At 48.4% G+C, this 230,686-nt stretch carries 216 protein-coding genes, 3 pseudogenes and 1 riboswitch (1 of these 220 cut by a window edge); of the genes and pseudogenes, 72 read left to right on the top strand and 147 right to left on the bottom strand.

Going from position 1 to position 230,686, the window contains the following annotated elements:
* The 3 genes in view from LACPH_RS01090 to croR are tightly spaced (at most 3 nt apart) and all read right to left on the bottom strand, a layout consistent with a single transcriptional unit that may run on beyond the window.
* Window positions 1-728, bottom strand: partial view of a D-alanyl-D-alanine carboxypeptidase family protein gene (locus LACPH_RS01090; protein ID WP_274784209.1) — the 5' portion only. Its footprint begins 583 nt before the window's first position; only the first 728 of its 1,311 coding nucleotides appear in the window; the start codon lies at window positions 726-728; the stop codon falls past the left edge of the window.
* Window positions 725-1,915, bottom strand: coding sequence for a sensor histidine kinase (locus LACPH_RS01085; RefSeq protein ID WP_010489821.1), 1,191 nt, complete (start codon window positions 1,913-1,915; stop codon window positions 725-727). The genes LACPH_RS01090 and LACPH_RS01085 overlap by 4 nt, the downstream gene beginning before the upstream one ends.
* A 3-nt stretch (window positions 1,916-1,918) precedes the next feature.
* Entirely contained in the window at window positions 1,919-2,605 is a 687-nt protein-coding gene (gene croR / locus LACPH_RS01080) for a response regulator transcription factor CroR (RefSeq protein ID WP_010489824.1), read from the bottom strand.
* Between the two features lie 143 nt (window positions 2,606-2,748).
* Between croR and LACPH_RS01075 the strand changes: the two genes are divergently transcribed.
* On the top strand, window positions 2,749-3,438 hold the full coding sequence (locus tag LACPH_RS01075; protein ID WP_274784208.1) for a hypothetical protein: 690 nt from the start codon (window positions 2,749-2,751) through the stop codon (window positions 3,436-3,438).
* A gap of 412 nt (window positions 3,439-3,850) precedes the next feature.
* On the opposite strand, the gene guaB is transcribed toward LACPH_RS01075, so the two are convergent.
* Together guaB and LACPH_RS01065 are read right to left on the bottom strand one after the other, a co-directional pair.
* Entirely contained in the window at window positions 3,851-5,338 is a 1,488-nt protein-coding gene (guaB, locus tag LACPH_RS01070; protein WP_025013236.1) for an IMP dehydrogenase, read from the bottom strand.
* Window positions 5,339-5,627: 289 nt separating this feature from the next.
* On the bottom strand, window positions 5,628-6,728 hold the full coding sequence (locus LACPH_RS01065; protein ID WP_274784207.1) for an LPXTG cell wall anchor domain-containing protein: 1,101 nt from the start codon (window positions 6,726-6,728) through the stop codon (window positions 5,628-5,630).
* Between the two features lie 203 nt (window positions 6,729-6,931).
* On the opposite strand from LACPH_RS01065, the gene LACPH_RS01060 reads away from it, so the two are divergent.
* Window positions 6,932-8,389, top strand: a complete 1,458-nt coding sequence (locus LACPH_RS01060) for an ISNCY family transposase (protein ID WP_274785336.1) — start codon at window positions 6,932-6,934, stop codon at window positions 8,387-8,389.
* A 299-nt stretch (window positions 8,390-8,688) separates the two neighbouring features.
* Here the strand turns inward: LACPH_RS01060 and LACPH_RS01055 are convergent, their stop codons facing one another.
* Genes LACPH_RS01055 through rsmG form a run of 7 tightly spaced genes read right to left on the bottom strand, consistent with a single transcriptional unit; the run spans window position 8,689 to window position 14,089 of the window.
* The gene (locus tag LACPH_RS01055; RefSeq protein ID WP_274784202.1) at window positions 8,689-9,483 is read right to left on the bottom strand and encodes a DUF1129 domain-containing protein; all 795 of its coding nucleotides are present in this window, start codon (window positions 9,481-9,483) and stop codon (window positions 8,689-8,691) included.
* Between the two features lie 55 nt (window positions 9,484-9,538).
* Window positions 9,539-10,645: a redox-regulated ATPase YchF gene (ychF, locus tag LACPH_RS01050; RefSeq protein ID WP_306387135.1), complete on the bottom strand. Its 1,107-nt coding sequence runs from the start codon at window positions 10,643-10,645 to the stop codon at window positions 9,539-9,541.
* 24 nt (window positions 10,646-10,669) lie between these two features.
* On the bottom strand, window positions 10,670-10,861 hold the full coding sequence (locus LACPH_RS01045; RefSeq protein ID WP_010489835.1) for a DUF951 domain-containing protein: 192 nt from the start codon (window positions 10,859-10,861) through the stop codon (window positions 10,670-10,672).
* A 26-nt stretch (window positions 10,862-10,887) separates the two neighbouring features.
* The gene (locus LACPH_RS01040) at window positions 10,888-11,760 is read right to left on the bottom strand and encodes a ParB/RepB/Spo0J family partition protein (RefSeq protein WP_010489838.1); all 873 of its coding nucleotides are present in this window, start codon (window positions 11,758-11,760) and stop codon (window positions 10,888-10,890) included.
* Entirely contained in the window at window positions 11,750-12,517 is a 768-nt protein-coding gene (locus LACPH_RS01035; protein ID WP_010489840.1) for a ParA family protein, read from the bottom strand. The genes LACPH_RS01040 and LACPH_RS01035 overlap by 11 nt, the downstream gene beginning before the upstream one ends.
* A 9-nt stretch (window positions 12,518-12,526) precedes the next feature.
* Entirely contained in the window at window positions 12,527-13,354 is an 828-nt protein-coding gene (noc, locus tag LACPH_RS01030) for a nucleoid occlusion protein (protein ID WP_049170114.1), read from the bottom strand.
* A gap of 3 nt (window positions 13,355-13,357) precedes the next feature.
* Window positions 13,358-14,089 (bottom strand): 16S rRNA (guanine(527)-N(7))-methyltransferase RsmG, encoded by a 732-nt coding sequence (gene rsmG / locus LACPH_RS01025; protein WP_274784201.1) that lies wholly within the window; start codon window positions 14,087-14,089, stop codon window positions 13,358-13,360.
* Window positions 14,090-14,721: 632 nt separating this feature from the next.
* On the opposite strand from rsmG, the gene LACPH_RS01020 reads away from it, so the two are divergent.
* The 3 genes from LACPH_RS01020 to LACPH_RS01010 all read left to right on the top strand — a co-directional run bounded on the left by LACPH_RS01020 (window position 14,722) and on the right by LACPH_RS01010 (window position 17,505).
* Complete coding sequence (locus LACPH_RS01020) at window positions 14,722-16,143, top strand: glycosyltransferase family 2 protein (protein WP_306387134.1); 1,422 nt, start codon at window positions 14,722-14,724, stop codon at window positions 16,141-16,143.
* Window positions 16,144-16,267: 124 nt separating this feature from the next.
* Window positions 16,268-16,648 (top strand): hypothetical protein, encoded by a 381-nt coding sequence (locus tag LACPH_RS01015; protein WP_087911363.1) that lies wholly within the window; start codon window positions 16,268-16,270, stop codon window positions 16,646-16,648.
* Window positions 16,649-16,830: 182 nt separating this feature from the next.
* Entirely contained in the window at window positions 16,831-17,505 is a 675-nt protein-coding gene (locus LACPH_RS01010) for a type 1 glutamine amidotransferase (RefSeq protein WP_049170103.1), read from the top strand.
* Between the two features lie 122 nt (window positions 17,506-17,627).
* On the opposite strand, the gene LACPH_RS01005 is transcribed toward LACPH_RS01010, so the two are convergent.
* From LACPH_RS01005 to LACPH_RS00945, 13 genes are all read right to left on the bottom strand, one after another.
* Complete coding sequence (locus LACPH_RS01005; protein WP_274784199.1) at window positions 17,628-18,248, bottom strand: NADPH-dependent F420 reductase; 621 nt, start codon at window positions 18,246-18,248, stop codon at window positions 17,628-17,630.
* Between the two features lie 158 nt (window positions 18,249-18,406).
* The gene (locus LACPH_RS01000) at window positions 18,407-19,300 is read right to left on the bottom strand and encodes an IS3 family transposase (protein WP_274784198.1); all 894 of its coding nucleotides are present in this window, start codon (window positions 19,298-19,300) and stop codon (window positions 18,407-18,409) included.
* Window positions 19,297-19,575, bottom strand: a complete 279-nt coding sequence (locus LACPH_RS00995) for a helix-turn-helix domain-containing protein (RefSeq protein ID WP_274784197.1) — start codon at window positions 19,573-19,575, stop codon at window positions 19,297-19,299. The genes LACPH_RS01000 and LACPH_RS00995 overlap by 4 nt, the downstream gene beginning before the upstream one ends.
* 62 nt (window positions 19,576-19,637) lie before the next feature.
* Complete coding sequence (locus LACPH_RS00990) at window positions 19,638-21,275, bottom strand: putative polysaccharide biosynthesis protein (protein ID WP_274784196.1); 1,638 nt, start codon at window positions 21,273-21,275, stop codon at window positions 19,638-19,640.
* Window positions 21,276-21,633: 358 nt separating this feature from the next.
* The gene (gene pcp / locus LACPH_RS00985; RefSeq protein ID WP_274784195.1) at window positions 21,634-22,281 is read right to left on the bottom strand and encodes a pyroglutamyl-peptidase I; all 648 of its coding nucleotides are present in this window, start codon (window positions 22,279-22,281) and stop codon (window positions 21,634-21,636) included.
* 13 nt (window positions 22,282-22,294) lie between these two features.
* Entirely contained in the window at window positions 22,295-23,209 is a 915-nt protein-coding gene (locus tag LACPH_RS00980; protein WP_047106548.1) for a DUF979 domain-containing protein, read from the bottom strand.
* Window positions 23,209-23,895, bottom strand: coding sequence for a DUF969 domain-containing protein (locus LACPH_RS00975; protein WP_087911361.1), 687 nt, complete (start codon window positions 23,893-23,895; stop codon window positions 23,209-23,211). The genes LACPH_RS00980 and LACPH_RS00975 overlap by 1 nt, the downstream gene beginning before the upstream one ends.
* 219 nt (window positions 23,896-24,114) lie before the next feature.
* Window positions 24,115-24,540, bottom strand: a complete 426-nt coding sequence (locus LACPH_RS00970; RefSeq protein ID WP_025013488.1) for an Asp23/Gls24 family envelope stress response protein — start codon at window positions 24,538-24,540, stop codon at window positions 24,115-24,117.
* A gap of 34 nt (window positions 24,541-24,574) precedes the next feature.
* Entirely contained in the window at window positions 24,575-24,991 is a 417-nt protein-coding gene (locus LACPH_RS00965) for an Asp23/Gls24 family envelope stress response protein (protein ID WP_274784194.1), read from the bottom strand.
* An 8-nt stretch (window positions 24,992-24,999) separates the two neighbouring features.
* Window positions 25,000-25,197 (bottom strand): hypothetical protein, encoded by a 198-nt coding sequence (locus tag LACPH_RS00960; protein ID WP_010489875.1) that lies wholly within the window; start codon window positions 25,195-25,197, stop codon window positions 25,000-25,002.
* Between the two features lie 98 nt (window positions 25,198-25,295).
* The gene (gene amaP / locus LACPH_RS00955) at window positions 25,296-25,835 is read right to left on the bottom strand and encodes an alkaline shock response membrane anchor protein AmaP (protein ID WP_274784193.1); all 540 of its coding nucleotides are present in this window, start codon (window positions 25,833-25,835) and stop codon (window positions 25,296-25,298) included.
* 13 nt (window positions 25,836-25,848) lie between these two features.
* A complete protein-coding gene (locus tag LACPH_RS00950) occupies window positions 25,849-26,106 on the bottom strand; it encodes a GlsB/YeaQ/YmgE family stress response membrane protein (RefSeq protein ID WP_025013491.1) in 258 nt (85 codons plus the stop codon).
* Window positions 26,107-26,468: 362 nt separating this feature from the next.
* Window positions 26,469-26,870: a pyridoxamine 5'-phosphate oxidase family protein gene (locus LACPH_RS00945; RefSeq protein WP_010489882.1), complete on the bottom strand. Its 402-nt coding sequence runs from the start codon at window positions 26,868-26,870 to the stop codon at window positions 26,469-26,471.
* A gap of 233 nt (window positions 26,871-27,103) precedes the next feature.
* Between LACPH_RS00945 and LACPH_RS00940 the strand changes: the two genes are divergently transcribed.
* A complete protein-coding gene (locus LACPH_RS00940; protein ID WP_274784192.1) occupies window positions 27,104-28,066 on the top strand; it encodes a 2-hydroxyacid dehydrogenase family protein in 963 nt (320 codons plus the stop codon).
* A 107-nt stretch (window positions 28,067-28,173) separates the two neighbouring features.
* On the opposite strand, the gene LACPH_RS00935 is transcribed toward LACPH_RS00940, so the two are convergent.
* The 4 genes from LACPH_RS00935 to LACPH_RS00920 all read right to left on the bottom strand — a co-directional run bounded on the left by LACPH_RS00935 (window position 28,174) and on the right by LACPH_RS00920 (window position 29,738).
* On the bottom strand, window positions 28,174-28,368 hold the full coding sequence (locus tag LACPH_RS00935) for a hypothetical protein (RefSeq protein ID WP_274784191.1): 195 nt from the start codon (window positions 28,366-28,368) through the stop codon (window positions 28,174-28,176).
* Window positions 28,365-28,607, bottom strand: coding sequence for a hypothetical protein (locus tag LACPH_RS00930; RefSeq protein ID WP_010489886.1), 243 nt, complete (start codon window positions 28,605-28,607; stop codon window positions 28,365-28,367). The genes LACPH_RS00935 and LACPH_RS00930 overlap by 4 nt, the downstream gene beginning before the upstream one ends.
* A 222-nt stretch (window positions 28,608-28,829) precedes the next feature.
* A complete protein-coding gene (locus LACPH_RS00925; protein WP_138131286.1) occupies window positions 28,830-29,297 on the bottom strand; it encodes a flavodoxin domain-containing protein in 468 nt (155 codons plus the stop codon).
* A gap of 135 nt (window positions 29,298-29,432) precedes the next feature.
* Complete coding sequence (locus LACPH_RS00920) at window positions 29,433-29,738, bottom strand: hypothetical protein (RefSeq protein ID WP_025013495.1); 306 nt, start codon at window positions 29,736-29,738, stop codon at window positions 29,433-29,435.
* A gap of 332 nt (window positions 29,739-30,070) precedes the next feature.
* Here LACPH_RS00920 and LACPH_RS00915 point away from each other — a divergent pair, with 332 nt between their 5' ends.
* Together LACPH_RS00915 and LACPH_RS00910 are read left to right on the top strand one after the other, a co-directional pair.
* Window positions 30,071-30,277: an LBP_cg2779 family protein gene (locus LACPH_RS00915; RefSeq protein ID WP_010489894.1), complete on the top strand. Its 207-nt coding sequence runs from the start codon at window positions 30,071-30,073 to the stop codon at window positions 30,275-30,277.
* A gap of 124 nt (window positions 30,278-30,401) precedes the next feature.
* On the top strand, window positions 30,402-32,027 hold the full coding sequence (locus LACPH_RS00910; RefSeq protein ID WP_306387120.1) for a gamma-glutamyltransferase family protein: 1,626 nt from the start codon (window positions 30,402-30,404) through the stop codon (window positions 32,025-32,027).
* A gap of 209 nt (window positions 32,028-32,236) precedes the next feature.
* Here LACPH_RS00910 and LACPH_RS00905 read toward each other — a convergent pair whose 3' ends face one another.
* The 5 genes from LACPH_RS00905 to LACPH_RS00885 form a co-directional block, all read right to left on the bottom strand.
* Entirely contained in the window at window positions 32,237-32,611 is a 375-nt protein-coding gene (locus LACPH_RS00905; protein ID WP_010489898.1) for a DUF1634 domain-containing protein, read from the bottom strand.
* Window positions 32,611-33,453, bottom strand: a complete 843-nt coding sequence (locus LACPH_RS00900; protein WP_087911348.1) for a sulfite exporter TauE/SafE family protein — start codon at window positions 33,451-33,453, stop codon at window positions 32,611-32,613. Before LACPH_RS00900 ends, LACPH_RS00905 begins: the two co-directional genes overlap by 1 nt.
* 145 nt (window positions 33,454-33,598) lie before the next feature.
* Window positions 33,599-34,915 (bottom strand): TPM domain-containing protein, encoded by a 1,317-nt coding sequence (locus LACPH_RS00895; RefSeq protein WP_274784189.1) that lies wholly within the window; start codon window positions 34,913-34,915, stop codon window positions 33,599-33,601.
* A 263-nt stretch (window positions 34,916-35,178) separates the two neighbouring features.
* A complete protein-coding gene (locus LACPH_RS00890) occupies window positions 35,179-35,811 on the bottom strand; it encodes an LVIS_2131 family protein (protein WP_049169060.1) in 633 nt (210 codons plus the stop codon).
* A gap of 10 nt (window positions 35,812-35,821) precedes the next feature.
* The gene (locus LACPH_RS00885; RefSeq protein ID WP_049169059.1) at window positions 35,822-37,183 is read right to left on the bottom strand and encodes an FAD-dependent oxidoreductase; all 1,362 of its coding nucleotides are present in this window, start codon (window positions 37,181-37,183) and stop codon (window positions 35,822-35,824) included.
* 144 nt (window positions 37,184-37,327) lie between these two features.
* Between LACPH_RS00885 and LACPH_RS00880 the strand changes: the two genes are divergently transcribed.
* On the top strand, window positions 37,328-39,178 hold the full coding sequence (locus tag LACPH_RS00880; protein ID WP_274784188.1) for an FAD/NAD(P)-binding protein: 1,851 nt from the start codon (window positions 37,328-37,330) through the stop codon (window positions 39,176-39,178).
* Window positions 39,179-39,341: 163 nt separating this feature from the next.
* Here LACPH_RS00880 and LACPH_RS00875 read toward each other — a convergent pair whose 3' ends face one another.
* Complete coding sequence (locus LACPH_RS00875; protein ID WP_306387112.1) at window positions 39,342-40,208, bottom strand: helix-turn-helix domain-containing protein; 867 nt, start codon at window positions 40,206-40,208, stop codon at window positions 39,342-39,344.
* 94 nt (window positions 40,209-40,302) lie between these two features.
* Between LACPH_RS00875 and LACPH_RS00870 the strand changes: the two genes are divergently transcribed.
* On the top strand, window positions 40,303-41,883 hold the full coding sequence (locus tag LACPH_RS00870; RefSeq protein WP_274784186.1) for an ATP-binding cassette domain-containing protein: 1,581 nt from the start codon (window positions 40,303-40,305) through the stop codon (window positions 41,881-41,883).
* Window positions 41,884-42,118: 235 nt separating this feature from the next.
* Here LACPH_RS00870 and LACPH_RS00865 read toward each other — a convergent pair whose 3' ends face one another.
* The 4 genes from LACPH_RS00865 to LACPH_RS00850 form a co-directional block, all read right to left on the bottom strand.
* Window positions 42,119-43,252, bottom strand: coding sequence for a baeRF6 domain-containing protein (locus tag LACPH_RS00865; RefSeq protein ID WP_274784185.1), 1,134 nt, complete (start codon window positions 43,250-43,252; stop codon window positions 42,119-42,121).
* Window positions 43,253-43,410: 158 nt separating this feature from the next.
* Window positions 43,411-43,899 carry an NUDIX domain-containing protein gene (locus tag LACPH_RS00860; protein ID WP_274784204.1) on the bottom strand — a complete coding sequence of 163 codons (489 nt, stop codon included), beginning with the start codon at window positions 43,897-43,899 and terminating at the stop codon, window positions 43,411-43,413.
* Between the two features lie 81 nt (window positions 43,900-43,980).
* Complete coding sequence (locus tag LACPH_RS00855) at window positions 43,981-45,600, bottom strand: peptide ABC transporter substrate-binding protein (protein ID WP_306387109.1); 1,620 nt, start codon at window positions 45,598-45,600, stop codon at window positions 43,981-43,983.
* A 327-nt stretch (window positions 45,601-45,927) separates the two neighbouring features.
* Entirely contained in the window at window positions 45,928-48,309 is a 2,382-nt protein-coding gene (locus LACPH_RS00850) for a phosphoketolase family protein (RefSeq protein ID WP_274784183.1), read from the bottom strand.
* 390 nt (window positions 48,310-48,699) lie between these two features.
* On the opposite strand from LACPH_RS00850, the gene LACPH_RS00845 reads away from it, so the two are divergent.
* The 3 genes from LACPH_RS00845 (at window position 48,700) to LACPH_RS00835 (ending at window position 50,647) form a co-directional block, all read left to right on the top strand.
* On the top strand, window positions 48,700-48,846 hold the full coding sequence (locus LACPH_RS00845; protein WP_274784182.1) for a hypothetical protein: 147 nt from the start codon (window positions 48,700-48,702) through the stop codon (window positions 48,844-48,846).
* A gap of 25 nt (window positions 48,847-48,871) precedes the next feature.
* Window positions 48,872-49,042 (top strand): hypothetical protein, encoded by a 171-nt coding sequence (locus LACPH_RS00840; RefSeq protein ID WP_164976626.1) that lies wholly within the window; start codon window positions 48,872-48,874, stop codon window positions 49,040-49,042.
* A gap of 156 nt (window positions 49,043-49,198) precedes the next feature.
* Window positions 49,199-50,647, top strand: coding sequence for an MFS transporter (locus LACPH_RS00835; RefSeq protein ID WP_274784181.1), 1,449 nt, complete (start codon window positions 49,199-49,201; stop codon window positions 50,645-50,647).
* Window positions 50,648-50,735: 88 nt separating this feature from the next.
* On the opposite strand, the gene LACPH_RS00830 is transcribed toward LACPH_RS00835, so the two are convergent.
* Complete coding sequence (locus tag LACPH_RS00830) at window positions 50,736-51,032, bottom strand: thiamine-binding protein (protein ID WP_047106579.1); 297 nt, start codon at window positions 51,030-51,032, stop codon at window positions 50,736-50,738.
* A gap of 18 nt (window positions 51,033-51,050) precedes the next feature.
* Window positions 51,051-51,770: an endonuclease III domain-containing protein gene (locus LACPH_RS00825; protein ID WP_274784180.1), complete on the bottom strand. Its 720-nt coding sequence runs from the start codon at window positions 51,768-51,770 to the stop codon at window positions 51,051-51,053.
* 124 nt (window positions 51,771-51,894) lie between these two features.
* Between LACPH_RS00825 and LACPH_RS00820 the strand changes: the two genes are divergently transcribed.
* Window positions 51,895-52,716 carry a metallophosphoesterase family protein gene (locus LACPH_RS00820; RefSeq protein ID WP_025013585.1) on the top strand — a complete coding sequence of 274 codons (822 nt, stop codon included), beginning with the start codon at window positions 51,895-51,897 and terminating at the stop codon, window positions 52,714-52,716.
* A 121-nt stretch (window positions 52,717-52,837) separates the two neighbouring features.
* On the opposite strand, the gene ulaA is transcribed toward LACPH_RS00820, so the two are convergent.
* The 3 genes from ulaA to LACPH_RS00805 form a co-directional block, all read right to left on the bottom strand.
* Window positions 52,838-54,175: a PTS ascorbate transporter subunit IIC gene (ulaA, locus tag LACPH_RS00815; protein ID WP_049172921.1), complete on the bottom strand. Its 1,338-nt coding sequence runs from the start codon at window positions 54,173-54,175 to the stop codon at window positions 52,838-52,840.
* A 108-nt stretch (window positions 54,176-54,283) separates the two neighbouring features.
* A complete protein-coding gene (locus tag LACPH_RS00810) occupies window positions 54,284-55,153 on the bottom strand; it encodes a class II fructose-bisphosphate aldolase (protein ID WP_010489931.1) in 870 nt (289 codons plus the stop codon).
* Between the two features lie 12 nt (window positions 55,154-55,165).
* Window positions 55,166-56,662: an FGGY-family carbohydrate kinase gene (locus LACPH_RS00805; RefSeq protein ID WP_274784178.1), complete on the bottom strand. Its 1,497-nt coding sequence runs from the start codon at window positions 56,660-56,662 to the stop codon at window positions 55,166-55,168.
* Window positions 56,663-56,827: 165 nt separating this feature from the next.
* Between LACPH_RS00805 and LACPH_RS00800 the strand changes: the two genes are divergently transcribed.
* Window positions 56,828-57,580 (top strand): DeoR/GlpR family DNA-binding transcription regulator, encoded by a 753-nt coding sequence (locus LACPH_RS00800; protein ID WP_025013581.1) that lies wholly within the window; start codon window positions 56,828-56,830, stop codon window positions 57,578-57,580.
* Window positions 57,581-57,713: 133 nt separating this feature from the next.
* Here LACPH_RS00800 and LACPH_RS00795 read toward each other — a convergent pair whose 3' ends face one another.
* Window positions 57,714-58,904, bottom strand: a complete 1,191-nt coding sequence (locus tag LACPH_RS00795; RefSeq protein WP_070652291.1) for an acetate kinase — start codon at window positions 58,902-58,904, stop codon at window positions 57,714-57,716.
* 181 nt (window positions 58,905-59,085) lie between these two features.
* The gene (locus LACPH_RS00790) at window positions 59,086-60,432 is read right to left on the bottom strand and encodes a replication-associated recombination protein A (protein ID WP_274784177.1); all 1,347 of its coding nucleotides are present in this window, start codon (window positions 60,430-60,432) and stop codon (window positions 59,086-59,088) included.
* A 158-nt stretch (window positions 60,433-60,590) separates the two neighbouring features.
* Between LACPH_RS00790 and LACPH_RS00785 the strand changes: the two genes are divergently transcribed.
* Window positions 60,591-60,920 carry a hypothetical protein gene (locus tag LACPH_RS00785; RefSeq protein WP_025013579.1) on the top strand — a complete coding sequence of 110 codons (330 nt, stop codon included), beginning with the start codon at window positions 60,591-60,593 and terminating at the stop codon, window positions 60,918-60,920.
* 81 nt (window positions 60,921-61,001) lie between these two features.
* On the opposite strand, the gene LACPH_RS00780 is transcribed toward LACPH_RS00785, so the two are convergent.
* From LACPH_RS00780 to LACPH_RS00755, 6 genes are all read right to left on the bottom strand, one after another.
* Window positions 61,002-61,988 (bottom strand): DUF805 domain-containing protein, encoded by a 987-nt coding sequence (locus tag LACPH_RS00780; protein WP_274784176.1) that lies wholly within the window; start codon window positions 61,986-61,988, stop codon window positions 61,002-61,004.
* 141 nt (window positions 61,989-62,129) lie between these two features.
* On the bottom strand, window positions 62,130-63,581 hold the full coding sequence (locus LACPH_RS00775) for a helix-turn-helix domain-containing protein (protein WP_274784175.1): 1,452 nt from the start codon (window positions 63,579-63,581) through the stop codon (window positions 62,130-62,132).
* Between the two features lie 409 nt (window positions 63,582-63,990).
* On the bottom strand, window positions 63,991-65,076 hold the full coding sequence (locus LACPH_RS00770; protein ID WP_306387102.1) for a WxLIP family cell surface protein: 1,086 nt from the start codon (window positions 65,074-65,076) through the stop codon (window positions 63,991-63,993).
* Between the two features lie 82 nt (window positions 65,077-65,158).
* Window positions 65,159-65,926 (bottom strand): WxL domain-containing protein, encoded by a 768-nt coding sequence (locus LACPH_RS00765; RefSeq protein ID WP_306387101.1) that lies wholly within the window; start codon window positions 65,924-65,926, stop codon window positions 65,159-65,161.
* A 2-nt stretch (window positions 65,927-65,928) separates the two neighbouring features.
* Window positions 65,929-66,279, bottom strand: a complete 351-nt coding sequence (locus LACPH_RS00760; protein WP_274784173.1) for an EF2685/EF0750 family sortase-dependent surface protein — start codon at window positions 66,277-66,279, stop codon at window positions 65,929-65,931.
* A gap of 15 nt (window positions 66,280-66,294) precedes the next feature.
* A complete protein-coding gene (locus LACPH_RS00755) occupies window positions 66,295-68,232 on the bottom strand; it encodes a pectate lyase-like adhesive domain-containing protein (RefSeq protein WP_370531186.1) in 1,938 nt (645 codons plus the stop codon).
* Window positions 68,233-68,939: 707 nt separating this feature from the next.
* Between LACPH_RS00755 and LACPH_RS00750 the strand changes: the two genes are divergently transcribed.
* Window positions 68,940-69,515, top strand: coding sequence for a GNAT family N-acetyltransferase (locus LACPH_RS00750; RefSeq protein ID WP_274784171.1), 576 nt, complete (start codon window positions 68,940-68,942; stop codon window positions 69,513-69,515).
* Window positions 69,516-69,637: 122 nt separating this feature from the next.
* Here the strand turns inward: LACPH_RS00750 and LACPH_RS00745 are convergent, their stop codons facing one another.
* Window positions 69,638-69,934, bottom strand: coding sequence for a hypothetical protein (locus LACPH_RS00745; protein WP_087911329.1), 297 nt, complete (start codon window positions 69,932-69,934; stop codon window positions 69,638-69,640).
* Window positions 69,935-70,126: 192 nt separating this feature from the next.
* On the opposite strand from LACPH_RS00745, the gene LACPH_RS00740 reads away from it, so the two are divergent.
* Window positions 70,127-71,101: a ring-cleaving dioxygenase gene (locus LACPH_RS00740; protein ID WP_274784170.1), complete on the top strand. Its 975-nt coding sequence runs from the start codon at window positions 70,127-70,129 to the stop codon at window positions 71,099-71,101.
* Window positions 71,102-71,107: 6 nt separating this feature from the next.
* Here LACPH_RS00740 and LACPH_RS00735 read toward each other — a convergent pair whose 3' ends face one another.
* Together LACPH_RS00735 and LACPH_RS00730 are read right to left on the bottom strand one after the other, a co-directional pair.
* Window positions 71,108-71,431: a DsrE family protein gene (locus LACPH_RS00735; protein WP_274784169.1), complete on the bottom strand. Its 324-nt coding sequence runs from the start codon at window positions 71,429-71,431 to the stop codon at window positions 71,108-71,110.
* 124 nt (window positions 71,432-71,555) lie between these two features.
* Window positions 71,556-73,013 carry an NCS2 family permease gene (locus tag LACPH_RS00730; protein ID WP_049172953.1) on the bottom strand — a complete coding sequence of 486 codons (1,458 nt, stop codon included), beginning with the start codon at window positions 73,011-73,013 and terminating at the stop codon, window positions 71,556-71,558.
* Window positions 73,014-73,209: 196 nt separating this feature from the next.
* Between LACPH_RS00730 and LACPH_RS00725 the strand changes: the two genes are divergently transcribed.
* Window positions 73,210-73,560, top strand: coding sequence for a YisL family protein (locus tag LACPH_RS00725; RefSeq protein ID WP_274784168.1), 351 nt, complete (start codon window positions 73,210-73,212; stop codon window positions 73,558-73,560).
* 376 nt (window positions 73,561-73,936) lie between these two features.
* On the opposite strand, the gene LACPH_RS00720 is transcribed toward LACPH_RS00725, so the two are convergent.
* A complete protein-coding gene (locus LACPH_RS00720; protein ID WP_274784167.1) occupies window positions 73,937-74,938 on the bottom strand; it encodes a D-2-hydroxyisocaproate dehydrogenase in 1,002 nt (333 codons plus the stop codon).
* Window positions 74,939-75,049: 111 nt separating this feature from the next.
* Complete coding sequence (locus LACPH_RS00715) at window positions 75,050-75,541, bottom strand: methylated-DNA--[protein]-cysteine S-methyltransferase (protein WP_274784166.1); 492 nt, start codon at window positions 75,539-75,541, stop codon at window positions 75,050-75,052.
* Window positions 75,542-75,734: 193 nt separating this feature from the next.
* Between LACPH_RS00715 and LACPH_RS00710 the strand changes: the two genes are divergently transcribed.
* On the top strand, window positions 75,735-76,820 hold the full coding sequence (locus LACPH_RS00710; RefSeq protein WP_274784165.1) for a D-alanine--D-alanine ligase family protein: 1,086 nt from the start codon (window positions 75,735-75,737) through the stop codon (window positions 76,818-76,820).
* A gap of 155 nt (window positions 76,821-76,975) precedes the next feature.
* Here the strand turns inward: LACPH_RS00710 and LACPH_RS00705 are convergent, their stop codons facing one another.
* Window positions 76,976-77,227 (bottom strand): MlaD family protein, encoded by a 252-nt coding sequence (locus tag LACPH_RS00705; RefSeq protein ID WP_025013727.1) that lies wholly within the window; start codon window positions 77,225-77,227, stop codon window positions 76,976-76,978.
* 160 nt (window positions 77,228-77,387) lie between these two features.
* On the opposite strand from LACPH_RS00705, the gene LACPH_RS00700 reads away from it, so the two are divergent.
* On the top strand, window positions 77,388-78,455 hold the full coding sequence (locus tag LACPH_RS00700) for a S66 family peptidase (protein ID WP_274784164.1): 1,068 nt from the start codon (window positions 77,388-77,390) through the stop codon (window positions 78,453-78,455).
* A 109-nt stretch (window positions 78,456-78,564) separates the two neighbouring features.
* On the top strand, window positions 78,565-79,545 hold the full coding sequence (locus LACPH_RS00695) for a phosphatase PAP2 family protein (protein WP_274784163.1): 981 nt from the start codon (window positions 78,565-78,567) through the stop codon (window positions 79,543-79,545).
* 426 nt (window positions 79,546-79,971) lie between these two features.
* On the opposite strand, the gene LACPH_RS00690 is transcribed toward LACPH_RS00695, so the two are convergent.
* Window positions 79,972-80,397 carry a GNAT family N-acetyltransferase gene (locus tag LACPH_RS00690; RefSeq protein WP_274784162.1) on the bottom strand — a complete coding sequence of 142 codons (426 nt, stop codon included), beginning with the start codon at window positions 80,395-80,397 and terminating at the stop codon, window positions 79,972-79,974.
* A gap of 301 nt (window positions 80,398-80,698) precedes the next feature.
* Here LACPH_RS00690 and LACPH_RS00685 point away from each other — a divergent pair, with 301 nt between their 5' ends.
* A complete protein-coding gene (locus tag LACPH_RS00685) occupies window positions 80,699-80,995 on the top strand; it encodes a HigA family addiction module antitoxin (RefSeq protein WP_274784161.1) in 297 nt (98 codons plus the stop codon).
* 199 nt (window positions 80,996-81,194) lie between these two features.
* Window positions 81,195-81,479, top strand: coding sequence for a hypothetical protein (locus LACPH_RS00680; RefSeq protein ID WP_274784160.1), 285 nt, complete (start codon window positions 81,195-81,197; stop codon window positions 81,477-81,479).
* A 101-nt stretch (window positions 81,480-81,580) separates the two neighbouring features.
* Here the strand turns inward: LACPH_RS00680 and LACPH_RS00675 are convergent, their stop codons facing one another.
* The 9 genes from LACPH_RS00675 to LACPH_RS00635 all read right to left on the bottom strand — a co-directional run bounded on the left by LACPH_RS00675 (window position 81,581) and on the right by LACPH_RS00635 (window position 92,067).
* On the bottom strand, window positions 81,581-82,285 hold the full coding sequence (locus LACPH_RS00675; RefSeq protein WP_274784159.1) for a hypothetical protein: 705 nt from the start codon (window positions 82,283-82,285) through the stop codon (window positions 81,581-81,583).
* Window positions 82,286-82,468: 183 nt separating this feature from the next.
* Window positions 82,469-84,652, bottom strand: a complete 2,184-nt coding sequence (gene nrdD, locus LACPH_RS00670) for an anaerobic ribonucleoside-triphosphate reductase (protein ID WP_274784158.1) — start codon at window positions 84,650-84,652, stop codon at window positions 82,469-82,471.
* 298 nt (window positions 84,653-84,950) lie between these two features.
* Window positions 84,951-85,712, bottom strand: coding sequence for an ABC transporter permease (locus LACPH_RS00665; RefSeq protein WP_306387098.1), 762 nt, complete (start codon window positions 85,710-85,712; stop codon window positions 84,951-84,953).
* A complete protein-coding gene (locus tag LACPH_RS00660) occupies window positions 85,709-86,638 on the bottom strand; it encodes an ABC transporter ATP-binding protein (RefSeq protein WP_274784156.1) in 930 nt (309 codons plus the stop codon). The genes LACPH_RS00665 and LACPH_RS00660 overlap by 4 nt, the downstream gene beginning before the upstream one ends.
* Window positions 86,635-86,850: a PLDc N-terminal domain-containing protein gene (locus LACPH_RS00655; RefSeq protein WP_274784155.1), complete on the bottom strand. Its 216-nt coding sequence runs from the start codon at window positions 86,848-86,850 to the stop codon at window positions 86,635-86,637. The genes LACPH_RS00660 and LACPH_RS00655 overlap by 4 nt, the downstream gene beginning before the upstream one ends.
* Window positions 86,851-86,943: 93 nt before the next feature.
* Window positions 86,944-88,065: a helix-turn-helix transcriptional regulator gene (locus LACPH_RS00650; protein WP_274784154.1), complete on the bottom strand. Its 1,122-nt coding sequence runs from the start codon at window positions 88,063-88,065 to the stop codon at window positions 86,944-86,946.
* 257 nt (window positions 88,066-88,322) lie between these two features.
* Window positions 88,323-89,537, bottom strand: coding sequence for an MFS transporter (locus tag LACPH_RS00645; protein ID WP_306387097.1), 1,215 nt, complete (start codon window positions 89,535-89,537; stop codon window positions 88,323-88,325).
* 265 nt (window positions 89,538-89,802) lie between these two features.
* On the bottom strand, window positions 89,803-90,147 hold the full coding sequence (locus LACPH_RS00640; protein WP_010490017.1) for an ArsR/SmtB family transcription factor: 345 nt from the start codon (window positions 90,145-90,147) through the stop codon (window positions 89,803-89,805).
* Between the two features lie 66 nt (window positions 90,148-90,213).
* The gene (locus tag LACPH_RS00635) at window positions 90,214-92,067 is read right to left on the bottom strand and encodes a heavy metal translocating P-type ATPase (RefSeq protein ID WP_274784152.1); all 1,854 of its coding nucleotides are present in this window, start codon (window positions 92,065-92,067) and stop codon (window positions 90,214-90,216) included.
* Window positions 92,068-92,340: 273 nt separating this feature from the next.
* Here LACPH_RS00635 and LACPH_RS14250 point away from each other — a divergent pair.
* A pseudogene (locus LACPH_RS14250) lies at window positions 92,341-92,533 on the top strand (hypothetical protein).
* On the opposite strand, the gene LACPH_RS00630 reads toward LACPH_RS14250, so the two are convergent.
* Complete coding sequence (locus LACPH_RS00630) at window positions 92,491-93,783, bottom strand: adenylosuccinate synthase (protein WP_274784151.1); 1,293 nt, start codon at window positions 93,781-93,783, stop codon at window positions 92,491-92,493. The pseudogene LACPH_RS14250 and the gene LACPH_RS00630 sit on opposite strands and share 43 nt — an antisense overlap.
* A gap of 406 nt (window positions 93,784-94,189) precedes the next feature.
* On the opposite strand from LACPH_RS00630, the gene LACPH_RS00625 reads away from it, so the two are divergent.
* The 4 genes from LACPH_RS00625 (at window position 94,190) to LACPH_RS00610 (ending at window position 99,278) form a co-directional block, all read left to right on the top strand.
* On the top strand, window positions 94,190-95,059 hold the full coding sequence (locus LACPH_RS00625; RefSeq protein ID WP_274784150.1) for a MurR/RpiR family transcriptional regulator: 870 nt from the start codon (window positions 94,190-94,192) through the stop codon (window positions 95,057-95,059).
* Between the two features lie 208 nt (window positions 95,060-95,267).
* A complete protein-coding gene (locus LACPH_RS00620; protein WP_274784149.1) occupies window positions 95,268-96,311 on the top strand; it encodes a DUF871 domain-containing protein in 1,044 nt (347 codons plus the stop codon).
* Window positions 96,312-96,343: 32 nt separating this feature from the next.
* Window positions 96,344-97,267: an N-acetylmuramic acid 6-phosphate etherase gene (murQ, locus tag LACPH_RS00615; RefSeq protein ID WP_274784148.1), complete on the top strand. Its 924-nt coding sequence runs from the start codon at window positions 96,344-96,346 to the stop codon at window positions 97,265-97,267.
* A gap of 1 nt (window position 97,268) precedes the next feature.
* Entirely contained in the window at window positions 97,269-99,278 is a 2,010-nt protein-coding gene (locus LACPH_RS00610; protein ID WP_274784147.1) for a glucose PTS transporter subunit IIA, read from the top strand.
* A 313-nt stretch (window positions 99,279-99,591) separates the two neighbouring features.
* On the opposite strand, the gene LACPH_RS00605 is transcribed toward LACPH_RS00610, so the two are convergent.
* The 5 genes from LACPH_RS00605 to LACPH_RS00585 all read right to left on the bottom strand — a co-directional run bounded on the left by LACPH_RS00605 (window position 99,592) and on the right by LACPH_RS00585 (window position 107,642).
* A complete protein-coding gene (locus LACPH_RS00605) occupies window positions 99,592-100,755 on the bottom strand; it encodes a hypothetical protein (RefSeq protein WP_306387094.1) in 1,164 nt (387 codons plus the stop codon).
* 353 nt (window positions 100,756-101,108) lie between these two features.
* Window positions 101,109-102,494 carry a replicative DNA helicase gene (gene dnaB, locus LACPH_RS00600; protein ID WP_010490034.1) on the bottom strand — a complete coding sequence of 462 codons (1,386 nt, stop codon included), beginning with the start codon at window positions 102,492-102,494 and terminating at the stop codon, window positions 101,109-101,111.
* A 316-nt stretch (window positions 102,495-102,810) separates the two neighbouring features.
* Window positions 102,811-103,266, bottom strand: a complete 456-nt coding sequence (gene rplI / locus LACPH_RS00595; RefSeq protein WP_025013877.1) for a 50S ribosomal protein L9 — start codon at window positions 103,264-103,266, stop codon at window positions 102,811-102,813.
* A 277-nt stretch (window positions 103,267-103,543) separates the two neighbouring features.
* Window positions 103,544-105,550, bottom strand: coding sequence for a DHH family phosphoesterase (locus LACPH_RS00590; protein ID WP_274784146.1), 2,007 nt, complete (start codon window positions 105,548-105,550; stop codon window positions 103,544-103,546).
* A gap of 463 nt (window positions 105,551-106,013) precedes the next feature.
* Window positions 106,014-107,642 carry an ATP-binding cassette domain-containing protein gene (locus tag LACPH_RS00585; RefSeq protein WP_274784145.1) on the bottom strand — a complete coding sequence of 543 codons (1,629 nt, stop codon included), beginning with the start codon at window positions 107,640-107,642 and terminating at the stop codon, window positions 106,014-106,016.
* 341 nt (window positions 107,643-107,983) lie between these two features.
* Here LACPH_RS00585 and LACPH_RS00580 point away from each other — a divergent pair, with 341 nt between their 5' ends.
* The gene (locus tag LACPH_RS00580; RefSeq protein WP_274784144.1) at window positions 107,984-108,250 is read left to right on the top strand and encodes a helix-turn-helix domain-containing protein; all 267 of its coding nucleotides are present in this window, start codon (window positions 107,984-107,986) and stop codon (window positions 108,248-108,250) included.
* A gap of 242 nt (window positions 108,251-108,492) precedes the next feature.
* Here LACPH_RS00580 and LACPH_RS00575 read toward each other — a convergent pair whose 3' ends face one another.
* The 15 genes and pseudogenes from LACPH_RS00575 to LACPH_RS00505 form a co-directional block, all read right to left on the bottom strand.
* Window positions 108,493-109,359 (bottom strand): DMT family transporter, encoded by an 867-nt coding sequence (locus LACPH_RS00575; RefSeq protein ID WP_274784143.1) that lies wholly within the window; start codon window positions 109,357-109,359, stop codon window positions 108,493-108,495.
* Window positions 109,352-109,765, bottom strand: coding sequence for an NUDIX domain-containing protein (locus tag LACPH_RS00570; RefSeq protein WP_274784142.1), 414 nt, complete (start codon window positions 109,763-109,765; stop codon window positions 109,352-109,354). Before LACPH_RS00570 ends, LACPH_RS00575 begins: the two co-directional genes overlap by 8 nt.
* A 290-nt stretch (window positions 109,766-110,055) precedes the next feature.
* The gene (locus tag LACPH_RS00565; protein ID WP_274784141.1) at window positions 110,056-110,340 is read right to left on the bottom strand and encodes a helix-turn-helix domain-containing protein; all 285 of its coding nucleotides are present in this window, start codon (window positions 110,338-110,340) and stop codon (window positions 110,056-110,058) included.
* 22 nt (window positions 110,341-110,362) lie between these two features.
* Window positions 110,363-110,575: a hypothetical protein gene (locus LACPH_RS00560; RefSeq protein WP_306387093.1), complete on the bottom strand. Its 213-nt coding sequence runs from the start codon at window positions 110,573-110,575 to the stop codon at window positions 110,363-110,365.
* A 125-nt stretch (window positions 110,576-110,700) separates the two neighbouring features.
* Entirely contained in the window at window positions 110,701-111,030 is a 330-nt protein-coding gene (locus tag LACPH_RS00555) for a YxeA family protein (RefSeq protein WP_087911296.1), read from the bottom strand.
* Window positions 111,027-111,704 carry an ATP-binding cassette domain-containing protein gene (locus LACPH_RS00550; RefSeq protein ID WP_306387092.1) on the bottom strand — a complete coding sequence of 226 codons (678 nt, stop codon included), beginning with the start codon at window positions 111,702-111,704 and terminating at the stop codon, window positions 111,027-111,029. Before LACPH_RS00550 ends, LACPH_RS00555 begins: the two co-directional genes overlap by 4 nt.
* Before the next feature lie 44 nt (window positions 111,705-111,748).
* Window positions 111,749-111,967 (bottom strand): hypothetical protein, encoded by a 219-nt coding sequence (locus LACPH_RS00545; RefSeq protein ID WP_274784138.1) that lies wholly within the window; start codon window positions 111,965-111,967, stop codon window positions 111,749-111,751.
* 31 nt (window positions 111,968-111,998) lie between these two features.
* Window positions 111,999-112,670: a class I SAM-dependent methyltransferase gene (locus LACPH_RS00540; protein WP_049172653.1), complete on the bottom strand. Its 672-nt coding sequence runs from the start codon at window positions 112,668-112,670 to the stop codon at window positions 111,999-112,001.
* A gap of 110 nt (window positions 112,671-112,780) precedes the next feature.
* Window positions 112,781-113,887: an MFS transporter gene (locus LACPH_RS00535; RefSeq protein WP_306387091.1), complete on the bottom strand. Its 1,107-nt coding sequence runs from the start codon at window positions 113,885-113,887 to the stop codon at window positions 112,781-112,783.
* Window positions 113,865-114,605, bottom strand: a complete 741-nt coding sequence (locus LACPH_RS00530; RefSeq protein ID WP_010490066.1) for a HesA/MoeB/ThiF family protein — start codon at window positions 114,603-114,605, stop codon at window positions 113,865-113,867. Before LACPH_RS00530 ends, LACPH_RS00535 begins: the two co-directional genes overlap by 23 nt.
* Before the next feature lie 83 nt (window positions 114,606-114,688).
* Complete coding sequence (locus LACPH_RS00525) at window positions 114,689-114,952, bottom strand: MoaD/ThiS family protein (protein WP_010490067.1); 264 nt, start codon at window positions 114,950-114,952, stop codon at window positions 114,689-114,691.
* Between the two features lie 163 nt (window positions 114,953-115,115).
* Window positions 115,116-115,265, bottom strand: a pseudogene (locus LACPH_RS00520) (transposase zinc-binding domain-containing protein); the annotation flags it as partial.
* A gap of 70 nt (window positions 115,266-115,335) precedes the next feature.
* Entirely contained in the window at window positions 115,336-116,394 is a 1,059-nt protein-coding gene (locus tag LACPH_RS00515; RefSeq protein WP_274784136.1) for an aspartate-semialdehyde dehydrogenase, read from the bottom strand.
* A 3-nt stretch (window positions 116,395-116,397) separates the two neighbouring features.
* The gene (dapF, locus tag LACPH_RS00510; protein WP_274784135.1) at window positions 116,398-117,405 is read right to left on the bottom strand and encodes a diaminopimelate epimerase; all 1,008 of its coding nucleotides are present in this window, start codon (window positions 117,403-117,405) and stop codon (window positions 116,398-116,400) included.
* A 1-nt stretch (window position 117,406) separates the two neighbouring features.
* Window positions 117,407-118,786, bottom strand: coding sequence for an aspartate kinase (locus LACPH_RS00505; RefSeq protein WP_274784134.1), 1,380 nt, complete (start codon window positions 118,784-118,786; stop codon window positions 117,407-117,409).
* Window positions 118,787-119,327: 541 nt separating this feature from the next.
* Window positions 119,328-119,507, top strand: a riboswitch (Lysine riboswitch).
* 138 nt (window positions 119,508-119,645) lie between these two features.
* On the opposite strand from LACPH_RS00505, the gene lysA reads away from it, so the two are divergent.
* The 7 genes from lysA to LACPH_RS00470 all read left to right on the top strand — a co-directional run bounded on the left by lysA (window position 119,646) and on the right by LACPH_RS00470 (window position 125,650).
* A complete protein-coding gene (gene lysA / locus LACPH_RS00500; RefSeq protein ID WP_274784133.1) occupies window positions 119,646-120,995 on the top strand; it encodes a diaminopimelate decarboxylase in 1,350 nt (449 codons plus the stop codon).
* Between the two features lie 9 nt (window positions 120,996-121,004).
* A complete protein-coding gene (gene dapD / locus LACPH_RS00495; RefSeq protein ID WP_274784132.1) occupies window positions 121,005-121,709 on the top strand; it encodes a 2,3,4,5-tetrahydropyridine-2,6-dicarboxylate N-acetyltransferase in 705 nt (234 codons plus the stop codon).
* Window positions 121,710-121,715: 6 nt separating this feature from the next.
* Complete coding sequence (locus LACPH_RS00490) at window positions 121,716-122,867, top strand: N-acetyldiaminopimelate deacetylase (RefSeq protein ID WP_306387090.1); 1,152 nt, start codon at window positions 121,716-121,718, stop codon at window positions 122,865-122,867.
* 258 nt (window positions 122,868-123,125) lie between these two features.
* Entirely contained in the window at window positions 123,126-124,031 is a 906-nt protein-coding gene (gene dapA / locus LACPH_RS00485) for a 4-hydroxy-tetrahydrodipicolinate synthase (RefSeq protein ID WP_306387089.1), read from the top strand.
* The gene (gene dapB, locus LACPH_RS00480; protein WP_274784129.1) at window positions 124,028-124,795 is read left to right on the top strand and encodes a 4-hydroxy-tetrahydrodipicolinate reductase; all 768 of its coding nucleotides are present in this window, start codon (window positions 124,028-124,030) and stop codon (window positions 124,793-124,795) included. Before dapA ends, dapB begins: the two co-directional genes overlap by 4 nt.
* 148 nt (window positions 124,796-124,943) lie before the next feature.
* Window positions 124,944-125,213, top strand: a complete 270-nt coding sequence (locus LACPH_RS00475) for a hypothetical protein (RefSeq protein ID WP_274784128.1) — start codon at window positions 124,944-124,946, stop codon at window positions 125,211-125,213.
* Window positions 125,214-125,245: 32 nt separating this feature from the next.
* On the top strand, window positions 125,246-125,650 hold the full coding sequence (locus LACPH_RS00470; protein WP_274784127.1) for a hypothetical protein: 405 nt from the start codon (window positions 125,246-125,248) through the stop codon (window positions 125,648-125,650).
* Between the two features lie 76 nt (window positions 125,651-125,726).
* Here the strand turns inward: LACPH_RS00470 and LACPH_RS00465 are convergent, their stop codons facing one another.
* Complete coding sequence (locus LACPH_RS00465; RefSeq protein ID WP_274784126.1) at window positions 125,727-126,203, bottom strand: hypothetical protein; 477 nt, start codon at window positions 126,201-126,203, stop codon at window positions 125,727-125,729.
* A 49-nt stretch (window positions 126,204-126,252) separates the two neighbouring features.
* Window positions 126,253-126,780 (bottom strand): hypothetical protein, encoded by a 528-nt coding sequence (locus tag LACPH_RS00460; RefSeq protein WP_274784125.1) that lies wholly within the window; start codon window positions 126,778-126,780, stop codon window positions 126,253-126,255.
* Window positions 126,781-127,092: 312 nt separating this feature from the next.
* On the opposite strand from LACPH_RS00460, the gene LACPH_RS00455 reads away from it, so the two are divergent.
* Entirely contained in the window at window positions 127,093-127,788 is a 696-nt protein-coding gene (locus tag LACPH_RS00455) for a hypothetical protein (protein WP_274784124.1), read from the top strand.
* 49 nt (window positions 127,789-127,837) lie between these two features.
* Here LACPH_RS00455 and LACPH_RS00450 read toward each other — a convergent pair whose 3' ends face one another.
* Entirely contained in the window at window positions 127,838-128,419 is a 582-nt protein-coding gene (locus LACPH_RS00450) for a TetR/AcrR family transcriptional regulator (protein ID WP_274784123.1), read from the bottom strand.
* Between the two features lie 157 nt (window positions 128,420-128,576).
* On the opposite strand from LACPH_RS00450, the gene LACPH_RS00445 reads away from it, so the two are divergent.
* Window positions 128,577-130,409, top strand: coding sequence for an MFS transporter (locus LACPH_RS00445; RefSeq protein ID WP_274784122.1), 1,833 nt, complete (start codon window positions 128,577-128,579; stop codon window positions 130,407-130,409).
* Window positions 130,410-130,565: 156 nt separating this feature from the next.
* The gene (locus tag LACPH_RS00440) at window positions 130,566-130,877 is read left to right on the top strand and encodes a DUF4260 family protein (protein WP_274784121.1); all 312 of its coding nucleotides are present in this window, start codon (window positions 130,566-130,568) and stop codon (window positions 130,875-130,877) included.
* A gap of 32 nt (window positions 130,878-130,909) precedes the next feature.
* Here LACPH_RS00440 and LACPH_RS00435 read toward each other — a convergent pair whose 3' ends face one another.
* Window positions 130,910-131,458, bottom strand: a complete 549-nt coding sequence (locus tag LACPH_RS00435; RefSeq protein ID WP_087911275.1) for a GNAT family N-acetyltransferase — start codon at window positions 131,456-131,458, stop codon at window positions 130,910-130,912.
* Between the two features lie 135 nt (window positions 131,459-131,593).
* Window positions 131,594-132,784 carry an NAD(P)/FAD-dependent oxidoreductase gene (locus LACPH_RS00430; RefSeq protein ID WP_274784120.1) on the bottom strand — a complete coding sequence of 397 codons (1,191 nt, stop codon included), beginning with the start codon at window positions 132,782-132,784 and terminating at the stop codon, window positions 131,594-131,596.
* Window positions 132,785-133,118: 334 nt separating this feature from the next.
* Here LACPH_RS00430 and LACPH_RS00425 point away from each other — a divergent pair, with 334 nt between their 5' ends.
* Complete coding sequence (locus LACPH_RS00425; protein ID WP_306387088.1) at window positions 133,119-133,952, top strand: CPBP family intramembrane glutamic endopeptidase; 834 nt, start codon at window positions 133,119-133,121, stop codon at window positions 133,950-133,952.
* 97 nt (window positions 133,953-134,049) lie between these two features.
* Here the strand turns inward: LACPH_RS00425 and LACPH_RS00420 are convergent, their stop codons facing one another.
* The 5 genes from LACPH_RS00420 to LACPH_RS00400 form a co-directional block, all read right to left on the bottom strand.
* The gene (locus tag LACPH_RS00420; protein WP_010490107.1) at window positions 134,050-134,709 is read right to left on the bottom strand and encodes a Crp/Fnr family transcriptional regulator; all 660 of its coding nucleotides are present in this window, start codon (window positions 134,707-134,709) and stop codon (window positions 134,050-134,052) included.
* A gap of 156 nt (window positions 134,710-134,865) precedes the next feature.
* Entirely contained in the window at window positions 134,866-135,447 is a 582-nt protein-coding gene (locus LACPH_RS00415; RefSeq protein ID WP_274784118.1) for a ferritin family protein, read from the bottom strand.
* Between the two features lie 11 nt (window positions 135,448-135,458).
* Complete coding sequence (locus LACPH_RS00410; RefSeq protein ID WP_049172431.1) at window positions 135,459-135,686, bottom strand: heavy-metal-associated domain-containing protein; 228 nt, start codon at window positions 135,684-135,686, stop codon at window positions 135,459-135,461.
* A gap of 19 nt (window positions 135,687-135,705) precedes the next feature.
* Window positions 135,706-137,562 carry a heavy metal translocating P-type ATPase gene (locus tag LACPH_RS00405; RefSeq protein ID WP_274784117.1) on the bottom strand — a complete coding sequence of 619 codons (1,857 nt, stop codon included), beginning with the start codon at window positions 137,560-137,562 and terminating at the stop codon, window positions 135,706-135,708.
* 471 nt (window positions 137,563-138,033) lie between these two features.
* A complete protein-coding gene (locus LACPH_RS00400) occupies window positions 138,034-139,128 on the bottom strand; it encodes an enolase C-terminal domain-like protein (RefSeq protein ID WP_306387087.1) in 1,095 nt (364 codons plus the stop codon).
* A 348-nt stretch (window positions 139,129-139,476) separates the two neighbouring features.
* Between LACPH_RS00400 and LACPH_RS00395 the strand changes: the two genes are divergently transcribed.
* From LACPH_RS00395 to LACPH_RS00320, 16 genes are all read left to right on the top strand, one after another.
* Complete coding sequence (locus LACPH_RS00395; protein ID WP_087911266.1) at window positions 139,477-140,724, top strand: betaine/proline/choline family ABC transporter ATP-binding protein; 1,248 nt, start codon at window positions 139,477-139,479, stop codon at window positions 140,722-140,724.
* A 2-nt stretch (window positions 140,725-140,726) separates the two neighbouring features.
* Window positions 140,727-141,356 carry an ABC transporter permease gene (locus tag LACPH_RS00390; RefSeq protein ID WP_049172409.1) on the top strand — a complete coding sequence of 210 codons (630 nt, stop codon included), beginning with the start codon at window positions 140,727-140,729 and terminating at the stop codon, window positions 141,354-141,356.
* An 11-nt stretch (window positions 141,357-141,367) separates the two neighbouring features.
* A complete protein-coding gene (locus LACPH_RS00385) occupies window positions 141,368-142,297 on the top strand; it encodes an osmoprotectant ABC transporter substrate-binding protein (RefSeq protein ID WP_049172407.1) in 930 nt (309 codons plus the stop codon).
* On the top strand, window positions 142,297-142,959 hold the full coding sequence (locus LACPH_RS00380) for an ABC transporter permease (RefSeq protein WP_003615771.1): 663 nt from the start codon (window positions 142,297-142,299) through the stop codon (window positions 142,957-142,959). The genes LACPH_RS00385 and LACPH_RS00380 overlap by 1 nt, the downstream gene beginning before the upstream one ends.
* A 565-nt stretch (window positions 142,960-143,524) precedes the next feature.
* On the top strand, window positions 143,525-144,277 hold the full coding sequence (locus tag LACPH_RS00375; protein WP_274784115.1) for a gamma-glutamyl-gamma-aminobutyrate hydrolase family protein: 753 nt from the start codon (window positions 143,525-143,527) through the stop codon (window positions 144,275-144,277).
* Complete coding sequence (locus tag LACPH_RS00370) at window positions 144,274-145,656, top strand: APC family permease (RefSeq protein ID WP_274784114.1); 1,383 nt, start codon at window positions 144,274-144,276, stop codon at window positions 145,654-145,656. Before LACPH_RS00375 ends, LACPH_RS00370 begins: the two co-directional genes overlap by 4 nt.
* The gene (locus LACPH_RS00365; protein WP_010490145.1) at window positions 145,649-146,032 is read left to right on the top strand and encodes a RidA family protein; all 384 of its coding nucleotides are present in this window, start codon (window positions 145,649-145,651) and stop codon (window positions 146,030-146,032) included. The genes LACPH_RS00370 and LACPH_RS00365 overlap by 8 nt, the downstream gene beginning before the upstream one ends.
* A gap of 3 nt (window positions 146,033-146,035) precedes the next feature.
* Window positions 146,036-147,181, top strand: a complete 1,146-nt coding sequence (locus tag LACPH_RS00360; protein WP_274784113.1) for a trans-sulfuration enzyme family protein — start codon at window positions 146,036-146,038, stop codon at window positions 147,179-147,181.
* On the top strand, window positions 147,166-147,930 hold the full coding sequence (locus LACPH_RS00355) for a helix-turn-helix transcriptional regulator (protein WP_306387719.1): 765 nt from the start codon (window positions 147,166-147,168) through the stop codon (window positions 147,928-147,930). Before LACPH_RS00360 ends, LACPH_RS00355 begins: the two co-directional genes overlap by 16 nt.
* Before the next feature lie 493 nt (window positions 147,931-148,423).
* Complete coding sequence (locus tag LACPH_RS00350) at window positions 148,424-149,266, top strand: DUF3100 domain-containing protein (protein ID WP_274784112.1); 843 nt, start codon at window positions 148,424-148,426, stop codon at window positions 149,264-149,266.
* The gene (locus LACPH_RS00345; RefSeq protein ID WP_274784111.1) at window positions 149,266-149,712 is read left to right on the top strand and encodes a hypothetical protein; all 447 of its coding nucleotides are present in this window, start codon (window positions 149,266-149,268) and stop codon (window positions 149,710-149,712) included. The genes LACPH_RS00350 and LACPH_RS00345 overlap by 1 nt, the downstream gene beginning before the upstream one ends.
* Window positions 149,713-151,044 carry an amidohydrolase family protein gene (locus LACPH_RS00340; RefSeq protein WP_274784110.1) on the top strand — a complete coding sequence of 444 codons (1,332 nt, stop codon included), beginning with the start codon at window positions 149,713-149,715 and terminating at the stop codon, window positions 151,042-151,044. It begins immediately after the preceding gene.
* Window positions 151,008-151,748 (top strand): sulfite exporter TauE/SafE family protein, encoded by a 741-nt coding sequence (locus LACPH_RS00335; protein ID WP_274784109.1) that lies wholly within the window; start codon window positions 151,008-151,010, stop codon window positions 151,746-151,748. The genes LACPH_RS00340 and LACPH_RS00335 overlap by 37 nt, the downstream gene beginning before the upstream one ends.
* A 456-nt stretch (window positions 151,749-152,204) precedes the next feature.
* Window positions 152,205-152,807: a TetR/AcrR family transcriptional regulator gene (locus tag LACPH_RS00330; protein ID WP_010490157.1), complete on the top strand. Its 603-nt coding sequence runs from the start codon at window positions 152,205-152,207 to the stop codon at window positions 152,805-152,807.
* Complete coding sequence (locus LACPH_RS00325; RefSeq protein ID WP_306387086.1) at window positions 152,804-156,226, top strand: MMPL/RND family transporter; 3,423 nt, start codon at window positions 152,804-152,806, stop codon at window positions 156,224-156,226. The genes LACPH_RS00330 and LACPH_RS00325 overlap by 4 nt, the downstream gene beginning before the upstream one ends.
* Window positions 156,227-156,559: 333 nt before the next feature.
* Window positions 156,560-157,942: an MFS transporter gene (locus LACPH_RS00320; protein ID WP_274784106.1), complete on the top strand. Its 1,383-nt coding sequence runs from the start codon at window positions 156,560-156,562 to the stop codon at window positions 157,940-157,942.
* Between the two features lie 136 nt (window positions 157,943-158,078).
* Here the strand turns inward: LACPH_RS00320 and LACPH_RS00315 are convergent, their stop codons facing one another.
* Window positions 158,079-158,399, bottom strand: a complete 321-nt coding sequence (locus LACPH_RS00315; RefSeq protein WP_274784105.1) for a role in replication — start codon at window positions 158,397-158,399, stop codon at window positions 158,079-158,081.
* Window positions 158,400-158,629: 230 nt separating this feature from the next.
* On the opposite strand from LACPH_RS00315, the gene LACPH_RS00310 reads away from it, so the two are divergent.
* Window positions 158,630-158,893, top strand: coding sequence for an AbrB/MazE/SpoVT family DNA-binding domain-containing protein (locus LACPH_RS00310; RefSeq protein WP_080978142.1), 264 nt, complete (start codon window positions 158,630-158,632; stop codon window positions 158,891-158,893).
* Window positions 158,894-159,115: 222 nt separating this feature from the next.
* On the opposite strand, the gene LACPH_RS00305 is transcribed toward LACPH_RS00310, so the two are convergent.
* The 6 genes from LACPH_RS00305 to LACPH_RS00280 form a co-directional block, all read right to left on the bottom strand.
* Window positions 159,116-160,057 (bottom strand): glycoside hydrolase family 43 protein, encoded by a 942-nt coding sequence (locus tag LACPH_RS00305; protein WP_306387085.1) that lies wholly within the window; start codon window positions 160,055-160,057, stop codon window positions 159,116-159,118.
* Between the two features lie 27 nt (window positions 160,058-160,084).
* Window positions 160,085-162,604, bottom strand: coding sequence for a glycoside hydrolase family 30 protein (locus LACPH_RS00300; protein WP_306387084.1), 2,520 nt, complete (start codon window positions 162,602-162,604; stop codon window positions 160,085-160,087).
* 29 nt (window positions 162,605-162,633) lie between these two features.
* Window positions 162,634-163,653, bottom strand: a complete 1,020-nt coding sequence (locus LACPH_RS00295) for a sugar kinase (RefSeq protein WP_010490166.1) — start codon at window positions 163,651-163,653, stop codon at window positions 162,634-162,636.
* Window positions 163,654-163,720: 67 nt separating this feature from the next.
* Window positions 163,721-164,413 carry a GntR family transcriptional regulator gene (locus tag LACPH_RS00290; RefSeq protein WP_274784102.1) on the bottom strand — a complete coding sequence of 231 codons (693 nt, stop codon included), beginning with the start codon at window positions 164,411-164,413 and terminating at the stop codon, window positions 163,721-163,723.
* Window positions 164,414-164,634: 221 nt separating this feature from the next.
* Window positions 164,635-166,077 carry an MFS transporter gene (locus LACPH_RS00285; RefSeq protein ID WP_080978143.1) on the bottom strand — a complete coding sequence of 481 codons (1,443 nt, stop codon included), beginning with the start codon at window positions 166,075-166,077 and terminating at the stop codon, window positions 164,635-164,637.
* A gap of 39 nt (window positions 166,078-166,116) precedes the next feature.
* On the bottom strand, window positions 166,117-167,142 hold the full coding sequence (locus LACPH_RS00280) for a zinc-binding alcohol dehydrogenase family protein (RefSeq protein ID WP_274784100.1): 1,026 nt from the start codon (window positions 167,140-167,142) through the stop codon (window positions 166,117-166,119).
* Between the two features lie 673 nt (window positions 167,143-167,815).
* Here LACPH_RS00280 and LACPH_RS00275 point away from each other — a divergent pair.
* The 3 genes from LACPH_RS00275 to LACPH_RS00265 all read left to right on the top strand — a co-directional run bounded on the left by LACPH_RS00275 (window position 167,816) and on the right by LACPH_RS00265 (window position 172,058).
* Entirely contained in the window at window positions 167,816-168,586 is a 771-nt protein-coding gene (locus LACPH_RS00275; RefSeq protein WP_274784099.1) for a GntR family transcriptional regulator, read from the top strand.
* Between the two features lie 548 nt (window positions 168,587-169,134).
* A complete protein-coding gene (locus LACPH_RS00270) occupies window positions 169,135-170,430 on the top strand; it encodes an MFS transporter (RefSeq protein ID WP_049171834.1) in 1,296 nt (431 codons plus the stop codon).
* A 50-nt stretch (window positions 170,431-170,480) separates the two neighbouring features.
* Complete coding sequence (locus LACPH_RS00265; protein WP_274784098.1) at window positions 170,481-172,058, top strand: glycoside hydrolase family 30 protein; 1,578 nt, start codon at window positions 170,481-170,483, stop codon at window positions 172,056-172,058.
* 423 nt (window positions 172,059-172,481) lie between these two features.
* Here the strand turns inward: LACPH_RS00265 and LACPH_RS00260 are convergent, their stop codons facing one another.
* The gene (locus LACPH_RS00260) at window positions 172,482-172,850 is read right to left on the bottom strand and encodes a hypothetical protein (protein WP_274784097.1); all 369 of its coding nucleotides are present in this window, start codon (window positions 172,848-172,850) and stop codon (window positions 172,482-172,484) included.
* An 8-nt stretch (window positions 172,851-172,858) separates the two neighbouring features.
* Window positions 172,859-174,457 carry an MFS transporter gene (locus LACPH_RS00255; protein ID WP_274784096.1) on the bottom strand — a complete coding sequence of 533 codons (1,599 nt, stop codon included), beginning with the start codon at window positions 174,455-174,457 and terminating at the stop codon, window positions 172,859-172,861.
* Between the two features lie 271 nt (window positions 174,458-174,728).
* Between LACPH_RS00255 and LACPH_RS00250 the strand changes: the two genes are divergently transcribed.
* The 5 genes from LACPH_RS00250 to LACPH_RS00230 all read left to right on the top strand — a co-directional run bounded on the left by LACPH_RS00250 (window position 174,729) and on the right by LACPH_RS00230 (window position 180,608).
* Entirely contained in the window at window positions 174,729-176,363 is a 1,635-nt protein-coding gene (locus LACPH_RS00250; protein ID WP_274784095.1) for a mannitol dehydrogenase family protein, read from the top strand.
* 4 nt (window positions 176,364-176,367) lie between these two features.
* Window positions 176,368-177,453, top strand: a complete 1,086-nt coding sequence (gene uxuA / locus LACPH_RS00245) for a mannonate dehydratase (protein ID WP_049171839.1) — start codon at window positions 176,368-176,370, stop codon at window positions 177,451-177,453.
* Window positions 177,453-178,883, top strand: coding sequence for a glucuronate isomerase (gene uxaC / locus LACPH_RS00240; protein WP_087911248.1), 1,431 nt, complete (start codon window positions 177,453-177,455; stop codon window positions 178,881-178,883). Before uxuA ends, uxaC begins: the two co-directional genes overlap by 1 nt.
* Before the next feature lie 24 nt (window positions 178,884-178,907).
* Entirely contained in the window at window positions 178,908-179,879 is a 972-nt protein-coding gene (locus tag LACPH_RS00235) for a sugar kinase (protein ID WP_274784094.1), read from the top strand.
* A 78-nt stretch (window positions 179,880-179,957) separates the two neighbouring features.
* A complete protein-coding gene (locus LACPH_RS00230) occupies window positions 179,958-180,608 on the top strand; it encodes a bifunctional 4-hydroxy-2-oxoglutarate aldolase/2-dehydro-3-deoxy-phosphogluconate aldolase (protein ID WP_010490190.1) in 651 nt (216 codons plus the stop codon).
* 188 nt (window positions 180,609-180,796) lie between these two features.
* Here LACPH_RS00230 and LACPH_RS00225 read toward each other — a convergent pair whose 3' ends face one another.
* The 13 genes from LACPH_RS00225 to LACPH_RS00165 all read right to left on the bottom strand — a co-directional run bounded on the left by LACPH_RS00225 (window position 180,797) and on the right by LACPH_RS00165 (window position 198,886).
* The gene (locus LACPH_RS00225) at window positions 180,797-181,081 is read right to left on the bottom strand and encodes a hypothetical protein (RefSeq protein ID WP_274784093.1); all 285 of its coding nucleotides are present in this window, start codon (window positions 181,079-181,081) and stop codon (window positions 180,797-180,799) included.
* A gap of 317 nt (window positions 181,082-181,398) precedes the next feature.
* Complete coding sequence (locus LACPH_RS00220; RefSeq protein WP_274784092.1) at window positions 181,399-185,745, bottom strand: glycoside hydrolase; 4,347 nt, start codon at window positions 185,743-185,745, stop codon at window positions 181,399-181,401.
* Between the two features lie 441 nt (window positions 185,746-186,186).
* Window positions 186,187-187,998 carry a beta-glucuronidase gene (gene uidA, locus LACPH_RS00215; protein ID WP_138426809.1) on the bottom strand — a complete coding sequence of 604 codons (1,812 nt, stop codon included), beginning with the start codon at window positions 187,996-187,998 and terminating at the stop codon, window positions 186,187-186,189.
* 505 nt (window positions 187,999-188,503) lie between these two features.
* Window positions 188,504-188,833, bottom strand: a complete 330-nt coding sequence (locus LACPH_RS00210; protein WP_274784091.1) for an AzlD domain-containing protein — start codon at window positions 188,831-188,833, stop codon at window positions 188,504-188,506.
* The gene (locus LACPH_RS00205; protein ID WP_010490210.1) at window positions 188,820-189,530 is read right to left on the bottom strand and encodes an AzlC family ABC transporter permease; all 711 of its coding nucleotides are present in this window, start codon (window positions 189,528-189,530) and stop codon (window positions 188,820-188,822) included. Before LACPH_RS00205 ends, LACPH_RS00210 begins: the two co-directional genes overlap by 14 nt.
* A gap of 166 nt (window positions 189,531-189,696) precedes the next feature.
* Window positions 189,697-190,029, bottom strand: coding sequence for a bacteriocin immunity family protein (locus tag LACPH_RS00200; RefSeq protein WP_274784090.1), 333 nt, complete (start codon window positions 190,027-190,029; stop codon window positions 189,697-189,699).
* Window positions 190,030-190,062: 33 nt separating this feature from the next.
* Window positions 190,063-190,695, bottom strand: a complete 633-nt coding sequence (locus tag LACPH_RS00195; protein WP_087913207.1) for a DUF6198 family protein — start codon at window positions 190,693-190,695, stop codon at window positions 190,063-190,065.
* Window positions 190,696-190,901: 206 nt separating this feature from the next.
* A complete protein-coding gene (locus LACPH_RS00190; RefSeq protein ID WP_274784089.1) occupies window positions 190,902-192,344 on the bottom strand; it encodes a C69 family dipeptidase in 1,443 nt (480 codons plus the stop codon).
* Between the two features lie 67 nt (window positions 192,345-192,411).
* Window positions 192,412-194,253, bottom strand: coding sequence for an ATP-binding cassette domain-containing protein (locus LACPH_RS00185; protein WP_306387083.1), 1,842 nt, complete (start codon window positions 194,251-194,253; stop codon window positions 192,412-192,414).
* Window positions 194,240-195,853: an ABC transporter ATP-binding protein gene (locus tag LACPH_RS00180; protein ID WP_274784087.1), complete on the bottom strand. Its 1,614-nt coding sequence runs from the start codon at window positions 195,851-195,853 to the stop codon at window positions 194,240-194,242. The genes LACPH_RS00185 and LACPH_RS00180 overlap by 14 nt, the downstream gene beginning before the upstream one ends.
* Before the next feature lie 531 nt (window positions 195,854-196,384).
* Entirely contained in the window at window positions 196,385-196,729 is a 345-nt protein-coding gene (locus tag LACPH_RS00175; RefSeq protein WP_274784086.1) for a hypothetical protein, read from the bottom strand.
* A 30-nt stretch (window positions 196,730-196,759) separates the two neighbouring features.
* Window positions 196,760-197,353 (bottom strand): sugar O-acetyltransferase, encoded by a 594-nt coding sequence (locus tag LACPH_RS00170; protein ID WP_274784085.1) that lies wholly within the window; start codon window positions 197,351-197,353, stop codon window positions 196,760-196,762.
* A 156-nt stretch (window positions 197,354-197,509) separates the two neighbouring features.
* Window positions 197,510-198,886, bottom strand: coding sequence for an Nramp family divalent metal transporter (locus LACPH_RS00165; RefSeq protein WP_306387082.1), 1,377 nt, complete (start codon window positions 198,884-198,886; stop codon window positions 197,510-197,512).
* Window positions 198,887-199,116: 230 nt separating this feature from the next.
* On the opposite strand from LACPH_RS00165, the gene LACPH_RS00160 reads away from it, so the two are divergent.
* Window positions 199,117-199,755: a TetR/AcrR family transcriptional regulator gene (locus LACPH_RS00160; protein ID WP_049170023.1), complete on the top strand. Its 639-nt coding sequence runs from the start codon at window positions 199,117-199,119 to the stop codon at window positions 199,753-199,755.
* 302 nt (window positions 199,756-200,057) lie between these two features.
* Window positions 200,058-200,831, top strand: a complete 774-nt coding sequence (locus tag LACPH_RS00155) for a sulfite exporter TauE/SafE family protein (RefSeq protein WP_047106718.1) — start codon at window positions 200,058-200,060, stop codon at window positions 200,829-200,831.
* 107 nt (window positions 200,832-200,938) lie between these two features.
* On the opposite strand, the gene LACPH_RS00150 is transcribed toward LACPH_RS00155, so the two are convergent.
* The 3 genes from LACPH_RS00150 to LACPH_RS00140 are packed head-to-tail and all read right to left on the bottom strand — an operon-like array spanning window position 200,939 to window position 202,650.
* A complete protein-coding gene (locus tag LACPH_RS00150) occupies window positions 200,939-201,259 on the bottom strand; it encodes a hypothetical protein (RefSeq protein ID WP_274784083.1) in 321 nt (106 codons plus the stop codon).
* A gap of 8 nt (window positions 201,260-201,267) precedes the next feature.
* On the bottom strand, window positions 201,268-202,074 hold the full coding sequence (locus LACPH_RS00145) for an HAD family hydrolase (RefSeq protein ID WP_049172011.1): 807 nt from the start codon (window positions 202,072-202,074) through the stop codon (window positions 201,268-201,270).
* Between the two features lie 24 nt (window positions 202,075-202,098).
* Window positions 202,099-202,650, bottom strand: coding sequence for a TetR/AcrR family transcriptional regulator (locus tag LACPH_RS00140; protein WP_049172009.1), 552 nt, complete (start codon window positions 202,648-202,650; stop codon window positions 202,099-202,101).
* A gap of 185 nt (window positions 202,651-202,835) precedes the next feature.
* Here LACPH_RS00140 and LACPH_RS00135 point away from each other — a divergent pair, with 185 nt between their 5' ends.
* From LACPH_RS00135 to LACPH_RS00125, 3 genes are all read left to right on the top strand, one after another.
* Entirely contained in the window at window positions 202,836-203,537 is a 702-nt protein-coding gene (locus LACPH_RS00135; RefSeq protein WP_274784082.1) for an ABC transporter ATP-binding protein, read from the top strand.
* Window positions 203,538-203,546: 9 nt separating this feature from the next.
* Window positions 203,547-206,120, top strand: a complete 2,574-nt coding sequence (locus tag LACPH_RS00130) for an ABC transporter permease (protein ID WP_274784081.1) — start codon at window positions 203,547-203,549, stop codon at window positions 206,118-206,120.
* A 202-nt stretch (window positions 206,121-206,322) separates the two neighbouring features.
* Window positions 206,323-207,579 carry a cell wall hydrolase P40 gene (locus tag LACPH_RS00125; RefSeq protein WP_274784080.1) on the top strand — a complete coding sequence of 419 codons (1,257 nt, stop codon included), beginning with the start codon at window positions 206,323-206,325 and terminating at the stop codon, window positions 207,577-207,579.
* A gap of 196 nt (window positions 207,580-207,775) precedes the next feature.
* Here the strand turns inward: LACPH_RS00125 and LACPH_RS00120 are convergent, their stop codons facing one another.
* The 13 genes and pseudogenes from LACPH_RS00120 to LACPH_RS00060 form a co-directional block, all read right to left on the bottom strand.
* Window positions 207,776-208,885, bottom strand: coding sequence for an NAD(P)/FAD-dependent oxidoreductase (locus tag LACPH_RS00120; RefSeq protein ID WP_274784079.1), 1,110 nt, complete (start codon window positions 208,883-208,885; stop codon window positions 207,776-207,778).
* Between the two features lie 16 nt (window positions 208,886-208,901).
* A complete protein-coding gene (locus tag LACPH_RS00115) occupies window positions 208,902-209,975 on the bottom strand; it encodes an ammonium transporter family protein (RefSeq protein ID WP_274784078.1) in 1,074 nt (357 codons plus the stop codon).
* Window positions 209,976-210,243: 268 nt separating this feature from the next.
* A pseudogene (locus LACPH_RS00110) lies at window positions 210,244-210,732 on the bottom strand (cysteine peptidase family C39 domain-containing protein); the annotation flags it as partial.
* 39 nt (window positions 210,733-210,771) lie between these two features.
* Entirely contained in the window at window positions 210,772-211,458 is a 687-nt protein-coding gene (locus LACPH_RS00105) for a rhomboid family intramembrane serine protease (RefSeq protein WP_070650999.1), read from the bottom strand.
* Window positions 211,459-211,614: 156 nt separating this feature from the next.
* The gene (locus LACPH_RS00100; protein ID WP_070651002.1) at window positions 211,615-211,830 is read right to left on the bottom strand and encodes a hypothetical protein; all 216 of its coding nucleotides are present in this window, start codon (window positions 211,828-211,830) and stop codon (window positions 211,615-211,617) included.
* 42 nt (window positions 211,831-211,872) lie between these two features.
* Entirely contained in the window at window positions 211,873-212,076 is a 204-nt protein-coding gene (locus LACPH_RS00095; RefSeq protein WP_274784077.1) for a hypothetical protein, read from the bottom strand.
* Between the two features lie 187 nt (window positions 212,077-212,263).
* Window positions 212,264-212,560, bottom strand: coding sequence for a bacteriocin immunity protein (locus LACPH_RS00090; RefSeq protein ID WP_274784076.1), 297 nt, complete (start codon window positions 212,558-212,560; stop codon window positions 212,264-212,266).
* A gap of 99 nt (window positions 212,561-212,659) precedes the next feature.
* On the bottom strand, window positions 212,660-212,869 hold the full coding sequence (locus tag LACPH_RS00085) for a leucocin A/sakacin P family class II bacteriocin (protein WP_274784075.1): 210 nt from the start codon (window positions 212,867-212,869) through the stop codon (window positions 212,660-212,662).
* Between the two features lie 1,493 nt (window positions 212,870-214,362).
* Window positions 214,363-214,578 carry a Blp family class II bacteriocin gene (locus LACPH_RS00080; protein WP_049171988.1) on the bottom strand — a complete coding sequence of 72 codons (216 nt, stop codon included), beginning with the start codon at window positions 214,576-214,578 and terminating at the stop codon, window positions 214,363-214,365.
* Window positions 214,579-214,760: 182 nt separating this feature from the next.
* Complete coding sequence (locus tag LACPH_RS00075) at window positions 214,761-214,979, bottom strand: Blp family class II bacteriocin (protein ID WP_274784074.1); 219 nt, start codon at window positions 214,977-214,979, stop codon at window positions 214,761-214,763.
* Window positions 214,980-215,428: 449 nt separating this feature from the next.
* Window positions 215,429-215,623 carry a hypothetical protein gene (locus LACPH_RS00070; protein WP_010490250.1) on the bottom strand — a complete coding sequence of 65 codons (195 nt, stop codon included), beginning with the start codon at window positions 215,621-215,623 and terminating at the stop codon, window positions 215,429-215,431.
* Window positions 215,624-215,855: 232 nt separating this feature from the next.
* Entirely contained in the window at window positions 215,856-216,875 is a 1,020-nt protein-coding gene (gene cydB, locus LACPH_RS00065; RefSeq protein WP_010490252.1) for a cytochrome d ubiquinol oxidase subunit II, read from the bottom strand.
* Window positions 216,868-218,346, bottom strand: coding sequence for a cytochrome ubiquinol oxidase subunit I (locus tag LACPH_RS00060; RefSeq protein WP_070651037.1), 1,479 nt, complete (start codon window positions 218,344-218,346; stop codon window positions 216,868-216,870). The genes cydB and LACPH_RS00060 overlap by 8 nt, the downstream gene beginning before the upstream one ends.
* Window positions 218,347-218,703: 357 nt before the next feature.
* Between LACPH_RS00060 and LACPH_RS00055 the strand changes: the two genes are divergently transcribed.
* Window positions 218,704-219,210, top strand: a complete 507-nt coding sequence (locus LACPH_RS00055; RefSeq protein ID WP_025013654.1) for a type 1 glutamine amidotransferase domain-containing protein — start codon at window positions 218,704-218,706, stop codon at window positions 219,208-219,210.
* A gap of 79 nt (window positions 219,211-219,289) precedes the next feature.
* Here the strand turns inward: LACPH_RS00055 and rpsR are convergent, their stop codons facing one another.
* The 10 genes from rpsR to dnaA form a co-directional block, all read right to left on the bottom strand.
* Window positions 219,290-219,526, bottom strand: coding sequence for a 30S ribosomal protein S18 (gene rpsR, locus LACPH_RS00050; protein WP_003568467.1), 237 nt, complete (start codon window positions 219,524-219,526; stop codon window positions 219,290-219,292).
* An 89-nt stretch (window positions 219,527-219,615) separates the two neighbouring features.
* Window positions 219,616-220,209, bottom strand: coding sequence for a single-stranded DNA-binding protein (ssb, locus tag LACPH_RS00045; RefSeq protein ID WP_010490295.1), 594 nt, complete (start codon window positions 220,207-220,209; stop codon window positions 219,616-219,618).
* 29 nt (window positions 220,210-220,238) lie between these two features.
* Window positions 220,239-220,535, bottom strand: coding sequence for a 30S ribosomal protein S6 (rpsF, locus tag LACPH_RS00040; RefSeq protein WP_010490297.1), 297 nt, complete (start codon window positions 220,533-220,535; stop codon window positions 220,239-220,241).
* Window positions 220,536-220,661: 126 nt separating this feature from the next.
* A complete protein-coding gene (ssb, locus tag LACPH_RS00035; RefSeq protein ID WP_087911228.1) occupies window positions 220,662-221,093 on the bottom strand; it encodes a single-stranded DNA-binding protein in 432 nt (143 codons plus the stop codon).
* Window positions 221,094-221,264: 171 nt separating this feature from the next.
* Entirely contained in the window at window positions 221,265-223,889 is a 2,625-nt protein-coding gene (gyrA, locus tag LACPH_RS00030) for a DNA gyrase subunit A (protein WP_274784073.1), read from the bottom strand.
* A 65-nt stretch (window positions 223,890-223,954) separates the two neighbouring features.
* Window positions 223,955-225,916 carry a DNA topoisomerase (ATP-hydrolyzing) subunit B gene (gene gyrB / locus LACPH_RS00025; RefSeq protein WP_087911226.1) on the bottom strand — a complete coding sequence of 654 codons (1,962 nt, stop codon included), beginning with the start codon at window positions 225,914-225,916 and terminating at the stop codon, window positions 223,955-223,957.
* Window positions 225,917-225,957: 41 nt separating this feature from the next.
* Window positions 225,958-227,076 carry a DNA replication/repair protein RecF gene (gene recF / locus LACPH_RS00020; RefSeq protein ID WP_274784072.1) on the bottom strand — a complete coding sequence of 373 codons (1,119 nt, stop codon included), beginning with the start codon at window positions 227,074-227,076 and terminating at the stop codon, window positions 225,958-225,960.
* Window positions 227,073-227,285 (bottom strand): S4 domain-containing protein YaaA, encoded by a 213-nt coding sequence (gene yaaA / locus LACPH_RS00015; protein ID WP_047106738.1) that lies wholly within the window; start codon window positions 227,283-227,285, stop codon window positions 227,073-227,075. The genes recF and yaaA overlap by 4 nt, the downstream gene beginning before the upstream one ends.
* A 738-nt stretch (window positions 227,286-228,023) precedes the next feature.
* Window positions 228,024-229,163, bottom strand: coding sequence for a DNA polymerase III subunit beta (dnaN, locus tag LACPH_RS00010; protein ID WP_010490312.1), 1,140 nt, complete (start codon window positions 229,161-229,163; stop codon window positions 228,024-228,026).
* 173 nt (window positions 229,164-229,336) lie between these two features.
* Window positions 229,337-230,686, bottom strand: coding sequence for a chromosomal replication initiator protein DnaA (gene dnaA, locus LACPH_RS00005; RefSeq protein WP_047106740.1), 1,350 nt, complete (start codon window positions 230,684-230,686; stop codon window positions 229,337-229,339).

Below are 230,686 nucleotides of genomic sequence, written 5' to 3'. Positions count from 1 at the left end.
TTCAACATCCAGTCCCAGTTTTCCATATTAATCGCGTCATCTGTCCCTTTGCGGAAAGTCTGTTTGGCGATGCTGGTGGTTTTCAGGACTTCCGGATGATCTTTAAGTAAGTGTTGCGCGACTTGGGCCATATCTTTGGCGGACATTTCGTTTTCCGCCTGATCGCCGGTACCGGGTACTTTAGCGTCTTTTAACTGGCTGTTGTTGAGGCCAGTCACGTTGACAATTTTGGCATCCGTAATGCCCCAGCTCTTAAGTTTGGCGGTCATTTGATTGACAAACTTTTCCTGACTGCCGGCCACTGTTTTGGCAAGTAGCATCATGGCGGCGTTGGCCGAATAAATCAGCGAGGCATCGTACAATTCACGTACCGAGTAGGAACCATCCCGCCGCAATGGCACATTGCTAAGGTCGCGATCCTGACTAAGTGACCAGATTGTCTTATCCAAAGTCACCTTGTCGTCCCATTTGATTTTTCCTGAATCAATGGCGTCCAGCACCAGTTCGATACTCAACATTTTGGTCATGGATGCAATCGGCAAGACGCTGTCGGCATTCTTGGCGTACAAAACTTTCCCGGTTGTGGGTTCGATGGCAACCGCTGCCTTGGCATCAACCACATTCGTATCGCTACTTTCCGCAGCAGCAACCGAGACTGCTGGAGCAGCACCACCAATCATTAACACCGCGACCATCGCGGCAATCAACCCACGCAACAACTTCTTCATTTTGACTTTCCTGCTTCCTCATTAGAATGATTTTGGTTATCGGTCAGTGAAGCACCGACTTTTAATGGTAAATGAATCACAAAACTCGTCAACTCCGGACTGGAATCGGCATAAATATAACCGCCATGCAACGCAATAATGCTTTGGGCAATCGCAAGTCCCAATCCGGTTCCGCCGGTTTCCTGCGAACGACTTTCTTCAACTCGATAGAACCGGTCGAACAGCTGATTCAACGAGTCGTTAGGAATCTGGGCGCCATCATTGGAAACTTTCACAACCACTTCACTGCCAATGCGCTGTGCGTCCAGAAAAATATGCCGTCCGCCTTGACCATACTTCAACGCATTGACAATCAGGTTGTTGAACACCCGTCCCAGTTTCTCGGTGTCGGCCTCCATCATTAACGGATTCGGCTCACCGCTGACGAGAATCCGCATATGTTTCTTATGCGCTTCGAGCTCAAAACTGGCAGCGAGCTGTTCCAGCATCGCAATCATGTTAAACCGAACCGGGTTAAGCTTGGTGGTGGTCGACTTGACTTTCGTATATTCAAACAAGTCTTCAACCAGCACCTTCATTTGTTTGGCTTTCAAATAAGCGGTGTGCGTATATTTAAGCAACTCTTCGTCACTGCGGTACTGATGGTCTTCAATTAATCCCAGATAGCCGATAATGGACGTTAACGGCGTCCGAATATCGTGGCTAACGTTGGTGATCAGTTCATCCTTGCTTTGCTCGATACGCCGCTCTTCCGCCATCGAATTGACCGTCGAATCAACCAGTGCATTGATGCTGCTGACGACCTTTTGCAACTCGGTGTTCACTTCAAACTTAATCCGATGATCAAGATGGCCGTCTGCAATATAATGCAACTCGGCGATGACGTGGCGCATCTGCATTTGCCGATACCGCCGCGCCAAGCGCCAATACACCACAATCACGTCGGCAATCGCCATCATGGTAAGAAACAGATTCGACCAGCTCCAGAGGTGAAAACCGCCGCGGCCAAAAGTCAAATTCGTTTTCACGCCCCAGATGGCATTTTCCAATCCGGGGTTATGCGCGATCATCTGATTAATCAGCACCAACAACGCAAAGTTCAGCATCAGTAGCAAAATCACCGTCACAATGCCTTCAATCCACAGTTCGGATTTTTCCTTTGCGGTGAGTTTGACTTTTTCGCTCATGAATTAGGCCTCGACCTTGTAACCAACGCCCCAGACGGTTTCAATGACCTTCTCACCATCAGTTGCCTCTTCAATTTTATCGCGGAGATGTGACACGTGGACCATGACGGTTTTCGCCGAAACAATGGATTCCTGTTGCCAAACCCGCTCAAAAATTTCGTCAGCCGAAAAAACTCGGTTGGGATGGCTTGCAAGTAAATACAAAATACCGAATTCCAACGCGGTCAGCTGAATTTGTTTGCCGGTCAAAGTCGTCACTTCATGGCTGTCCTTTTTGATGGTTAACGGGCCAACCTCAAGCACATCCGGTTCCGGATTGGTGACTTCGTTTTGACTCCGACGCAACAGACTCTTGACGCGCGCCATCACTTCTAGCGGGTTAAACGGCTTGGTCACGTAATCGTCGGCTCCGGTAATCAGACCCTGAATCTTGTCCATATCCGCCGTTTTGGCTGATACAATGATGATCGGAATCTGCGAATCTTTGCGGACTTCTTTCACCACATCCATGCCCGACATATTCGGCATCATAATATCTAAAATCATCAAAGCAATATCCGGATTGGTCACGAGTTTGGTAATCGCTTCTTTTCCCGAGTATGCTTGAATCGGTTCATAGCCTTCGTTTTTTACGTAAATGCTCAGTAATTCAACGATTTCTTTATCATCGTCAACAATTAATATCTTCATGTTTTTAACTCCATTTATAGAACGATCGGTAAGGGCTGTCACATCAATGTCCATTGTACCAAAATTGAAGCGGGAATTCTTTACGAAAAACCTAAGAAAATGCGGGTTGCAGCGTTATTCATTCTTAAAAGGAGGCGGCATTTTTGGAAAAATTAACCAATGTTGTGGCCGCCAGTCTGCCTCAGGACATGCGAATCGCCGGTATCAATATCGCGCATACCAGCGGCAGTACCTATTGGCTTTTGTACCAACAGTCAGACTGGTTAACGTTGCGGCTTGCCACGCACGTCCATTGGTTAAATGGCGTGCAGCAACTACAGGTTATTTGGCCTGATATGCCCGATGCTACTGGACTCAAACCGGTTTTGACCCAAGCATTGTTGAGTCCGGCAGCGCACCAAGCTGCATTTGAATTCAGGTCAATTGATATCGCCATTGCTAATATGCTGTTGTGGGCGGCAAACCGCAAACTGGTATTCATGCTGCGTCTGACGCCAGCAATGGCCAACGCCCACAAGCACCGTCAATTCGATTTGCATCAGGATCTTGAACCGTTGCCGCTTTTCCTGGGCGATCGGAATAACAGCAACGATTTGTTGTTACCGGTCGCTGATCAGCGGCTGAAGCAACACTTGATTCGGTTTTATAGTCGAAACCTGCTATTTACGCAATTTTCCGGTCATCATTTGATTAAGCTGTTACCAACCGCGCAATGGTTGCAGACGATGTTGACCATCATGCCGCCGACACGCGCCTGGCCATTAGCAGTGGCAACAACTTTTGGAACACAGGTACTTGAGGTTTTCCACCAGGCGCGATTGCGGCATCGTTAAGTTTTAAACACAAACGATATTGTGACACAATTCCGCAGAACGTTTATAGTTTAATGAATTCAGGTCGAAACAGAAAATTCTTAGGCAATAAGTTCCATGGCGTGCCAAACTGCGCAATCTCCGGCCAGCTGCGGCTGGAACGTGGTGGGCACGACTTAGAGCCTCTGCAAAACCGGCAGAGTCTCTAAGCTCGGCCTTGTACTACGCTGGGAAGACCGCCCAGCTAGTACAATCTCACCACTGAGCCCCATCTGGCCTACGATTGCTCCGCTTTGGCACTGATGTCTGAACATTCCTAACGAATTGCTCTTGGGAAAACAAAAAGCGAATACACTCGTTGTTGTTGAGTGCATTCGCTTTTTTATTGTCGCCATGGCTTAAGGTTCAGCCACTTTTTTAATAGCGTCTTAAATTATTGAACAGAATAGTTCGGTGCTTCACGCGTGATCTGAACGTCATGCGGATGGCTTTCGCGTAAGCCGGCTCCGGTAATCTGAATGAACTGGGCGTTGTCTTGCAGCTCTTTCAAGTTCGGTGCCCCGACATAGCCCATGCCGGATTCAATGCCGCCAAGCATTTGGAAGATCACATCGCCAAGGCTGCCTTTGTAAGCAACCCGGCCTTCAATACCTTCAGGAACCAGCTTGTTGGCTTCGTTCACGCCACTTTGGAAGTAGCGATCGCTTGAACCGTGTGCCTGCGCCATCGCGCCCAGTGAACCCATGCCGCGATAAGTCTTGAAGCGCCGGCCTTGATAAATTTCAAACTGGCCTGGTGCTTCGTCGGTTCCGGCTAAAAGTGAACCTAACATGACCGCGTTCCCGCCAGCCGCCAAGGCCTTCACGATGTCGCCGGAATACTTGATCCCGCCATCGGCAATGATCGTTTTGCCACGTTTACGTGCCACACTAGCAGCATCGTAAACCGCCGTCAGTTGAGGAACCCCGACGCCGGCAACGATCCGGGTGGTACAAATCGAGCCAGGACCGATCCCGACTTTAACAACATCAACGCCGGCATCATACAGCGCTTCCGTGGCTTCCGCCGTCGCAACATTACCGGCAATCAAGGTTGCCAGTGGAAAATGCTCGCGAATTTCCTTGATCTTGCGAATAACCCCGGCACTGTGACCATGGGCGGTATCAATGACAATCGCGTCAGCACCGGCATCTAACAACGCCTGTGCCCGATCAAACGTATCGGAAGTCACACCGACAGCAGCAGCGACCAGCAAGCGGCCATGTGCATCTTTAGCCGCATGCGGGAATTCAACCACTTTTTCAATATCTTTAATGGTAATCAAACCACTCAACCGGCCGTTCTTATCAATCAACGGGAGCTTTTCAATCTTACGAGCCTGCAAGATCGCTTCTGCATCCTTGATCGAAGTGCCTGCGGGAGCCGTTACCAAACCTTCTTTGGTCATGACGGTATCGATCAGCACACTCTTGTCATCGACATACCGTAAATCACGGTTGGTAATAATACCGGTCAGCTTGCGGTCGGTTGTGTTGTTCACAATCGGCACACCACTGATGCGATACTTCTTCATCAATGCTTCTGCATCGCTAACCGGTTTATCGGCTGTAAGATAGAAGGGATCCACAATGACGCCATTTTCACTGCGTTTAACTTTGAGCACTTCGTCAGCCTGCGCGGCAATGCTCATATTCTTATGAATAACACCCAGACCGCCTTGGCGTGCCATGGCAATTGCCATCGCACTTTCGGTCACCGTATCCATCCCCGCCGAGATGATTGGGATATTCAACTTCAAGTTGTCCGCAAGTTGTACAGACAGATCGACATCATGAGGCAAAACATGACTTTCTGCAGGTATCAACAACACATCATCAAATGTAAAACCACGCCGGGCAAACTTTGTATCCCAATGACTCATAGCGTAAATCCCTCTTTCAATTTTTAGTTGTTGACTAATGTACTACCGGAATGTGAACACGTCAAACGTGTCTAGTAATTTTTTTGAAAAGACCGGTATCATAGGCCTAAAAATGAAAGAAAGTCTCATAATTGTTCAGTCTAATCCGAACAAAAAATTAGCGACCCTTGATATGATAATTTAATGTTCGGATTTTAGTCATTGGGTTTATGCCATCATAACTATCGTTCGGATTAATAGCTACTGTCATTTTTCAAACGGGAACCGGTTAACGCTTCAGCGGCCGCTCTCAGCCTTGACGACGCCACAACCAAGCGCCTAACGCCGAAAGTAGGGTTGCAAGCCCGGCTAAAAGTCCTGATTGGCCAAGTGCTTCGCCGGTTTTGGGCAATCCGTGAGTTGATCCACTTTCCGCGGACGAAGCCGCCTGCGACGTTTGTGCTGCTACCGACTCAACCGATGCTTTTTGGGAAGCACTCGCTGATGAGGATGCACGCAACGATGGCTGGCTCGACTGGGCGGACGGGTCAGCGCTAGGCTTTTGTGATGGTGCTTGCGATGGCTTTTGCGACGCTTGCGAACTTGCCCGAGACGCCTGCGAACTTGAGGAAGCAACCGCAGGCATTTTTACTGAAACGACCGCTGCCTTATCGTCCGCCTTTTCGCCGCCGATTAAGTTCCAGTTATAGCCCACCGTCACGTGCTTGTCCGGTAATTCAAAATGATAGAACACATTGCGCTTGAATTGCGGATCATCTGTTGAAAAAGTGACGCGACCTTGGGCATCCGTTGTTTTGACGATTGCCGACTTAGCGCCATCAACCAGGTTAGGAATAGCGGCCACTTTCACGTTTGCCAATGGCTGCTTGGTCTGCTGGTCGACGAGTTGGAAAGCCCGCTCGCCTTTTTGATAAGTATACTTGTCCATTTCAATTTTGGTTGTCTGCCCTGGTGTGTAAACAAAGCTGTCTGGCACGGCCTTCCAGCCTTGGTTACCGGAAGCTACAACCTGGAGTCGGTATGTGTGTCCTGTCTGTAGTCCGTCAGCGGCACCGATCTTTAACCCGCTGACGGATGCTGATGGTTCATCTTCATCAGTTGACGCTAACGTTTTGGTTGCGACCACCTGACCGTTATCGGCAGCAACAATCTGCACCGTGATCGCCTGGTGATAATTCGCCGCAATCCCATTAAGTAATGCGAAAACCAGCGTTTGATCCTTAGCCGCAACTTGCTTGACAGCAGATGCCTGCTCAACTGCCTGACTAGCGGAACCGTTAGCAGTCGTTGCCGCCTGAGTCGGTTGGGCATTCACCAAGCCAAAGCCTGCCAATGCCACCGCCGCCAGGACAAATCCGCGTCCGTACTGCTGTTGATGCCCCTTATTCATCCAAAAAACCTCCCAAATTTTCTAAAGCGTAATCATTACGATTAAGCTCACATGAAGTTTACCGGATGAAAAACAGGGCGTCAACTTATTTTTTTTGAGCGCGAACTGGCTGTCGACCGCAAGCGATATTGTCTTAAGTAAGCAGTTAGCCAAAGTGTCACAAAAACTGTAACCTCTTAGAAGATACATCTAGGAGGAATCACATGAAGAAGGTTGTCTTAACAATGAAAGAAGAAGAACGTTACCGAGTCATCAAAGCAGTGGTCAATGGTAAGACCTCCGTGCAACGCGCAGCCGTTAAGCTCAAGCGCTCCGAACGAACCATCTACCGATTGATCAAGCTTTACAAGCAACAAGGCAAAGACGGCTTTATCCATGGCAATGCCGGTCGTGAGCCCGCCAACAAACGCAACGCGCAACTCGAACGCCAGATTATTCGTCTGTACACCAACAAGTATGCCGGATTCAACATCGCCCATTTTCACGAGTTCTTAACCACTGCCGAACAAATCGCCATCTCCGAATCCTCACTCCGACTCTTATTCAGACACCACCACATTCTCTCACCCAAAGCTCACAAGGCCACAAAACGTCGGATCAAGCGTGAATTAAAAGAAAAAGAAAAGAAGTCCAAGCTCCTATCCAAACGTGATGAAGCCACCTTGTCAGCCATCGAGGTCGTTGAAAACATCAAAGCCCATCCAGAACGTCCTCGGAAACATTATTCTGGTGAACAGGTACAAATGGATGCTTCCTGGGAGTATTGGTTTGGTACTCAAAAAACCACCTTACACGCAGCCATTGATGATCAGTCCGGGAACGTTGTCGGCGGCTACTTTGCCAAACAAGAAACACTCAGCGGCTATTATCATGTGTTTGCCCAAGTTCTTCGCGATTATGGCGCTCCAGCAGAATTCCTAACGGATCGGCGCACCGTGTTTAACAGCAACAAAAAAGAGGGCTCACCTTCGACCGAGAACCCTCTTACACGTTTCGGTTATGCCTGCCAGACACTTGGAACAGAACTTTCGGTCACCAGTATTCCGCAAGCCAAAGGCCGTATAGAACGTCTTCTGGAGACTTTTCAAGATCGGCTCACAAGTGAACTGCGGTTGCATAACATCACCACAATCGCAGATGCCAATCGGTTTTTGGTCGGCTTTATCAAGCGTTACAATGACCGCTTCGCATCTACCATCAAAAGTAGCATGTCGGTGTTTGATAAGCAACTAACACCCAAGGAAATTGACAATATTTTGATCATTGCCAATGAACGCAGCATCGGCCACGGACATTGTGTTCGCTTTGATAACAAACGCTATCTGCCACACCGGAATGGCGAATTGGTTTACTTACCCCCGCATACGAAGGTCTTAGTCATCAAAAGCTTCACGGGCAGACTTTATATGACCACTGATGATGACCAGGTGTACGACCTTTTCTGTGTGCCAAAAGAACAGTTCATGTCAGCCAAATTCGATCTTACGCCAGCTGCGGCACCAACTCCTAAACGAACCAAGAAAATCCCGGCAATTACGCATCCGTGGCGCCGCGCCAACTATCGCGATTACCTTGATTCTCTTGGCATTAACAGGACAAGGGTTAAACAGTTGGTCGCCGAACGATATCCATACAAGAATTCACAAGCGATTCAAGTCTAATTAGGATCATCTCGCGTCCAGTTTTCGGACGCATGTTTTATGGAATTTACTGTCAAAGTCGAAAATCGCTTGACACTTATTTTTTTTGAGCGCGAACTGGCGCGGTTAGGAGTCGGAGTGTAAGTGGCCTTGGGTGTGATGGCGGGCTTTGCCATTGCGACCAAGGTCCTTACACGCAGACTCCTGCGCCAGTGAGCGCGTTATGGTTGAGCGCATGCGGAAACACTTGCACAAAAAGGGCCACCCCACTATCGAGGTGACCATCATTAACAAAGCAACTTATTTTAAACCGCAACCCACTACCGCCGGAAAAAGCTCTTGAGATGATACCGACGTTGCAAAAGCCAGTGGGAACCATACGCGACAACGGCGATGATTACGTCCACAAACCACGGCATTGCCCGGGTGAATGGTGTGTCAAGCATCATGAGGGCGCCGCCGATAAAGGTGACCGCGAGAACCAACACGATTCCGCCACCGAGCACTAACCAGGCACTGCGGCGATTCTTCTTGTCCCGTTCCATCCAGTCGGCGTAATACACAAAGAAAAGACCGGCCATGAGGCTTAGCATGACAAGATAAGCAAAGCTGTTGCTGGCGTTGTTCTGCGATTTCGGATTGATGTAGGTCATCACGGCGAAGACAGCCGCAAGAATGGCCATGAAAAACAGACCTTGATCGGCGACCAATAACCACAGCGGCTTTTTAGGTTCCGGTTTCGGCGTATGCAGAATTTCATTGGCCTTCACTGTGACCGGCCCATAAAGTTGCGTGGCCGGTTTGCCTTGCCGTTGGGCGGTAATCATTTCCGGCAGCATCGTTTTGAGCAGGGCTTCCTCGTCCGCCTCACTCATACCGCCGTCTTTTAATTCACGTCGCAATTTGAAGACATACTCGTTGTTCTTATTGGTCAATCTTGCGATCATTTCCGGTACAGTTGTGGCTGGCCGCTCCTGTTTAACATGGGCATTCTTGCTTGCCACCGTTGCTGCCGACTGCTGCGCATCAGCCGCTGACGATGCCGCAGTCTGCTGTTGATCAACTGCAGCGCTGTCCGCTGTTTGATTCGTGTCCGTTTCTTGCTTCTTTGCCATGTGTAACTCCTATCTTAAAGTTATCGTCGTCGCGTGCGCGCTTTTGGCTTGCACGTTAAACATTGAACCGGAATTCAATGATATCCCCATCCTGCACTTGATATTCCTTACCTTCAGAGCGGTAACGCCCGGCTTCTTTGACTGCCTGCACGGAGCCATACTTATCCAGATCCGTAAAGGACATCGTCTCGGCGCGGATAAAGCCGCGCTCAAAGTCCGAATGAATGATCCCGGCAACTTGAGGCGCCTTCATGCCACGTTTAAACGTCCACGCGCGGGTTTCTTTGCCGCCAGCCGTAAAGAAGGTTGCCAAGCCCAGCAAGTGGTAGCTAGCCTTGATGAGTTTATCCAAACCGGATTCATCGACACCTTCTGCTGCCAGAAAGTCGGCTTTCTCGTCATCATCCAATTCGGCAATTTCCTCTTCGGTCTTGGCCGAAATAGCAATCACCTCGGCGCCTTCTTTGGCTGCTTCGGCTTTGATTTGTTTGACATAATCGACGGAATCCGGATCGGCCATGGCTTCTTCCGCAATATTGGCAACATAAAGCACCGGTTTACTCGTTAATAAGAACAAGCCCTTGACGATCTTTTGTTCATCTTTATCAAAGTCAATGCTGCGGACCATCCTGCCGTCTTCAAGAACCGGTTTGATCTTTTGCAGTACTTTAAACTCTGCCTGGGCTTCCTTGTCTTTGGTTTGGGTACGGGCAACCTTTTCGACCTTGGCATAGCGTTTATTGACCGAATCCAAATCCGCGATTGCCAGTTCCATGTTAATCGTGGCCATGTCTTCCAACGGATCGACTTTGCCGGTCACACTGGTAATGTTATCGTCATCGAATGCCCGAACAACGTGCACGATCGCATCTACCTGGCGAATGTTTTCCAGAAACTTGTTGCCAAGCCCCTCACCTTTGGAAGCGCCCTTCACAATCCCGGCGATATCCGTGAACTCAAAAGTCGTATGAATGATTTTCTTGGCCGGAATTAATTCATCAATCCGTGCCAACCGTTTATCCGGCACTTCGACCATCCCCACATTGGGGTCAATGGTCGCAAACGGATAATTGGCCATTTCGGCGCCTGCTTTTGTGATTGCGTTAAAAAGCGTGGACTTACCGACATTGGGTAGTCCGACAATACCTGCTGTTAAAGCCATTTGGTTATTTCACACTTTCTATGATTAATCTGTCTGTTCTGCTTGACCTAAAACTTTCTTGAGCCGCTTCTCAAAATCACGGCGCGACATCATAACAATGTGGCCGCAACCGGTGCAACGAATTTTAATGTCGGCGCCTAGGCGAATGACTTCCCATTTATTCGTTCCACATGCATGCGGCTTCTTCATTTGAACCAAATCATGTAATTGGTACATTCGTCTACCTCCAGCGGGTTGGCTGGCTAATCGATATTGACGTCTAACATCGCTAAGATCCGATTAAGATCTTGCTCGGATGTAAAATCAATTTCGATCTTGCCTTTGCCTTTACTGCCTTCATTAATATTGACTTTCGTGCCGAAGCGTTCGCCCAACTGATTTTCGGTTGCTCGGACATACGGTGATTTTGGCTTTTCCTTCGATGTCGAGCGACTTGTCCCGGCGTTCATCTGATTGATTAGCCGTTCAAGTTGGCGAACCGTTAAATTCTCACTAATAGTCTTCTTAGCAACACTGACCATCTTAGTTTTATCTTTGAGACTCAACAAGGTTCGCGCCTGCCCCATTGAGAGCTGATTGGCGCTGAGCATTTGTTTGACTTGCTGCGGCAATGTTAACAAGCGCAAATAGTTGGCAATATACGGCCGACTTTTGCCTAGCCGTGCGGAAACTTCTGCTTGCGTCAGGTTTAAGCGCTTGATCAACGTCTCATAAGCCTGCGCCTCATCCAACGGGGTCAGATCCTCGCGCTGCAGATTTTCCAGCACTGCGATTTCCATCATTTCCGGATCGTTAAAATCGCGGACAATCGCCGGAATCGTTTCCTTGCCGGCCAGTTTAGACGCACGAAAACGCCGCTCACCGGTGATAATTTCATAACCGGAAACACTTTTGCGCACAATAATCGGCTGAAAAACGCCGGTTTGCTTGATGGAATCCGCCAGTTCTTTTAAGCCTTCTTGATCAAAGGTTTTTCGCGGTTGATACGGGTTCGGCCGGATATCGACCAGTGGCAGTTCCTCAACGGTATTGTTAGCACTCAGATCAGGACTTTCAAAATCTTTGAAAATGGCGTCAATGCCGCGGCCTAATCCCTTACTATTCTTATTCGCCATGAGCAGCCAGCACCTCCTTGGCTAAAGCCTCGTAAACTTCGGATCCGCGCGACTTTGGATCAAAATCCACGATTGGTAGACCGTAACTCGGCGCCTCAGCCAATCGGGTAATCCGCGGAATCACGGTTGCATATACTTTATCGCCAAAATACTTGCGCACCTCATCGATCACCTGCGCGCCAAGGTTCGTGCGGGCATCATACATGGTCAGCAGAACCCCTTCAATCGCCAGATTCGGATTGAAATGCTTCTGAACAAGCCGAACCGTGTTAAGCAACTGGCTCAGGCCTTCCAATGCATAATACTCACTTTGAACCGGAATCAGAATCGAATCACTCGCCGTAAACGCATTAATTGAAAGCTGACCCAGTGACGGCGGGCAATCAATCAAAATGTAGTCGTACTGATCCTCGATTGGGTGAAGACCCAATTTCAAGCGCATTTCCCGCGCCATTTGACTGGTTAACTCGATTTCAGCACCGGCCAACTGGATGGTCGCAGGAACAATGGCTAAATTTTTATGTTTGGTTGGCAAAATGGCTTCGGTAATCGGATCTTCGTTAACCAAAACATCGTAAATATCCTTTTCAACTTGGGCTTTTTGAACGCCCACCCCACTTGTGGCATTGCCTTGGGCATCAACGTCGACAATGAGGACTTTCTTCCCAAGGTTTGCCAGACAGGCCCCCAGATTAATGGTCGTTGTGGTCTTGCCAACCCCGCCTTTTTGATTGGCGACAGCGATGATATGTGTCATGAGCTCCCCCTATCTCTTCTCTTTTGGAATCTCGATAATCATGCGGTAAGCGTCATCGGTATCTTCTTCTTTGGCCGTGACGGTCATTCCGGTATCGCGAATCATTTTGACTGAACGTTTCAGTGTATTCCAAGCAACGCGGGTATCGTGGCTAACCGCTGACCGGCGTACTTTTGGCTTCGGCTTTTTTTCCGGCTTCTTAGGTCTTAGCCATTCATTAACCAAAGCCGATGTTTCCTTCACCGTCAATTTGTCGGCCACGATTTGGTGCAATGCCTGTGCCTGTTGATCATCACCAAGCTTCAGCAATTCCCGTCCATGCCGCTCGCTGATGAGGCCTTTCATGATAGCTTCTTGCACCGGTGCATCCAATTTCAGCAACCGGATCTTATTGGCGACAAACGCCTGACTCTTTCCCAGCTGCTGTGCCAACGCGCCTTGGGTTAACTGATTGAGCTTCATCAAAGCCACATACGCCTGGCCCTCTTCAATCGCACTCAAGCCTTCACGCTGCAAGTTTTCAACCAGTGCCATGGACGCACTTTCATCATCGTCCATCTTCTGGACAATCGCCGGGGCTTTTTCCCATCCCAACAACTGCATCGCGCGATAACGCCGCTCGCCGGCAATGATTTCATATTGGTCAGGCGCATATTCACGCACGATAATCGGCTGCAACAAGCCGTGTTCTTTAATCGTGGCCGCCAGTTCCTGAATCGAATCAGCGGAAAAGACCTTCCGCGGCTGAAATTGATTCGGCGTAATGGCGTTTAGCGGCAACTGTTGCACAACGGTCTCGTCGTTTGGCTTTTTATGGCCAAAAAATGATAATGCCACGCGTTATGCACCTCCCAATGGTTGTTTATTTGGCACTCCCGGCTTACGAGGGTATTTATTTGGTGTTGCCTTCACTTTTTCGATCACCAGCAAATGCCGGGTGTCCCCGGTTTCCGGTAAGGTTAGCGCCGCATCCTGAACTAACTTGCCGCCCAGCAAACCGATTGCCGGCTTGGCGGCGATGAGTTCCTCTGCGGTTGCGGCAGCCTTCATGGCCACAAATCGCCCTTGTGGCTTCACCAGTGGGAGGCACAGTTCAGCTAGAACATTGAGCGCCGCAACTGCCCGGGCCGTCACCAGATCAAACTGGCCGCGATGCACTGATTTTTTAGCACCAAAAATTTCAGCGCGATCATGGAATAACTGAACATCTGTCAGCTCCAGGCGCGTCGTTAACCGTTCTAAGAAGCCAATCCGTTTTTGCAAGGAGTCGACAATCGTGATTTTTAACTGCGGGAACGCAATTTTAAGCGGAATTGACGGAAATCCCGCACCGGCACCGACATCACAAAGCGATAACGGCTGGCTTTGTAATTCAGGCAGCACCAAGCCTAAGGTCAATGAGTCATAGAAGTGCTTGAGGTAGACGTCCCCTTCAGCTGTGATGCCCGTCAGATTCATTTTCTCATTCTCGCTGATCAGATATTGGTAATAAGCCGCGAACTGATCCTGCTGGCGGTCATCCAAGACAATGCCGTGATCAGCCAGAGCGTGGACAAAAGCTGTTGGATCCATGTCTGCCTCCGTTTTTTTAATTGATTTTGTGGAACAAACAAGGTTTCACGTACTCGTCAAGTGTAACGTAAAAATGCTGTGTGCTCAACCGTATTCTTGACGTGAAAACGGGTCAAAAATCTTGTGACGTCACCTTGTGCCTAGTCATGAAGTACGCACGGGCAACGCAATTTTCAAGCGCTTCATTTTACCACAAATCAACTTGTCGATATGGTGTACTAGTTCACAAGCATAACTAATTCTACAATCAGGTTTTCGTGCTAATCTAAGGCCATCCAAAAAGAGGGGCTTTGCATCATCAGTCAATCTTTTTGGCTCAGTCGTTTCACTTTTTTCGGTAAGTTCGTCAACGCAAGGGGGAGAAAATTTTCCGCGTTAAGTCTGCCTGAATAAGGCGATGCTGCGCGAGATTTTCTAAGTGCACGAACGGATACGAAACGGCGCATGATCGGTACAAAAAGGGGCACCGAAAAATGCGCTCACCATAACGCGTTCACCGGCGCAGGAGTCTGCGTACAAGGACCTTGGTCGCAATGGTCAAAACCTGACCATCACGACGAAGGCCACTTATACTCCGACTCCTAACCACGCCAGTTCACGCTCACCCGAAAAGCGCGAAGGGGGTAGTCAGTATGTTTAAGCATTTTTCTAAATTGGATTCGTGGGCCCTCGTTTTGTTCCTATTGATTGTCATTGGTGGCCCTATCCTCATTCTGTTCAGTATCAGTCATTCTTTTTTACCATTTATTCATCACTTCGGCTTCGTGATTTTCATGATTGTGATTAGTAGCAGCACCTGGGTTCTTTTGCTGACCATGTATTATGTGTTTATGATGCTATTTGGCTGGGGCAAGGCACGGCGGGATTATCCGTTGGTAGCGCCTAAGAGCCGATTTCTGATTCTCATTCCGGCACACAATGAAGCCGCCGTTATCACGGCCACTTTGAAACACCTTCAGCAACTCGACTATCCAAAAGCGGCCTATCACATTGTGGTCGTCAGCGATCAATCCACTGATCAAACAACGACGCTTGCCGCAGCTCAAGGCGTTCAGGTGGTCGACACGTCACGCCAGCGCTATCAGCGGGTCGGCGTCGGCAAACCGGCTGGCCTCCAATACGCATTGGACGAATTGACCGATTCGGGCACCCTACAACAATACGACTTGGTGATGGTGCTGAATGCCGACAACTTCACCGACCCTAACCTTCTGCGAGAATTGGACAGCCAATATCAGGCAAAGCACTTTACTGCCATCCAGGCCTATCTTGATAGCAAAAATGACAATACGCTGCTGACATTGGGTTACGCGATGAGTTACTGGACCATGAATCGCTTCTTTCAGCTCAGTAAATATCGGCTGGGTTTGGACAACAGCATCGGTGGAACCGGCTTTGTCGTTGAGCGTCAGTGGCTGGAAGCCAACCATGGTTTTCAATCGCACAGCTTAACCGAAGATCTTGAAATGGAAATTCGCATTGTAGAAAGCGGCAGCACGGTGGGCTGGAACCATTTTGCCCGCATTTATGATGAAAAGCCGGATCATTTGCGTGCCAGCATGACCCAACGTTTCCGATGGAGCCGCGGACATTGGTATACTGCCTTTCATAACTTGGTGCCGTTATTGCATCATTTTTTGAAAACCGGCGATTTACGCAACTTGGATCAACTTAGCTATCTCTTTTCCATGCGCCAAAACTTTCAATATCTGCTCGCGTCTTTCTTTGGAATCGCGTGGATCATCAGTCTTTTGATGCCAAGTCTTGGTCTGCATCCAATCTGGCTCATCGATGTCGATCGCAGTTATTTCGTACCGATAACATTGATCAACTGGCTGATTTTGCTTGAAGGCTTCATCCCCATGATTGCCGGTTTCTTATACGACGCTAATTGGGAAGGCTCCAAGTGGTTGATCACGCCAAAAGCCGTCCTCGCCTTTTTCTGGTTCTCGCTCACTTATTTAATTGTTCAAATCGGCGGCTTGCTCACTTTTCCTAATCAAAAAGCCTGGGCACATACGCAACATGTCTTGACCGTCACGCATCACCTTTGATATGGCTGGTTTAAGGCATGCTTATGCCAACCAGCAGAATAAGATGATAAAATCCAGAATCATTTTGACAATCTCTGACCACAGTTCGATAATGGAGTGGTAACTAAACTCAGAGGCGAAAAAAATGGAATTAGACGGCAAAGAAATCAAGGAAAACGAACAACTGACCGATGCACAGTTGACTGACTTGCACCAGCAATATCAGGATTTGTGGGACAAATTAAAAAAAGATAACTATCGAACCGAGCATCAGTTCATGGAAGTCTTATATGAAGAACCCGATAACGTTCAGAACTATGAAGCGGCGTTTTTCACGTATCAAATCCGCAAAGATACCGGTGACAATCAGTTCGATCAGTTGAATATCATTTTAAACAATAAACCGACTTTTCATGATCAGCCTGATGAATTCGTATTTGAGATTAGTGATTATCCGGATATGGATGCGATTTATAAGGCGATCGAAGAAAAGGCCCAGCCTTGGATTAAGGCTCACAAGCGCTAGCATTTTGGCTAACCTTGTGGCTTAAACGGCAATGCGGTTAAAGAACCGATCAGGATTTACAATGACCGATCTTTAACCGCATTCTTTTTGATGCCGAAGTGTCTGATGATCCAAGCACTTCTCTTTTGTCCCAGTTTTGTGATAAGCTGTTGCCAATCAAACCAAACGGAGGCACTTGATTCATGGCGGATACAATCAAAATCGCTTACTTGTACGAAGATCTCATGAATACCTATGGCGACAGCGGCGATGTCAAAATTTTGCGCTATTTGTTGAATCAACAAGGCTACCAGGTGCAGGTCGATAACATCAGCCTTGGCGACGACTTCAATGCCGATGACTATGACTTCATCTTCTTCGGCGGCGGTCAGGATTATGAACAAACCGTGGTCGCTAAGGATCTGCTTCGGTACGCCCAAACTTTAGGCCGGTATATCGAAAACGGCAAACCCATGCTGGCGATCTGTGGCGGCTATCAATTGCTCGGAGATTATTATAAAACCAGCGAAGGTACCGTCATCAAAGGTCTTGGCATTTTGCCACTGCATACGGTGTTCAAGCCGGACAGTCGCATGATTGGCGACACCAAGTACCAAACCGAATTCGGAACCGTTAAGGCGTTTGAAAATCATAGCGGCCGAACCTATTTTGACGACAAGAAAAAGCTTAAGCCTCTTGGAAAGATGATTGAAGGGTATGGCAACAATCCTGAAGACGGGGTCGAAGGCATGCGCTACAAGAATACCATCGGCAGCTATTCCCATGGGCCCATTCTCAAAAACCAGAACATCGCCAAAGCCATTGCCAAAATGATCGTGCAAAATCACAAAGACCGCATCGGACAGCCTGCGCACTAACACTGTGATTGGCGCTGAACGATTCGGCCTTGATCGCTTTTAAATTTTAGACGTATCAATAAAACGAAAAGCTGCCTCACGCCCGAACCTGAAATGACGCGTGCATGAATAGCAGCTTTCCGTTATTTGTTTGCCTGCGCCCGCACCTGATCGGCATCGCCCGTAAACAGGAATAACGGACCATCTGCCTGTGCCGGATAACTATCTGCCAAACCACCAAGATCCACGGCATCAAAGCCGATTTTTTTAATCAAATTCGTTACAGTTTGCTTGGCAGCGGCGTCATCCCCGGCAATCGGAATTGCAATCCGATCGCTTGACTGATTCGGCTTAGCCAGACTGCGAATCTTCGTCATGGCAATGGTATTGAACGCCTTCACCACTTTCCTGGTACCGAAGTGCTGCGCCACCAGCTCCGATGAAGTGGTATGATGCTCGGTCAATGCCGGGTGCTCGCCATCACGGCTGGGAAAATAGTTAGTCGCATCAATCACGACCGCATCTGCTTTTACCTTTGTTGGCAACTCGTCTAAGGCATTGAACGGCACTGCCAAGACGACAATATCTTGATCAGCCGCCTCTGCGACCGTGCCTGCCTCGACCGTCGATCGCATCTCGGCAATAACCGGCGCCAACGAAGCCACGCCATGGCGATGGGACAAAATCACTTTTTCACCAACATGACTGAAAAGCTGGCCAAGCGCGCGGCCTACATTACCTGATCCAATAATCCCGATACTCACGCAATCGCCCTCCTTGTATAGGTTCATTGAGTGAAAACTGACTTCCATTACCATTATATCGCCTATGGAAAGAAAGCGGAAAAAGTAAAAGTGTCCCGTCTGTTTGCGGTCGGCCCTGTCAAGTTGACAGATGAAATAATATAAAATTTTGGTAGCTTTTAGATGGCCTTATTCCAGTATTCTTCTGGGGTAAGGCCGTCTCTTTGTCCTGAACGGTTGTCGTGATTGAAATAGTGGATCCCATCTTCAACGAGCTGGACGAATTCCTTGTAAGTCTTTGCCATTGGATGACGATCCATCCACCGCAGTTTAAACTCATTCCACCAGCGCTCCATCGGTGCGTTGTCATAGGGCGTTCCCGGTCGCGACATACTTCGTGTCACTTCAAACTGGCTAAGGTAGCGGTTGAATGCCTTAGATGTATAGGCGGAGCCACGATCAGTATGAATGAGCGGATGGACGTTGCTGGCGCGAGTGAAAGCGCGCTGGAAGACCTGAATCTCAGCGGCGGTTGTTTCGGTTGCGCTTAGATTGTAAGCCAACAGATTGCGACCATAGAGGTCAAGAACGCCACTGAGGCGCATCTTGTACTCGCCGTTGATACCGTATTTCAACTCGGTTGAGTCGGCTAGCCAGACTTGATTAGGGCGTTCCACGTAGAAACATTGATTGAGCACATTGTCTTGCAGGTACTGTTCAGATTGCTTGACGCGACTATGCCGTTTTTGGCGGATCTGACATTGAATGCCAAGCTCGCGCATGACGCGACGAACTTGTTTGATCGTGACTGGAAAGTCAATTAGCTCATCCTGTTGTAAGTTGATCAGGAGATTCCCGGCGCCAATGCCTTGGTGATGAAAGTCAAACCAATATTGGGTCCGCTCCTTGAGCTGCCGATCGTGGACTTCCCACAATGTTTCCTCCCGCCTTAAGCCTTTGTAATAAGCTTGACGGCTGACGCCAATAACGTCCAATAACTTTGTGACAGCGCCGTGGTGGCCTTGACTAACTTCTTCGATGGCACGGTAAGCTTGTCGGCGTTGTTTGATCACTCCTTGTGCTGGATTTCCAGTAATTTTTTTACAAAGGCCTCCACTAGCTCTTTGTCCTTGAGTTCAGCTTCTAGTTGACGAATGCGCAGTTTGGCCTTGTCTAATTCGGTTAGATCACGCTTGTCTTTGTGGTGACCACGGTTATCTACCAGCGCCTCATAACCGCCTTCGCGAGCCTTGATCACCCAAGACCGTGCCTGTTGATAAGACACATCAAAATGGGCTGCCGCTGTTAACTGAACATAAACGAAAAAGTTAGCACCTTCATCTAGCAAAACTATTTGTTCTTAGCACTCGTATATTATCAGTCGTCTTCAGAGTACCGTATTCAATGGAATTAGAATATCCGTAATTTGACTCGCAGACGATTCCGCAGCGTATCCAGTGAAAAGCCGAATGCCGCATCCGCTGCTCTGGTTTTTAGACTTAACGCTCCATAAGTAAGCGTGCCTATAATGGCGCCCATGAATAGTACAACAAGTGAACTTCTAGCAGACACTTCAAATAATTGATAGCAAAAATAGCTAGACAGGCGCACTACACTGGCCATTATGACCACAAGTAGCGAAATTCCAATCACAAATTTAATTAAATTGTGAAGATTTATTTGAAAATCAATTTTTAGCCTTCTGGTCATTAAAATTGAACTCACAGCGAATCCCGCACAAGTTGCAATTAGCGGCCCATAAGCCTGAAATATTCCAACACTAGCAACTTGAAAGATCGCCTTAAAAGTTAATCCAACCAAAAAGTAAAATATCGCTTGTTTGCTATGACGCACTGCCTGCATGATAGAGACCAACAAAATAAAAAGCCCGACCACCACGGCTATTAGAGAATTCACTTTTAAAAGGTTTACTCCTAGATGATCCGCTGATCGATAGAAAACTATATTTAATGGTTCTGCAAGACTGAGCATTCCAACTGCTCCTGGTAACATCACGAAGAAGAACAGTTTTAATGCAGATTGGATTTTAATCGACAGGTTAGCAAAGTTTTTCTTTGCAAAAGTCCTTGATAATAAGGGAATGGCCGTTGAAGCCATCGCTGTTGACAAGGATATTACTATCATAGTCAGTTTGTTTGAATTAAAACCAAAAAGGCCATAAAGAAAATTGATTTCTGCATTCGTGGCGGAATGAAACTGGTGCATGATAACAGGGAAAGTATATTGATCTATAAATTGAAAAAGGACAACGGCAGAGTCTAAAACAACAAACGGTAGAGACTGTCGTAATAGTTCAAGAAGTGCTTCTTTCCTCTGATATTTAGACTTTTCTATAGAAGTTTCGTGCAAAGAAAAATCATCTTGCTTTTTAAATTTAAAGACAAGATAAATCAAAGCACACATTGCACCTATGAAAGCCGCAAACGTTGATTGCGAAACCGCTCGTACATATCCTCCATGTTGGATATTCATAATGATGTATGTTGCCATCAGTAAATAGCCAATTCTAGCTATTTGCTCAATCAGTTGCGATATTGCGCTTGGTCCCATCTGAGAGCGGCCTTGAAAATAGCCCCTAAAAATACTGATTGGAGGAATAATGGCTAACGGCCAACATAATGCATGTATAACCGAGACCATCCTCAAATCAACTTGATTATTTTGCCATGCAAACACAGGTGCTGCGAGCCACATGATAATCGATGAAAGCAAGCCCAACAAACTCATTACAAGCAAAGAATCTTTCAAAAGCTGATGCGATGTATCGGATTCTCCAATGGCATCATAGTGCGCAATTTGTTTGGACAATGCGCTAGGTATTCCTGCAGTCGAAACAATGATAAAGAGACTGTAAATGTTGTACCCTTTTGCAAACAGCGAATTAGCTAGGAAAAAGCTAGATCCCAACCATATTCCCCAAGGTATGACATAAACAGCCCCCATAATCCTTGAAACAATACTCCCAACTGTCATCCACGCCGATCCAGTCACCAAGACTTTACTATCATCCGAAGGTGTTAACCGCATCATCTTCCCCCAAAAGTTCTACCGTCACCCAACTAATCAATATAAACACATTGCCAATATCCTGGTGAAAACCATTATAAAAAACGAAAAAGGTTTAGGTCGAGCAATTTCTTAGCCATTGCGTCCACCGTCCTCAATCTCGTCTTTTTGGCTATTCTTATAGTATATTCCCCAGCGCATACTACTTACCATCATTATATATTGGCATCGGTATTTTAGCTGACCTGGTAACAGTAATAATTGTTAAGATGCCCATGGTACAGGGAAGAGAGCAGAAAGAAAAAGTCTGACACTTTCGCATGATCATCTATCTCGCATCTTTGATAACTCACTCACCAGCGTGGAAGACGCTTCACCCTCAGTGAGTCTTGCCCTCAACCGTTTCCAAATCACCCTTACCATCGCGTTCAACAATGGCTTGAATCGCAGCTGTAATGCCCTTCACATCGTCATCAAGCGACAACGCTGGCGTTTCTGGCCGCGCCACGACTTGCTCCGGTAAAAATGGAATGTGCATGAAGCCGGCATTGATGGTCGGGAACTCCTTGTCGCGCATGTATTGAACCTGATAAAAAATGTGGTTGCAAACATAAGTGCCCGCAGTGTTAGACACTGAAGCAGGAACGCCAGCTTCACGAATAGCCTTCGCCATCGCTTTAATCGGTAACTGGGTAAAATAAGCAGTCTGGCCATCTTCGTGAATCGTATGGTTCAACGGCTGATATCCAGCGTTGTCTTTAATCCGGCCGTCATCCAGGTTAATGGCCACCCGTTCCGGCGTCAATTCATAGCGACCGCCAGCCTGGCCAATACTGAGCACATAATCCGGCTTTTCTTTAACAATCGCATCATGCACCACATCCGCAGACACGTTAAACTTAGTCGGAATTTCCAGCTTCACAATCGTTGCGCCGCTGATTTCGTCCGGCAAGCGTTTAACCGCCTCAATCGCCGGATTAATTTTATCATCGCCAAAAGGGTCAAAACCCGTTACAAGAATCTTCATATTAATATCCTTTCTAAAATGCCAAGAAGTACATCAAACCGATTTGAATGACCAATAACAACACGGCAATCGGTGCCTGTTGCTTGATGACGCCCAATGGATCGTCCATTTCCAGCAACGCAACCGGCAGACTATTAAAGTTGGCCGCCATCGGTGTCAGCAAGGTTCCACAATACCCCGACGTCATGCCAATCGCCGCAACAATCGCCGGATTGGCACCTTGAGCAATGACAAATGGAATTCCGATCGCGGCGGTAATCACCGCAAAGGCCGCAAACGCGTTACCCATAATAATCGTGAACAGCGCCATCGCCACACAGTATAAGATGACCCCACCCAGATGACTGCCAGCCGGAAATAGACCAGCAATTAACTTAGCCGTCAACGAGCCGACCCCGGCTGCAGTGAAAACCGCACCCAAAGTGGCCAATAATTGCGGTAAAATGCCGGCAGCACCAACTGAGCGAACCATCCGCTGCGTATCATTATAAACCATTTTTCCGGAAGCTTTGGTCATGATAATCGCGACCACCAGTGAAACCGCTGCGCCAATCCCGATGCCGACCTGACCGCCAAGCTTGGTGAACTGGGCAACCGCGATCGAAACAACTGCCAGCACGACACTCGGGACAAAAACCCAACCGCCGAGCCGCTTAGCCGCCTGGGCCGCATGCGCACCATCAACCGGTTTGATTTTTCCGATTTGAATCTGCTTGAACAGCGCAAGTACGCCGATAACCACAACCAAAATACCTACAACCATCGCCGGCAATAACGTGCCAAAGGCGAAAATAACCGCCAGAATGAGCCAAAACAGGCCGGTGCCGATACGCGCTGGATTATCTTTTGCGCGAAACGACTCAATTCCGGCCAGTGCCATCACGACGCCAATCAAGGCATAAAGCACTAGAAGCAACGTGTTCACCATCAGCGCTTGCCTCCTTTATCGGCCCGCGGGTCAGTCTCAAACTGGCGATCAAACCAGCGATTATAAATCGCCACAACAACTAATGTGATGATCGCAACCGGAATGGATGCCAACACAACCTGCATGGGCTCAACTGGATGCTTGAGGCCTTTCATCGTACTGGCAATCAATAAAACCCCGGCTGTCGCCACAAACAGATTCTGGGCAAAAAAGTTGCCAAAATTGTCTGTGGCGGCCGACCGCGCTTTGATGAGATCAATTTCCTTGTCCGTCAATTTGCGTTTGGATTCAGCCGCCGCGGTGACCATTGGCGTAATCAATGGCCGAACAAACTGCACCTGGCCGGACAATGAAATCCCAAAAACACCACCTAATTCACGGATCACTAAATAAAGATTCAAAATACGACTGGGTGTGAGCTTCTTTAGTTTCTGAATGCCAGTCACTGCTACCTCTTTTAAGCCATGGCTTTCAACCAGGCCGATCATAGGCAGCGTCAGGAAAAAAAGCGACACCATGCGATTATCAACGAAACTCTGGCCCAATGTCGTCAATAAGTCCGGGATACTCATGCCGGAGAAGACAGCCGTGACAATAGCCGCCAGCACCACAACCGCTGTCGTATCCCACTTCAAAGCAAAGCCGACAACGATGATAACAATGCCGAGTAATTTCAAATATTCCAAATGCTGTTCCCCCTTATTGATAATGGTGAAAAGTTTAAAGGTTATTGGCAGGAAGGTCAATTAATTAAAGTGTGCAACTATTTATAACGGATACTATTTTATGGAAGACAATCTTCTGACTGTTGCACTGTTGAACGGACGCAATGAGAGTATCTAAAAAGGGATAGCCCCGTTGGCTGGGGTTATCCCTTTTGTATTGAAACGCGCCAGTTCACGCTCTTAGGCAGGTTGCATTTCCTTATCTTTGTCCTTGTCTTTGTCCTTTGCCTCATTCCGGGCAATTTCTTCTCTTGTCAGCATATCCTTAACTGTCATTTTAACTTCAGTCACATTCAACCCGGTCATTTGGCGGACGTTTTTAGCAATCGCCATGGTGACTTTGTTGAAAATTTCGGGTACATTTTCACCATAGCGAACCGTTGCGTCAAGTGAGACGGAAACATCCTGATCATCACTTAAATCAACGTTAACGCCTTTGGTCGGATCTTCATCTTTGCTGAACATGTCGGTGATGTTCGCCATCATGCCGCCTTCAAGCGAGTAAACGCCTTCGACTTCATTGCAGGTGATCCCCACGATTTTAGCAATCACCGCGTCGTCGAATTTCAATTCCTTATTGATGCCGCTTTGTTTCTTGTTGTCCATTTTAATCGCTCCTTTTTTGAGGTCGTTTCGTAACTTAACGTTTTTGCCATTCGCGTTTCGTCAACACATCTTTAACGTGCATATTCAACTCAACTAGCTGCAGACCGGTCATGCGCTCGATTTGCGCGCTGATCTTGTCGCACAGTTGCTTGAAAATGGCCTGGGCATTGCTATCGAATTCCAGGAAAACATCCATATCGATCGCAACCTGCTTTTCACCGACTTCCGCCGAGATCCCCTTGGTCAGGTTCTCACCGCTGGAAAAAGTCTCCGTCAGGTTATCCATCATGGAACCGTCCATCCCCAGAATGCCATCGACATTTTGGGCACAAATGGCGGCAATTTTCTCGATGACCTTATCTTCAAAAGTCACCCGACTATTGGCCATCAGCGTCTCGTGCTGATTCGCTTTTGGTGCCGGTGCGGTTTTTGGTGATGCTACTGTATCCATCGACTCACCTACTTTCCTTTACTAAATGCATCTTTACCAGACGTTAACCAGCTCATGAGGTTGCCCCAGTTAGGGACGAGATAGCGCTCAATGAGCCAACCTAATCCGCCAAAAATCACGACAAGCATCATGCCCATAAACCCGAAGCGCATCCAGGCAAAGGCAAGAATGACGCCAATCACAGCTCCGATTGTTCCTTGCTGCATGCTGTTATCACCCTTTCGTAGCTGATGAACACTGCTGCCAACGGTGCTTGAGTGCGCACCCGGTTTGACTGGCAATCAGCTTTCATCCATCCGCGACATCAAATGACCCGAGCAGTTTTGGCCTTCACTTTCGTTGCCGGAAGCAGCTGCACCCGCACATGCTTGACGGGAACGCCGAGACATTCCTGCAACTTCTGGCGCGCAGTTTCTTCAATCTGCTTGGCCTCTTGTTTCAGCTCTTTACCGTTTCCGGAAAAGGCTGCGATCCGCATGCGGGCCACTTGCTTCTTCCGAATACTGACGTCCACGTCCACTGACTTGGCAAAATGGCGGGCCACGATTGCTTTTGCCACCGTGTTTTCAATGGCACTTTTATCAAGGGTCAAATCACCATCATCCCCTGCCAAAATCAATGCATTAGCCGTTGAACGCCGGAAAATAGCAACCAGCAGCATGATCAGAAAGACCAACAGCACCAATCCCGTTAAACCGATCATGAGCGGCCGTAACCACACGGCTTGCTGCAGATAGAACCGGGTAAAATCGCGATTGGGCCAAAGCAACAACCCAAAGCCCACACTCTGGAGCAATCCGCAAACGGCAACGAGGCCGAATAGTCCTTTCGTTATCGGTTTCATCTTTTACGGCCTCCTACGCCTTGCGCCGGGTCGATCCCAACAGCAAGGAAACGAGGAAAACAACAATTACGGCGCCGATAATTGCCGGAATCAACGCCATGCCAGCCAGTGACGGCCCCCAGTTACCGAGTAAAGCCGTGCCGAGCCATGCACCGATCAGCCCGCCGATAATATTCCCGAGCCAACCAAGCGGCATATCCCGACCAACGATGAGCTGCCCAATGCAACCGATCACAGCACCGATAATCAGTGTCCAGATTAAATGCATCATGGTAATCATCCTTTCTTTTTGAACGCGAGCCGGCGCGGTTAGGAGTCGGAGTGTAAGTGGCCTTGGGCGTGATGGCCCGGGCTTAGGCCATTGCGACCAAGGTCCTTATACACAGACTCCTGCGCCGGGGAACGCGTTATGACTAACAACTTTCTGACTATCTTAAGCTTAACGAACCGAACTTATCATTCGCAATAAATATGCTAATAATAACAATTAGTATTTAATTGAAGGCACAAGAAAACCCGCCGTTATGCGGTTTACACAACGACGGGTTTATGAATCCGTTAATTAAAAAGATTAACGGATTAATCGAAAAACCATCAACTTATCCAAATGCCATTTACGGAATCGGCTCGATGTTAGCCTTCGATCAAATCGCCAGCATTCGGACCGGCATCCAGCTTGTAAATCCGATCAACATTGATAACAACAGCACTGATGGCTGCTGGCAAGTGGCGTTCCTTGGCAAACGCCTGCGCATCTTCAAAGATCTTGTCATCATTATGAAATTCAACGGTGCCTTCAAACCGAAAGCCTTTCAAAGCCTTGTAATCAACTGAGGCAACGGCAGCCTTTTTGGAGTACTGCAAATTGTGCCACGCTTGTTTACCGGTTTCTTCGTTGTAAATCAAGTGATGATCATCCAAAACTCGCATGGTGCCTTTTGGGCCGACCTGCGGATTTCCGTTCTCATCGGCGGTTGCCAAGTAGTTAAGCTGTGCGCCGATCATGTCTTTCATATCTTGCGTCAAAGTTGCCATCAACGATCAATCCCCTTTGCTTACTTTTTGTTACCAACGTCAGTGTAACACAAATTGATCGTGCACGTCAGTTCTTGCTTCTTTTTTAACCTTTCAGATGTTCCAACCCGCCAGCGACGCTTGGAAAAGATAGTCGTAATTTTATTCATTTGACGGAACCTGTATTACACTTAAGGTAAGTAATAAATGAATTTTGTCGTAGGTTCGATTTGACCTAAGGGAGGCAAATATTAATGCCACAGGTTTATGTTTCAGCAGCTTTGCCTAAATCCGCCAACGCGGCATTGCAAAAAGCCGGAGTGGATTTTGACGCGTACAACGGTAAGGGACTCATTACTGAAGATGAGCTCCAAAGTCATTTAGCTAACACTGAAGTTCTCATTACAGCACTTTCAACCCCAGTCACGGCAGCAACACTAGCAAAGGCGCCCCATTTGAAACTCATCGCAAACTACGGGGCCGGCTTCAATAACATCGACGTCACCGCCGCCAAAGCGCAGGGTGTGCTCGTGACGAACACGCCAAAAGTTTCAACCACGTCAACAGCCGAGGTGACACTAGCCTTGATACTGGCAGTTTTGCATCGGGTCACAGAAGGCGATCGGTTAATGCGCGGTCCCGGCTTTTCCGGCTGGGCGCCGACGTTCTTCTTAGGCCATGAACTTGCCGGCAAAACCGTCGGCATCATCGGCATGGGACAGATCGGGCAAGCCGTTGCCAAGCGCGTGCATGCGTTTGATGCCAAAATTCTCTACACGCAACATCATCAACTGACACCTGAAGCCGAAGAGGCACTGGGAGCAACGTTTACGGATCAGGCGACTTTACTGCAACAAAGCGATATTGTCACCCTTCATTTGCCGTTGGTGCCGGCCACGCATCATTTACTCGACGCTCAGGCACTGGCAACGATGAAGTCGACTGCCTACCTCATTAACGCAGCACGCGGTCCCTTAATTGATGAAACCGCCCTACTCAAACAGCTAAACGAGCATCGTCTGGCTGGAGCTGCGCTAGATGTTTACGAGGCTGAACCGCATGTCAGCTCAGGACTCAAGGCACTGGACAACGTTGTGCTCACGCCGCATATCGGCAATGCAACCGTTGAGGCACGTGACGCCATGGCCAAAATTGTCACCGACAATACGCTAGCTGTTTTAAACGGTAAACAGCCGCAATACGTTGTGAATGGCTAAGCAGCAGCTATAACCCAATTAAAAACGCCAACCAACCTTCTTTGCCGCAATGCCGGCTTCAGGTCGTTTGGCGTTTTGTTTTGTACAAAAATCATGGTTTCAATAAGCTAGTGTTTCTGCGAATCATGTGGCTGCCAAAAGCTGGCTAAAAGCAGCGCAAGAACAACGCCCAAAGTTAAACCAAGGCCGCCGACTAAAAAAGGATTTGCAATTTGATGCTGCTGCATGAAGCCATAGATAACCGCGATGAGAACAATGGCAATTGCCACTAACGCAACACGATACCAATTTTTCTTAGTCATAGGTGAGCCAGAATCGTGTACTTGCCGACATTCTTATAGTCGCCTTTCGCCTTTGAATCAGGTGTACCAGCGGCTTCATAGAAAACCGAGTACTTGCCATCTTTATCTTTTGCAACAACCAATCCCTCGTCAACGACGTGTTGGGCCTTGTAAATTTGCGCACTACGCCGGGCAGCAGCAAAGTCATAATCATTGGCAACTGCATCGCCAGGATTGAAGAAAACAATTTCCTCACTCATCAAGATCCCCTCACTTTCTGGTGAGCGCGTTATGGTAAGCGTGAACTGGCGCGTTTAGAAGCTGGAGTGTAAGTGGCCTTAGGCGTGATGGCCCGATCTTGGCCATTGCGCCTAAGGTCCTTACACGCAGACTTCTGCGCCAGTGAACGCGTTAATGTAAGCGCGAGCCAGCTTCTGCGCCAGCAAACTCCTTATGACTTCAGTATACCACGCTAATTCAGGTCACTTCTCACTTTGAAGCGCCTCCGCTTGCTTAATCAGGCTCTGCGTAAACGCCGCAAATTGAGGCATTTCCTCCTGCTTAACGTTCAGCGCAATTTTGACCGGCTCCGCGCCCTGAACCGCTCCGCTCGCTCTCAAAACCGCTTCAAACAACTCCGGAGCTGTGTTGTAATCCTTGCCGTAATAAGGATCACCGGTGCCAAGCACGCCAAAAACCAGCGGCTTCTCAGAAAAGTCCAGCTTGCTCAAATCCTCATAGAAATCCTGCGTTTCTTCCGGAATCACGCCGCCGGTCCAAGTATACGTTGCCAAAACCAACACATCATAGTCCTTAATCTTACTCGGGTCCGTCTGAATCATTTCGCCAAGCGTAACATCCCAGCCGTAATGTTCAAAAAACTGCTGTTCAACCCGTGCCATTCCTTTGGCATTGCCTGTGATTGATGCGTATAAAATGATCGCCTTCATCGTCCTCACCTCATTAAGTCCAGTATACTGATAACTGCGGGGTTGTAAAAGCTTACATGACTGGTGAAATGCGATGCTTGGCTGTACGCACTCAAAAAGTCGCAGTATTGCTCACACCGCGACTCGGTAACCCCTTCAACTAGCTGTTTCGACGGTTCCTTCACCTTGAAGGATGAAATGAACAGCATCGGCAAGTTCGTTTTCTTTAAAAAACTTGATTTCTTGATGACCCGAAAAATCATCCACTTCGATAATCGGCTCAAATCCGTTGAAGCGCCGCAATTCTTGACGCAACCAGGCATCCCAAACTTGGGTTGCCAAGCCTTGATGCTGGCTTTGGTTTCGCCGAATGATGATATTCTTATTGTCCCAAATCCGCACACGCAAATCACGGTCACTTTGACTAGCGGCTAAGTCTTGCAAGTAAGCATAGTGTTCCATAAGCTCACCTTACCTTTCAAATCAAGGCAATACTTACAACATCGAGCGACTGGCAATCTTGTCCAAACGCCGCCAAATCAACTGTTTTACCATCGGGATGTTGGCGGTTCTGACACTCTCTTTTAGTACATCTTCATTATACAAACATTTGTTCGCCCTTGCAATCTTTAAGTTCACCCTATGACTATTTTTCACATATCAGTATGCAGTCCGGTTTTGCAACCTACAATTTTCGCTGACCAATCACGACAAAGTTACGATTGAATGTCATACGTGCGCACCTTGACAAAAATCGTTATACTGTTAGTAAAGGCTCACGAGGAGGAATCGTTTTGGCTGAAAAAGATCAAATCAGTGCATTTTCACGGGAAATTATCGACTTCCAGCGCAAAAATCATCTAACAGACACAGAGATGGCGCTTAACAGCCATGTATCAGTGGAACATATTCACAACATCAAATCTATGCGTGAGATGCCGGATTCTTCCGTCGTCGCCACGCTGAAGGATTATATGGAACACAAACCGAACGGTAAGTAAGTTGCCGTTATGAAAGAGTCCCGTTACCAAATGCAAAATTTGGTGACGGGGCTTTTTACGCAGGATTGTGATATTCTGTGACCTATATCTCACATTACATATTCGACACAAACGAGGCGATTCGATGTCCTTTTTCACGAACCCTAACAATCCTTACCCGCGTTCGCGCAAGTCAGTCTTTGCTAAGTACGGCATGGTGGGTACCAGCCAGCCGTTAGCTGCTCAAGCCGGTTTGCGGATTCTCCAACAAGGCGGCAATGCGGTTGATGCAGCCATAGCGACCGCTGCCTGTCTGACCGTTGTCGAGCCCACCACCAATGGCATTGGCAGTGATGCGTTTGCGATTATCAGTATCAATGGCCAGCAATATGGGATCAATGGCAGCGGACCGGCGCCGCAAAGTCTCAAAGTTGCAGATCTTCAAGCTGCTGGTTTAACTGAAATGCCTAAATTTGGCTGGACCTCTATTGATGTTCCCGGTGCACCCGCAGCTTGGACAGCGATGGTTGAACGGTTTGGCCAGCTTTCCCTGGCTGAGGACTTAGCGCCAGCCATCACTTATGCATGCGATGGCTATCCTGTGTCACAAACCATCGCTTATTTCTGGGAACGTGCCGCGCAAAATTATCGGCAAGCACAAAAAGAGGCAACTAATCCGGCGATTTTCGACGAATGGTTCAAAACCTTTTGTCCAAATGGTCATGCGCCGCGAACCGGGGAAGTTTGGCAATCTGCGGAACAGGCCGATACCCTGACACGCATTGGCCAAACACAGGCACGTGATTTCTATGAAGGAACGCTGGCCAAAAAAATCGTTGCGGCTGCGGCACAGAATGGTGGCTATTTAACGGCCGAAGATTTAGCGGCGTATCAGCCGGCTTGGGTGACGCCGCTAAAGCTCCACTATCATGGCTATGACGTGTTGGAACTCCCCCCTAACAGTCAAGGTGTGGTGGCGTTAGAAGCACTAGGGTTATTGCAGGGTTGGCATTTTACCAACCGGGATTCATTTGACACCGTCCACCACCAGATTGAAGCGATTAAGTTAGCTTTTGCCGACTTCTTTAAATTTGCTGGCGACCCGCGGGCCATGCAGCTTGATCCGAATCAACTGCTCGCAGCGGATTACCTCGCCAACCGCAGCGCGTTGATCGGTGAATCGGCCCGGCCACCTGAGGCCGGCGATCCGCAAAGTGGCGGGACCGTTTATCTGGCAACTGCCGATCGCGACGGCAATATGGTGTCCATGATTCAAAGCAACTACATGGGCTTCGGCTCTGGTGTCGTGGTGCCCGGCACAGGCATCGCCTTGAACAACCGTGGTAACAACTTTTCCTTTAATCCCGCATCACCCAATGTCCTTGAAGGTGGCAAACGCCCGATCAACACCATCATCCCAGGCTTTTTAACCAAAAATGGGACCCCAATCGGACCATTTGGTGTGATGGGTGGTTTCATGCAGCCACAAGGGCATCTGCAGGTTTTAATGAACACCATTGATTTCGGCCTTGACCCACAAACCGCGTTAGATGCCCCGCGCTGGCAATGGATGCATGATCAAACTGTCCAGGTCGAACGCGAAGTGCCAGCCGTGACCGTTAACCGACTCGTCGCTGCTGGACATCAGATCGTTGTTCAGCCTGAACCCAACGTTTTTGGCCGCGGACAGGTCATCTGGCGCAATCCTGAAACCCAAACTTATGTTGGCGGGTCCGAATCGCGAACAGACGGCGCCATGGCGGTTTGGTAACGCAAAAAGAGGAACTCCGAATCACAGAAAACTATCTGTGATCGGGAATTCCTCTTTTTTATGTGAGCGTGAGCCAGCCCGGTTAGAAACCGGAGTGTAAGTGGCCTCAGGCGTGATGGCCCGGTCTTGGCCATTGCGTCTGAGGTCCTTACACGCAGGTTTCTGGGCTGGCGAACGCGTTATGGTGAGCGCGTTATATCGCAACCGCCTTAACGATTGCCCAAATACCCAATCGTCATCGCACCGATTAAGATAATCAGCACGGCAGTCGTAATCCATACGTACAGGTGGTCATGTTCCACGGCAAACGCATAAATCGATACCACCACCCGCAAAACCGGAGTCAAAATAAGCAGGAAAATGCCTGTCATTAACACAGCGTAAGGCTTTAAAGCGAAGGTTCCACTCAAAATAGCGCCAACCCGCGTCGGGTGAACGCCTGCCGGATACCCGGTCGACCCGGTCGCAATAAGCAAAATCAGCCCCAAAACAATGACCACCGCCGACAAAATGACGCCAACTTGCATGACCTTGCCGATCATAATTTCGACATCATCAATTTCGGTTTTAAGTTTATTGTCCATCAGATTGACACCCCAAATCCTTTAAGCGCCATTTGAATGCCCATATAGCCAATAACCGGAATGAAGATCATGCGCAAAACCTTGGTCGGCAGAATCTGCATCACGCGGGAACCGACTGTCGCGCCAATGAGGATCCCGATGGCCAGTGGTGCAGCAATTTGCGGCTGCAATTGCCCGCCAAAATAATACACCGTTGCACTGGCCGCCGCGGTGACCCCCATCATGAGGTTGCTGGTCGCACTGGAAGGCTTCAACGGCATGTGCATGATCGTATCCATCGCAATCACCTTGAACGCCCCACTGCCGATCCCTAACAGTCCGGAGGCAATACCGGCGCCAAACATCATCGCAAAACCGCCTGGCACGTTGGTCACCGTATAATTGACTTCTTTACCGGTAGCCTTGTCAAAATAAGCCCCGTTCAAGCGCAACTTGGTCGCAATCTCATCTGGTGTCGTCTGGCGCGCTTCGTCTTCTTTCATGCGCATTTTGCGAATCATATTGAACGCCGAAAAAATCAATAACGCGCCGAATAAAATGTACAGCACTTTGCCGTCCACAAGCCCGGTGACAATCGCGCCCAAAACCGCGCCGACCGTCGTGGCAATTTCCAAAAACATCGCCACGCGCAAGTTCAGCATTTCATCTTTAAGATACGCAATCGTCGCACCTGAACTCGTGGCAATGACGGAGACGATACTGGCACCGATCGCATACTGAATCGGTAACCCCATTAACATCGTCAGAATCGGCGTGATAATCATCCCACCGCCAATACCAAGCACTGCACCAAGAATGCCGCCAAGCAAACCGGTGCCCATTAACAATAGTAATTGCTCCATTTATCTAGCCCCGTTTTCATGCGTTAACCAATGGCAGTTAAAACCACACACCATTTTGTTTGTATTTTCTAATGTTAGCCCACGTGATATGTGATTTTCAAGCTATTTTCAAAAAGCGGGTCGCCGCACTTCATCGATTCATAAGTCACCAGCTGCCGCCAAAACCACCGCCGCCACTGGATCCGCCACCAAAACCGCTGCCGAAACTGTCGGATCCGCCACTTCCGCCACTACTACTGGATCCAGAGCCAAAATCAGACATCACCCACAGCGGTAAGTCATCCTGCTCTAAGTGCTGATCCTTGTCTGGATGACGGATATGGAAAAGTATGGCCGAAAACGTTGCTGCCAAAGTTTTATCCGAAAAATGATCCGTTGCTTTCACGTTTTCAAGAAACTTCGTCCATGTTGTGGCGGCTTCCTGACTGGAGATGCTTTTTTGCCCGCTGAGCCATGTTGCATATGCCTTTTCGTATGGCTTGCCTGTTACCAACCGATCCGTTAAGGCCGGCGTCAGCAAATCAGCCAGTGCCGTTATGGTGGGCGCGTTGACGATTTCTTGATCTGACAATTCCCGGAGTGCCCCTTGAAGATTGTGATAGTACCAATATGGATGTGGCGTCGTGAACCGAATCTCCTGCGTCCAGGATTCAAACCTTCGTCGCGCTAGCCCAGCCATTCCGATCACGCGTAATTGGTCATGCGCCCAAGCAAAGCGAAATAACGGCAAGGAAGCTGAATCTACCCGCAACTTAATGCCAGCAGCTGTCACCGCTGCATAAATCGGCAAAGCTGCCATCGCCCCAGGGTCGCTCATCGCGTCATGCAACCGCGCATTCATGGCAGCATGCACCAAAAAGAAAAGAACCATAAGGCCGCCCAAAATCAGTGCCGCAATCATCAGTGCCTGCTTGATTGCCGCAGCACGCGCACGTTTAGCCTTAATTTGAGTTGGCGTTGTAATCGCACTTTGATGAGCAACGACTCGCTTCCCGATATTCGTCAAAAACATCGCAATGGCGCGATCGTAATTTTCGGCCTTGAGCTGGTTTTTAACACTGTCCGTCACAATCTCGTCGGCGCTGCCATCTGGTACGACGTCTTCTAGACCATACCCGACTTCCAGCCAATACTTGTGATCATTGCGGGAAAGCACCAATAATAGCCCATTTTCCCAGTCTTTTTTGCCGACGCCGGCCTTCGCAAACTGGTCATTGGCATAATCTTCAATGTCATCATCATGCAACGACGCCACCGTTATGACCGCTATTTGCGGATGCCCTTTAACCTTGGCAAACGTTTGGTCATTTAGCTGGTTTAAAACCCGGCGACTCTCAGGCCCCATCATCGCACCTTGATCGCGATACCATTTACCTGAACTCGCCTGAACCGGTTGCAGTGTAGCAGCGCAGAGTCCCAGCAATAACAATAGGGGTACCAACCACCAGCTGTGCCGATGCATCCCCTCGCCTCCTTCATTTAATCGGGTTGTGAATGGTTTCATCATACCATGTGCTGAATACCGAACCATTCACTTAAGCATCAGGTTTTGCTGAATTTTTAGTCAGTTCAATTTAAAAGGCCATAACGCGCTCGCCAGCCCAGAAACCTGCATGTAAGGACCTTGAAACCTACACTCCGTTTTTAACCGGGCTGGCTCGCGCTCACAAAAAAATCGCCTGACGCAACATTTTGCATCAAACGATCAGATTGTTTCTGTTCGCCTTAATCCTCGACCGGATCAATCTCAACAAACGTATCATTGGGAACCCGCAGAATCGAGAATCGGTCAGCAATATGGCCTACGTGCATGCCCAGACCGTTCAGGAAACCCGGCTGGTAACGTGCCGTTACGGTCGCCACATAGGCTTGGTCCGCGGTTTGATCAAGCCGTTTCAGATACTTTTTCGACCACGGATAGGCGGCGGCTCGCGGCGTTAAGGGTTGGGCGCCTGAGCTGACTTCTGCATTATGACTGTTGTTTTCATACTTTGCGCCTTCCGTCCAGTAAGTGTAGTAGAGGATCGGATTTTTACCGTTGCCAGTGTGGACACGAACGTAGAAGGAATGCTCGTCGCCTGTTTGTAAGATCAGCGGTTGCGCGCTATGGCTGATGGTGACGGCGTGACTATCGCGGTAATCGATAGGCCGCAACCAGCTTGCCCATACCAACCCGGCCGTCGCCAGGAATAGCACGGCTACTTCCGCAAGATCAACCAGCACCACCGAAGCCGGCACTTGGCGACCGGATTTGACGATCGCTTTAATATGTCGCCGGCGAATGTGCCAGACGATGAAGATGAAGTAGGCAATTAAGATCACCCACGCTGACAGTCCGATAAGATTCCACGCGTTCATAATTTTCCCCCTACAACTTTGCGTTATCTGCCTGCATCACTGCTAACTGGCCTAATAAATTAAGATAATGCCATGGTTTATCATAATTCGGATTAAACAACATATCGACATAGGCCAGCTGATCAATCGTATTGCGATTTTGAATCATGACCGAGATCAGATTCGCCGCATTGGCAATGTCATATTGACTATAAAACTGCGCCCCTAAAATCCGGCGATCGCGCGTATCATAGACCAGCACCATCGTAATCTTGACCGTATGCGGCATGAATGGCGGTCGAAAATCATCCGTCATGGTCACACTAGCTGCCGGCAGATGATTACGCTTGGCGTGGGCAAGTGTGAGTCCAGTAACCGCCAGACTATGATCATACAATTTTAACGCACTGGTCGCCTGTGTTCCCATATATTTGATATTCGGGCCGAAAATATTGGCACCGGCCATTTTCCCTTGGCGAACGGCATTCGTTGCCAACGGCGCATAAGCATCTTTACCAGTCGGGTTAAAATGAACGGCAACGGCATCACCAGCAGCATAAATATCCGGATTGCTGGTTTGCATATAATCATTCACGTGAATCGCACCATCCGGATTCATCTCGACCTGTCCGACCAGCAATTCGGTCATCGGGCGAAAACCGACGCAGACCACCGCCAAGTCGGCCTGAATCTCGCCTTGATCCGTCTGAATGAAGACATGCTTTTCATCACTGTCAAAATGCCTGGCAATCGTGTTGGTCTTGAGTTCAACGCCGCGTTTCGTCAACACCGAAGCAATTTCCTTGCTGAGTGGCAAGTCAACATAGTGGCTCAACAACGGCGAAACGCCATTTATCAAAATAACCTGTTTGTGGTTGCGGCTATAGGCCTCGGCCAATTCAACGCCAATATACCCACCGCCAACAATGGCAATTTTGTCGGCATCTTTGGCGCTCTCTTTAATCTTGCGCGCATCATCATAACTTTTGCACATCAAGACCCGGGGAATACTGACACCGGAAATCGGTGGAATCACTGGATAACTGCCTGTGGTCATAATGAGCTTGTCGTACTGATAATGTTGCTGCTGGCCGGTCGCCAGATCCTCAGCCACGACCTGATGATCAACTGCATCGATCGATAAAACGTCATGCTTTAAATGAACGTGCACCTTGGGACCGAGCGCTTCAAGCGAAGCCGGGGTAGCATAAAACATATCTTCCAGCCGTCCGACTGTCCCTTCGAGGTACAAGGCAATGCCACAAGAAAGAAAGGAGATGTCTTCGCGGCGTTCAAAAACATCCACTTCCGTTTCCGGGTGTCTCGTTAAAAGTTCGCGCACTGCCGCAGTTCCTGCATGCGTACAGCCCACAACGACAACTTTCATCAGCATCTGCCTTCCCTTCTAGATTATCAATACAAACATTATGACACGAAAAGGGCGAAACCTAAAGCAAGTCGCTAACGGCTTTGAGACGCTTCCAAGTATAATAGCTGTGTTGCTTCTTAATTGGTCAATTCATAAAAGGAGTTTAAAATGCACATCACACTTATCGGTGCCGGCCCGCGTGGCTTGCTACTTTTAAGTCGGCTGCTTAGTTGGCAACCGACCCGCTATCCCAAGCGCCGGATTAATATCGTACTGGTCGACCCTTATCCAATTGGCGGCCGGGTATGGAAAATCAATCAGGATCCTGATTTAATTATGAACACCGCTGCTTCGCAAATTACCCTATTTACGGATCAGAGCGTCACTGACGTTGGGCCATTTATCACCGGACCCGATCTAAGCACTTGGGCACTGACAGTCGCAGCTGACTATCTGGATGCCCACCCTGAACTGGATAATCGGGCAATTTTGTTACGCCAAGCTGCCAGTCTTGGACCCAACAGCTACGCGTCCCGCGCGCTTTACGGCGTGTATCAGCAGTGGTTCTTCGACTTGCTACGCGCCCACGCCGGCCAAAATACGATCACCTACAAACAACAGACGGTAACCCGCTTAGATCAAAAAGATCCCGGATTCACCATCACAACCGACCAGGAAAGCTGGCAAACTGACCAAGTTGTCATGGCGCTGGGAAATTTAAAAAACTCATTGACGCGCGATCAAAAAGCCTTACACGACTATGCCAAAACGCACAAACTATTTTATTTGGAACCGGGCTTTCCGGAAGAAGGCGACCTCAGCAACATCGAACCACAAGCTCCAGTCATCGTTCGGGGTCTCGGCTTGAGCTTCTTTGACTTAATGAGCCGGCTAACGGAAGGTCGCGGTGGGCAGTTTCAGAAAACCGCAGATGGCTTGCTCGCCTATCACCCAAGTGGTCGCGAGCCGCATATCTTCGCCGGCTCGCGGCGCGGTTTTCCATATCGTGCTAAGGGCCATAATCAAAAGGGGCCAGGCGAGGAATGGGAGCCGCAATTTCTGACGCCTGAGCAAATCAATGCCTGGCAGGCCCGCGGTGAAGTGAGCGGCCAGACTTTCTGGGAAGGGTTAAAGCATGAAGCGGAGTTGATTTACTATCGTCTCCTGTTACCGCAACGCTATCCCGACATTGACGAGACCGCGTTTGAACGTGACTTTCTTGCGGATCCGGTTGCGACTTTAGGCGCCTTACCGATTGCTGCCAAAGACCGCCTCGATTGGGATGTGCTCGCCGATCCGACCAAAGCCCATCCCAGTGGCCAGCCTTATCAAGACTTCCTGCGGCATTATCTCCGGCAAGATGCCCACGAGGCGATGCGCGGCACGAAAACCGGCCCGCTAACCAGTGCGCTAGAAGTCTTACGTGACATGCGCGATCCCATTCGCCAATTTGTCGAACGCGGCCTCTTTAGTCAGGACCAGTATCTCGACTTCTTTTTGCGTTGGTTCAACTCACTGAACGATTTTCTGTCGATCGGACCACCAGCTCTGCGCATTGATCAACTGCAGGCCTTAATCGGCGCCGGCATCGTCACGATCCTACCGCCCGGCATGCAAATTAAAGGCATCGACGGTCAGTTTCTTTTGAAAACACCAAGCGATCCAAAATTCTCCTTGCAAGCCAAGGCCTTACTCGAAGCACGTGTTCCGGCCGTCAACGCTCCGACTGCGCAAGATCCGCTCGTTCAGCAACTGCTGCATGACGGCTACGCGCATCCCTATGAGTTGCAACTCAATGCCGACAAACGTTTCCAGTCAGGCGCGATCGCCGTCGATAGGCAAACTCAGCAATTGCTTGACGCCAATGAGCAACCCCAGGCCGGCCTCTTCTTCTGGGGTGTACCAACGGAAGGCGTCCACTGGCTCACCACTGCCAGCCCACGCCCGCTCGTTAACGATGTGAGTTTGAAAACCGCGGAGCAGATTGTGAAGACGATTTTTGCTGGGGCTGGTTCGTGATCGCAGTTAAAAGTTTCTACAAATAATCTAAAAGGCTCAGGCATTCCGCATTGGATGTCTGAGCCTTTGTAGTATTCGTGAGTCGGCATGTCTAGAAGTTGAAAGTCTGATCGAAGCAGTACGCTTTTAAAACGACTTAAATTTTTATCAACCGTTGTGCCATTTAAGGTGTCGTTTCATTTATGAACATTTCTGCCTGTTTCTTGAATGCAACAAAAAAACTTGTTGATCTAAGGGTTTTCTGAATCTCCACGATCTTCTCGACACGCTCTTTATTTTCGGATGACGGATTTTCACAGTACGTGCAAAGTGCTTCTGCGAGTGCGATCAAAAACCGTTCAGCCATCATGTTATCCTCAATATGACTGTTCTTCATCACGCGTAGAAAAAGCCGGGCAGTTTTTAAATCCTTAGCTGATAAGTTTAAAAGTACAACATTGTATAGAAGACTTATATTAAGTTGCAGATTTTGGTGTATTTCCAAAGCCTCATTAAGTTGAGCAGCTAATTCCCGCGCTAACTGGTTAACGGTTACTAACGGCATAACTGACAACGTATTTCCGAAAAGTAACAGTTCGAATCGAGTCCAGCCATCCACATTAAACAGATAATCTGCTAAGAAACTGGCATCGGTTTTTGAAAGCGACTCACCATTCATATCGGCAATCATCGCTTTAACCATAATCAAAATGAGCCGATTATACTTTCCTGGATGCTTCTTGAAATGCGCTTCAGCCCTGTCTTCTACCAGTGCAGCTTGGCCCCCGTTGTTATTGACAATTGCCTTGGTAATGTCTTCCAATATCGACTGCTCGTACAGATTCTCCTTAATAGCTAGAGCATTACCGAATTCGGCAAATGTGACGTGTAAGCGTTCAAGAAGTGCCAGAAGCTTATCAGCGGAAATCTGGGTTAAATTCCGTTCAAACTTAGATAACTGCGCTTTCGAAAGAATCCCGTCACTAAGCTCTGCCTGGCTCATGCCCTTGTTCTCACGAAAAATATGAATAATTTCGCCAATCTTTTCCATGATGCTCCCCTGCTTTTTCATATCTGAAACATTTTTTGTTGGCATCATATTACCACATATACTAAGGCCATCAAATTAATGTGAGGCGATCACCATGAAACCAACCATCAGCTTACTATCGCGACAAAAGGCGTTGACGTTATTAACAACCCTACTGATTCTAATCGAGTCGCTTGGAAAAGTGGCCAGCTCACTAACCCTTGCGCCCTTGACAGATCAGCTCATCAACAAAAACTTTAATGGGGTCGTCTTTTGGCTGCTGTCCACCATTACCATCTGGGGCGTTACCCTAACCATTGGCTACGTGAATTCAGTACTGAAGGCCCAAATTATCCGTAAGGTAACGAATCAGTTGCGTACTGACATTGCAGACGGACTCAGCACTGTATCGATTCCCGAATACAAGAAAGTCAATCATAATGAATACGTCTCATGGCTGACCAATGACGTCAATATGATCGAACAAAATGGTTTAGATGCGTTCTTCTCGCTATTAGGCAATGTTACAACGCTGCTGTTTGCCGTTACGTCGTTAGCTTTTTATCATTACAGTTTGGCACTGGCCGCTATTATTTTGGGACTTCTCACAATGACCATCCCCCAGTTCTTCTCTAAAATTATGACCAGAGAGACTAATCGGCTTGCAACTGCCAATAGTTCTTTCCTAGGAAAAGCGGATGACATTATTGGCGGATTCTCTGTGTTTTTCAGCCATAATCTTGGCAACGCCTTTACACATAAGCTGGCTGTGGCTTCCGATCAGCAGGGAAAAGAGAAAGTTCTTTACACCAAAAATGTCGGCTTGGTTAATTTGCTGATCAGCGGTGTCAATGTAACAGCACAAATGCTCGTTTTGGCACTGACTTGCTTGTTAGTTGTCGGTGGTTATTTTACAGTCGGTGTCATCTCTTCTAGTGGTTCGTTGGCAGGCACTGTCTTCAACAATCTCGCAGGTATGATTCAAGGTATCTTTCAGATGAAGTCTGTTACAGTATTGCTTCATAAAGATACTTCCTCAAAAGAACCTGCACCCTCTCCCGAAGATGATTCATTTAAAAACGCACTCACGGTTGACCATCTTTCTTTCAATTATGGCGAAAAGCCTGTCATCAAGGATATCTCTTACCGCTTCGAGAAAGGCGGTAAGTATGCCATTCTTGGAAAAAGCGGAACTGGCAAATCAACACTTATCAACCTGATGAGTGGCAGACTTACTAATTACAGCGGTTCTATCCATGTTGATGATCTAGAATTAAACTCACTTCCAGCATCAACGCTGAATGCAAAAATCGAACTTGTCGATCAAAAATCATATATTTTCAATGAAAGTGTGCAAGAAAATATAACATTGGGAAAACCTAGCGCTTCAAATACGCTCAATAAAATCGTGGAGTTTCTTGGCATCAATACATTCACCAGTTTGAGTACGAATATCCACGAACACGGCAGTAACTTGTCTGGTGGGCAACGGCAAAAATTAGCACTAGCACGCGCCTTATCATTTCGGAAACCAATCTTGATTGTCGATGAAGTCACGGCTGGTATTGACGACGAAAGTGCCCAAGCCATTGAAGATGCCTTATTAGCCGAAAAAGATCTCACGGTGATCATGATCACGCATCACCTCACCCCTAAAACAAAAGCACAATTGACTGGCACGCTCGAATTAGCTTAAGGAGGCTATTATCATGCAATATAGAACTGATCCTTTAACCAGAATATTGGTTCCTCCGTTTTTATCGCCATCGGCACTTGATCCATACGGTGAACCCAGTGCTTCTGGCTTCTCCACTTTGACTTAGGCTCACTAACTGAAATGTAAAACAGACGCTTACATTTCCAAATAATTTTGGAAATATGAGCGTCTGTCTTTTTGCTTAGTTGTACGCCTAATCTTTCCCGAAACAAACTCAAGCGTAACGCATCATTGCCCCGACCTTAGCCGGTAGTTGTTCCTCTGGCAATACCACGACCTGACCGCCATGGCCTAACACGATATCGGCCAATGTGTTTAACAAGTTGGCGTGCTGAGCAACTTTGGACTCACGCTCGATTCGCTCGCCGTCAAGTCGGGCATGAATTCGAGCGCCCGCTTGAACAAAAAGCATGGCAAGTTGCCCGCGCAATGCTGCCGTGACAATGGTTGTCAGCTCCTCAGTGTAACTGTCATTGCTGCGGGCTTTTTCGATGATCGCCGCAAAGCGCTGACGTCGCCGATCGCGTAATGTTTCGCGGATCGGGGCCAGTAGATCATCCAATTCGACAAAATCAAGCGTTGCCGGACTTTTCATCACCGCAAGCTTTGGCAACAAATGATGGTTCTTGGAAATCTCCCGAAAAACCGCCACATTTTCGGCTAAGCCCATCAGGACAAGCGGCATTTTGTTCGGATTGCTATAATGCGCGAGCAAATACTGATCGACTGCCTGATAAAAGCGGCGTTGATCGCTGGCCTTTTCGGCGGACTTGTCATTGTGGCCGTGGTACGTCACATGGCCGCCACCTTGAGGCACACTGTTTAACTCACCGCCACGAATTTCGGTGCCCAGCGTTCCTGTCAACGTCTGGGGCGCGTCATCCGGCAAGGACACCGGCCGCACCTGATGGCCGTGGTTATGATAAAGCTTGATACTGTCGGCATTAAGCGCCAGAATATCGAAATCCGTTGCGGTCGCCTCATCCAGCATCAACGGCAGAATCTGTGGCAACTCAGTGACCATCGCCACATCATCAACGGTTTCATACATTGGGGTAACATACGTTTGCGCGCCGTTCGTCAACACCCCAATACCATTCGTCTCGCACGTCTGCCAAAACATCGGATCCTGTTCATACGGTTCAAGCTCAGCAGCGTATGGCGCGAAATCCGTCTTCGGATAGGTTTCGCCCATCACCGCTTTGGCATGCTTCATCATATTCTTAAACCGAATACGTAATTCCTCAACCGGTGTGTTGTCCGGCCAAGATAGATACAGTGATACATAAGGGCCTTGCTTCGTGTCTGCTAAAAACTGCTGCAACGTCGGTCTAGTCGTTATATCCATCAAAATGCAACTCCCTTCCGGCCTGTAGCCTACCTTTAGCGTATCAAGGTTAGCAGGTAAAGGCAAAGTAAGCACCTCTAATTAGACATTTTATAATTGATGCTGCTTGTAAAGCTGGCCGGTGAAGCTTGTGCCATAAGGGCGGTGACACTGTGTCACTATTTGTGATGATCAACAAGATGCAAAAACGTCTCACTAGGCCGCATAAATTCAGCCAAAGCATGCGGCCGCATTCGCCGAGACGCCTCTGAAAATGACAGCCATTGACCCTGCAAGCCTTCTTGCCAAACGACGGCTTCAGCCTGCGCTGACGACAATTCAAGTCGATGCACCAGTATTAACTGCTGATAAGTTTGCTCCGGTTGTTCCCAAAATGATTCAAGTACGCCCACCAGAAACGGCTGCACATCTTTCAGCCGCAGCTCCTCATAAACTTCGCGCACAGCAGTCTCTGCAGCTGTCTCGCCAAACTTCACGGCACCACCGGGGACAATCGCAAAACCGCTCGTCGCTTCAAGCGTCACTAAAACCTGATCGTCGTGAATTAATAAAACCGCAGCCCGGACATCAAACTTGGCATGGGGGTTTAGTTGAAATCGAAGATCATCCTTTTCTTGAACCAAAACATCGCCCTCCTCTATGACCATCAACGCAACAAACACAAACAAAACGTTCCTGTTCACGGCTATTAACCACAAACGGGAACGTTTTGATCAAAAATGTTGAAACTACTTCGCCATATACGCCCCAACAAAGTTATACATGTTGGCCGGGCTGAAGGTTTCGCCTTTCAGTTTCGGATTGCGTAAATGTCCTTGAACGGTTTGATACAGGGTTGCGACTGGTGCTTCCTTGGAGAGCAGAACCTGTGCCTTCAGGAGATCATCATAGCGCTTGGTCTCATTGTTGGCGTCGGCGTTCTTGGAAGCCTTGAGCAGATCATCGTATTCCTTGTTTGACCAGTGGCTGAAGTTATAGGTGTTGCCTGTTGAATAGAGATCCAGGAAGGAAATTGGATCCGGGAAGTCACCTTGCCAGCCGGAAAGGATGAACTGTGCGCTGCCATCCAGTGACCGTTGGATCCGGGTCTTAAATGGTACGGAAGAAATCGATACCTTCATACCTGGCAATTGTTCCAAAGCTGATTGCAGATATTCGCCGGTCTTCTTGGCAACATCCGTGTCGTCTGTTGTCAGCGTAACTTGTTCGCCGGTTTTACCGACTTCTTTCAAGCCTTCAGCCCATAGCTTCTTGGCCTGTTTGAGGTCATACTTCTGAACGGTTTCAGATTCTTTGGCCGCATCCTTGGCAAAGTCTTCGCCAGTCTTAGGGTTGCTGCCTGAGTTTTCCGGTGTGATGGTTGGGATACCGAATGAGCCATCGCCGATAACCTTATCAGCAAGCTCTTTCCGGTTAATCGCCATGGAAACTGCCTGACGCAATTTCGTGTTCTTGAAATCAGGAACCTTGTCTTCGTTCATATCAAGGTAAGTGGTACGGCCCTGTTTGTCACCGACATAATCCTTGTCATTTTTATGCTGCTTGGCAATTTCACCGGTTAGAACAGCATCGTCAAGTTTCTTGGTTGAGTACAGATTCGCGGCTGTGTTAGAATCCTTGACCACCTGAACGTGGATCTTCTTTAACTTAACTTCCTTCGCGTTCCAGTAAGAATCGTTCTTCACTTCATCCCATGAGTTACCGGTACCATTCCAGTTAGTCAACTTAAATGGTCCATTAAAGACAAGGTACTTACTTTGCGTCCCGAACTTCTTGCCATACTTTTCAACTGTCTTTTGGTTCAGCGGGAAGAAGACCGGATTGACCATCATCGTGCTGAAGTAAGGTACTGGATGATCCAGGGTCACGACAAGTTTGTAATTGCCTTCAGCTTTGACACCAAGTGTTGAAGGTGCTTTTTTACCGGCCGTGATGTCGTCAGCGTTCTTAATGCCTGAGAACAGATAAGCATATTCTGACTTGGTCTTAGGATCGGTCGCGCGCCGCCAAGCAAATACAAAGTCCTTGGCTGTCACGGGATCGCCGTTACTCCACTTGGTTTTACGTAAATTAAACGTATACGTCAAACCATTGTTAGTCGGCTTCACCACTTTGGTTGCGACTGCGGCCTGAAGTTTCTTACCCTTGTACCGGTATAAACCATCGCCGGTATCGACTGCCGCCTGCCCACTGACAACGTCCGTAATATGGGCATTGTCCATCGTGGAGATGACATCTTTCTCCATTCGATTAAAAATGTCTGAGCTGCTGCTCTTGCTGCCACACGCAGCCAAAAGAACGGTTGAAGCAAAGATCATGGCTCCTGCAACTAATCGTTTAACTTTCATTTACTCACCCTCAAAATGATATTGCATTAAGAGTATATTAGATTTCAGGGAAAGTAAAGTTATTTTTTACAGATATTACACAATTTCTTGTCATTTGTTTCACGGCTTTGTCACTTATCGCGGCGACTCGTAGCTGGTGTGGTCGCATAAATGCTGATGCAGCGGAAGCGTATGCGGTTACACATTCTTGTCGGATTAACGCCAATATCTTGGTTTCCAAAATGTCGGAATTTTCACGTATATCCCAACCAAAAAAATCGACCTCCAGTTGCGGAGATCGATTTTCGTCATGTTCATCTGTTAATGTCAAACAACGCTTAGACCTGATTACTTAATCGGCTTCCAAGTCCATTCCTGCACTTCAGGGATATCTTCCCCGTTTGCACGGATGAAGTCATGGTGGTATTGCAACGTGTCATCCATCTTCTGAATGAAGGCTGCAGCCTTTTCAGCATATGCCGGCACGTGCTGAATGACATCCTTGGCTAAGTGGAAGCGGTCAAGTTCGTTCAGAACCCGCATGTCAAATGGTGTCGTGATGTCGCCTTCCTCACGATAACCATGAATCAGCACATTGCGATTCTGGCGGGTGAAGAAGATATCGCGAATCAAGCCTTCAAAGCCATGATAAGCAAAGAGAATCGGCTTGTCGGTGGTGAAGTAGCTGTTGAATTCGGCATCACTTAAACCACGCGGATCGATTTCCGGACTACGCAACTTCAGAAGATCCAAAACATTAATGAAGCGAATCTTCAAATCCGGGAAGGCATCATGCAACAAGTTGATCGCTGCCAAGCTTTCCATGTTCGGCTCGGTACCCGCTGCAGCCATCACAACATCCGGTTCAACGCCGTCGTCATTGGAAGCCCAATCGATGCGTTTAAGCCCGGTATTGGCCAAAACAGTTGCTTCATCAATACTGTAGAACTGTGGCCGTGGCTGCTTGGAAGTGATCAGCACATTGACCGTGTTTTGTGAGCCAAACAGTTTTGGTGAGATCGCCAACAAGCTATTCGCATCCGCTGGCAGATATTCGCGGATATATTCAGGCTTCTTTTCCGCCATGTGGGTCAAAATGCCTGGATCCTGATGAGTGTAGCCGTTGTGATCTTGCTGGAATGAGGTCGAAGTCGAGACCACATTCAGACTTGGATAAGCCTTGTGCCATGGTTCTTCATGAGCCTTACGAATCCACTTGAAGTGCTGGGTGAGCATCGAATCGACAACCCGCAGGAAGGCTTCGTAACTTGTGAACAAACCATGACGGCCGGTCAGCGTGTAGCCTTCATTGAAGCCTTCTGACTGATGTTCGGACAGCTGTGAATCAATGATCCGGCCAGCTGGTGCCAGGTATTGGTCAGCCGGTTCCTTGATTGGTTCCAACCATTGCCGGTTTGTCACTTCAAACAAGCTGTAAAGCCGGTTACTCATGGTTTCATCAGGGCCAAAAATGCGGAAGTTATGCGGATTCAATTTAATCAAATCACGCAGATAATCGGACCAGACAATCATGTCCTGCTTGATCTGCTTGCCATGCTCCTTGTTGTCCAGCGCATACTTGCGATAATCCGGCAGAACCAATGGCTTTGGATCAATACCGCCATTGGTAATCGGGTTGGCAGCCATCCGTTGGTCACCCTTTGGCGGCAAGGCGGCCAATTCCGGAATCAACTTGCCATTTTCGTCAAATAGCTTGTCCGGATGATAGGACTTCAGCCAGCCTGCCAAAGAATCCGCATGCTCCATGTCTTCGGCATCAACCGGAATCGGAATCTGGTGCGCACGGAATGATCCTTCAATCGGTTCGCCATTCCAACTCTTAGGACCGGTCCAGCCTTTTGGTGAGCGGAAAATAATCACTGGCCAATGTGGCATGGTGGTGTCGCCGGTTTCACGGGCGTGCTTTTGAATTGCCTTAATCGTTTCAATCGCATCATCCATGACCTTGGCCATTTCCGGATTCAGCTTGGTCGGATCGTCGCCTTCAACAAAGTATGGCTTCCAACCCATGCCCTCAAAGTACTTGGTCAGATCTTCATCTGACTTCCGGGAGAGGATCGTCGGGTTAGAAATTTTGAACCCGTTCATATGAACGATTGGCAGAATCGCGCCATCGCTAATCGGATTGATGAAGGTATTGCTGAACCATGAAGCTGCCAGTGGGCCGGTTTCCGTTTCGCCATCGCCGGTCACAACCGCCGCAATGACATCAGGATTATCCAGAACCGCACCGGTTGCGTGACTCAACGCATAGCCTAACTCCCCGCCTTCATGAATCGAACCCGGCGTCTGGGCACTGGCGTGTGACGCCACGCCACCTGGCCATGAGAATTGCGTAAACAGGCGCTTCATGCCTTCTTTATCCTGTGAAATCCGCGGATAAATTTCCGAGTATGACCCGTCCAGATAAGAATTGGAAACCATGACCTGACCACCATGACCCGGACCCTCAATGTAGAACATGTTGAGGTCGTACTTATTAATGACCCGGTTCAAATGGGTGTAAATGAAGTTTTGACCGGCAATCGTGCCCCAGTGACCGATCGGATGCGGCTTCACATCTTCACTTTTGAGTGGCCGTTCCAGCAACGGATTGTCCTTCAAATAGAGCTGGCCAACCGACACGTAATTAGCAGCTTGCCAGTATTCTGTCATTCGGTCGAAGTATTCCTTGGATGAGTAATCAACAGTCTTAACTTTTGTATCCATGCTCATACCTACTTTCGGTTTTAATGAGTTAAGTATAACACAGATTGACGAAAAATCACTTATTTTGACTTAAATTCGCTTAAATTGCCTTAATCTTAATTTGGTTAATTTTTCCAAGAGCGTGAACTGGCGCGCTTAGAAGTCGGAGTATAAGTGGCCTTAGGCGCAGACTTCTGCGCCAGTGAACGCGTTTATGGAGAGCGTGAATCAGCCCGGTTAGAAAACGGAGTGTAAGTGGCCTTGGGCGTGATGGCCCGGGCTTAGGCCATTGCGACCAAGGTCCTTACACGCAGGTTTCTGGGCTGGTGAACGCGTTTCAACGCAAAGTGATGGTAAAATAAAGTTGGATTCAAGGTTTGACGATCTGGAGGCACGCGAAGGAGGAAACCTATGAAAAACCATTTTTTGAAAACATTCATGGCCATCGCGGCAGTCAGTGCGGCGGCTTACTGCTTAAAGCGTTTCAGTGACGAACTTGTCGTCTACGTCTCACCCGACAAAGACGCCGGTGACAAGGATGATTGGACAGACTTTTAAGGCTAATGCCTAGGGGGCGATTGTTTTGTCACTATCACAAATTGATTGGCTGTTGCTGTTCTTCGCCTTGGTGGGTGCGCTTAGTTTGATCCTATTTGATCAGGTGCTGGCAGCCGCCGTGATTATCATTTTGATGGCAGGTGCGATTGTGGTGGATCGTCACATGCCACGTCATCCACGACGTCCTGCATTGTAAAAAGTTCAGACGACCGTTCGCTAGAAAATGGCGGGCGGTTTTTTATAGTAGTTGCTCAATCGAAGCAATGTACACGACATCCCCCCTTCCTCCGTTATCTAATACTAAAAGTCTTGACCCCGATTGGTACAATGTAAGTACTAAGGGGATGCAAACATGGCGACAACAACGAAACCTCAAGGCCGCGGCCTGGTGATGGCGGCGGTTTTTATTGCAACGTTTATGACTTCGGTTGAAGTAACGATTGTGACAACTGCTTTACCTGCGATTATTAGTGACTTGCATGGGCTGGCTTATCAAAGCTGGATCATGAGCGCTTACCTGCTGACGACAGCCATTACCACGCCGATTTACGGAAAATTGGCAGATGCGATCGGCCGCCGGGGGATTTTCCAGTGGGGCGTTGTGCTGTTCACAGTCGGCACTTTGCTGAGCGGCTTGGCACCGCATATTTTATTGCTTATTTTAGCCCGTGCTTTGCAGGGGATTGGCGCTGGGGCGGTGATGCCGCTGACGTTTACCATCATTGCCGACTACTATGATTTCGCTCACCGTGCGAACGTGATGGCGCTTAATAATACAGCATGGGGGCTGTCTGCCTTGGTTGGACCGCTCATTGGGGGTTTTTTGGTCGATCAATTGTCGTGGCACTGGGTTTTCTTCGTCAACGTGCCACTGGGTATGCTGGTCTTCTTCCTCATTCAGGTCGGGTACCGTGAACCCAGCCGCAAGCATGTGTCATTAACGATTGACTGGCTGGGTATTGCTTGGCTAGCGGTTACGTTAATTGCCCTGCTATTAGGTATTCAGGCGCTTGATCAACAGCCCTGGCTGGCGGCACTTTTGTTAGTCCTGGCATGTGTGGGTGGGTACCTTCTATTTCGGCAAGAACAACGGGCAACCGATCCGTTAATCGCACCGCAAATGTTTCAGAGCTTTACTTTTACCGTACAGATTTTGACGGCATTATTGCTTAGTGGGGTCTTAATTGGTTATCAGGTTTACTTCCCGATTTGGTTACAATCGTTGTACCATTTAGGCGCAACTGCAGCCGGGCTGGTGGTGACGTCTAGTTCCGTTTTATGGCTGGCATCATCTTTTCTAGTCGGTCCCTTGATTAAAAGATTTGTACCGCGAACCTTGTTGTTAATGCTCGTCTTCATTCTGACATGCGCCTATTTACTGCTCACGGTTGCTTCGCCGAATTTTCCGGTATGGGCTTTTTACGTGATTGCCATGGTTAATGGAACGGTGATGGGGATTATCATCAGCATGAACACGGTCCTTAGCCAACATCTTGTGCCAGATCGTTACGTCGGGTCGGCTACCAGTATTTTGACGCTAGGGCGCTCGCTGGGCCAGACGGTGATGACTGGCGTATATGGAGCCGTGCTGACTTTGGTGATTCGGGCGAACCTGCATGGGCTTTCTTTCAAAACCATCAATGCGGCAATCAGCGCCAAATCAACCACCTCAGTTCACAGTCCGCAAGCAGCCGCCGCGATTCTCACCGGTCTGCATGGTGTTTTCATGATGGTCGTCGTGATGATGGTACTCGTCTTGATCATTAATTGGCGTGATCCTAATCGCGACATTATTCAGTAACTAACGAAAAGGCGCTAACGGATACCAGTGATTGGCTGAATCCGTTAGCGCTTTTCTCACAGGCAGGAGTGATGACTTCATGGCCTGCCTAATGCTTGAACTTATCGACCTTATCAGCAATCGACAAGCCAGTATCTTCAGGAAAATAATTGATCTTGGCATACACCATCTGGGAAGTGCCGCCAGCTTTTGCCGTGACTACAGGGATCTGCTTCAAAATAGCCATGAGCTGATCGTAATCGCCTTCCATGGTCGTTTCAAACGCGCTGACCTCATAATTGACACCGGTTGATTGAATATAGGCAATCACCGCATCGACAACCTCCAGCACTTTCTTTTGATCCGGATACATTGGCAAAACCTGTACCGCAATACTTGCATTCATGACACTCGTCCTCTCTATTCACTCATTGGATGATTCTTCTGCGTGACGCCAATTACCACTGCCAGGATCATCGTGCGGCGGTTCAACCTGAGTCGCTTCCGGTGGCCACTGATCTTCGGTTAAATTCGGTTGGAGTAAAAAGTGATCGTCGTAGGCATGCCGCACTTGCGTCTTCCCGTGCTCGTCAATCAATGCATGCCATTCGCGGGCGTCATCCAGACTGATGCCAGCCAGTAACGGCGCAAAATCGGCCTGCATTTTGGCGTAATTCGTGTACGGGCCAAACCCCAGCCGATTAAATAGCCGCATTGCATAAGTGTCCGCAACAAATGTCTTCTTGCCAAACGTGTACATTAGCATCACGTCAGCCGTTTCATTACCGATGCCGTTTAACGCCAGCAAGGTTTTCCGCAGCTGATCAGTCGGTTTTTTGGCAATTTCGGTAAAACTGCCGCCTTGGGCCACGAACCACACTAACAGATCATGAATGCGTTGCGCCTTTTGCCGATAAAAGCCCGCTGGCCGGACGAGTTCTTCAAGTTCGGCCTGCGACAATGCCAAAAGTCGCTTAACACTCATATATGGCCGCAAGTTATGGACAGCCTGCGCAACATTCTTGGAGCTGGTCCGTTGAATCAGAATCATCATCAGCCAATCTTCCAGCGAATTTTGTTGCCACCAGTACTGTTTGCCATAATGTTGGCTCAAGTTATGCATGACAATCAGCCGTTTATCCATCTTTTCACCCCTAACCATTTATTAATATCGCACAATCGGCAAAAAATAAAGTAAACTGTACGTAACGGTTATTTTAATCAGACCATAATCGCTCACGCAGGAAGACGTTGAGGAGGCGATTGCGATGACCATGATTGTTGTTTCGGATATTCATGGCAACTTAAAGACAATGGATCGAGTCCGTTTGATGCAGGAAAAGTACCCGCATGTACTGACGGTCTATCTTGGTGACTACATAGATGGCTACCCTTATGGCGGCCGCGTCTTGGCTCAGATTCATGAACAGGTTCAGGATAGTCAGGCGATCGCAGTGCGGGGCAACCATGATCAGATGCTCTTAGACTACCTGGCTGATAAAGATAATCCTTGGTTTATCAATGGCGGTAAAGCAACGTTGCGCCAAATGGTCAAGGATTTTGCGCCGACTGTCAAAGGAATGAGTCTTCGTGAAGCGGTGCGCACACATATGGCACCGTTAATCTCATTTATCGCGGAGATGCCAACCGCCATTGCTTTTGATAAGCTTTTGCTCATTCACGCCGGCCTAGACTTTTCGCTGGCAGACCCGTTAAAGGAAACAACGCCGTTTAACCGGATGTGGGTACGTGAACCTTATATCTATGATATGAAGCAAACCCAAAGTCGTAAACACCCGATTTTTGCGCATAACCCGCTTAATAAAACCATGATTACGGGTCACACGCCGACCGCGCTGATTTATGGCGAATATGAGGATCAGGTTAAGCCGCCGATCGCCGAAACCACTTTTACCGGGGGTTATCCGAAATGTCCGGTCAAGGTTATCCAATACCCAGGTGAATCGCCGCGTTACTTTATTGATGGCGGCAATCACATGGGCTTCAAAGCCAATTACGGTAATATCTGCGTTTTTGACGAAACAAAGGGCGTCATGATTGACTCGGATCAAGGGATTAATGCTGAATGAACTTGTCAGCTGACGAACGCTACAGAAGCCTCGCTAACGCCAAGAGTACAAAAAAGATGCAAGCAGCAAATTAGCCGCCTGCATCTTTTTTTGTCTGACTCCACTCATCAGACCCAGTAAATTAATCAACCAACTTCTTCTTGTGCAAAGCACTGAAGACAAATGGGAAGGCAAAGATGATTAGTGCTGCGATCATAATCGGCCACTTGCCGACTTTGGCAATGAGTCCCAAGATAACGCCGATGGTATTGAAATCACTATCAGACCAATATGTTGTGGTGTAGCCCAAACCACCGTAAAGACTGGTGGCAATCAGTGGCAGGAAGCTCAAGATGATGCCACCGAGAAATGGTCCAATCAAAGCGCCTTTTCGACCGCCAGTGGCATTGCCAAAGATGGCTGCAATCCCACCGCAGAAGAAGTGCATGACGATCCCTGGGATGACAATGGTGGTTCCGATCAAAATCTGAACGCCCATGGAAAGCAGACCGCCAAGTAGGCTGACCAGGAAGCCCGCGAGCAAGGCATTAGATGTCCCCTTGAACAGAATAGCGAATGGATAACCAGGTACAGCACTTGGCACAATCTTTTCACTGAATCCTTTGAAGGCTGGGGTAATTTCTGCCAGTAACATGTTAACGCCTTGGACCAATACGATGATCCCGGCTGTGAATTGTGCGGCCTGCAGCAACGCCCAAACATATGGATTCAGGTTAGTCAATTTACCAACATAAGCCGGACCGGCCACCGCAGTCACAACGAAGAACAGAATGGTCATGACGATGGTCACCGAAACGTTACTATCTTGCAGAAAAGCTAATGATTTCGGGAAATTAATATCTTCAATAGATTTTGACTTTTTATCTTTATTGACTAGCGAACCGATTTTAGCAGACATCCAGTATTCCAGCGTGCCGAAGTGGGCAAAGCTCATGTCGTCGCGGCCTGTGATAATTTTCATCGTTGGGTGGGCAATTGCTGGGAAGACACAGAGGATGACGCCGAGGGTCATGGAACCAAAGACAATTGCTTCAAGCGTATTCAAGCCGCCTAAAAGCATCACCGGTGTCAAGCAACATGCCATGTAAAAAGCATGGTCGCTTGATAGAAAAATATATTTGAACTTGGTGATGCGGGCCAGCACAATATTCAACACAAGTCCGAAGACGAAGATAAAGGTGGCAACCGTGCCATATTTTGCGACGGTCACACCGATAGCGGCTTCGTTACTTGGAATCATGCCGTGCATGTTAAAGGCCTTGGTGAACAGCTTAGCGAAGTTATTCAAAGCGCCAACGATGATGTTGGTGCCGGCCAGCATGACGACGAACCCGATAAATGCCCGCACCGTGCCACCAATCACTTCGGTAAAAGGCTTACGCAGCGCAATCAGCCCTACGCAAACAACTATTCCGGCAATGATGGAAGGTTGGCTAAGCATATCGACCAGAAATTTCATGAAAAAAACCTCCTTGTGGTGAGTGTGAACGCTGAACTAAAGCGCTCACATTATTTTCCTGAAAGTAGGCGGATAGCAACATCGCTATCCGTCCACTTCTGGAATCAGTTAAGCCTTCCCTGCCGAACCAAAGACGCGCAGACGGCCGCGAATTTCTTTTTCAACCATTTCGGTTTCCCAGATGCTGGCATCTGAGATGAATAGCTGTTTGTCGCTATCATCCTGTTCCAACTTCTTCTGGACACCTAGAGCAACGCGGTGAACCATTTCAGAATAGTAATTGATCTTGCAAATGCCATTTTCAACGGACTTGCGATATTCTTCATCAGTCAACCCGGAAGCACCGTGAACCACTAATGGGAAGTTAACCAAATCGGAAATTTCCTTCAAACGACTGAAGCTCAGGTGTGGCTTTTGCGTATAAACACCATGAACCGTCCCATACGCAACCGCCAGCATATCGATACCGGACTCTTCAATGAACTGCTTTGCTTCTTGCGGGTTGGTGTAAGTCTTATCCAGATCCGCATAATCCACTTTCTTATCGCCGCTGCCTTCACGATTCATTGGTCCGAGTTCGGCTTCAACCGTGATATCCAACGGCTTGCAGATCTTCACGATTTCTTTGGTCTGCGCCAGATTATCGGCAAAATTCTCCTGCGAAGCATCGACCATCACCGAGGTAAATCCAAGCCGAATCGCCCGCATAATATTGTCAAAGGTTTCACCATGGTCAAAATGAACCGCAACCGGAACGCTTGCTTTACGGGCAATGTTCAGCATCACCGGCGCAATTACATCTAGTGGCACATACTTATCATGCAACTCAGCAAATTGAATAATGACTGGTGAGTTTTCCTTTTCGGCAGCGCCAACAATCCCACGAATCATTTCGATGTCGGTGACGTTAAATGAACCAACTGCATAGTGACCTTCCTTGGCCTTTTTAATCATTTCTTTTGTGTTAACTAAAACCATAATGATTTCCTCCTATAAGTTCCGTAACTTCTTACCAAATGCATACAGTTGCTGATACTTTTTGTACTGGTGGTTGTAAAAGGCAACATTCTCCGGAATCGGCTTGAAAACTTTATCAATCGAAACTAGCTTCTTCATGGCGGTTTCAAAAGAATCAAACAAACCAACCGCAACGCCAGCCATGATAATGACACCCATGGTTCCTGATTCCTTCATATGAACGCGGCCGACTTCGCGGTTAAAGACGTCCGCTTTGATTTGCAGCCAAGTATCTGACCGCGAGCCACCGCCAGTCGCCCGCAGATGATTGACATGCATCCCGCCAGCTTCCATGTTGTCCAGATTCATGCGCATCTCAAAAGCCACGCCTTCCATAAGTGCCCGATAAATATCAGGTTTTCGGGTTGCACCGGAGAGTCCGAGAATCATGCCACGCGCATCTTCATCAAAGTAAGGAACCGCTGCACCGGAAAAATGTGGCAGAACCAACAAATTCGTTGGCTTTTGCGGTACATATTTATCAAAGATGTTGTAGACGCTGACCCCGGATAACTCGGCCGCCTGAACTTCTTCAAAACCAAACGTATCACGATACCATTTGAGTGATGTGCCGCCATCATACATGTAAGCAATGGTGGTATATTTGTTATCCAGATACGGCACCGTCGGATAATTCTTTTTGGCATTCTCCTTGAGATGGCTGGTATCTGTGAAAATCGGTGAAATATTATCGACCGAACCCATCCCGTCAGTCGCATCGCCAACATCGATGGTGCCAGCGCCAATCGACACACAAATTTGGTCATGGGCGCCGGTAACAAGTTTCATGTCGGCGTTAATCCCTAACTCAGATGCCAACTCCGGCTTGATCGTGCCGACCACCGTGCCTAGGCGGTAACACTTTGGCAAAAGCTTGCGATCAATGCCGGCTGCTGCCAAGATGTCCGGATCCCAGTCATTGGTCGAAACGTTAAATGCCAGCGACCGATCAGCCAGGGTGTAATCAATCGCATCAACATTACCAAGTTTGTATAGGATATAAGCGCCGTAAAGCAGGATACGATGAATCTTTCCATAAAGTTCCGGACGGTGTTTTTTGATCCACATGATCTTAGGTACCGCGAATGTCACCGCCGGATTCAACCCGGTTTTATTCCTGATGTCCTCAGCCGAAATCCGCGTCAGCAGGTCCTTTAATTCATCCTTGCCGCGGCTATCTGTCTGCAACATCGTGTTCATCAGCGGCTGCCCTTGATCATCAACGGCAACAAACGCTTCACCGAACGATGAAACACTGACTGCCAGCACATCTTCCTTAACGAATTTTTTCGATTCCTGAATAACCTCCTTCGTTGCCGACCAGACCACGCTTGGATCCAGCTCGTATTCACCTTCCCTGGGAACCGACGTCTCATATTCCCGGTAGGCAGCAGAGAGAATGTTGCCTTGATTGTCTGTGATCGTACTCTTTACCCCGGTTGTCCCGAGATCCAATCCCATAAGTGCCACGTTGAAAACCTCCTTCGCTTTCGTAAACCGCTTTCATAGTGTAGTATATGAGTTGTGAAAAATAATGACAACGTGTGACGAGTAACTCGATAATTTTTCATATTTTTTCAAACATGTGCTATAATTTTGCATAAAATCATTCAAATTAGGAAAGAAGGCGCTTTAATGGTTTCTTTTCAACGGCAAGATCAAATTCTGAAAATTTTAAATGCTCAACAATTCGCCCGGTATAGTGACTTAGCCAAGCAGCTTTTCGTCAGCCCTGCCACCATCAGACGGGATACACTGGATATGGAAAACCGTGGTTTGATTAAACGGGTTCTAAATGGTGTCACGTTAAGCGAGGAACCCGAAGACGTCCCCTATGATTATTCGGTAACCTTGAACCTTGATGCCAAGCGAACGGTCGCATCAAGGGCGGATCGGTTGATCAAAAGCGGCATGAGCCTGTTTATTGATTCGAGTACCACTGCTTTAGTTCTAATTCGTGAATTAAGTGGTATTGATGAATTGTACATTGTCACAAACGGGATTCTGGTTGCACTTGAAGCTTCCAAACATAAAGGCTGGCACGTCAATCTTGTTGGCGGTGCGGTCAATAAAATGCTGGAAAACATTAGTGGCGACCGAGCGACGCGTGACATTGAAAATTACCAAGCTGACCTGGCAATCTTCTCGTGTCGCGGACTGATTGCTGCCGGTGCAACCGATGCTAACGACCAGGAAGCTAACATTAAGGGGGCGTTTGCAGCGCACGCAGACCAGGTTATGTTACTGGTAGATCACACCAAAGTTGGTAAACATCAACTCTATATGAGTGCACCCATGAATACGCTGGATTACATTGCCACTGACAAGGCCATGCCCGAAGATATCGTCAGCACCGCGCGGGCGAACCATGTGCAGATTTTTGACTGAAGCCATGAAGCTTTAGTGAGGGCAAAAAAATAGACGCTAGATGACAAGCGATAAAGCTTGTTTCTAGCGTCTATTTTGGGTTTCTGGTGTGGCAAACCCTTTTATCGTGATCGTTGCAATCGGTTCTGGGTCTTTAGCTTAAGGCCATCACGTCGCGCACGATCATTAACTCTTCGTTCGTAGGTACCAGTAACGTCTTGACCGTTGAATCCGGCGTGCTGAGATCGGTTTCGACACCATGTGACTTGTAATTGAGATCATTGTCGATCTTGGCGCCGAGGTAGCCCAGTGAGCGCATAATCTTGTCGCGGATTTCATCCCCATTTTCGCCGATACCGGCAGTGAAAATAAGTGCGTCTACCCCGTTCATCAAGGCTGCATAAGAGCCAACATATTTCACAACCCGATTGACAAAAATATCCAATGCGAGTTTCGCCCGCGGATTCGTATCTTCGGCCGCTTCCAAGTCCCGCATATCGTTGCTTAAACCGGAGATGCCCAGTAGCCCGGAATCATTGTTGAGAATATGAATCATCTGGCCAACATCCGGAATGTCCAGTTTCTTCATCAGGTAAGCGACCAGTGATGGATCAATGTCCCCAGAACGCGTGCCCATGGTTACCCCAGCCAGAGGCGTAAAGCCCATGGAGGTATCAATGGACTGGCCATCTTTAACCGCGGTGATACTGGAACCAGAACCCAAGTGCATGACAATCATCCGTAAATCTTCCAATGGTTTGTTCAGCATTTCGGCAGCACGCGCGCTCACGTAACGCACACTGGTTCCGTGCGCACCATACTTACGCGCGCCATACTTTTTGTAATAGTCGTAAGGAATGCTGTACAGGAAGTTCTCAGGCTGCATCGTTTGATGAAAAGCCGTATCAAAAACCGCCACTTCAGTCGCCCATGGCATCATTTTCATGAAAACCGCGATATAATCAGCTTCAACTGGATTATGCAATGGCGCATAGTCACGCAGGTTTTGAATCTGCAGCAACGTCTCATCGTCAACGACAACGGATTCAGCAAAAACTTCGCCACCGGCAACAACGCGGTGACCAACACCGATAATTTCATGCAAATGCTCGACTAAGCCCAAAGACTTGATATTGCCCATCAAACTGGCAACCGCTTCTTGGTAGTTGGCAATCGGCGTATCACTTTCGTATTTTTGACCGTCACCATATTTAATTTTAACTTTCGATTGCGGCTGGCCCAAACGATCAACCAAGCCCTCGGCCAATTGAACCTCAGCCGGCATATCAAAAAGTTTCCACTTCAGGGTAGAACTGCCTGCGTTGACTGCGAGAATCTTCGCCATTTTTTTATTCCTCCTATAGATAAGTGAGCGCGAACCAGTGCGGTCAGGGACCGGAACATAAGTGGCCTTGGGCGTGATGGCCCGATCTTGGCCATTGCGACCAAGGTCCTTATGTGCAGGTCCCTGCACTGGTGAGCGCGTTATGATGAGCGCGAACCAGTGCGCGCCGGTATCGTCCCAATCACGACTTTTCCTTAGTATCCGGTGGTGTAGGGGTAGGGTGTTGCGCGTGCCATGCCTTAATCTGTTCGAGTCGTTCTTTGACTTTCTCCTCGCTGCCTTGATCAGTAGGATGATAGTAAGTTCGGCCCACCAGATTATCCGGCATGGTCTGCATCGTTGTCAGCTTGTCTTTGGCATTGTGGGCATATTGGTAATCTTTCCCATAACCGAGATCCTGCATCAAATCAGTTACCCCGTTACGAATTTGAAGCGGGACCGGTTCAGCCAATGTTTCGGTTGCATCTTTTTTGGCGGCACCATAAGCCGTATAAAGCGCATTGGATTTGGGTGCCAGTGACAAATAAGTAACGGCATGGGTTAGGTGCACCGTGCACTCCGGCATACCGATAAACTGACATGCCTGATACACGGTGACGGCGATTTCCAAAGCTCGGGAATCGGCCATGCCAATGTCTTCACTGGCAAACCGAACTAGGCGGCGGGCAATGTACAATGGATCTTCGCCTGCCTCTAGCATGCGGGCCAACCAATAAATGGCCGCATCCACATCAGAATTGCGCATCGACTTGTGTAATGCCGATATCAGATTATAGTGCTCTTCCCCGTTCTTGTCATACAATAAGGCCTTTTTGGTCAATAATTGTGCGACATCGGCTTGCGTAACCGAGACAACATCCCCTTTGGTCTCGGCGTTCGTGACGGCCATTTCCAGCGTATTCAACGCGATCCTCGCATCGCCATTGGCAAAATCGGCAATTTGCCCCAACAGCTTTTTGCTGATCTTCACCTTCTGTAAGCCATAACCGCGTGGATCCTTCAGCGCTCGTTGCAACAAGTCAACCAGTTCTGCACTGGTCAGGCCATGCAAAACGAACACGCGCGTCCGCGACAGTAACGCAGCGTTCACTTCAAACGACGGATTCTCGGTCGTGGCGCCAATCAGGATAATGCTGCCTCGTTCGACATACGGTAAAAAGGCATCCTGTTGCGCTTTATTAAACCGGTGAATTTCGTCAACAAACACAATCGTCTTTTGACCCAGTTCGCGATTCTGCTCAGCCTCTTTCATCACCTGCTTAATCTCTTTGATCCCACTGGTGACCGCAGAAAACGTTACAAACTGTGCTTTGGTTCTCCTGGCAATAATCCGCGCCAGGGTCGTTTTACCAACCCCAGGCGGACCCCAGAAGATCATCGAGCTAATCTCATCATGTTCAATGAGATTGCTCAACACCTTATTCTTGCCTAACAGGTGGGTCTGGCCGACAAACTCATCGAGCGTTTGTGGCCGCATCCGACTCGCCAACGGCTGAAAGTTACCATTTTGAAACAGACTTTGATCCATATGCTCACCCCCGATCAACGTCCAGCCCTAATTTTAAGCGTTTTCAAGCTGCGACGCAATCATTCCATTGTTCTATTATTGTGTTAACATAATGATAAGTAAATTCATAACCACCCGACGTTGTCACAGCAACGTACGCAGGCCTCAGGAGTGATAAAATGGCACAACCACCTTCATCGCTAGAAGGATTTCCAAAAGGCGAATTTGCGGCTTTTTCAACCGCTAAAATGACCCACTTCCTACCTTACTCGCAGGACACAACTACGAAAGATCTAAAGGGATTCTTCGGCACCAACTTCCAGTACCTCACCAAAACACCAATCGGTCGGCTCAAAATCGAAATTCCGAACACCGAACCGCTCATCGTTCAATATGGCGAAATCATCGCCCGTTTCACCAACGGCAAGTTCAAAGTCATCGACAGCACCTACTTCCACAAGAACTTCAACGATCCGCTGGTTGATGAGGATTCAAAAGGCATTTATTGAGCCAGTCAATCTGTTGTGAAACAAATTAAAAAAGTGCCGCCATCTCAAATGAAGGTGAGCACTTTTTTGGTGCAAAATACGTTACTGTTGGTCTCCTAAGTTTTTAGGTGGTAAAGCAAGGATGACGATCTGCACAATGGCGAGAATCAATGGAATCAAGGTTAAGACAAAGTTTGGATTGCTTGCTTGAAGTGCCGAAACGAAATTTGAAACGACATAAAACGCAATAAACCACCATGGACTAACGCCTGCATCTCTGAACCGGCGCCAGATCACCGTCAACATTGGCAAAGCTAGCATGGACCATGCATAAACAATCGCCATAATAAGCATCACCAAAATGATCGCACCGGAACCTAACGAATTAAAAATGCGTACGGCATCTTGTGGCTCAAATTTCCCTAAAGTGGCTGCACCAATAAACGCAGCGACTAGCGAAAAAATAACAAATAAAAATGTCGGCACGATAATCAAACCGTCAAACAAAACGCTCCACCAGTACTGACTCCGACTAGATGTCCCGGTAAAATCGCCACCCCGAAGGAAGAGATCTTTAACAGCTGCCCCGAAACTCACACCGATTGTGCTGGGTGAGTGCGGCTGAACCGGAAAAGACTTTACTTCCTGCTCTCGGCTAGGTAACACTAAGACAATAAGATCGGCCAATCCTGCAACAAGCGGTAAAACAATTATAGGCCAAATTCCCATGCCGCTAACCGTCAGTACTGGTCCCGCTAAAGCAACAATCACTAAGACCAGGTACCACCACGGGCTAACCTTGGCATCGCGAAACCGCCGAATCGTTAAACTTAATTGCGGATAACTTAAATATACAAAAATAAGCGGCAATGATGTCATAATTGTTGATATAAGACTATCGCCAAAGGATTTCGTTGTTTGGCCAATTGCCGGATCAGTAACCCGGAACAAACCGACAATCACGACGCCCAGCAAAAATTCGACTAAGAACACCCACCAATACTGTGCCCGTGAACTAACACCTTTGAAGTCACCAGCACGAAAGAAGAAGTCCCTTATCGCTGGCCAAAAACCATTTTCTCGTTCCATAGTGCCTCGCCTCCAGTTGTGAATATCGTGAGTATAACATAAGAAATCTATAGATCAAAAAAAGATACGCTTGGATAAAAAAATAGTTGTGTGAAACACTCACGTTTAATCACTCTAGGTGCAGACTGCTACAGTAGTCGTTCAAACACCATTCGGCACTAAGCGAAACGCCAAAAGCTCGCTAATCAAATGCTCCCAATCTTCCGCTCGCGGTGGCGAAAGCCAGATCACTTTAGGAATATCGGTATGCCGGTACGCGTTAACCAAATCAGTAATGATCAGGCGCGTCTTCGGCTGCACCTCATTAGTGACTTTGACATTTAACATCGAGAATCGCTTGATCCCCCGTTCAATAATGGTGTTGTAAGCTTCCCCCAAAGTGAAATCAACGCAAACATACAGTGGTTCAAGCACACTACTCAGCGGCACATTCGCCACCAGTGTCAGTAAGCAACGATAAAAAATGAATTGGGCCTGCTGATCATCTAACGCGGCCTCTTGTTGCCGCACATAGGTCTGACAATATTCAAAAAACTCCGGAAACGTTCTGGCAAAATAAGCAATTTCGGTATGATATTCAAAGAAACCACTTCTAAGCGGAAAGGCAACAACATCGATCCAACATTTATCAACTTCGTAAGTGATATTTTGCTTCGCTTCCAACGTTAATGTAACACCAAACTGTTCTTCAAATCCACGAATAAAGTCGCTGCTTCTTTGCGTCACTTCATCCGGAAAAATTACTGCCGGAGCGGAAATGATTCCCACAATGGCAAGAAATGTACCTAAATAATCGCACTCATTGCTGATAGCTTGCTCATCGGCGGGAAAATGAGTCTGAAAAATCGCAATCACTTTGCTCCGTTCTTCAAGCGCCTGCTGCCGGATTTTGCTGATCAGTTTGGCAACTTCCGGTGAAGTCGCAACGAAATAGCCTTGTTGAAATCGCAATAGGCTAGCGAGCAAATAGGCTTTGGTTTCAATCAGCTGACTCATTGATGGCGCAATGGCCGGCGTGTCAATCAACTCAAGAAGTTCATGCAAGGCTGTCCGAATCTCGTTATCAAACGTTTCTTCACCGACGTGGGTAATGATGATAAGTTCCGCCAATAATAAGCGAATGGCTAACTCATCACCGGTCAACTCGCTGTTATTGTTAAGGTTAATCCCCCATTTTTGCAGCGTTTGGCGCAGCGCCGTGAAACGTTTATACATAAATGTATAACTGACATAATGTGCTTCCGCAAAATCATAGAGATCAAAATTTTGTCGTTGCGTCACCAGTAACATCAGGATTTTGATTTGGTAGGAACGCTCAAGATAATGATTCAAAAAGACGAAAATGTTGGTGTTGTGATTTTTATGCAAAGTTGTCGTCGTGTCGGTCACTTCAATATCAAATAAACCGGACAGTTGAAACGTATCAATGTCATCGGCAATCTCTTTAGTCCGCCGTTTAAAGAGATAATACGAAATATCAAGTTTGTGTTGTAATTCACTATTCCTCAGTCTCTGGTTTGGATGTTGATCAAGATAATGCAGCAGCTGGAGTTTCTTTTGATCATTTTTTTCCATTAATTCAGATAATCTCATAAATACCACCCTCACCTTAAGACTAAAACCAACCCGCTTACCTGATGTCGTGCCTTCACCTAATGATCAAATACTCACATCATCAATGAAATCAAGCCTTCAATTTTGCTTTTACACAATTCAAATCACATACATGACTAAAAATTCGCACAATTAGGCTGTCAGCGTCCTCAGACGTTGGCAGCCTAATGTGCGGATTTTAAATCTGTTGTTTAAGTTGGGCGCCGCTTGAAAATGCTCATTTTTTAATAAGCGCGTTCATCATGAACCAAATAGTTGGTTGGGTTGCAACTACTTTTAACCTAAGCAAATTCATTCATATCCTTAGGTACTGCCCGTTGAGCGCCGCGTGATCCGAAGTCAAAAGAAGTATCAATGTTTACCCTAGATTGTAACATGTTTAATCTACTCATTCACGTTCCGTGCTTTTTTTGTGCTTGCGTTTTAGCAGCACAATCACCAATAGCACAATGACGATGAGCAAGATCGCGACCACTGCCAGCAATGCATAGACCCACCAATGATTGGTTGACTTCAGGGTCACATCTTTTTGATTCAGATTCTTGGCAGTATGGTCGGTAATGGTAAATTCTTTGGTCAATGTCCAGTGATTTTGATAGCGTTGTTTGGCACTGTTGGTTTGCCGCGTCACCTGGCCATCCGAGCTTTGGTTACCATAGACCTCTAGTTGGGCAATGTAAGTGCCTGGTTCCAAGGCCTTCCCTGCCAAGGCAATCGGAAAATCGAAAGTCGTGTTAGGGGCTAACTGCATGCCTTCTTTTTTAACACGATAAAGCACCTTTTTGGCCCCTTTGGCATGCACATTCGCGTCAATGGCAACTTTGTTGATGAACGTCGGCGTGATGTTCTCCAGAGACGCGGAAATGACGTTGCGATAGTTCACCTGGCTCGGTTTAACGGTATTCAATTTCAGGTCTGGCGCAACCGGTTGGGTCGTCTGTTGAAGCACAAGACCAATGACGTAGGAAAAACGATTGTTGATCGACAATCCCTTGCCTTTTTCTTTATTGGCCTGATCTTCCGTTTGATGCTCTTTAAGCGTGATCCCACCGGCCATCTGCCCTTTCAAGGCGGCATCAGGCATGGTGACATCTAAATTCAAAACCGTATTGCCCTTAGCTGGAATCTTGATTTGGCTAGGCGCTTTGACATGATCCTTGAGATTAAACGCAAGACTTTTGGCTGGTTTAATGTCGTTAGGACTATATTCCACCACGCCATTAATGTTGGTTGTCGCGCTAGCAATACCGACATCGACTTCGACCTCATTTTCGGTATCATTCCGAAGATCAACGTGAAGGGTTTGCTTAGCGCCGCGATCCATTTTGATGTCAAAATAACTGACATCTGTATGAACCTGATTGTCTGGCAGCTGAGCCTTTGCGGCAAAATTCAATTCTGAACCAAAAACATGCGCGGCAGGGGTCAACAACATGGCAACAAACGCTGCTAAACAGAAAAATATTTTCTTCACGGAAATCTCCTTTTTAAAAATGGTGTCTCGGTAACTATCGGCAAAATCATGCTAATGCTGGTCAAAATCCGGTTATTTTTGACTAAGGCTTAGGCCTTACGTTGGCCGGGGTTGATTCTAAGGTCCAAGTTAACGCGGTAACATACGCCTTGGCCATCTTCGGTGTCTTACCCGGAACTGACAATTCAACGGAACGGCCCATTTGCTTGTCGTCACCGAAGCGGTAGATCCATGTGCCCATCCCTTGGTCCTTGACCGCTTCAACCGGGGCAATTTGGGCAGTGCCCGGAATCAATTCAAATGATGCCAAACCGGTTGGGGCGTACTTCGAATCGGTGGCTGAAACCAGACTCGCATTCTTGAATTTCAGTTGCGCGCCGATCAATTCGCGGGTAGCATCATCTTTCACGGCGAACTGTTTGTCTTGTTTCACTTTCAAGGTCCAACCTTCAAAAGTTCCACGCTTATCGGAAACCTGCACATAATTAGGCCGGTCAACCGTCGTGCCATCTTGTTGGGTGAATACTTGTGGCTTCGCATAGTATTTGGCATCATCGCTGCTGATCGCTGCTTCGCCGAACGTAAAGCTAGAAGCAAAGTCCAGTGACAGCGGGCCGCTTGTCCCCGGTGTCGGGTTGCCGCCTGGATTACTCGGATCGATCGGCTTGATTGGATTAGGATCGGTAGGATCAAGCGGATCTTTCGGACCGGTACTTGAGTTGTCGGCTTTAAACGTCACCTCACCGTTTGAAATCATGTCGTTTGCTGAAGCTGCGTTGACTGCTGCCGGTGCTACAAGTCCTACCAAGGTTAATCCCAATAACGGTGCTGTCCAGATACTCTTCTTCATTTTTATTTTCCTTCTTCCTTATCTTCTTTGGGTTGTTTAATGATGAAAAACAGGAGCATGGTGACGATCAACAAGCTGCCGATTAAGCCGTATAGTAGTTCCGGTTGCTCCCCAAGTCGCGGAACGAGGCCGGACCTGGACGGCGGGGCTTGTGACGTCGCTGATGGCTGATATTGCTGGTGACTTGACGCCTGAGCCGACGGTGCCGCTGATGGTTGTTCAGGCTCAGATGAGGCCGGTTGAAAGAAAACAACCTCACCTGTCGACGTGTACTGACTATCTGCAATGGCAACGAGTCGTGGGTGGCAGGCGAGTCCCAGCAAAAGAACAGCCAGTGGCAACCATTTTTTCATTCGGCCTATCCTTTCTTAATTTCCTGGCACGTCTTGCAGTGACCAGTCCAGTTCCCCCGAAAAGCTGCCGATTTTTTGCTTTTCAATCGGCAGGGTCAATTTGAACCCGCGAGCTGAGCTGTCAATGGCGGTATTCCATTCACTGCTAACATCGCGTTCGGTGATACCAACATTGACTTCAGCAAGAATCGCCTGACTGGACAGAGTTTGTTCCTGACCGGCCTGATTCGTATAGGTTAAGCACCGAGTCGCATCCACATTGCCGTTTTTAAACGGGCGCGCCATTCTGAGATAGAGGCGTGACTTTTGGGAGCCATTCGTGCGTGAATCTTCAATTTTCAAGCTGCCTTGAACGCGTGGCCGTAATATTTGTGTCAATCCCGTGACCGTTTGACTACCAAAATCCAGATCCGGCACGCTGATGACGGCTAGCTTGCCTGCTGGTTTCGGAACCACTTGCCGCTTTAATTTAAAAACCGAAGCATTGCCCACCTGGTTTGCAACATCAGTGGGAAGTGCTGTTGGTTGCCGACTTACATGCTTACCGTTAAAAATCCAATCATCGTCACCGGTTTGCGTTGCCAGTAATTGACCGTCAGCATGCACCCCGTACCCTTTTGTTTCTTGGTTAAAAGGTTCAAGCCGCACATTGGCCTTACTGGAAACCAAACCGGTGGGACTCGTTCCCCCGCATTTTCCGGTTTCAAGTGTTAATTCATCGGCGTTATCAAGCGTAATGATGCCTTTCCCTTTCTTGAAGAAATCACCATTGACGTTTTTTAAATTTGCTTTCGCCCCAGGCCCTAGATTGATACTGGAGTTACTATTGAAGTTAGTTGCACTAACCGTTTCAGCCAACAACTGGCCATTTTTTTGAACATCGATGGTCAAATCGTGGTTATAGAACATTAAGTTACCAGCGTCCGTTCTATTCGTCTTAACATCCAGAACCGCCTCTTCGCCAATGACGATACGGTTGTTGTGGATTGCGCCGATGCCGGTGTAGACAAGCGCATTGGTGGTATCGACTTTCAACCGCGCTCGCTTCTTTAGTTCCAGATTCAACGGCCCGGTTGACGGCCAAAAGGTTCCCAGAACCTCGCCTTTGGCTAAGGTGATGGTGGTGTCCGAATCTTCTTCAAATAAAAAATTAGTGGCTTCGGCAAATTCCTGGATGAGGATTGACCCCGGGTTCTTCGTCGTATAAAAATTGTTTTTGCCTTTGAAAATAATCTGGTTACTTTTATCGCGAATGTGAATCGGTTGCGCCCCATAATCTGAGTAATAGTCGACATTTTCAATGATGATCTGACTGTTTTTAATACTATTGTCTGCCGGCGCAATGCCGTAGTAGTTATTAGCTGAATGTTTAACAGAAGCCTTGCCGATTTTAATATTTTTAAACGTAATCTGGATGCCACTGGCCGCAAAATAAATGCCGCGGTGCCAGTTTAGGCCGCCATTGTACATATAGGTGTATTTGTGATCGCCATCAATGGTGACTGACTGGCGCACCGGGATAGCGGCGGCGCCAATATTGATATCAGCGGTTAAGCGAATATGCGTTTCACCACTTTTAATGGCGGCTGCCAATTCTTGAGCAGTTCCTACTAGAAAAGGTGAGGATTGGCTGGAGCTTGTTGCGGGTGCTGCTCTTTTTTGCCGCCGCTTCGAGGTCGCTGCGTCGTCAGCTTGATCAGTTAGCGCTTCGTGAGTTGTATCGCTTGCGATCGGCTGACTGGAAGACGCCGCGTTGGTGCTGCTCGCGGTCGCTTGATTTGAACTCGTCGATGCTTCGCTACTTGTCTCAAGCTTGCTTTCGTAGCTAGTAGATGGCGCCTGTTGATCCGGTTGTGAAACCGAAGCTTCATTTAAGACTGGGCTAGGTGCTGATGAAGCTGCCTGTGAACCGACATTTAATGTAAGTGGTTGCAACAGCATGACACCTGACAAAAGCCAAAAAAAAACTGTTTCATTTGTTTCACCCCTTTCTCAATGTTATTGATTATATAAGGCGGTTCTGACGTTTGTCATTTTCAGTTTTTATTTATAGGCTTAAAAAATAAAAAAATAACGGCTAATCCCGTTAATTTCCTTGGTATACAAGATTTTAAAAATCAGCTTGAAAACGGCGTCAATTTAATTCGGTTAGTCCGGTCAGCTGCGATCAATTTGTGAAAATGTTCTTTAATGGTTGCTAAAGAACATTTTCACAAATTACTCATAATCGTTAAAAACAAACCGCAAACCATTTCTTTTATAACGGCAGATAGGTGCGGTTCGTAAATCGGGTGGTAATGGTTCATGCCATTTACAATGAGCCCGTGTTGGGAGTGACGGCAAGGTGCCGGGGTGCTCTTTCTCCATAACGCGTTCGCCGGCGCAGGAGTCTGCGTGTAAGGACCTTGGGCGCAATGGTCAAAACCGGGCCATCACGCCTGAGGACACTTTTGATTTGGTTTCTGGATGCGTGTGACTTGTCCTTTCTCCATAACGCGTTCGCCGGCGCAGGAGTCTGCGTGTAAGGACCTTGATCGCAATGGTCAAAGCCCGACCATCACGCCCAAGGCCACTTACACTCCGACTCCTAAGCGCGCCGGCTCACGCTCACCCTCTTTTATGGTAAGCTTACGTCATCACCATGATCATGGAGGAAAGCTATGCAGAGTTTTGAAAAGTACCATCCAATTATGTCGGTTCATTACACGATGGACTGGCTGACGACTTTTAAGATTAAAGACGTTTTTCAGCTGCGAGCTGATCAGCAGATTGCCGCGGAGTCCGGGCGTCAATTTGACCAAGGGATTACGGATACTGCGCGTTACATTAATCGTTCGATGCGGCTGGTGATGAGTAATAATGCCTTGCTTTATGGCATTAAAGACCGGAGCACGAATGATTTTCTTGGCAGCTTCTGCATCTGGAACTTTAGCGAGAAGAAGACTGTTGCCCAGATTCGTTTTGAAACTTTAGCTGCTTATCAAGGGCAAGGCATTATGAGTGAAGTGCTTAAGCGCATGATTGGCTTTGCCTTTTTCGAACTTGGTCTTAAACGGGTTTATGTCATTTTGCCAGCAAGTAATGACCGTGCTGCGAAGTTATTAACCGACAACTTCTTCACGCAGGTTGGCGATTATCGGCATGAACGAACCCTCCCCGATGGCAGTAAGGTGCCGCTGGTTCGTTATGAACTCACGGCCGAAGCGGTGGCGGATAAAGAGGAGTTCCATTTTTAAAGTGGCCTAGCACTGATCAGATCAATCCAGCGACACTCAAAAAGCGATCCCCATGTTGGAGATCGCTTTTTGAGTGGTCTTGTGCTTGGTCAGCTGTTATGCCGCTGATACCTTCACGCCCGTCATGCTATGCCAATTGGGAAGCGGGCGATCATCACCGCCAAGTAGCCTGCCAATGCCGGGATCGCGACAGCCGTGCCGATGAAGCGGCTGAATCCGCGTGATGCTCCTAACAGTCGCAGTCCTTCGACGATTGCGTCCATCAAGAAGAATGCAGCAGCGATGGTCGCAAACAAGGCCCCAGTCAGCACGCCAAAGTTGAAGAGCACGACACTGGCAGCCACGGCAACGACCGTGATCAATATTTCCATTTTCATCAACCGTTTATATTCATCTGGATTATCTAAAAAGTTAAACATGTTCGCCTCGGGCTCCTTTACCTGGATTTACGTTAATGAGGTGAGCATATCATGTCGTTAGGGCCAGATCGCGACCGAGTACAACATTTTGAAAAGAGCTTAATCAACTTAAGGAAAACGCAAGCCCTTGCAATATGTTGGGCAGCATGGTACCTTTCACTTACTAAATATAAGTAAAAGGAAGTGCCCATCATGCATAATCAATTAACCGGTTTACATCATCTAACCGCTATTACGTCAAGCGCACCACGGATTTTTCACTTTATGAGTGGTATTCTAGGTCTCCATCTCATTAAGAAAACCGTTAATCAAGACGATGTGCGCACCTACCACCTGTATTTCACGGATGACATGGGCACCCCGGGAACGGACATCACGTTTTTCGACTTCCCGGGCATCCAAAAAGCCCAGCATGGCAACAACGAAATTGCCCGCACCAGTTTTCGCGTGCCCTCTGATGATGCTCTCAATTATTGGGTCAAACGGTTTGACGAGCAACGTGTGCGCCATGACGCGATCACCGAACTATTCGGTGCCAAAATATTGCCGTTTCACGATTTTGATGGCCAACAATATCAGCTGATTAGCGATGAACATAACCACGGCATCCCGGCAAGTACCCCGTGGCGGCATTCACCCGTGCCGCCGGAGTTTGCGATCGGCGGCCTCGGTCCCGAATACATTACCACCGATCACTATGAGGAACTTATCGGCATCATGACCGATCTACTTGGCTTTGAAAAGATCGCCAAAGACGGCCAATATACTTTACTTGAGCTAAATCACGGCGGTCATGGTGCGCAAGTGATCATTGACTATCAACGTTTGATTCCTGCTGCCTATCAAGGATTTGGCGGTGTTCACCACCTTGCATTTCGGACGGATGATCGCGACAGCTTGCAATACTGGATCAAAAAAATCGGCGGAGCCGGCTTGGATGCTTCCGGCTTCGTCGATCGATTCTACTTTGCGTCTGAATATTTCCGCCCGATTCCTGAGCTGCTTTTTGAAATTGCCACCGATGGCCCAGGCTTCTTGCTTGATGAAACCTACGAACAAGCTGGCGTTCACCTTGAATTACCGCCGTTTTTGGAAGATCAGCGCGCCGCCATCGAGCGCAATCTCGTGCCATTCAACACGGAACCACAACCAGCAGTGAAACCTTAAGTTACTTTATGGCTTAATGTACGCATAACCGGCTGTTTCCGCCTGCGCCAGTTTAACCACACCAACCGGGACGATTGCCACGGTCGCCGGCAACTGCTTTTCATCCAAGTGGCGTTGCGCTAGCGAGTTGTGGCAGGCAAAGAACTTCACCTGCGGATGGGCAGCAATGAAATCGACAACCTCCTGATCAAAATAAACGGTAATGCCATCGCCGTTCGCCAGAACTTCCAGATCAGCATTTGGCTCAGCCGTCAAAAAGTTAGTCAGATTCGAAGCCAGATGGGGCCAGCGCCCAGTTGTATCTAAATGGAAAATTGCTTTAAGAGCCATTCTTAATCACCTCGAGATGAGCATAGCATAGATTCGGCATTTCACCGAGCGTCCAAAATAGTCCACGCTTTGGAACGCGTTCACGCAAAAACCACTGCCGCCTGACAGTGGTTTTTACGTGCTTTTATAATGCTGCGAGAATGACAAAGTTCAGGATGAAGCCGACGGTGACCACCGCCAGAACCGGATGGATTTCCTTGGCTTTACCGGTGATCAGCTTGATCAGGCAGTAGAAGATGAAGCCCGCCGCAATGCCGTATGAAATGTTATAGACAAAGCCCATGACGATCGATGCCATGAACGCCGGAATGGCTTGGGACAGATCTTCCCATTCGATTTCCTTGAAGGTACTCATCATCATAATCCCGACCAGAATCAACGCCGGTGCCAACGCCTGTGTCGGCACAATGGCGATAAACGGCGCGAAAATCGAGCTAATCAGGAACATCCCTGCAACAACGACCGAAGTCAAACCGGTTCGACCACCGGCACCGATACCAGCGGCACTTTCAACATAAGTGGTGACGTTACTGGTTCCGAAGATCGACCCAACGCCCGTCGCAATCGAATCGGCGAACAGTGCCCGATCCATTTTCGATGAAAAGCCTGATCCTTCTTCCAGAGCGTGCTCATCGGCATCAGAGAAAATCCCGGTACGTCGGCCGGTTCCGATGAAGGTGCCCAGCGTGTCAAAAATATCCGAGAAACTAAAAGCAAAAATCGTCATGATGGACAGCACGATTTTATCCGGATTCGTGAACAGCGAACCCATCCCCTTAGCCGAGAAAGCCGCGCCAAAGGTTGTTTGAAGCGATGCAAACGTGCTGCCAAAGGAATTTGCGGCACTGAGATGCAAATCGGTGACGCCCATCGGAATCCCGATAATCGTTGTCAACAGAATCCCGATTAAAATTGCACCAGGCACCTTTTTGACATTCAAGATGACCATGATGACCAACCCGATCAAGGCCAACACGGCACCGGCCTGAGTGAAATTAACCAGTGCCGGCACAATCCCACCGTTTGAAACAACTGATTCAACCCCATGTTTGAGGGTCAACGCACCGGCCTTCAGTGGCTGACCATTAATCGTGTTAATGCTTGATGCTTCGGAGGTGAACTGCAGAAAACCGGCATTTTTGATCCCGATATACGCAACGAAAACCCCGATACCACCACCAATCGCATGTTGAATGGTTTCCGGAATCGCCACAATGATCAATTTCCGAATCTTCGTGACGGTGATCAAAATGTTAATCACACCACAGATGAAGACAAGCGCCAAGGCTTCCTGCCAGCTAAACCCAAGGGCGAAGACAACCGTGTACGTGAAGAAGGCGTTCAGGCCCATGCCCGGTGCCAAAGCATAAGGCACATTGGCGAACAATCCCATAACCAACGTGCCAACCGCACTCGCGATGATCGTCGCGAGGAAAACTGCCTGCGCCGGCATCCCGGTTTGTGACAGTACTTGAGGGTTAACGAATAAAATGTATGACATTGCAAAAAATGTGGTCAGCCCCGCCATGACCTCGGTCATCGGCGTGGTTTTATTTTGCTTCAAATGAAAAAAGTTTTCCATGACACGCTCCCCTAAACTTTGAATATGAAAAGTTTACCGAAGAACACCGCAACTTGCAATAGAAAATACGTTTATTTTTCAAAAAGTCATCGTTAATGTTCGTGTTTTACTGGCAACACCCAAATATCGTCCGTTTTTTCAGAAAAAGCGGTATAGTGTAACTAATACTTTTGCTGATTTAGGGGAGGTTTTCTTTATGTGGCTTTGGCTACATCTTATTTCATGGGCAGTGCTGGCAGTCGCAGCCGGAATCGCCATTTTCAGTCACACGCGGCAGTTTGTCATGTGGACGATGATCGCGCGCGTTTGTTACCTGGTTTCGATCGTAAGCGGCGTCGTGTTGATGCGCTTCGCATTCGACCGCAACCCTTTGCTGACAGTCGTTAAAATTTTGTTGGCTATTGGTTTAATCGGGTTAATCGAAGTTGCCTTTGCGGGTAAAAAGCAACAACACCTTAGTAAGGCCATCTTGTGGAGCGCGCTTGCTGCATTCGCACTGGTGACCATTACTGGCTTTGTGCTGGCACAGTTCCGGCCGTTTGTTTGAAATAAATGCTGGTGGCGTAACCTAAAAATAAGTGACACAGTGTCACAAGCAGATCTATTTGAACCTGACACATTAAAACGCGCTGCTCCCTAATATACAGGAAGCAGCGCGTTTTAATGTGTCATGCTTGAGAGCTAGACTTCTTCTTTTTGTCAAAGTGGTGACCGAATACGTAAGCGATCGATGATGCAACGACAATAGAGCCGATGTTGATGCTCCATGCTAATACGGTATTATTTACCATTTTGGCTAGGCGACCGGTAAGCTCACCGAAAAGATACCCGCCAAATGCGCAAATCCAAATAATCCTTTTTGTCGTCAGCTTAAATCTGATCTTAACCACTCTTTTCGCTTGGCTGGTCTAACCTTCTGATCCTTACTTCGCCGGCGCCGTTACTTCCGTATTCGTCTCACCCTTGGTCAAAAAGTCAACCAGATTCTGCAGTGAGAAGTAAACCATGTTGTGCACCGCGGTTTCCGTGTAGTACGCGATATGTGGGCTGAGGACAACGTTTGGCATGCCGAGCAGTTCATCCCACAACGGATCCTCGAAGCTGCCGTGCTTGGCTAGGTTCAACAGATCTTCGGTTTCATATTCATAAGTATCAATGCCAACACCGGCTAGCTTGCCGGATTTAAGGTTACTGAGCATGGCCTGCGTGTCAATCAGATTTGGCCGGGCCGTGTTGATCACAATGGCGCCGGGTTTCATCAAATCAAACGCCGCTCCATCAATGATATGGGTATTTTGCTCGATACCGGGAACGTGAAGATCGATGATATCACTTTGTTTGAAGAGCTCTTCCAAGCTGACATACTCAAAGTCCGGATGTTCGCCTTTCATCGGGTACGGGTCGTAGGCAATGACTTTGGCGCCAAAACCTTTAAAGAGTTTGATCGCAACCCGGCCAATGTGTCCGGTGCCCATCACGCCGACCGTTTGCTGGCCAAGTTCCTTACCGATAAAGGTGCCGGCCTTTTCATAATCGCCTGCGTGCAGCTGTGCCTGGACCTTGCCCATGTTACGCAACAGGTACAACGTATCGGTCAAGGCAAACTCGGCAATGGCCGCTGGTGAATAGGCCGGAACGTTACTTAACCGGATACCATATTGCTTCATGGCCGCCATATCAACGTTATCGGTGCCGACGTTACGGATCGCCAGAAATTTGATGCCGTATTCATGCATTTTTTCAAAAACACCGGCTGCATAAGGCGTTGTTTGCAGCGAGTTGATCCCGTCAAAGCCTTTTGCCCATTCGACAGTGTTCTCATCCAAGAACTCAGTATGATACTCAAGCGTGTTGCCGGTTTCCTTGGCCCACTGCTTGAAATATTGGATCTCGTCCACCCGCGCACCGTAAGCGATAATCTTCATGTCTCAATATCCCCTTGTTTTTAGTTTGTCTAACCCAGTATACAAGATCCTGATATAAAAATAGAACCTTTCGCATCGCCCTTTAAAAAATTATGGAAATTCCCGCTATGATCAAAAGAGTGGTCGTTCCCCTTGTTCAAGCGCCAGCAGCTTGCGTTTCAACGCTAAGCCGCCACGAAAACCGCCTAGCCCGCCGTCTTTGCGCAAAATCCGATGACAAGGAATCACCATCATAAGCGGGTTCTGGCCAACCGCATGCCCGACTGCCTGAAATGCGCGGTCGTGACCGACTGCTGCTGCGACCTGCGCATAGGTTCTGGTCTGGCCATAAGGAATCGTTAGCAAGTACTGCCAGACATCTTGCTGCAACGCGGTGCCATGAAAGGCTATCGGCACCATCACTGCCTTCGTTTTTCCTGTGAGGTAAGCAGTCAGGGCGGTTTGAAACGGTTCCATCGCCTCGTCATTAAACTCAAACGGCCCGTCTACATAGTGCTCTGCTTCTTGCAAGTCAGCATCAGGCGACCCGACAAAGACAAGTTTCCCCTGATCAGCTACCAGTAAGTAACGATGATGGGACATTGTTAACCACGAATATTGCATGGTGACCTCCTTAGACTGCGCTCGTTAACATTGCTGCAGTTTTTTGCTCAAATTTAAGGCGATTCGAATTTTAGTAATCCCTTTCATTTCGGTTAATTTTACCGCAAATCCAAGCGCCGTTCTCGCCGGTTAGACCGGATTGTGCTAAACTGTAGTTTCTATCAAACTCGGATAATACGTGGAGGTACTATCAATGAAAATTGTCGTTTTAGCAGGCGGCCGGAGCACGGAACGCAATGTGTCGATTTCAAGCGGCTACCGGATCACAAACGCCTTGCGACAAAAAGGGCAACAGGCCACCTTTATTGACCTGTTTCTTGGCTACGACCTCGAAGGAAAGACGGTCGACCAGGTGTTTGACGACGCCAACACCAGTAAGGATCTGAAGATTTCGGATGCCATCCTGACTGACGCTGACATCAATAAGTTACGGACCGATGGCAGCACGCAGCTGTTTGGGCCGAATGTTTTGGCGATCTGCAAAGCCGCAGACATTGTCTTTTTGGCCTTGCACGGCGGGGACGGTGAGAACGGGAAGGTTCAGGCAACGCTGGATCTGAACAATGTCAAATATACCGGCTCCGGTCCGCTGGCTTCAGGGATGACCATGAACAAGGTCTTCAGTAAGGAGATCATGTTGTACCACGGGATCCAGACCGCTGCGTTTAAGGAATTCAAACGGAATCAGCTTGGCGAACATAAGGTGCCGTTTGATTTTCCGGTCGTCGTCAAGCCAACGTCTGGCGGTTCCAGTGTCGGCACGCACATCGCCCACAACCAGGAAGAACTGGAAAATGGCATTGCTGACGTTTTCCGCTTCGATAATAGTGCGATTGTTGAAGAATTCACGCCAGGCCGCGAATTCTCATTGGGCGTTGTCAACGGGCACGCTTTCTCGGCCATCGAGATTAAAGTCCATTCTGGCTGGTATGACTTCAAGCACAAGTTCCAAGCCGGATACACCGACTTCATCACCCCGCCAAAAGATTTAGATGAAGACGTCCATCAGGCGATGAAAGATGTGTCGCTGCAAACCATGGATGTTTTAGGCCTACAAAACTATGGCCGCATCGATTTCTTTGCCAACGATAAAGGCGTATGGGTCATCGAAGCCAACAACCTGCCTGGCATGACGCCGCTATCGCTTTTGCCACAAGAAGCCGAAGCAGACGGTGTTGAATATGGCGATCTTGTCATGGACATTATTAATGGCAAGTTGAAACTGTATGCAGACGGGATGACTGAAGCCGGCATTATGACGGCCGCGTCAGCCGACTAGCTCATCTACATTGAAAAATCGGTCTTAACCACAAAAACTCGCCTGACGAGTCCTTGTGGGTTAAGACCGATTTTTTTGCGTTGCACTTATTTAAATGAATGCGGATGCTTATTCACATTCATCAAATAGTTGCGCCGCCCGCCAATCTGCTGGCGTTATGACTTGCGTGGTGATTGCGGAAACTCAATGGTGTCACCTGGTTTAACCGGAATCGTGATCACTAATCCGGTACACGGCTTATCGTTAACATGGTGCGGATGATTGGCTTTCTCAATCGCGCGCACTCTGCCAACCCTTTTGCCATTAAGCCGAATCGGATCACCTGGTCGAATCCGTTCAATCGGCGGTGCAATCGTGATCACCGTGCCCCTTGCCCCAACCGTTGCGGCAGTTTGAATGGTATACATGATTTATCCCCTCGTTCACGCATTCACTAGCTACCCTTCGATCTTACCAGCATACCGGGTGGAAACACAACTTTAACGAATCGCGAAAATCAATCCTGCTTGCATGTGCCTGACCTATCATGAATAATGGACTCAATCATTGCCAAAGGAGGCATGTTAAATGATTAAACCACCGAAGTTGCATCAACATGATCAAGTTGCCATTGTCAGTCTGAGCGCGGGGACACTAGGGGAGGCCTTTGCCGAGCACCAACGGGAACTGGGAACCAAACGCCTTGAAGCAATGGGGCTGGTCCCGCGTTTTATGCCCAACGCTTTACGCGGACAGGCGTATTTAAAAGCCCATCCCGAAGCACGGGCCGCGGATTTAAAAACGGCCATGACCGATCCAGATATCAAAGGCATTATTTGTGCGATCGGCGGCGATGATACTTATCGAATCGTGCCGTATCTACTTGATGACCCGGAATTTATTGAAGCGGTCAAAAATCACCCGAAAATTTTCACGGGATTTTCTGACACGACCATCGATCATCTCATGTTCTACCAGCTGGGGATGACCACCTTTTATGGGCCAAACTTCCTGAACGATCTGGCCGAACTGGATAAGCAGTTATTGCCTTACACGGCAGCCAGTTTTCACCATTTCTTTGAAAACCCGGCGACCACGGCGATCACATCCAGTCCGACATGGTATGAAGAGCGAACCGATTTTTCCGCTGATCAGCTAGGGGTGCCGCGCAAGGCCCATCCGGAGCAGCACGGCTACTTAACCTTACGCGGTCATGGCCGTGTCACCGGTACCTTGCTCGGCGGGTGCCTCGATAGCCTTCACGATTTGCTATATCCTATCCGCTATTCCGATGAGCCGCAAGTTGCCGAGAAGTATCACCTTTTCCCGCAATCCTGGGCAGACAAAATCCTCTTCATTGAAACCTCTGAGGAAAAAATCGATCCAGCGATGTATCGCCAATTCCTGCAACATCTCGATGATCACGGCGTCCTGCAACAAGTACGCGCCATTTTGGTTGGCAAGCCACAAAATGAAACTTATTTTACCGAGTACCAACAAGTGCTTTTGGACGTAACGGCTTCTTATCAAACGCCGATTCTATACAACCTCAACTTCGGTCACGCTTACCCACGCACCATTTTACCGTACGGCTTACAGGCAACCGTTGACTTTGACCAGCGGCAATTAACGATTAACGAACCCTACTTTGCCTGAGCCTCTGTAAATTTCGTATCGGTGACTTAAATGTTGCGTACAGGTCGCGTAAATCCGCCCATTTTCTGCAAACTCTGTGCTATTTTCAAAGTACAAGGGAGGTATAAAAATGGACCAAACGCAAAAGTTAAACGCTCCGATCCGTCAACATATTTTTCTGATTGTTGCTGGTATTTTACTTTTATTGTTAGCTACAGCGGCCGGTTTTGACTGGCAGATTTCACAAACCATTGGCGATATGAACGATCCGTTCGCCACACTCTTTCAAGATGTCGGTCTGTGGACAGCACCGCTGATTATTATGATCAGTTGCAATATTGTTTGTCACTATGCGCTGCGCTCTTCGCAACTTGCGTGGTACGTTCGCACGCTGATGGTTATTGGTAGTGTTATTTACGCCGGTTGGGAATTATGGGCCGGTTATCTGAAATATGCGATGACGATGGTAATCACATCGCTCAACGACATCAACGCAGGCAAGCCGATGGGAATGGCCAATTCCGATGGCAGCAAGCTTGCCTTGCCTGGTGCGACCAGTCTCATTCTGTTCATTGTGCTTTACGTTGCGGTTTTTGCCGGCAGTCAATATTGGCTCTCGCACAAAAGCGACGAACAGCTGCGTCACTTATTGAAGGTCGCACTTGTGGCCACCTTAGTCTGCATCATGTCCGATCAGATTGTAAACGCGATGAAAACCTTCTGGGGCCGCTTCCGTCCGTACGAATTAAATGGCAACCCGGCGCACTTCACCAGTTGGTTCCATCCAAACGGGGCAAACGGCCACATGAGTTTCCCATCTGGTCATACGCAAACCGCCGCAACGATCCTCACCATGACTTGGTTCGTAGACCGCGACAAGCCTAAGCGCCAACGTCTGGTTTTCTGGCTCACCTTTGCTTACGGCGCCATCATGGCCTACACCCGCGTCCGGATTCTTGCCCACTTTACCGGCGACGTCACCATGAGTCTGATCCTCACTTGGTCACTGATCTTAATCCTGGGTGCCGTGGCACACCTGCCGCTGGTTAATTGGGAAGCATTAACGGCACGCGCTAAGTCCAAAAAGTTAGACACTGAGCCGGCGTCCTGAAACTTGGGGTATCAGCGACGTCTTGCTCAGTTGAATCGTTTGTTTGGCCGCAGCCGGTAGTGTTGGTTGCGGTTTTTGTTTTGGGGTGGTGGTTGATGGAGACGGGGCATTAAGGAGCGTTTCTATTTAGGGCAATTGCGGGGTTGTCTTTTGCTTTCTATAACGCGCTCACCGGCGCAAAAGCCTGCGTGTAAGGACCTTGGGCGCAATGGCAAAGACCGCCATCACGCCCAAGGCCACTTACACTCCGGCTTCTGAACGCGCCGGTTCGCGCTCACAAAAAAATGGCGAGTCGCTTCGACCTTCTGAACGCTGACGCGCCGATCGTTACGAACTCACCTTGGTTTGGCACCGTGTTGGAGTATAGCACGGTTTTGGTTGTAAAAACAAGAGGTGCTGCGGACCGATACGCTATTCATCCTAGTTCTACTCAGTAATCCGCAAATCCTTTTTTAAAAACATTTCCGTTACTTGAGCGGATGGATACTCCAATCGACCAAATTCAGTATAATGATTAGCCTTATAAAATTCAGGCCCTTGGAAATCAAATGTTTCCAAATGGACAATCTCACACCCAAAGGTTCGCAAATCTTCTTCAACTTTTTTTAGAAGCTGCGTTCCTATGGATTTGTGACGATACTTTTCATTTACCCACAAGGTGTCAATGTAACCAATCTTATACAAGGAAGCGTAACCTATGATGCCTCCGATTACATCCTGTCCCTCCATCGCTGTATAACTAAAAACCACCGCAGGCCTTTCTTGGGTTAACGGACGCTTTTTTTCGTTATACGCTTCCAATCTGTCCTCAATATAAGTCTCTTGCTCATCTGTTGATTTTAGAATTTTCATACCCTGTCTCCTTTATAAGTGGAATTTTACAAATATTTTGAATCTACAGTTTGTCGTCACTAACTGTGAATAAGGTCCAGTCCCCTTGTACTTTGCCATCTAAAACAGATCTTATTCGGTTAGCTTTTACGTTATCAAGTAATTCTACCAGAATCCCTATGTTTTCGGAATCTAAACTGTCGATCAATAATCGGAGTGTTTCTTATTGCTTTAATTTCTCCACTACGCTTATAATCATCTGAGACAGCAGAAGCTTCATCTTTTATCATTTTATTAGGATATTTATCAAAAAGGGGGTACCATGGAAAAAATCCCAACACCAAAAATTAGCGAGATTTTAAAGCAAGAGTTCATGCTCCCATTCAATTTATCTGCGTACTCGCTAGCCAAGTCCCTTGGCATCCCGACTTCGCGCATTGAAGATATCCTACATGATTGCCAGCAGATTACAGCTGACACCTCAATTCGTTTGGGGCGTTTCTTCGGGGTATCGGACAGGCATTTTCTCAACCTTCAAAACGATATTGAGTTCAGGAATGCTGAAGCGGAACACGGAAATGAGTACAATGCCATTCGTAGGTATCAAATCCGCGATTAAAGGTTTGATGCCCAACTTTTCAGCAACGTCTTTACTCGAGGCACCGCGGCCTTCAGGCAATCCTTAGCTGTCATCTGATTCTGTCAAATCGCAAATTGTTGACAGTTGATTAAAAGCGTTTTTACAATAGCGGTGTCTTTAAAAGAAAAGAACTTCGAAAGTCACGTCATGGTCATTAGAAAAGTAGATGGTGGCAATCATGGTATCAAAGAACGAAGTAGTTCAAGCAATGGAACGTCTCAATAATGCGTTGACAGAATCTCATTCCAATTCCGAAACGGCCAAATATGTTCTTCAAGCCTTGAAAGACATAAAGAAAAGTGAGGGCGTCTCTTTTTACGCTACCCTCCAAGCATTTTTCAACATGGCGCCAAGTATTAAATTATCTGACGGTTTCGTGTTTAGCGAAACAGAGAAGACGCTGTGGGACAAGATCTTTTCTTTCAAACAACTTGGCAATAACCTCTGGGGCGCGAGCCTTTAAGCGGACTCTTGTCATACAGCTGATCGGCTCACAAGATTGTGACATCTATAATCTTGTGAGTCGTTTTTGTATTGTTTAAACCAGCATTTCCCGGGTGCCAATCAAGACCCCCGGTACACTTTCTCAGTCGTCCAATCGCCATCCATACTCTCAAGCGTGACCACAATCTGCTTGACCGGATGATAGATGCGCTTGGCCTGCCCCTTTGGAATCACTAAAGCGGCGGTGAATGTTTTAGTTGGATTGACAAAGCCCAGTCGCGTGTAATTCCGGTCTTTTAACCAAAAACGATAACCGATTAAAGCAGCGTGATCACCCGTGCGCGTTGTCCCTGTGTAGCGATAAATCATACCCTGCCATTTAAAATAAACGCTGTTGGCATTCCGCCCCAAATAAGTCACAGGGGCGGTGACTTGCCGGTGTGCATACATGGGCAATGTTTTAAAAGCCGGATACTCATTTAGTCCTTGGAACGCTTCAATGGCGCTATCAGGAACTGGCACAAGTCGGAAAAAAGAGGCTTTTTTGACTCGTATTTGGGGCGTAATCTGCTTGGCCCACTGATTGAACTGGACATTCGCGGCGCTGGTTGTCCGAACCCAGCTGTACCTGGCCAACCCAAGACAGATGAAAATAAACGGTACAATAACTGCCCATTTCCATTTCAACCGATTCGGGACATAAACGCCAATGATTACAATAATATTCACAATGAGCAAAATGACAACGATAGCGAAAAATAGCCAACCATTGTTCCATTGCTCGGCTGACTGCCACTGACTGGCGGTAAATGCATTGGCAACCATGCTGCACCCCCCGAATCGTTTGTCTTCTTCAAAACAGCGCTTCAATCTAACAATTAATTGCTTTGCATTTTACACGCAGTCAAATAAAATAAAAAGTCGCAGGTCTCATTTCAGCCAACACAAAACGGCGATCGCAGGAAACTTCTCGCGATCGCCGTTTTACTATGCTGTTACTATTTCATCTTACTTGTCACGCCGGTTAGCCACCTGATTCAGGCTGAACGTGATATGTTTCTTTCGGTGGATAATTTCTTCCTGACGACCGTGAACCATCGGCCGCTTGTTTGGATTGCCGAGGTAGCCGCAGAGGCGCTTGACCACATCGCAGGTTGCCGGGTCGTGGTTGCCGCATTCCGGGCATTCATAACCTTTCGCTGTCGCCGTGAATTCACCCTTGAAGCCACACTTGAAGCATTGATCAATCGGCGTGTTCGTGCCGAGATAACCAATCTTATCGTAGGCATAGTCCCAAACTGCCTCAAGTGCTTTCGGATTCTGTTTCAGGTTCGGATACTCACAGTAGTGGATGAAGCCACCGGCACTATACTGCGGATAATCCTTTTCAAAATCGAGTTTCTCAAACGGGGTCGGTGATTTGCGGACATCATAATGGAAGCTGTTGGTGTAATATTCCTTGTCCGTAATGTCTTTGACGATCCCGAATTTCTTGGTATCGTCGCGGCAGAAGGTATCGGTGAGCGACTCACTCGGTGTGCCGTAAACCGAAAAATGATAGCCGTACTGCTTTTCCCAGGCTTTGCAATGATCGTCCAACGCCTTGACGATTGAAACGGAAAACGCCTTGGCTTCGGGATTCTTTTCCCATGCTGAACCATAGAAAACCGTGCCGACTTCGTATAAGCCGATGTAACCAAGCGATACCGTGGCGCGGCCGTTTTTGAATAGGTCATCGACGCTGTCTGTGTCAGCCAAACGCTTGCCAAATGCGCCGTACTTGTAAAGAATCGGGGCACTTTCCGGCGTCGCTTGTTTGGTGCGCTCAATCTTATACAACAGACCTTCCTTGCAGATGCGCATCCGTTCTTCAAAAATCTTCCAGAACTTATCCTTGTCGCCTTTGGACTCCATGGCAATCCTTGGCAGATTAATCGTGATCACCCCAAGGTTCATCCGGCCGGCGTTGACTTCCTTGCCGGTCTTAGGATCGGTCCAGCCTTGCAAGAAGCTGCGGCAACCCATGGGCGCTTTGAATGAACCGGTCAGCCGCTTGATGGTATCGTATGACACCACATCTGGGTACATCCGCTTGGTGGCACATTCGATGGCCAGCTGCTTGATGTCATAGTTGGGATCTTCCGGGTTGAGGTTCAGTCCGCGCTTCAACGTGAAGACCAGCTTCGGAAAAATCGCAGTACGGCGCTCTTTACCCAGACCAAGAATCCGAATTTTCAGAATATCCTTTTGAATTTCCCGTTCGATCCAGCTGGTGCCCAATCCAAAGCCAACAGTGACAAAAGGCGTCTGTCCTTGCGTCGAATAAAGGGTGTTGACCTGATATTCCAACGTTTGCAAGGCATCATAAATATCCTTCTTGGTCTGCTTCACAGCCAACGCTTTCAATTGGGCCGGATCATCAATCACATCGCCGAATTCCTTTAGATGTTTCTGATAATTTTTCTCGGCAAACGGGGCCAGCACCTGATCCGTCCGATCACTGGAGCAGCCGCCATATTGGCTGGAAGCCACATTCGCGATAATCTGGGTCATCTGGGTCACAGCCACCTGAATCGAGTGGGCCGGCTCCACTTCGGCGTTACCGATGCAAAAGCCATGATTCAACATGTAGTCAAAATCAATTAAGCAGCAGTTGGTTTCTGCCATAAACGGGGTGTAATCAAGGTCATGCCAATGAATATCGCCACGCAAATGGGCATTGGCCACAGCTGGCGGCAACATTTTCAGCCCGACCGCCTTAGCCACAGCACCGGCAGTGAGATCGCGCTGGGTCGAGAACACGCGGCTATCCTTATTGGCATTCTCGTTCACCACGCTCTTGTCGCGATTGACAAGCTTCGCCACATTGTAATTGACATCTTGCTTCTGCTTACGCGCCAAATCCCGCTTCAGCCGATATTGCGTATACGCCTCGGCCCAGTCATACTTCTCGGCTGCAATCAGCGTCTGCTCAACCACCGTCTGAACCTCGGCGATTTCAACATCATCATGATAGCGATCGCGAATTTTAGCCGTCACCGTATCCGTCAAGTGATCAATCGTCAGCACATCACTGGGTGACAGCTCTGCCACGCTCTCCGCCGCCTTTGTAATCGCGGTGCTGATCTTGCTCGCATCAAAATCAACGATGCGCCCGTCTCGTTTCTTGATTTGTGTATAAAATTCAATCATGGCTAATCCCCCAGTACACTGACTTGTTCCACTTGCATCAATATATATAGTATACAGGATTTTTCTTCAAAAGAAAGCACTAAACTACTAAATTTGGTAGGTAATGACATAATACTATACATGATATAGTGGTTTTGCATCATTTGATTGTTAACGATTGATTTTTAAAATAACGTCTCATCCGCCTTAGAACATAACAAACTTGCATAGTTGCGGGGTTAACGTGTCAGCAAAAAAGCGACCGTTCCGCAAGACGATCGATCGTTACGTCCGTCCTGCCAATCAGCCGCGTCACTTTTTAAAGTTTCTTCTGGTCCAATACTTTGATTGCCGCCCAGAACAATCCGAGCGCAATGACAACTGCCATCACCATTACCGGCCACAATTTAGTCAAAGCATCCGCGTTCACCAGAATTTTCATATTATCGCTTATGAGGCTGATCGGATTAAAATGCTGCCATTCCTTGACCATCTGCGCCAGATACAACAACGCCACGATGACGACCGTAAAAAGCAACCCGCCATAGTTATTCGATGCGAGCGTTGAGCCAAACACAAGCAGACTCAAGAAGAAGATGCCAAAAATTGCCAATGGCACGAACGCTAACACCACATGCGGGCTGTGAATATCAGGAAAATAATAAGCCGTGTATGCCCAAGTGACCAAAAACGCACTACCAACGCACCAGAGCCACAGCAGCAACCCCACGAATGCCTTGCCGATGATCACTGACCAGCGCGGCAAGCCTTTGGTGACAAGGTTGATTAAGGTACCTTGTTGAATTTCCTGACTCACACAGCCGCCAAGCATGAGCGCAAAGACGTAAATGCCGATTTGGGTCATATTTTTATAGTATTGCGTCCACGAATCTAATGAAGTCGGCGTCGGCATGGCAATCTTCACACCGCCGAGGCCGCCTTTTAATAGCGCTGGCAACAATTTTGCCATCAGCGGGCTTAAAATGCCGAAAATTAAAAATACGACGGTCGAAATCAGGAAGCGATGGGTGCGCCAACTTTCAAGCAATTCCTTTTTGGTAAAAATCGCTGCGGCTGTCATTGAACCACCTCCATGAAAATCTGTTCAAGATTGGCTTCCTGTTGGCTGAAAGTCAGCGGGATCAACCGCGCTGCTAGCAGTGTGGTTAAAATCTGGTCAGCAGCAGCGGCATAGGCACCTGTGTAAGCAACGGTCACTTCACTGGCACTTTGCGTCACCTGCTGCACATGGTCACGATGTTGTTGCGGCGCTAGTATGACTGCCGCCTCTAGTGCTTGTGCCGAAGTCTCAAAAGTCAGCTGCACTCGGGGCTTTGCATACTGCTGTTTCAAGTCAGCCAGCGAGGCACTAACTTGCAATCGGCCACGATGCAGAATCCCGACATGATCGCAAATGCGTTCCACATCACTCAATATATGCGTCGAAAACAAGATGGTGGTCTGTCCACGCAAACTCGCCAGCAACTCTAAAAAATCGGTTCGCCCTTGGGGATCAAGAGCACTAGTCGGTTCGTCACAGATCAACAGCTTGGGCATCGTTAACAGCGCCTGCGCTATCCCAAGCCGCTGCCGCATCCCGCGAGAAAAGCCGCCAATGCGCTGCGAAGCTTTTGCCAACCCAACTCGCTTCAGCATCGTGGTGACCCGTGAGGCCAACGCTGTCCCCCGCAAACCCGTCAATTGCCCACACATTCGTAAATATTCCGTGGCGGTCATGTATCCGTAAAATGCAGGCACATCCGGCAAGTAGCCCGTCTGGCGATTCGTGGCAGTTTGACCAAAATGTACCCGTTCCCCGGCAACGTCAATTTCGCCACCATCCGCTCGATCCAAACCCAGAATCAGTTTCATAGTGGTGGTCTTCCCGGCACCATTTTCCCCGACAAAGCCATAAATCGATCCGGTCGGCACCGTTAAATTAAGGTCTTGAAGCACCTGTTTGTTGCCAAAATGCTTGCTGACGTGTTGCAATGTCAAAATGCTCACTGCTGATCCTCCCGTCCAAAGACAAAATACGCAATGGGGCCGATGATTTGGATGAAGATAACAATCACCAGCCAAAACACACGGTTGCCTATGCGATAGTGCGGATGGCGCAATACCTGAATTACCGCAGCAATCATTAACCCAAACTCTAAAATGATCAATGGCACCAAAAACGGCCAGTATGTCGTGAAAACTTCCCAATTAGCATTCATGTTGTTCAACTCCTCCAAAAATTCGTGATGGTCGTTAGTTTTAGCCTTCACTCTTTTTGCATTCCCAAAACTTACTCAGACTCAGCCAGCTGCCTATTTCCGCGCTTTGATCTGTTCCAATTCTTTTAGCAATGGCTCAATCTTCGGCTGCTTCCGCAAAGGTTTCAGCACCGGGTTATTCAAAACGACATCGATCAAAGCCTGCTTTGCCTGACCCGATACGCGTGGTGTCTGCGGGCCCAGATCCAATTGATTCAGCCACGGATCGATCGCATCAAAGTATTGATCGCCGTGCAGTTGCCACGTCATTTTTGTTGTCGCCATCGCCCGCACAAACAGCCGCAATGTTGTCGTGACCGCTTTGATTTGGTGGTGCTGGGCAAAGCCATTTAACGCTACCAATTGAAAGTTGGTCCAAACTGCTGGATTCAGGGTCACAAGCTCAAAGGCTTCGGCAATCGCCTGTCCCCGCTGATAGGTAGCTTTTAGTCGCTCAGGATCCTTCCCTAGCAACGTCATGTAGTTCGTTAATTGACTCATGATAATGCTCAGATCCTGCATCAGCCCACTTTGGCTGGTAGCAATCGCCCGCTGCAGATCGCCTTTTTGCTGAAACGCCCCGGCAATTAAACTGTCAGCCGGTAACTGTTCTGGCACATACTCGCCTAACAACGCCAACACGTCATCCGGTCGGTTAAGTATCAGCAGGCTATAGCCTTCCAGCTCAACCGCTTTGGCCGTCAGTGATAAATCACCGCCACTTTGCCGTACCCGAACGAACAGTTGCAGTGCCTCGGTCACGTAGGTCTTCTTTTTGTCTTCCAGCGAGTCGCCGGGTAAAAGATCATAATGATTCAGTAACAGCAACCCCATCTGTAGCAAAAATGGATAACACGCATAATACCGGCGAATCAAATTCCGAATCGACGTCAATACCGTTTCCGCGGGCTGGGTCTCAAACGCACGCTTCATCGACGTATAAAGTCGCCGAATTTCCGCCGCACTCAGCTGCGCATTGTAGGCCATCAATTTATCAATGCTGACATCAAAATAGGCTGCTAAAATCGGCAGCAACGTAATATCGGGATAACTTTGCCCGGTCTCCCACTTTGAAACCGACGCTTTCGAGACACCAACAAAATCTGCCAAAGCCTGTTGCGTAATGCCCTTCTGTTTACGATAAGTGCTGATCACAGTACCCACATTGATTTCCATTCGGCTTCCTCTTTTCTGTTTCTATCCTCATTGTAAGGGCGCACATCACCGATGTATATCGAGACTCTGTAAACTTAGACGTATTAAAATCAACTATTAGGATACTTTGGGGAAACAAAATAGCCCCAGACAAACGACCTTCGTTTGAAGTCATTTGTCTGGGGCCAGTTACGCAACACCCAAGCCTAAGCTATTTAAACAAGCATCATGACACAGTTGCTGCACTGAATACACTTCACTTATCAACGTCAATTCTTTTAATCTCGTTTTCCCTTACTTGTCCTAAAAATCAAAACATAAGAAGTTGCGATCATGACTACCGTGAAGGCCGAAAATACCGTCAACATTAATACCGTACCCCATTGTTGGATAACAATACCAATAAGAGGATTGACGATCATGGTTACCAAGCTAACGGCAAAAGAAAGTCCTGATATCAAGGTAGCTCGTGCTGAATCCTTAACCCATAAATTCAGCATCTCCATAACAATCGGATCCAAAATGTCGACGGTGACATACAATAAACAGGCACCAATTAAGAAAATGTAGGCATTAGGTTGAGCTTGAAGGATCATCCCCATACTAAGCAAACCAATGATGATCAGCGATAGCGTCCGATAGCTTACTTTTGTGAGTCGGAAAGCCTGGGTTGCGACAAATCCCCCGATAAAACTGAAAATCATAAAAATCGTCCCGTTTGCAGAAGAAGCAAATCCGAGATCTGAAACATAAGACGGCAGCAAGGAAAAAATGGCATTCACCATCGCAACGACGAGTGTTGTAAATGCGACAAGAAAAAGAACATTCGCCGACTTTCTCACCTCATTAAAGACTAACAGGATATCCTTAACCTTTTCATACTGTGAAGATGTGGGAACCGATTCAACGGTAGACTTTTCTTCCTTCATCGATACGATAATCCCACCGGCGCCCAGCAGCATAAAAGCCTGAAAAAAATAGGGCAACATCTCATTCAACGAATATAAATAACCACCAATAAAGGTTGCGATACCGGTCACAATGGCACTAATCAGCTGAATTCTGCCACGAATTTTTGCATAGATTTTTCCCAAACCATCACGCCGGAGTGCTTCAAAAAACAAAGCATCATCAGCGCCACTAAGAAGCGCATTGCCTACACCTTCCAAAATAAACGCAAACACGATAACGGCAAATCCCAGAGAATGATTCGTCAGATTCACGCTGGTCATGAGTAATGGCGAGAGAATCAGCAAAAACAATCCAATCACAATAACCCATTTCTTCTTGAAAAGGTCACTTAAAACGCCACTCGGGATTTCGAATGCAAATTGAGAGAATAAAAATAGTGATTGCAAAGCAGCAAACTGCACCAAACTGAATTTCAAAAAATGAACCAGAAAGATGACGTTGACAATTCTCGTAAATCTCAGCTGTGTGAACAGGGTGTACAGGTAGTATTTTTGTATGCTCTGCGACGGTTGACGATTCATCCCACACTCCTGTTAAGCGCTTCTTAAATTCTACAAATATACAGACCTTATCCGGGTTTCTCACAAGAATTTTGGCCTGCACACTTGCAGTAGACGCTCACGTTAATTTAATGACATTATCATTAAATAAATAAAGTGTAAAGAACTTTTAATTTCTCTCAACGAGTTCCGAGTATAAAAAAGCCCAAGTAAGCTCGTCACAATCGAGTCTGCTTGGTCATTCCTTTTCAGCAATAATATACGCCGATTTTCCGGCATGACAATTCTACTGCCCATGCTGCTTCTCTTCTATATGCGCCTTAGTCAGCTCATAAATCTCCAAAACATGGTCATCGACCAGGTGGTAATAAATCTGCTTGCCCGAGCGGTCTCCCACAACGAGGCGCGTCTGTTTCAAAATTCGCAGCTGGTGCGACACGGTGGATTGGCCAAGATCTAACATGGCCGCAAGCTCGTTGACAGTGATGGGTCCCTTGGCAATGGCCAAAATAATCCGCATCCGGGTAGGGTCACTCATGGTTTTAAAGACTTCGAGGATATCACGTAAGCCCTCATCGTCGGGAATGTCACTGTCGCTGGCGGCAGTTGTATGAACATCATTGGTTGTCATCTGCATGGCTCCTTACGATACTTAAGGCCATTTTAGCAGACTTTTGCATCGAAGGCGGTTTTTGCCTTAAGGTTTCTGTGGCAACAATAAGCGCAACCCGTTTAAAATCACAACCAAGGTACTGCCTTCATGGAAAACAACGCCCCAGGCAATGTTAGTGAGTTGCAACACGTTCAAAGTGACCAACATCACCACGACTGCCATTGAGAATAGCAGGTTTTCAATCACAATCCGGTTCATTTTGGCGGACAAGCGGTGGGCAAAGGCCAAGCGGGACAGATCATTCTTTACCAACACCACATCGGCCACGTCAATGGCCACGTCCGTACCGGAGCCCATGGCGATACCCACTTCGGCATTCGCCAACGCTGGCGCATCATTCACGCCGTCGCCGACCATCGCGACCGGTCGCATTTTTTCCTGTAGCTGTTTAACGATGGAAACTTTTTGCGCTGGCATCACATCGGTCACAACTTGTTCGATGCCCAAATCGGCTGCCACTGCCTCGCCGGTTTGCTTGCCATCCCCGGTAATCATCACCGGCTGAATGTCATGCTGCTTCAAGTAAGCAATTGCAGCTTTGGCACTGCTTTTAGCCTGATCCATTAAGGCAATCAAGCCAACGACTTCCTGATCAATGGCCACCAAGACTACGGTTTTCCCTTGCTGACCCAGTACCTTGGCGCGCTGCCGATAAGTCGGATCGACATGCGTGAACCGCTGCGGCTTGCCGATCGTGTAAGTGTGCCCTTGATACTCGGCGGTCAGCCCTTTGCCGACTTCATTGCGCACGGACTCAAGCACCAAATCACTTGCCGGAAAATGCGCCACAATCGCCGTCGCCAGCGGGTGGTTACTTTGTTTCTCCATCGCGGTGATGATCCCCGTCAACGCCGCCTGATCCACATGCGGCGCAAACTCACTGTTGGTCACCATCGGCCGGCCTTCTGTCAACGTTCCGGTTTTATCAAACGCAATCGCTTTAAGCTGGGTTAAATTCGCCAGATAGCTGCCACCTTTGAAAAGTACCCCATGACGGGCCAAGTTCGAGATGCCCGATAGCGTTGCCGGGACAGCGCTGGCTGCCAAAGCACATGGCGACACCGCCACCAGGAAAACGATGGTTCGATAAACACTGGTCATCCACGACCAATGCAGCAAGAACGGCCCCGCTAAGAAAACAATCGGCAGTGCCACCAAGACTGCTTTGACGTAAATTGGCTCGAACCGCTGAATGACACTCGCCATTTTAGTCGGCGACTGTTGCGCCGCCTGAACCATTTGGATAATTTTGGCGAAGACTGTTTCGTCGCTTTTCTTCGTCACACGCATGTCAAACGTTGATTGGCCGTTAATCGTCCCACCAAACACCTCATCGCCGACCTGTTTCTCGCGCGGAATACTTTCGCCGCTGATCGCCGATTCATCGAGACTCGCCGTTCCGGCAACAATCACGCCGTCTGTCGGCACCTGGGCCCCGTTAAGGATCTGCAGGCGATCGCCAATTTCAAGTTCAGCAACTGGCACAACTTCAAACTCGCCATCATGTCCATAGCGTCGGGCCTCAAGTGGTGCCATTGCCAAAAGTGCGGTAATCTCTTTGCGGCTTTTATTCTCCACATATTCCTCAAGAAAATGGGCGCCGGCAAAAATCAGAATCAGCATCGCCGCTTCCTCAAAACTGCCAATCGCAATCGCCCCGATCGCAGCCAAAGCCATGAGAATATGGATATTCGGCGAAAAACGATGCTGCGCTTTTGAAGCCTGAATCGTTTCAACCACGCCTTCCGCAATGACGTGATAACCGGCAACCACTGCAGCCAAAATAAGCAGTGTTGCCCGCGGCAGAGGCTGACTTATCCATAAACCGCCGATAAAAGCAATAACACCAAATAAATACAAGCCAATCGCTTTCGTCATATCGAACCATAACCACCTTTATATTTTATGTTCATATGAGCATTCGTTCATATGTTACTTTGAATATACCGGCTTCTGGCATTGATGTCAATTGGAATTTTCGGGTGATTCGAAAGGCTGCGCAAGAGCATATAAAAAGGGCGAATGAACTTTCATCGCACATGCAGATGAAAGTTCATTCGTCCTTCGTTTTCGTATAGGTGATTCGCCAATACTTTAAAACCCTAGTGCCAAGGCGGAGCAATCGGAGGCCAGATGGGGCTCAGCTGTGAAATTGTTGTTGGTGGGGCGGTCTTTGCCCCGCCTACAACAAGGCCGAGCTTTGAAACCGCGGTTTTTGCGGGTTCAAAGTCGTGCCCACAGCGTTCCAGCCCCAGCTGGCCGGAGATTGCGTAGTTTGGCACGACCTCAAAGTATTTTCGTTTACTTAACCTTATCCCAAACATTCGCAATCACATTTGTCTGATCACGATCCGGGCCAACGGAGAAGGTCAACAGATCAACGCCAAGCAATTCGGTAATCCGCTCAACATAATGCCGCGCATTTTCCGGCAGATCCGCCAACGTTTTGGCGTGGGTAATGTCTTCCTTCCAGCCAGGCAACTCTTCATAAACCGGCTTGCATTCACTCAGGAACTTCAGCGACGCCGGATAGTTCTCGATCCGTTCACCATCGCGTTCGTAAGCCACACAAATTTTGACCGTGTCCAAACCCGTCAGAACATCAATCGAATTCAGGCACAAATCAGTAATGCCCGCAACCCGGCGTGAGTGGCGCACCACAACAGCGTCAAACCAGCCAATCCGCCGCGGCCGGCCGGTAACCGTACCGAACTCATGACCGGCATTGCGAATAAAGTCGCCAGTGTCATCCAGTAATTCAGTCGGGAATGGCCCATCGCCGACCCGTGATGTGTACGCCTTGGCAACGCCGACCACCCGATCGATCTTGGAGGCCCCAACACCGGCACCCACGGTCACCCCGCCAGCAGGGTTCGATGACGTCACAAACGGATACGTCCCTTGGTCAATATCCAGCATGATGCCTTGCGCACCTTCAAAAAGAACATGTTCACCTTTATCAATCGCATCGTTCAAGACAATTGACGTGTCGCAAACATATTGCTTTAGTTGCTGGCCGTAGTTGTAATATTCCTCAAAAATATCATCAAATGCCATTGGTGTGCTGTCATAGACTTTGACGAATTCTTCATTTTTGGCCTTCAGGTTAGCCTTCAATCGTTCTTCAAAAATCTCTTTATCAAGCAGATCCGCCATCCGAATCCCGACACGGGCCGCTTTGTCCATATAGGCCGGTCCGATGCCGCGATTGGTAGTGCCAATTTTGTCAGCACCCTTGGCAGCTTCTTGTAATTTATCAAGTTTGATATGGTAAGGCAAAATAACATGGGCGCGATCCGAGATCCGTAAGTTCTCACCTGTCACCCCTTGCTCAGCAAGACGGGCCAGTTCGCCGACCAGACTCTTAGGGTTGACGACAACACCGTTACCGATCACAGATAGTTGATGCGGATAAAGAACACCTGATGGAATCAAGCGCAGTTTGTAAACCTGGCCGTTAGCATGAATCGTGTGGCCAGCGTTGTCGCCACCTTGGTAACGGCTTACCACCTTGGCGCCTTGGCTCAGGAAATCGGTAATCTTCCCTTTACCTTCGTCGCCCCACTGTGTGCCGACAATAACTACAGTTCCCATTTATCGATCGCTCCTCACGGATTAGTGCGGGATTCGCCCGCCATTTCGTAGTCTAACAGGATCGGTGAGGGAAGACAAGTAAAATACGAACTTTATCCTTTTATTTCCTTTCTTATCTTTAAAAATACGAACAATTATATCGAATGGCAGCATTTATTCAGCTGAATCCGAAAATAAAATTTTGTCAGACTTGACACCCGGCAAAAATCTGGCATCCTGGATTTCTGATCAAAACATTGGCAATCTTGGTCATTCATGGCATGATGACTTGAGGATAGCAAAATCTGTACGAACCTGTACGTTTTTTCGTCGTGCACGGACCGAGTCTAGTACTGTCTATCAATCAGTATGGATCAATATTTTCCTTTTAGACTGTGTCGCGCCGTGCTTAGAAGGAGGAGCAATTATGAGTGTTGAAGGTAATTACCAAAGTACGCGCGGTGAACTTTCAGAAGCCGAAAAGAAAATCGTGGACTACGTGTTAACCCACGCGCAAGACGTCCTGACGATGAGTGTTTATGAACTTGCCAAAGCTGCCGGTGCCAGTCCTGCCACAGTCAGTCGGGCCGCCCAGCGATTGCAGTTTGCCGGCTATAACGAATTAAAAATGCAGCTGGCCGCTGATTTAAATGGTGAGGCTAGTGAGCTGGATTATCAGGAAATTCAAAAGGATGAAAGTCTGACTACCATTAAAACCAAATTGCGCACCAATGCCGAGCGCTCTTTAAGCGAAACGGTTGATCAAGTTGACGAAGCTACAGTGCAAACGATCACCGATCTGATTCACCATAGTCGGCAGATGTTGCTATTCGGCGTTGGCGCCTCGTATCTTTCCGCGCAAAATATTGCGCAAAAATGGGGGCGCCTCGGTTACGCCTGCCATTTCAGCGATGACTTGAACCTGTTTCTACCGGTCGCTGCCACAGCCGATCCTAAGCGTACTCTTACCTGGTTTATTTCAAACTCCGGTGAATCACCGGAAGCGGTCTTAGGCGCTAAACTGGCTAAAAAAGCCGGACTGCCGGTGATTGCCACGACCAAACTCGGCAACAACTCACTCGCGCATTATGCCGATATCGTGATTCAAACGTCCCAGCCGATGGAAGCGCCTAATCGATTTGCGGCAACGCAGTCCTTGCATGCGCAGTTTATGTTAATTGATATTTTATATTACGCCTACGTCAGCCGTTATTACGACACCTCCAAAAAACAAACCGATGACTCAAAGGCGCTGGTAACAACATACAAAGAATTCATGCGTCACGGTTTCAAATAACAACAAGCGAGTTTCACCCTGAACGCATCGGTCGTCGATGCGTTATTTTTTAGTCATCTTTGAAACTTTATTTCAAAAAAAATAGAAATGTGTTGAAATCATCAGATAAATCGGTTATCTTTAATCTCGAAAGGGCTTTCACCTTTCGTTGTTGGTTGTCACTTCATCACCAGTATCAGGCGATGACACAACTTATGGAGGAATAAGGATGATCGGGTTTTCATGCTATCTCAGTGAACCGGCTGATGAACAACAAACAGCTTATCTCAAACAGATGCAGCAAGCAGGCTTCACCGGGGTATTCACATCTTTGCAGTTACCGGAAGATGATCCAAAAACTTTACGACAACGTTTAAACCACTTAATCACGAGCTGTCACCAATTAGGTTTGGCAGTTGTGGCAGACATTTCCCTGGCTAGTTTGAAGCGACTGGGGATTACGCCGCGGGACTGTTCTGGCATCGAAGCCTTACAACTAGACGGCGTGCGCATTGACGACGGCATTGACATGACCACGGTCGCAGCACTGTCGCACACGATGGGGGTTGCGCTCAATGCCAGCACCCTTTCGTCCGAAACCATTGATCAGTTGGCCAATGCCAAGGCTAATCTCAGGCATATCGAGGCGTGGCACAATTTCTATCCCCGACCGGAAACCGGCTTGGATCCATGTTGGTTCCAACAAAAAAATCACTGGTTGCACACACTCGGCTTTAAAACCATGGCCTTTATTCCTGGCGATGCTCAGCAACGAGGTCCCCTTTTTGCCGGCTTGCCAACACTTGAGCCTCATCGCGGTTTACTACCACTAGCCGCTTATCTGGACCTCAAGCAATTGGCAACTGACCATGTTTACATCGGCGACCCGCAACTCAGCCCGCGTAGCATCGCTGCTTTTCAGGCCTATACGAGCGACCAGGTACTTTTGATTCAAACCGAAGCCGCTGATGAGCGCTTATATCATTTGACCTGGCATAATCGCCCGGATGTCGCCCAGCAAGTCGTGCGACTGGCAGAAGCCCGCCTTGAGCATATTTTCGCCGCCCCGGAGCCGCATCGCACCGTTGAACGTCCGCGCGGCAGCATTACCCTTGATAACACCCGCTATGGCAGATACGCTGGCGAACTCCAAATAACCCGCTGCGACTTACCGGCCGATCCGAAAGTCAATGTGATCGGTCACGTCGCACCGGCAGCGTTGCCTTTGCTTGATCATATTGGTCCGCACCAAGCGCTCCGCTTCAAGCAGTAATGGCCAAAACGAAAAATGAAAGAGGAAAAATGATGACTTTATCAATCAATTTAGACCAAATGACCACCGAAACCCGTAATCAACGCACCATGCACCTGGACACCATGAGCGTCCACGAATTCGCGACGGTGATGAACGCCGAAGACCAAACCGTTGCCCCAAGCGTTCATCAGGCGTTGCCAGCCATTGAAGCGGCAATTCAAACGATCACCGCCGCTTTTAAACAAAATGGCCGTTTATTTTACATCGGCGCAGGCACCAGTGGCCGACTAGGCGTTTTGGATGCTGCCGAATGTGTACCAACCTTTGGCGTATCACCGGAAATGGTGCAAGGGCTGATTGCCGGCGGGATGAAAGCCATGACCGTTGCTGTTGAAGGAGCCGAAGACTCACCGGCGCTTGGCAAAACGGATCTGGAAGACCGCAAGTTGACCGCCAACGATGTCGTTGTCGGCATCGCGGCAAGCGGGCGGACGCCGTACGTGATCGGCGGACTCGACTACGCCCAATCTGTCGGCGCCGCAACGATTAGTCTAGCTTGCAATGCCGGCGCAGAAATCAGCCGGCATGCCGAAATCGCCATTGAAGTTCCCGCCGGTCCGGAAGTACTCACCGGTTCGACCCGACTCAAGGCCGGCACGGCGCAAAAACTCGTTTTAAACATGCTCTCAACCGGTGCCATGGTCGGGATTGGCAAAGTTTACAAGAATCTCATGGTCGATGTCCAGCCAACGAACAAAAAGTTGGTTGTCCGCAGCCAGCGCATCATTCAACAAGCGACCGGTTGTGATGCGGCAACTGCAGCAAAGGCCTTTGAGGCAGCCAATCGGCACGTTAAATTAGCAATTGTCATGATCTTGACCGACCAACCCAGCACCATCGCACAAACATTACTCAATCGTGCAAACGGCTTCATCAGCAAAGCCGTTGCACTAAGTCAGGAGGAGGAAGTATAAAATGGGGCAAGATAAATATCAAATCATGGGGGACGGCATCTACGCACAAGTCGGCGGCACACAAAACGTCGCAAAACTGATCCACTGTATGACGCGTGTGCGGATGACCATCAAAGACAACACCAAAGTCAACGTGGCTGGCCTGAAAAAGGTGCCCGGCGTTCTCGGCGTCGTTGAAGAAGAAACACTGCAAGTCATCGTTGGTCCCGGAACGGTCAACAAAGTCGCCCAAGCAATGGTCGCTAAAGTCGGTGTCGGCTTGGGTGATCCATTCCCGGACAGCGCTGTTGCCGGAAATGGCCATCTAGACAACAAATCCGCTGTCGAAGCCAAGGCAGCCGAGGTCCACGCTGCCCACAAAGCCTCACTGAAACAAACCTGGTGGCGCACTGCTCTGAAACACATTTCGGCCATTTTCATCCCATTAATCCCGGCGTTTGTCGGCGCTGGCTTGATTTCCGGGATTGCCGGCATTTTAGCAAACATGCTAGCTGCCGGCCAGCTGCCAAAAGACTGGACCCAATTCATTACCGTTCTAAAAGTTATCAACGGCGGTCTGTTCACCTTCCTGAACATCTATGTCGGCATCAATGCGGCAACCGAATTTCGCGCAACTCCCGGTCTTGGTGGGATTATCGGCGGACTGATTTACCTGCCAGGCGTGGTGGCGCCAGTGACGATTAACAATATTTTCACCCATCAACCGTTATTGGCTGGGCAAGGCGGGATCATCGGCGTCATCTTCGCTGTTTGGCTGCTTGCGCTCGTTGAAGGCCAACTGCACCGCGTGATTCCTGATTCTATCGATATCATTTTCACACCGATGTTATGCTTGCTGTCCATCGGTGTGCTGACAATCTTCTTCATCATGCCGCTTGCCGGATGGGTGTCTAATTCACTCGTCGGCTCCATCAACTGGATTCTCCAAGTCGGCGGTGCCTTCTCTGGCTTTGTTTTGGGACTGGCATTCCTGCCAATGGTCATGTTGGGATTGCATCAGATTCTCACACCGATTCATCTGGAAATGATCAAAAATACCGGCTTCACGGCGTTGTTGCCGATCCTTGCCATGGCTGGCGGCGGCCAAGTCGGTGCCGCTTTGGCTTTGTGGATTAAGTGCCGCAAGAACAAGCAATTGACCCGTCTCATCAAAGGCGCCTTACCGGTCGGCATTCTCGGTGTCGGCGAACCGCTGATTTACGGCGTGAGCTTGCCACTTGGCCGGCCGTTCATCACCGCTTGTATCGGTGGTGGCATTGGCGGCGCAGTTGTCGGTGCTTTTGGCCACGTCGGCGCTATCACCATCGGTCCTTCCGGTGCAGCGCTCATCCCGCTGATTGCCAACCACCAATGGATGGCGTATGTCTTTGGTTTACTCGCTTCTTACGCTGGCGGATTTGTGGCCACCTACTTCTTTGGCGTTCCAAAAAGTGCCATGGTCGCAACGGCAGCTGATGGCACGGTCATTGACGAAACGGCCTCGCAAGAAGAGGCTCCTAGCCCAGAACAACCAACTGCTGATCAGGAAGCCGAAACAGCAACCGTTCAAACCGGAGCGATCAACTTTGTCGCCCCAGCTACAGGGCAGCTGAAGGATCTATCCGAAGTTGCCGATGACGTTTTCTCCCAAAAAATGGTGGGCGACGGTTTTGCAGTCGAGCCGACCAGTGGGACAATTGTCGCCCCAGTGGATGGCACGATTGTCAGTGTCATGCCAACCAAGCATGCCTGGACAATGACCACGGCCACCGGACTGGAAATTTTGGTACACATGGGCCTAGACACCGTTGAGCTTGACGGCGCACCGTTCTCAATTGAGGTCAACGACCAGGATACCGTCAAGGCCGGTCAGCCAATTGCCACCATGGACTTAGCGGCAGTCAAGGCAGCCGGCAAAGGAACCACCGTGATGACCATCATCACCAACATGGATCACGTCGCCTCCCTGACAGCCTTCACGGATCAGGCTGTCGCGGCGGGGGATGAGGTCTTTACGGTGACTAGTAAGTAGCCTCATAGTTGCAATATAAAAGCGCACTTTCACCGTCGTTATGGTAAGTGCGCTTTTGTTTTGCTTAAAAATTTTCGGACTGAGAAAGACTCTAGTGCCAAGGCGGAGCAATCGGAGGCCAGATGGGGCTCAGTGGTGACATTGTTGTTGGTGGGGCGCCCTTTGCCCCGCCTACAACAAGGCCGAACTTTGAGACTCAGCCGGGTTTGCTGAGGCTCAAAGTCGTGCCCACCACGTTCCAGCCCCATCTGGCCGGAGATCGCGCAGTTTGGCACGACACCTAGCTCTTTTTTGTGAATTCTCGAAATACCTACTAACGATCCGCGTTTTTCAACTGAGCTTCTTGCAAGTACGCGAAAATGTGGCCAAATGCAATCTCACGAATTTGGCCGTAGCGAATGCGCACCGTTTCCCCGCTGTCTTGACCCACCAATTTCAAGTCAAAATCAGTTTCATCAACATGTTCCGGATAGCCGAGGAAATGCTCGTCGCTATCCGCAACCTTGATCCGGACAACCCGTTCAAAGCCGGCTGCTTCGGAAATAATCGCCTTAACCAGATTATCGTTCGGATCAAACTCCCGATCAGCATTTAGGACCGGTTGCTGACTGAAATGGTGCGTTTGATCCCACTGTTCATAAAAGCTGATCGTCTGCAGGTAATCCGAAGCAGTCGCCACATTTTGAATGCTTGGCAGTGTCATGAGAATATAGCCGCCAAACTGCCCGGCCATGTCCTTCAGACTCAGCACCACGACCCGATCATTGACCGCTTTAACCCGGCCAACAAAGAACTGGTCTTCCGGCCCTTTTGGCACAACCGAAATCAATCGATTCTCCGCCAGTGCATTCTGAAAGACGCCCTCAAGCTGCCCGTCATTTTGAAACAGCTTCGTTGGCACATGCTGTAGTTGATCGCGGTGCCGCACTAGCTCGGTTTCCAACTTGAGGTCTAAGCCATGAAATTCCATGACCAGAATATCCGAGAAGTCGACTTGCAACGCCCGAACATCTGTGTAATTGAACTTATTGAAAATGGCCATACTGAAACGATCTTCGGCGACCGCCGTGACCCGACCTTCAAGATAGGCATCGTCATCCGCCACCACGACCATGATCATTTGCTCGCTAGCCTGCGCCTGCTTGGCTAATTGCCAAATCAGGCTCTCAGTCGCATCAAATTGAAACGGCTTTTCTTTACCTTGAAGCGTCAAAAAATGCTCCGACTGCGCCAACCCGATCCGAAAATTCATGTTATCCAGATCGTCGCCGGCAAATTCCACTTGGTCAATCGCTGAAAAGGCAATCAAAGCGCAGCCATCAGCAATGCCCGAATCATTATAGGTTCCCAGAACAACCGCATCATGACCCAAAACCTGCACATACCCAGTGTAAAAAACATCGGTATCACGCTGGTAAACATTGATCAGCAGGTGTTCATTGAGCGCTGTCATCAAACTCATTAAAATGGCATCCATGCGGCATCCCTCACTTTCTTATTTTGAGCGTGAGCCAGCCCGGTTAGAAACCGGAGTGTAAGCGGCCTTGGGCGTGATGGCCGGTCTTTGGCCATTGCGACCAAGGTCCTTACACGCAGGTTTCTGGGCTGGCGAACGCGTTATGGTTGAGCGTGAGCCGGCGCGCTTAGGAGTCGGAGTGTAAGCGGCCTTGGGCGTGATGGCCCGGTCTTAGGCCATTGCGACCAAGGTCCTTACACGCAGACTCCTGCGCCGGCGAACGCGTTATAGTTGAGCATGAGCCAGCCCGGTTTCTAGACTGACGAACACATTATTTTGCGTCACTCATTTTGGTACGTCATTTTTCAAAAAGCTTACTGATCTGGTCCATTATAGGCAATATTTGTGAATTTATTGTACGATTTGACGAATAACAACTTCACGGTGCCACGGGGGCCGGAACGGTTCTTCTCAATGATGACTTCGACTTCACCGACATTATCATCCCCGTCGTCACTGCCGCCTTGGTCATCATCGTCATCGCCTTCCGCATCGCGATAATAATCGTCTCGATACAAGAAAGCAACAATATCGGCATCCTGTTCAATTGAGCCGGATTCACGAATATCACTCAAAACCGGGCGCTTGTCTTGCCGCTGTTCCACGCCACGACTCAACTGTGACAAAGCGATGACCGGCACGTGTAATTCTTTTGCCAGCTTCTTGAGTTGCCGCGACACGGCGCTGACTTCCTGTTGCCGGTTTTCCTGGCCAGAACCTTCAATTAGCTGGAGATAATCAATGATGATAAGCCCCAGGTCGCCTTGTTCACGCGCCAGTCGCCGGCATTTAGCCCGAATCTCGGCCATCCGGATACCGGGTGTATCATCCATATAAATTTTTGCTTTACTCAAACTGCCCATGGCAATAATCAGATTCTGCCATTCTTCTTCATTCAATTGGCCGGTGCGCAGATGATTGGCATCAATACTGCCTTCTGAACACAACATCCGGTTAACCAGCTGTTCCGCGCCCATTTCCAAACTGAAAATCGCGACACTTTTATCGGTTTTGGTGCCGACATTTTGCGCAATATTCAGCGCAAACGCCGTCTTCCCGACAGCCGGACGCGCAGCTAAAATAATCATTTCATCTTCATGCAGCCCGGTCGTGATTTTATCGAGGTCGCGGAATCCGGTCGGCAAACCGGTAATCGTCTGATCATTTTGATACAGCTGATCGATTTGCGCCATCGCTTGATTCAAAACATCTTTAATTTGCTTAAATCCGGCTTGGTTACGATTCTCGGAAACATCCATGATCTGGCGTTCGGCATCTTCAACCAGACCTTCAACATCGTCTTGCTCGGTATAACTGCGGCTGGCAATATTTTGCGCTGTGTTAATCAGCTTACGTAAGGTGCTCTTTTGCTGCACAATTTTAGCGTAATAAACCACGTTACTGGCGATTGGCGTTGATGCCACCAAATCGGTAATATAACCGGCACCACCGATGTCATCCAACTGGTTGTGATTGTCCAGATAGTCCGTTACAGTGACCGTATCAATGGCAGTCCCGTTGTCCTGTAAGTCCGTCATCGCCTGGAACAAAAGCCGATGTGCCTTTTTATAGAAGTCATCTGCCGTCACGTATTCCTGGGCATCCGGCAATGTGTCGGCATTCAGAAAAATTCCGCCAAGGACGGCACGTTCCGCTTCATCACTATGCGGCGGTTGCTGTTCAATTAACTGATTATCCATGCGCGTCCTCCTTCTGTTCGATCATGGAACTTATGCAACACTTCGACGTTCGTTATTGCAAAGTGATAGCACTTATCCTTAACAGTCTACGTTAAACCGCTGACCAAAACAAGCGTTCCCGCTTAACGTAACATTGCTGATTTTATGCTGGAAAAGCCTGTCCTTATGCGCTTTTCGCCACTATTGTCACGCATAACCTCCGAAGCATTCAAAAACGCACGCTAAAAGTCGGGAGACAGGCTCTCTAAACTTTCAACGCACGATTTTCATATTGATTGTCACTTATTTAATTAGAACCTGATCTACAGGCCCTTTTCTACTTCTGCTCAAGCACGTGAACCCGAATCCGCGCATCGATACCGGGGAACAGGTTAACCGGGACGTTGGTAAAGCCTAGCGAACGAATCGGCTGCTTCAAATCGATCTTACGCTTATCGACTTTAATCTGATATTGCCGATCCAACGCCGTGGCGATCTGCTTGCTAGGAATCGAACCGAACAACCGGGAATCTTCACCGGCCTTGGCTTGAATCTGCACAACTGTCTTGTCGTCTTCAATCTTGGCTTTAAGCGCTTCAGCCTCAGCCTTCTTCTCAGCTTCTTTTTTCTCTTCAAGCCGCTGTTGCCCGCGCAAAGCACTCATGGCTTGCGGAGTGGCCGCCTTAGCCAAACCCTTGCGAATCAAAAAGTTCTCGGCATAGCCGTCAGGTACTTCCTTCACCTGACCGCGATTACCCTTACCACGAACGTCTTGTGTAAAGATGACTTTCATTTAAAATCCCTGCTTTCTATGGTTGAGCGTGAGCCGGCGCGCTTAGGGGTCGGAGTGTAAGCGGCCTTGGGCGTGATGGCCCGGTCTTAGGCCATTGCGACCAAGGTCCTTACACGCAGACCCCTGCGCCGGCGAACGCGTTATGGTCGAGCGTGAGCCAGCCCGGTTAGAAACCGGTGTGTAAGTGGCCTCAGGCGTGATGGCCCGACCTTGACCATTGCGACTGAGGTCCTTACACGCAGGTTTCTGGGCTGGTGAACGCGTTATGACGATTGCGTCACGCGTCTTCGTCTGCTTTTTTGATCTGAGCAAGTAAGTCGGTGCGAACTTCGGCGATAGTTTTGCCCTTGATCTGGGTGGCCGCATTGCTTAAATGGCCGCCGCCGCCCATGGCTTCCATGATGACCTGCACATTCACATCCCCGGTCGAGCGGGCGGAAATACCGATATCACCGCTGGGCCGTTTGGTAATGACAAAACTCGCATCGACACCATTCAACGACAGCATGGTATCAGCCGCTTGGGCAGCAATCACCGGATCATAGCGCTTATCTTCTTCCCCAGTACATAGTGCCATATTTGGGGCAATCATTTCAATTGTGTCAATCAAATGGTTGCGTTGGATGAAGCTGTCGATATTTTCTTTCAACAGGTTCTGCGCCAACATCCCGTCAGCACCCATGGAACGCAGATAACTGGCAGCGTCAAACGTCCGCGTGCCGGTCCGCAAGCTGAACGACTTCGTATCCACGGTAATCCCAGCTAACATCGCCGTTGCTTCAAGCTTATCCAGGCTTGGAACATTTGTCGGCTGATATTCAAACATTTCGGCAATCAGCTCACACGTCGAGCTGGCATATGGTTCGATGTAAACCAGCATCGGATTGTCCGGGAACTCTTCCCCGCGGCGATGGTGATCAATAATCACGGTTCGTGCCGCCAACCGTTTGTACAACTCAGGCGCGGCTGAAATCGACGGCTTACTGTGGTCAACCAAAATCAAGAGACTCTGATCCGTTGCCTGTGACAACGCCGCTTCCGGGGTCACAATGGCATTGGCCACTTCCGGATCCTGACCAACTTGCCCCATCAGCCGTTCCACGTCAGAATGCAAGTGGTCGGGGTCGATGACAATGTAACATTCCTTGCCATTCATCTGAGCAATGCGCCGAATCCCCATCGCTGCCCCGACGGCATCCATATCCGGCCGTTTATGGCCAACGACAAAGACTTTATCGGTTTGCTTAAACAATTCCTGCAAGGCTTGCGCGACCATGCGTGCTCGTACCCGAGTCCGCTTCTCCATGGGATTGGTTTTACCGCCATAGAATCGGGCTTCATGACCTTTAGCCCGAACCACAACCTGATCGCCGCCACGACCCAGCGCCAAGTCCAGGTTGCTCTGCGATGTGACCGCAAGTTGGGCTAAATCTTCATCACCATAAGCAATCCCGACAGACAGGGTTAATGGATAGTTCTGCTTAGAGGTTTCTTCCCGAATCACATCCAGAATCTTGAACTTATCCCGTTCAACATCCTTTAGCGATTTAGCGTAAGCCAGTAAGAAAAAGCGATCGTTGTCGATCCGCTTCAAAAACATGCCAAATTGGTTAGCCCAATCTGTCAACTGGTTGGTGACATAACTATTCAAATTCGTGACAACCTGATCATCCATCGTCTGGGTGATTTCATCATAGTTATCAATGAAAATCTGCCCGATAGCAATCTTTTCATCTTCGGCGCGCTCTTCAATTTCAGCATAACGTGTGACATCCATCAGATAGACAACGCCTATGCTCTTTTGCACGATAATCTCAAACTGATGCTGGCCCCAAGTCACCATTTTGGTTTCATTAGTGTCCTCGTGACTGCGAATCAGCTCGGCCAGCTCGGCATCTACTTTTTCCAGTGGCTGCCCCAGCACATCCGTATCGCCAAAATACTTCTGGAGAAACGGATTCGTCCACTCAATATTCAGATCCTCATCATAAATCATGATCCCGATCGGCATTTTAATCAGCGCTTCTTGTTCCCCGCGCTTAATCCGATAACTAAGATCCGAAATATACTGATTCGTATTCTTGGCAATGGTCTCAAGGGCATAAAAAATCGTCGCCACAAGACTGATTAAAATCAACAGCATCAACAAAGCCAGCCACGGGCGGATCAAAGCTCCGATCAAAATGCCGATGACCGCAAGAACCACCATCGCAATTGCTGCATACCGCATCCGCATGTCTTCCAAAAACTCCGGCATACGAATCCGTTCAAACAATTTCTTCATATAGAAAAACTCGCTTTCACTTGGCGCAGATACTTAAGGATTTCTTTAGCTATTCTACCATACTGTGCAAGCGGATTCTGGAAAGAGGGTCAGAGCGTGAACTGGCGCGGTTAGGAACCGGAGTGTAAGTGGCCTTGGGCGTGATGGCCCGGGCTTAGGCCATTGCGACCAAGGTCCTTACACGTAGATTTCTGCGACTGCGAACGCGTTTTCGAGTGCATCGGCCATCTGGGCTTTGTCACGAGTTTCTATACAAATATGCTTTTTAGATGAACCCATGTTAGAATAATCTTGTCGAATTGTTCATGAATCATCACCAATCCGCGTAGACCGTAAGCTGCGCGGATTTTTTTGTACTCAAAAAACGACACCCTCGCTAAAAGATACTGCCTTAATGCCAATGCCGGGCTTCGTCGGAATTCATCAGCTGAAAGTTTAGCCACAAATGCAGCTCACATAACCCTCACTGCATCACAATCGGCGTACCAACATGAAGCAAATGATCATCATGGGTAATCGCAATGACTAATTTACTTTTTGCGAGTTCTTTGAGTAACCCAATCACCGCCGCTCGGATCTCCGGATAGATGTTGGCAGTCGGTTCATCCAAGATGTACATGGACGCATTTTCTTTGCCAAATGCCGCTAAAAGACGCACTAACTGCAACTCGCCGCTCGATAGCACATCGACCTTCTCATCATAAATATTCCGGAGATTAAACACGTCCGAATCATACACTTTTGCAAAAAGCGGTGACCTTTTGACCATTGATAAAGGGTCGTTTTGAGTCATGCCGGCTAAGTATTCGCGAACCGTCATATGCGGAGACGGGACATCTTGAAAGGAAAAGCCGATCTCCTTTTTCCGCAATGCCCGCATATCGATTTGCTTCATCTTGATGCCATTAATTGAAATGTTGCCCTTCAACTCTGGCTGGTAAATCCCTGTCATCGTTCGGACAAATGTACTCTTGCCAACGCCATTGTCCCCAGAAATAACGTATAACCCCGGTGTCTTAAACGAGCAAGATAGATCACGCGAATAAAAAAGTTCCTGTGCATCGGATTTTCTCTCAAATCGTTCAATGTTAAAAGCATCAACATCAATCCGGTGAATCCGCGCAACATCTTGCATCCCGGTTTGATCGTCCGCCATGTTCAGAATTTGCTCCATCCGCGCAAGTGAGGCCCGATATGCTTCAGCGCCAATAGCAATGCTAAAAATCTGATCGACTGAATTGAGTAACTGCCCGAAGTACTGGAGAATAATCGCAAAAAAGCCGATGGTGATACTGCCTCTTAAGACTGCCAAGCCGCCGATCACAAAGAAAAGGGTTTGAAACGCCAACTGCATGACGATTTGCCAAGTTGACATCCAATAATGAATCCAAAAACTTTTGGTGAATGTCTCAAAAAGACTGTGCCCCACCTGATCGAGCCGCGCTACCTCACTAGGCAGATTTTCTGCGCCCTTAATCTCGACATATCTGCCAATGAAATCGTTTCTGGCCGAATAATAGTCATTCTGTTTGCCTTTTATTTCTAGACTCACACGGTAAATTTTCTGATGAAAAACAACGTAAATAAGGAAATAAACCGGTAAAAAGACAACCATAATGGTGAAAATTTCAGCATTCGCACTAAGAACATAAGCAGTAATGGTGAGTGTCGACACGATGACACTGCACAACCTGACAACTGTGTCGGAGAAAAATGAAACAATTTCAGTCACATCATCATTGATCCGCGCGCTTAAGGTTGTCGGACTCCATTTTAAGATGCTGAGCGTATTTTTTGTGAACAGTCGAAAAATAATTTTTCGATTTAACTCAAGTTCCGTTTTTTGTTTGGTCAGTATCTGAATATGACTTGTGAAAAAGGAAATAACAAGCCTTAGTATGCTAAAGCCCAGCATTAAGCCAAAGAACAGCGCAAATAGGCGCGGATTGCGACTATACACCAAACTATCCAGCAACTTGCCTTCGAGATATGTATTGCCGGTGACCAGGCTTGTGCTCATCATCGTAAAGATCACCAAGATGATAAAGGCTGCGCGATGCTTCTTTAGTGTTTGCCATACGACTGAGTCCATTGAAACTCCTCCTGAGCGTGAGTTGGGCCGGATGAACTAAGGTTAGTTATGGTTTTACGCTCGCAAGAGTTTTTGTCAATGAGAATGCAATTATTATTTAATTTTGTAATTATTTTCTAATTTCTTATTGTTAGCCTTTTCTCTGTCTGAATCCACTACTGGCTTTGAATGCGTGACACCTCCACAAAAAAGTAACTTGAATATATGCAAATCACCAATCTTCAAAACAGACCTATTTGAATAGTTAAGAGATGTCAAAGTCTATCGGTATACATACATATCATATGCACGAGTATGATATAAAGAATCCATAGATTTCAGAAAGGAACGGCATTCAACCCATGAAAATTGATGAATTATTAAAAAAAGAAATCCAGAACCCAGAATTTGCCAGTGCTTATACACTAGACAAGGAACGCTCGGCGGCCGCCTTGGCACTTTACCACGCACGGGAAGCGGCAGGCCTCACACAAGCTGACCTAGCAGAACGTGCCGGTGTACCACAGACAACGATTGCTCGAATTGAACGAGGCGATAACGTCTCATTTAATAAATTAGCAGAAATTGCTCATGCTATGGGTAAAAAGGTCTATGTTAAGATCGCTTGATAACTTTACTGGAATCCGATATACGGATTCCAGCCTACATAAAATGACCTGCAATTGCCGAACTTTCCGGGAATTGCAGGTCATTTATATAATCGCAAAGATTTCCATTTGCTAAATTTAATTCGATGAACCTCACTGCGATCCCGATAAAATAATCAACCCACAAGATGCGTACAAATGTTTTGGCCGTTTAATGATCTTGCATTTAGGCCTGAACAGATTGCTTACTATGAATGACTATTTTAGTCAATTTGCGACTTCTTAACCGGCAGCGACATCCAAACAATCGAAAGCACAATTAGGGCACCGCCGAGCAGAAACGCCGGAGTGATTTGAATCGTGAAAAATGGCAACGAGTAGACCAGAACAAAGATCGGGTTAAGGGCTCGGATTAAATTGGCATCGCGAAACGAGATAAACTTTAGCCCGCGATAAAACAGTAATAACCCGAGAAAGCCTGAACAAAACGCTGAGATGGCAACGGCACCCATGCCCATGTTGGGTGAAAAAGAGAGCTTGCCGCTTCCAGCCAGTATCAATCCGAGAATAACAACGGCAGTGCCTTGGTTGTATAAGAGTAATATTTTCTCATCAACCTGAGTCAGTGCTTTTTTGGCTAACGTATTCGTCAAAGCGAAGCTGAAGGTGTACCCAAACGCACAGACAAGCCCAATGATGTTGTTCACATTTTCTGAGAAGTCAGATACCAGTGCGGTACCGGCAATGCAAAGCAGAATCGGCACCAGTTCGCGGCGGTCGAATTTTTCATGCAGCATAAGCACCGACAGCAAAATGGCGAAGACAATGTAAAACCGTCCGATCAACCCGACGCTCACCGGATCAAGGAAAAAGAGACTCAGGTATTGCAGGAAAATGCCAAGGCAATTCGTCAGTCCTAAAATCCAGACAACTGGCTGCTTAATCCACACCATTTTTGTTTTGGTCATCGCAATCGTGATCAGCGTCAACACCAATGAAATAAGTGCATTATAAAAGCTCGCAGCCAGTGGCGATAGCGTGAACATCGACCATTTGTTCATCACCGGCGTCAGCGCCATCACCGCCACCGACGAGCCGTTCAGCAGTAAGCCGTAACGGCGGCTACTCATCTGGCCACCCGATATGGCGGAAAATCTGGCAGTAAACATCGTCATGAAACGATCTGTCAGCATCAGGCAACGGTTCAAGTGACAACTTTCGATCGTCGGTTTCAGAAGACGCCGGAGTCGCCTCCAGTCGATCAACCTCGGCGCGGACGACAGCTGTGACGTGTCCGGTTGGTAACACATAATAACCCAACGGCACGATTGAGCTCGGCTTAATCACAGCGCCGGATTCTTCAAACGACTCACGCACCGCCGCTTGGGCAAGGGTTTCACCGGCTTCCAACTTGCCACCGGTCAGCTCCCACTGGCGTTTGGAATTATGTACCCAGATAATGCCGCCATTAAAAAATTGAACAACCAGCACCGAATCCGGCCTTTGCGGAACAGTTTCAAAATGAACCTCGACCATATCGAATCACCTCTTCATTTATTTGGTTAAAAGCGCGGAGGTTGATTGTATAACGGGCATTGTGGGGGTGTCAATAATAATTTTTACTGCTAAGAAATTTTCATATACCGCACCATACATTTTGATCGGCAAGCCATCCGATTCCGATCACCATTTGGGCATTTATCTTGGTGTTTCTTCGCTAATCACTTCCCATGAGTTCGCCGCGTCATTATTAGATATAGGGCAAAAAATAAATCGTAAAAATGCGGCAAAAAAGCCCATGCGCGCTGCATGGACCAATTTGTAGTCTAGTCATCTACCAAAGTCACATCAAGTGTTTTACCCAGCGCCACTGCAATTTTGCTCAAAGTATCAAGACTTGTGCGCTCGCCTAGCTCAACTCGGGCAATCTCTCTTTGGGGTACACCAGCTGCAGCTGCAAGATCTCTTTGCGACAATCCGGCCTCGCGTGCTTTCATAAATTGATAAGCGGTCATTAAACGAACCTTACCCTGATCAAACTGCGCTTTTGCCTCAGGGTGAACCGTATATTTAGCTATCAGATCTTCAATCTTTAACGTCTTCGGTGTCATCCTCAGCTCCACTTTGCTTAGATCAAATAACGGATCCAAGTATGACTACCTTATAAAGAGCGTTGAAAAGCGAAGCCAACATTGTACCAGCACGCACGTGATACGGCAGTCGCTTCATCTTAGTGGACGGCCACAAAGACAGTAACGTTTGTATCCCAGCAACGATCAACGCTAAAACAATAACCAACGCCTGAACTGCCAACAGCAATATCAGAATCGTCCCAATCACTGCCATGGCTGCTACCTTCTTTCTTGTAAAGCTGTGCGTCTGCCAATAGTAGCCATATTATTCCATAACAACTCAATCTACGTCAATCATTTGTTTAGACCTTAAAGCTTCCTCTGTATTTAAGTCACTAATTACTGTTGCGTCCTCTTAGCAAAAGTCTCTTTTGACACATAAGTCACACGCTTCACATACTGTCCCTTGTGCCTCACCGTTACATACTTCCCATCTGGATCATAGCCGGTCATTTCTTTCAGTACCAGCGTCGGCTTTGTCTGCGTTGCGGTATACAACTCGACATTGCGATAACGCTGTTTTCCTTGTGGGACTTTTGCGTAACTTGTTTGTTCAGGTACGAATGGATTGACACGATCCGTCCACCGGTTGTGAATCAGCAATATGCCGGCAACCGCAACCATGACCAGTGCTGCCACTGTAACACTCAAAATTTTGGCCTTTTTCATGCAAGCTTCTCTCCCTTAGCGATATTTTCAGTAATGGTGACGCGATAATTTTCGACTCGAATCAAGTAATCGCAGTGCCGCCAGACCTCAGCTGTATGCGTGGCGACGATGATCGTTGCTTGATCGCCGAAGTCATGAAGTAGATGCTGTGTCACTTCATCGGCATTGGCTGCATCCAGTGAGCCGGTGGGTTCGTCGGCGAAAATAATCGTCGGTTTCTTCAGCAATAAGCGCGCCAAGGCCAGTCGCTGCTGCTCGCCGCCGCTAAGTGTAAAGATGCGTTGCTTCAGGTCAACGTTTGCCAACCCCAACTGCTGCAAAACTTCTTTCATAGCGACGGTTTGTTCTTGACGTGAAAGCCGCTGATTGGCTAAGCCGATTTTCAGATTATAGGCAACAGTCTCCTTATCGACTAATCCAAAATTCTGAAAAATGAAGCCGAATTTATCCCGCCGCAGTTGCGGTAGATTTTTGGTTGAAACCGGCTGATCATCCACCATAACGGTGCCTGCCGTGGCGGTTTCCAAACCACCGAGAATATTCAGAAAAGTCGTCTTCCCTGTACCACTTTTACCAATAATGGCATAGCTTTTACCTTGTACCAGCTGACAATTGACATTTTCAAAGATCATTCGCTGGGCAAACTTTTTCGTAAGTCCTTTCACTTCAATCATGTACCTTTTTCCTCTCTTGTCAGTTACTAAATGCGCGCTAGCTCTTAAAGTCCGCGATCCAGCGTTGCCAAAACTCTGCGCTGTGCCCGCCATGCCACGAGTAGAATAATTCCTGCCTCGATGAAAAGATAAGGCGTCAATGCGAATGCGAATTGCCACTTCCCGCGTAAAATCATCACACCACCAATGAGACAGGCATCGATGAAAATATTGGCTAGCAAAAAAGTGCGAATAAATTGATAGTTGAAATTAATGAAGATCATTTCAACAAACTGGCATGTTGTTGAGCAACTGCTATGTTAAAGAAACATTTTGAGCTATGCCTAACCAGTCTCTTATAAGTCCGCCAGGGTACCTCGACCTCTCAGAGTTAACGGGTTTAGGCCCGTATACTATTTTAAAACCGGCATTCTCCAATAAATGGCATATGTCTTGAAAGGACAAATATAGCTTATTAGGTACGTCTGCCCTATATTTTAATTTTAAGCTGCCATTTTTTGACATAGACAAACTTTTCCAATTAGGCCATATATCCGTGCCTATCGCAGGAAGCTCAAAAATCAAGAAACCCTCTTTGGTGAGCCTGTCTTTTAAAAGTCGAAATCTTTCTACGACATTTGGAAAGTTCCCATTGACCAGGACCTCACTACAAATCGTATAATCAAATGCTTTTATATGGGGAAAGGCTTCAGTGTAGCTTCCATAGTCAAAATGAGTAGCATATTGTGGATAATTTTCTTTGGCATTCTTTATACTGGTGTGAGCAATATCACAGGCATACACATTCCAGCCTTCTTTCAATAAAGGAAAAACATTTCTGCCCGTACCAAGTCCAACATAAAGCCCTGCATTTTGTTTAGGAACAGCCTTCTTTATGATCTTCTCTATAGGCAATGGCTTACGTTTATCATTCCATTCTCTTTTGTAGTATTCGTCCCATCTCTTATCTTCACCATCAAAGTTCATCTTTTAGCTCCTCTTTATTTAACCCTCGATACATATACGCATGTGCTGATACCGCTGCGGTTAGAGTAAACATAAGAAAGGATATGAGGCCGTTAGATGACACTGCTGCGCTACCAAACATTGTTGGGCCTAAAATGTTCTGCAACTGTCCCCCCCAAATTTATAGCACTCAAGTCAGTGGTTAAGGATTCAGAACGACTATAAATCACCATGTACATCGCTAAGGCAGCACTGCTAAATAACTCGGCTAAGACTTGACTGACTATTAACATTAACAAAGCCATAAAGATGAGAGTATCAATATGCATTACGGTTGTTACGGACGTGACAAGGAATGAAGCTGCTATTATTACGCCTGATATAACCCATAGCCTATCATACCTTCTATTTTCAGCGGCCCAGGTGTTTACCTTCCCTTGAAATAAGGAAATAACCACTGTATTAATAATAAAGGCCATCGGTGATAGCCAACTATAGTTTTTAAAGTACATGACAACTATTAATGGAACATACACACTCAATAAAGTCCTATGAAAAGAAAACAGGAAATTCTCCATGATAAGCAATCTTCTAAACTTATTTGCCAATGCAGACTTTATCACCTTTATAGATATTGGCTTTTTTAAAACCTTACCAGACGTTACAGCTACACCTTTCAATGCCGTTCTGTATAAAAAAATCACCAGCAAAAAAGACAGGGAATTTGTAATCACAGTTGGCATTAATCCCCAATTTATAGCGAGCAATAAAAAACTAAATCCAGCTCCTAGACCATATCCAATGTTTGTTGGCAACATCATTTTACCCATTAAAACTGTCGCGTCTCTTTTGGATAAAGGCGAAATTATTAGACTTCTAGTTAAAGAAGCAGCAGATCTATCTATAATTCCAAATAAGGACATATATATTAAGAATTGAAGATTGCCACTTATAAACAGCCAGCATAGTGCACCCACGCCTCTTAAAAAATATGAAATTGAAAACAATTTAAGCCTTCCATATTTATCTGCTAAATAACCCACTGGCAGCGATGATATCATCCCTGTTATCGCAGATAAGGTTAGCCCTATCCCAATAATACTCGGAGATACGTGACTGTACGTAGAGAAAAAAACCGTTGAGACACTAACGAATGATCCAGTCCCAAAGGAATCAATTCCTGAAGAAAGCAAAGCAGCAAACTGTATATTGTTTCTAGGCTTTTGTTTTCTTACCACAGGCTGGACACCTCGGATTTTTTGGTATAGGAAGTTTATAATAATCATTTTGAAAGTTTGAGCAGGACATTAAATAGCCTCGCGCTAGCTCTCCTTCCTTCAAAGCAATCTTTAAGACTTCATTAGCACCCATAATCCCGGCAATCCCTGTTCCAATGCCCCAAACAGCTACAGGACCTTTTCTGCTTTCAGGCAAATCTGGGAATGCACATTGTAAGCATGGATCATCGTCAGTTAGTCTTGTAAACGCATAACCATATCCATATTGAGCGGAGACATGAACCATTGGAACTTTATAATCAACAGCATACTGATTCACCATCAATCGTTGCTCAGGACCATCTCCGCCTTCTAGGATCACATCAAATCCACCCAACAGATCATCTATGTTGTCGGGAGTTACCTTTTCGACTGAGTATTCTATTTCAATGTCCGGGTTGAGCAATCTTAACTTCTTGGCAGCGGCTACGGCTTTATATTCACCAATGTCCTCAGTTGTATATAGAATCTGTCTATTCAGGTTGCTTAACTCTACCCTATCAAAATCAATAATTTTAATTTTGCCGATGCCAGCAGCTGCTAGATAATACAGAAGCGGCGACTTCACACCACCAGCGCCAACGCTAACAACGCTAAAGTTGTTTATTAATTGTTGGCCATGCTCCCCAACCTGAGGCATGAGTAATTGTCTATTGTACCGTGAATTGTTAAATTCCATATTATTCTCCTAAAGTTTAAAATATGTGATATTTATAAAATAAAAATGGCCACCTGATTGTAGGTGGCCATTCTTATTTCCGTTTAGCCATCGCAGGTCATAACAGAGGCAAGCATAACCTCGTCATTAGGATTGACTGGTTGATCAACGGTTGCCAATTTTCCGTTAATCAAGACGCGGCAAAGAAGCCGTGGCTTATTGGTTCTCTCATCAAACAAGTTATGTTTCAGGTCGTCATCTTTGAATGCAACATCTTTAACGATCTCGCTCACAGTAGAGCCAGAGGACAAGATGGATCCCTTCCCAAGGCGACCTTCTGCAATACCACGAAGTTTAACATTGACCATAAAATCACTTCCTTTACTTTTGATAAGTCAAAGTTAAGGCAAGCCTAAACAAAATGCAACCCAAATTTTAAAAAATAACGTTTAATTACTGCCTTATGCTAATTTGATTATCATTTTAAGTTCAGAAGCACAGAGCGCTTTTGGGTCGCTTTTACTTTGCAAAAGCGACCCATTTAGTGTCACGACAGCCTTCACAAACAAATAAACGATAACCTTTTTGAATATCTCCGCAAGATTCAAATTTGGCAACCTCTTTTTTTACCACTGGCCGAATTCTTCGTCCATGGTTCTTCAAAAGTTTATAATCCTTTATACGTTAAAAAAACCGACACCACCCCGCCGCCAAACAGCGACCATACATGGTATCGGTCCTAACATATTTTTTACTTCGGCTGAATCAAGCCCATCGCATCCATCGTCTCCGCAATTTGCATGGAATTCCATGCGGCACCCTTGAGAAGATTATCGGAAACATCCCACATGTGGAAGAAGCGTGGATTTTCTGCATCGGCGCGAATACGCCCGACAAAGACCTCTTTACTGCCAACGGCGTTTCTGGCTTGCGGGTAAAGTTGCTGGCTCGGATCATCTTGAACAACCACGCCGGGCGCCTCTGCTAACGTTGCGCGAATGGCGTCAGCGGTAGCATTGCTATCTTCCACTTCGAAGTAAACTTCTTCTGAGTGGGCAATGGGAACCGGAATGCGGACGCAGGTAGCGGTGACTTTAATCGCATCGCTGTTCATATCGCCGGCCATGATTTTCTTGGTTTCGTGAATCATTTTCCACTCTTCATGACTGTAGCCGTCTGGTTCGAAAACATCAATCTGCGGCAAGGCGTTGAAGGCGATCGGGTAGTGTTTCTTATCACCGGCAGTCGGTAAAATTTTCGGCTCCAGCGGCTTGTCATCCAGTGCTGCCCGGGTTTCATCAAACAATTCATTCATGGCTGACTGTCCGGCACCGGAAACTGCCTGATAGGTCGAGACGACAACCTGTTTCAAGCCAAATGCCTTACGAATGGGCTCTAGCGCTGTGACCATCTGAATCGTTGAACAATTAGGGTTGGCGATGATACCTTGATGATGGCGCAGCGCCTCGGGATTTACTTCCGGCACAACTAACGGAATATCCGGTTCCATCCGAAAGGCGCTGGTGTTATCGACCACCACGGCACCGGCTTTAACGGCTGCCGGGGCAAACCGTTTGGAAACCGACCCGCCAGCAGAAAACAAGGCAATGTCAATGCCTTTAAATGAATCATCGGTTGTTTCGTGAACGGTTAATGTTCCATCGCGAAACGGTACCTTTTTGCCTTCTGAATGCTTGCTGGCAAGTGCCAAAACGGATGCAATTGGTAGTTTGCTTTCCGCGACCATTTTCAACATCCGGGTTCCAACGGCTCCGGTTGCACCCACAACTGCTACGTGATAACCACTCATGTTTTAAACTCCTTCTGTCAATGTGTCTGCTAATGCGCGATGCGGTAATGCGGCAACGAATCGTTCATAAGCCGCCTGCTCGCCCGTCGGCGCAATAACCGCCTGCTGCAAATCGCCGCCGACCAATGCTGCTTCTGGTAACGTAATCGTGGCAGTGACCGTCGCATTGCCGATTAATTCAATCCAATAATGGTCGTGGTCGCGGTGAACCACCGTTTTGACCATTCCTCCTGGATTATACACGGTATTGACGCGATCCAACGCCGCTTGGTGGGGATGGGTCAAAATAAACGCCAGGGTCGTGGCTGACATGCCGGTGCCGCAAGCATTGGTAAACCCGACACCGCGCTCATAGGTTCGGGCAAACAGCGTATCCTGCCCTAAGATTTCGGCAAATGTGACGTTAACCCCTTCCGGAAAATAAGGATTTTTCCCGTTCAATTGCTTGCCAATCCGTTCAAGATCCGGACCCGCCAACTCGTCCTTGGACACAAACGCAATCAAGTGCGGATTGGGCACGGCAACTGCGGTGAACTTCAGATGCGGATGAATAGCCGGCAGAACAGTATCAACAATGTGATCCGTGCCTAAATTAGCAAACGGTAAAGCTTCTGGCGCAAAACTAACCGGGGAAATTTCAACCGAATACGCCGGCACACCGGCTGCTAATGGCTTCTGCTTGGCGACCGCCAGATCCGCAAAGTCAGTGTGGACCCGGAACGATGTTTGGCCGGTTTTTTCACTTAAATATCGCGCCACTGTCCGCAAGCCGTTGCCACAAAGCTTGGCAAAGCTGCCGTCTGTATTAACGACGGTCATTTTCCCCGCTGTTCCGGGTGCATCCGTAATCGCCAAAACACCGTCCGCACCACCTAGCAAACCAGTCTGACTGTCGGTTAGCCGTTGCGTCAATGTCGCCAGCTGCGTCTTCGTCAACGGCTGGGTCAGTTGCGTTTCATCCAATAAAAAGAAACTATTTTCGGAACCGTGAACTTTTTGCAATGTCACCATGTTAGTGTACCTCCAGACGCTGATTAATCGGAATGAAAAAGGCGTTGTAAATTGCCTTGACCGCGCGATTGGCTGACTCCCGCGAGGTGCCTAGCATCAGTGAAATCTGCGAGGCGCCTTCGTTGATCATCGACACGTGAACACCGGCACTCGCTAACGGCTGCAAAATCGTCTGAATCAAGCCGGTCCGCTGCGCCATCCCTTCGCCGACAACCATGATAATCGCGTAATCATCAATCCACTTCAAAACATCGGGATGAACCGCCGTTTGGATCTCATCGCAAACTGCTTTTCGTTTTGCCTCGTTCAGCTGCCGATCATCCAGAATAATCGTCAGATCGTCAATCCCACTTGGCATATGTTCATAGCTGATGCCGTGCCGTTCCAAAACCTGCAGCAACTTCAGCGTAAACCCGACTTCCTTATTCAATAGATAACGATGCAGGTAAATGGCGCCAAAATGTTGCGAACTCACGATGCCGGTAATGGCGTGCTTCGGGACAAAATGCTGCTCGGGAACAATCATGGTTCCGGGAGCATCGGGATGATTGGTGTTCTTCAAATTAATGGGAATCTGTCCCGCAATGGCTGGCAAAATCGCTTCATCATGAAAAACGCCAAACCCACCATATGATAGCTCTCGCATTTCCCGATAAGTCATTTCCTGAATCATCTGGGGATTTGCCACCACACGCGGATCAGCTGCAGCGACCCCATCCACATCGGTAAAGTTTTCATATAAGTCTGCTTGAAAACCGTTGGCGAGAATGGCTCCGGTGATATCGGAACCGCCTCGTGAAAAAGTGGCAATCGCGCCTTTACTGGTATACCCATAGAAACCAGGAACTACCAGCACACCCAGCGGTCGACTAAAAGCTTCCAGATGCGTGTAAGTTTCACGTGAAACTTCCGCATCATTCGGATCATCGGTCACCAGGATGCCCAAGTCTTTCGGTTCGCCGTAAGTAGCTTCAATACCTTCATGATTCAAAACGGCGGTCATCAGAAACGCATTCAACTTTTCGCCGCGAGCCTTGAAACCAGCCAGTAGATAATCGCGATTGGTAAATGTCTTTTTCGGTAATTGGTATATCTCTTCGCTGATTTGCTGCATGACTTGGGGATCAAGTCCGAAATCATCGGCGATTGCTTGATAACGCGCAACAATTTCCTTAACGACTTCAGTTGCATTTTCATGGCGCAAGACCGCTTGGGCATACTGAATCAATAAGTCCGTTACTTTAACGTCACCGGGATGCCGTTTACCAGGCGCGCTAGTCACCATCACCTGCCGCGCAGGATTTGCTTTCATGATTGCCACAACTTTGGCAAACTGCGACCCATTTGCTAATGATGACCCGCCAAACTTTACGACCCGCACGATAAACTGCCTCCCTAATGGGTTCCCTATCGCAAGCAACTTGCAGCTATTCGCTCGCAGACATCGCGTTTTGCCAGCCCGTTTCTGCAAATGAGAACTCTGTCATTTTATTTTGTACTTTAGCAGACTCTCCCAGAAACACAACCCCCAGCGGCGGCGGAAAATCGGCATGTTTTACCGGCATTGCATAGAAACAAAGTGTTGAAATTTGTTTTTAATTTTTTTGCTCAAACAGGTGGCGAGTGAGTTTTGGGTATCAGGTGACGAAAAGTTAGTTGGTGCAGGAACGTGCCTGTATGTAAAGAGCTTGAGCGCAATGGCTAACGCTCACTGGTTTTCTCTGCTGCTCTCGTAAACGCGTTCACTGGGCCAGTTCACGCTCTTGTTTAAACGCGTTCATCGGCGCAGAAGTCTGCGTGTAAGGACCTTGATCGCAATGGCCTAAGCCCGGGCCATCACGCCCAAGGCCGCTTACACTCCGACTTCTAACCGCGCCAGTTCACGCTCTTGACGCCTTCGTTTTTTTATTATAGTCTGGTGATAAACAGATAGAGGTTGCAACCAACATGAGTATCCGAATCGAGCGAGATCCTTCGCGGTGACGTTTGGTGAAAGGGGCGGTTGCCGAAATGGGGGCGCCGGGATCGGCAAGCCTGTTGGGCCAGGGTTGAATAAATCCTGTACTGTCGCTTAGAAACCTAAGCGGGGCGCTATCATTCAAGTAGATTGCAAGTTGGGATCTTTTTGTTTGACGCGTGGCCAAACAAAAGGATCCCTTTTCGTTTGCCATCGCCCTGCCATAACGCGTTCACTGGGTCAAAAACCGGCCCAGTGAGAACGCTCAAGGAGGATGCCTGATATGAATTTTGCTACAAATCAAGAAGGTCAATTAACCATTGGCGGCGTTTCGGCCAGTCAACTGGCGCACACGTTTCAAACACCGCTTTACGTGTATGATGTCGGAGCGATTCGCCACCAGATTCGCGCGTTTAAACAAGTTTTTGAGGCTGCCAACGTCCGTTATGCTGTCAGTTATGCTTCCAAGGCGTTTGCGACCATTGCAATGTACGATGTCGCCAAGGCTGAAAACATTCATGTCGATGTGGTTTCCGGCGGCGAATTATACACGGCTCAAGCCGCCGATTTTCCCATGGCAAAAGTCAGCTTTCACGGTAACAACAAAAGCAAAGCTGAATTGCAACAAGCACTGGATGCCGGCGTCGGCACGATCATCGTGGACAATTTTCATGAATTGGATCTGCTTGATGAGCTTTTGAAAGCGGCAGTTGGCCAACAAGATGTTTTGATTCGGGTCGCTCCCGGGATTAGCGCCCACACCCATGCTTATGATCAAACCGGCCAAACTGACAGTAAATTCGGCTTTGATCTTGAAAGCGGGCAGGCAGATGAAGCAGCCAAGCGGATTTTAGCCGACGAACATCTGAATCTGCTCGGCATCCACGCCCATATCGGTTCGCAGATTTTTGAAGTAGCCGGATTTGAAGCCGTCACCCAAAAGCTGCTGGCTGTCCTTGACAATTGGCACCGGCAATTCGGTTTCACCCCGCAAGTGCTCAATGTTGGCGGTGGTTTCGGGATTGCTTACACCAGCCAGGATGATCCGTTGCCGCCAGAAGCGTTTGTCAAAGCCATTCTGAGCACCCTCAAGACGCAAAGCAGCCAGCTTGATTGGCCGCTGCCGGCAGTCTGGATTGAACCGGGGCGGTCGATTGTCGGCCCCGCCGGCTACAGCCTTTACACGGTCGGCAGCCGCAAAGACGTGCCTGGGCTGCGACCATATGTTGCAGTTGACGGCGGCATGGGCGACAACATTCGGCCCGCCCTTTATCAGGCGCAATACACTGCGGTGGTTGCCGATCACCCGACCGCCAAGCCAACCGAGCATGTCCATCTCGTCGGCAAGTACTGCGAATCCGGGGATATTTTAATCGACGATGCCCCATTGCCCGCCACCCAGCCAGGCGATGTGGTTGCCGTTTTCGACACCGGTGCTTATGGCTACTCCATGGCATCCAACTACAACCGCAACCCGCGGCCGGCCGTCGTTTTCGTTGAAAATGGCCAAGCTCAGCTGGTCGTCACGCGCGAAACTTACGCTGACTTGATTCAGCACGATCACCACTACGCCGCACCGAGCTCGTCAACACCCGCAACCACCGCCAACAACGCTACTACCGCAACCAAATAGGAGGCCATCATGGCACAATTAGACACCCAAAAGATCATTTCAACCATTGCCAACAGCAAGAAAACGACGCCTGTGAAAGTTTATCTCAAAGGCAAGTTGGCTGATTTACATTTTCCAAAAAGTGTTCACGCATTTGTTGGCAAACACACCGGAACGGTCATCGGCGACTGGGCGATTATCCAGCCAATTCTAAAAAAAGCCAAGCTTGATGATTACTATGTCGAAACCGCGGGCCGCAACACCGGCGTTCCTTTGCTGGATATCAAAGCGGAAAATGCCCGAATTGAGCCTGGCGCGATCATCCGCGACCAGGTTCTGATTGGCAACAATGCAGTGATCATGATGGGCGCCATTATCAATATCGGCGCTGAAATCGGCGATGGCACCATGATCGACATGGGCGCGGTGCTGGGCGGTCGAGCGATTGTCGGCAAGCATTGCCATATTGGTGCCGGTACCGTTTTGGCCGGCGTGGTAGAACCGCCGTCAGCGAAACCCGTCACAATCGGTGATCACGTCATGATCGGCGCCAATGCGGTGGTTCTTGAAGGCGTGTCGGTCGGCGAAGGGGCGGTTATTGCCGCCGGAGCTGTCGTCATTAACGATGTGCCGGCACACACGGTGGTTGCCGGCGTTCCCGCCAAAGTCATCAAGCAGGTTAACGATCAAACGGAAGCCAAAACCGTCCTGCTCGACGAACTCAGAAAGCTGTGATTTTTAATGAAGGAAGCTGAATTGATTGCCATTCGCCGCCAGCTCCATCAAATCCCAGAGCTAGCCTTGCAGGAAAAAGAAACGCATGCCTTCCTACTTAAAACGGTGCAAAGTTTTCCGCAAACCCACCTCACCATTCGGACACTGCCTAAATTGCCAACTGCCTTACTGGTCAAAGTTCACGGACAAAACCCGCAACGAACGATCGGCTATCGAACCGACATTGACGCCTTGCCGGTGACGGAACAAACCGGCTTACCGTTTAGCTCGCAGCATTCCGGCATCGCCCATGCTTGCGGCCATGACATCCACATGACAGTCGCACTAGGAATTCTGGATTATTTTGCCCATCACCAGCCAAAAGATAATTTGATTTTCTTCTTCCAACCGGCCGAAGAAAGCAAAAACGGCGGCAAATTGGCCTACGACATGGGCACTTTCACCGGCGATTGGCATATCGATGAGTTTTACGGCTTGCATGATCGCCCTGACTTGCCGGCTGGTACCATCAGCACGCGGCTTGGCACCCTTTTTGCCGGGACAACTGAAATTAATGTCGACCTCATCGGGAAAAGTGGCCACGCAGCCTTGCCGCAAAATGCCAACGATATGATCGTGGCGGCCGCCAGTTTTATCAACCAGATTCAAACCGTCGTTGCCCGTAACGTCAGCCCCACCGACAGCGCGGTCATCACGTTTGGCCTGATGCGCGCCGGAACCATTCGCAATGTGATTGCAGGACGCGCCTACCTGGAAGGTACTTTACGCGGATTCACCCAGAAACAAATCGATTTCTTACAGCAACGTATCCGCGATATCGGTCGAGGGATCGCCGCCAGCTTCAACTGCGACGTCAACGTCGATTTGAATCAAGGCGGCTATTATCCGGTCGAAAATAACCCACAGCTGACCAAAGATTTCATTCAGTACATGCAATCCGATCCAGCCGTCACGTTTGCACCCACCGGACCCGTGATGACCGGGGAAGATTTCGGCTATCTTTTGAATAAAATTCCCGGCACCATGTTCTGGCTGGGCGTCAACGATCCGGATTCCCAACTACATGCCGCCGACTTTTCGCCAGACGAATCCGCGCTGGCACCGGGCGTCACAGCGGTTGTGTATTTTCTGGAACATCGGATGGCGGAAAATAATTGAATCAGTAGCTATCGATATTGACTCATGCTTGATGCGCCGAGACGGCTTTCACCATATGCGCTCCGGAGCATTTGGCGCAGGAGCTTACCCGTAAAAGGCACCGGCTCACGCTCAACCATAACGCGTTCTCCGGCGCAGGGGTCTGCGTGTAAGGACCTTGGTCGCAATGGCCTAAGACCGGGCCATCACGCCCAAGGCCGCTTACACTCCGCCCCCTAACCGCACCGGCTCACGCTCATTTTAATTGGAGGTTTTTGAATGCAAAAAGCAGAATTGATCACCGCGATTGTGACACCGTTTAATGATCGCGATGAAATTGACTACGCAGTCATGCAACGGTTGGTTGATCATCTGATTGCAGAAGGCACCGATGGCTTTGTCGTCGGCGCTACTACGGGTGAAGGGCCGACGCTCAGCCATGACGAGAAAATTACCTTGTACACGCGGTTTGTCGACATGGTTCACGGCCGAGCACTGGTCATTGCCAATTCAGGGTCGAACAATACTCGGGAGACCGTTGATTTTACCCATGAAGTCGGCGGGATTGCCGGGATTGATGCAACACTGGTGGTCGTGCCTTACTACAACAAACCTGATCAAAACGGCATGATCGCTCACTACACAGCGGTCGCGGCCAACGCCCAAAAGCCGATCATCATTTACAACATTCCCGGCCGAACCGGCGTTGAGATGCTGCCGGAAACCGTGGCAACGTTGGCGCAAAACCCCATGATCCAAGGCATCAAGCAATGCGGCAGCCTCCCCGTCCTGAGTGACATCATTGATCGAACCAAGCATGACGCGTTTAGTGTCTGGACCGGCGAAGATGCTCAGGCGCTGACGATTAAAACGCTCGGCGGTATGGGCGTGATCTCGGTTGCTTCCCATCTTTACGCACACAGCATTCGGGAAATGTATGCGGCATTGAATCGCGGCGACATCACAACGGTGGCTGCGCTGCAACGGCAACTATTGCCGAAAATGGCTGCTTTATTCCATTTTCCATCGCCTGCCCCGACCAAAGCTGCGCTCAACGCATTGGGGTACAATGTCGGCAGCCCGCGTCTGCCAATACTGCCATTAACTGCCAAACAACAACAGGAACTCGCCCATCTTTTAGGCGTTCCAGAACTATCAGCCATTGAAGCGGAGGTGCTCGCATGATTCACGTTCTTGTCGCCGGTTTTCGCGGTGCCATGGGTCAAAAAACCGTGAAAATGATCCAGTCACATTCAGATTTCGCATTAAGTGCCGTTTTTGACCCTAAAGTAACCATCAATAACCCGCAAAATTATGGATTACCGGCGGAAGTCAAGGTCCTCAACCGTTACGACCAACTCAACGCCAACGTCGCTGATGTCTGGGTCGACTTCACCAATCCCGGCGCGGTCGCCGCTAACACCGAAGCCGCGATTAATGCCGGCATCCATCCGGTCATTGGCACAAGCGGGATGGCGCCGGCTGATCAGGATCGCCTCATCAAGCTAGCCAAAGCGAAACACCTCGGCGGCCTGATCGCACCAAACTTTGGCCTCTCCGCCGTTTTATTGATGAAATTTGCCCAAGAAGCCGCCGCCTATTTTCCTGATGCCGAAATCATTGAAATGCACCATCAAGACAAAGCTGACGCCCCTTCAGGCACCGCCATCGCCACCGCGCACAAAATCGCCGCCGGACGTACCCAAAAGCCATTGTCCACCATCGACAACGACGCCCGCGGCCAACGTATCGATGACGTCCCTGTCCACGCCGTCCGCCTACCCGGCTACATCGCCCACGAAGAAGTTCTTTTCGGCGGCCCGGGTGAAGCCCTCACCATTCGCCAAGACTCCTTCGACCGCCAAAGCTTCATGCAAGGCGTTGCCGTCGCCATTAGCAAGGTGCAGGAAGCGGATCAGTTGGTGGTTGGGTTGGAAAACTTTTTATAGAAAAATAGAAAACGCGGTGATCGATTTTATGAAAAAGAATCGATCAACGCGTTTTTGACTGTAAGTAAAACTACTTTGTCTGTCCATTCTTTTTGCGTGCCTTTACCAAATCGAATCGATATACTCATACTTACAGGAGGACAGGCCAATGAGTACAAAACAGCATCAAAATCAAATACTCGGTTCATTCACTGTTAAACGCACCGGTAACGCGCTTAGTTTGCCGATACCCGCTGAGGCAGGCGTTACTGAAGGTCAGGAATATCTTTTATCCGTTACCGAAGACGGTACATTGAGATATGAGCCTCAGCGAATGAACCCATGGCACAAGGAAGCCATTCAAAAAATTGATTTTGCAGCCATGAAAAAAGAGATGAATGTGGTTTCTGAGGAACCGAAAAAGGGAAACGAAATATAACCAACCAGCCGTCAACAACAGAAAAAAGCGCCATGTCTTCATATAATGTTGGTGATTTAGCTGGAACCTTTAACAAGCTCGCCCCGATGATCGGGAACGGTGCCATTAAAGCTGGTCTAGCAATTCGTGATGGGATGGTCGGATTTAAAGTTGCAATTGAGAGTTCTGTAGAAAACACAAGTACGAGTTCTTCTGTGGAAAATCAATTTACTTTGACATTGGAGACCTACATTCATAAAGATCAGGTGCCTCAAAATGACTATGATCCTGTCTATCAACCAGTGACCGAGCCTAACCCAACCTTCGCTGTTGATCTTGAAAAGGTTGCAACTATTGTCGTAGTAGGTCTAATTGTGGCCTCAACATTACCAGAATCGGGGGCTGTCACAGCGTTGGGTGGTTTATTTAACGCTGTTAGAGTGCTCCTATTCACTTAGAAAAATGCTAGCTTTTTAACGCGTAAGCAGTACGGAAAGTTCCGTGCTGCTTATTTGTACGCTTAACCTTATTTTTTTAAAATGAACTCATTTCAAAAATCAAAAAGATCAGGAAACTCCCGAAGTCTCGAATCACAACACTTGCCAGCCTCTTCACAAATGAAACCTCTGGCAACTTATTCTCGTTCGTCCTGCCGACGCGCTGGAGAAAAAAAGATGTTGAGGATGTATAAATAGCGAAGAACAGTAGAAAAATCGAGACTATTAAATAAGCATCCTTGGTGCTAGCCGGCAAGACCGTAATAGCCCCCAGCGAAAAAGAAAAAATGAAGATATAGCTGATTGTCACACCGGCTAGAATACGGTTGAAAATTTTCCCGATTGCATTATCGATAAACTTTCGATCTATCGCCTCTCTGCGCATAATCTCAGAACGGCTCATTTTCAAACACTTCTCTAAGTTTTTTCGAAACCTCCCTTTAATTATTCGACTGTAAATGGTCGTTGCCACCCAAAGAAACGCGGTTAAGATGTAAGGCATGTAAATATCCATCGTTTTCTTCTCCCCAATGTACCCAGTTCAGATTACCGTGGTACATTTTTTAATATAGCCAGACTGCCATTGCATAGAATAATCCAAGATTAATGAATCCTTCTAAAATCAATAAAGCAAGGTAAACATAGTACCGTCTTGCCCCGTGATTTTCTATGATCTTTACACCTCGATCAACTGCGAGATACTTTTTAAGTTGTCGTTTTTTATAAAGCCGAAAAGCTTGCTCTTCTACAACAAACAGGATATTAGCAAACAAGCAGAAAACACCAATGCTCGGAAAAAGATAAACGCCAGTGCTCTCCTCTGCATAAATAACTCCGGCCGAAAAGCAAAAAGCGGCGATGTAAACGCCTGCGAATTGCGCGTTTATTAGTATTTCAGTGATGAAGTGTCGCTGATTTAGAACTGCCTCTTGTTTCAGAACTTTGGCTTGTAATTCCTGATCGAGATTTGAATTTTCAAAACTGATTTCTCTGTGTTGCCGCTCTTTTTTTAAAGCAGAATTTTTAAACCTGAGCGTCAATGTAAGTACCACCATTGCAAAAATGTGGGGAATCAAGTACGTCAGTTCCATTTCAGCCATCCTTTCAGCGTTAAAGCTGCTCCCTATACAAGCAAGTCGACTTCTTAACGATATCATGAACTGCAGTGTACTTCCTCAGAATTTCGATTAACCTCAATACACCAGTATAATGGCATCTCAATATTGATTTTAACTATTTTCATTTCCACACAAAGGCACAAAAGCCTGTGCTTAGTTTTTTGTCCCTCACAAGTCCATGCCTATGCTATTCTAAAGATAGCATCCGCCACAAATCCCCAATAGCTTCGCCAAACTAATAAAAAGGAAAGATGAACGATGAAAAGACTCGGGTGGTTTTCAATATTGACGCTATCATTGATCTACATACTGATCCCCGCACAGACGGCATCTGCGCAAAGCACGACTGCCGGGAACAAAGCACCAGTGGCTAAACAGATCAAAATTAGCAACGTCCATCAGTCCCTGAACCTAAAATTCCACGTACCGGCTCGCACTGATTACAGCTTAAAGGACCTCAACAATCAGACACTGGCCGAGAAAAAATCTGCCAGTGGGGTGGTTAGCCTCAAACGATTACAGTCGAGTTCAACAAAGCTTATTTTGAAAACATCGCGCAATCGCCACACATCCAAACAGGTGATCAACGTTCCCGAATCATATCCGATTGCTCACCCGGCCATTTATCGAAAACCGGTGATAGTCGGCAGCAAAGTTACCTATGTTGGCGCTAAACGTCTACGCCTATTCACCATCCAAACGAAGTACCTGCCAGATATTCCTAAGAACCAAACCGGAATCGCCTTGACCATTCATAACGCCCACTATGCTGTTCCTTTGAGCTTTTCCGAAAAACATTTCTCGGCGTCCAATGATCAGCACCAAGTCGCGGTCAAAATGCTCTCCACCCCACCCGTCATCAAACCAAACGAAACGAAAACGATTCGCCTGCTGATTGATGTTCCACAAGGAAAAAGCATTAACGGCACCCTCGCACTTGATCAGGTCAATTTGACAGCGCCCATCAACTTTTACCTGTAATCTTTTTGAGAGAGCTTCACTTATCTAAAAAGATCGCTAACTTGCCGCACTAGTTTGAATGAGCAATGCCTTTCGCCAACTGGCCAAAGCCTGCCAGCGCCATTTTTTGCGCTTGCTCCGGCGGTTCAGGCTGATCTTGCACTAACCACATACGTAAGACATTGGTAAACCCGCCGAGTGCAAATGCCATGATATAATTCACCTCTCGATCAGTCCCTGCCGCATGCCACGGCGCCGGAAACTGGCGATACTTGTCAACGGCATCACGTTGCCAAACACCATTCAAATGATCGAACAGACCTTGCCGAATCAATAAGCGGACAAGGTCTTTTTGTTGCCACCAAAATGTGAAAAAGTGCTGCATGGTCGTTTCAAAACTAATCGGTGTTTGTCCGCGGGTGGCCTTTTTCAGACTTTCAAAATAATCGTCTGTCAACTGGCGGCATAAATAATCGATTAAATCATCCTTGGTTTTAAACGCTCGATAAAAGGTTTTGCGTGAAAGATCTGCAGTTTGCACAATCTTCGTGATTGAAATATCTGTCACCGCCTCACCACGTTGCATTAATGTGACCAAGGCATCCACCAACCACTGTTTCGATTGCAGCGCCATCCGTTGCTTCCCGTTCATATTTGCAATCTCCTAACTGACACAAATACCACCAATTTGTAGCACTTATGACCAAACACTTGTTGCTTGTCGTTGTCCCCAGTATACTCAAAGTGCTTTCGAAAGTCACACATGTGTCACATGTATCCAATTGTAACAGATGAAAGGATCTGATGTGATGACCCGTTTAACCCGGGTACTTTGTTCTATCGGCTTAACCATTGCCATGTTCATGGGAACACTCGATACCACCATCGTGAATATTGCCATCCCTAAAATTATGGATGATCTTCATGGCTCACTTGCCAACACTAGCTGGGTCATGACCATTTACACTTTAGCCATGTCTGTTTTCATGATCACGACTTCTAAAATCGCGGATCGTTATGGTCGCAAAAAAATCATGCTACTTGGCCTAGCACTCTTTGGCGGTTTTTCCGCCGCTTGCACCACAGCAAACTCGTTGCCAATGTTGATTACATTCCGTTTCTTTCAAGGCCTTGGCGGGGCAATCATCACCCCCATCGTTTTGCCGATGGGAATTGAAGTATTTGGCAAAGAAAAACTCAATCAGGTAGCCGCGCTTGTTGGTGCCGTGACCGCGTTAGCAGCAGCTGGTGGTCCGCCAATTGGTGGGATGATTCTGCAAGTTACTTCATGGCGCTGGATTTTTGGCATTAACGTCCCCCTTGCCTTGCTCGCATTTTTACTGGTCGCCTTCTGTGCGCACGAATCGTATGATGAATCGCTGGCCGGTCGCATTGACCTTCCCGGTTTATTGCTTTTGACAACTGCACTTGGCGGCGTCACTTTTGGGCTACTAGAAGGTCGTCAATATGGCTGGCATTCAACACTGATTCTCAGCAGTCTGATCGGTGGTGCCGTAGCTCTTGTTGCCTTCGTTGTCACTGAGCATCATCATATTAAAAATCCATTATTGGAACTCGATCTTTTTCACGAAAAGACCCTCAGTGCCTCAAGTATCGTTTACTTCATGACCGGTTTTGCACTTGTCGGACCAAGCTTGATCCTAAATTATTTTCTACAAAATGTACTTGGTGACAGTCCGCTACATGCAGCTTTAATCATCATTCCGGTATCACTTACCTTCATGGTCGCCATGCCAATCGGTACACGATTACTCGCCAAAATCGGCGCGATTCCGGTGACATTGGCGGGCATGATTCTCATGGCCGCAAGTCTGTTTTTACTTTCACTGATCAAAACCAACACGGCAACTGCCCTTATCGTGGTGCTCTTAGTCATCAATGGCTTTGGTTTCGGTTTTTCATCAGTTTCACTCGTGGCCTCGGTTCGCTATCTGCCTAAAAACAAAAGCGGTATCGGTTCCGGTATTGTCAACGCTGCACGGCAAATTGGGACATGCCTCGGTATTGCTATTCTTGTAACGGTGCTCGATACAAATATTGCTTCTGCTAAAACGCAGATCCATCACACTGCTGATCAACTTGTGACTGAAAAGACGTTGTCGCCGCATGTCAAAACTGTTGCTCATCAACAGTTAACCAAGATCTTTTCCGGCTCTTCAACGCCAACCACTCATCAACAGAAAAAGATGACCCGCGCCATCACGAAAGCAGCCAGTGCTAAAGCCGACTTGCCTAAACCCGTTGCAGGTAGCGACCTACGTAAACTATATGATGCGAGTGTCGCCTTGCAACAAGGCAGCAGTAAACTGACAAGCAGCTCGGCCACGCTCACGAAAGCTGCCCAGCAAAGTCGCTCGCCGCTTACGATTAGCATTACCCGCTTTGGTGCTGGCGTTGCAACTATTGCTCAAGGTCAACGTTTTGCGCTGACCGGCATCAAGCAAATCGCCCAAAAGCAAACATTGCAAACGACTTTCAGTGAAATTAAGCAACACAAAAATAAGCATCTGGCGCAAGCATTCAGCCACACCTATCTGATTGGCGCCTTGATCGTCTTGTGCCTGTCCCCCGTTGCCTTCTGGACTGATCGGCGAAAAACCGCACCTGCTAATGCATCATGAATAAAATTATCATGACGTAGACACTGAACTCACTAACTAGGCAATTCTATCACGACATCACAGATAAGTGGTGTCGTGTTAGTGTACTCACGACCGCCCAGTAAAAAAATCGCGCTACCTACTCTAGACCTTAATAATGTCAAAGGATGATGCATCATGAAGTGGCTTCCAAGAACAGAATCAGCACTAGGATTTGCACTCATCATTTATTTTTACTTTGTCCAATTCAATTTCAATTGGCTATTATTTGTTGTCGGCTTCCTAATTCCTGACATCAGCGCTTTAGGCTTTCTCGTCAACGAAAAGGTTGGCAATATCTGCTACGATATTGGCCATACGTTAATTGGGCCGATTATTCTCGGCGGACTGGCGCTCATTGGTGCTTGGTATGGCTTACTGGCTGCAGCGTTGATCTGGTCCGCGCACATTTTGGGTGATCGAACACTCGGTTTTGGGTTGCGCTACTGAAATGAATTGACCTTTTTGAAAAGATCACATAGTCAAGCTTTCTTAACCAATTCCTTCTTCATTAAGATATCCCTCTGCAAGTCTCCGCCTAAGTTAAAGCGATGGTCACTAAAAGCTACGAAGCCTAATTTTTTATAAAATGCAATGGCTGCGGGATTATGCTCCCACACGCCGAGCCAAATGTATTCTTTTCCCAATGCTCTCGCCTGCTCAATAGCATCGTTAATGAGTGTTCGCCCGATTCCTAAGCGCTTAAATGCTGATTTAATGTAAATCCGCTCAACTTCGAGTCCGTTATTTTCTCGTAGTTCGGACTGAGCCTGCCCCACATTGATTTTTTGATAGCCTGCCAGTTCTTTTCCGTAATAAGCGAATATAAATGAGGTCTCTGGGTTATTAATTTCTGTTGTGAGACGTTCGCGACTATAGGCTTCATTCAAGTAGGCGTCTAAATTGCTCTTAGAATTCTGTTCTCCAAAGGTATCTGAAAAGGTGCTTCTACTAATTGCGATGAGAGTCTTAAGATCACGAAGCGTCGCCTGGGTTAAAACGATGTCTTCATTTTGTTTCTTTAAATTCATTTTTGCCTCCTAGTTGTGATCATGATATCGAACTGCTATCCGAGTGTACGCCATCATATTTCTAAGTATCAAAAGAGGCAGCGTCTTTCGCTGCCTCTTTTACGATCATAACGCTTGTCACTTTTGCCTAAATCATTAAAGCGGCCAGCGCCCTTGTTTCAACATCGTTGCCAAGTTGGCGTCTTCAAGTAAGGACTTGTCCGTGATAACGCGCTTGAGCATTTTAGCAATGAAGCCAGTGTATTTGTGCCCCTTGCCAATTTGGGCGATACCATCTTGGCTGCCAAGTGATGCCACAGTGCCCTTAGGCTTGTAAACAAAGTCCGTCAACGGTTGACCGTTTAACGCTGCGGCAACATTCTTACCGGCTTGATCGCCTTCCTGTGTGGAGATTTGTGCAGTGGTTGGATAAGGCCGGCCGGAATCGCCTGCCATTACCGCCGAGACATCCCCGATAATGAAGACTTCAGGATGATCGTCCAAGTTCAGGTGATTGGAAACCACCACGCGGTTACGGCGCTGCTGGAAGCCGGAATCCGCAATCACATCGCTGCCGGATACGCCGACCGTCCAAATAATCGTGTTCCCTTCGACTTTCTTTTCCTGGTCGCCATCAGCATAAACCACGGCATTCGGCTCGATCTTCGTAATCTTGGAGCCAGTCATCATCGTTACCCCATGACTCTTGAGGTAATCCATTGCATAATTGGCTAATTTTTCATCGAACATCGGCAAAATGCGTGTTGCCATTTCCATGGAGATGATTTTAATTGGCGGCGTATCGTACTTTTTAGCCAGCGCTGGCATACTGTGCGTCAATTCGCCCAATAATTCAACGCCGGTGAACCCTGCGCCGGCAACAATAACCGTCAAGTCTTTAGGATCTTGTGACTGCTTGTAATTGGCGACGTGCTGCTCAATCGTCTTGGTGATCGTTTCCGCGGAGGTTACATTGTCCAGCGGCAAGGCGTTTTCCGCGGCACCCGGCAACCCAAAGTCCTCAGACCGGAAGCCAAGCGCGATGATGAGATAATCGTAACGTAACGGCGCATGGTTAGCCAAAATCACCATCTTGGTCGACACATCAACCTTGCTGACTTTCGCCTGAAGAAACTGAACATCCTTTGGAAGAACCTGTTGAATATTAAACGTGATTTTCGATGCAGGCACAGTACCTGCCGCCACTTCATGAAGCTGCGTGCGCTCTTCGTGTTCGGCGTTTTGGTCAACCACTGTGATCGTCGTTCCCTTTGGTGCGAGCTTACTCAACGTTTTAACGGCCCGAATGCCCGCATATCCGGCACCTAAAATGACAACATCTGCCATTGATTCACCACATCCTCATCTACAAAATTATTTCAACGTACGGTCAATTGGCCACAACCTTATTGTAACAATCTTATTACCATTCACAAACTTTGGGCTCATATATTTACGAAAAGTGGGTGAGAAATTTGAATGTATCGCGCCTTGCTTCCAAGTCATTTCATGCGCGATAGTTGAAAACAGTTAGGAGGAGAGAAACATTTGCCCATTTGCCCTATAAGAAAACTAAGGCTATCCTAAAAGAAGCTTATTTTGCCGATTTTGGCAACTTTAAGCCAAACTTTATTCGGAGGCGAGCACGATTAATCAGCTCAAAAAACTACCTAAGTCACTCATGACGATTGCCCTTGTTTTCGTCATTGCCTTTGCTTGGTCACTCTTATCTGACATTATTCCTTTTCTAATGGGCTTATTCGGCACCTTAAAGGACGAAGCCAATATTCCGCAATCCTTTGATTTGCTTTTCTTGTTCGGTGAGGCCATCGGTATTATTGGCATGGTCATTTATTACCGCGGTGATCACGACATCTTACCATTCGCAAAAGACCACGCTGCCAGAAACTATTCACTGGGCTTACTTTTTGGATTCATGATGTTCAGTCTCATTTGGGACATCATCACTTTATTTGGTGGGTATCAAGTCTTGGTTATCTTCCAGGGATCAAATCTGCTTTGGCTAGTTTTTTTCTTTTTCGGTTACGCAATCCAGTCCATGTTTGAAGAACTGCTTTGCCGCGGCTACGTCATGGGCTATTGGCTTAAGCAAAATAAGGTCATAATGGCTGTTTTGCTCAACGCGATTCTTTTTACGCTCCTACATATGGCCAATCCCGGCTTCAACCTTCCTGCGGCCATTGGCTTGTTCTTATTTGCCATCGCAATGTCACAGTTTCGGTTGTTGACTGGCAGTATCTGGCTTTGCGGCGCTTTTCACGCCATTTGGAACTTCGCGGAAGGCCCTATCTTCGGCGTTTCTGTCTCCGGTTTATCTGGTGAGAGTTTTATTCTAAAATCATTGCCTACGACAACATTCCAGCCACTGACTGGTGGGACTTTCGGTCTCGAGGCCAGTACCGTATCGGCTATTGTTCATTTGTTGCTGGTTATCTTGTTGGCTATTATCATTTTAAAAAAGCGACGTACAGGCTTGACCATTTCCGAAAATTAACACTATTCAGAAAGTTTCACCAACATTGACACCACGCAAAAAAGCCAGCGAATCTCTCACTGGCTTTTTGCATGAACTCACGCTCAACTTGACGCATTTACCAAACAAAATCTTCCATATCCTCAGCATTCAAAATCGTCACCTGTTTACCCGTACGCCGAATCAACTTTTCATTTGCCAACCGTTTCAAAGTACGGGAAACCGTTTCTGGCGTGGTTCCGAGGTAATCGGCTAATTGCGTCCACGCCATTGGCACGGTTACGGTGTCTTTTCCAGCCGCGGTGCGCAGGTCAAGCAGGTAATGGGTGAGGCGCACGTTAATGGAATCATTGCCAAGATAGCCCGCCTGCTTTTCTAACGCCTGCATTTTGCGGGTATTTTCCGTGAGCAGCTGCAGACTGATCTGCGGTTGTTTCATGAGCAGTTGTTGAAAATCCGCCGCGCTAATGGTGCAGACTGTGGCGGTCGTTAGCGCCTCCGTGTAGACGTTCGGGCTGGCGATGTTGAGTAAGCCAGCCTCGCCTTCATAATCACCGGGGCCATCAACACGCAACAATTGCTCCTTGCCGTTGGTCGCCAACTGGTAGGTCTTGAGCTTGCCCTGCGCGACCACCAATAAACGGGCGTCTGTATCCGGACTGATCAAAACCGTTCCTTTTTCAACCTGCCGCTCATGGGTTAAGGCGTCAATGGCTGCACGCGCCTTGTCATCGAGTTTTTTAAATAACGGCACAACTGCCGTACAACTATGCACCATTTTTCCTCCTGAGCGTGAACCGGCGCGGTTAGGAGCTGGAGTGTAAGCGGCCTTGTCCGCAATGACCCGGTCTTGGTCATTGCGGACAAGGTCCTTACACTCCAGCTTCTGCGCCGGTGAACGCGTTAACGCAAGCATCCGCTCCTAAATCACCGATCAATCATCTTCATCCTCGTCAAGCAGCTCCCGGCCAGCTGTCACTGCCCGGCCAAGCCGCGTCTGCAGGCGCAGGATACTCTGTTCATGCCAGCGCTGCAATTGTAACATATCCGCCGCCAATACGGATTTGTTCTCCTTATTGGCAAGCGGAATCGCGCGACTGACGAACAACTGGCAAGTATCAAGATCATTCACGACCGCATCCAGCTTCATGTCGTTGGTCCAAAAACGCAACGACGGATCTTCCTTCAACATGGTATATTCATCGAACTCTGCTGTTGTGGTCGGAAAATCTTCGTCCTGTGCTGCCAAGTCGCTCACCAACACGGCAAAATGCTGCCGGGCTTGCTCTAGCAATTCGGTTAACAGCTGTCTATCAGACTCGCTGCTCGAGCCATTCAGCGTCAACCGAAATTGTTCCAGCTTGCGTGCCAAAACCTGCAAATTTGCCAAAACATGCCCGCTCATCGCTCCTGCAGTCGGGACATGGTGATCATGATCGGCTTGCTTTGCCGCTGCTTCTTGACGAGCCTTGACTTGCTCGGCACTAACTGTCTGTATCCCTGTTGTGACACTCATCATCCAACCTCCTACGCTTCCTGACTACGAACATTGACAACGGTGTACCCTAAATCCGTGATTGTCTTCTTCAAGGTATCGGCGTTCGTAACCGCCGGATCAATCTGTGCCTTAACTTTACTACTATTAAAAAGTGCCTTAACACTCTTAACGCCAGCTTGTTGGCCAACCGCCCCTTCAATCTTCTGCAAGCAACTCGGGCAGGTCAATCCGTCTAATTGATAAACTAATTTTGTCATTTTAAAAATCCTTTCTTGTTTATTTACCTTCATTATTCACAGTTTGCGGCTGATGCGCCTTGATCGCCGTCAAGTTTTGCCATTTTCTTGGGGTGTGCCGCAACCGCAAAGCATTCGCAATGACGAGGAGAATCGAGATCTCGTGAAACAGCATCCCACTCGCCATATCGACTAAGCCTACCAGCAAACCGCTCAGCAGCAACGCCACCGTTCCGATGGCAATCACCAAGTTTTGTTTGATATTGTTATTCATTCGCTTGGCTAAATTGAAAAGAACGCCAAGATTAGTGAGCCGACTGCTGGTCAAAATGACATCCGCGGTATCGATCGCCACATCCATCCCGGAACCCATCGCGACGCCCACGTCCGCCTGTGCCAACGCCGGACCATCATTGATCCCGTCACCGACAAACATCACTTTTTCACCACGGGCCTGTGCGGCTTTGATAGCGCTGACTTTATCGGCCGGAAGTAACCCGCCGTGTGTCTGACTCAGCGGTAAATCCGTCATCATGTGTTCAACCGCTGCCTGGGAATCGCCTGACAGAACAATCGTCTTTTTGCCACTTGCGGTTAAGTCCGCCAGCATCGTTGCGGTATCCGAACGCAACTGATCCCGCAAGCCATATGCGGCAACCAGCTTGTTATCAATCGTTGCCAAAACCAGTGAAGCGCCGCCGTTAACAATCGTCTGAATCGCAGCCTGTTGTTCCGAGGTCTGCGGCTGTTTCAAAATCTTTTGATTGCCAACACTGACAGTATGCCCAGCCACTTGTGCCTGCACGCCAACGCCGCGCGTCACTTTGACGTCTTCAACTGTCTTGGTTGTCTGTGGCTGAAGATAGGCCACTAAGGCTTGTCCCAACGGATGCGCGGTTGCTGCTTCGACCGCCGCAATCATCTCTGCCGCATTCGCCCTATCAACCGCCCAGTATTGCGCGGTTGCGACGCTGATCTTTCCTTGAGTCAAAGTGCCGGTCTTATCAAACATCACCGTGTCAATCTGATCCAACTTGGTCGCCACATCGCCGCCTTTGATCAAAATGCCATGCTTGGCGCCAAAGCCCAGCCCGACAACATTGCTGACGGGTGCCCCGATCACCAACGCGCCGGGGCAGCCAAGCACAAGAATCGTGATGGCCAGCCGTACATCCCGGCTCACCAAACCGACTATCAGTGCGATCACCAATACCAGCGGCGTGTACCAGCGTGCAAACTTCTGGATGAAGGTCGCGACCGGCGACTGAGCATCCTGGGCATCTTCAATCAAATCGATAATCTGTTGATAAACCGTATTGTAGCCGGTTTTCTCGACTTCAATATCAACGGTTCCATCGCTAACCTGGGTTCCGGAATACACGGTCGCACCGGCCTGTTTTCTTTTCGCATCCGGCTCACCGGTAATCGCCGCTTCAACAATGTTCGCGTGCCCGCCGATCACTTTTCCGTCTGCTGGCACGGTCTCACCTGCCAAAACGCGCACCTGATCGCCAACCGCTAACTGACCCACCGGAACGGTTGAGCCATCCACCCGGCGTGCTGTTTTAGGTGCCGCCGCCGCCAAACCCTGAATCGCCGATCGCGTCTTCGCCAAACTGCGCTGCTCCAGCCAGTCACCAAAAAGAAACAGAAAACTGACCACGGCACTTTCAACCGGCTCGCCAATCAGCACCGCGCCCACCAATGCAATCGTCACCAGCAGCTCAATGCTAATTTGCTTATACCGCAACGCTTCCCAGGCATTCACCGCAATCGGCAGCCCAGCCACCAAACTCGCCAGCACCAACAACCACGCCTGACTGAAAACCAGCCCCAGCGCCGTCAGCACCCCGCCGCTAATCATCGCTTCTTGTTTATGTGTCTGAATAAAATGCATCGTCTTTCCCTCCTGAACGTGAACCTTAGTGTCGAGTTCAGTGTACCGAGGCATTCAAAAAGCCGCCTTGACCGTGATCAATTTTCGGGGAAAGGCGAGATTTTTTATACATTTAAAAAAACCGCCTCACCATCATTAAGTTTTTGGCAAAGCGGTCAGCATCTGTTTTGGTTTTCAAATCATCTATTGATCTATCAGCACCTGAAAATAACCTAGTTCATTTACGCAACGATTTTCTCATTCTCAACAAGGAAACAATGTTGAAGGTCATAACGACGAAAAAAATAAGCACGAAGATTTTGAATAGGACTGGGCTGTCATGCGTTGATAAAGCTGCCACCAAAATTATGAGCATGATAGCCACTCTGATTCTAGAAGTTTTTTTCAAGTGTTCAAACATCTCGCATTCTTTTAGTTGAGTTATCGTGACTAGATCAAACTTGGTAATTGTTGTCTTCCACATATGTACTGTCATCTAGTAATGGGGTTAAGATATTCAGAACTCGTTTCAACATCTATCCCCAGCCCCATTGCCTGAGGAATATAAGTTAACCCATTGTCCGTGTGAATTCCCCCGCTAAATGGTGTGTTGTTAACATAATCGAGCCCATCGAGATCGATAAAATAAACATTCGAAAGACCGGCACTCAAGCAAGCAGCCATGCTTAAGGAAATATTCACTTCGGATGTGCAGCCAAAAAGACATCCGATTCCTTTTTCCTTTGCAAAATTAGCGATGCGTATTGCTTCAATAGGGCCACCGCACTTAATAAGTTTTATGTTAATGAGGTCGGCACATCTCTGGTCAATGACCTTTTTCGCATCGTTCAATCCAAACACGGACTCATCAGCAACAATTGGGATACGGCTGAAGCGGGTGATTTCTTTCATACCCTCTAGGTCGTCGACTTTAACTGGCTGTTCAATAAAGTCAACTTTAATGCCGGAGTCTTGCAGCTTGCCAATATTGCTAATTGCTTCTTGGCGCGACCAGGCCTGATTGGGATCAATTCGAATCGATACGTCATCGCTTAATAAATCGGCAACACTCAAGACCCGATTTAACTCGTCCGTCCCACTTTTAACTTTGTACTTAATACATTTATAACCGGCTTGAATCGTGGCAGACGTTGCGTTTCTTGTGCTAATTTCATCCATAATACTGATCGTTGTATCGTTATGAAGTGATCGCGTTGCCGCATCAATATTCAAATAACTGTTGACAGATTCGCCGTTAGATCGCGCAATGGCATCGACAAGCGCCATTTCAATGCCATACTTAGCCAAGTGGTAGTGCTCTGCATCGACAATCGAGGTCAAGGCAGAATCCGCATCCATTCCTTTGATCGTTGAAATGGCATTTTCCGAATAATCGATCATATCCGTTAAGGACTCGCCCGTCAGCTTATAATTTTCTGCAGATTCACCATAGCCATTCGATCCATCTTCAAGAACGACTTGATAGATAAGACTACGTAAGCTGGTAGAGGCCCGAATATTAGTAATAAACGGCTTTGATAGTGGCATGACCAACTTGAACAGCTTAACGCTTTGTATTTTCACCATAACAACGTCTCCCACTTCTATGTTTTGAACCGAACATGGTAAAACTTTACACGGTCATCCTTTGCTTATCTTAAGCTCCATTTACATATATCGAGTATTTAATATAACTATAAAATATTTCTTTTATCATAGACTTCTATTTCCTAATAAACAACCAGGATTTTAGTCCTTTTATCAACTCTCTCTTCAAAAACCTCATCTCACGATCATCACCTAGTACACCTAGTTAACCTGCATCCCTCCCACCCAATCCGCGCAAAACTCACTCCCTCACAACCGGTCTTCGATTAAAATACAATTAACTTCATGTGTTATTATGGAATCATCAAATAAAGGAGGGCGCGTCAGATGCCAGAAGAACAACCAATGGTCCAGTTCAAGGACGTTGAAAAAGTTTATCGAGGCGGGAATGTCGCGGTCGAACATATCAACCTTGAGATTCATAAGGGTGAATTTGTTTGTCTTATCGGGACGTCGGGTTCCGGGAAGACAACCACGATGCGCATGATTAACCGCATGCTGGAACCCAGCGGCGGCCAAATCCTGTTTAACGGCAAGGACATTCACAAAATCGATGCCGTCAAATTGCGGCGTCAAATCGGCTATGTTATCCAAAACATCGGCCTCATGCCTCATATGACCATTTATGAAAACATCACCATTGTCCCGAAGTTATTGAAGTGGCCGGAAGAAAAGCGCCGTGAGAAAGCTAAGGAGCTGGTGGACCTTGTTGAATTACCGGAAGATTATCTGGATCGCTATCCATCCGAGCTTTCCGGTGGCCAGCAACAGCGAATCGGCGTTATCCGGGCGCTTGCTGCGAATCAGGATCTGATTTTAATGGATGAACCTTATGGCGCTTTGGATCCGATTACCCGTGAGGCTTTGCAGGAACTGATTAAGAATCTGCAGGAGAAGCTTGGTAAGACCGTGGTTTTTGTCACGCATGATATGGATGAAGCGCTCAAGCTCGCAACCAAAATTGTGGTAATGGACCACGGGCATATCATTCAAAATGCGACGCCAACCGAACTGTTGACGCATCCAGCGAACAAATTCGTTGAGAACCTGGTCGGCCAGGATCGATTGGTTCAAGCGAGGGCTGATGTGACCACCGTTGAGCAGATCATGCTGAAGAATCCTGCAGCGATCACGCCAGGCAAGTCACTAGCTGAAGCGATTTCCCTGATGCGTAAACGTCGCGTTGATACGCTGTTGGTGACGGATGATGAAAATCATCTGAAAGGCTTCATTGATTTGGAATCGCTGGAAACCCGGTATCAAAGTGCTACTAGCGTTGGCGACATTACCAAGTCGAGTATCTTCTATGTGAATAAGAACGCTTTGCTGCGCGATACCGCTGATCGCATTTTAAAGCGCGGTTTCAAGTATGTGCCGGTGGTTGATAACGATCAGAAATTGGTCGGTATTGTCACCCGTGCTTCATTAGTTGATGTCGTTTACGACACTATCTGGGGCGAAAATGAAGACGATCAAGCCAGCGATAGCGCCAAAGAGTCGGCAACGCCTACCGATCAGGAACCGGCAACCGATTCGGCAGCGGCAGATGACCGAGACGCACCTAAGGAGGTGTGACCATGTTTGCTTTTTTAAACGCACATGGCAGTGAACTGATCACCAAAACCTGGGAACAGCTTTACATCTCGGCAATTGCGTTAGGTCTTGGGGTGATCGCCGCCGTTCCGCTGGGTATTTTGCTGACGCGTTTTCCTAAGACCGCTAAAGTCGTGATCGGTATTGCCAGCATGCTGCAGACGGTGCCATCATTGGCGTTGTTGGCCTTGATGATTCCTTTATTCGGGATCGGGAAAGTGCCAGCTATCGTTGCACTGTTCATTTACTCGTTGTTACCGATTCTGCGGAATACGTATATCGGTATGGAAGATGTCGATCCGGTGTTAATAGACGCGGCTAAAGGTATGGGCATGACGGCGATGCAATCGATTCGGCAAGTCGAAGTGCCTTTGGCGATGCCGGTGATCATGGCGGGCATTCGCTTGTCAGCTATTTATGTCATTGCCTGGGCAACCTTGGCTTCGTACATCGGGGCTGGTGGCCTTGGGGATCTGATCTTCAACGGTTTGAATCTCTTCCAGCCGGATCTGATTATCGGCGGCACGATTCCTGTTACCATTTTGGCACTGGTCGTTGACTGGTTGCTTGGGCGGTTGGAATACCACCTGACACCTGTCAGTGAACGCGCTTAGGAGGTGGCAAGATGAAACAGTTCAAAAAATTATTCCTGTCACTTTTGCTGATTCCGGTTCTCTTGTTGAGCGGCTGCGGCTTTCCTGGCTTAGGCGGCTCCGGTAATGACGGGACGGTGCGGATCGCCTCGCAAACCAGTACCGAGTCGCAGATCATGGCCAATATCATTGCCGAACTGATCAATCACGAGCTAGGTTACAAAACCACGTTGGTCAATAACCTCGGCTCCGGAACCGTGGTGCATCAAGCCATGGTCCGCAACGATGCCGATATTAGTGCTACGCGTTACACCGGCACCGAGATTACCGGCACATTAGGCATGAACCCGGTCAAGAACTCAGCTAAGGCCACCGCCATCGTCAAGCGCGAGTTCAAAAAGCGCTACGATCAGACCTGGTATCCATCTTACGGCTTTTCTGACACCTATGCCTTTATGGTGACGCAAAAAGAAGCCAAAGAAGACAATCTCAACACCGTTTCCGATTTGAAGAAAGTCGCACCGCAATATAATGCCGGCGTTGACTCCAGCTGGATGAACCGGAAAGGCGATGGCTATAGCGATTTTACTAAAGCATATGGCTTTGACTTTAAGCGGGTTTATCCGATGCAGATTGGTCTGGTTTACGATGCCGTTGAAGCAAACCGAATGCAGACAGTTCTTGGCTATTCCACTGATGGACGGATTCGCAGTTACAATCTGAAAGTACTGAAGGACGACAAAAACTTCTTCCCGCCTTATCAGTGCTCATTGGTCGTTAATAATAGCCTTTTGAAGAAATACCCTAAACTAAAACCGTTACTGCATCGCTTAGACGGCAAGATCAACCTGAAAACCATGCAGGAACTCAACTATCAAGTCGACGACCAGTTACTTGAACCAAATGTGGTCGCGCAAAAGTTTCTTGCCAAACACAACTATTTCAAAGGAAGTGACGACTAATGGCTAACATGGATACTTGGCAGCAATTCTGGTATTACCTTGCCAACAATGGTTCCTACGTGCTGAGTCAGTTCGCCCGCCATTTTCTGATTTCGATCTATGGGGTGCTCATCGCAGCGGTGATCGGCATTCCGGTTGGGCTGGCAATTGCGCGCCATCGCACCTTGAGTAACACAGTCATCGGCATCGCCAACGTCATTCAGACCATCCCCAGCCTAGCGATGCTTTCGATCATCATGCTGGGACTCGGACTTGGCGTAAACACCGTCATTGTCACGGTCTTCTTATACTCGCTGCTGCCAATCATCAAGAACACTTACACCGGCATGCAAAATGTCGATAAGAACCTGATGGACGCGGCTAAAGGCATGGGCATGACCCGCTGGCAGTCACTGTATATGGTCGAAATCCCCTTAAGCATGTCGGTCATCATGGCCGGGATTCGTAACGCTTTGGTCGTCGCCATCGGGATCACCGCAATCGGCGCCTTCGTCGGAGCTGGCGGCCTGGGCGACATCATCATCCGCGGCACCAACGCCACCAACGGCGGAGCCATCATCCTCGCCGGTGCGTTGCCAACAGCGCTAATGGCCATCATCTCCGACCTCGTCCTCGGCTTCTTAGAACGCCGGCTCGAGCCAAAGGGAAAGGCTGCTTCATAAAAATAGGTCTAACACCATTGCTCTTCATTTAGCAAAACTCAATACAATTCATGGTGGCTGGGTTATAACTCAATGTCACCATAGATAGACGGACACAATTCGACGTTTCGATTGTGCCCGTCTTTTGTTTCGTCATGAATAATTTGTCAAAAGTTGTGCGATCTTAGTGCCAAGGCGGAGCAATCGTAGGCCAGAGGGGGCTCAGCTGTGAAATTGGTCTTAAACGGGCGATTTTCCCGTTTTAGACCAAGGCCGATCTTTGAGACTCAGCCGGGCTTGCTGAGGCTCAAAGTCGTGCCCACAGCGTTCCAGCCCCCTCTGGCCGGAGATTGCGGAGTTTGGCACGGCCCGAAACACATTGCCCAAATTCACAATGTTCAGAACAGCACTAATGTTATTTATAAAAATTCCGCGTCCACACTCGTTTTCAACACAAAATCAACGTTATTATAAGATTGCTTAATTAAAGCGATTCCATTCGCTGATATAAAATACCTTTAGTTATTTTTATAAAATATTGTACTTATTAGAAGTTATGTTATAATCAAAATCGGAGGTGAATAATATGAAGAAACCACTTATCGGCATTTCAGCAGGCGTCCTTGTTGACCAAGGAGGCATGTTCCCCGGCTACAAACGTGATTATGTGAACGAGGACTACATCACCGCAGTTTCCGAAAATGGCGGGATTCCGGTCATTTTACCGTTGCTTGATGATCCTGCTGACATTGACCGACAAGTCGCGGCCTTGGATGGGCTGATCTTATCCGGCGGCCATGATGTTGACCCAAGCAGCTACAATCATGATCCCCTGGACAAGTTAGGTGACACGTCACTAAGACGGGATGCGTTTGATTTAAATCTGATTCGGTCAGCGAAACAACGCCAGCTGCCGATATTAGGGATTTGTCGCGGCACCCAGATTCTGAATGTCTATCACGGCGGCACGCTTTATCAGGATCTCAGTTATAGCGATGCGCCGACGATCAGGCACTGGCAGGCAACGAATTCAGCGCAGGTCACGCATGCCGTGCGCATCGACCAACACAGTCGCCTATTTACGATTTTAAAGCAGGCAACGGTACGGGTGAACTCGTTTCATCATCAGATTATGGCAACGATTGGCGAAGGTTTTCACGTTGTCGCAACCGCTTCGGACAATGTTCCGGAAGCGATCGAAGCAGATGGCGATCACATCATGATGGGCGTGCAGTGGCATCCGGAAATGCTCACGCACAGCCAACCGCTCATGAACGCCCTATTCAGTCACTTCATTCAACAAACGCAAGCTACCGCGGCAAGTAGCACGAGCCTATGAAAAAGAAAATCGGTTTCTGGTCAATCGTTTTATTGGCCATCAATTCCATTATCGGCTCCGGTATTTTTCTTTCACCAGGCGCCGTGGTGCAGTCTTCTGGCTCCAAAGCGTTAATTCTCTATGGCATCGCGGCTTTCTTTGCGGCAATTCTGGCCGTGACCTTTGCCGCAGCGGCTAAGTATGTCGCTCATAGCGGCGCGGCTTATATTTATGCCAAAGCAGCGTTTGGCGAACACGTCGGCTTTTATGTCGGCATCACGCGCTACATCGCCACCTGCATTGCCTGGGGCGTCATGGCCACCGCGGTCGTCAAAACCGTCTTACGCATTTTCGGTTTTGATCAAAACGATTTGATGCTAGTCACAATTAGCTTGATTTTGCTAATGCTGGCACTGCTAGTGATTAACTGTTTCGGGCCAAAATTCTTCGAGCTTGTCAACAATCTGTCAACGATTGGCAAGTTAGCCGCCTTGCTGGTTTTCATTATTTTCGGCATCGGCGTTATTGCCACCACCGGCGTGAATCATTTTGCCCAGATTGACCGGTTGACCAGCGCAGGCAGCAGCGCAACCCTGAGCACCCTGGTCATGGGCGTCATCGCCGCGTTTTATGCTTTCACTGGTTTTGAAAGCGTTGCCAGTGGGGCGGATGATATGGACAAGCCAGAAAAGAACCTGCCGATTGCCATTCCCCTTGCCATTTCGGTGATCGCGGTTGTCTATATCGGTGTCGTCTGGATTGCCATGATGGTGAATCCGCAAGCGATGATGGCCACCAAAGAAGTCGTGGCTTTAGTGGCGGTTTTCAATAACCCGCTGATTCAAAATATCGTGTTATATGGAGCGCTGATTTCAATGTTAGGCATCAACGTTGCGGCTTCTTTTCACAGTCCGCGGGTGTTGGAAGCCATTGCCAAACAAGGGCAACTGCCAAGCTGGTTAGCCGGGCGGACCGCGAAAAACTTCCCGCTGCCGGCGTTTCTTTTGACGATCGCTTTGGCGGTGCTGCTACCGATGGCTTTCCGTTATGACATGACCAGCATCATCATTCTCAGTTCCATCTCCCGCTTCGTCCAGTTTCTGATTATTCCGCTGTGCGTCATGAAATTCTTCCGTGGCCGCGGTGATCGCCGACTCATCAATCAGGCGCGCCCAAATGTGCTCACCGACATGGTTTGCCCAGCGGTGTCACTGATTCTGACCGTTTTATTGCTCATTAAATTCGACTGGATCGGTCAATTTACCATCCTGGATGCCAACAACCAGCATGCCCCGAATTATTTTGCGATTGTCGCCATGATCCTCGGCTATGTCGTGATTCCGTTTGGGATGATGCTCTTCAACTATCAAACTAAGAAAAAGAGGTATGAATATGATTAAGCGTTTGACCAGCACCCACATCCCCGCTCCCCTTGGCAGTTACGCCGCCGCGACTCAGATCGGTTCCGTCCTTTTCACCTCTGGCCAACTGCCGCTCAGTCCGGAATCCAAGGCCGTTCCGGAAGGCATCATTGCCCAAACCAAACAAGTGATGACCAATTTGAATCACGTACTGGTTGATAACGGGACGTCTTTTGATCACGTGGCCAAAACCACCGTGTACATCAATGATCTCAAGTTACTGGCGAGTTTTGATCAGGTTTATCGGACTTACTTCCATGACGGCTACCCAGCGCGCACCGCGGTTTTGGTTAGCGAATTACCAGCGCAGGCATTACTGGAAGTCGACATGGTGGCGGAAGTCCCGGAGGATTAAAAAGTGGGTATCAATACGGATCTTTTACATGGCTACCCGGTCATCGACAGCCATACCGGTGCGTCTTCGATTCCTAAGTACCAAGCATCCACGTTCAACAGCCCGGCATTGGGAACCAGTCGCGACTACATGTACACGCGGTTTGGCAACCCGACCATTGACGCCTTGCAGGAAGGCTTAGCCAAAATGACCGGGGCACAATTCAGCTTTGTCTTCAGTTCGGGCATGGCTGCTATTGCCAACACCATCATGTTGCTCAATGCCGGCGATCAGATTATTTTTCCGGTCGAAGTCTACGGCGGCACCGGTGCGTTTGCGACCAAAATCCTGCCTAAGTATGGCATTGATGTCGTGTTTACAGCTTACGATCAACTTGCTAATATTGAGCAGGCACTGACGCCCAAAACCAAAATGATCTACGTGGAAACGCCGTCGAACCCGCTGCTGAAAGTCACTGACATTCAGCCCATCGTGACGCTGGCCAAGGCACATGGTATCCTGACAGTGGCCGACAACACGTTCATGACGCCGCTTTACCAGAAGCCACTGGCACTGGGCTGCGACATCGTCATCGAAAGTCTGACCAAGTTCATCAACGGTCACAGTGACGTGGTCGCCGGCGCCGTTTTGACAAACAATCAGGCCATTGCCGAAGAACTGTCACTGTTTCAAAAAGAATTCGGCAGCATTCTCGGCGTTGAAGACGCATGGCTGGTTTTGCGCGGTATGAAAACCATGGGCTTGCGCATGCAGCAATCAACGCAAAATGCCCAAAGTATCGCAACATTTTTACAGGATCATCCCAAAATCAAGCAAGTTTACTTCCCGGGCCTGCCGGAGCATCCCGGGCATGCCGTCCATATGCGGCAAGCAGAAAACGGCGGCGCGGTGTTGTCATTTGAAATTGCCGGCGCCGACAAAGCGCGGTTGAACACGTTTATCGAGGCGCTGCAATTGCCGATTTTTGCTGTCAGTCTAGGCGGGGTGGAATCCATTTTGTCCCACCCAGCCACCATGTCACACGCCTGTTTAACCGCCGAGGAACGCGCTGCTCAAGGCGTGACCGACAGCTTGCTGCGCCTATCTTGCGGCATTGAAGATACTGAAGACCTAATCGCTGACCTGACCCAGGCATTAGCCAAAATCTAACCCCGACGAATCCTGGGACTGCTGCGGTTATCAAGAAAGGAAGGATTTCGATCACCCCCGATTCTTACCGTCCATTTTTAAAATTTCTTGCGCATGTGCTCGGTCCCACGACAGAAATCGTGATGCACGCCATTAATCCCGCGACCGATGGCTATGATTCCTCGATTGTTTTCTTGGCAAATAGCATCTCCGGACGCACCATGGATTCTCCGGCGACCGACTTCATCGCAAAAGTCTTACACGATAAACTGTATCAGCACCAGGATTACGTCGTGCACTATCAAAGCACGTTGATGAATGGCAAAAAAGTCAACTCTGCCAGTTTTTTCATCAAGAACCAAGCCGGCGAGCTGATCGGCATGATCTGCATCAACACCGACGTCAGCCGCTTCCAACAACTGGCGACGCTCGAAAAATTAAGCGAAGAACTCCTTCAGGCCTTCCAACCGGAACTAGCCCCTGCCGCGGACCTGCTTGAATCGACTCCCCCAACGGAAAACCTGTTCATTCAACCAGAAGGCGCCATTCGGCAAGTCGTCATCGAACAAACGGGAACCCCCAACCCGCCAATCGCCGACCTTACCCGCAAGGAAAAAATCGCCATCGTGCGCCGCCTCTATGAGCAACACTTCTTCGAACTCAAAGACGCCGTCGCCAAAACCGCGGCATACCTCAACATGTCCACCGTCAGCATCTATAAGTATTTGCAGATCATCAAACAGGCTGATAAAAGCACGTCGTATGAGTGATGAGTTTGGATTAGTTAGCGGCTGAGTTATTTCAATCATTGAAGTTTCCTAATGTCAGAAACTATCGAAAAACGTTAGGCTAAAAGTTCCTTGCCGTGCCAAACTGCGCAATCTCCGGCCAGCTGGGGTGGCGACGCGAAGCTAGAGCGGAGGGCACAGCTGAGCCGCATCTGGCCTACGATTGCTCCGCTTTGGCACTAGGCTGTTTCAAATTTTCACTAAATTATTCGCTTTGACTCTTAGAACGAATGAGCTCCCAAATATATGGGAATCATTCGTTTTTTATTTTGAATTACGAATCCTGCTTGTCATTATGTTGACTAACATGCTATCGATCAGGCCGTCAATACTGTCATTTATTCAATCTCATCATCTGATATATCAGTACTACGAATATAAATACGAACATTAAACTGTATTTTAATCTAATCGTCCTTTATTTACCCAAATAATTGCGCTAAACTAGGTCTATTCATTTCACAAGGAGGACCCCATGACTTACCCTAGCTTACGCGCACGTATTAAAGTCGAATGGAAAAGTTATCTTGTCGCTGCTTTATTCACCGCGATCGCTGAATACATCGGAACCGTGAAACTTAAAGTCGGTCCGGGGATGATCATTTTATTTCCGGTTTTCTACGCCATTATTCTCGGCATGTTAAGTGGTCCGCAAGTGATGCACTGGTTTGACAACAAACACGTCAAAGCCGCATCGAAACTGGTCATCGTTGGGATCTGCCCGTTTGTTGTGAATCTCGGCATTACGGCTGGTGCGAATATGGATATGATTCTGCACGCCGGCCCTGCCTTGTTAGTGCATGGCTTCGGCAATCTGCTCGGCATTTTCTTCGGCCTCCCTTTGGCTATGTTGCTCGGGTTGCGGCGCGAGTCCATCGGCGCCACGAGTTCGCTTAATCGCGAGTATCACCTTGCCTTGATCAATTCGGCTTATGGTTCGGATTCTGACGAAGCCAGCGGCAGTATGGCAATTTATATCGTCGGTGGCATTCTCGGCACGATTTATTTTGGCATCATGGCCACGGTGCTCGGCATGACCGGCTGGTTTGATCCTAAGGCGCTGGGCATGTCCACTGGCGTCGGGGCCGGCATTTTCATGGCCTCGGCCAGCGCCAGTCTCGCCCAGCTGTTCCCCCACGATGCCAACACCATCACCGCCATGGCGTCAGCCGCCAATACCATCGCCGGCATCACCGGTATTTACATCACCATGTTCCTGGCGATTCCGTTGACAGATAAGCTTTACACGATTTTGGATAAAATGTTCGCCGGCCGCCGTTCCAAGACGCCTGCTGCAGTGAAAGGACGGATTAAGTAATGCGATTACGTGAATGGTTGTTTCTCCTCAGTGTCTGTGGTGTCGGCACCTTGCTGGCTAACTGGATCGGTTCCGGCGTCAGCATCGCCAAAAGTCTCCCGGGCGTGGTCATTCTCATCGCCATCACCCTTGTCGCTGTTGTCTTAGCCAAAATCATGCCGTTCAAGCTGCCCATCATCGCCTATTGTTCGGTTTTAGGACTACTGGCAGCCGCGCCATTTTCACCGATTGCCGTGGTCGTCATCAGTTCGACCAAAGTCATCGCCTTCGCCGCACCGTTCACCGTGGTCGGCTCGTTTGCCGGGATTGCGATTTCCGATAAGCTGGGCACCTTCATCCATCAAGGCTGGAAGTACATCATCGTCGGGGTTGCCGTGATGACCGGGACGTTTGTCGGCTCGCTTTTGTGGGACACCCTCACGTTGAAACTGACAGGGGTGATTTAATTGGCCAGCACACTGATTCAGGATACGTTGACCATGACCGCGCCTGGGACGATTAAGACGCATCAGGATATTTTCATTAAAAACGGTAAAATTACGCAGGTAGGCGACCATGGCAGTTTTCCAGCCGAAGCTGATGATGTCATTGACGGCACCCATCGTTTATTCATGCCCGGCTTGATCGACAGTCATTTACATACTGGCCAGCAATTACTCCGCGGCCGCGTGCTGGACACCAAAGGCATTATCTGGAAAAAGATTATGCTGCCGTTTGAAGCTGATACGACGGCCGAGACCATGACGCTTAACGCGCAACTAGCGGCACTGGAAATGATCACCAGTGGCACGACCGGATTTGTGGACGCTGGCGGTTATCACATGGCCGCCGCCGGAACTGTTTATGCGCAAAGCGGATTGCGGGGTGCCCTTGCCTATTCAACCATGGACGATCCGACGCTGCCTGCTTCGATTAACATGGATGCCAAAACCGCCATTGCCCACACTGATGCACTTTACGACCAGTTTCACGGCCACCATCATTTACAGGTTTATTATTCGCTGCGGGCGTTGAATAATTGTTCCGACGAACTCGTGGATTTGGCCGCCCAACGCGCCGCCGATCGCCATATCTTTCTTGAGGCCCATATGAACGAATACCCCCAAGAAGTGGCTGGCATTCTTGACCGTTGCGGTGAACGACCTTATGTTTACCTTGCCAAACGCGGTGCCTTGAGCGATCATTTTCTAGGTGCGCATAGCCTTTTTCTAGACGACGCCGAAAAAGCCTTGATCGAAAAGTATCACGTTAAGCTCAATCACAGCCCATTCAGTAACTCTGGCAAAGGGGTGCCGCCAACGCCTGAACTGTTGAAGGCTGGCGTCTCTATTGGTCTGGGATCCGATGGCGCGGCGCATGGCGGCTTGAGTCTGTGGCAGGAAATGAAAATTTTCCGGGCGATCATGACCTTGCATTATGGCGTGCCACAGCACATCGCCAACATCATGCCAGCAACCACTATCATGTCAATGGTGTTAGATGGCGGTGCGGCGGCATTGAATATGACTGGGCAGCTGGGACGCATCGCTCCGGGGTATCAAGCAGACATCATCGGTCTGGACATCGACAGTCCGCACTTATGGCCCACCGGTAATTGGAACAACACGTTATTAGAAAGTGTTAACGCCAATGATGTGGCTGATTCCATGGTGGCCGGCAAGTGGCTGATGCGAAAACGAAAAGTGTTAACATTAGATGTAGAAAGGATCAAAGCCGTGTGTGCGCGGCGCTACCCAACATTATGGCAATCATCATCATCGCAATTGGCAACATCATAATCGGCGGCCTCGTCGGCATGACCGGCGTGGCTGGTTTTTTACTTCCAATCTTATACACGGCAGGACTCGGCTACAGCACCACGGAGGGTCTGGCGTTTAGTTTTCTGGCGTTCATTATCTCCGGCTGGCTCGGATCACGCCATTATCAACGACAGGGATTGATGGATCGGCGCATCGCTTATCTACTCAGCGGCGGCAGTTTCGTCGGCGCTATTCTTGGTGTCCGACTAAACCTTTTACTGCCGACCAGCTGGGTTCAGCTGTTACTCTACCTGGTCGTTTTGCTATCCGGCATCGCTATTCTGATTCAACAACGCTATCCACCAAAACCCGGCGTCGATCATCTGAATCACCCGGTTTTACTTGTCATTTTAGGCATCGTCACCGGTTTAATCTGCGCGCTTTCCGGAGCAGGCGGCCCAGTGCTGGTCATGCCGCTACTCGTGTTACTCGGCTGTGAACCACACGCAGCAGTCGGCATCGCTTTGTTAAACTCAGTCTTCATCAGCTTACCCGCCGCGGTCGGCTACCTCAGTCAGATCCAGCTCATGAACACCCTACCACTACTCGCCATCATCCTCGTCACCCACGGCCTCGGCGTCATCGTCGGCAGCCGCCTCGGCCCCAAAATCGACGGGCGTTTATTAAAAAACGGCACTGCAATTTTTTCGATTATCCTTGGTTGCATTAAGCTTTGGCCATAAATCAAGAAATGTTGAAGACTGCATAAATTCAGACTATGCGTTTCTTGTCGTGCCAAACTCCGCAATCTCCGGCCAGCTGGGGCTGGAACGTGGTGGGCACGACTTTGAGCCTCAGCAAAACCGGCTGAGTCTCAAAGCTCGGCCTTGTACTACGCTGGGAAGACCGCCCAGCTAGTACAATTTCACCACTGAGCCCCATCTGGCCTACGATTGCTCCGCCTTGGCACTGGTTTTTAAAAACTTAACAAAATATCTGATTGAAACAGACGAAATAACTTCCGCATGAGCGTTTTTTATTTCGTCTGTTTTGTTTGGCTTGATGAGTTATAGCACAACTTTTGTCTTCTGAGATAACCAGATGACTAACAGCAGAATATTATTTTCATATTTTCTTGACAAGAATATTCATAAACGCTAACATATGCGAATGAACGTTCATTCCATAAGGAGGTTATCATGGCATCTATTCCTGTACCAAGTCCGATTATCGAGCAGGCTGTTAAGTTGTTCGCCGAACGCGGTTACGCCGAAACTAACCTGCCGTCGATCGCCAAAGCGGCAAAAGTCGCGGTTGGCACAATTTATCGGCATTTTAAAAGCAAAGAAGATATTCTCAACACCGCCTTTACGGATATTATGAATTTCTTCCACAACTCGCTAGCCGAAGCCGCTGACTGTGATCCCGATGACCCAGAGACCATGTTCGGCCGCTTGTTTGACGCAGCAACCGCATCCATGGAGCAGTACCCGACAGAGTTGCATTTTATTCAGCAAAACGTCTTCAATGAAGCACTCAATGCCGAAAGCCGGGCCGCCCGCGGGCGCGTGATTACACTCATTAACAACATGCTCATGGATGGCCAGGACCGCGGGGTGATTGTCAAAGCCGATGTCCGCACCCAACTCGCCATTCTATACGGCAGCATCGTCAGTATGATTGATATCGTCTGGGCGCAGCAGCAAATCGAAGGCCACGTTTCCAACCAAAAAGCATTGGCCGCCGATTTGAAAAATCAGGTCTGGAACGGTCTCACCAGTGAAAGAAGGGTCTTTAATTGAAAAATCTTCGCAATCGTCACATCCCTGCCCTGATTTTCTGGCTTGTCGTTATTTTGGTGACCCTCGTGACCATGCCTGACGTCTCGGGAATTGTCCGCGATAAAGGCGCTTTATCACTGCCCAAAAACGAAGAAAGCCAGGTTGCGGCCAACATTGAGAAAAAGGCCAACCATAACCAGAAAGTCCGCTCCTTCGCCCTCGTTTTTAGCAATGGCGACAAAAAGCTGACGGCAACCCAGAAAAAAGCGATCACCAAAACGCTCAAGGGCCTCAAAGATTCTAAGGCCGTTAAAATTGTCAACGTCACGCAGTCGTCTGACAACGCCGAAACCAAAAAGCAGCTTGATGCCAAAGATGGCACCACTCAGATGGCACTGGTTGACGTGAAAGCCAAGGGTCAGGTCCGGCCGCAAACCAAGAATCTCGAGCAACAAATCAAAACCGCGAACGTCAAAACATATGTCACTGGCAGCGATGTGCTCAACGATGACTTCGCCACGGTAACCGAAAAAGGCATCCAGAAAACGGAAATCATTGCCGCGATTTTCATCTTTATTGTGCTAATCATCGTTTTCCGTTCACCAGTTGTGCCGTTGGTCTCGCTGTTAACCGTTGCGATTTCCTTCCTGACGTCGTTGAACATCATCATGACGCTCGCCGATAAAGCCAATTTCCCGATTTCCAATTTCACGCAAGTCTTCCTTGTGGTTGTCTTATTCGGGATCGGGACAGATTACAACATTTTGCTATATGACGACTTTAAAGCCGCGTTGTCCCAAGGCATTCCCAGAACCAAGGCAGCCGGCATTGCCAGACGTTTCGGCGGCCGTACGATTCTTTATTCCGGATTGTCGGTTTTAATCGGTTTTTCCGTTCTCGGTTTAGCCAACTTCAAGTTCTATCGTTCCGCGGTTGGTGTCGCCATTGGGGTGCTCATTCTTTTGACGGTGCTGTTAACCCTGAACATGTTCTTCATGGCGACTATGGGCGAAAAGCTCTTCTGGCCCAGCAAGAATCTGGATGGCCACAGCACCAGCCGCCTGTGGCATGGTCTTTCCAAAGTTGGCATCGCCCGCCCGCTCATCACGCTTGGCGTTATCGGCATCATCGCCGTGCCATTTTTACTGAATGCCAACCAGACACTTAACTTCAACAACGCCGACGAACTGCCGGAAACGTTGCAATCCAAAGTCGGTTATCGCCTGATTCAGGATCATTATTCAAAAGGCATGGCCTCGCCGACCACGATTTATATTCAAAGTAAGCACCCGCTGAATAGCCAGACCGTTTTGGGCACGATCGATGACGTCACCACCTACCTGCAAAAGGAAAAAGGTGTCAAAACCGTGGCGTCGGTCACCCAGCCAGGCGGCAGTAAAATCAAGTCGCTGTATCTCAACGACCAGCTCAAAACGATCAACAGCGGCTTAACGCAAAGTGTCAAGGGTCTGAAGCAGGTGCAGGCTGGACTTAATGACGCCAACACCCAAATCAAAAACGCCAATGTCGCAGGCAGTACCCAGCAGGTGCAAACCTTGGCGGACGGCACCACAACATTGTCCTCTGGTGCCAGCAGCCTCAGCAGCGGCATTAGTCAGTACACATCCGGGGTCACCTCGCTGAATAATGGCCTCGGCCAGTTAAGTAGCCAGCTACCAACGCTAACTTCTGGCGTCAACACCTTGAGCACCGGCTCCACTCAGCTAGCCAAAGGTATGAACGAGCTCAATAGCAACAGCACCGTGCTTGCCAGCGGGATGAATCAGCTCAGCAGCAAGTCAAGCGAACTCACCAGCGGCATGGACACGTTGAATAATCAGATTCAGATGTTAACCGGAACTGCCCAACAAATCATCACACTCATCAATCAATTGCCGGATGCCAGTCAGCTCACCCAGCCAATTCTGGACAAAATCAACGCCTTTTCCAGCGGGGTACAGCAACTGACTGATGGCACGAGCGCTTTAGGTGATGGCATTAAAACCTTAAATGCCGGCACCACTGCCATGAACAACGGCATCGGCACCCTCACTAGCGGTACCAATCAGCTGAACAGCGGCATCAATTCGCTGAACAGCCAAGTCCCGACGCTGGTTTCCGGTGTCAACCAACTCAGCTCGGGTTCTTCTCAACTCGCCAGCCAAAATGGCACGCTTAATAATGGCGCGTCGCAAATTGCGAGCGGCGCGGATCAGGTCAACACCGGCGTTCAGACCTTGAACACGAAAATCAAAGCAATTTCCCAACAAGTCAGTTCCATGCAAAGCGGCCTCACTTCCGCCAATCAAGCCCTCGGCACGATTGCGGACGGCAGCACCAGCATGAAGCAATATCTGACTGAGCTACAGCGATCGTATTTAGGCAAAAAGTTCTATATTCCAAACGCCACCTTGAAAAGTAAAACCTTTAAGCCAGCATTAGCGACTTACATGGCTGATAACAACAAAATCACGAAGTTTACCGTGGTGTTAAAAGGCGATCCAAGTACCGATGCGGCCGCCCAACAAATTAAAGCGATCAAAGAGGATCTCACCGCCAAGTTGAAACACACGCCGCTTGATGATGCGACTGTGGCAATTGGCGGCCAAACGTCGCAAACCGCTGATCTCCAGGACTTGGCAAACGGCGACTTCGAACGAACCGCTGCCATCATGATTATCGGGATCGGTATCGCGTTGATCGTCGTCACGCGCTCCGTGATTCAGCCAATCAGCATCATTACCACCCTGTTGATGGCCTATATCACATCATTGGGATTGACTAGATTGTTTTCAACCTATGTACTTGGGCGCGCCATGTTAACGTGGAACACCCCATTCTTCTCCTTCATCATGCTCGTTGCCCTCGGCGTTGACTACAGCATCTTCCTCATGGTTCGCTACCGTGACAACGCGCTTGAAGGTGGCACCATGACCCAGCGCATCGCCAAAGCCGCCACCGTTATCGGCGCCGTTGTCATCTCAGCTGCGGTTATCTTAAGCGGCACTTTTGCGGCCATGATCCCGTCCGGCATTACCACCTTGATTCAGGTAGCGCTGGCCGTCATCATCGGACTGATCTTATTGGTCTTCCTGCTGCCACTGGTCATGTCCAGTGTTATCAGTCTGACCGACAAACAGATGCACAAAAACAACCACCCGCAAGGCCCCGGACCGGCTCCTGATTCAGATGCACCCGATCCAGATGGCCCAACCAAGCCAACACCTAAAGCGCCGGTTGTAACCCCTACAGCCGCGAATTCGGTGCCCAAGCAGCAACAACCATCCTCGCATGCTGCACCGCGTGTCCACTTGGCGGCGATGCCAACAGCAGACTCGCAAGCCTCGCCGTCTAAAACTTCACGGCATCAGCCAAAGCAGACATCAGCTGCGGCCTCGTCAGGAAGCAAGCCGTCAGATACGAACAATCCGGAGTCGTGACTCATCGATAAGCTTCGTCACCGCGATGAGTGATGTCGGGTTTATCTTCGGTATAGATAGTGTTGGTTAATCGTTGACCACCGACAATGCAATTTAAAATCGACATGAGTCCCATTGTTATTAGTGAAGCATCTGCTAATGATGATGGGACTTTTTTTATGGCGTGTACCGGCCTTAATTGTATTCGTGGCCTTTAGCGACTAACACGCTGCTAACAGTGTGTAATCTTTTCCACGTGAAAGCGCTTGCGTTTGCGTGTCGCTGAGGAATCTGCTATCGTCAGCAGTGGCCTGAGTCTGGTTCAGACTAAATTATAGAAACGAAGGCACGCACATGACGACTTCACCGGTTTCGCATCGCACGCAGCTCGCTATTTTATCAGCTGGACTGCTGACATTTGTCGGTATTCTGGTTGAAACGTCGATGAATGTAACGTTTCCAACATTGATTAAAACGTTACATGTGTCCTTATCCACGGTGCAATGGCTCACTTCTGGCTACCTATTGATGGTCACGTTAGTCATGAGCACCACCGCTTTTTTATTACGCCGCTTTAACACGCGTTCCCTGTTTCGTGGCGCCGTTTTGTGCGCACTGGCCGGAACAGTGCTGTGTATCTGGGCACCGAATTTTCCGATCCTTTTTGCTGGGCGACTACTACAGGCACTAGCAACTGGGGTTTCGACGCCGTTGATGTTCCATCTGATCCTGACCTTAACCCCACAGGCACACCTTGGCCTTTACGTCGGCATGGCCAGCGTTGTCACGTCACTGGCACCAGCGTTAGGGCCGACATATGGCGGTTTGTTAACCTACTATGCATCATGGCGGATGATCTTTTGGCTGGTATTGCCTGTCATTTTATTAGTCTGGTCCATGGGTGAAGCCACTATTCGCGTCAAAGCGCGCGCCACGGACGAGCGCTTCGACTTCATGGGCTTCTTGCTGTTGGCGGTAGGCTTGTTTTCGCTCATTGAACTGCTTGATCAATTCACGGCAGCCGGCATCACCGTTGCTTTCTGGATCTACGCCGTCGCATTAGCTGTAGCCATCATTGGCATGGGCACTCATTTACGCCGTACATCAACGCCATTACTCAATTTTTCATTACTCAAACACGCCGGTATTCGCGCCCGTGCCATTAATTTCTTCATTCTGCAATTCGGCAACATCGGCATTGCTTTTGTCATCCCGATCTTTGCTGAAAATGTGTTGCACACTAATGCTTCGGTCGCCGGGCTACTATTATTGCCCGGCTCCCTGCTCGGCGCAGCAGTTTCACCAATTGGCGGCGCCTTGTACGATCGCTTCGGTGCCCATCGGTTATTGTTAATCAGTGACGCGGCGATGGTGGTCGGTGCCATGCTGCTTGGTCTGTTCACGCATCAATTAGGCATGGCGTTGATCGTCGGGTTCTATCTAATTTTTCGGGTGGGCTTCAATCTCGGCTTCGGCAATACCATGTCCGATGCCAGCACTATGGTAGACGGTCCAGCAAAAGCCGACATCAACTCTCTGTTCAACACCTTGCAGCAATACGCCGGCTCGCTAGGCACAGCCAGTCTGTCAGCCATTATCACGCTGCAACAACGCCTCGCCCCCACTGGTGCCGAAGCTACCGGCAGCCAAATTGACTTTTTCCTGCTGGCTGGATTGGCGGCACTAACCTTCGTTATCCAGTGGCGGCTAGGTGACAGGCATCAACAAGCCGTATAATCGCACGCAATAAACATAGTGCTCCATATCAAAAAGAAAGAACGTAAACTTTTGCCAGATTTTTCGACAAAGTCTACGTTCTTTTGTTTTGCAAAACCTAGTGAGGGCGATCAAACAAGTGATCCCACATTTTCACTCAAGCATCTTCCAGCACCCGATATTGCTTCAGAAACTTTTTCTTAGAAACAACCCGATGATTGGTCACGTCCAAATAGTCACCCGGATAGCCCAGCACATACATGTCATAACCTGCAAAGCCGCCGCCGACCGTGCCAACTGCCCCGAACTTTAAGTTGGTTCCCATAGACGGGTTCAGGCCGCTCATCAAAACGCGTAGGTGATTGTCCATCCAATAAAGATAATTCTCTTCAAATGCTAACTTCACCCACTCCGGTTGTTCATTGGTTTTGCTGATTTCCCAAACTTCGGCTGGTTGGCCTTTATATAAAACTTTCATGATCTTCACCTCGCTGCCTTTGTGTCTTTGAATGAAAGCTGACAGCATGTCCTATATCGTTATTTTTACGGCCTCATTTTAATCCCTGTTGTGCACGCAAACAATGATACTGGCCCAAAAATCTTTTCCGAGTCAGTCACATACTAGCAATTAAGAAGTAAGCATGTCAGAATAATGACATAAGCTGTATGAAGAAAAAACATTTACCTTTTATCAAGGAGGCCGTGTCAATGACAGCCAAAGTCAAAATGTCGTCTGAGGGTCAGATTGTCATTCCGATTGAAATGCGTAACCAGTTACATCTTGACGAAAATAGTGAGCTTGTCGCTACAATCGTTGATGATAAAATTGTTATCCGCGCATTGCCGACTGCTGATGAGTGGACAGATTTGTTCAAGAATACACCCACTGAAGTCGTCAACCTCGATAAACGTGGCCATTATGACCCAGAAAAATCCCCCGCCTTCCATGACTGGATGCACGAGAATGATTAGTCGTAGAAAATACCATTAGAGCATCTTAAACCAGTAAGATGAAATCAGGCAACAGAAGCACGAACAGTCAAAGTACAGTGTCGATCAACAAATCCAATTTATCTCTGAAATGAACAGTCCATCTAAAAAATAGCCGTACCCCAAAACCGGGATACGGCTATTTCATTGTCATGGTGACTCGCACATGACCCTAGATCGTTTTTCTTACTCACTAAATCATTTTCACTGCCAACGTTTAATCAACCGCGCATAGCCCGCCTGATCAATCGGCAGTACCGAGCCGTGGCGCGGCCGGTCTGGCAACTGATAGGTCGCCGCAGATGGCTGCGTGAATTGACCGCTGGCAAGATCTTCGGTCAGGGCTGGGACATACGCCCGGACGTCGTTGTTAACTTGATCCAACAACAAACTCCACCGACCATCCGGCAACTGGTAGGCTTGCGGTCCTTCCACACGCTGCATATTGGCCAGATAAGTCGACGCAATCGGATGACCAGCAACATCATCCAAATGCTGCACGCGGTCCATCACGACTTGCCCACGTTGATTCAGTTTCCAGAATCGATAAAACCCGTCGTCCGCCGCAACCACATCGAGATCAATCACATCAAAAGTCACATCGCTAAGATAAACTTTCGGCGTTGTAAAATGTCGGAAGTCTTTGGTATGGGCTGAATAGATGCGCAACTTTTTCGGATTCTCTGTGGTATCCGTCGCCGACCAGAACAGCCGGTCATCCCCGTGATCAGGATCAAAGATGGCCTCCGGCGCCCAGACACAGCCAAAATGGGGCCCTAACGTAACACTCTCCCCTTGATCCCAAGTGACTAAATCCTTGGAATGCCAGACGAGCAGTTGATCACTGCCGGCAACCTCGGCGCGGGTCCAGGCACCGGGTTCTGTGTGCCCATACATCCGCAAATCCGTTGCCAGCAACACGTAATCGCCGGCTTGCGTCCGAAACAGAAACGGATCGCGGGCGCCATGTGTCCCGAGTTGGTTGGTGATGACCGGCGTATTGTCATGCAACGCCGTAAAATGCAGGCCATCCCGACTGAGCGCAAAGTAAATTTGCTCGCCATTTTGGTACTGTTCACCTGTAAAATAGCTCATTAAATACCCATAAGCTGGCTGGGCCACCTGACTCACCTTCCTTTGAAACATACTGCCAGAAGTCACAACTCCTGCCGCTTACAAGATCGGGGCCACGCCGTCAAAGGTATAGCTGCCATCAACAACTGTCACGGTAACGTGATGTTGTCCCGCTGCCAAATCCGTCACCATCGCATTAGGCTGTTTGGCCAACGCTGTCAGCGGTACGACCTCCTGAGCGCGGCCATCTACCCTGATCCGCAGACGACTTGGTTGATCTTGGGTACCAAAGAGGACAAAACCCGTCCCATCAGTATCAAAATCAAGTGTGGCGCCTTGCTCACCGGTCGATTGCGACCGTTCCCAGGCGTGCGGGAACCGGGCTGCAATGCGTGCCCAATGCTCGTCACTAAACGCCAAGCTGGCATCCAGATCATCACGCCGATGTCCCAAAACCGCGGTCGCCGACGTGCTCGTCACTGTCAGACTGTGAATCACGGTCTTGAAATAACCGGTGCCGATTTTCACCTGCCCGGCTAATCCCGGCTGGTTGCTTGGATCATCATAAGTAACATACGTTTCGCCATCGACTTGCACGGTAATGTGCCGATCCGTTGCCTGCACCACCAATTCGTGACTGACAGCAGCATCAAAAACCGGTACGTCCAATGTGTTCTGCAAGGCACCGCGCACGTAGAACCGCAGCTTACCGCCCACGGTGATCGTGGCGGCATACGGTGCGGAGAATAAGCTACCTTCAAAGTCATCCACACTGCGGACGCCTAAGCCGACATAATTGGCACTTACCGTATTTTGCTGGGTCGTGGTATCAAATGTGAACGTCAACGCCGCCGCATAATTCAACCAGCGAATATCGCCAACCGTGAAATTCGGGTCGGTTTGCGTCTCCCAGGCCAAAGCCCGTGACTGCTCGGTGATCTGTTGCTGGAGCACTGGCTTCCCGGCATGTTCCACCACTTCAAAAGCACCGTCCATGTCAGTCGTATACCGCGGCGTGCCACCACGCCGTTTGAGATAATCTTCCGGCATGTCCGCATACGTATAGTCATCATGGAACAACACATGTTTTTCAGGATCCTGTTGCAGTGGCTGATCCTGACTCACAGCCGGACTCGGCAACTGCGCTTGCGGCTGAAAATCCGCCGTGGTCGCACTAACAATGGCCCGAGGCGCGATCGTGACCGTTACAACCCCGTCTTTTGGCGTCAGGGTTGCCACCTGCTCGCGATCGTGGATCTTGCCATTTTCATCGGCCCACGTCTGCCAAACATGCAACGGCTTGCTGGCGGCCGGTAGATCCTTCACTTTCACCTGATAGTGTTGAGGAGCATTCGTATCATTGACCAAAATGACCGTGTAGTCCGCGCGATCAGGCGCCACGAGCGTCATGGCGCTGGCCGCACCAAAGGCCTGACTCAGATTCTCCGTCCCAGCCACCTCGCTCACGGTCGCATTCGGCACATACCGCCAATTCTTATCAGCAGTCTGATCACGCCAGCCAGTCAAGGCAAAATCGGTAAAATGATGCATCACTGCCAGCCCAACGGTATCCTGCTGGAAGTAACCGGACCACGGCGTATCCATTTCCAGCAACTGCTTGCCTGGATACTTCGCACCTGGATAAAGGCCGCCAATCGCTGGTTGGAAAATGTACAAACTGCGCCGGGACCGGGCGTAGCTTTTGACTAGTCGATTCGCAACGTCCAAAGCACTGATAAAACCGCCAATGCCGATGCCGGTCGTGTCTTGCACCCGCAATGTTCCGAATGTGACCGGAGCCACGCCTTCGCTGTACCAAACTTCCTTGTGGAGCTTATCGGCGATTTGGGTGAAGGGATGATCTGGCCCGTCATCGGTATTGTAATGGTAGCCAACTGCCGGAATCACGGCCTGTAACGCGGGATCTTTAAGCAGTTCTGTCCCCATGTCGGTGCCGTAATTCTGGTCAGAAGTAATCAACTTAATTGCATGATAGTCCGCCAATGGAAAGCCGTCAGGAAAATCATCCTGGTCATTTTGCAGGCGGTGCGCAAACCACTTGAGATACCGATACATCGGGTGTTTGGTCTCGTTACGATCCGGATCGATGTAATCAAACACATAACCATAAGCCTGCCACGCCGCGATCACGGTTTGCTTGTAATATTGATACATCCCTTCAAAAGACGCGCTTGGCACCTTCTGATCAGGATCATCGGACTTCACTTGCTGCCAGGTTGGCCGCAAAAATCCGGGCTCTGCCCACCGCAACATGCAGGTCTTCAAATCCGGCTGAATCTTTTTGGCGTCAGCAATCAACTGGAACCCCATACCGCGGGCGACGTTGGCCGGTTCGTCGGCTGCGCGTTGCGGCGCCGGTTCCGTCCCGCATGAGGTATTCGAATCACTGCCAAGCTCCACCTTCAACATGCGCATCAGTGGGTGCTCGCCGCCAAATAAATGTTGTAAAACCTGTTGATAAACTTTTGGCTGTTCCCATTTATAATCCATCAACAAGCGTGACGTATTGTTGCAGCTTAAGAGACCGAATCCTTTGATCGTATTCGCTTCATTTTGATCCAACTGCAGCTGGTCACCATCAATTGTTAAACTATGCATTCGCGCTTCCTCGCTTCCTGTTCCCTGGCCTAACGATCAACCCCGCTGCCGGTCGCCATGACGGCGCGGACATCGGCATCGGTAATCAAGTTCAGATCACCACTGATGGTCAGTTTGAGAACACTGGCGGAAATCGCATAGTTGATTTTGGCTTGCGGATCGAAATCATGCAGTGTGGCATGCATCAGGCCCGCACCAAAAGCATCGCCGGACGCAACCCCTTCCATGACATGCATATGGAAAGTCGGGCCTTGGTAAGTCTTGCCATTTTCGGCCAGCAAGCCGGTCCACCAGCTGTCTTCAACCGAATGAATATTGCGGACAACACTGGCAACGGTTTTGACATTCGGCCATTGCTTCATGACCTGCAACATGCCGGCTTTGAAACTATCAATCTGATCAATCCCGGTTTCCATATTGCCATCAAATGCCTTGATTCCCAGCGTCGCTTCAAAGTCTTCGTCATTCGCCAAAACAATCGTGATATATGGCATCACCTTGCCAAAGAAATCTTGAGCTTCAGCTGGCGTCCACATTTTGCCCCGATAATTCATGTCACAAACAACGGTAATATCGTGGGCAGCGCAATACTTCACAGCTGATTCAATCGCCGTTTTCATGGCTGGACTGATAGCCGGCGTGATCCCGGAGAAATAAAAATAGGCCACGTCTTTAAGCAGACTGGCCCAATCAAATTCGTCGGCTTCAGCGGTCGCAAAGGAACTGCCGGCACGATCGTACACGACATTCGTATTGCGCACACTGGCCCCTTTTTCAAAGAAATAGATCCCTAAGCGTGGTCCGCCCCGTAGAATTTTGTGCGTATCGACACCGAGCCCGCGAATGGTGTTGCGCGCCGTGTCGCCTAATGCGTTATCTGGCAGCTTGGTGACATACTGTGCCTGATCGCCAAGCAATGCCAAAGAAACCGCCACATTAGCCTCGGAGCCGCCATAATTAGCCTCGAAACCGGACGCTTGAAGAATGCGTTGATGATCGTACGGTTTTAGTCGCAGCATCATCTCGCCGAATGTTAATACTTTTGTCATCTGTAAGCCTTCCTTTCGTGAGGGCACGATTGCGCTTACAGAAGGCAATGTTCGTTATGAGATTGCATTAGTTAGGCTGGTGATTCGGGGTCGCTTGTCCTTCAAAATAATCCGGATAAGCGTTCAGAACGGTTTTGACATCGTCATCAATCGCCAACAAATGATCAGCAACTAAATGACTCGCGAGTTCGGCATCCTTGGCTTTGACGGCATCGACAATCGCCTGATGTTCCGTCACGATGTTGTGCCACTGCAAGCCGCTCGCCTCCAACCGCAAATACCGATAGCGGTTAAATTGCAGGTTCATTTGCTGCACCCACGTCCAGACATATTGTTTATGATCCGCCATATAGAAGATCTCGTGAAAATCATGGTCGAGATCAAAGAAATGCTCATAGTCGCGTGAGTTTTCATAAACACCTTGAAGCGCAACCTGTTGCTCTAACTTAGCAACCTGCTCTGGCGTCATAATATTGACGGCATCTGCCACAATCGTTCTTTCCAAATTGACCCGGGCGAATCGGCCTTGGTACATTTCTTCCAGATTAATCTTTGATACATAAGTACCGCTCTGCGGAATGACATCAAATAGCCCTTCACGTCGCAAGCGGATAATGGCCTCCCGGATCGGGGTCGCACCGATTTTGAGTTGTGCGCTCAAGTCATTCTTGTCGACTTTTTCCCCGGGGGTCAGCTGCATGCTGAGAATCATCTGTTTGATGGCATTGTACGCCTCATCTTGATAATTCGAAATTTGCATGGGCGTCACCCTTCCTTCTTTTTCACTTTGTTACTTGATTGTATAACATCCCCAGCCATTCTAAAAAGATGTTGCTTCGGAAACTAAGTACTTTAACTTTTAAAAAATGCGTAAGCGCTGTCATGCCCTATGAGGCCATACTAATATATCAGTTACGTTAATGTCAATGGCTTAACTTCATTTAACCTAATTTTTTAGGGTTTGTCATGTTTATTTATGAATCAATGTTTCTTAACCCCTGTGTGGGCATCGACAAGTTCCGAGGTTGCCCGGTTGTGCAAATTCTCAGACTTAAGCGAAATATCGTCCATCGCATCGTCTAAGTCGTTCAAGTCGCGCCCGTTAGTATCAACAGAAAGATAAGCGCTTACAAAAGTGAACAAGGAAAAGACAACGATCATAATGGCAACCGGCCACCAACTGCCAATAGCTGCAGAAACTAAACTTGCAGCAATGAGGGGACCAAAGCCAGTTGCAATGACTCCGGCAATTTCTTTTGCTAAAGCCATCAAAGTCATCCGATTTTTGGACCCAAACAATTCTGGTAACATGACATTTTCCAAAGCAAAAATCCCCTGAACCCCGACATTCAAGCCAATCACCATGGCAAGTGTCAGAAGCACCGTATTCTTCGTTTCAATCATTAAAAGCATCGGAATTGCATAGAGTGCCATCGCGCCGGACAAGATCAAATACATCCGCCGGCGACCAATTTTGTCACCCAGCCAGCCCACAATGGGAATGGTCACAAAGGAAACTAAGGAAGCAATAATATTGGCATTTGTCGTAACCGTTTTTTGAATACTGAGAAAAGTGACCATAAAGCCAGCCAAGTATGTCTGCATAATACCACTGTTCCCAGCCTGACCAAACCGCAATCCTAGCGCAACCAACAAACTCTTACTAAGTTTGAAATGTTTCTTCTGGACTGTCGGGACATCACCATTTGCCTTCTGATTCTCTAATTCTTTTTGCCGTTGTTCGGTTAATAACTTCTTTTTCTCCGCCATAACCGGACTTTCCTTAATGAAGATTCGGATCAGAACCGCCACGATCATGATAACGAACGAAGCATAAAACGGAATTCGCCAGCCCCATGCCATTAAGCTCTTCTGATCTAATTTCGTTAAGATAATGGTCCAGATCAGGTTGGCCAACAAGGTACCAGTCGATGTACCCAGGCAAACAAAACTACCGACTAAACCGCGATTGCTTTTCTTGGCAAATTCGGCGACCATCACGCCGGCCCCGGAAATTTCAGCACCCGCGCCAAATCCCTGTACGATTCGTAAAATGACTAAACCGATGGGTGCTAATATCCCCACTTGTTGATACGTTGGCAAAAACCCAATCGCCGTGGAAGCCAACCCCATAAGCATAATCGTCACAAAGAGAACTGTTCGTCTGCCGATTTTGTCACCCATTCGGCCAAAAACATACGCGCCTAACAACCGCGCAACATACCCAGCGCCATAAGTCCCCATCGCCATGACCAAACCCATGGCAGGCGTCATCTCGGGGAAAAAGATATCGCTAAAGACAATTGCCGCAGCTAGTGAATAAAGCTGAAAATCCATGAACTCCATGGCCGTTCCCATCCAGCCGCTTGCCGTCACTTTGACTAATTCCTTTGTATCGACTTCGAAATCACGCTTTTTTTCCATTGTTAAAACCTACTTTCATAAGGTCAAAAAGTTATCTACTCAATCAAAGGTCAAAATGATTTTTCGCGCTTTCTCTGGATGTTGATTCATGAGGTCAAAAGCTTTTTGGACGTCTTTGATGTTGAATTCTTGGGTCACAACGCCATCATTGCCAATTTGCCCATTCTCAATGGCTTTGATAATTGGCGCAAACTGATAGGCCTGTAATCTTGAACCGTAAATGGTCAGTTGTTTTTGCATGATCGGCTTTTGAGCAATATGCGCAGGTTCCGGGGACATACCCAATGGCACAATTGCTCCGGCAACCGAAACTAAATCAAAGCAGGTTTCAAAGGTCTTAGGTGCGCCAACTGCATCGATGACGACATTGGCCATTTCACCGTTCGTCCAGTCACGAACGGCGTCCACTAAATCTTCTTTGCTGGCATTTACAATGCGGTCAGCACCATTTTGCTTGGCAAATTCAAGTTTCGAATCAATGACATCGCTAATTAACACTGTTGCGCCTTTTGCCTTAGCCACCCGCAAGATCAGTTGGCCGATCGTACCTGCTCCTTGAACAACCAGCGTCTTTCCTAAGCCAACGTGTCCTCGCGTTGTTGAGTTGCCGGCGATGGTGTAAGGTTCGGCGAGCACAGCAGTTGTCCAGGGAATGTTCTTGTCAATTTTGTATACCTGTCGCTCTGGCACGCTAATGTATTCCTGCATGCCGCCATCAACGTGCACACCCAAAACCTTCAACTGTGCTGAAACATTGGGCATTCCCTGACGAACAGCGTAATCTTTGCCGCCTTCAGGATAATTGATCGGTTCGATGACCGCGTGATCGCCTACCGCAACGCTGGACACAGCCTCCCCAGTTTCAACAACCTCGCCGACAAATTCGTGTCCCATTACGCGCGGCAACGTCGCAAATGGATTTTCCCCATGGTAAATGTGATTGTCACTGCCACAAATACCAACTGCCTTTACCTTAATCAAAACATCCTTCGAAGACTTGATTGACGGCTTAGGGACCTCTTCGACGCGAATATCTTCTTTACCGTAAACTCGTGCTGCTAACATGTTAAAGACTCCATTCTTTCAAAATTTTTTTGCACCAATAGTTTTGATGTCTTCATCGTTTTTTGTTGATAAAACTCTTCGATTTCCCGCTATTCATGGCACCCCCTTTTCAGATTCAACACATCTCCGACTTCTGGAATACTAATGAACTAGCATGCCAGTATTGTGACAAGGAAAACATAGCACCAAGAGTAAGCGCTGTCAAATATAATTAACTTTCAATTTCGATAACCGTTCACTATTCATTTTTACTAAACTAAACGCCTACACAACAACTTTTATGTGGTATTCTTAAGTCGATTAATGAACCAATGCACTAGGCATAAGGAATACAGTTAACATTGTGAAGGAATTATTTTAACGATACCTTTACTTGTGTTCTCCGTTTTCCCATTTGCTGATTATTTTGTTGTAACATGGCATAAAGAGCATTGTGGCGACTTTCGCCCTGTTAAAATATTCCTTGTGTTTTAGCTGGACGAGTCCGTTTATATTCAACAAAATTTTCCGAACATTCGTAAAATTTTCTCGACGAGATCGAATCAAAACAGCCTTACAAAATCAGACTAAGTTGTACAATTTTAAATAGGTGCGCTCAGGCTAGCTCCGGTGCCAAAAGCGTTTTGCAGAATTTTAACCTCCCTCAACCTTCAACCTTCAGGACGTGATTAAAATGGATTTACCAAACAACTCAAATGAACATCGCATTTTTGCAAACGACTACGCGTATCAGACCCTTTTTAGTAAAATCGTTGCTATCGAATTGGCGCCAGGCGCGAGTATCAGCCCAATCGAGTTATCAAAAGAACTGGGTATCAGTCGTACGCCGATCCAAAGAGCCTGTTCTCGCCTTGCCGAAAACGGGTTGGTGAATGTCTTTCCCCAACGCGGGTCATACGTCTCACTGATCAACTTCGATAAGGTCTACGAGTCGTTTTATTTGCGTAATCTTTTAGAACAAGCAGCGGTACGAAAAGTTTGCAGTTTGCCGGATCGCTCCGAACTTGTCTTTTCGCTAAACCAAACGATTTATAATCAGCGGCAACAGCTGGATCATAAGAACTACATCCGTGCTTTTGATCTGGATAATCAGTTTCATCATCTGATTTACGATGCAGCTTCGATGACTTATATCGAGCAGGCGCTGGCATACATTGCCGCCGACCAAGACCGCATTCGCCACTTAAAGGTGTTATCGGAATTGCGGATTGACTCAACATTGGAGGAACATTTTAAAATTCTGAATTCGATTGAGTCCGGCGATGCTGACGCTGCGGCGCACAATGTTTACCTCCATATCTCCAAGTTTGCCGAAGATATGTCAGCCATCCATCGCAAGTATCCCAAATACTTCTCAAACTGGACTGCCGGTCAGGACATTAAGATCGCCCCGGTCAAAGAAAGCTTCTATAATTTCAGACTTTCTCACGACCGCGAAGTTTAATCCAAGATTCTCCAGTTGTCTGACGTCGGTTCTTTTGCAAAAGGCTCAAAAATTCTTGTCGCTTTTTGCACAAATTCGTTCCTCAGGCAACGCAAAAAACGGAAAGACTCTAAAAACGCCAAGCATCGACTTGCGATTTTAGAGTCTTTTTTCCTTGTCACACCGGGCTTTTAGAGCTCTTGCATATTAATATTTTAGTAAAAGGTTGACAGCGCTTTTAGTAAGCGCTAACATGACATTTGTAAGGATATACTAATATATCAATCGTTCTGGAGTGCCCATCATTCCGGCTTTTAGGCCACTAGGCGATGAACGATTAGGGCTAACCTCCGTGACGAATTGATATTCTGGCAAGTATCTCCCCACACGATCGTAAGTTTCCTCACAAACCCCTTATTCTGCAAAACACCGAGGCAGCCAACGACCACATAACATACAAAGAAAGAAGGGATGCGCGGCAGAAGGCATAAGCTTGACGCCATTATGTTTTTTGATTCATAGGATTCAACGATTTAAGCCAATTATTTAATTTCATGGGAGTGAAAAAAATGGCAGACAAACTTGATAAAGACCCTAAAGCCGTTAAGACGACGGTTGGGGTTGTCACCAATGCGAAGGTTCAAGATTCGCAGCAGCCAAAATTACCATTCGGTGTTGCGACTGCGATGTTCCTAGCACCGCTTTGCTGGTATGGGCCAATTGGCTCGACCCGAAGCGTTTTAATTCCACAGCTGTTCAGTCAGATTGATGCCGCACATAAGGTTTGGGCGGTCGGCATTTTGGCAACGGTCGCATCCATTACCGGTGCGATTGCCAACTTGCTTTTCGGGGCCTTCTCCGATGTCACCCGGACGCGTTTCGGGAAACGGAAGCCCTACATTGTTCTTGGTACCTTGGTCATCGCGATTTCGTTAGTCGTTATTGCTAATCTAACGTCGATTACCGCGATCATCTTCATTTGGATTATTGCGGCGGCGGCTGAAAATGCCATTGCGGCGGCGATTTATCCGCAAATATCGGATCGTGTGGCACCTAAATGGCGTGGTACCGTGTCGACCTTCTACGGTGTCGGCTTTACCATTGCGCAACAAGGCTTCGCACTATTAGCTGCCCAGTTCCTTGGCAATGTTAAATTTGGTATTTACGTCATGGCAGCAACCACCGTTATCTTGGCGGTTATTCACGTTCTGCTCATTAACGAAAAGAGCAACCTTGACGAACCAAAGATCAAACTTGACAAAGATTCGCTCAAGAAGTACTTCTTCTTCCCAACGCATGATGCGCGTGATTTTTACCTGGCATTATCTGGTAAATTCCTGATGGTTGTTGGTTCAACGATCGTTACCACTTTCCTGCTATTCATCTTTACCGACTACATTGGTCAGAGCACCAAAGAGGCCGGCGGTTCCATTTCAATCTTCTCGTCCATTATGCTGTTCATCGGTGTCTTCTTTGCTTTAGTCGGCGGACCACTTGCTGATAAAATGAAGCGGGTTAAAGGCCCAGTTGTGATCGCAACGTTCGCGTTGGCAATTGCTGCTTTGTTCCCACTGTTTGTCAAAGAAGCTTGGGCAATGTTTGCTTACGCTGTTATCGCTGCATTTGGTAATGGCTTGTACAACTCAGTCGATGGTGCGTTGAACATGGATGTTTTGCCATCTTCCGATACTGCTGGCAAGGACCTTGGCTTGATCAACTTGGCCAATACCTTAGGCCAGATGCTTGGCGCCATGGTTGCTTCCGCGATTGTTGAAGGTTTCGGTTATCAGGCCGTCTTCATGTTCGCGGTTGCCATGGAAATCCTCGGTGGGATTCTGATTGCCGCCATCAAACGTGTTCGGTAATGAATAGAAGTAATTGTTAGCGATAGACGCAAGAAAGGATGTTTATTAACATGACCACAAAAGATTCTGGCTTATACCCAACCGAATTCTGGACTGCTACTGCAGGTGACTTAAGCCAAAAACGTGACCATCTACCAACGCCGCAACCGACTGCCCAACCTGGCAACGGTGCTAAAATCGTCATCGACCCTGCTGATCAACATCAAGAATGGATCGGTGCCGGCGCTGCGATCACCGATGCTGCTGCCTCTTTAATCTGGAAGCAAAGCAAGGAACAGCGCAGTGCGTTGTTACATGAACTGTTTGATCCTGAGGAAGGTCACTTTTCCACGATTCGTGTGCCACTTGGTTCCTGCGAACCTGCCAGCCAGCCTTTTTACACCTATGACGATGTGCCATTCGGTGAACACGATGCTTCCTTAGCCAAGTTCTCGGTTGGTGAAGGTGAACCGGGTGCGCCTGATGCAACGAAGGATCTGAAATACCTGATTCCAGTGCTCCAGGAAATTCTTGCCATCAATCCGGCCGTTAAAATCATGGCTTCCCCGTGGTCAGCACCGGCATGGATGAAGAGTACCGGCCAGCTCAATATGGGCGGTCACTTGCGGTTCGGTGAATACACCAACAACGGTTATGCGGTTAAGGATACTTTTGAAGGTGTCTACGCGCAGTACTTCGTTCGTTACCTCGAAGAATATCGCAAGTATGGTATTCCGATTTATGCTTTGAGTATTCAAAACGAACCATCCAACGCACCGGCTTGGCCAGCCATGATCTGGACCATTCCGCAATTGGCCCAATTCGGTTACAAGTACTTACGGCCAGCGTTGGATAAAACATTCCCGGATACCAAGATGTACTTCTGGGATGGCAGTCTGAATGTGTTGGATGTCATCGACAAGCCGCTTAGCGAACTCATCACGCCTGATGAAGCCGCAGCATTTGACGGTTTTGCCTTCCATACCTATGACGGCCCTTACACGAATCTGTTCAAGGGCAGCCGCTTGAATCCTAACTGGCACTTGGCGATGACCGAACGGCGTTGCATGATCGAAGAAACGCCGGAAGATGCTTCCCATATTATGATGGGACTCATCGGCAACTGGCTCGTGCGCCAAGGCCTTAATATGATCGACCTTTGGAACATCGCTTTGGACGAACGCGGCCTGCCTAATCAGGTTGGCGCAACCGGTCGTCGCGGTGTTGTCACCATCGACCACAAAACCGGTAAAGTGCAGCGTAACCTCGAATATTACATGCTGCGTAACTTTAACCAGGATGTCGCACCGGGTTCCATCGTCATCGGTTCTACCAACTACACCCAAGACGGCTACACCGGCGGCCTCGGCTCTGTTGCGTTCCTGGCACCGGATGGCTCCATTGCCGCACATATCTACAACCCGTCTGGCAAACCACTCGACGCCGAAGTCACCATTAACCGTGACGGCGCCTACGCTTGGCAACACGTCACCGTCCCGGCATGGGGTACCGTAACCCTGCGCAAAGCCTTCGGACCGGTTAACGAAAGCAAGCCGCGCGAAGACGAAGCCTTCAAACTCAACCCATACCCAGCCAACCTCATGGACGACTGGGCTCCGGGCAAAGGCGTCAACGCAAACAAGAAATAAGTTAGTTGAAACGAAACACCGTCACGCAGGTCATTGCATGGCGGTGTTTTTTTGCTGAGCGTGAGCCAGCCCGGTTAGAAACCAGAGTGTAAGTGGCCTCGGGCGTGATGGCCGGGCTTTGGCCATTATGACCAAGGTCCTTACACGCAGGTTTCTGGGCTGGCGAACGCGTTATGGTCAGCCTAAGCCGGCGTTTAGAAGCAGGGATTTAAGTGGCCTTTGTCGCCTGATAGCCCGGGCTTAGGCCGTTGCTATCAAGGTCCTTATGCGCAGGTTCCTGTGCTGGGGAAAGCGTTAAAGCGAGGTGTGCGCGGGCCTTGTTTCTACGCAAAGAAACATCCCTCCACGATCAGCAAATAAATACTGATCGCGGAGGGACTATTGTCGAGATTCATTTATGAATCACCAGTAACTGCCGCTCCTCTAACGCGCCTCGATCTCTTTGCCTAGCTCTTCTAACAAAGCAACCCACGACTTTTTGCCTTGATACTTAACATCCATACCCGCGACAAAATGCTTCAAAATCGTTTGCGTTGATTCGGAATACTTCCCTTCGACAGCTTGCAAAGCCTCATTGATTCGTAAATCTTCCCACTGCATGTAAGTTTGACTCGTCCATTCGGAGCCATCAAACACTACCGCGAAAGTATCCGGTTGGATCACGTGACTAAGATCGACACTTGATGCCAAGCCGATCTTTGATAAATCAACCTGGGTTAAATCCTGATGCTGTACCGATAAATTCAAAAGTTGTTGCTTTAATTGGTTGTAAACGATCACTGTCTCTGCCATAAATTAGCTCACTCCTTCTTAGTTTCCTGTTTCTGAGTATCTTGTTTCTTTTTCTTGTCAGCTTGCGCATCTTCGTATGTTTCTTCTGGCCAAAGTTTTTCATACGGATAGCCAGTTAACTCTTCAGCAACTAACCGCGCCTCTGAAGTAACGTCTGCCTTGGAGCCGCCATTTTCCAATCGCTTGATTTCCTGTTGCAGAACATTATGCGTTTGACGATTTAATTTGAATGTCCACGAAACGACTAACGCGATGCCAATCAGAATCATCGGTGCGATCATAAACAGCAGTGCCACTTTGTCCGTAACACCAGGCTGTTGCGTGCCGGCCGTTGATACATAGCCCAATTCCTCTAACAGAATTCCGGCAAGCCAAGTAGCCAAAGCGCCGGTGGATTTACGGAAGAAAGTCATCACAGCTGCATAGGTTCCGGCTTTATCATCGCGGGTCATAATATGATCAACGTCAGGAATGAACGGGAAAACGTTCCATGGCGTAAATTCAAGAATACCGCGTGACAATTGATAAACAATGGTGATGACAATCAAGACGACCATCGGATTCTTAAGATGCAGAAAATAGGTCATCCCATATGCAATTAGCGCCAAAATAATACCGATATAGGAGACGCTATATAAAAATCGCGGTCCATGAGTGATCATTAACTTGGCTGCTAAAAGTGTTGATAAAATGCCAAACACGGCGAGCGCATTTAAGACCCACGGAATATTTGACGCCATCCCCATGCAAACCACGATAAACGTCGGTAACAAAGTGGCATAAAAGTCTTTACCCGTAAATGAAAAAAGGTAAATGGTCAGATGTTTCCGGAAAGCAGAGTTACGGAAAGTCTGGGCATAGTCATGCAGCGTCTCTTTAATGTATTGACCAACACTCAGCTTCGGGCGCGCATCCAACTCAGCAATAAACTCCTTCGTCAATGGGCGTTCCCATGTCATCCGATAAGAAATAAAGATGGCAACTACGAAAAGAATCGTCCATAAAATACCGGCAAACAAATAAGCATTTTTCTTTGCCGCAGCACTTGGTAATGATTGTAAAATTGCCAAGATGAAGAAAACCAATGAAGTCCCGGTTGCGGAAATGAACATCCGTGAACCGGAAAGGATGGTTCGTTTCGTATAGTCGGTTGTCATTTCAGTCGGCAAGGTTTCCCAAGGAATCAGAATCATCCCGACAAAAAGCTCCGTCAGTGTGTAGACAACAAGATAATAAATGAAGTCATGACCAGGTCCGAAAATAGCTGTCGCCGGTACCCAAAATGACAGGAATGATACCGCAAAACCGACAAGGCCGACTAACATCCAAAAATGCCGCCGACCATACTTTTTCCCTAGCTTGGTTTTATAGAAACCATCTGTGACCGTTCCGAAAACCAGCGAGAAAATCGCATCAAAAATTCGGGCCACACCCGTGATGGCACCGGCCATGGCAGGATTAAGTCCGACTGACAATGTGAGGTAAGCAAAAATGACTCCAGAAACGATGTTGTTCCACCCACCGCCCATTAAGTCAGTCAAACCGTAAGCCACGCCTCGTTTAACGTTGATTTCCTTGGGCGTATAAACCCACGAGGTATGTTTCATATGATCTGTCCTTTCTGTTGTTAAAAGCAGCATCAACTATGATACTAATATATTTGAATTCACTTTCACTGTAAGCGATGCCAAAACTAAAGTCAATGATTTTCCAAGAAGCCGTCAGCAAATAGCCGCTTAAAATGGTCCGGACACTTAAAATTTATTTTTGAAAACATTAAATTTAAATTATCGGGTGATAGCGCTTTCCATTTTACCCAAATCGTGCTATATTGAGGGTGTAGTTCTGATATATTAGTATATGAGGAGGTTCATTATTGTGGTTAAGTTAACCGACGATTATCAAGCAAAGGCTGATGAATTCAAGGCAGCCGGCATCGCTGTTCCGCAATTTGATCAAGAACAAATGAAACAAGCGACCCAAGCCAATCCGGTCTGGGTACACTTCGGTGGCGGGAACCTCTTCCGCTGCTTCCATGCGAAAATTGCGCAAGACTTACTGAACACCGGCAAGCTTAAGTCCGGGGTCATTGTTGCTGAAACCTATGATGGCGACGTTCCGGCTGACATCTACAAGCCCTACAACGATCGGGTTTTGCAGGTTGTCATGCAGCCAGATGGCACCCTTGATAAGACGCTGATTGCCAGTGTTGCCGAGGCCATCTACTACAACAAGAGCAATCCAGACGGCTGGGAACGGTTGAAAGACATTTTCACCCAACCATCGCTGCAACTGGTTACCATGTCCATTACCGAAAAAGGCTATCAACTCACCGATATCAACGGCAAGCTGACCCCAGCAGCCGAAGCCGATATCGCCGGCAAGCCAGATGATGCCGTTACCAACATGGGCGCCATCGCTCGCTTGCTGTTAGCTCGTTATGAAGCAGGCGCCAAGCCAATTGCCATGGTCAGCACCGACAACTTCTCCGAAAACGGCAAACGTTACGAAGACGGTATTCTGACCATCGCTAAAGGCTGGGCTAAGAATGGCACGGTCACTCAGGGCTTCATTGACTATCTGACCGATCCAAAACGCGTCAGCTTCCCTTGGTCCATGATTGACCGGATCACCCCGAACCCTGCCCAAAATGTCGCTGACAAGCTGAAGGCAGAAGGTTTTGAGGATACCACCATCGTCCATACCCCGAAGCACACCAACATTGCGCCATTCGGTAACACCGAAGAAACGCATTATTTGGTCATCGAAGACAGCTTCCCGAATGGTCGCCCGGCATTGGAAAACGCTGGTGTCATTCTCACGGATCGCGACACGGTTAACGATGCCGATCAGATGAAGGTCACCGCCTGCTTGAACCCACTGCACACGGCACTGGCTATCTATGGCAATCTGCTGGGTTACACCTCCATTGCTTCTGAAGTCGAAAATCCTGATCTGCTCACATTGATCAAGTATCTTGGCTACAAGGAAGATCTTCCTGTGGTTAAGGATCCAAAGATTATCAATCCGAAGAAATTCCTGGATCAGCTGATCACCAAGCGCTTGCCTAACAAGAATATCCCGGATACACCGCAACGTATTGCTAGCGACACGTCACAGAAGCTGCCAATCCGTTATGGCGTCACCATTCAACACTATTTAGACAAGGGTTCTGACAGCGTCAAGCAACTTAAAGCCATTCCATTGATCCTCGCCGGCTGGTGCCGTTACCTGATGGCGCTGGACGACAAAGGCAATGCCTTCACGCCAAGCCGCGACCCGCTGCTGGATCAATTGCAGCCATATGTTGCTGACATCAAGCTTGGTAGCGATGCCGACGTTCACGCCGCCCTCAAGCCAATTCTGAGCAACGACCAGATCTTCGGCCATGACCTGTATCAAATCGGTTTGGCTGACCAAGTCGAAGCCGACTTCAAGAAACTGATCGCCGGCCCTGGCGCCGTTGCCAAGACACTCGAACAATTCCGTCAAGATCACGAAAAGGAGCTTTGATTTTATGTCTGATTTAAAAATGGGTTTTCGCTGGTTCGGCGAAAAAGATGACCCAATCACCTTGCAACAAATCCGCCAAATCCCTGGCACTGACCAAGTCGTTGGCGCTTTATTCGATGTTCCGGTCGGCGACGTCTGGCCTAAGGAAAAAATTGCCGCTTTGAAGAAACAGGTCGAGGATGCCGGCTTAAAGCTGGAAGTCATCGAATCCGTTAACATTCACGATGACATCAAGATCGGCCTGCCATCGCGCGACAAGTACATCGAAAACTACAAAGAAACCATTAAAAACCTATCCGAATACGGCATCAAAGTCATTTGCTACAACTTCATGCCGATCTTCGACTGGTTGCGGACCAACCTTCACTATCAGCTGAAAGACGGCAGCAATGTCATGGCCTTCCAGCATCAGTATCTGAAAGACGATCCGCATGATATCATTGACTCCGTTCGCAACAACTCCGAAGGCTATGTCCTTCCTGGCTGGGAACCGGAACGTCTGGCAGAAATCGAGCGCCTGTTTAAAGCTTACGCCGATGTTGACGCTGCTAAATTGCGCGAAAACATGAAGTACTTCCTCGACGCCATCATCCCAACCTGCGAGAAGTATGATGTACGGATGGCCATGCATCCCGACGATCCGCCGCGCGAACTATTCGGTCTGCCACGGGTCTACAAAAACGCCGAAGATATGCGCGTCATTGAAGGCATGCACGAATCCCGTTACAATGGCTTTACCATCTGCACCGGCTCATTAGGTGAAAATCCTGACAACGATGTGCCGGCAATCATCCGCGAATTCGTCAAGAAAGACCGGGCACCGTTCATCCATGCCCGTAACATCAAGTTCATGAACAAGGAAGGCGACTTCCACGAATCCGATCACCTTTCCAAAGACGGTTCACTGGATATGTATGAAATCATGAAGGCCTTGCACGACTTAGACTACGATGGCTACATCCGGCCAGACCACGGTCGCAACATCTGGGGCGAAAATGGTCGCCCAGGTTACGGCTTGTATGACCGCGCCTTAGGTATCATGTATCTGCACGGCCTCTGGGAAGCATTGGAAAAAGGGAGTGCAAAATAATGGCCTTTTTGGATGATGATTTTCTGTTAACCAACGAGCCGGCGAAGCAATTGTTTCATCAATATGCCGCTGACTTGCCAATTATCGATTTTCACTGTCACCTCAACCCGGAAGAAATCTACGAAAACCGTAACTTCAAGAACATTACCCGCATTTGGTTAAACGAAGGTACTTACGGCGATCACTACAAGTGGCGGCTTGAGCGGGCCAACGGGGTTCCGGAAGAGCTGATTACCGGCGATGGCGATGATTACGAGAAGTTCGTCGCTTGGTGCGAAACCATGGAAAATGCCTGGGGCAACCCAGTGTTTGAGTGGACCCACCTTGAATTACGTCGCTTCTTTGGCAGTGATCTGGTTTTGAGCCGCGACACCGCCAAACAAGTCTGGGATCTCGCCAACGCCAAACTGGCAACGCCGGAATTCACGCCGCGCGCGTTGATTCGCCGCAGTCACGTCGAAGTTGTCTGCACCACCGACGACCCGGCAAGTGACCTCCACTATCACGAACTCATCGCGAAAGACGAAGACACCAATGGCTTCAAAGTTCTGCCAGCCATGCGTCCGGATAAGCTCATGGCTATCTGCGCAAACTCCTATGGCGAATACTTGCAGACCCTCGGCAAGGCAGCCGGCGTTGAGATCACTGACTTTGCTTCCTTGAAGAAAGCCATGAAACAACGCTTCACCTTCTTCGCCCAACACGGCGGCCACCTTTCCGACCACGGCCTCAACAGCTTCCACTACCGTCCGGCAAGTCAGGAAGCCCTCGATGCCATCATCAAAAAGGGTATCGAAAATCGCCCTGTCAGTGATGAAGAAAATGATCAATACATCACCGGCTTAGTCGAAATGTTGATGGACTTGAACCGCGAATTCAACTGGACCATGCAATTCCATGCGAATGTTGCGCGCAGTCTGAGTCTGCCAAATCTCAAAAAGATCGGCCCGGATACCGGGTTTGACGCGATGGGCAGCCAGCCGGATCTGGTCGGTGAAATTCGGGATCTTTTCCAGGCAATGGATGCACGCGGTCCGTTACCAAAGGTCATCTTCTATTCACTCAATCCAAATGACTGGTTACCATTGATCACCATGCTGCAAAGCTTCGTTGGCCAAGGTGACAAACAGCACCTGCAACTGGGCGCTGCTTGGTGGTTCAATGACACGGCTGAAGGGATGCACAAGCAGTTGCAAACCTTTGCCCAACAAAGTCTGTTGCCAAACTTTGTCGGGATGCTGACGGATTCCCGTAGCTTCCTGTCTTATCCGCGGCATGAATACTTCCGGCGGGTACTGTGCAACTTCTACGGTGAGCTGGTTGAACAAGGCCGCGTTCCTTACGACCTGGAAGCCCTTGGCCGCATCGTCAAGAATATCAGCTACGGTAACGCCCGCAACTACTTTGGTTTCTACGACAACAAAGACTGAACGTTTAAAGGAGTACGATCACACGTGAATGAATGCCTGACAATCGGTGAACCGCTCGTTGTTTTCGCCGCTGAAGAAGCCGATGTTCCGTTGGCAGCGGCCAAACATTTTACCAAATATCTGGCCGGCGCCGAATTGAATGTGGCGGTTGGCTTAAGCCGACTGGGCCATTCAGTTGAATATATCACGCATCTTGGCGAAGATCCGAATGGTATTTTCATTCGCCAGCAACTCACGGCGGCCGGGATCGGGTCAGACAATGTCACCACGACCTCGCGCTATCCGACCGGTATTGAGTTCAAAGCGCGCGTCACGCACGGTGATCCGAACACTTATTATCTGCGAGCCGGATCGGCAGCCGCCCATTTTGACCCGGACGCCATTGACCGCGTCGATCTGGCAGGCGTCAAGTTGGCGCACATTACCGGTATTTTCCCGGCGGCTTCGGCTTCAACGTTGGCGGCGACGAAACGCTTGATGAAGCGGCTCATCACCAACCACATCATGATCACGTTCGACCCCAATCTGCGGCCGGCATTGTGGCCTGATCAGCAAACTATGACGAGCACCATCAATGAGTTAGCCAAAAGTGCCACGATCGTGCTGCCGGGTGCGGCGGAAGGTAAAATCCTGGTCGGTAGCGATGATCCTGAAACCATCGCCCACTTCTACCTCGATCAAAGCCCGCAGACGCAACTGGTTATCGTTAAAGTCGGTAAACAAGGCGCTTACCTGTTAGGCCGCGATGTGCCGGGCCAACTGCTGCCGAGTTTTCCGGCGGCGCACATTGTCGATACGGTCGGCGCTGGTGACGGTTTTGCCCTTGGCGTCATCAGTGCGCTGCTAGAAGGCCGCTCCCCTGCCGAAGCAGCCAGCCGCGGCAATGCCATTGGTGCCTTGGCCATCCAGTCCGCCGGCGACAACACCGGCTACCCGACGCGATCACAACTTGACAAGTTTATGAAAACAAGTCTTAATGAAACAGGGCACGAATAAAAGCGCTTTTACTTTTTCCATGCTTCAAGACGCACAAGACTTTCTTCGTTACCAAACACGTTTAAGGAGTAAACAAACATGCAAAAATATGACTACCTGAATCGGTTAGTGAACACCGGCTGTGTCGCAGTTGTTCGCGGCAACGACGCCGATGAAGCTGTTAAAACCGTTGACGCCGTGATTGCTGGCGGCGTGACCGGAATTGAATTGACCTTCACGGTGCCACACGCAGACAAGGCACTGGACGAACTCAGCGAAAAGTACGCCGACCGTGACGATGTTCTGATCGGTGCCGGAACCGTTCTTGATCCGGCCACAGCCCGTCTGGCCATCATCGCCGGAGCCAAGTTCATCGTCAGCCCAAGCTTTAACGCTGACGTTGCCAAAATCTGTAACCTCTACTCGATTCCTTACACCCCAGGCTGCTTCACCCCAACCGAGATTCAAACCGCGCTCGAAGCCGGTGTCGACTTGGTCAAAGTCTTCCCTGGCAGCGTTGCCGGCCCAGCCATGGTCAAAGCACTCCACGGCCCATTCCCGCAGCTGGCCATCATGCCAACCGGCGGCGTTTCACTCGACAACCTCGAGACTTGGTTCGACGCCGGCGTTACCTTAGTCGGTGCCGGCAGCAACCTCACCGCAGCCGCCAAAACTGGCGACTACGCAGGCGTTACGGAAACTGCCAAGAAGTATCGGGCAAAGTTGGATGAAATTAAGGCTGGTAAGTAGTCTGTGAGTCATCCGCTTTAAGTGCAACAAGTGAATAAGTCCTGAAAATGAAACATGCTTGCCAAAAAGCGATTGCTCTTGGACAAGCATGTTTTTTCTATTTTAAAAAAGGTGATAACTGGCATGGCTTGGAGGTAACGATTTTTGTTCAGATCACCACATCCAAAAGATACGAGCAGCTTTCCAATTCATTTCTCAAAACGCTTTTCTTGCAGCCAGGAGAACAGCTTTTCATATTGAGCTTTGCTAATGCGCGTGGAACGCCATGACTCCAACATTTGCATGGCTGCCGAAAAGCCTTTTTCTTCAATACAATGGGCTAGCTCTTCTTTATACCCTTTGAGACTCGTTTCGCCATCCTGAAACAGAATCACTGTTTCATTCGAGTTATCTTTCTTTGAAAGAATATACCCCAACCCTTGCGCAAAGCTTTTTATCTGCCGAAGTATGAAATCATTATCTTCATTGTTCATACGCTGCTCCTTATCCTAAGGGTAGGACTGCTGTTAAGGGAAATGCTGCTTTCATCTTTTACTATACAGGATGGCTGTGAATCATAGTAGTTTCCGTCCGGCACTGCGGTGTTGCTATATACTTCCTTACGTGAATATACAAGGTATATAGCAACATATCAAGCCAAGAAGATCAAAATGGAAATTGCGAATTACAAATCTCCTTGAAAGTGACATACCAAAAATGCCCCACAGTCAGAAAGCATCCAGACTGCGGGGCATTTTAAAATACTATGAAATTGCTGTTACAACTCCAGCTACGTTCTTAATGCTTCATTCTACTCCTGTTTCGCCTTACCTTTTTCATGCAGGAACCAAGCAAGACCGCCAATGCCAGCAAGCAAGGCAAGTGCTGCTAGCGTTACTGCCAGCGACAGTTGTGATTCGCCTGTGTTTGGATATTTGTTCTTGTTCGAGCTAGACGAAGATTCACTTGCCAGATTGGTTTGATCAGTTGTGGTGGAACTTGATGTTGCGCTGCTTGATGATGAGGAAGGTGCCTGGCTGGCGCTTGATGAGTCGCTGCCGCCTGTTGATGGGAGTTGACCACCTGCCGCCACAAGGTTGTTTTTCGCGGCTTGAAGTGCGGTCACTGCAGCGTTTAATTCTTGCTGACTCGGTTTGCCTGTCAACAGTTTCTGGGCAGCGGTGAAGGCTTGCTGGAACGTGGTCCAACTATCATTCGTGTAGTCGGCTTCTTTGAGCGCTTGCGTTGTCTTGACCAGTTGCGTCAACGGGTCGCGGTTAACGGTGATGGCTGCCTTTTTGAAGGTCGCGACGGCTTGGTTGAGGGTTGAAACCGCGTTGGTCACGTCGTCTTTGGAAGCAGACGCGTCGGTGAGAACCTTTTTGGCTGCGGTGATGGCGTCCTTCAAGGTTGTCACGGCATCAGCCGGATAGTTGCCTTCATGGTCGCCGGTGACGGCTGCATCGCTGAGGGCTTGCGCTGCATCGACTGCTGCTTGTAAGGTCGATTTGTCCGGCTTGGTGTCTGGATTGACCGTTAAGCCATCATAGGCATCATTTAGCTTCTGCAAAGCAGCATCGACATCGGTTTGGACTGCTTTGTTGTCAGCTAACACTTTCTGGGCATTTTCCAATGCGGACTGGAATGTTTTCCAGCTATCGTCAGTGTACTTATTGTCCGTGTTGGTGACGGTTTTGTGTTTGTCGTAGGCTGTCTGAAGTGCCGACTTATCGGTTTTTTCACCATTAGTTGGTGTCAAACCGTTATAGGCGTCGTTCAGTTTTTGCAAAGCGGCGTCAACGTCTGTCTGGGTTGCATCGTTGTTGGCCAAAACCGTTTGTGCGCCTGCTACTGCTGTCTGGAAGGTCTTCCAGCTGGCAGCGGTGTACTTGTTGTCGGTGTTGGTAACCGCTTTGTCCTTGTCATAGGCTGCTTGTAACTTCGACTTGTCTGACTTGGTTGTCGGACTTAGGGTCAAGCCGGCATAAGCCGTATTCAGGTTTTTCAGCGCGGTGTCGATGTCTGCCGATGTTGCATCGGTGTTTGACAAGGCCTTCTGGGCCGCGGTCAAGGCTGCCTGGAGTGCCGACCAACTGGCATCCGTGTACTTGTTATTCGGATTGGTAACACCTTTTGCCTGGTCATACGCTTTTTGTAACGCGGACTTGTCTGGGCTGAGTGCCAACCCGTCGTATGCCGTGTTCAGATTCTTCAAAGCGGTGTCAACATCTGACTGGGTTGCGCTGCTGTTGGTCAAAACGTTCTTGGCAGCGGATAAGGCTGTCTGGAAAGCGTTCCAGCTGGCAGTCGTGTACTTGTTGCTGGCGTTGGTCGTGTCTTTATCCTTGTCATAAGCGGTCTGCAAGGCGCTAAAATCAACACTGTTTTCGCCTGGCACCACGCCGACATAGTCCACGGCTAACGTACCGCTTTTGACGGTAAACGTTACGGTGTGTTGGCCATCCTTTAGATTGCGCAGCGTGTACGTCTGCTCAAGGTTGCCGGTTTTATTAGTAGCCGCATTGGTGGCCACCTGTTTGCCGTCCACGGTCACATCCAACTTAGCCGAGCCATCGTTGCTGCCGCAGATGTCCAAGCCGGTACCATTGAACGTATACGTTAGCGTTGCGCCAGCGCCGGTGCTCTTAGAAATTGTCCGATCACGCACGTACATGCCTTGACCGTTTTCGTGGGTCCATTGATTGTTATAAACCAATTCTTTTTGCGGTTTAGCTGACGTGTCATACATTTCCAGGTCGTCGAGTTGTTGTGAATAATACGGCGTGTAGCCCTTAACCTTTTCGACTTTCAGATTATCAAAGTCGGTGTGGTAATAGCCACTGCCTAATGTGATACGGCCGGAAAGTTGCGTCGTAACCTTGCCGGATGCGACTTCATGACCATCGATAGAAGCCGTGATCGTATCGCCGGCTGCTTGAACCGCAATGTTGTGCCATGCGGTATTGGCGGTATCAAAACCGGAAATCTTAGTGCCGCCTTGGCCGGTCGCAACATTTCCGGTAATGGTTTGGCTGCCAACGTGCAGGGACCAGCCGCCATCCTGCCAGAACTTCAGATAAGCTGCCGGCCCGGAATCAGCTTGCTGGCGGACACCGATTGAAGCGTAATTGGCGCTGCCATAAGTACCTTTATCTTCAAACGAAACATCGGTGATGGCTTTGTAGTTCATCCAGCGATTGTCGCCGATCCACGCAATTGGATCACCGCCGTTCCATGCTCCACCAGGCGCCACAACGGTTGAATCCAGCTGCTGACGGAGAACATAGCTGCCGGACTTGGCATGGCTCGATTGATAACCTTCAAGTGTGCCGTTGCGGTTGAACGTGTAGAGCGGGTAAAAGCCGGAGTTGCCACCACGCGAACTGATGAAATCTTCAGTTTGCGTCGTATTGCTGGTTCCATCGGTATTCAAAGTTGCCACCTTTTTCCCGGCATATTCGTAGTTGTCGGCATAAAGGGTGTCATCTGAAGTGTCATGGCCTTTGCCGTTTGTATCGGTATCAAGTACGGTGCGCTCTTTATCCGATGGGGTAGCAGCGTCTTGCTTCAAATCATTATCTTTTGCTTTATCCAGCGTGGTGACGGTCATCATTGACCACGGCTTCACGGTGACCGTGTAAACCCCTTTGCTATCGGCGCTGACATCGCCCACGTGCTTGAGGTAATTGCTGTTATATGCATCAGTTGCGGTCGAATCAGCCGCGCGGGTTTCCCATTCTTCCAGCGACGGGTTGCCTTTATAGCCCATATTTGTCGCTGAAATCTGGTAATGCTTCGTGTACTTGCTGTCGTTGACAATGACCGTCGAAAAGTTCTTCTTGTCCGGTGAAGCAAGGGTTAAGTAATTGGCTAACCCATTGCGGCCGTTGACAGGATTAGATCCGGTGGCCGTCGAAGCACTGGCTTGGGAAACTGCCCGCCAAACGCCGGAGGTATTGTCGCTATTTTCCCAGCCGAGTTTGGCAAACTTGCTGAACTGTGCCAGTACGTCAAGCGCGACATCGTTGTTCGTCCAACCTGACCACGGATCGGTTGCCTGCAGCACACTCTTCGAGGAATATTGCCCGCCTTCATAAAAGGCTGCAATGGCCGGCTGATAAATGAAGTTCGTCCGCCGCGAATCGGTAAAGCCTTTGACAATGGTGTTGGCCATTTCTAGCGAACTCCCATTACCGCCGATGCCGGTGCCTGAGTTAGGCCGATAATCGGAATTGCCAAAAGTTGCCTGAGCTTCACTATTCCAGACTTCTTTGTTGTACTTGTCTGCTAAGGTTGTAAAGCTTTTGGCACTGTCGTCTTCAGTTGAATAGTGATAGCCGGCCGCTGTGATAGCGTTGCGCAGCGATGAATCCGACACCATCTTTTTACCGAAGCTTCCGACGCTGACTTCATCTGAAATCACGACTTTGATGTTGTTATAAAGTTTGCGTTCGGTATCGTTCTTGAAGCCAGTCGTGTCGGTTTTGACCCGATTGGCGTATTCCTTCGCCCAGGTCAGATCCGGTGCGTGTTCGTTTAATCCAGGGTTGACGTAATCGACCATGTAGCCGTATTTACGGTAAGCCGCCAAAATCGAATTTTTGTACCAGGTGTAAATCTGGTCGTTGGTTTTGGCCCAACCCGGTGCGTTCCATCGCAGAATCGTTACCTTGAGATTCGGATTGAGTTTCTTAGCGTCAGCGGCCAGCTGAAAACCTTGATCGCGAGTCACATTGGCGCTTTCCGATTCAGTTCGTTGGGTAGCAGGCTCCGAACCGGTAGAGTTGTTGCGATCGTTCCCCATTTCCAGTTTGACGTTGGTCATAAGGGGCTGACTGCCGCCAAACAGGGTTTTCATCATTTTGGCATAAACATCTGGATGCTCTGACTTGTAATCCATCAGCAAGGCGCTGGTGCCATTGCCGCTGAGAACCCCGAAGCCTTTAAACGTGAGCCCATTGGTGTTGTTGCTGGCAATGTCGTTCCCGTCCAGCTTAACGGTAACAGGATCTTCCGGATTCTGTGTTGCCGCGCGGGTCGCCGACGGTATCATCAAAAACAAAACCATGGATGCTGCCGCGACAGCTGTTGCAATGCTGGCCCAAAGCCATTTTTTACTGAAGCCTCTGGGCCGCCAGCCAATTATCTTTGCTTTCATTTGCTCGTTTTCCTCCCATTTTGAACGTGACCTAGCGTGATCAAGCGCCGGTTTTCGCGTTACGATGTCGTCTACGTATCACTGTCAGAAAAGTAGGCAAGCCCCCTTGAATGGTCATACGTTAAATCGCTTACTGAATGCGCTTACTAAAAGAACTCATATATTAGTATACATGTTGAAGTATTGATGACAACAATTTTTATAAATTTATTTCAAATTTGCTTGTCTCAAAGCGATGTATTGCCTGACATGAAGCGTTTTTAACCACCAAAAAATTTTTGTCAGCTGAATGATAAGCTTTTCAATACAAAAAATACCAAACAACCTCTTCTTTCGCAGAAACAGTTGTTTGGCATTGGTCATGCGAAACAACACCCATCAGATAGCGCAGGATGGGTGTAGCATCGCTAAATGAACCTTTAGTTTGACACGGAAATCAAGTTACTTGGCTTTATAATCCAGCGGCAGCTTGTTCCAGCGATCGTGGTAGAAGAAGGCAGCTTCTTTTGGCTGGCGGTCGCGGGTGAAGATCCCTTTCTTGTTACCATTGACCCGCATGTTACCCTCAACGGTCTGGAAGTCAGCAAGGTTCCACACTTGTTCGCCTTTGATAAAGTCATAGTCATCAAAGACGCGGCTGAACATTTTCAGCACTTCGACTTGATACTCTTCAGTCCACATCACGCTTGGCAGCTTGTGCAAGCCAGCTTCGGTGTCGGCACCGAACTCGGTGAAGACAACCGGCTTCGTGACGCCCGCCTTTTGCCACTTGTCCATTTCATCACGCAGACCGGCTTCCCCATCGGAAATCTGGTAGCCGCCAAAATGATACCAGCCAGGATACCGATTGAGCATGTAAAAGTCTGGGAAGTCGAGTACCTTGGACGTTTCGATCGTGTCGTCTTCGCTCAAGGTAAAGGTCCGCGGCCGGCTTTGCGGGTCAAGATCCTTGGACTCGTCGAAAATCTGTTTGAAGTAAGGAACCGCATTTTCATCAATCGTATCGGGTTCGTTGAAGAGACTCCATGCCAGAACGGATGGATGGTTCTTATCGCGCTTGATCAAATCACGGATCTGATCAATGTGGCGTTCATGCAGTTTCTTGAGCCATGGACCCTTGAAGAAGGACTGGTTCAAGCCGCCAAGAAAGGCTGCCGCGGCCATTTTGAAACCAACCGCGGGCACTTCATCTGTCAGCAGGAATCCCTCTTCGTCAGCGATCTTATAGACCTGTTCGTCATATGGATAGTGCGAGGTACGGAAGGAGTTCGCGCCGATCCACTTCATCAAGGCAAAGTCCTTCTTTTCAACGTTCAGGTCAAAAGCACGGCCGGCAAATGGCGAATCTTCGTGACGGCCGAAGCCTTTCAGGTAGATGGGCTTGTCGTTGACCAGAATATTGGTACCGGAAATCTTGATCGTCCGAATCCCGATGCGATCAGTATAAGTATCAACCGGCGTCTGCGCATCATCGCCCACCTGAATGGTCAAGGTGTAGAGATAAGCGTTGCGTACCTGCCAGAGATGGGCGTTTTTAACCTGCAAAGCGCCTTCCTTGCCTTGAGCAGTTGCCACAACCTGGCCGTCAGCATCGGCCAGACTAACCGTTACAGGAGCATCCCCGTTGGTTGTCACCGTATAGTTCACGGTGGCGTCTTGGCCATTTAATTCAAACGTGGTGGTGTAATCCAACACCCGCTCCTGGGGCAACGTCAGCAAATGAACGGACCGGTTCAAGCCGGAGTAATTATAAAAGTCGAAGAATGGGCGAACCATTTTCTTTCCATTCCGCAACGTGATCGTGTCGCCGGCTGGTAAGGCTTCGCGGGACAATTCGTTGTTGCCTTTGACGACCACGGTGTTTTCGGCGCCGTAGTGAACGGCGCTGCTGATGTCAGCGGCAAATGGCAGGAAGCCGCCTTCATGCGACCGGATTTCTTTGCCGTTTACAAAAATCGTTGCGCGGTGGGTGACGGCATCAAACCGTAGAAACAGCGCCTTGCCTTTAGCCGCAGACGGAACGAAAAACTTGCGGCTATACCAGAAATCCCCGGTATATTCGCGACTCTCTTTATCGGTAAAGAAGTCATTGAAACTAGCCGGTACCGGCATCGAAACGCCATCGTGAAAGCCGGTCTCCCAGCCATCTTTCACGCCTTGTTTCGTTTCATCAAACTTAAATTGCCATAGTCCATCCAGTTTCTGATCAGTGCGCTGATCATTTGTCACTGGGTACAACAACGATGTCTCCATGCAAAAAGCCTCCATTTCAAGTTTTACGAGTGCGTTTTCTGAAATCGCTTTCACCTTGTAGTGTACTTATTTTAGTAAAACTTGTCAATGGCTATTTTGTTTATGTCTTAAAATTCTGATATATGAGTTAATGACGTGTTTGTGAATTTAGATAAGAATTAATTATTTGTTTTTACTAAAACTTAGAAAAGGGGCCCGCCTAAAAAGTTCCGTGCCGCGCCAAACTCCGCAATCTCCGGCCAGCTGGGGCTGGAACGCTGTGGGCACGACTTAGAGCCTCTGCAAAACCGGCAGAGTCTCTAAGCTCGGCCTTGTTGTAGGCGGGGCAAAAAGCGCCCCACCAACAACAATTTCACAGCTGAGCCCCATCTGGCCTACGATTGCTTCGCCTTGGCACTGTATCTCAACAGTTTTAACGAATCATTCTTTCGAAAATAAAAAGCGAACTATTCATTCGCCTTTGTTCAACAGCTTTAAAAGACATCTCAGTACCGACCTTTGTTGCTTAAGCCCACCCTAGCAACCGCAAAACAGCCATAGAAACCACCCCGGCGACAACGACAGCGAATAAACTTTTAGTGATGATTGCAACGCCAATTGCTGGCAGGGACGCGAATAAATTGGGCCAGTTGACGCTAGGCCAGTGACCGACGTGGATGATGAGGAGATTTTCTACAAAAATAGCTGAGAGGATGGCTACCGGAACAAAACTCAGGAAGTGCAGCAGCCACTTGGGGATCGTCATGCGTTTGACCAAAACGATCGGCACCACGCGTAAGAGCCAGGTTGCTAGTCCACAGCTCAGGATTGCGATCAATGTGTCAGGATTTTGCATGACGTTCTACCCCCATTCCAAATAAACAGCCAATCACCGTTGCGACAATAATCGCCGTTGTGCCGGGTAAATAACGCACCAGCAGCACCATGGCGACGGCGACCACTCCGGCGACACTCAAATGCCGCAGGAACGGTTTTGACCGATCCGTAATCATCTGTAGGTAAAGCAGCCCGATGAACATCGCGACAACGGCAAAGTCCAAGCCGAAGTTGTCCGGATTGGGAATCATCCCGCCGATGACGGCACCTAAAAGACTAGCAACAAACCAGACTAAGTAAGCCCCGACATTGACCGTATGGAACCATGGTGCGTTCAAATGGTGGTTGGTGTAATTGAGTTTATTCATCGACAGCGCAAAACTTTCATCTGTCAGCAAAGTACCAATTAGCACATTCTGGGTCATCGATTCATCTTTTAAGTAAGGTGCCACGGTCATGGACATCAAACTCATTCGCGCGTTAATCAAGGCAGTCGAAATCACCATGGCGCCAACTGGGCTGCCGGCAGCCAACATGCTTACCAATACGAATTGCGCCGATCCGGCATACACAATCAACGACATGAGCCCGATCATCAGCAGCGATAAGTGGCCGGTTTTCGCCACAATCCCATAAGCCATCCCCACCGTAATATAGCCAAACACTGTTGGCATGACATCATGGATGCCACTTCGAATCGTCAGCTCATCGTTCATTCCGGTCCCTCCGTCATTAGTATATTAATGTTAGTGTACTATTTACTAAGAAGGTTGCAACCGAAATCTAATGGAAAATGCTGAGCCCGATCGCAAAAATCGTGGCCTTAACGTCAACACCCGATCACGCTGAAAAGTTATTACCAGCATGATCGGGTGTTGATGTTTACCTATGAGAAAAGTAATAGCAACTGATGCAAACGGCTAGAAGTGGAACTATCTTGAAGAACCGCTTAAAAAAAATGATGTTACCTCTATTACCCATACCAAGATATTGCGCCGCAACCTGGGTCAGAAAGTCGACAACCTTGGGCGACAATTTTTGGCCAATCGCTAAGGGTTGCAAGCCGGTTCTAATTTCGTAGGCAATTCCTTCCTCATTGTTGCCTTTTTGTCTCCGCTCTTCGGCATGTTTCAAAATTTCCAACTCCGGCCCGGTTGTAGTCGGATCCGCGATGAGCGCTGGCAGTTGACTTAAAACTGATTCTTTTCTTTTCATTTCGGACGCCTTCCTAACAAACAAAGATTTTTTTCACGCCTGCCCATCAGGCGTTACCTTAAAGTTATGTTTCAACCGCGGCCAAACATGCTCGTCGGCCCATGCAATGATGATGCCATTGCCCAAAAACGAGAACAACGTTGCAACATTAATCCCCAGCAGTTTACCGGTCGCGATCCAAGCCACAATAGCCACGATGATAGGTGGAATGAAATCGGCAATCTGTGAGGCGGTTGCGTTGCCTTTGAAATACAGAAATCGCAAAATATTGGTGGTGTCATCGTTAGGATGCATGATAATGTTGGCGCGCTGATAAAGTGAAATCGCCACGCAAAAGCAGAAAACTCCGAAGCAGGAAACAAAAATTCGGGCCAGCACCGACCAGTTACCAAGGCCCAGCCACGTAAATACCGAAGTAAAGACATTGACGAAGGAGCTGAAAAACAGCGTGTAAATGACTTCGCCTATCAAGCGCGGCCAATCCCAATGGTGAATGAGCACTAAGTTGGTTAAAGCGTTAATCACCCCAAACGTGAACAGCACGGCGCCAATATTCCAGCCTTGCCAATCATTGAGGTTAATCGCTGCCGCCGTCCACAGTCCGCTGCCCATTGCGCCGACAATACAAAGTCCGTTTCCGGCAGCATTCAGCACAAGTCCGACAATCAAACCGATCCAGCGTTCTGTTTTTGTATTTTTAATGAGCTGACCTTCTTTCTGCTCCGTTGTCTTTTCTGAAACATCTTCTCGACCATTATAAACGCCCAACCGCATTGATGAGAACTCATCAGTACGATTGGGCGTTTTTTGGTGAACGTGTTAAGATGTGTGACTGTGTTTGACGCGCATTCACGGCAAAAGTCAGCCGTTTTTTATAGCTCGCCACCTTTTTCAAACGTCGGCGTCATTTTCTCTGCCCGAATGCAAACCAACCGATACAGTAAGTATTGCAAATCGTTCGTGATTGTTGCGGCGGTTTCGGCATTCAGTTCATCGTGCCAAGCTGGCAGATCCTCCGGTTTCACATCAGAGAATCCCTCGTCGCCTTTCGCCACTGCCGCGCGCCCTGCTGCGAAACCAAACTTGCGGCTTTCCGAAACGGCCACTTCAGCGTCCCAATTATGTTCGGCGAATAACGGATCGGCAACCATCGCAATCAGCTTGTTCAGCCAATAAAAGCTGGCCGTCGAACTTTTATCGGTCGGCGTGTACTGGAAGTTGTCCGGCGTGGTCGTGCAGTTGGCGAAGAACGGTACCGGCGTGTTGAAAATGTTGACCCCTTCCGCCAGCCAATGAATCGCCGCGTGCGCTTTTGGCATGTCCGGCCGAATCTGCAAAATATGCATCTCCTGATTCCGATTCATCCCGATCGGCCGGTAACGTTTGCGGGTTTCCGGCGTACCTGTCTGCCCGTATGGATCAAACTCGGTAGCTTGATAGTGACTGCTCAACACCAGCGCCACATCTTCAACCGAAATCAGGTGACTAGGCACCCGACTAAACGGCATGGACCGGCTCTCGGGATCTTGCTCAACTTCCGGATTCAACATCTTCTGGGCATACCAGACGCGCGGCGTGTTGTAGTAGTGATCCGCCTGGGTATCTTCACCGAAAATATCGCGGAAATTAAAGCCTTCCTTGGCCTTATTCAAATGATAACGATCGGCAAAATCTTTCAGATCGGCGCTGTACTGAAAATGTTCCGGCGCATTAAAATCAATTTCCTGAATCCCGGTCTGGTTCGGCGCGAGAACGTAACTGTCGTCGGGAATGCGTTCAGCCGCCCAATGATGGCCGCCAACCGTTTCAAAATACCAAATCTCGTTCGCATCGGAAAAGGCAATGCCGTTACTCTCGCAAGTGCCATACTTGGTCACCAAGTCACCCAAACGTTGCACGCCTTCACGTGCGCTGTGAATGTACGGCAGCACCACCGTCAGCATGGCTTCTTCGCCAATGCCATCCGGCTCAAGCGGATCCAGGCCCAGCATCGTGGTATTCGTAAATTCGGTCTCGGTCGCACTCATCGCCACATTATCGCGATTGATCCCAGCCTCGCCCCATGTGCCATCGCTCGTGTCAGCCACCGGCGTACAGGTATACTGCAATGGCGACTGCGGCAAATCCAACTGAAACCCATTAAACGTCGACACATACCGTTGCGGCTGCTCATCCGGCTTCACGACAATAAAACGCTTAGGATTAATCCCGCCAGCCGCATCCTCATTCCGGGCAATCATGGTCGACCCGTCAACCGACGCCTTCTTGCCAACCAGCAACGCGGTACAACTCGAATGGTTCACAAACTGATTCATAGACCCGCTTCCTTTCAATTATTTTTATGATAGCACTGGTTGGGGTGCGGATTTTCAAAAAGTTGCTTTACTCACCGGCTGCACCCAAATGAGCATCAAACGCATACATATCAGCTTGACTATGCCATAATTCCCGAAAATAGGCCGATTGGCGAAGTAGTGAACTTTTCGTGCCAATCCCTTCAATCCGCCCATCACGCATCAGAATGATTTTGTTGGCCAATGTCACCGCGCCGATTCTGTGGGTGATAAAAAGTGAAGGGGTATCTTGAGACACTTGCTTGATTTTTGAAAATAGTCTTAATTCTTTGATCGGATCCATGGCGGCTGAAGGTTCATCTAGAATCTGGTAAATGCCATGTTTGTACTGCGCTCTAGCAACGGCAATTTGCTGTCGCTGACCGCCACTGGGTTGAAAATCTTCCTGACTATAGGTGCCAATCGCCGTTTTCTCGCGATTCGGCAAGCGGTCGACCCACTCGGCAATACCGTTGTTCATCATGACGTCACGCAAGCGCCCCTGATCTTGGTCGACACTCGTCGAAATGTTCTGGGCAATCGAAAAATCAAAAATAGCGTAATCCTGAAACACGACTTTAAACAACGCCAAGTAGTCTGCTTGAGTAAACTTAGAAATATCCTGACCATTGAACAGAATTTTTCCCTTCGCCGGTCGATACAAGCCCAACAACAATTTGACCAAGGTACTCTTGCCGCTTCCGTTCACACCAACTAGCGCTGTCACGCCCTGCAAATCAAGCTTTAGGGAAATATCGTGCAACACCTCCGGACCATCAGCATAAGCAAACGAAACATGAACAAATTCAATCACATTCTTCGTCTGTAGCGGGAGTGTGGCACTGCCAGACGAGGCGGTATGCTTTTCTGACGGTAAAATATCGCTAGCATACTGCATCTGATTCTGAAAACGAAGAAATTGCTGCCAAGTCGCAATCATCACGCTAACGGCACTCGTCATCTGCACAACACTGCCAAACAAAGTATTCAACTGGCCAATCGGTAACAAGCCTTCCTTTATTTTAAAGACAACCAGGATGAACAACACGAGTGTTGCAAAAGAAGCCATGATGGCCGTCACAATTTGCGATAGGCTATCGTTGATAATCAGCTTATGATTGGCACTTTTTTCACTTTTCCACGTGGTTCGATACCGATTTTGAATCGGTTCGCGCAATCCCCACATTTTAATGGCCTTGATATTCTCATACGAATTGACGATATTCATCAGAAAATAGTTCATCTTACGTTCCAAGTTCATTAAATACTTAAAGAGCTTGATGTTTGTGTGCGTCAATTTTTGATAGATCAGGACCAGTCCGTACTCGCCCAGCAGGATCAGCAACAAAGACATAATAATGATAAGCGCCAACCTGCTGCTTTTTGTGGCTCCGATCATGACAATCCAGCCGATCAGCCCCAAACCAGCCGCTATCGTCACTAGGCTTTGAATGAGATTTTGAAACTGAGTAAAGAAGGCCGGAATGCCGCCAGAGTAACGAAACGACGCCTCACTTTTCATCATCTTTGAAAAATATCCTTGCGTCTCAAGCTGCTGAAAATCAACCTTTTCCCACGCCTCATAAATCGCCGTCTTCAACCGCTCATTTGCGCGAACCGAAGCAATGTCCAAAAACCGCTGTAAAATGGCCGCCCCGACATAAGCCATTGCTACCGCACTATAAAAGTATAAAACGATCTGCATAATTGACTGTCGCTGATTGGATAAAATTTGATTTAATATCTGCGTGTTGCCCAAGATCACAATCAGCGGCGCGACCGCATTCAAGATACTTATCAGTAGCGTTAAGCCGAATAAACTTTTCCCGAAACGATAAATAAAGCGGACTGTTCCGACTGCGTGCCGAATTTCTGTTTTACGATGCTTCATGACCGTCACTCCCAACATACAATGACCTCTGTGCCGACCAAAGTTTGCGATAATAGTCACAGTTTGCTAAAAGCGAGCGGTGAGTTCCAGAGGCGATCACGGCGCCATCTTTCATAACCAGAATCTTGACATCCTCAGCCGCCAAAGCCCCCAGCCGATGGGTCACGATGATCGTTGTTTTCTGACTCAGCTTCGCGTCAACCAATGCATAAAACTGCTTTTCACTAATCGGATCAAGCGCTGAAGTTGGCTCATCGAGGATATTAATATCCGCCTGACGATAAAGAACCCTGGCAAAAAGCATTTTGTCCTTTTGCCCACCGGAAAGTTGAATACCATTTTCATTCAACTCATTGCCGATGAAGGTCTGAATCCCATTAGGCAGACCGGCGACAAAATCTCCCAACCCAACTTCATCAAGCACTGCTTCAACGCGCGCTGTATTAATCTGTTGCGGTGTCGTACAAGCCACATTTTCTGCAATCGTAAAATGGAGGATCACGTCATCCTGAAATTCGACCGCCACTCGCTGGCGCATGGTTGCTGGCGCCCAGGTCGCGATGTCTTGGCCATCAATCGCCACCGATCCTGAACTTGGCGTATATAAGCCGCAAAGTAATTTGACCAGTGTTGACTTGCCCGCGCCATTCTCACCGACAATCGCAACTTTCTCTCTTGGCTCGACGAAAAAATTAATGTCATGCACAAGCGCGGTACCATTCACCTGATAAGAAAGATGCTGGACTTCAATTTGACCTGACCCACTAAGCTTCCGCTCCTTTTCGCCGCTGTCTTGGCGGTAAGGGAAGGCCATAAATTTTCGAAAATTATCAACAAAAACCAAATTCTTCCCAACCGTCACATAGGCATCCCTAAAATTACCAAAGTTCAGGTTGAGCGTTTGGATCGCGCTGATCGCAAAAAGTAGACTGGCAATCGAAACGTTTCGCAGCGCGATCAAGATTAACAGCGACAACGCCAAGCCGATAACGTTAACCAGTCGCTGTCCCAGATTAATGATCAGCGAAAGATTTGAGTAATGGCGTTGCCAGGTCACCAGCTTTTGAATCAATGCTATAAAATGCTGATGAAAAAGATCAAACATCGCAAATAGGCGAATATCTTTCCCCGTTGAGCGTTTCATCAGCGTCCGCACAAAATAACTTTGATAACTGGTGATCCGATTTTGTTCACCTTTATGGTTGAAATACCATTGATTGCCGATGCGCTGAAAGGCATATTGTAAAAGATTCAACCCCAAGACAATGGCAGCTGGCCAAATACTCAAAATTCCCATCATGCCAAGCAGCACGATAATTTGGCAACCCGTTCGAATCAGCGTGACCGTCTGCGCGATGATCGCCCCAATCCCAACATTTTGCCCGTTGTAAATCGCTTCGTAAGCTTGATCAATAACCGCTTTTCCATCTACCGAGTCAATCAAACTTTGCGGCCAGCCAAAAATATGCTCAGAGAAAACCGGCACATAATCAAACCGAAAATCAAATGTCAGCAAAGTCAGGCGTTGTTGCAAAAATAAATCAAAGATTCTGATAGCATACACACCGACCCCGGCGAGCAAGATGGTCAAAATTACCATAGCTAGCTTCAGGTCTTTCGCTTGGATAAGAACAACTGCGAGTGAAGGCAACAACGATATCCCCGCAACATACACGCTCTCAACCAAACAAAGCCCCAATAAGATCACGACAAATTTGAGTCGATATTTAGCGGCAAATTTGGAGAATATGTAGAACCAGTTGCTTCTTTGACTCATAACGGTCATTCCTTGATCATAAATACGCATTTAAAGGGCATGCTTGTTACGATCTGCGTTTTATGTTAAATAAATTAGAATAATTTGATATTAATGAGAAAATACTCCTAGATCAACTAAGTGTCAACCTTTCTGAAATGGAAGTGCACTTAAAAAAAGATCATGAAAACTCATTTCTACTACCAAAAAGAGCTAGCGGAAAGATGTTTTCATGATCTAGATCTGTCATATTTGACCATTAATTTGATGAAGATTGCACTGATGCGTTATACCAAAAACAACCTTAGTGAGAGTACGTTGATGAAAGCAAAATTATGATCGTCTACTCAGCGAAACACTGATGTTTCAGAAATACTACTCTTCTCCCTCCGCTTTTCGCCTCAAAGCACGTTCAACCATTGACTTAACTTTCTGCGAAGCCTCATCGTATTCAGCTTTAGACAACCTAACTGTCACATAATCAACTTTAGTTTTATTGTCTTTCATCATCACCGAGATTCTCAACGGAACGCCGAATTCTTCAAAGAGAACGCTCAGTGACGAGAGCGTATGAAAAGCCTGCAAATTTTCTAAACTTGACTGGATATTTGAGATGTTATAAACCACATAGTCTTCGATATCTTGTCTGTCGAATTGGTTTCTTTTAAGCCCAGCGTGTTCGGCTGACTCCTTCACTAAACCGTCAAATGTAAAAGTCATGTCCAGCCCCCTAAAGGTTCGTGCTGCCATTTAAAGCGACTCAATGTCAATCGGCTTCCCATGATCATACGTCTTTCGATCGTCATCCGTAATCTCACGAACAACCCGACACGGTGAGCCGAATGCCACGACATTAGCCGGAATATCATGCGTAACTAAACTGCCAGCGCCAATGACACTGTTATCGCCGACCGTCACGCCGGGCATGACCGTGACATTTGCGCCAAACCAGCAATTCCGGCCGACATGAATCGGCTTGTTGTATTGGTACCCCTGTTCACGCAGGTTCGGATCAATCGGATGGGTGGCGGTTACCAAGGTTACATTGGGGCCAAACATGGTTCGATCGCCCACGTAAATATGCGTATCATCAACCAACGTTAAATTGAAGTTGGCATAAATACCACTGCCAAAATGAACATGGGCGCCACCAAAGTTAGAATAGAACGGCGCTTCAACGTAACTTCTTTCACCGATTTCAGCAAACATCTTTTTAAGCTGGGCGAAGCGTTCTTCCTGATGGGTTGCTGGAATGCGGTTATAAACGGCGACTTTATCAATGTCAGCCAGTTGTTCTTTTTGCAAATCCGCATCCATTGGCTGATACAGTGCGCCGTTGTGCATTTTTCTTGGATTGTCATGCGATTATCCTCCTTTTTTAATCGTTCTCTCGCTAAATCGTATCACAGTCTCGGTACTCACCATAATGCGCTTTCTAGTTTACTCAAAAGGCCACTGGATAAAATCCCGCCCAGTGGCCTTTTTGCATGCTTTCATTATTTATTTAACAAAACCCAGCGTCTGAGCAATCAAGTAAAGGTTCAAGATAATGAGCACCGCACTGATGAGCCACGCCAGCCACTTGACCCAGGCGTGGTTGGCAAATTCGCCCATGATCTTTTTGTCGCTGGTGTAACGCACTAACGGAATGACCGCGAACGGTAGCGCGACGCTTAGGAAAACCTGCGAGAACGTCAGCAGGCCCTCAATTTTGGCCTCGTTGCCGTGATAATAAATGGCGAAGATCAACACTGGGGTGACGGACATGAGCCGCGTCAGAATGCGCTGTGCCCAGAGCGGCATTTTCAGATGGATGAAGCCTTCCATGATAATCTGGCCGGCTAGCGTCCCGGTGATCGTTGAACTTTGACCGGATGCCAGCAATGCAATCGCAAATAACATGGAAAGCATCGGGCTGGCAATGGCGCCGACAATCTGTGAATTGCTTAAGGCATTGAAAAGATCTACGAAGCGGCCTAATGAGCTATTGGTGCCGAAGAAAAGCGCTGCTCCAAGAATTAATAATAACGAGTTGACGATAAACGCCATCGTCAGTTGCAGGTTGGAATCAATCGTTGAGAACTTAATCGCCCGTTTGACATCTTCCCGTTTGCTGCGGTCGATTTTACGTGTCTGGGAAATCGATGATCCAAGGAAAAGATCATGCGGCATAACCGTTGCGCCCACAATCCCTAATGAAAGGTACAACATGGATTTATTAGTGACAATATCAGCGTGCGGCAGGTAGCCTTTTAACAATTCCGGCACGTTGGGTTGGGCCAAAATGACTTCGTAAGCGAAAACCAGCAGAATGACGAGGACTAAAGTAGCAACCACTGCTTCGATTTTTCGAAAGCCGAGGCGCATGAGTAGTAACAGGATTAAAACATCTGCTGTGGTGATGATAATGCCGACAATCAGCGGCATGTTGAAGAGCAGCTTTAACGCAATGGCTGACCCGATGATCTCGGCTACATCCGTCGCCATAATCGCAAACTCGGTAACGACCCAAAGGAATCCGCCCATGACACGTCCGGTATGCTCGCGCGTCATCTGCGCCAGGTCCTTACCGGTCACGATTCCCAGCCTTGCCGCCATTGCCTGCAGCAACATCGCGATCAAACTGGAAATCAAAATAACCGAAAGCAATGAGTACTTGAATGAAGCCCCGCCGGCAATACTGGTAATCCAGTTACCGGGATCCATGTACCCCACGGCAACCAGAATGCCCGGTCCTGTATAAGCGGCTAGTGTCCGCCAAAAACCGGCATTGTGCGGCACTTCAACACTGCCATTAACTTCATCTAAACTTTTACTCGGCGTGTCTTCAAAGTGAATGATCCGCTCACGTTTTGAGTTTTTATTTTCTTTTTCCATGATATAAAGCCCTCTTTCCATTGGTTTGAAATTTGGGTCTCGATTGAGCTATCACTCAACATCGTCCGAGATAAATATACACCCTTCCCAAGCGAGGTCAAGAAAAAGGTTAGGCTAACTTAACTTATTGCCTAAAGCCCCTATTGACGGCGCTCATCGCGTGCTATAATAAAACCACACTGCCGGCTTTAAGTTTTCACTTAATCCAATTTAAGAAGGGATCCTGGTACATGGCCAATTCAACTGATGACATGTTGCATCAAGCGCAATTATTTAATGATTTCACGGCTAAACAGAAACTGATTATCATCGCCGCCATTGATGTGTTTGCCGAGAAGGGGTACGCCGCAACCAGTACGAAGGAAATCGCCGCGCGGGCCGGGGTCGCCGAAGGTAATATTTACAGTCGCTTCACCAACAAACGTGGCTTGTTGAATGCCATTATTACACCAGTACTCGACCAGATGTTCCCGGCCGAACTGGATGACTTCATTAAGTCCCGGTTGAATCAGGATTACGTGTCATTGGAAACTTTTCTAACCGTTTTAATCAAAGATCGCATTACTTTTTTGCAGGCGAATGCGCAAATTATCAAAATCGTTCTATCGGAATTGTTAAATGACACGCAGGTTCGTGAACAGGTCATTGGCAACTTCACAGCCCAATATTGGCAGACGATGACGCATGATTTAACCGTCCTGAAACAACGGGGCGTGCTGGTTGACTGGCCGTTTGAAGATATTTTAAGAGCTATCTGGTCGACTACCAGTGGTTTGATTCTGGGATTTTTATACTTCAATCAGCCGCTAGACGCCGACACCGTGAACCACAGCATTACCGCAACGATTAAGGCTTTGACGCCAAAGTAGTTGGTGGCCGTGCACGCATGGTGTAGCCTTCTGTTCCGGTAGTTGTGTGGGTTATGACTCACAACGGGTGTTGGTTTGCGTATAAAATAAAACTATGTGGTTTTGCTCAGGCTCACTTTAACGCGCTCCCCGGCGCAGAAACCGGCTCACGCTCATTCACTTTAACGCGTTCGCAGTCGCAGAAATCTACGTGTAAGGACCTCAAGCCTAAATGGCCAAAACCCAGCCATTTAGGCTTGAGGCCACTTACACTCCGATTTCTAAGCGCTCCTGCTCACGCTCATTCTTTTGGAGGAGGATCCATGACACTCGCAATTTTTATTTTCCTACTCATTGCCGGCATCGGTGCTGGCTTGACGGCCACGTTGGCTGGGCTGGCTTCGCTGGTTTCTTACCCGGCGCTGCTGGCCATTGGGGTGCCGCCGGTGATTGCCAATGTGACCAACACCGCCGCCTTGGTATTCACCGGTGTCGGCTCAGCAGTTTCATCCCTGCCTGAATTGCACGGACGCGGCAAGTTTCTGTGGCGACTCATCCTATTAGTTTCGCTCGGCAGCATTTTCGGCAGCGCCTTGTTGCTGATTGCGCCTGCATCGACTTTTGAAAAAATTGTGCCGTTCTTTATTATTGCCGCGGGCCTGTTATTGTTGTTCAGCGGCAAACTGCCCACGCAGGAACATGACCCGAATGAACCGGCGCGCCGCTTGACGTTTCGGCAAGAAGCGCTTCAGACCATCGTTATCTTCGTGACCGGAGCCTATGCCGGTTACTTCGGTGCTGCTGCCGGCGTCGTGATGTTGGCAACGTTGACCCTGACCGTGGATCAGCCCTTCATCGTGTCCAATTCAATGAAAAATCTGACCGGCTTTGCGGCCAATGGCATCGCCACCGTTATCTACGCTTTCACAACCAAAATCGAATGGCTCATGGTCATCCCCCTCGGCATCGGCCTTTTCATCGGCGGCTACATTGGACCCATCATCGCCCGCCGGCTGCCAGTGCAGTTACTACGCGTCATCATTGCCGTTTTAGCTTTCCTGTTGGCCGCCAAGCTATTCGCCCAAGCCTATTTCTAATAAAATTTTGGCATTATCAAACAAAAAAACTTCTCAGCGATCATGTTGCAATGTGCAAATGATTGCTGAGAAGTTTTTTTCTAACGCATATCGTACAAATGATTCAGTTATAACAACCAAACCGCCAACCCAAACAAAACCAAATGTACCAATAACCTTACCAAGTGATGGCTTACGTGCGGCTTGCCATACATCGCTATCCCATTAAGCCACGCCACTGCGGATAAACCCAGCAACCCGATCAGCAAAATGATGACCGCGTTGACCTTATCCGGAATCACCGCCGCTGTCAGTACCAAAACCGCAGCCAGCGCCGTTAGCTGATTGAAAAGCGGGTTACCTTGTTTGGCTTGCCACGCCTGCCAGGCAACCAGCAGCATCACAAACCCATAACCGCCGATCACCACGCGCATCCCGATTGCCGCCATGCGCTCGCCTAGCCTTCCTGCGCCTGCAAGACTTGATCCATGACATGTAAAACGCCATATTCATCATTGCTACGGGTACGATATTTAGCGTGCTGTGCCATACCCTGCGTCGCATTGGCCATAATATAACTGTAACCAACCGTCTCCAGCATCGGAATATCATTATCATAATCACCAAACGCCATCATCTGGGCAGTCGGAATATCAAAATGCCGACTCAAAATCCGCATCCCGCGGCCTTTGTTCACGCCAAGATTTTGAATATCCAACCAAGTTTCGCCGCTCACCTGAACCGTATAATCCTGACCAAACACCGGCCGAAAATAGCGATCAGCATTCTTGCGACTATCCGCATTGGGAAAATAAATCGTGACCTTATCGACTTCTAGCGACATATCCAGCAAATTCGGCACCTTTTTGAGTTTGTGGTAAAACGGCAGCAGCGCCGGTGCGTATTTGGCATCAACCGCATTGATATATGCAGCGTCCAAGGCACATAGCACCGGGACGCCATCGGTTTTTTCAAGAATGAAGGACACAATCTCGCGATACTTGGCCGCCGAAATCAAACTTTTTCCGATGATATGGCCATGTGTTGCCACTAAGCCGCCATTATCGCAAACCAGCGAGATGTGCTGGCTGAAGTGCGGAAAAGTTTCCTGCAGCGTATATAACGGTCGGCCACTGGCAGCGACGAATTCGATGCCTGCCTGATGAAGCCGGTGTAAGTAACGATCAAAGTGCGGTGGTAAGACGCCTTTGCTGGTTAACAGCGTCTGGTCCATATCACTGGCAATTAATTTTACATTTCGCATCTTTTTCTCCCATAAACGAATTAGTTAGTGCGGAGCCCCTTTGGTAACCACGTTCTCGATCACCTTCGCAATCTGTTCCGGCGGCTCTTGCATGCCATGCTTCAGCCACATGGTTAATACACCCACGGCCCCATTAATGAAGAACGTATAATAATAATCGAGATGATCTTTATCGGTCTCGCCGTACCAAGTTTGATAACGTGACTGCGTTTGTGCCTGAATCGGCCGCACGATTTTTTGTAAAACCGAACTATCCGGTGTGGTTAAAAGAATCGTTGCGGCTTGCGGATGTTGCATAATGACCTTGAGAATCGGCACTAACATCCTGGTCATATCGTCTATTTTAACACTGAGATACGGTTGGATTTCATTGAGTAAATCGGTTTCAATTTGTTCGAATAAAGCCAAGGGCGACTGGAAGTGCAAGTAAAAGGTTCCGCGATTCAGATCCGCCTGCCGACAAATCTCCGTTACGGTCACGTCATCCAGCGCCTTGGTTTCCAAAATCTGCAGTAAGGCGGTCTTAAACCGACTCACCGTATACTGAACCCGGCGATTGTCCCGTGTCCCTGACATCAACGTTCACCTCTAAACCAACATGATTTCAACAAAGTGTTCATTTCAAAACAGATTTTCCGTTTCTGTGCTTGAACGAATACTTTTAATCTAACATAATGTCATTCAATGAACAACGTGTTGAATTTATGGACAGTCCCTAGTCACTTGTTCAGCTCAATGCGATTGTAGGAGGTTTTTTAATATTGGCATATATCGAAGTCAAACATGAATCCAAACGTTACAAAATGGGTGAAACCACCATTACCGCCAATCAGGATATCAATTTTACCGCGGATCAAGGTAAGCTGACGGTTATCCTCGGCCCCAGCGGCGCGGGCAAGTCGACGCTGCTGAATATTTTAGGCGGGATGGATTCGCCCACAGAAGGGGAAGTCTGGATTGACGGGACTGACATTGCGACGTTTTCCGATAAGCAACTCACGGCTTTTCGGCGGCACAATGTCGGTTTTGTTTTTCAGTTTTACAATCTAATCCCGAACCTGACAACTAAGGAAAACGTTGAGCTAGCTGGCTCCATTGTGAAAGACGCGTTGGATCCGACCACAGTGTTGCAGCAAGTTGGTTTAGGCGCGCGGCTGGACAATTTTCCTTCACAGCTTTCCGGCGGCGAGCAGCAGCGGGTGGCCATTGCCCGCGCCTTGGCGAAGAATCCGAAGCTGTTGCTGTGTGATGAACCCACCGGCGCGCTGGATTACAAGACCGGCAAGCAAGTGCTGCAACTGTTACAGGATGCCAGCCGCAAAGATCATAAAACCGTTTTGATCATCACCCACAACGCTGCGATTGCCAAAATGGCTAATCGGGTTATCGAAATCAATGATGCGCAGGTCCGCAGCATTCATGACGAAGCCGCACCAACGCCAGTCGCAGACATTGAGTGGTAGGTGATCAGTTTGAAACCATTAACAAAAAATCTTTGGCGAAACATTCGCGATTCATTGGGCCGATTCATCGCAATTGTCATCATCATTATGCTTGGCGTTCTTTTATTTGTCGGGGTCAAAGCGACTGGGCCAGCGCTCAAGGACTCCTTGAACACGACTGTTAAAGCCGATCATCTCGCTGACAGTCAGCTCCTGGCAACTACCGGCGTCACCAACGCCCAGGTCAAGGCAGCGCAATCGGTTAGCGGCACCCAGGCAGAGGCCGTCAAGTTCAAATACGCAATTGGTGGCAAGGCCAGCGATGTCGTCGCCTTGTATGGCTACCGAAAAACGGCCACGATTAACCGCCTCCATCTGACCAGCGGCCACTTGCCTACCCGCAATAACGAAATCGTACTGGATTCAGTCGCCAAAAAAAGCGGCTACAAACTAGGGCAACATTACACATTCGCCCGCAACAACGGTCTCAACCGGCGAACCTACACGATCACTGGCTTCGCGGACTCGCCGGCCTACATTGAAGACACCAGCCGCGGATCCGCCAATATCGGGGATGGCACGGTCCGGTATTTTGCCTATATTCCCGATCAACAAATGAACATGCCCGTCGCCTCGCAATTGAACATCCGCTTCCCGGGACTGCAAAAGCGCGACACGTTCAGTTCTTCTTACAAAGATGCGGTTGCCGCCAAAATGAAACAAGTCAAACACCGCGTCAAAGTCCAGGCACAAAAAGATTTGCAAACCATGATCGAAGCCAAAATTGTGCAGGCGGCCACTAAGAAAGCTACTGCCCAAGCAACTGCGGCCGGTATGCCGGCCAGTGCCGCTGCGACCACCGCGCAGGCTGCGGTTCACAAGCAACAAGCGACGCTGAAAAAACAAGCCAGCACGCGTGCGCAGAAACAACTGACCACCAGTCTCACTTGGCAAACGCGTAGTGACCTGCCAGGATTCGGTGACTACGGCGGATCAGCGGATCGAATTGCCGCAATTGCCAACGTGTTCCCGGTGTTCTTTTTCCTCGTGGCTGCCCTCATCACCTTTACAACCGTTAGCCGCATGGTTGAAGAAGCCCGCGCGCAAATCGGCACGTTTAAAGCACTCGGCTACGGTAAATGGGCCATTGCTCGGAATTACCTTGCTTATGCGGCACTTGCCGGGTTATTCGGCGGAGTCATCGGCGTTTTTGCCGGCAATCTCAGCATTCCGCGTATCGTCTTGAGTTTGTATAAAAACTATATCCCACTCAAACAAGTCGTGACGCTGCAATGGCCGCTTATTGCCTTGTCGATCGGGCTAGCCTTAATTGCCACGTTGGGCGCCGCCACCATCGTTGTCCGCAACGAATTAACCGAAAAACCAGCAGCCTTGATGCGTCCGCGGGCACCTAAATCCGCTAAACGCATTTTACTTGAACGGATCACCCCGTTATGGTCGCGGCTTTCTTTTAATCAAAAAGTCAGTTACCGCAACCTTTTCCGGTATAAATCACGACTCATCATGACCATTCTTGGTATTGCCGGCGGAACGGCTTTGATTCTTACCGGCTTCGGCATCAAGGATTCCATCACTGCCACGGGCACCTTGCAATACAATGATGTGGTTCATTACCAAGCCATCGCTCGCTTGGCGGATGGTAAAACTCCTACAGCAGCGCGCACCGTCTTGAAGAAAAGCAATGCCTATCGCAGCGCCGGCGCCGTCAGCAGTGCCGTGGCCAAGCTCAGCGCCAATGGTCACCAAATCAGCGATGTTAACCTCTTTGCTCCATCAAGCGGCAGCACCCTTGAACCATACGTCAGCCTCCGCTCAACCAAAACCAACCAAAAGCTGACGTTGCCGCATTCCGGCATCGTGATTACCAGCAAAGTGGCCAAATCACTTAAAGTCGGCACTGGCGATCGCTTAAAAATCACCACAACGGATGGCAAGAAACATAGCTTTAAGATTAAAGGCATCGCCAAAAACTATGTCGGTCATTTTGCCTATCTCTCAAACACCAGCTATCAGCAGCTTGTCGGTCAGCACAATGATCCCAACGCTTTGCTCGTCCGCTTACGACCGCAAACCACGAAGCAAAACGATCGGCTAGCTAAGCGTCTTCTGAACCATCATGCTATTGTCGGTATCAGCTTCACCACCACAGCAAAAAAGACGCTTAGCAACATGAGCGGCATGCTGGATCCGATTGTTTTAATCTTCATTCTGTTGAGTGCCGTTTTATCCTTCGTGGTCCTGTACAACCTGAACAATATCAATGTTTCCGAACGTATTCGGGAGTTGTCCACGATTAAGGTGCTGGGGTTCTTCGATCGTGAAGTCACCATGTACATCAGTCGCGAAAGTATTGTGCAGACGATTGTCGGGATTCTCTTCGGTTATGGTTTAGGCAATCTTTTGACGGCGTACATTTTGCAACAGGCAGAAACTGCCGACGTCGTTTTCCCATTGACTATCAGTTTCACCGGCTACCTCACGGCCACGCTGCTGATGATCGGCTTTACGGCCATTGTTACTTGGCTCACCCACCGGCGGCTTCAGCGGGTTGACATGGTCGAAGCCCTTAAATCCAACGAATAACTTACAATTTTGTCATGCAGTCGCAGAGTGCGGCTGCTTTTTTTCATCCAAAATTCACCAAAAATGCCGAATAAAAACCCAAAATCACGTAAATTTGACCGCCAGATGAAGATTGAGAACAACTCCTAACAGTTCTGTAATGGTGACGTAACATTGACACAGTAAAGTAGCCTTTAGTTAATCAATTAAGGGTGAGGTCAAAATGAAATTCAATAAAGCTATGATTACATTGGTTGCCGCAGTTACCTTAGCAGGTACTGCCAGCGCCGTTACACCGGTTTTCGCTGACACAAGTGCCAGCATCGCTTCTAACAAAAGCGAAACGAACGATTTATTAAAACAAATCGAAGCAGCCAACACTGAGGTCATCAATCTTAACAAACAGATTGACGATAAGAATTCGCAAATCAGTGATGCCACAGCCAAGATCAGTGCAACCGATGCCCAGATCAAATCATTGAGCGGCCAAATCACGGCTGCCCAAAAGAATGTGACGGCACGGAAGAACAACTTGAAGGATCAGTTGATTTCCCTTCAAAAGAAGGCTGGCAGCTCGGTTAGCGGTAATGTCTACATTGACTTCGTGTTGAACTCACAAAGTCTTTCAGACCTGATCGCCCGCACCATGACCGTTGGCAAACTCAGCCAAGCCAGCAAAGAAGCTTTGGACGCTGTGACTGTTGCCAAGGATAAACTGGCAGCATTGAAGAACCAACAGGAAACAGCGCGTCAGACGTTGGTTTCAACCAAGTCATCGCTTGAAACCCAGAAGTCTCAGTTGGTTACCTTGCAAAAGACAGCTAGCGACAAGCAAGATGCCTTGAACAAGCAAATCAATGACCACCGTGACGAATTAGTTGCTTTGCAAAGCCAGTTCGCACAGGAACAGGAAAAGACCGCTGCGGCAACCCAGGCTGCTTTGAAGACGGTCGCTGCATCAACCGGTTCTGCATCAAGCAAGAGTGCCGACAGCAGCAGTTCAACAACTAAGGCTGCTTCAAGCCAAAGCACCCTCTCCACAACCAGCACCTCTTCCAACAGCGGTGCCTCATCATCCGTCATCAGCAACACCACCGCTTCAGGTAGCGGCAGCCACGCTGATTACAGTACTTCAGGCAACACTTATCCTTGGGGTCAGTGCACCTGGTATGTTAAGTCTGTCGCTTCATGGGCAGGCAATGGCTGGGGCAACGGCGCTGAATGGGGCGCTTCCGCTGCAGCTGCAGGCTTCACGGTTAACCACACACCAGCAGCCGGCTCAATCATTGTCTTCGCTGCTGGCCAATCAGTTGGCGGCCAATGGACTGCTGATGGTCAATATGGTCACGTTGCTTACGTTCAATCTGTTTCCGGCGATAGCGTCACCATCACTCAAGGCGGCATGGGCTTCAGCTCACCAACCGGCCCGAACACCCAGACCATCTCTGGCGCAAGCAGCTACACTTATATCCACCGGTAATTTTACCCACCCTTAATCACGTCTTGGAATCCCATCTTCAGATCCCAACCTAAAAATACCGCGGGAACCAAAAGAGGCCTTCGAATCTATGCAAGTGCATAGGTCCGGAGGCTTCTTTTTATGGTTGTTGTGGGCATTGCATTGCCGCGTCTTCAGCGCAACAGGCAATGCAACGACGCGGCAGGTGCGTTAAATCCTAGCAATCGCACGCCACATCGCATGTGTCGCAATCGTCAAGATAGAAACTGTTGGCACGACTCACCGTTACAAAATCGCCAATGTCCCATTTTTCCCGTGCGGCTATTTCATTCACGATGACACCAAACCGTTGGCGAAACTTGTAAATGTAGCAGAAGATCGCGTCTTGGTGGCGAACGTCCGGACCGACAACAAACACGTTTTTGGCGCGGGTCGATTCATCAACGTCACTTAACTTGATTTCGCCATCAGCACTTTCGAAAAGTTCCGGCCATAATTTTAGCGGGCCCGGTTTGAATCCCGTGCACAAGATCGGTTTGTATGGCGTCGTGATGGTGCGGCCGTCGGTAAACCACAGCTGATACTGCGCTGGAGAATCGCTGGTCACCGTTTTTAAGGTTGCATTTTGTTGTAAGGTGATCCGATCCGCAACTGCTGGCGGCAAATCCAGGAACCGGCGCCGGGTATACGGAGCTAGACGGATACTGGGATCAGGTGAAGCTGCATTTAAGCCGGTTGATTCCGTGATCATCAAAACTTTATGTCCGAGCGTGGCCAGATTGATCGCAGCATCCACGCCGCTTTCATTGCCACCGATGACAATTTGGGTTTCCCCTGGCAAATCCTGCCAAGAATGCACCTGCTGATAGTGAATGACATTTTCAGGGTGATCGGTTAACTTCGGAAAAGCAAATTGCCCGACCGCCATAATCAGATATTTACTTTCAACGACACCATGATCGGTCTCAATGATATAGCTGTCGGCGTTGGCCGTAATGGCGCCAACACGTGTATGTTCGGCAATCGGTAACGTATAAGTCTCTGCCACCAGCTTCAAATAATCGGCAAACTGAGGCCCGCTAAGATGTTCGGTTCCCAGCGTATATGCCGGCGACGTCTCCATGGTAACGGCATTTAAGTCCGGCATACCGAAACCATTACTGGTAAATGATGGCGTGATGAATCGGGTTTCTTTAGGCCAGTTGCGAAAACTTTCGCCAATCTCACCTTGCTCCAGAATCTGAAATTGCTGACAACCTAATTGTTTCAAGATGACGCCGACGCCAATTCCCGCTGCCCCGCCACCAATAATCGTGATTTGATTCATGTTTTTATCTCCTTAGTCAATCCAGACGCTTACTGTCACGCACCGTTAAGCGATTCAGGCCGGTTTCACTCACATGCGCCGTAGCCTGAGCCAAAATGGTGCCGACAACGGTCAAACCGACCGCCAACAAGACCGCCAAAAGCTCCACGCCGGCAAAACGGACACCATCTTGACGCATCACCATTCGCGCCACAATCAGCCCGATAACGCCAGTCAATCCGCCAACCGCATTAATCGCAAAAGAATCAACTGCATCGTAGAATCTTTTAGCATGTTGCATCTGCACGACCGCCGTCTGACATAACCCGCCGGAAACAACGGCGACTACGGCCATGGTGCCTGCGCCGACATAGCCGACCAAAGCCGTACTCGTCACCAATCCGCATAAAATGCCATTCAGTAAGTCACCTAAGCTCACCGATTGCGTTTGCCAATACGTCAACCAGCACCAGCCGGCAATCGCCGCCAAAACCGCAATGAGCGTTTTGACCAGCACCTGCAAAGCCTGGGCATTCAGGCCACCCACCGGCGCTAAATTAAAGCCCAACCAGCCCACCAGTATCATGATCGTTGCGGCGTAATCTGTACGAAAATCATTCGCCACAACCGCCTCACGACTGCGGGTCAACGATTTTGCCAAGACAAGACTGGTCAGCCCCGCCGTCAGATGCACGACAATACCGCCGGAAAAATCCAGTGCACCCAGTCGCTGCAACCAACCACCATCCGACCATAGCCAATGCGCGAGTGGGCAGTAAACCAACGCCGTCCAAACCGGCACAAAAATCACCAAGTAACGGCCATGTTTAAAACCAACAACGGTCCCGATCAACATGGCGATCGCATATAAGTAAAAATCCATCTGCACCAAGCCACCCAGCAAATCCGCAAAACGATTAACCTGTAACAGATTGGTGCCAAACGCCAGGTAATTCCCAAACACCAACCAGCAGCCGATCGCCATCATCAACGCAACGCTCATGGTTAAAAGTGCGGGCTGCTGCCGGGAGCGAGGTAACATACCCACGTATAACAGCGGTACGCTAAAGATCATTGGCAGCATGATCAGGAAACAGACAAGTGCAAACATAAATGACCCCCTTGTGAACTTTCGTCAGCCTGGGCATCAGGCTGAGCAAGCGTTAGTGACCCTTTGCTATTCAGTTGTGAATGATCGCTTCTACCTATAGATATGCGGTCAGTATGTGATGCTTTTTTGAAACTACCTACCTCGCTTTCTAAAACGTAACCATTACGATTAAGAAGCGACTGTTACCTTATCATTTGTTGGTTAGTGGTGTCAACTGATATTTTTGGCAAAAAAAGACGACACTTGGAAAAAGTGTCGTCTTAATGCCAAATAAGCCATTCTTACGCTCCTTTTGTGGCTGATAAGCGGGCTTTGGTGCAATAAAGATGGCCACGCCGGACCACTCTTTTTCAAATCGTTCCCGTGATAGCCAGGTCATGCCTTCTGAAGGGTCAGGATCCCCAATTAAAATGCGTTTCTTCGTTGCCTTGAAAACTACGTAATAATGGAGTAGCTCCCCGTTCTTTAACACATGCGCAATAAACGGATAAGGAACGTCCTCAAGATCAAACAAGCTCATGTCCGTTTTTATTGGACTGGTCTCAAAGTCTAAGTTTTCCGCGGCTCGAACAATGCCTAATGCTGTCGTTCCTTCTTGGTCGGTTTTCGCTAATTGTCTTAATCGGGCGAGCGAATAGTCTGACTTGTTATATCTCAGTAACATATTGAGCGCAGCAACACCGCAGTCACGTTCATCAATCTGTGGTGAATAGTATCGTTTGTAACGACTGGCGAATCCATATTTAATATTAAGCATAGAGTTTCCCTTAATTTCTAGCGCGGCAGCGTCAATTGGTTAGTTGATCGATTTAGGTCTAAAGAATGGAATCTTTTTCCAATTTCTTAAGATCAAAATTATGAATGTGCAAAGGAGACCGGCAAGGACACCACACAAATGCGCAATTTGTGTCATGATCTCGACGTCTGAAGCACTTGCGTTAGGAATAATTCCAAAAATGAAACACCAAAAAACTCCAAATAAAACAATTTTTGAAATTAAGGAAAAGACTGGTTTTTTTATTAAATATGCTAATACAACCAATGGAAATAAAGCATATACTGACAATGATGCACCATTAAACGTATAAACATAGAGGCCAATTCCGAAAGATGTTTGAATGTACCCCCCAAACACAAAACAAAATAGAAGGGTCGCAATCCAACTAGAGACAAAGAAGCTGGTTACAAGAGCTATACTTCCGATTTTCCATTCTATGAAAGGCCCCAAAATAATAATCGGAAGAATGTTTATCAATAGATGGTTCAATTCTGCATGATAAATGGAACCTGTTACGATGTACCAAAGTTCTCCTCGTAGAATTGAGGGAATATTCCCAACAAAATTAGAAGACGGAATTAAGAATGTATTCGTCAAAATCAGAAATAGCCAATAGAAGAATAGAAGCATACAGCAAATAAAGAGCGTTCCTTTGGCTGCAGAAAATATTGCAAGTAGATTGGCCTTCTTCAATTTCAAAAGCATATGGTTAAACCTCTTTCTCTTTTAGGCACTGTTGTAATGTTAGTGACAAACAATTTGCTCACAAGTTGGCAAAAAGGCGGATTTGGTCAGATCCGCCTTTTTGAAATACGTAGACTTTATTTTCCCCTTAAACTACAACTTATCGACGCGCAGATTTTAGTTTATTGCGTAATGACGACCAGCACGACGAGATTTTCTTGGACCTGAGTGATAGGTTGGTCCTTTCGGGCCAGGGAGATCGGAAATTTTAAACGTAAACCCGATGCCTCCACCTCCGGCGTTGGGAATTCGTTTACCTCCAGTAGTCACCTGAAGTTCATCGTTGGCAAGAAAGGCAAGGCTTCCAAAATCATTTGCTTTAGCTTTAAACATACGAAACCTCCGTTTTTTCAGTAATGACAGACATCAGTATATCTAAATATCCTGCGGGATCGGTTTAACAATGGGGATCGGATATCTTTTACCGTGCTTGGGGCGCTCAACTGGTGGAACGTGAACCAAATTTGACTTTTTAGATGCTTGTGCAGCATTAAGAAAGTCTTCGTTAGTGCCGCCTTTGATCTTTTCGAGGATGCTTGCATCTAGCTTCATGGCGCGAATAGCATTCGTTGTGTTCATGTAGTTGTTTCCTCCATGAGTCTTCTCTGTTAGTGCATAAATGAATGCGCTCAATAGAGTGAAAGCGGTGTCGGTTCTGATTAGTATCCGTCGCAAATATCTGCTAATGCCGTTCATCAGATAGCTAGGAATACCTTGTGGTTTTGATCAGGACAAAAAGTCACCATTGTAGTTTCCAATGTCATCTTCAATAGCCATATCTGATATTTGACAGTGAAGAAAGTTGTCCAATTTTGTCAGATTGCAGCTTGGTCAATGTAATCCTATCTCTTATTAAGACATTAGAAATTTCCAGATTCATACGACTTAAAATAAGTGGAACAGCGGCTTGTTTTTGAATTAGGGCTTCACGATAACTCCTCAATACTTGCTGAAGAGACTCGCTTTGTGGATTGTTCTTCAAGTCAAGAAGCAGTTGATCAATGATATATGTTGCCTTTTTGGCCCGATCATTACCGCCAGAGTACCATTTTAAAATACCCATAATTTCACCCCATGAACGTTGCGCCTTTAGATCTATGCAATCACAGAACCTTGAGCTTTTCAGAATGAGCGTATTAGCGCTGGTTTCTTTGTACCAATATTACTTGATGCCAGAATTCCAACCGGCTTGACCGCCCGTAAACCAGTTTGCTGCCATATTGTTTCCGATGCTGTTGATAGCTTCTCTCCAGTTTACGTAGCACTTTTTCTTGGTGCAATAAACACCATTACCATAGTATTTACCGCCTCCACCCCCGGTGACCTTAGAAATTTCAGCATTTGATAAAGGTGCAATTGTTTCTTTGAACATACTTTTCCTTCTCATACAGTTGCGATAGTGACAACAAAAAGCTTTTTAAGTGGAAAACGTCTCTCTAAAGACAAATTAACAAATGGCACGCGATCCTGTCAACGTTTTTTCACTGTTTTTTGTCTTTATTATTGGGTTGTATAGTAATTAGTGCTTGAGTTATTACCTAAATATTTCTTTTTACTTATAGGTAAAAATAATCAGTTTATTATATTAGAAATTAACAGTTAAAAATTAACAAATAGTGAGGTTTGGATTGCATAACACGCTATACTTCACATAAATTATGTAGAAAGCCGTTTAGTCATAAGCAACTCAATAACTAAGTTAATGTGTGTTGATTACAAATTAATTGATCTCGACTAAAGTAGCGCAGTTGAGCTTCTTCGAATCTCCGCGTTGGGCTACAGTATGATCAGCGGACAAAAAAGTTAATCGAATGGAACCAGCTAGCTCTCTTCGTGTCAATGACCTGTTGTAAGACATTGAGGCGGGTTTGGTCGTGGTAATCAGGAAGTTTTTAGATCAACTCAGCGGCTCTTACGCTCTGCTAGGGTGAGTAGCGCCGGTTCGTTGAGGACGCCGTTTGCCTTTCATCAGATCGCCTTCCCAATCCCAAAGGTTTTACGTTCATTCACCGCTTGCGGCCGCTGTTCGATGGAAGTTCCTGCAAGGAGTTTGTTCCCGCGGTCATGGGTCATGGTGACGGCTTATGTGTTTGATATGGTGGTGGAGCTTCTCGGGTTAGCCGTCTTGTCCAAGAGCAAGAGCCCGCGGTCGAGGTAACGATAAACGGTCTGCGTTGAAGGACAGGCACGGGAGAGGTAGAGACGCTTAATTAGATGACAGTAACCATCGATTCTTTGCAGGCGAAGCTTGGTCTTTTTGACTTTGGCCGTGAGCCAGTGACGAAGAAGTGCTAGCGCCCCTTCTAGTAGTCGTGTTAGCAACGCTGCTTATGTAGAATCTGCGAAGTATCAGCGAAGTATACCTCGTAAGACAGGTAGTTCAACCTTAGTTGACGGATCTTACCACGACCAAGTTCCCGACTGATGGTACTCGGCGATCGGTGATGACGATCGACAATCCTTCTAGTAGAAAAGGCTTTCGTACGATAAAGCCCCTCAATGACGCCGACGATCTTCAGCCGTGAATTAAGTGTAACGTCGAGTGCTGTTAAACTTGTATTGAGTCATGAAGATATCACATTTCTTGTTGTTTTGACGCTTCAAGGATAGGTTTTTATGGCCTGTTTTGTTAAACCATTCCCAGTAGATTGGTCTACTTCAGCCGATGTTGCACTTCGATTTTAAATCCGGTAAAAATTTATAATTCCTTATAGGTCAAAAAACAGTCTCCTCAGTTCGGTGCATGAGAAGGCTGCTTTTGCAAGAATACTAGAGTATCTTTTGACCAGTTTTAGACATCAATTTATTTTAACGTCTAAGACAATTGAGGCTTATCAAAACAGGATACGTATTAGCCATTGGGAATTAGCAGCCTACGGAATATCCACTTAGAATACCACCGAGTGTCCCGTAAAGACCACCGAGAGTGATGCCTGCCGGACCAAATCCACTTAAAGCCGATGCTCCGTTCAAACCACCAATAGTTCCACCGCCAACAAGCCCCAAAAAGCACTTACCGACATCACGACCTCCAACAATTTTTTGCATTTCAAGTTCACTTAACTTTCTTATTTCGTTCATGTTCATCCTCCGTTGCAAAACTCTTCACAGAAAAATACTTCACCATCATTTCTGCGAGCGTAACAATTATCCAAAAAAGCGGAATTATTGTTAACACATTCAACATGGCCCGCCCGAATGTATCACCGACCAACAATCTAACAAGGACATTGGCTAATCCGGTACAGATCCAAAAAAGAAGCTTAAAAACAAGTTTGCGAAGCACCGGCGATAGCGCCCCCAATACCCCCTAAAATGCCTAATCCTCCAATAACATACACATTTTTAGTTTTTGCACCTAACCCTGCTCCTGTTAGGATACCCCCAACACCGCCGCCAACGGTTCCGGCAAGGCATTTCCCTGCATCCCCACCAACAATTAACTGCAACTCATTTGTACTCAAAATATCTAAGTTATTCATGTATATGCTCCTTTTTAACTGAATGACATGTGGCTCTCACGAAAATAATTGACAATGCTATAAAGATCATCAAAAACTTTCATGGAAAAACTGTACTTGTTTTTGCAAAGTCGACTTTACTTTTTTAGTATAACTACAGATTCAAATTTTTTGTCATAAAAAAAATAAACGTCGACTTTTGGCCAATTAACGTCGTTTTACTCAATATTTTTGACTCAAATGAACCTTTTTACGACATCAGCACTTGTATTAAGGCAACATCTTAGATTTTACTTTTGGCCGAAATCATTCAACCTCAAAAACTTAGCTAGTACATATGAACAAGCAGCTCACGTCGACTGATGATAACTCACTATGCGTCGCGCAACTTATACGTAAAAAAAGACACCCGAAGCCCCACACAATCACTGTGGAAGTTTCAAGTGTCCTTACGCCGTACGAAACTTTTCTCAAGCCTTCTGCCGGCCATATCCCTTTAAGGTTGCCCGAATCGCGAATCCCAAAGCGATGAGCGCAATGGTGTACAAAGCGACATTGCCGTAAAACTTACTGATCGGGTTCCAGAATACCGGCCAGAAGACTTGGTAGAGCCAGAAGCCAACGACTAGCAGGCCCCAGAAAATATTGATCCAGATTTTTTTCATAGTACACACTCCCTTTTGCTGAGCGTGAGCTGGCGCGTTCAGGAGCCGGAGTATAAGTGGCCTTGGGCGAGATGGTCGGGCTTTGACCATTGCGACCAAGGTTCTTATACACAGGCTCCTGCGCCAGCGAACGCGTTATGCCGAGCGTGAACCGGCGCGTTTAGGAGCCGGAGTATAAGTGACCTTGGGCGTCCTTATATGCAGGCTCCTGCGCCGGTGAACGCGCTATAGCCTAAATCATTGGCGATGCCGGTGCGTTGTAATACTTATTGATCAGGTGATAGGCGGTTGCCTGTAAGCCGACCATCAAGATGATCGTGAAGCCAAACAGCCATGCGGTCCAAAGTAGTGAAACCGGGCCGCTTGTTGCGGTTAAGGCGGTGACTGAGGTGCCTCGCGCCCGGCCGACAATCAGCGTTGGAAAGACGCCGAGGAAAATGGTGTAAATGAAGCTGGCCATCGTGCCGACACTGAGCCAGAACGTCACACGCGGATGGTGGTTGGCAATGGACCAAGTTTCAACCCCAAGAAACGCGACCAACAAGATCAGCAGTAACGAGACGATGACGGGTCGATTGGTGAAGAACCGGGTATAGAACGGCAACAGGACGGCAAACAGGACAACCGCCGCATAAAGTGCCCAGGTTGTGCGTTTCAGGGCCACGGTTAATTGCTCAGCGACATTCGCACTAACTTTTTTAATCACTCGGGTTAAGCCGACATTCAGACTCAGCAACACCGCTAAAATACCGCCTAAGATGCTGAACGGTGTCAGGATGTCACCCATGCTGGCATAGACAAACCCATTACGAATCGGCACGCCGCTGACCGTGGAGCTAAAGACGATGCCGAGCAGGAACGGTGGCATCAGACTGCCGATAAACAACGCCCAGTCCCAGAACTGATTATAGTGTCGGCTATGCCATTGATTGCGATAATCAAACGCGACGCCGCGGAAAATCAAGAAGAACAGCATCAGGAAAATCAACGGATAATAGCCGGAGGTCAACGCCGAATACCAGCCAGGATATGCGGCAAACATGACGGCAAATGCAGTAACGGCCCAGGTTTCATTGCCGCCCCACACCGGTCCGGTTACTTTCATAATCTGTTGCCGCCGTGACAAATCATCGCCCACAAAGAACGTTGCCATTCCAGCACCAAAATCGGCGCCATCAAGGACGAAGAACAACATCAGCTCGGTAGAAATGATGCCGAGGAAAATGACTTGCAAATTGGAAAGACTAGGCATGGCTGAACGCCTCCTTTGCAAACGGATCTGGAATGGTCCGGTCTTCCGGATAATCGCCGGTAATCTGTGGCAGACCACGGGTGACGGTACGATGCGAGATATAAATCATGGTGCTTACCAAGAAGACGTCAGCAATGAAGAACAATGCGAGACTCGTCCCCGCCTCCGTCGCCGTCAAACTTGGCGAAACCGCATCATACTGTGTCAATAAGCCGTAGACAACAAACGGATAGCGACCGACTTCAGCAACAATCCAGCCTGAAGTAAACGTCAGGTACGGAAGCCATAACGTCCAGCCCAACGTCCGCAGCGTCTTTGGATGCTCCTCAATCGTTGACTCACGCCGATGCAGCATAATGGTTGCAAACAACGCGAACATGGTGAAGAAGTAGCCTGCATAAACCATCAGATGCATGGTCCAGAATAGCAGCGTTACTGGCGGATAGTAATTCATCTGGCCGTCATAGGATTTGGCAACTGTCTTATCAAACTTCGCATGATACATTTTGGCCACTTGATTCATGCCAGGCATCGCACCGGTAAACGTGTTTTTACCAAAATACGTGCCCATGTTCGGAATCGAAATGGCTTTGGTCGTGTGATCCTTTTCATTGATCAACGCAGCCATTGCCCAAGGCGCACCGGTTGTGGCACTCCCTTCCAAATCATAGCGTCCTTCAATTGCCGTGAACTTCATCGGCTGCAGTGCGGCAGTTGCGGCACCTTGATCGTCACCTTGTGCAGGCTGTAGGAAGGCCGCTGGCAACGCGATCAGTAAGCCGATTTGAACGGCAATTTTAAACGCTGCCGTATCGCGCTTATGCAGAATCTGCCAGGCCGAGATGCCGGCTGTCACAAACCCGCCGGTGATCAGAATTGCAAATAAAACGTGTAAAAATTCCGGCCGGTACTGTGGATTCTGTAACAACGTAATCAAACTGTCCAAACGGGCACGGCCGTTTTCCAAGTGGAAGCCATAGGGATTTTGCATAAAGGCGTTAATCGCAATAATCCAAACGACGGAAAACAGTGATGCCCCCAACATCCCAACGCCTAGCCAAGCGTGGGCGCGTTTTGGCAATTTACCCCAAGTAAACCGCCACAAACCGATGATAGTCGATTCAATGAAGAACGAAATCATACTTTCAATGGCTAACGGTACACCAGAAACATCGCCCATCAAGCGGGTAAAGGCCGACCAGTTCATGCCGAATTGAAATTCCATGATCAACCCGGTGACAACCCCGGTGCCAAAACTGAAGAAGAAGATGCGGCTAAAGAATAGCGTTAAACGGCCGTATTTTTCAGTGTCGCCCCGACCATAGGCATATAAAAATTCAAAAATCATGGTCGTCAGCAACATCCCGATGGTGGTTGTCACAAATAGAAAGTGCGTGATGGCGGTCACCGCAAACTGCATTCGCGATAAGTTCGTTACAGCCAACGGGATCGCGGCTAATGTGAGCCCCATTTTGATCACCTCTGATAATCAAACCCCTGATATAAGTTCGTTTTGCTCTTCTGATCATCGTCATTGTAAAACAAAATCAAAATTTGATATAACGATAAGCTTGTGATTTTGTTCGCATTAGCTAACGTTAACATAAGCTACTAATCAGCGGGTTAACACGCTTCCGTTTGTTTGCCAAAATAACGAGGAACTGCTGTTAATATGACTCTGATACGGCCGCTCATTTTCTTGAAACTTATAGAGTTGTTCATCCATAATCCTGGATAGTTCACACAAAATTAGGATTTTAATCCTTTGCATCAACACTTTTAAACCGTTAAACTAGAATAGTAATACATGCTGAAAGGGGCTTTTAAAATGGCAAAAATTGCTGTTCTGGTTACCGATAACTTCGAGGATGCGGAATTAACCTCACCCGTCAAAGCGTTAAAGGATCAGGGCCATGACGTCACTTTGATTGAAACGCAAGCTGGGAAGCAAATTACCGGTAAACATGGCGCAACGGCAACGATCGACACCACGATTACCGATGTGAAACCAGATGATTTTGATGGCTTGTTGCTTCCAGGCGGCTTTTCGCCAGATGAACTTCGGGCTGACGATCGCTTTGTTAATTTCGTCAAAGCCTTCCTGTTGGCCGACAAGCCAGTCTTTGCGATCTGCCACGGGCCGCAATTCTTCATCCAGACAGGCTTGACCAAGGGCCGCACCATGACCGCCTACACAACGGTTCGCCCGGATCTTTATTATGCAGGGGCCATCGTTAAAAATGAACCGGTCGTCGTTGATCATAACTTGGTGACAAGCCGGACACCTGATGACTTGCCGGAATTCAATAAGGCAATGTTGGCGCAATTAAAGTAATTAACGGTGCTGACTGACGAGCACAAAAAAAGGATGTTTCTGCCGCGATTAGCAGAAACATCCTTTTTAAATACCGATATTAGTCTTCCGAAACAAACGGCAGAAGACCCATAATCCGCGCTCGCTTGATTGCGATCGTCAGCTTACGTTGGTTCTTAGCGCTGGTGCCGGTTACCCGACGTGGCAAAATCTTGCCTCGTTCTGAGATAAACCGATCCAACAAGTTCGTGTCTTTATAATCGATGTATTCGATGTGGTTAGCGGCGATGAAGTCGACTTTACGACGACGACGGCCACCACGGCGTTGTTGTGCCATGAGAATTCCTCCTTCTCTATCAAAGATTCCAAGTCGACATTGCTTCCTTACGAACCAATGTCTTCGCTAAGCATGACCTTAGTCACACATTAGAATGGCAGATCATCATCGGAAATATCGATCGGTTTACCATTATTGGCAAAAGGATCGGGATTAGCAGCATTGCCATTGTTGCCTTGGCTTTGACCTGCTGCCGGGTTTTGGCCCGGATTCGATGATGGTGCATTGTTCGGGGCGCTTTGGGAACCAAAGCTAGGTGGGTTTTGCGGCTGCTGGTTATTACCAAACTGCTGCCCACCGCCATAATTCTGGTTGCCTTGGCCAGCGGGATTCGCAGGTTCGGACGGCCGTTGTTGTGTCGTTGCCCGTGATTCCAGCAATGCAAAGTTCTCAACGACGACTTCGGTCACATAGACTTTCTGCCCTTGCGCATTATCGTAAGAACGCGTCTGAATGTGTCCTTCAATCCCGACCAGTGAGCCTTTCTTGGTGAAGTTTGCGAAATTCTCCGCTGACTTACGCCAGATCACACAATTGATAAAGTCGGTTTCCCGTTCACCGTTTGCACTGCGGAACTGGCGATCAACGGCCAAAGTGAATGAACCGACAGCTGTACCGCTTTGCGTATAGCGCAAGTCAACATCTCTGGTTAAACGACCTGTCAATGCAACACTGTTAAGCATGCCGTAGCGCCCCTTTCAAAAAGTTACAATTAGTCTTCTCGCTTCACGATCATGTGACGCAGAATATCATTATTGATCTTGGCAAGACGGTCAAATTCATTGATCGCTTTGTCATCTTCTGCGGACAAGTTCACGATATGATAGAGACCTTCGTTATACTTGTTGATCTCATATGCGAGCTTACGCTTTTGCCAATCCTTGGAATCAATGATGCTGGCACCATTTTCCTTCAAAATATTGTCAAAACGTTCAACCAAATCAGTCTTTGCAGCATCGTCTAAATCAGGACGAATGATGTAAGTTACTTCATACTTGGTTTCAGCCATGACGATTCACCTCCTTATGGACTTTAGGCCCCGGTCGTTTGCCGGAGCAAGGAGTAATAAGGCTACAAAAATAGCCGGATACTCACGAAGTAAAATTGTAGCATAGATTCGCTCCGAATACTACTGCTAAAATGGTAAATCATCTGTCGCCAGCTCCGGTGAGGCGGACGAATCGCCCACTGGCATGCCATCAGTGCCGGTTGCCTGCAATGTGCCGGTCCGCCGACTTTCGGTCATCGCCCGCGACTCCAACCACGCAAAATTATCAACCACCACCGACGTCCGCCACCGCTGTTCACCTTGTTTATTTTCAAAATGGTTGTTACTGATGCGCCCGGCAACGCCAATGAGCGACCCCTTCGTTGTTGAGCTGGCAAACGTCAACGCCCGTTTGCCAAAAATCACGCACTCGATAAAATCCGTTTCGCGTTGTCCGGTTTTGTTCTTAAAAACCCGATCCACAGCCAACGTAAAACGAACCAGCTCCAGATCGGCTGCTGTTTTAAACACCTCTGGTTCCTTCGTCAGCCGACCGGTTAAACTCACACAATTTAGCATATGCCATCCTCCATCTCATCGCGCTATTTTCGCTGTCGGCTATACATTACGCAAAAAGTTTCGCACTTGATGGCATGTTCCCTTATTTTTGCGACGAAAATAAAATACCGCTCAATCCACCCATCATCTGGGCAGGATTGAACGGTATTCTTCATAATGACTCAGGCGTGTTTAGTCTTCGTCATCGCTATTAGCATCAGATGCAGGCTGATCTGTCTCAGCGCGATCCAGCAGTTTGTTGACCTGCTCATCGGCGTTGCCTGCGTATTGCCCGTCAACTGGTTGCTGCTTTGAATCAGGATCAGTCGGTCCAGCTTGCGGATCGGTTGGCTGGTCTGGCTTGTTGCCATCTTCCGGATCATCGGTTTCCGGTTCAACCTTGGCCATCGTTGCGACCTTGGCATCATCGTCTACCCGAATTAACCGGACACCCAGCGTTGCGCGGCCTGTCTGCGAGACGCTTTGGATATTGAAGCGAATCATGACGCCAGAATCGGTCATGACCAGAATATCCTCAGTCCCGTCAACGGTCGTCACACCGGCAAGTGGGCCGTTCTTTTCAGTAATGTTAGCAGTCTTGATACCTTTACCGCCACGGCCCTTGATTGGGTATTCCTTCGCGGCAGTGCGCTTCCCGTAACCCTTTTCGGAAATCACGAAGACTTCGGAATCCGGTTTGAGAATGTCGGAACCGACAACGTAATCATGGTCACGCAAGCGAATGCCACGGACCCCTGTCGCTGATCGACCCATCGAGCGCACGTCCTGTTCCTTGAAGGCCACACTGTAACCCAGATGCGTGCCGATCAGGATATTATCCTGACCTGATGTCAAAATGACATTATTGAGTTCGTCGTGGTCCTTCAGATTCAACGCGATCAGGCCATTGCTGCGAATGTTGGCAAACTCTTTGACCGGCGTGCGTTTAACGACACCCTTTTGCGTGACGAAGAACAGGTATCGGTCATCTTTTTGATCTTCGTGGACGTTGATGACGGTTTGAATCTTTTCGCCAGCGCCGACACCAAGCAGGTTGATGATCGGAATGCCTTTTGCCGTTCGGCTGTATTCCGGAATTTCGTAGCCTTTACTACGATAGACCTTCCCTTTGTTGGTGAAGAATAGCAGCACGTCATGAGTTGAGGTTGAGATCAGACGTTCAACAAAGTCGTCATCATGAACGTTCATGCCTTGAATCCCGCGGCCGCCACGATTTTGCGCCTTAAACTCGCTGGTTGCCAGGCGTTTGACGTACCCGTTATGGCTCAACGTGATCACGACATCTTCCTGTTCGATCAGATCTTCATCTTCAAGGCTCAACACTTCGCCGACTAATAGCTCTGTCCGCCGCTTGTCGCCGAATTTCTTTTGAATATCCAGCAATTCATCGTAAATGATCTGGTGAACCCGTTCAGGTTTGGCAAGAATATCGGTGTAATCCGCAATTGCTGCTTCAACATCTTTATATTCGTTTTCAACCTTGTCGCGTTCCAGGCCGGTCAGGCGAACCAGCCGCATGTCCAAAATGGCTTGGCTTTGCTTGTCAGACAAATTGAACTTGTCCATCAAGATGACTTTGGCCTTGTCTCCGGTTTCGGAACTGCGGATGATCGTGATGATTTCGTCAATATGATCAAGCGCAATCCGCAAGCCTTCGAGAATATGCTCGCGGGCTTTGGCTTTCTTCAGTTCATATTGTGTCCGCCGCCGAATGACATTTTCCTGATGATCCAGGTAATATTGCAGGATCTGTTTTAAGCTCAACAGCTTCGGCGCACCGTTGACAATTGCGACCATGTTAAATGAAAAACCGGTCTGCAACGGTGTTAGCTTGTACAGATTGTTCAGGATCACCGAAGCACTGGCATCCCGCCGGACATCAATGACGATCCGCATCCCGTCACGGTCAGATTCATCCCGCAACGTGACAATACCATCGATCTTCTTTTCGTGAACCAGATCCGCAATCCGTTCCACCATTTTAGCCTTATTGACCATATACGGAATCTCAGTGATGACGATTCGTTCGCGGCCGGATTTTTCTGTCTGAACATCGACTTTCCCGCGCAGCACGATGGTTCCACGGCCGGTTTCATACGCATGGCGAATGCCCGACTTGCCCATGACCACACCGCCTGTCGGAAAATCAGGTCCCGGCAGCGCCTGCATTAAGTCAGCGGTGGTCGCATCCGGATTGTCCATCAGCACGTGCAAAGCGGAAATGGTTTCAGACAGATTATGCGGGGGAATATTGGTCGTCATCCCCACCGCAATCCCGGTAGCGCCGTTCACCAGTAAGTTTGGGAACCGTGCCGGCAAAACAACCGGCTCTTTTTCCGTACCATCATAGTTGTCCTGAAAATCAATCGTGTCTTTATTGATATCGCGCAACATTTCAACGGCGATTTTACTCATTCGGGCTTCGGTATACCGCATCGCAGCGGCACCGTCACCGTCGACCGACCCAAAATTCCCGTGGCCATCAACCAGCATATATCGGTAGCTGAAATCCTGCGCCATCCGCACGAGTCCTTCATAAATCGAGCTGTCACCATGCGGATGGTATTTCCCCATGACATCCCCGACAATCCGCGCACTCTTCTTATACGGCTTATCCGGCGTCACTCCGAGTTCATTCATACCATACAGAATCCGTCGTTGAACCGGCTTGAGGCCATCGCGGACGTCAGGCAAAGCCCGCGCCACAATGACACTCATCGCGTATTCAAGGAATGATTTACGCATTGTTTCGCCGAGATTCACATTCGTAATCCGGCTTTCTTGGCGATCATCCATTAAGCGAAAAGTCTCCTCTCAAAAGTTCTCATATCCGACCGGTTTGCTATCCGTCAATCGGTCAATTACACATCAATATTATTCGGGTCAACGAAGACCGCGTTTTCTTCAATGAATTTCCGCCGCGGTTCAACATGGTCGCCCATCAGCATTTCAAAAATGCCATCGGCTTCTTCCGCGTCTTTTGGCGATACCCGTAACAGGCGCCGCGTATCCGGATCCATGGTCGTCTCCCAAAGCTGACTGGCATCCATTTCGCCCAGTCCTTTGTACCGCTGAATATCCGGCTTCGGACTCGGTGGCAGTTGCCCCAGAATATCTTGCAGCTCTTCATCGGAATCGATATAGCGCATCATCTTGCCCTGCCGCAAGCGATACAACGGCGGCTGCGCGATATATACGTAGCCGGCATCAAGCACTGGCCGCATGTAACGATAAATCAACGTCAGTAACAAGGTGCGGATATGCGCCCCATCGACATCGGCATCGGTCATGATAATCAGCTTGTGATACCGCGCTTTGCTGATGTCAAAATCCTGACCGAATCCGGTGCCCATCGCAGTAAACAGCGTGCGGATTTCTTCATTGGCCAAAATCCGTTCCATCGACGCCTTTTCAACATTCAGAATCTTCCCGCGAATCGGCAAGATTGCCTGCGTCAAACGGCTACGACCGGATTTAGCCGAACCACCGGCAGAATCCCCTTCGACAATGAACAATTCCGAAATTTCCGGATCCTTACTGGTATTGTCCGCCAGTTTGCCGGGCAAGTTAGAGATTTCCAAGCCACTCTTTTTGCGGGTGACTTCGCGGGCGCGTTTGGCAGCGAGACGGGCTTTGCTGGCAAGCATCGCTTTATCAATGATCAACTTGCCATCAGCCGGGTGTTCCATCAGAAACTTGTTAAAATGATCGGAAAATGTCCGGTCCACGACCGTCCGCGCATCCGAGTTGCCCAACTTAGTCTTGGTCTGCCCTTCAAACTGCGGATCAGGATGCTTGACTGAGACAACTGCCGTTAATCCTTCGCGAACATCGTCACCGCTAAGTGGATCATCGCTGTCCTTCAGTGCTCCGGAACGCCGGGCATAATCGTTGATGACGCGGGTCAGTGCCGTTTTAAACCCGGTTTCATGCGTCCCGCCTTCATACGTGTGGATATTATTGGCGAATGTCAGCAAGGTGCTGTGATAGTCGTTGGTGTACTGCAACGCCACTTCCACCGTGATGCCTTTATCCTGACCTTCCACATAAATCGGCTCCTGCAGCAGGTTTTCCTTTTTCTCCGTCAAAAAGTCGACGTAGGATTTCAGCCCGCCTTCATAGTGAAAGACCAGCTTCTCGTGGGTGGCTGCGCGCTTATCGGTAAACGTCAGCTTGAGGCCCTTGTTCAGGAACGCTAACTCGCGAATCCGCGTGGTCAACACTTTATCGTCAAATGTGGTTGTTTCGGTGAAAATATCCGGATCTGGCAGGAAATGAACTTTGGTCCCGTGTTCATGTTCCGGCGCAGTGCCGATCACCTTCATCGGGGTATTAACCTTACCGCGAACAAAATCAATGTAATACCGCTTGCCGCCGCGGCTAACCGTCACGTCCAGATTCGTCGACAAGGCGTTGACAACAGAAGCGCCGACACCGTGCAACCCGCCGGACACCTTATACCCGCCACCGCCGAATTTACCGCCGGCATGCAACACCGTATAAACAGTCTCCAGTGCCGGTCGACCAGTTTTCGCCTGGATATCCACCGGAATCCCGCGACCATTATCTGTCACGGTGACACTATTATCCGGATTGACTTCGACTTCGATTTGAGTCGCAAACCCAGCCAACGCTTCATCAATCCCGTTATCGATAATTTCCCAAACCAAATGATGCAGGCCTTGGCTGCTTGTGGAGCCAATATACATCCCTGGCCGCTTCCGAACCGCTTCCAGACCTGAAAGCACTTGAATTTGGCTGGCATCATATTCTGCTGCCAGCTCTTCTTTCTTCTCTTCGGCCGATTCTTTCTTGTCCGTCACTGGTTATCCTCCTTAAAAACACGTTTCCCGATACAGCAAACCTACGCTTGTTTAGACAAAACCCCATCCTGCACCCGGAAAATGGCTGGTGCCGTGATGATTTCTTTTTGAATGCCATCCAGACTGGTAGTCGTCAGAAACGTCTGGACTTTGCTCTGGATGGCCTTGAGCAAGTGGGTCTGACGCATCGCATCAAGTTCAGACAAAACGTCATCCAGCAACAAAACCGGATACTCACCAGTCTGATCTTTCATTAAATCGATTTCTGCCAACTTGACCGCCAAAGCCGTGGTACGCTGCTGTCCCTGACTGCCAAAATCGGCAACATTCTTGTCATTCACAATGAAGGCAACATCATCGCGATGCGGCCCGACTAGGCTGGTTCCCTGTTCGATTTCGCGTGCCTGCTGTTTTGCAAACAACGCACCCAACGCCGCATAAGCCGCTTCACTATTTTGTTGCGCCTCCGCATCAACCTGGGTCTGATACGAAAAGCGCAACGTTTCGCGTCCTTTGGTAATATCCTGCTGAATCGCCGCAGCATAGCCCGACATGGTTTGCAATAACTCGGCACGCGCGGTAATCAACTCGGCCCCAAAGGCAGCTAGTGAATCCGTCAATACATCCAGATACACAAGATCTTTGGCCTGATGGTACTTCAGCTGCTTTAAGTAGGCATTGCGCTGCTTGAGGAACGTTTTGTATTGGCTCAGGTTATAGAGATATTTCGAGCTCATCTGGCCAAACTCCATGTCGATAAAACGACGCCGGCCAGCCGGGCTTCCCTTAACGATCGCCAAGTCCTCAGGGGCAAACAAAATGACATTGAAATGTCCTAAGTATTGCGACAGTTTCGATTGTTCGATCCGATCAATTCGGGCCCGCTTGCCTTGATGACTGATGACAAGCTCCAACTGATGGGTGCCGCTCTGCCGGGAAATCCGTCCGGAAACCCGCGCAAAATCGCTGCCAAATCGAATTAAATCTTTGTCACTATTGGTTCGGTGGCTGCGGGCCAATGCCAAGACGTAAATCGCTTCAAGCAAGTTGGTCTTGCCTTGCGCATTCTCGCCTATCAGGACATTGATTTCCGGAGAAAAAGCCGTATCGACAGTGGCATAATTGCGATAATTCTTTAACGTCAAATGATCCAGCTTCATGCGCTCACGATCACATAAGTCTGACCGGCAACTTCAATCTGATCATCCGGATATAATTTCCGGCCACGACGGTCTTCGGCTTCACCGTTAACGGTTACCGGATTCTCGCCTAGATACCACTTAGCTGCACCACCGCTATCAATGAGACCGGCTTCTTTCAGAAACTGACCCAATGTCAAAAATGCGGTCGTGATTTTGATGGTTGTCATCGTCGTCGCCCTCCAATCCGAAAAGTACCGGCAAATCGCATCAAATCGCGATTTGTCGCAGATGAACACATAACAATTATACCCTTTTGTACATTAAAAAACAATTCTAAACGGGCATTTAAGCGGCTCTGAGCCAATTTAACACCAAGACGCCCCCCTAGACTAAAAACCCTTAAAAAGCCCAAAAACAGCCAAATTTTCAATTCTACTGTTTTTAGTCTAGCCTAAAGCCATTTTTAAGGATGCTTAGTTATGGAGGGCTTGTTTATAAATGACGTAATGGCGGTGAACTTTGCTGAAAGAATGGGATAGATACAAACGTGTGTTCTGGCTGCATATGCGATAACGCTGAAGCCTACCGAATGATTGTTCAAAAAATTAGGCAATACGTTCTAAGCCGTGCCAAACTCCGCAATCTCCGGCCAGCTGGTGCTGGAACGCTGTGGGCACGACTTAGAGCCTCTGCAAAACCGGCAGAGTCTCTAAGCTCGGCCTTGATGTAGGCGGGGCAAAAAGCGCCCCACCAACATCAATTTCACAGCTGAGCCCCCTCTGGCCTCCGATTGCTCCGCCTTGGCACTCATATCTTAAATAATCCCACCAAATTACCTCAGGGAAACAAAAAGCAAACATACTCTCTCGTTATCGCAGAGCATGTTTGCTTTTTTTGCTGTGGCCATGAAGTATGACCCATCCACATCTTTTTATACTTAACACTTATGACTGTTGCTTCACGCTTTAGAACGTCCGCACCGGCGTAATGAGTTGGATGAACTTTTCCTTGTCTTCCGTCGGTACCAAGGTGAATGGGCGCAACGGGGCGGTGAAGTCAACTTCGATGGCGGTTTGGCCAAAGCCTTGGAGCGCGTCCTTCATGTAGTCAGGATTGAAGGAGATCTCGAGATCCTCGCCGGTCAACTTGTTAAAGGTGAGGACTTCTTCGACATTCCCGACATCAGGCGAATTGCCGTAAATCGTAGCTTTTTGATCCGCAATGTTGAGTACTAACCGAACCACGTTATTGCTGCTTGCGTGACTCAGCAAGCTAGCTCGCTGAATGGATGCCAACAGGACCGGCGCGTCGAATTCGACTTGCGTATTGCTCGATGTTGGAATCAGGCGACTGGTATCCGGGTAATTGCCTTCAAGCAACCGGGAATAAAAGGCAGTTTGACCGAAAACGAACAAAACCTGATTTTCGGCAATCCGGATTTCGATTTTTTCGACATCCTCGCTCAGCATCCGACTCAATTCGGTGAGGCTCTTACCGGGAATAATGATGTCGTAATTGGTGGTACTTGCACTCGGCAATGTCAGGGTTCGTTGCGCTAACCGATGCGAATCAGTCGCAACAGCCACCAACTGATCGCCCATAATCGTGAAATGCACACCCGTCAAAATCGGGCGACTTTCTTGATTAGAAACGGCGATAACTGTTTGATTGATCAACTGGCGCAGCACTTCAGCTGGGACGGTCAACGCTTCATCAGCGGTAATTTCCGGTAACCGGGGATAGTTATTAGCGTCTAGACCGTTAATCGTAAATTCGGAAGCACCAGAGGTAATGACAGTTTGAAAATTATCTTTGACTTCCAAGGTCATTTTGTCTTCCGGCAACCGCTTGACGATTTCACTAAAGAAACGTGCAGGTAACACGATTTCTCCGGTGCTGTCGATTTGAAGATCGTTGTTCTCATCAGCAATATTGATACGTGATTCGATCGAAATATCGGCATCACTACCGGTGAGCACCAGCCCCGTATCAGTGAGGACGATTTTTAAACCAGTCAGGATCGGAATCGTGGTTTTGGTTGAAATAGCCCGGGCAACGTCATTCAAGGTTTTCAAGAATGTGGATCGGGTAATCGTAAATTTCATAAGAGCCTCCCGTACGTTTATTTATATATATAATATAAAGCTTTTTAAGTAATAGTAATAGGCCGTGTTCAAACTGTGGAAAACTTTGAGAAACAACAGCCGGAAAAGTTATGCACCTGTGGATAAGTGCAAGGGACAAACTTGGCGGGTTTTCGCAGTTGTCCACAAGTGGATTATCCGCGATTTTTAAGAATATTTCGCAGTTCGACGACTTGGGCTTTAAGATCTTCATTCGTCGTCATTGCGGACATAATTTTTTCGTGCGCGTGGATGACCGTGGTGTGATCTTTACCGCCAATTTCTTGACCGATCTTCGGCAGACTATTGTCGGTCATTTCTCGCGCCAGATACATCGCGATCTGGCGGGGAATCACAATTTGCTTGACCCGTTTCTTACCTTTTAGATCCTGCACGGTGACCTGAAAATACTTGGCGACAGCGTCCAGTATCTGCGCAATGGTCAGTTGCCCGCTGCGATCATCGAGTTTGAGCGCCTTTAACGCATCGGCGGCCAGGCTGGTCGTGATATCTTCATTTTTCATAGTAGAAAAAGCCTGGACACGCACCAAAGCCCCTTCCAAATCACGGACGTTACTTTCGATTTGGCCGGCAATGTAGGAAAGCGTGTCATCGGGAATGCTGAGATCTTCGGCATCGGCTTTGTTGCGCAAGATGGCAATTCGGGTTTCAAGATCAGGCGGTGTCACGTCGACGGACAAGCCTTTGTTAAACCGCGACACCAGCCGTTCCTGCAGCTTAGGAATTTCGTTTGGCAGGCGATCGCTGGTGAGCACGATCTGCTTCATATTTTCGTACAGCGTATTGAACGTATGGAAGAATTCTTCCTGCGTAGCTTCTTTGTCGCCAAAAAACTGAATATCATCAACCAACAACAGGTCAACATTGCGATACTCCTGGCGAAATTGTTCCTGCTGTTTGGTTTGAATCGAGTTAATGAAGTCGTTGGCAAAATTCTCACTGGTGACATATTTAATGTTAGCTGCTGGATTATTTTCCAACACCAGGTTACCGATAGCTTGCATCAAGTGCGTCTTGCCCAAACCGACGCCACCATAAATAAACAGCGGATTATACGTCGTGCCGGGAGCTTCGGCAACCGCTAACGCCGCAGCATGCGCCATTTGGTTGCCTTTGCCGATCACGAACCGGTCAAACGTGTACTTCGGATTGAGATGTGTTTTCGCCTTAAAAGTCAGTTGTTGATCATCGTCATCGGTAGTTGGCTGTTGCTGATGCGTCGTGACCGGCTGTAACTCGTCTTTAGTCATGATCACCGGATCGACTTCCAGCTGCGCAAACTCGTAGACCCCTTCCACGACTTTGGTGACCAGATTTTTCTCCCAGTAAGCCTTATGCAACGATGCCGGAACTTCGATTTCGAGTTTATCTTTGGTTAATTTAACGGGTTTGGCCGTTTGAATCCATGTGCTGTAGCCGACTGGGGTCAACTCTTCACGGAATTTATCATTCAGGTAAGCCCAAAGCTCCTCTAAATTGGGCAT

Origin of the sequence: Lacticaseibacillus parahuelsenbergensis, from assembly GCF_030770265.1 — a bacterium.
GTDB lineage: Bacteria > Bacillota > Bacilli > Lactobacillales > Lactobacillaceae > Lacticaseibacillus > Lacticaseibacillus casei.
Note: the sequence above shows the minus strand (reverse complement) of the source record. Positions and strands in the feature narration are given on the sequence as shown.

What these genes read in the sequence shown, in the direction of transcription:
- LACPH_RS01085 (WP_010489821.1), bottom strand. Translation starts at nt 1,915, where the DNA reads ATGAGCGAAAAAGTCAAACTCACCGCAAAGGAAAAATCCGAACTGTGG.
- croR (WP_010489824.1), bottom strand. Translation starts at nt 2,605, where the DNA reads ATGAAGATATTAATTGTTGACGATGATAAAGAAATCGTTGAATTACTG.
- guaB (WP_025013236.1), bottom strand. Translation starts at nt 5,338, where the DNA reads ATGAGTCATTGGGATACAAAGTTTGCCCGGCGTGGTTTTACATTTGAT.
- LACPH_RS01065 (WP_274784207.1), bottom strand. Translation starts at nt 6,728, where the DNA reads ATGAATAAGGGGCATCAACAGCAGTACGGACGCGGATTTGTCCTGGCG.
- LACPH_RS01060 (WP_274785336.1), top strand. Translation starts at nt 6,932, where the DNA reads ATGAAGAAGGTTGTCTTAACAATGAAAGAAGAAGAACGTTACCGAGTC.
- LACPH_RS01055 (WP_274784202.1), bottom strand. Translation starts at nt 9,483, where the DNA reads ATGGCAAAGAAGCAAGAAACGGACACGAATCAAACAGCGGACAGCGCT.
- ychF (WP_306387135.1), bottom strand. Translation starts at nt 10,645, where the DNA reads ATGGCTTTAACAGCAGGTATTGTCGGACTACCCAATGTCGGTAAGTCC.
- LACPH_RS01045 (WP_010489835.1), bottom strand. Translation starts at nt 10,861, where the DNA reads ATGTACCAATTACATGATTTGGTTCAAATGAAGAAGCCGCATGCATGT.
- LACPH_RS01040 (WP_010489838.1), bottom strand. Translation starts at nt 11,760, where the DNA reads ATGGCGAATAAGAATAGTAAGGGATTAGGCCGCGGCATTGACGCCATT.
- LACPH_RS01035 (WP_010489840.1), bottom strand. Translation starts at nt 12,517, where the DNA reads ATGACACATATCATCGCTGTCGCCAATCAAAAAGGCGGGGTTGGCAAG.
- rsmG (WP_274784201.1), bottom strand. Translation starts at nt 14,089, where the DNA reads ATGGATCCAACAGCTTTTGTCCACGCTCTGGCTGATCACGGCATTGTC.
- LACPH_RS01020 (WP_306387134.1), top strand. Translation starts at nt 14,722, where the DNA reads ATGTTTAAGCATTTTTCTAAATTGGATTCGTGGGCCCTCGTTTTGTTC.
- LACPH_RS01015 (WP_087911363.1), top strand. Translation starts at nt 16,268, where the DNA reads ATGGAATTAGACGGCAAAGAAATCAAGGAAAACGAACAACTGACCGAT.
- LACPH_RS01010 (WP_049170103.1), top strand. Translation starts at nt 16,831, where the DNA reads ATGGCGGATACAATCAAAATCGCTTACTTGTACGAAGATCTCATGAAT.
- LACPH_RS00990 (WP_274784196.1), bottom strand. Translation starts at nt 21,275, where the DNA reads ATGCGGTTAACACCTTCGGATGATAGTAAAGTCTTGGTGACTGGATCG.
- pcp (WP_274784195.1), bottom strand. Translation starts at nt 22,281, where the DNA reads ATGAAGATTCTTGTAACGGGTTTTGACCCTTTTGGCGATGATAAAATT.
- LACPH_RS00980 (WP_047106548.1), bottom strand. Translation starts at nt 23,209, where the DNA reads ATGGTGAACACGTTGCTTCTAGTGCTTTATGCCTTGATTGGCGTCGTG.
- LACPH_RS00970 (WP_025013488.1), bottom strand. Translation starts at nt 24,540, where the DNA reads ATGGACAACAAGAAACAAAGCGGCATCAATAAGGAATTGAAATTCGAC.
- LACPH_RS00965 (WP_274784194.1), bottom strand. Translation starts at nt 24,991, where the DNA reads ATGGATACAGTAGCATCACCAAAAACCGCACCGGCACCAAAAGCGAAT.
- LACPH_RS00960 (WP_010489875.1), bottom strand. Translation starts at nt 25,197, where the DNA reads ATGCAGCAAGGAACAATCGGAGCTGTGATTGGCGTCATTCTTGCCTTT.
- amaP (WP_274784193.1), bottom strand. Translation starts at nt 25,835, where the DNA reads ATGAAACCGATAACGAAAGGACTATTCGGCCTCGTTGCCGTTTGCGGA.
- LACPH_RS00950 (WP_025013491.1), bottom strand. Translation starts at nt 26,106, where the DNA reads ATGATGCATTTAATCTGGACACTGATTATCGGTGCTGTGATCGGTTGC.
- LACPH_RS00945 (WP_010489882.1), bottom strand. Translation starts at nt 26,870, where the DNA reads ATGGCAACTTTGACGCAAGATATGAAAGACATGATCGGCGCACAGCTT.
- LACPH_RS00940 (WP_274784192.1), top strand. Translation starts at nt 27,104, where the DNA reads ATGCCACAGGTTTATGTTTCAGCAGCTTTGCCTAAATCCGCCAACGCG.
- LACPH_RS00935 (WP_274784191.1), bottom strand. Translation starts at nt 28,368, where the DNA reads ATGACTAAGAAAAATTGGTATCGTGTTGCGTTAGTGGCAATTGCCATT.
- LACPH_RS00930 (WP_010489886.1), bottom strand. Translation starts at nt 28,607, where the DNA reads ATGAGTGAGGAAATTGTTTTCTTCAATCCTGGCGATGCAGTTGCCAAT.
- LACPH_RS00925 (WP_138131286.1), bottom strand. Translation starts at nt 29,297, where the DNA reads ATGAAGGCGATCATTTTATACGCATCAATCACAGGCAATGCCAAAGGA.
- LACPH_RS00920 (WP_025013495.1), bottom strand. Translation starts at nt 29,738, where the DNA reads ATGGAACACTATGCTTACTTGCAAGACTTAGCCGCTAGTCAAAGTGAC.
- LACPH_RS00910 (WP_306387120.1), top strand. Translation starts at nt 30,402, where the DNA reads ATGTCCTTTTTCACGAACCCTAACAATCCTTACCCGCGTTCGCGCAAG.
- LACPH_RS00905 (WP_010489898.1), bottom strand. Translation starts at nt 32,611, where the DNA reads ATGGACAATAAACTTAAAACCGAAATTGATGATGTCGAAATTATGATC.
- LACPH_RS00900 (WP_087911348.1), bottom strand. Translation starts at nt 33,453, where the DNA reads ATGGAGCAATTACTATTGTTAATGGGCACCGGTTTGCTTGGCGGCATT.
- LACPH_RS00895 (WP_274784189.1), bottom strand. Translation starts at nt 34,915, where the DNA reads ATGCATCGGCACAGCTGGTGGTTGGTACCCCTATTGTTATTGCTGGGA.
- LACPH_RS00890 (WP_049169060.1), bottom strand. Translation starts at nt 35,811, where the DNA reads ATGAACGCGTGGAATCTTATCGGACTGTCAGCGTGGGTGATCTTAATT.
- LACPH_RS00885 (WP_049169059.1), bottom strand. Translation starts at nt 37,183, where the DNA reads ATGCTGATGAAAGTTGTCGTTGTGGGCTGTACGCATGCAGGAACTGCG.
- LACPH_RS00880 (WP_274784188.1), top strand. Translation starts at nt 37,328, where the DNA reads ATGCACATCACACTTATCGGTGCCGGCCCGCGTGGCTTGCTACTTTTA.
- LACPH_RS00875 (WP_306387112.1), bottom strand. Translation starts at nt 40,208, where the DNA reads ATGGAAAAGATTGGCGAAATTATTCATATTTTTCGTGAGAACAAGGGC.
- LACPH_RS00870 (WP_274784186.1), top strand. Translation starts at nt 40,303, where the DNA reads ATGAAACCAACCATCAGCTTACTATCGCGACAAAAGGCGTTGACGTTA.
- LACPH_RS00865 (WP_274784185.1), bottom strand. Translation starts at nt 43,252, where the DNA reads ATGGATATAACGACTAGACCGACGTTGCAGCAGTTTTTAGCAGACACG.
- LACPH_RS00860 (WP_274784204.1), bottom strand. Translation starts at nt 43,899, where the DNA reads ATGGTCATAGAGGAGGGCGATGTTTTGGTTCAAGAAAAGGATGATCTT.
- LACPH_RS00855 (WP_306387109.1), bottom strand. Translation starts at nt 45,600, where the DNA reads ATGAAAGTTAAACGATTAGTTGCAGGAGCCATGATCTTTGCTTCAACC.
- LACPH_RS00850 (WP_274784183.1), bottom strand. Translation starts at nt 48,309, where the DNA reads ATGGATACAAAAGTTAAGACTGTTGATTACTCATCCAAGGAATACTTC.
- LACPH_RS00845 (WP_274784182.1), top strand. Translation starts at nt 48,700, where the DNA reads ATGAAAAACCATTTTTTGAAAACATTCATGGCCATCGCGGCAGTCAGT.
- LACPH_RS00835 (WP_274784181.1), top strand. Translation starts at nt 49,199, where the DNA reads ATGGCGACAACAACGAAACCTCAAGGCCGCGGCCTGGTGATGGCGGCG.
- LACPH_RS00830 (WP_047106579.1), bottom strand. Translation starts at nt 51,032, where the DNA reads ATGAATGCAAGTATTGCGGTACAGGTTTTGCCAATGTATCCGGATCAA.
- LACPH_RS00825 (WP_274784180.1), bottom strand. Translation starts at nt 51,770, where the DNA reads ATGGATAAACGGCTGATTGTCATGCATAACTTGAGCCAACATTATGGC.
- LACPH_RS00820 (WP_025013585.1), top strand. Translation starts at nt 51,895, where the DNA reads ATGACCATGATTGTTGTTTCGGATATTCATGGCAACTTAAAGACAATG.
- ulaA (WP_049172921.1), bottom strand. Translation starts at nt 54,175, where the DNA reads ATGAAATTTCTGGTCGATATGCTTAGCCAACCTTCCATCATTGCCGGA.
- LACPH_RS00810 (WP_010489931.1), bottom strand. Translation starts at nt 55,153, where the DNA reads ATGGTTTTAGTTAACACAAAAGAAATGATTAAAAAGGCCAAGGAAGGT.
- LACPH_RS00800 (WP_025013581.1), top strand. Translation starts at nt 56,828, where the DNA reads ATGGTTTCTTTTCAACGGCAAGATCAAATTCTGAAAATTTTAAATGCT.
- LACPH_RS00795 (WP_070652291.1), bottom strand. Translation starts at nt 58,904, where the DNA reads ATGGCGAAGATTCTCGCAGTCAACGCAGGCAGTTCTACCCTGAAGTGG.
- LACPH_RS00790 (WP_274784177.1), bottom strand. Translation starts at nt 60,432, where the DNA reads ATGGATCAAAGTCTGTTTCAAAATGGTAACTTTCAGCCGTTGGCGAGT.
- LACPH_RS00785 (WP_025013579.1), top strand. Translation starts at nt 60,591, where the DNA reads ATGGCACAACCACCTTCATCGCTAGAAGGATTTCCAAAAGGCGAATTT.
- LACPH_RS00780 (WP_274784176.1), bottom strand. Translation starts at nt 61,988, where the DNA reads ATGGAACGAGAAAATGGTTTTTGGCCAGCGATAAGGGACTTCTTCTTT.
- LACPH_RS00775 (WP_274784175.1), bottom strand. Translation starts at nt 63,581, where the DNA reads ATGAGATTATCTGAATTAATGGAAAAAAATGATCAAAAGAAACTCCAG.
- LACPH_RS00765 (WP_306387101.1), bottom strand. Translation starts at nt 65,926, where the DNA reads ATGAAGAAGAGTATCTGGACAGCACCGTTATTGGGATTAACCTTGGTA.
- LACPH_RS00760 (WP_274784173.1), bottom strand. Translation starts at nt 66,279, where the DNA reads ATGAAAAAATGGTTGCCACTGGCTGTTCTTTTGCTGGGACTCGCCTGC.
- LACPH_RS00750 (WP_274784171.1), top strand. Translation starts at nt 68,940, where the DNA reads ATGCAGAGTTTTGAAAAGTACCATCCAATTATGTCGGTTCATTACACG.
- LACPH_RS00745 (WP_087911329.1), bottom strand. Translation starts at nt 69,934, where the DNA reads ATGTTTAACTTTTTAGATAATCCAGATGAATATAAACGGTTGATGAAA.
- LACPH_RS00740 (WP_274784170.1), top strand. Translation starts at nt 70,127, where the DNA reads ATGCATAATCAATTAACCGGTTTACATCATCTAACCGCTATTACGTCA.
- LACPH_RS00735 (WP_274784169.1), bottom strand. Translation starts at nt 71,431, where the DNA reads ATGGCTCTTAAAGCAATTTTCCATTTAGATACAACTGGGCGCTGGCCC.
- LACPH_RS00730 (WP_049172953.1), bottom strand. Translation starts at nt 73,013, where the DNA reads ATGGAAAACTTTTTTCATTTGAAGCAAAATAAAACCACGCCGATGACC.
- LACPH_RS00725 (WP_274784168.1), top strand. Translation starts at nt 73,210, where the DNA reads ATGTGGCTTTGGCTACATCTTATTTCATGGGCAGTGCTGGCAGTCGCA.
- LACPH_RS00720 (WP_274784167.1), bottom strand. Translation starts at nt 74,938, where the DNA reads ATGAAGATTATCGCTTACGGTGCGCGGGTGGACGAGATCCAATATTTC.
- LACPH_RS00715 (WP_274784166.1), bottom strand. Translation starts at nt 75,541, where the DNA reads ATGCAATATTCGTGGTTAACAATGTCCCATCATCGTTACTTACTGGTA.
- LACPH_RS00710 (WP_274784165.1), top strand. Translation starts at nt 75,735, where the DNA reads ATGAAAATTGTCGTTTTAGCAGGCGGCCGGAGCACGGAACGCAATGTG.
- LACPH_RS00705 (WP_025013727.1), bottom strand. Translation starts at nt 77,227, where the DNA reads ATGTATACCATTCAAACTGCCGCAACGGTTGGGGCAAGGGGCACGGTG.
- LACPH_RS00700 (WP_274784164.1), top strand. Translation starts at nt 77,388, where the DNA reads ATGATTAAACCACCGAAGTTGCATCAACATGATCAAGTTGCCATTGTC.
- LACPH_RS00695 (WP_274784163.1), top strand. Translation starts at nt 78,565, where the DNA reads ATGGACCAAACGCAAAAGTTAAACGCTCCGATCCGTCAACATATTTTT.
- LACPH_RS00690 (WP_274784162.1), bottom strand. Translation starts at nt 80,397, where the DNA reads ATGAAAATTCTAAAATCAACAGATGAGCAAGAGACTTATATTGAGGAC.
- LACPH_RS00685 (WP_274784161.1), top strand. Translation starts at nt 80,699, where the DNA reads ATGGAAAAAATCCCAACACCAAAAATTAGCGAGATTTTAAAGCAAGAG.
- LACPH_RS00680 (WP_274784160.1), top strand. Translation starts at nt 81,195, where the DNA reads ATGGTATCAAAGAACGAAGTAGTTCAAGCAATGGAACGTCTCAATAAT.
- LACPH_RS00675 (WP_274784159.1), bottom strand. Translation starts at nt 82,285, where the DNA reads ATGGTTGCCAATGCATTTACCGCCAGTCAGTGGCAGTCAGCCGAGCAA.
- nrdD (WP_274784158.1), bottom strand. Translation starts at nt 84,652, where the DNA reads ATGATTGAATTTTATACACAAATCAAGAAACGAGACGGGCGCATCGTT.
- LACPH_RS00665 (WP_306387098.1), bottom strand. Translation starts at nt 85,712, where the DNA reads ATGACAGCCGCAGCGATTTTTACCAAAAAGGAATTGCTTGAAAGTTGG.
- LACPH_RS00655 (WP_274784155.1), bottom strand. Translation starts at nt 86,850, where the DNA reads ATGAATGCTAATTGGGAAGTTTTCACGACATACTGGCCGTTTTTGGTG.
- LACPH_RS00650 (WP_274784154.1), bottom strand. Translation starts at nt 88,065, where the DNA reads ATGGAAATCAATGTGGGTACTGTGATCAGCACTTATCGTAAACAGAAG.
- LACPH_RS00645 (WP_306387097.1), bottom strand. Translation starts at nt 89,537, where the DNA reads ATGAATCGTCAACCGTCGCAGAGCATACAAAAATACTACCTGTACACC.
- LACPH_RS00640 (WP_010490017.1), bottom strand. Translation starts at nt 90,147, where the DNA reads ATGACAACCAATGATGTTCATACAACTGCCGCCAGCGACAGTGACATT.
- LACPH_RS00635 (WP_274784152.1), bottom strand. Translation starts at nt 92,067, where the DNA reads ATGACGAAAGCGATTGGCTTGTATTTATTTGGTGTTATTGCTTTTATC.
- LACPH_RS00630 (WP_274784151.1), bottom strand. Translation starts at nt 93,783, where the DNA reads ATGGGAACTGTAGTTATTGTCGGCACACAGTGGGGCGACGAAGGTAAA.
- LACPH_RS00625 (WP_274784150.1), top strand. Translation starts at nt 94,190, where the DNA reads ATGAGTGTTGAAGGTAATTACCAAAGTACGCGCGGTGAACTTTCAGAA.
- LACPH_RS00620 (WP_274784149.1), top strand. Translation starts at nt 95,268, where the DNA reads ATGATCGGGTTTTCATGCTATCTCAGTGAACCGGCTGATGAACAACAA.
- murQ (WP_274784148.1), top strand. Translation starts at nt 96,344, where the DNA reads ATGACTTTATCAATCAATTTAGACCAAATGACCACCGAAACCCGTAAT.
- LACPH_RS00610 (WP_274784147.1), top strand. Translation starts at nt 97,269, where the DNA reads ATGGGGCAAGATAAATATCAAATCATGGGGGACGGCATCTACGCACAA.
- LACPH_RS00605 (WP_306387094.1), bottom strand. Translation starts at nt 100,755, where the DNA reads ATGGATGCCATTTTAATGAGTTTGATGACAGCGCTCAATGAACACCTG.
- dnaB (WP_010490034.1), bottom strand. Translation starts at nt 102,494, where the DNA reads ATGGATAATCAGTTAATTGAACAGCAACCGCCGCATAGTGATGAAGCG.
- rplI (WP_025013877.1), bottom strand. Translation starts at nt 103,266, where the DNA reads ATGAAAGTCATCTTTACACAAGACGTTCGTGGTAAGGGTAATCGCGGT.
- LACPH_RS00590 (WP_274784146.1), bottom strand. Translation starts at nt 105,550, where the DNA reads ATGAAGAAATTGTTTGAACGGATTCGTATGCCGGAGTTTTTGGAAGAC.
- LACPH_RS00585 (WP_274784145.1), bottom strand. Translation starts at nt 107,642, where the DNA reads ATGGACTCAGTCGTATGGCAAACACTAAAGAAGCATCGCGCAGCCTTT.
- LACPH_RS00580 (WP_274784144.1), top strand. Translation starts at nt 107,984, where the DNA reads ATGAAAATTGATGAATTATTAAAAAAAGAAATCCAGAACCCAGAATTT.
- LACPH_RS00575 (WP_274784143.1), bottom strand. Translation starts at nt 109,359, where the DNA reads ATGAGTAGCCGCCGTTACGGCTTACTGCTGAACGGCTCGTCGGTGGCG.
- LACPH_RS00570 (WP_274784142.1), bottom strand. Translation starts at nt 109,765, where the DNA reads ATGGTCGAGGTTCATTTTGAAACTGTTCCGCAAAGGCCGGATTCGGTG.
- LACPH_RS00565 (WP_274784141.1), bottom strand. Translation starts at nt 110,340, where the DNA reads ATGACACCGAAGACGTTAAAGATTGAAGATCTGATAGCTAAATATACG.
- LACPH_RS00560 (WP_306387093.1), bottom strand. Translation starts at nt 110,575, where the DNA reads ATGGCAGTGATTGGGACGATTCTGATATTGCTGTTGGCAGTTCAGGCG.
- LACPH_RS00555 (WP_087911296.1), bottom strand. Translation starts at nt 111,030, where the DNA reads ATGAAAAAGGCCAAAATTTTGAGTGTTACAGTGGCAGCACTGGTCATG.
- LACPH_RS00550 (WP_306387092.1), bottom strand. Translation starts at nt 111,704, where the DNA reads ATGATTGAAGTGAAAGGACTTACGAAAAAGTTTGCCCAGCGAATGATC.
- LACPH_RS00545 (WP_274784138.1), bottom strand. Translation starts at nt 111,967, where the DNA reads ATGATCTTCATTAATTTCAACTATCAATTTATTCGCACTTTTTTGCTA.
- LACPH_RS00540 (WP_049172653.1), bottom strand. Translation starts at nt 112,670, where the DNA reads ATGAACTTTGATGGTGAAGATAAGAGATGGGACGAATACTACAAAAGA.
- LACPH_RS00530 (WP_010490066.1), bottom strand. Translation starts at nt 114,605, where the DNA reads ATGGAATTTAACAATTCACGGTACAATAGACAATTACTCATGCCTCAG.
- LACPH_RS00525 (WP_010490067.1), bottom strand. Translation starts at nt 114,952, where the DNA reads ATGGTCAATGTTAAACTTCGTGGTATTGCAGAAGGTCGCCTTGGGAAG.
- LACPH_RS00515 (WP_274784136.1), bottom strand. Translation starts at nt 116,394, where the DNA reads ATGAGTGGTTATCACGTAGCAGTTGTGGGTGCAACCGGAGCCGTTGGA.
- dapF (WP_274784135.1), bottom strand. Translation starts at nt 117,405, where the DNA reads ATGGTGACATTGCAAAAAGTTCACGGTTCCGAAAATAGTTTCTTTTTA.
- lysA (WP_274784133.1), top strand. Translation starts at nt 119,646, where the DNA reads ATGAATTTTGCTACAAATCAAGAAGGTCAATTAACCATTGGCGGCGTT.
- dapD (WP_274784132.1), top strand. Translation starts at nt 121,005, where the DNA reads ATGGCACAATTAGACACCCAAAAGATCATTTCAACCATTGCCAACAGC.
- LACPH_RS00490 (WP_306387090.1), top strand. Translation starts at nt 121,716, where the DNA reads ATGAAGGAAGCTGAATTGATTGCCATTCGCCGCCAGCTCCATCAAATC.
- dapA (WP_306387089.1), top strand. Translation starts at nt 123,126, where the DNA reads ATGCAAAAAGCAGAATTGATCACCGCGATTGTGACACCGTTTAATGAT.
- dapB (WP_274784129.1), top strand. Translation starts at nt 124,028, where the DNA reads ATGATTCACGTTCTTGTCGCCGGTTTTCGCGGTGCCATGGGTCAAAAA.
- LACPH_RS00475 (WP_274784128.1), top strand. Translation starts at nt 124,944, where the DNA reads ATGAGTACAAAACAGCATCAAAATCAAATACTCGGTTCATTCACTGTT.
- LACPH_RS00470 (WP_274784127.1), top strand. Translation starts at nt 125,246, where the DNA reads ATGTCTTCATATAATGTTGGTGATTTAGCTGGAACCTTTAACAAGCTC.
- LACPH_RS00465 (WP_274784126.1), bottom strand. Translation starts at nt 126,203, where the DNA reads ATGGATATTTACATGCCTTACATCTTAACCGCGTTTCTTTGGGTGGCA.
- LACPH_RS00460 (WP_274784125.1), bottom strand. Translation starts at nt 126,780, where the DNA reads ATGGAACTGACGTACTTGATTCCCCACATTTTTGCAATGGTGGTACTT.
- LACPH_RS00450 (WP_274784123.1), bottom strand. Translation starts at nt 128,419, where the DNA reads ATGAACGGGAAGCAACGGATGGCGCTGCAATCGAAACAGTGGTTGGTG.
- LACPH_RS00445 (WP_274784122.1), top strand. Translation starts at nt 128,577, where the DNA reads ATGACCCGTTTAACCCGGGTACTTTGTTCTATCGGCTTAACCATTGCC.
- LACPH_RS00440 (WP_274784121.1), top strand. Translation starts at nt 130,566, where the DNA reads ATGAAGTGGCTTCCAAGAACAGAATCAGCACTAGGATTTGCACTCATC.
- LACPH_RS00435 (WP_087911275.1), bottom strand. Translation starts at nt 131,458, where the DNA reads ATGAATTTAAAGAAACAAAATGAAGACATCGTTTTAACCCAGGCGACG.
- LACPH_RS00430 (WP_274784120.1), bottom strand. Translation starts at nt 132,784, where the DNA reads ATGGCAGATGTTGTCATTTTAGGTGCCGGATATGCGGGCATTCGGGCC.
- LACPH_RS00425 (WP_306387088.1), top strand. Translation starts at nt 133,119, where the DNA reads ATGACGATTGCCCTTGTTTTCGTCATTGCCTTTGCTTGGTCACTCTTA.
- LACPH_RS00420 (WP_010490107.1), bottom strand. Translation starts at nt 134,709, where the DNA reads ATGGTGCATAGTTGTACGGCAGTTGTGCCGTTATTTAAAAAACTCGAT.
- LACPH_RS00415 (WP_274784118.1), bottom strand. Translation starts at nt 135,447, where the DNA reads ATGAGTGTCACAACAGGGATACAGACAGTTAGTGCCGAGCAAGTCAAG.
- LACPH_RS00410 (WP_049172431.1), bottom strand. Translation starts at nt 135,686, where the DNA reads ATGACAAAATTAGTTTATCAATTAGACGGATTGACCTGCCCGAGTTGC.
- LACPH_RS00405 (WP_274784117.1), bottom strand. Translation starts at nt 137,562, where the DNA reads ATGCATTTTATTCAGACACATAAACAAGAAGCGATGATTAGCGGCGGG.
- LACPH_RS00400 (WP_306387087.1), bottom strand. Translation starts at nt 139,128, where the DNA reads ATGGTGAAAATACAAAGCGTTAAGCTGTTCAAGTTGGTCATGCCACTA.
- LACPH_RS00395 (WP_087911266.1), top strand. Translation starts at nt 139,477, where the DNA reads ATGCCAGAAGAACAACCAATGGTCCAGTTCAAGGACGTTGAAAAAGTT.
- LACPH_RS00390 (WP_049172409.1), top strand. Translation starts at nt 140,727, where the DNA reads ATGTTTGCTTTTTTAAACGCACATGGCAGTGAACTGATCACCAAAACC.
- LACPH_RS00385 (WP_049172407.1), top strand. Translation starts at nt 141,368, where the DNA reads ATGAAACAGTTCAAAAAATTATTCCTGTCACTTTTGCTGATTCCGGTT.
- LACPH_RS00380 (WP_003615771.1), top strand. Translation starts at nt 142,297, where the DNA reads ATGGCTAACATGGATACTTGGCAGCAATTCTGGTATTACCTTGCCAAC.
- LACPH_RS00375 (WP_274784115.1), top strand. Translation starts at nt 143,525, where the DNA reads ATGAAGAAACCACTTATCGGCATTTCAGCAGGCGTCCTTGTTGACCAA.
- LACPH_RS00370 (WP_274784114.1), top strand. Translation starts at nt 144,274, where the DNA reads ATGAAAAAGAAAATCGGTTTCTGGTCAATCGTTTTATTGGCCATCAAT.
- LACPH_RS00365 (WP_010490145.1), top strand. Translation starts at nt 145,649, where the DNA reads ATGATTAAGCGTTTGACCAGCACCCACATCCCCGCTCCCCTTGGCAGT.
- LACPH_RS00350 (WP_274784112.1), top strand. Translation starts at nt 148,424, where the DNA reads ATGACTTACCCTAGCTTACGCGCACGTATTAAAGTCGAATGGAAAAGT.
- LACPH_RS00345 (WP_274784111.1), top strand. Translation starts at nt 149,266, where the DNA reads ATGCGATTACGTGAATGGTTGTTTCTCCTCAGTGTCTGTGGTGTCGGC.
- LACPH_RS00335 (WP_274784109.1), top strand. Translation starts at nt 151,008, where the DNA reads ATGGCAATCATCATCATCGCAATTGGCAACATCATAATCGGCGGCCTC.
- LACPH_RS00330 (WP_010490157.1), top strand. Translation starts at nt 152,205, where the DNA reads ATGGCATCTATTCCTGTACCAAGTCCGATTATCGAGCAGGCTGTTAAG.
- LACPH_RS00320 (WP_274784106.1), top strand. Translation starts at nt 156,560, where the DNA reads ATGACGACTTCACCGGTTTCGCATCGCACGCAGCTCGCTATTTTATCA.
- LACPH_RS00315 (WP_274784105.1), bottom strand. Translation starts at nt 158,399, where the DNA reads ATGAAAGTTTTATATAAAGGCCAACCAGCCGAAGTTTGGGAAATCAGC.
- LACPH_RS00310 (WP_080978142.1), top strand. Translation starts at nt 158,630, where the DNA reads ATGACAGCCAAAGTCAAAATGTCGTCTGAGGGTCAGATTGTCATTCCG.
- LACPH_RS00305 (WP_306387085.1), bottom strand. Translation starts at nt 160,057, where the DNA reads ATGTTTCAAAGGAAGGTGAGTCAGGTGGCCCAGCCAGCTTATGGGTAT.
- LACPH_RS00300 (WP_306387084.1), bottom strand. Translation starts at nt 162,604, where the DNA reads ATGCATAGTTTAACAATTGATGGTGACCAGCTGCAGTTGGATCAAAAT.
- LACPH_RS00295 (WP_010490166.1), bottom strand. Translation starts at nt 163,653, where the DNA reads ATGACAAAAGTATTAACATTCGGCGAGATGATGCTGCGACTAAAACCG.
- LACPH_RS00290 (WP_274784102.1), bottom strand. Translation starts at nt 164,413, where the DNA reads ATGCAAATTTCGAATTATCAAGATGAGGCGTACAATGCCATCAAACAG.
- LACPH_RS00285 (WP_080978143.1), bottom strand. Translation starts at nt 166,077, where the DNA reads ATGGAAAAAAAGCGTGATTTCGAAGTCGATACAAAGGAATTAGTCAAA.
- LACPH_RS00280 (WP_274784100.1), bottom strand. Translation starts at nt 167,142, where the DNA reads ATGTTAGCAGCACGAGTTTACGGTAAAGAAGATATTCGCGTCGAAGAG.
- LACPH_RS00275 (WP_274784099.1), top strand. Translation starts at nt 167,816, where the DNA reads ATGGATTTACCAAACAACTCAAATGAACATCGCATTTTTGCAAACGAC.
- LACPH_RS00270 (WP_049171834.1), top strand. Translation starts at nt 169,135, where the DNA reads ATGGCAGACAAACTTGATAAAGACCCTAAAGCCGTTAAGACGACGGTT.
- LACPH_RS00265 (WP_274784098.1), top strand. Translation starts at nt 170,481, where the DNA reads ATGACCACAAAAGATTCTGGCTTATACCCAACCGAATTCTGGACTGCT.
- LACPH_RS00260 (WP_274784097.1), bottom strand. Translation starts at nt 172,850, where the DNA reads ATGGCAGAGACAGTGATCGTTTACAACCAATTAAAGCAACAACTTTTG.
- LACPH_RS00255 (WP_274784096.1), bottom strand. Translation starts at nt 174,457, where the DNA reads ATGAAACATACCTCGTGGGTTTATACGCCCAAGGAAATCAACGTTAAA.
- uxuA (WP_049171839.1), top strand. Translation starts at nt 176,368, where the DNA reads ATGTCTGATTTAAAAATGGGTTTTCGCTGGTTCGGCGAAAAAGATGAC.
- uxaC (WP_087911248.1), top strand. Translation starts at nt 177,453, where the DNA reads ATGGCCTTTTTGGATGATGATTTTCTGTTAACCAACGAGCCGGCGAAG.
- LACPH_RS00230 (WP_010490190.1), top strand. Translation starts at nt 179,958, where the DNA reads ATGCAAAAATATGACTACCTGAATCGGTTAGTGAACACCGGCTGTGTC.
- LACPH_RS00225 (WP_274784093.1), bottom strand. Translation starts at nt 181,081, where the DNA reads ATGAACAATGAAGATAATGATTTCATACTTCGGCAGATAAAAAGCTTT.
- LACPH_RS00220 (WP_274784092.1), bottom strand. Translation starts at nt 185,745, where the DNA reads ATGAAAGCAAAGATAATTGGCTGGCGGCCCAGAGGCTTCAGTAAAAAA.
- uidA (WP_138426809.1), bottom strand. Translation starts at nt 187,998, where the DNA reads ATGGAGACATCGTTGTTGTACCCAGTGACAAATGATCAGCGCACTGAT.
- LACPH_RS00210 (WP_274784091.1), bottom strand. Translation starts at nt 188,833, where the DNA reads ATGCAAAATCCTGACACATTGATCGCAATCCTGAGCTGTGGACTAGCA.
- LACPH_RS00205 (WP_010490210.1), bottom strand. Translation starts at nt 189,530, where the DNA reads ATGAACGATGAGCTGACGATTCGAAGTGGCATCCATGATGTCATGCCA.
- LACPH_RS00200 (WP_274784090.1), bottom strand. Translation starts at nt 190,029, where the DNA reads ATGAAAAGAAAAGAATCAGTTTTAAGTCAACTGCCAGCGCTCATCGCG.
- LACPH_RS00190 (WP_274784089.1), bottom strand. Translation starts at nt 192,344, where the DNA reads ATGAATCAGTTTGTGAACCATTCGAGTTGTACCGCGTTGCTGGTTGGC.
- LACPH_RS00185 (WP_306387083.1), bottom strand. Translation starts at nt 194,253, where the DNA reads ATGAAGCATCGTAAAACAGAAATTCGGCACGCAGTCGGAACAGTCCGC.
- LACPH_RS00180 (WP_274784087.1), bottom strand. Translation starts at nt 195,853, where the DNA reads ATGGTAATTTTGACCATCTTGCTCGCCGGGGTCGGTGTGTATGCTATC.
- LACPH_RS00175 (WP_274784086.1), bottom strand. Translation starts at nt 196,729, where the DNA reads ATGACTTTTACATTTGACGGTTTAGTGAAGGAGTCAGCCGAACACGCT.
- LACPH_RS00170 (WP_274784085.1), bottom strand. Translation starts at nt 197,353, where the DNA reads ATGCACAACGGCGCACTGTATCAGCCAATGGATGCGGATTTGCAAAAA.
- LACPH_RS00165 (WP_306387082.1), bottom strand. Translation starts at nt 198,886, where the DNA reads ATGGAAAAAGAAAATAAAAACTCAAAACGTGAGCGGATCATTCACTTT.
- LACPH_RS00160 (WP_049170023.1), top strand. Translation starts at nt 199,117, where the DNA reads ATGGCCAATTCAACTGATGACATGTTGCATCAAGCGCAATTATTTAAT.
- LACPH_RS00155 (WP_047106718.1), top strand. Translation starts at nt 200,058, where the DNA reads ATGACACTCGCAATTTTTATTTTCCTACTCATTGCCGGCATCGGTGCT.
- LACPH_RS00150 (WP_274784083.1), bottom strand. Translation starts at nt 201,259, where the DNA reads ATGGCGGCAATCGGGATGCGCGTGGTGATCGGCGGTTATGGGTTTGTG.
- LACPH_RS00145 (WP_049172011.1), bottom strand. Translation starts at nt 202,074, where the DNA reads ATGCGAAATGTAAAATTAATTGCCAGTGATATGGACCAGACGCTGTTA.
- LACPH_RS00140 (WP_049172009.1), bottom strand. Translation starts at nt 202,650, where the DNA reads ATGTCAGGGACACGGGACAATCGCCGGGTTCAGTATACGGTGAGTCGG.
- LACPH_RS00125 (WP_274784080.1), top strand. Translation starts at nt 206,323, where the DNA reads ATGAAATTCAATAAAGCTATGATTACATTGGTTGCCGCAGTTACCTTA.
- LACPH_RS00120 (WP_274784079.1), bottom strand. Translation starts at nt 208,885, where the DNA reads ATGAATCAAATCACGATTATTGGTGGCGGGGCAGCGGGAATTGGCGTC.
- LACPH_RS00115 (WP_274784078.1), bottom strand. Translation starts at nt 209,975, where the DNA reads ATGTTTGCACTTGTCTGTTTCCTGATCATGCTGCCAATGATCTTTAGC.
- LACPH_RS00105 (WP_070650999.1), bottom strand. Translation starts at nt 211,458, where the DNA reads ATGCTTTTGAAATTGAAGAAGGCCAATCTACTTGCAATATTTTCTGCA.
- LACPH_RS00100 (WP_070651002.1), bottom strand. Translation starts at nt 211,830, where the DNA reads ATGTTTAAAGCTAAAGCAAATGATTTTGGAAGCCTTGCCTTTCTTGCC.
- LACPH_RS00095 (WP_274784077.1), bottom strand. Translation starts at nt 212,076, where the DNA reads ATGAACACAACGAATGCTATTCGCGCCATGAAGCTAGATGCAAGCATC.
- LACPH_RS00090 (WP_274784076.1), bottom strand. Translation starts at nt 212,560, where the DNA reads ATGGGTATTTTAAAATGGTACTCTGGCGGTAATGATCGGGCCAAAAAG.
- LACPH_RS00085 (WP_274784075.1), bottom strand. Translation starts at nt 212,869, where the DNA reads ATGTTCAAAGAAACAATTGCACCTTTATCAAATGCTGAAATTTCTAAG.
- LACPH_RS00080 (WP_049171988.1), bottom strand. Translation starts at nt 214,578, where the DNA reads ATGAACGAAATAAGAAAGTTAAGTGAACTTGAAATGCAAAAAATTGTT.
- LACPH_RS00075 (WP_274784074.1), bottom strand. Translation starts at nt 214,979, where the DNA reads ATGAATAACTTAGATATTTTGAGTACAAATGAGTTGCAGTTAATTGTT.
- LACPH_RS00070 (WP_010490250.1), bottom strand. Translation starts at nt 215,623, where the DNA reads ATGAAAAAAATCTGGATCAATATTTTCTGGGGCCTGCTAGTCGTTGGC.
- cydB (WP_010490252.1), bottom strand. Translation starts at nt 216,875, where the DNA reads ATGCCTAGTCTTTCCAATTTGCAAGTCATTTTCCTCGGCATCATTTCT.
- LACPH_RS00060 (WP_070651037.1), bottom strand. Translation starts at nt 218,346, where the DNA reads ATGGGGCTCACATTAGCCGCGATCCCGTTGGCTGTAACGAACTTATCG.
- LACPH_RS00055 (WP_025013654.1), top strand. Translation starts at nt 218,704, where the DNA reads ATGGCAAAAATTGCTGTTCTGGTTACCGATAACTTCGAGGATGCGGAA.
- rpsR (WP_003568467.1), bottom strand. Translation starts at nt 219,526, where the DNA reads ATGGCACAACAACGCCGTGGTGGCCGTCGTCGTCGTAAAGTCGACTTC.
- ssb (WP_010490295.1), bottom strand. Translation starts at nt 220,209, where the DNA reads ATGCTTAACAGTGTTGCATTGACAGGTCGTTTAACCAGAGATGTTGAC.
- rpsF (WP_010490297.1), bottom strand. Translation starts at nt 220,535, where the DNA reads ATGGCTGAAACCAAGTATGAAGTAACTTACATCATTCGTCCTGATTTA.
- ssb (WP_087911228.1), bottom strand. Translation starts at nt 221,093, where the DNA reads ATGCTAAATTGTGTGAGTTTAACCGGTCGGCTGACGAAGGAACCAGAG.
- gyrA (WP_274784073.1), bottom strand. Translation starts at nt 223,889, where the DNA reads ATGGATGATCGCCAAGAAAGCCGGATTACGAATGTGAATCTCGGCGAA.
- recF (WP_274784072.1), bottom strand. Translation starts at nt 227,076, where the DNA reads ATGAAGCTGGATCATTTGACGTTAAAGAATTATCGCAATTATGCCACT.
- yaaA (WP_047106738.1), bottom strand. Translation starts at nt 227,285, where the DNA reads ATGACAACCATCAAAATCACGACCGCATTTTTGACATTGGGTCAGTTT.
- dnaN (WP_010490312.1), bottom strand. Translation starts at nt 229,163, where the DNA reads ATGAAATTTACGATTACCCGATCCACATTCTTGAAAACCTTGAATGAC.
- dnaA (WP_047106740.1), bottom strand. Translation starts at nt 230,686, where the DNA reads ATGCCCAATTTAGAGGAGCTTTGGGCTTACCTGAATGATAAATTCCGT.